A 215,933-nucleotide genomic window follows, 5' to 3' on the forward strand; every position below is an offset into this window, starting at 1 on the left:
GTAGGACGCCGCCGAACTAATATTGAGCTCCGGCCCCTGAACCTTCTGGTTCAGGGGCCGGAGCTTTTTTGTTTGGGATGTGCAGTGCTGGTCGTAACGTGACGTTCAACTGACCTGGACATGCTCCGCGACATGGGGACAGTGGGAACGCTCAGGTCGGCCGGTGTCCGCGCTGGTGACGAGGTGGTGGTGCCGGCCTACGGCAACGCCGAAGTCGCCCGGGCCGTGGTGGAGTTGGGGGCCGTGCCGGTGTTCGCCGATGTGGACGCCGACAGTTACTGCCTGGATCCGGCGGCGGTGGCGGACGCGGTGACCGGTCGGAGCGCCGCGGTGGTGGCGGTGCACCGGTTCGGGCGGCCGGCGGAGATGGCGTGGATCCGTGAAATCGGCCAGCGGTACGGGTTGTTGGTGCTGGTCGAGGACGAGCCGGGGGCGCGGCCGGACGCGGCGGAGTCGCGGCGGGAGCACGCCAGGTATCTGGACGGGCGGCTGAGTGGCGTGCGGACGCCGGTGCCGGCGTCCGGGCACCGCTACGAGCAGTACGTGGTGCGGGTGCCGGGGAACGGGCGGCCGGACCGGGACGCGTTCGCTCGGGCGTTGCGGGCCAAGGGAGTCGGCTGCAAGGTGCCGGTGCAGACGCCGGTGTACCGGATGCCGGGGCTGCGGCGGGACGTCTTTCTTCCGGAGACCGAGCGGGCGGTCGACGAGACGTTGGCGCTGCCGTTGGACGAGGGAATGACGCGGCGTGAGGTGCAGCGGATGGCGGGGGCCTGCAATGCACTGGGGGGATTGCTGCAGCCGGCTTTCTAGGTGGTGCGGGGCCAGTTCGGAGCTGCCGTGGAAGTGGGGTAGTATTTATCTCGTTGCCGGCCCCAATAGCTCAGTCGGCAGAGCGTCTCCATGGTAAGGAGAAGGTCTACGGTTCGATTCCGTATTGGGGCTCAAATAAGGGAAAGTCCCCCGCCGTTCGGCGGGGGACTTTTTTTGTATGGGGTTGACGGTGGCGGGGTGGTCCCCGCCGTCCGGCCCGAGGGGGGCTAGGCGGCGGGGACTTCGGGGACGCGCAGGGCGAGGATGGCCATGTCGTCGGAGGCCGGTTCGGCGGCGAAGCGTTCCACGGCGCGCAGGACGCGGGCGGCGACCGCGCCGGCAGTGAGGCCCGTACACGTCGTCAGGACGTCGGTGAGGCCGTCGTCGCCGAGCATGCGGGTGCCCTCGCGGCGTTCGGTGACGCCGTCGGTGACGCACAGCAGGACGTCGCCCGGGTCGAGGGTGACGGTCTGCTCGTAGAGTTCGAGGTCGTCCATGACGCCGAGGAGGGGCTGGGGTTCGGCGGCCGGCTCGACGGTGCCGTCCTGGCGGAGGCGGAGCGGAAGGGGGTGGCCGGCGCAGACCACCTTCAGCAGGGCGCTGCCGTCCGGCTGGGGCCACAGTTCGCCGTAGAGGAGCGTCAGGAAGCGGCTGCGGGCGCCCTCGTCGAGGATGGCGGCGTTGAGGCGCTCCAGGACGGCGGGGCCGCCGAAGCCCTCGCGGGCGAGGAGGCGGAGGGCGTGGCGGGCCAGGCCGGTGACGGCGGCGGCTTCCGGGCCGGTGCCGCAGACATCGCCGATGGCGAAGCCGTAGGCGCCGTCGCGGATGGGGAAGAGGTCGTAGAAGTCGCCGCCGACCTCGTTGCCCTCGCCGGCCGCGCGGTAGATGACCTCGACCTCGACGCCGGGGATGTCGGGGAGCTCCGGGGGCAGCAGGCTGCGCTGGAGCGACTGGCTGATGGCGGTGCGCTCGCTGTAGAGGCGGGCGTTGTCCAGGGCCAGGGCGGCGCGGCGGGAGAGGTCCTCGGCGAGTTCGAGGATCTCCTGGCGGAAGTGTTCCTCGGTGGGCTTGCCGAGGGTGAGCATGCCGATGACGCGGTTGCGGGCGACGAGCGGGAGGACGACGGTCTCGCCGCCGACCGCGGAGGCGGTGGCGAGGGTGGCGCCGGGCCCCTTGGAGGGGCGGGCGGACTCCTCCAGGCCGAGGCTGCGCAGGGAGGTGCGCAGCGCCGCGTCGTGGGCGGCGTCGGCGGGTGCGGTCCAGACGCGTGCGCCGGGGGTGGGGACCGGTTCGGGCGGATCGACCTTCATCAGCAGGGTCTTGAGGCCGTCGATGCGGTCCTCGTCCTCGTGGAGGACGTAGGAGAGTTCCGGCTCCGAAGCCTGGTCGGCGACGGTGTAGACGGCGCACCAGGTGGCGAGGGTGGGGACCGTCATCTGGGCCATCAGGGCCAGCGTCTGGTCGCGGTCGAGGGTGCCGGCCAGCAGGTCGGACGCCTCGACGAGGAACGAGAGGGAGCCGCGGCGGAGCTTCTCCAACTCGGTGAGGCGGGCGCGTTCGACGGCGAGGGCGATGCGGTCGGCGGCGAACTGGAGGCGTAGGGCCTCTTCGTTGGTGTAGCGGGCCGGGCCCTCGGCGGCGACGCCCAGTGAGCCGGTGAGGCGACCCTCGACCTTGAGCGGGACGGTGACGACCGAGCGCATGCCGGTGCCGGCGAGGAGCGGGACGGCTCCGGGGACCGCGGTGAGGTCCTCGTGGACGGCGGGCATCCGGGCGGAGCCGTAGCGTCCGGAGCCGGCCTCGACGGGGACGCGGGCGAACCGCTGACGGGCCGAGGGCAGGCCCGTCGAGGCGCGGACCTCCAACTCGGTCTCGTCGTCGGTGGCCAGGAGGAGGTAGGCGGCGTCGCCGTCGAGCATGTCGCGGGCGCGTTCGACGGTGCGCTGGAGCAGGCCGTCGAGGTCGTCGGGGGCGGGGGAGCCGATGAAGACCTCGAAGGGGTCGACGGGGCGGCCCTCGGACGAGGTGGCGGCGTCGGCGGCGGGGGGACGCTGGGGGCTCTGGAGGATGGCGCGCTCGTGGTCGCGGACCAGGAGGCAGACCGTGGACGCCTCGCCGTCGGCGTCGCGGACCCGCAGGTGGGAGGCGTAGACGGGGACGACCCGGCCGTCGGCGCCCCTTATGCCGTACGAGCCCTCCCAGCGGGAGAGCTGGAGGGCCTCGGCGATGCCGGTGCCGGTGCCGGGGGTGTGCGGCCAGGCGGCGAAGTCGGTGAGGGGTTTGCCGATGACCTGTTCGGGGTCGTAGCCGAAGAGGTCCTGGGCGTCCTCGTTCCAGAACGTGACGCAGCCGCCGCGGTCGATCTGGATCACCGCGACCCGGACCCGGGCGTCGGCGACCGGGAGGGCGTCGACGGGGAGGGCGGGGCCGGCGGAGCGGGTGCCGGCCGGGCGCTCGGGGAGGTCGAGGTGGAACCAGACGTGCTTCTGGGCGGTGGTGTACTCCACGCCCCAGCGGGCGGCCAGGGCGCCGCAGAGCAGCAGGCCGCGGCCGCCCTCGCGATCGGGGTGGACCATGGCCGGGCCGGTGCTCTGGAGTGGGATCTCACGTTCGGGGTAGCGGTCGGCCACGGAGATGCGGACGCCGCCGTCGGTGCGCAGGCACAGGACGTCGGCGGCGGTGCCGGCGTGCACCACGGCATTGGTGACCAGTTCGCTGGTGAGGACCACGGCGTCGTCGACGATGTCGGCGTAGCCCCATCCCTGGAGGGTGTCACGGACGAAGGCACGGGCAGTGGCGACCGAGCGCCCGACCGGCTCGAAGGTGGCGGCGGCCCGCGCGGTGATCACTGGTCTCCTCATGCGTGTGTCGGTGATCTGCTCCCCCATGGTCGCGGTGCCCCTCCGAATACCTGTCGTGCTCGCACCACCGCCCGGGGGAAAACCGGGACGGGTGGACAGCCGTATGCCAGGTTACTTACCTTCGCCGGGCCCGGGGATGCCGGTCACGTGTCTTTCGCCCCAATCGTGCATCGGGACGATGTGCGATGCTGCCGAACTGTTATGGCCTGGTTGAGCCATGGTGAAACACTGGGCAAGCATGAAGAGAGCCCGGAGAGAACGGTCGACCCTGCGGGAGGGACACGGTGGAGTCTGGCGCAGCGGCGCGGGGCGTAAGCACGCGCGCAAAAGGCGGACGATCCCGGAGTAATGGGACGACTGAGGTCGATGCAGCTGCACTGAATCGGCTGCTCGCCGCGCTCGTCGCCATGCGGGACGGGAACTTCCGGAAACGGTTGACGGTTTCCGGCGAAGGCGTCATGTCGGAGATCGCGGCGGTCTTCAACGAGGTCGCCGATCGCAATCTTCACCTGACCGGTGAGCTGGCCCGGGTGCGCCGGGTCGTCGGACGTGAGGGAAAACTCACGGAACGGCTGGAGGCCGGTGCCGCCGAGGGCTCCTGGGCCGCGGCCATCGAGGCGTCCAACGCCCTGGTGGACGACCTGGTACGGCCGGTCTCCGAGGTCGGACGGGTGCTGTCCGCGGTCTCCGAGGGCGACCTGGAACAGCGGATGGATCTGCGGTCGCGGAGTTCGGACAGCTCTTCGGAGCATCCCCTGCGCGGTGAATTCCTGAAGGTCGGCCGGACCGTCAACGGTCTGGTGGACCAGCTCTCCGCGTTCACCGACGAGGTCACCAGGGTGGCCAGCGAAGTCGGTACGGAGGGCAAGCTCGGCGGGCAGGCGCGGGTGCGCGGCATGTCGGGTTCGTGGAAGGACCTCACGGACTCCGTCAACACGATGGCGTCCCGACTGACCGCGCAGGTGCGGGACATCGCGCTCGTCACCACCGCCGTCGCCAAGGGCGACCTCTCGCGGAAGGTGACAGTCCATGTCGCCGGCGAGATGCTGGAGCTGAAGAACACCGTCAACACGATGGTGGACCAGTTGTCCTCGTTCGCCTCCGAGGTGACCCGGGTCGCCCGGGAGGTCGGCACGGAGGGCGAGCTGGGCGGGCAGGCCCAGGTGCCCGGCGTGGCCGGGGTGTGGAAGGACCTGACCGATTCGGTCAACCTCATGGCGGGCAACCTCACCGCGCAGGTGCGGGGGATCGCCCAGGTCACGACCGCGGTCGCCAGCGGCGACCTCTCGCAGAAGGTCACGGTCAGCGCCCGCGGCGAGGTGGCGCAGCTGGCCGAGACCATCAACACCATGACCGAGACCCTGCGCACCTTCGCCGACGAGGTGACGCGGGTCGCGAACGAGGTCGGGGCCGAGGGCCAGCTCGGCGGTCAGGCGCAGGTGCCGGGTGCCGCCGGTACGTGGAAGGACCTCACCGACTCGGTGAACACCGCTTTCCGCAACCTCACCGGGCAGGTCCGGGACATCGCGCAGGTGACCACGGCGGTGGCCAACGGCGACCTGTCGCAGAAGGTCACCGTCGATGTGGCCGGCGAGATGCTGGAGTTGAAGAACACCGTCAACACGATGGTGGACCAGCTGTCGTCGTTCGGCGCCGAAGTGACGCGGGTGGCCCGGGAGATCGGTGTCGAGGGTGAACTGGGCGGCCAGGCCGCCGTACCGGGCGCCGCGGGCACCTGGAAGGACCTCACCGACTCCGTCAACACCGCTTTCCGCAACCTCACCGGGCAGGTGCGCAACATCGCGCAGGTGACCACGGCGGTGGCCAACGGCGACCTGTCGCAGAAGGTCACCGTCGACGTCTCCGGCGAGATGCTCCAGCTGAAGAACACCGTGAACACCATGGTGGACCAGCTGTCGTCGTTCGCGGACCAGGTCACCCGCATGGCCCGGGACGTGGGCACGGAGGGCCGGCTGGGCGGTCAGGCGCGGGTGGACGGCGTCAGCGGCACCTGGAAGGAACTGACCGACTCCGTCAACTTCATGGCGGGCAACCTCACCTCGCAGGTGCGGCAGATCGCCCAGGTGACGACGGCGGTGGCGCGCGGCGACCTGTCGCAGAAGATCGACGTCGATGCGCGCGGCGAGATCCTGGAGCTGAAGAACACCATCAACACGATGGTCGACCAGCTCTCCGCCTTCGCCGAGCAGGTGACCCGGGTCGCCCGGGAGGTCGGTACGGAAGGCCGGCTCGGGGGGCAGGCGCAGGTGCCGGGCGTCGCCGGCGTCTGGCGCGACCTGACCGACTCGGTGAACGGCATGGCCGGCAACCTCACCGCCCAGGTCCGCAACATCGCGCAGGTCGCGACGGCGGTGGCGCGCGGTGACCTGTCGCAGAAGATCGACGTGGACGCCCGCGGCGAGATCCTGGAGCTGAAGAACACCCTCAACACGATGGTGGACCAGCTCTCGTCGTTCGCCGAGGAGGTCACCCGGGTCGCCCGGGAGGTCGGCACCGAGGGCATCCTGGGCGGCCAGGCCGAGGTGCAGGGCGTCAGCGGCACCTGGAAGGACCTCACCCAGTCCGTCAACTTCATGGCGAACAACCTGACCTCGCAGGTGCGCAACATCGGCGAGGTGACCACCGCGGTGGCCCGCGGCGACCTGTCGAAGAAGATCACGGTCGACGCCAAGGGCGAGATCCTCGAACTCGTCACGACCGTGAACACCATGGTCGACCAGCTGTCGCTGTTCGCGGAGCAGGTGACGCGGGTGGCCCGCGAGGTCGGCACCGAGGGCCAACTCGGCGGTCAGGCAAGGGTTCCGGGTGTCACCGGCATCTGGAAGGACCTCAGCGACAACGTCAACCTGATGGCCAACAACCTGACCATCCAGGTGCGGAACATCTCGCAGGTCTCGGCGGCGGTCGCCAACGGCGACCTGACGAAGAAGGTGACGGTCGAGGCGCGCGGCGAGGTCGCGCAGCTGGCCGACACCGTCAACACCATGGTGACCACCCTCTCGTCGTTCGCCGACGAGGTGACCCGGGTGGCCCGTGAGGTGGGCACCGACGGCATCCTGGGCGGCCAGGCCCGCGTCCCCGGCGTCGCCGGCACGTGGAAGGACCTCACCGAGTCGGTGAACTCCATGGCCAACAACCTGACCGGCCAGGTCCGCAACATCGCCATGGTCACCACCGCCATCGCCAAGGGCGATCTGACCAAGAAGATCGACATCGACGCGCGGGGCGAGATCCTCGCGCTGAAGACCACCATCAACACGATGGTCGACCAGCTGTCCTCGTTCGCCGAGCAGGTCACCAGGGTGGCCCGCGAGGTGGGTACGGAGGGCCAGCTGGGCGGTCAGGCGCAGGTGCGCGGCGTGGCCGGCACCTGGAAGGACCTGACGGAGTCGGTGAACGAGATGGCCGGGAACCTCACCCGGCAGGTGCGGGCCATCGCCGCGGTCGCCGCGGCGGTGACCCTCGGCGACCACAACGTCCGGATCGACGTGGACGCGGCCGGCGAGATCCTGGAGCTCCAGGACAACATCAACACCATGATCTCCACGCTCCGGGAGACCACCCTCGCCAACGAGGAGCAGGACTGGCTGAAGGGCAACCTCGCCCGGATCTCCGGTCTGATGCAGGGCCGCCGCGACCTCAAGGACGTCGCCACGCTCATCATGAGCGAGCTCTCGCCCGCGGTCTCCGCGCAGCACGGGGCGTTCTTCCTCGCCGCGCGGCCCGACGTGCAGGAGCTCGGCACCGACGGCGGCGGCGGGTACGAACTGCGGCTGATGGGCTCGTACGGCTACTCGATGGGCGGGATGCCGACGACGTTCCGGCCGGGGGAGACGCTGATCGGGACGGCGGCGGAGGAGGGCCGCACGATCCTGGTGGAGAACGTGCCCTCCGGATACCTCAAGATCGCCTCGGGGCTGGGGGAGGCGCCGCCGGCCAACGTCATCGTGCTGCCGGTGCTCTTCGAGGACAAGGTGCTCGGCGTGATCGAGCTGGCGTCGTTCCAGCCGTTCACCCAGATCCAGAAGGACTTCCTCAGCCAGATCGCGGAGATGATCGCGACCAGCGTCAACACCATCTCGGTGAACACCAAGACCGAGGTGCTGCTGGGCCAGTCGCAGGAGCTGACCGAGCAACTCCGGGAGCGGTCGGCGGAGTTGGAGAGCCGGCAGAAGGCGCTGGAGCTGTCCAACTCCGAACTGGAGGAGAAGGCCGAGCAGCTGCGCGCGCAGAACCGCGACATCGAGGTGAAGAACACCGAGATCGAGGAGGCGCGGCAGGTCCTGGAGGAGCGCGCCGAGCAGCTCGCGGTCTCCATGCGCTACAAGTCGGAGTTCCTGGCGAACATGTCGCACGAGCTGCGGACGCCGCTGAACTCGCTGCTGATCCTCGCCAAGCTGCTCGCCGACAACGCCGAGGGCAACCTCTCCCCGAAGCAGGTGGAGTTCTCCGAGACCATCCACGGCGCCGGCTCGGACCTGCTCCAGCTGATCAACGACATCCTCGACCTGTCCAAGGTGGAGGCCGGCAAGATGGACGTCAGCCCGACCCGGATCGCGCTGGTCCAGCTCGTCGACTACGTCGAGGCCACGTTCCGCCCGCTGACCGCCGAGAAGGGCCTGGACTTCTCGGTACGGGTCTCGCCGGAGCTGCCCGCGACGCTGCACACCGACGAGCAGCGGCTCCTCCAGGTGCTGCGCAACCTGCTCTCCAACGCGGTGAAGTTCACCGACAGCGGCGCCGTCGAGCTGGTGATCCGGCCGGCCGGGGAGGACGTCCCGGTGGCCATCCGCGAGCAGCTGCTGGAGCACGGTTCGCTGCGCGACCCGGACGCCGCCATGATCGCCTTCTCGGTGACCGACACCGGTATCGGCATCGCGTCGAGCAAGATGCGGGTCATCTTCGAGGCGTTCAAGCAGGCGGACGGCACCACCAGCCGCAAGTACGGCGGCACCGGCCTGGGCCTGTCCATCAGCCGGGAGATCGCCCGTCTGCTGGGTGGCGAGATCCACGCCCAGAGCGAGCCCAACCGCGGTTCGACGTTCACGCTGTACCTGCCGCACAACCTGGGCGGGCTGCCGCCGCAGGGCTATCCGCAGCTGGTGGCCGGCGGGCTGGCGATGGACGCGGAGGCGCGGGAGACCGAGGACGGGCTCCAGGAGAGCGTGGAGCCGCCGCGTGAGACGGGGACCGGTGGCAGCCTCAACCGGCGCCGCCGGCGGGCGGTTTCCAGTGGCGCCCAGCGGTTCGCGCTGCCGGGCCAGCCGACGCTCGCGCAGCAGCAGCTCTCCGCGGCGGCCCAGCAGGCCGCCCAGCGGGCGGAGGAGCCCTGGCTCGGCAACGGGCAGGACCTGGTCGACCCGGGCTTCGAGGGCGGGTTCCACGGCGAGAAGGTGCTGATCGTCGACGACGACATCCGCAACGTCTTCGCGCTCACCAGCGTGCTGGAGCAGCACGGCCTGTCGGTGCTGTACGCCGAGAACGGCCGGGAGGGCATCGAGGTACTGGAGCAGCACGACGACATCGTGCTGGTCCTGATGGACATCATGATGCCGGAGATGGACGGTTACGCGACCACCGCGGCGATCCGGCGGATGCCGCAGTTCGCCGGGCTGCCGATCATCGCGCTGACGGCTAAGGCCATGAAGGGCGACCGGGAGAAGAGCATCGACTCCGGGGCGTCGGACTACGTGACCAAGCCGGTGGACACGGATCATCTGCTGTCGGTCATGGAGCACTGGATGCGCCAGAGGTGACGGGGCGTCCGGTGAGCGTCCAATATGGGATCCGGAAGAGGATCATCGCGTGCTGACTCAGTGTGGCCGTGGACGTGTGGAACCGCGGGATTCGGGGAACTTTCTCGTCTCTCGCTGCGTTTCTGCTAAGTGCACAGTGACATCGCGGTGACAGGGTGTGGCGACAGGCGGGGTGCAGCTACGATGACCGGCACAAGGACGGGCGGCATGACGGAGTCGTCCCCTGGGGCGGCGTCCGGTTCCATGCCGGGGCGAGGAGGACGGGCCATGGTGCAGAAGGCCAAGATCCTCCTGGTCGATGACCGGCCGGAGAATCTGCTGGCGCTGGAGGCGATCCTCTCCGCGCTCGATCAGACACTGGTGCGGGCATCGTCCGGGGAGGAAGCGCTCAAAGCACTGCTCACCGACGACTTCGCGGTGATCCTGCTCGATGTGCAGATGCCGGGGATGGACGGTTTCGAAACGGCCGCGCACATCAAGCGGCGGGAGCGTACCCGGGACATCCCGATCATCTTCCTCACCGCGATCAACCACGGCCCGCACCACACCTTCCGCGGATACGCGGCCGGCGCGGTCGACTACATCTCCAAGCCGTTCGACCCGTGGGTGCTGCGCGCCAAGGTCTCGGTCTTCGTCGACCTGTACATGAAGAACTGCCAACTGCGTGAGCAGGCCTCGCTGCTGAGGCTCCAACTGGACGGCGGCCGGCAGAACGTCGGCGAGACCAAGGAGTCCGCCGGGCTGCTCGCCGAACTCTCCGCGCGGCTGGCCGCCGTCGAGGAGCAGGCCGAGGCGCTCTCCAAACAGCTCGACGAGTCCGCGGACGCCGCGGCGGTGGCCACCGCCGCGCACCTGGAGCGCAAACTGACGGGCCTGCGGCGGGCGCTGGACGCCCTGGAGCCCGGCGCCGGGGCACCCGCCGGCTGACGGAGCGTCCGCGGCCGGCTGACGGTCTTTCACGCGCCGGGCGCGCGACACGAATGGGTGAAGCGCCGCGCGCTCGTGCCGCGCACGCCGGCGCCTGTAATCTCGTCGGCATGGCCTCACGTACGTCCGGCAAGGGAACCCAGCGCACGGCGGGCCCCTCGAAGCCGCGCGCCGGACAGTCCGGGGGCGCCGCCAAGAAGACCGCCGCCAAGAAGGCGCCCGCGAAGCGGCCGCCGGCCAAGAAGGCCGCGGTCGCCAAGAAGGCCCCGGCGAAGAGGGCGCCCGCCAAGAAGGTCGCGCCGAAGCCGGCGCCGTCGCCGACCGGCGGCGTCTACCGTCTCGCGCGGGCCTGCTGGCTGGGCGCCGCGCACGCCATCGGGGCGGTCTTCCGCGGCTTCGGCCGCGGCGCCAAGAACCTCGATCCGGCACACCGCAAGGACGGGCTGGCGCTGCTGCTGCTCGGCCTGGCGCTGGTCGTCGCGGCCGGCACCTGGTCCAACCTCTCCGGCCCGGTCGGCAACCTCGTCGAACTGCTGGTGACCGGGGCGTTCGGGCGGCTCGACCTGGTCGTCCCGATACTGCTCGGCGGCATCGCGATCCGGCTCATCCGCCACCCAGAGCGGCCGGAGGCCAACGGCCGGATCATCATCGGGCTCTCGGCGCTGGTGATCGGCGTGCTCGGACAGGTGGCGATGGCCTGCGGGTCCCCGGGGCGCGGCGACGGGCTCGCCGCCATACAGGACGCCGGCGGCTATGTCGGGTGGGCGGTGTCCAAACCCTTGATCTTCACCGTCGGGCAGACCCTGGCGGTGGCGCTGCTGGTGCTGCTGACCGTCTTCGGACTGCTGGTGGTGACCGCCACTCCGGTGAACGCCATCCCGCAGCGGCTCCGGGCGCTCGGCGCGCGGCTCGGTCTGCTGGAGACCACGGAGGACGCGGCTTACGAGGACGAGGCGGAGTACGCCGAGGAGTGGCGTGAGCAGCCGGCCCGCCGGGCGCGGCGGACCCCTCCCGCGCAGACCGAACCGGAGGCGCTGGAGGAGGCCGCGCTCGCCAAGCGGCGGCCGCGCCGGGCGCCGGCCCAGCCCACCGACCGGCCGATGGACGCGGTGGACGTCGCCGCCGCGGCCGCCGCGGCGCTGGACGGCGCGGTGCTGCACGGCGTCCAGCCCTCGCCGCTGGTCGCCGAGCTCAGCGGCGGCATCTCCGGGGAGCGCCGGGAGCGCACCGCGGACACCGCCGAGGAGAGCGGCGCGGTGCCGCCGGCCCGGGGCGCGGAGCCGCCCGCGGCCGCCCCGGCCCCCAAGGCCGAGCGCTCCCCGTCGGTGCCGGACCTCACCAAGAGCGCGGTGCCGGACCTGACCAAGGCCGCACCGGAGCCGACCGGAGACCTGCCGTCGCGCGCCGAGCAGCTGCAGCTCTCCGGCGACATCAGTTACGCGCTGCCGTCGCTGGACCTGCTCACCCGCGGCGGCCCCGGCAAGTCCCGCAGTGCCGCCAACGACGCCATAGTGGAGGCGCTGACCAACGTCTTCACCGAGTTCAAGGTCGACGCCGCCGTCACCGGCTTCACGCGCGGCCCGACGGTCACCCGCTACGAGGTCGAGCTCGGCCCCGCGGTGAAGGTCGAGAAGATCACGGCGCTGGCCAAGAACATCGCGTACGCGGTGGCCTCCCCGGACGTGCGGATCATCTCGCCGATCCCCGGCAAGTCCGCGGTCGGCATCGAGATCCCGAACACCGACCGCGAGATGGTCAACGTCGGCGACGTACTGCGCCTGGCGGACGCCGCCGGGGACGACCATCCGATGCTGGTCGCGCTCGGCAAGGACGTCGAGGGCGGCTACGTGATGGCGAACATGGCGAAGATGCCGCACGTGCTGGTCGCCGGCGCGACCGGCTCCGGCAAGTCGTCCTGCATCAACTGCCTGATCACCTCGATCATGGTGCGGGCCAGTCCCGAGGACGTCCGCATGGTGCTCGTCGACCCCAAGCGGGTGGAACTGACGGCCTACGAGGGCATCCCGCACCTGATCACGCCGATCATCACCAACCCCAAGCGGGCCGCCGAGGCCCTCCAGTGGGTGGTGCGCGAGATGGACCTGCGCTACGACGACCTCGCGGCCTTCGGCTACCGGCACATCGACGACTTCAACGAGGCCGTCCGCTCCGGCAAGCTCAAGACGCCAGCGGGCAGCGAGCGCGAGCTGACGCCCTACCCGTACCTGCTGGTGATCGTGGACGAGCTGGCGGACCTGATGATGGTCGCGCCGCGGGACGTCGAGGACTCCATCGTCCGTATCACGCAGCTGGCCCGCGCGGCCGGCATCCACCTGGTGCTGGCGACCCAGCGGCCGTCGGTCGACGTCGTCACCGGCCTGATCAAGGCCAACGTGCCGTCCCGGCTGGCGTTCGCCACCTCCTCGCTGGCCGACAGCCGGGTCATCCTCGACCAGCCGGGTGCCGAGAAGCTGATCGGCAAGGGCGACGGGCTGTTCCTGCCGATGGGGGCCAACAAGCCGGTCCGGATGCAGGGCGCGTTCGTCACCGAGGAGGAGGTGGCCGCCGTCGTCCAGCACTGCAAGGACCAGATGGCGCCGGTCTTCCGGGACGACGTCACCGTCGGCACCGCCAAGAAGAAGGAGATCGACGAGGACATCGGCGACGACCTCGACCTGCTGTGCCAGGCGGCGGAGCTGGTGGTGTCCACCCAGTTCGGGTCGACGTCGATGCTCCAGCGCAAGCTGCGGGTGGGGTTCGCCAAGGCCGGGCGGCTGATGGACCTGATGGAGTCGCGGAACGTCGTCGGGCCGAGCGAGGGCTCCAAGGCGCGTGACGTGTTGGTGAAGCCGGATGAATTGGACGGAGTGCTGGCGGTCATCCGGGGGGAGGCTATCCAGTAGCACGCACGTGCGGACCCCCTCGTCCGCGCGCGGAGGCAACCGTTTCCCTTGGCGGTACGTCAAGTTGAGGGAGGCGGGGGGAGGCTGCTCCGGCCTCCGGCCCCGAGGCTGCGCCACGGGGCGTTCTGATGGCGTACAAACCCGGCTCTCCCGCTTGCCCGACCCTTTCGCAACACCCCTAGACTGAACTTCCAGCAGGTGGCTACACGCTCGAAAGGCGCCCCCGTGTCCATCGGCAACTCCCCCAACTCCCCCGAAGAGGACCGGCCTTCCGCCGGTCCGGACCGGCCTTCGGTCGGCCGAGCCCTCCAGCAGGCCCGTGTCGGTGCGGGACTGACCGTCGAAGAGGTCAGTACGGCGACGCGGGTGCGGATCCCCCTCGTGCACGCGATCGAGCAGGACGACTTCTCGAACTGCGGCGGCGACGTCTACGCACGCGGACACATCAGAGCGCTCGCCCGTGCCGTCTCCCTCGACCCCCAATCCCTGATCGAACGCTACGACGCCGACCACGGCGGCCGGCCCACCCCGACCGTCGCCGCCCCGCTCTTCGAGGCGGAGCGGATCCGGTCGGAACCGCGCCGCCCCAATTGGACCGCCGCGATGGTCGCGGCGATCGTCGCCGTCGTCGGCTTCGCCGGCTTCACGTTCTTCAGCAGCGGCAGCAAGCACCAGGGCGGTCCGATCGCCTCCGACACCGCCAAGGCCGACAAGCCGGGCCCGGCCTCCAGGACCATCCACCCCCAGGCCCCCCAGCCGCCCCGGCCGGCCCCCTCCGACAGCGCCATCGCCGGACTGCCCAAGGACAAGGTCACGATCAAGGTGACCGCCAAGGACGGGCAGAGCTGGATCTCCGCCAAGGACGCCAACGGCAAACTCCTGCAGGACGGGCTGCTCAAGCAGGGGGAGTCGAAGACGTTCACCGACAAGGAGCGGATCGATCTCGTCGTCGGGAACGCCGGAGCCGTACAGCTGTACGTCAACGGCAAGGAGGTCAAGAAGGTCGGCGACGAGGGCTCGGTGGAGCGGCTGAGCTACACGCCGGGGGACCCGCAGGCGGGCTGAGGACGGCCGCCCGGACGCTCTCCGCCGCCCGCCCCCGGGGTCCCGGGACGGGCGGCGGAGACCTGCGCGCCATAGGGGTGTCCGGGACGAAGTAGGCTGAGCCCCATGCCCGAACGCCGTACCGTCGCCCTTGTCACTCTTGGCTGCGCCCGTAACGAGGTGGACTCGGAGGAGCTCGCAGGCCGCTTGGCAGCGGACGGCTGGGAGCTCGTCGAGGACGCCGTCGACGCGGATGTGGCCGTCGTCAACACCTGTGGCTTCGTCGAGGCCGCCAAGAAGGACTCCGTCGACGCCCTGCTGGAGGCCAACGATCTGAAGGATCACGGCCGGACCCAGGCCGTGGTGGCCGTCGGCTGCATGGCCGAGCGCTACGGCAAGGAGCTCGCCGACGCGCTGCCCGAGGCGGACGGGGTGCTCGGCTTCGACGACTACTCCGACATCTCCGACCGGCTGCAGACCATCCTCAGCGGCGGCATCCACGCCGCGCACACCCCGCGGGACCGCCGCAAGCTGCTGCCGATCAGCCCGGCCGAGCGCCAGGACGCCGCCGGGGTCGCGCTGCCCGGCCACGCCCAGTCCGGCGCCGAGGAGCCGGCGGCCCCGCCGCAGGACCTGCCCGAGGGCGTCGCACCGGCCTCGGGGCCGCGGGCGCCGCTCCGCCGCCGGCTGGGGAACGACCCGGTGGCCTCGGTGAAGCTGGCTTCGGGCTGCGACCGGCGCTGCTCGTTCTGTGCGATCCCGTCCTTCCGCGGCTCGTTCATCTCGCGCCGCCCCTCGGACGTGCTCGGCGAGACCCGCTGGCTGGCCGAGCAGGGCGTCAAGGAGATCATGCTGGTCTCCGAGAACAACACGTCCTACGGCAAGGACCTCGGCGACATCCGGCTGCTGGAGACGCTGCTGCCGGAGCTGGCCGCGGTCGACGGCCTGGAGCGGATCCGGGTCAGCTACCTCCAGCCCGCCGAGATGCGGCCCGGCCTGATCGACGTGCTGACCGGCACCGACAAGGTGGCGCCCTACTTCGACCTGTCCTTCCAGCACTCGGCGCCGAGTGTGCTGCGCGCGATGCGGCGGTTCGGTGACGCCGACCGCTTCCTGGAGCTCCTGGAGACCATCCGCAGCAAGGCGCCGGAGGCCGGGGCACGCTCCAACTTCATCGTCGGCTTCCCCGGCGAGTCGGAGAGCGACCTGGCGGAGCTGGAGCGGTTCCTGGGCGAGGCCCGGCTGGACGCCATCGGCGTCTTCGGCTACTCCGACGAGGACGGCACCGAGGCCGCCGGCTACGACGACAAGCTCGACCCCGAGGTGGTCGCCGAGCGGCTGGCGCGGGTGTCCCGACTGGCCGAGGAGCTGACCGCGCAGCGGGCGGCCGAGCGGGTCGGGGAGACCGTCCGGGTGCTGGTGGACCGGGTCGACGACGAGGACGACGGGATCGTCGGGCGGGCCGCGCACCAGGCGCCGGAGACCGACGGGGTCACGCTGCTCACGACCGGCCAGGACCTGCGACCCGGTCGTATGGTCGAAGCAAAGGTGGTCGCGAGCGAGGGCGTGGACCTCGTGGCGGAGGTGCTGTCGGTGGACGGTACGGGATGTACCGAGGAGGCGGGCAGATGAGCGGAGCCTCGGCTTCCGCCGCCGGGAGGCCGCGCACGGCGCCGGCCGTCCGGCAGGCCGGGCTGTGGAACATCGCCAATGTCCTGACGATGCTGCGGCTGCTGCTGGTCCCGGCGTTCGTGCTGCTGCTGGTGCACGACGGCGGGACGAGCCCGGTCTGGCGGTCGTTCGCCTGGGCGGCCTTCGCCGTCGCCATGATCACCGACGTCTTCGACGGGCATCTGGCGCGCACGTACAACCTGGTCACCGACTTCGGCAAGATCGCCGACCCGATCGCGGACAAGGCGATCATGGGTGCCGCGCTGATCTGCCTGTCGGTGCTGGGGGATCTGTCCTGGTGGGTGACGGGCGTGATCCTCTTCCGGGAACTGGGCATCACGCTGATGCGGTTCTGGGTGATCAAGCACGGAGTGATTCCGGCCAGCCGGGGCGGCAAGATCAAGACACTGGCGCAGGGCACCGCCGTGGGCATGTACGTGCTGGTGCTGACCGGGCCGCTGGCCACCTTCCGCTGGTGGGTGATGGCGGTGGCGGTGGTGCTGACCGTGGTGACCGGGCTCGACTACGTGCGGCAGGCCGTGGTGCTGCGCCGGGCCGGGCTGGCCCGGGAACGGGCCGGGTCGGCCGGGAAGCCCGCGAAGGACGACGTCCGGTGACCGCGCCGGGTTCTGCGGCGGCCGGGGCACTGGAGGTGCTCGCCGGGCGGCGGCAGAGCCTGGCGGTGGCCGAATCGCTCACCGGCGGGCTGGTCGCGGGCGAGCTGACCGCCGTCCCCGGTGCCTCCCGGGTGGTGCGCGGGGCGGTCACGGCGTACGCCACCGACGTCAAGCGGGAGCTGCTGGGGGTGGACGGCGCGCTGCTGGCCGCCCGCGGGGCGGTGGACGGCGAGGTCGCCCGGCAGATGGCCCGCGGAGTGCGCCGGGTGCTCGGTGCCGACTGGGGCATCGCGACCACGGGCGTCGCCGGGCCCGAGCCCCAGGACGGGCAACCGGTGGGCACCGTCTACGTCGCCGTCCAGGGCCCGGACGGCGAGGGCGCGGTGCGGCGGCTGGGGCTGACGGGGGATCGTGACCGGATCCGTCGGGACAGCGTCCAGGCCGTGCTCGCACTACTGCTTCGCGAACTCACGGAAAATGCGCGGGCACAGGATACGGAACAACACGGGGGGAATGGATGTTTGCAGCCCTGAGTGAACACGTACTCGCTCCCGGCACGCCTGCGGCCCGAGGCGGTACGGTGGGGCGAGAAGGATCCGCATCCGAGGTCCGAGGAGGGAGCCAGCGATGATTCTGCTTCGTCGCCTGCTGGGTGACGTGCTGCGCCGACAGCGTCAGCGCCAAGGCCGCACCCTGCGCGAGGTCTCGTCCTCCGCCCGGGTGTCGCTCGGCTACTTGTCCGAGGTCGAGAGGGGCCAGAAGGAGGCGTCCTCCGAACTGCTCTCGGCGATCTGCGACGCGCTGGATGTGCGCATGTCCGAGCTGATGCGAGAGGTCAGCGACGAGCTGGCACTCGCCGAGCTGGCCGCGTCCGCGGCCGCGACGGACACGGTGCCCGCGCCTGTCCGGCCGAAGCTCAATTCGGTGTCCGTCGCGTCCCTGACCGGTGTGCCGGAGGAGCGCGTGACCATCAAGTCCCCGGCCGACGTCGTGGATGTCGTCGCGGCCTGACACCGCAGACCAGGCATGACCGGAAGCCCCGGCGGGCAGCGCCCGCCGGGGCTTCTTGCTGCCCGTGCGGTGTCCCAGTGGGGCCCCGGCCGGACCGGCTCGGCTGCTCGGAGGGGCGCCTTGGCCCGTAGCATGGGGCCAATCGGAATATTCGCCCGAATATCCTCAATACGCCTTAAAGGGAGTATCTGGATGTCTGTGGTCACGAGCACGCTGTCCGAACAGGCCCGCACCGTCGTCGGCAACGCCCTCCAAGGCGCCCTGGTGGACCTGGTGGATCTCTCCCTGGTCGCCAAGCAGGTGCACTGGAACGTCGTCGGCCCGCGCTTCCGCTCCGTCCACCTCCAACTCGACGAGGTCGTCGCCACCGCACGGCAGCACGCCGACACGGTCGCCGAGCGGGCCGCGGCCATCGGGGTCACGCCGGACGGCCGGTCCGCGACGGTCGCCAAGACCAGCGGCATCCACGAGGCACCGGACGGCTGGGTCAAGGACGGTGACGTCGTCCGGACGATGGTGGACGCGCTCGGCGTGATCATCGGGCGGATGCGGGAGCGGATCGCCGCCACCGACGAGCCCGACCCGGTCAGCCAGGACATCCTCATCGGCCTCACCGCCGACCTGGAGAAGCACCACTGGATGTTCCAGGCCGAGTCCCGGTGACCGCGGCCGGCTGAGCGCGGCCGGGCGATCGGCCGCCGACCGGGGCCGCAGCCGGGGGATCCCGGAGCGCATCGCACGCGCCGGGCGTGCGTCGGTGCGCCCCTGCCGCCGGGTGGCGGGCCCGGTCTAGCGTCGGCCCGAGGAGGCAGGCATGGCGAGGCGTGCGAGGTCCGTGCCGGGACGGTGGATATCCGCGGCGCTCGTCGGGGGGCTGTGGTGGTGGGCGGTGTGCCGGCTGGTCCTGTGGCCGGGCTCGGCGGGTCCCGTGGAGGGGGCGGTGGCGACCGCCGGCTGGGGGCTCAGTCTGCTGCCGGTGCACTGCGTTCCATGGAGCGGACGGCGTGCCGGGGCCGGGGGGCGTGCCGGGCGCGAAGGCGCGGCGGCGGCCGTGGAGGGCATGGAGGCGCAGCTCGCCGAGATGTGGCGGAGCAGCGGGGTGGGGCGGTTCGTCGGAGCGTGGTGGCGGCGTCGTTCGGGGGGTGGGGGCGACCGGCTGTGAGGGGCGGGGTGTCTGGTGTTGGTGAGAGGTGGGGTGCCTGGCGGGGCTGATGGGGCGATGGGGGTGGCGGTGGCGACGGGCTCAGGGGGCTGACAGCGCGTCACTGTGTGGGTGACGGTGGTGCTGAGGGTGGGGGTGGCTGGCAGGTGGGGCACCAGTAGGTGACGCGTTCCTCGGCGGTGGGGTCCTGGTCGGCGGTGCGGACGGGGGTGCCGCAGCGCAGGCAGGGGCGGCCGGCGCGGCCGTAGACCCACAGCCGGCGGTCGGAGCGGGCTCCCCGGCTGCCCTCGGACGGGCCTGGGCGGAACCCCCACGGGGTGGTGACCCGGACCGGGCGGTCCTTGTTGGCCTCCAGGAGCTTTCTGGCGAGGGCCGGGGCGCGCTCGGGGGCGGTGAGGAGGCCGACCGGGAGCCAGGGGGAGGCGCCGAGCAGGAAGCACAGCTCGGACTTGTAGACATTGCCGATGCCGGCGAGGTTGCGCTGGTCGAGCAGGGCCTCGCCGAGGGGGCGGTCGGGAGCGGCGAGCAGTCGTCGCAGGGCCTTTGCCGGGTCCCAGTCCGGGCCCAGCAGATCGGGGCCGAGGTGGCCGGTGACCTGGGATTCGTCGGCGGTGCGGAGGAGTTCCAGGACGGGGAGGCGGTAGCCGACGGCGGTGTGCGCGGCGGTGCCGAGGACCGCCCGGATCTGGTGCGCGGGGCCGCCGCGCCAGCGTTCGGCCGGGGCGTAGATCTTCCAGGCGCCGTCCATTCGCAGATGGGAGTGGAGGGTCAGGCCGCCCTCGAAGCGGATGAGCAGGTGCTTGCCGCGGGGCACCACCGCCAGCACTTCGCGGCCGGTCAGATCGACCGTCGCGAGGCGGGGGACACGCAGGTCGCAGCGGGTCAGCGGGCTGCCGGCCAGGGCCTGGTGGAGACGGTGCGCCAGCCGCCAGACGGTGTCGCCTTCGGGCATGGGGCCATCATGCACCACCGCGCGGCGGACCGGGCGGCCCGCGTTTGGTGCCGGTGCCCGCCACCGTCGGGATCAGCCGCGCAGCCGCAGCCCCCGGGGCGTCGGATGGAAGCCCGCGGCCTCCAGGACGGGCGCGTAGGGGGAGGTGAGGGCGGCGGTGCCGTTGATGCGCTCGGTGGTGAGGGTGCCGACGGCGCCGGCTCGGGCCGCGTCGGTGAGGGCCTCGACGGCGGTCCGCAGGCGGGGGTCGGCGGGGGCCTCGGCCGGGTCGGAGCCCAGCGGCCATATCAGCAGGGTCTTGCCGCCGCGCTCCAGATAGAGCGCCAGCTCACCGTCGATCAGGACGACCAGGGAGCCCGCCTTGCGGCCCGGCTTGTGGGTGGCCCCCTGGGGCGGCTCCGGCCAGGGCAGCGCGGCGCCGTACGCATTGGCCGGGTCGGCGGCGGCGAGGACCAGGGCGCGCGGCGGGCCGCCGCGGCGCGGCTGCCCCGGGCCGCCGTCCGGGAACGGGGTGTCGGTGCCGCGCTCCCGCTGGGTGCTGATCGCCCGCAGGCGGTCCACCGCGCCGTCCATCGCGAACTGGGCGGCGCCCAGCCCCTCGACGACGTAGCCGCGGCGGGCCTGCCCGGACTCCTCGAAGGCGGACAGGACGCGGTACGCGGCGGAGAAGCCGCCGGTGACGCCCTCGGCGGCGACCGCGCCGCGGGTGACGATGCCGTGCCGGTCGAGGAGCGTGCGGGCCAGGGCGTGGGCGCGGTGGGTCGGGTCCGGTGCGGGTGCGGGCAGCAGGGACCAGCGGCCGCCGACGGTCGGCGGGCCCGAGCGGGAGGCGGTGGGGCGGGCGGCCGCGGTGAGCGTGCCGTACCTGCCCCGGGGGACGGTGCGGCGGGCGCGGTGGGCCGTGGAGCCCGCCGTGCGGCCGGAGCCGAGCAGGGCGCGCAGCGGGGCGAGGGTGTCGTTGGTGAGCCGGCCTGACCAGGCCAGGTCCCACAGGGCGTCGGCGAGCTGCGGATCGGTGGCGTCCGGATGCGTGGTGGCGCGGACCTGGTCGGCGATCTGCCGGAAGAACAGGCCGTAACCCGGGGCGAGGGCGGACAGCACGGACTCGTGCAGTGCGGACAACTCCAGGGGCAGCGGGGGCTGGAGCAGCAGCGGCGCCGCGTCGGCGAGATGGAGGGAGAGCCAGCCGTCCTTGCCGGGCAGGGCGCCCGCGCCGGCCCACAGCACCTCGCCGGTGGCGGTGAGCTCGTCCAGCAGGGCCGGGGTGTAGCCGCTGATCCGGGACGGCAGGATCAACTTCTCCAGGGCGGAGGCCGGCACCGGCGCGCCCTGGAGCTGCTCCACGGCGCGGACCAGGCCGTCGATGCCGCGCAGCCCGGACGAGGCGGCGACCGGCGGCGCGGGCGCGCCGGAGGCGGGGGCCGGGCGCGGGACGCCGACGTGCTGCCACTGCGGGAGGAAGGCGGCCAGCGCGGCGGGCGGCACCGGCTCCAGCTCCTCGCGCAGCGCGGCCAGCGAGCGGCGACGCAGCCGGCGTAGCACCTGGGCGTCGCACCACTCCTGGCCGATCCCCTCCGGATGGAACTCGCCCTGGACGACGCGGCCGGCGGCGGCCAGGCGCTGGAGGGCGCCGTCGGTGACGGCGGTGCCGAGGCCGAAGCGGGTGGCCGCCTGCTCGGAGGTGAACGGGCCGTGGGTGCGGGCGTAACGGGAGAGCAGATCGCCCAGCGGGTCCTTGACCGGCTCGGTGAACGACTCGGGGACGCCCACCGGGAGCGCGGTGCCCAGGGCGTCCCGGAGCCGGCCGGCGTCCTCGACGGCGGCCCAGTGCTCGGCGCCGGCGATCCGCACCCGGATGGCGCGCCGGGTCGCGGCCAGCTCCGCGGGCCAGGCCGGCTCGGCGCCGCGCTCGGCCAACTCGGCGTCGGTCAGCGGCCCCAGCAGCCGCAGCAGGTCGGCGACGCCCTCGACGTCCTTGACGCGGCGGTCCTCGGTGCGCCACTGGAGTTCGAGCTCCAGCTCCGCCAGCACCTCCGCGTCCAGCAGCTCGCGCAGCTCGGCCTGGCCCAGCAGCTCGGCCAGCAGCCGGGAATCCAGGGACAGCGCGGCGGCGCGGCGTTCGGCGAGCGGGGAGTCGCCCTCGTAGAGGAACTGGGCGACGTAGCCGAAGAGCAGTGAGCGGGCGAACGGGGACGGTTCGGGCGTCGTGACCTCCACCAGGCGGACCCGGCGGGCCTCGACGTCGGCCATCAGCTCCGTCAGGCCGGGGACGTCGAAGACGTCCTGGAGGCATTCGCGGACCGCCTCCAGGACGATCGGGAACGACCCGAACTCGCTCGCCACCTGGAGGAGTTGGGCGGCGCGCTGGCGCTGCTGCCAGAGCGGGGTGCGCTTGCCGGGGCTGCGGCGGGGCAGCAGCAGGGCGCGCGCCGCGCACTCCCGGAAGCGGGAGGCGAACAGCGCGGAGCCGCCGACCTGGTCGGTGACCAGCTGGTCGACCTCGCCCTGGTCGAAGACCACGTCGGCGGCGCCGACGGGGGACTGCTCGGGGTCGTACTCCGCGCGGTCCGCGGCACCGGGGACACCGCCGCCCTCGCCGTCGAGGAAGTCCAGGCCCATGAGGTCGGCGTCCGGCAGGCGCAGCACGATGCCGTCGTCGGCGTGCATCACCTGGGCGTCCAGGCCGTAGCGCTCGGCGAGTCGGGCGCCCAGGGCCAGCGCCCAAGGGGCGTGCACCTGGGCCCCGAAGGGGGAGTGGATGACGACCCGCCAGTCGCCCAGCTCGTCCCGGAAACGCTCGACGACGATGGTGCGGTCGTCCGGGACGTGGCCGCAGGACCGGCGCTGCTCGGCGAGGTAGTCCAGGACGTTGCCGACCGCCCAGGCGTCGAGCCCGGCGGCGGACAGCCGGGCGCCGGCGTCCTGCGGGGAGAGCGAGCCGATCTCACGGAGGAACGCGCCCAGCGCACGGCCCAGTTCGAGCGGGCGGCCGAGCTGGTCGCCCTTCCAGAACGGCAGCCGGCCGGGCACCCCGGGGGCGGGGGTGACCAGCACCCGGTCGCGGGTGATGTCCTCGATGCGCCAGGACGTCGTGCCGAGCGTGAAGACGTCGCCGACGCGGGACTCGTAGACCATCTCCTCGTCCAGCTCGCCCACCCGTCGGCCACCGCCCTTGCCGGAGCTCTCGCCGGCCAGGAAGACGCCGAACAGGCCGCGGTCCGGGATCGTGCCGCCGGACGTCACGGCCAGCCGCTGGGCGCCGGGGCGGCCGGTGACGGTCCGTGCGACGCGGTCCCAGACCAGGCGCGGGCGCAGCTCGGCGAAGGCGTCGGACGGATAGCGGCCGGCGAGCATGTCCAGCACGGCGGTGAACGCGGACTCCGGGAGCGCGGCGAACGGGGCCGCCCGGCGGACCACGGCCAGCAGCTCCTCGACGTCCCAGGTGTCCATCGCGGTCATCGCGACCACCTGCTGGGCCAGCACGTCCAGCGGATTGGCGGGCACCCGCAGCGCCTCGATGGAGCCCGCGCGCATCCGCTCGGTGACCACTGCCGCCTGCACCAGGTCGCCGCGGTACTTCGGGAAGACGATGCCCTTGGACACCGCGCCGACCTGGTGGCCGGCCCGGCCCACCCGCTGGAGCCCGGAGGCCACCGACGGCGGCGACTCCACCTGGACGACCAGGTCGACCGCGCCCATGTCGATGCCCAACTCCAGGCTGGACGTGGCGACCACCGCCGGCAGCCGCCCGGCCTTGAGGTCCTCCTCCACCTGGGCGCGCTGCTCCTTGGAGACCGAGCCGTGGTGGGCGCGGGCCAGCAGCGGCGGCGCGCCCTTGGCGGCACCCGACTGGGCCATCAGCTCGGCGGGGGAGTGGTGCTCGGGCAGCGTCGTGGCGGAGCCGTCCGCGCCGGACTCGGCGCTCACGGTGCGCTCGTAGGCGATCTCGTTGAGGCGGTTGCACAGCCGCTCCGCGAGGCGGCGGGAGTTGGCGAAGACGATCGTGGAGCGGTGGGCCTGGACGAGATCGGCGATCCGCTCCTCGACCTGCGGCCAGATGGACGGCTTCTCGCCCGTCTCGCCCTCCTGGACGGGGGCGCTGCCGAGCTCGCCCATGTCCTCCACGGGGACGACCACCGAGAGGTCGAAGCGCTTGCCGGACGGCGGCTGGACGATCTCCACCCGGCGCCGCGGCGACAGATAGCGGGCCACCTCCTCCACCGGGCGGACCGTCGCGGACAGCCCGATCCGGCGCGCCGGGCGGTCCAGCAGCTCGTCCAGCCGCTCCAGGGACAGCGCCAGATGGGCGCCGCGCTTGGTGCCGGCGACCGCGTGCACCTCGTCGAGGATGACCGTCTCGACACCGGCCAGCGCCTCCCGGGCCGAGGACGTCAGCATCAGGAACAGCGACTCCGGCGTGGTGATGAGGATGTCCGGCGGGCGGGTGGCCAGCGAGCGGCGCTCGGCGGCCGGGGTGTCCCCGGAGCGGATGCCGACCCGGATGTCCGGCTCGGGCTGCCCGAGCCGGACCGACTCCTGGCGGATGCCCGTCAGCGGACTGCGCAGATTCCGCTCGACGTCGACGGCGAGGGCCTTCAGGGGCGAGACGTACAGCACCCGGCAGCGCTTCTTCGGCTCCGCGGGCGGCGGGGCGCTCGCCAGCCCGTCCAGCGACGCCAGGAAGGCGGCCAGCGTCTTGCCGGAGCCCGTCGGGGCGACCACCAGGACGTCGGACCCTTCGGCGAGGGCCCGCCAGGCGCCCTCCTGCGCGGTGGTGGGCGCGCTGAACGCTCCGGCGAACCATCCACGGGTCGCGGGCGAGAACGATGCGAGCGCTGCCTGGGTCATGTCCCCCATCGTGCACCGGACCACTGACAATCCGGTCCTGAGCCGGTCCTGAGCCGGTCCTGAGCCGGTCCTGAGCCGGTCCTGAGCCGGTCCTGAGCCGGTCCTGAGCCGGTCCTGAGCCGGTGCCGAGCCGCCCGCGGGCCGTGCCGGCCCCGGCCGGACCGTGGCCGTCCACGGTGCGGACGTCCCGCCTCGCGCCCGCCGGCCGGGCGCACAATGAACGGCATGGTCATGATCAGCGCGGGTGGTGCGCAGGCCGCGCCGCAGGCCCGCGGCGAGTGGGCGCGCCACTGGAGCTGCCCCGGGCTGCCCGGCCTCGACCTGCTGCGTGCCCGCTACGTCCGGCACTCCTTCCCCCGGCACGCCCACGACGGCTACGTGATCTGCGTGGTCACCTCCGGGATCGAGGCGGTCGGCCTGCGGGACGGCGTGGTCCGGGCCGGCCGCGGCGGCATCGTGATGATCAATCCGGAGGTGCCGCACAGCGCGCGGGCCGGCGCCCCCGAGGGCTGGACCTACGCCACGCTCTACCCGTCGGCGGAGCTCGTCGCCGCGGTCGCCGGGGAGACCACCGGGCTGCGCGGCACCGCGGGGTTCGTCCGGACCGTCGCCGACGAGCCCGGTATCGGCCGGCTGATCGCCGGTATCCACCGGGCCGCGGAGGCCGGCAACGCGCTCGCCGCCGACAGCCTGCTGCGGATCGCGCTGGCCCGGCTGCTGCGCGGCCACGGCGGCCCGCTGCCGTCCCGCACGCCCCGTACGGCGGGTACCCGCACCGCCGCCCGGGCCCGCGCCGTCCTGGAGGAGCGGATGGCCGATCCGCCCACCTTGGAGGAGCTCGCCCGGGAGTTGGAAGCCAGCCCGTTCGCGCTGCTGCGGGCCTTCCGGGCGGCGTACGGCATGCCGCCGCACACCTGGCTCACCGACGCCCGGGTGCGGCGCGCCCGCCGGCTCCTGGAGGCCGGCACCCCGCCCGCGGAGACGGCGGTGGCGGTCGGCTTCACCGACCAGCCGCATCTGAACCGGCACTTCACCCGGATCGTCGGGGTGCCGCCGGGCGCGTACCGCCGGGAGCGCGCGGCGGTGGACGGTGCGGCGGGCGGGGTCGCCGGGCCGCGGCGGCGGGAAGCGGTGGCCCCGGCGCCCCGGCGCCCCGGCCGACCGGCCGCAAGAACGTACAAGACCGTGCAGGGGGCGTCCTCCTAGGGTCCGGGGCGTGACAGAAGAGGCAGCAGCAGAACAGGCAGATGGAGCAGCCGTACCGTCCGGGCCGGATCGCGCCGTGCGGACGGAGATACCCACCGCCCCGGACCACCCCGGGGCGCACGACGGGCCACCGCCCCTACCGGCGCGGCCCGACTCCGCCGTCATCAGGGACGCGCTGGGCGTCGGTGTCGCCGTAGGGCTCTCCGGCTTCGCCTTCGGTGTGACCTCCGCCGGCGCCGGGCTCGGCCTCTGGCAGACGTGCGCGCTGAGCCTGCTGGTCTTCACCGGGGCCTCGCAGTTCGCCCTGGTGGGCGCGCTCGCCGCGGGCGGCAACCCGTTGACCGCCGTGGCCGGCGCCTTCTTCCTGGGCGTCCGCAACGCCTTCTACGGGCTGCGGCTCTCCGCCGTCCTCGGCTACCGGGGCGCGCTCCGGCCGCTGGCCGCCCATTGGGTCATCGACGAGACCGCCGCCGTCACCCTGGCCCAGCCCGACCGGCGCAGCGCCCGGCTGGGCTTCACCGTCACCGGACTGTCGCTGTACGTCCTGTGGAACCTCACCACCCTCGGTGGTGCCCTGGGGGCGCGGGCGCTCGGCGACACCGGCGCCTGGGGCCTGGACGCGGCCGGCCCCGCGGTCTTCGTGGCGCTGCTGGCGCCGATGCTGCGGTCCGCCACGGAGCGCTGCACCGCCGGTCTCGCCGTCCTGCTGCTCCTGGTGACGCTGCCGGTCCTGCCCGCCGGGGTGCCGGTGCTGCTGGCTGCGCTCGCCGCACCGGTCGTCCTCGCCGCCCGAGGGAGGTGGCGGCGGCCGCCCGCCCCACAGGACGCGGCACCCGCGACACAGGCCCCGCAGGAGCGGACCGGCAAGGACCACGGCACCACCGGGGAGGACCGGGCATGAGCCTCTGGATCGCGATCGGCGCCACCGCCGTCGGCTGCTACCTGGTCAAGTTCCTCGGCCTGTCGGCGCCCGCCGGCGTCCTGGAACGCCCCCTGGTCAAGCGGCTGGCCGCGCTTCTCCCGGTGGCGCTGCTGGCCGCGCTGACCGCGCAGCAGACCTTCAGCGACGGCCACCACCTGATGCTCGACGCCAAGGCCGCCGGCGTCGCCGCCGCGGTCGTCGCGCTGCTGCTGCGCGCCCCGTTCCTGCTGATCGTCGCTGTCGCGGTGGCGGTCACCGCGGGGGTGCGGGCGCTGGGCGGGTGACCGCGCCGCCGGGCCGCCCGCGGGGCCCGGCGGGCGCTCGTCAGCCCAGCGGCCGTCCGTACGCCCGGAGCGTGAGCAGCGCCTCCAGGGTCACCATCGGGCGGCTCTCCAGTTCCGTACCGGGCGCCCAGAGGCGCCAGGTGACGGGCCATCCGCCGTCCGCCCCCTGGAGCGCGACGAGGTGGTCCAGGGCCCGGTCCATCTCCTGGTCGGTGAACCAGCCGCGGGCCAGCGAACCGGGCGCGGCGGCGAAGTGGTAGGCGAAGTGGTGCTCCCCGGGGGCGTACCCGTCCGGCACCGGGGCCTCGGCCGCCCGCGCCGGATCCAGTACGACCAGGCCCTGTTCCCGGACCAGCCGGCCCAGTCGCTGCGCCGCGGCGGCCGCCCGGGGCCGGTCCGGGGCGCCGTTCAGGAAGGCCACCGCCGCCGCTGCCTCGTAGGGGTGGGTCTTCTCCAGGGACTCCACGACCGACCAGCAGTAGTCGGTGGCCCGGAACAGCCAGGCGTGCCACACCTGGTTGCGGTGCAGCAGTCCCACCACCGGGCCGGTGGCCAGGAGGGAGCTCGGCGGGTCGTCCACCACCGGGATCCAGGGCGCGGCCGGATAGCCGCGCAGCGAGGGGTGCACCGCCGGCAGTGCTCCGTCGGGTGTCGAGATCCGCGTCAGGTAGCGGCAGATCCGCTCCACCCGGCGGCCGTCGCACCGCTCGATCCGGTCCAGGACCCTCAGGGCGTGCGCGGTGTGCAGCGGCTGGCTGACCGGGCCGCGCAGGTCGGGTTCCAGGGCGTGGCCGTAGCCGTCGTCGTCGTTGCGGTACGCGGTGAGCGCGGTCTCGACCGGGTCCGCGCCGCCGCCGAGGAAGTGGTACGCGAAGAGCCGCTGCTCCAGCACCCGGGCGGTCAGCCAGACGAAGTGCTCGGCGCGCGCCAGAGGGAGCGCTGAAGGGCTTACGTTTTCGACCATGGCCCGACCGTAGGGGCCAAACCCCGCGGCGGCACGGGCTCGGGGCCCGCTGCCCTCCGAGGGCGGGACCCTGGAGGCATCCGGTTGACGATCTCCTCCTCGGGCGCGGGGCGTCTCCAGGGGTGGGACGGGGATTGCGGGTTCGCGGTGCGCATGCTGCAATGCCGCGCGTGATGGGTCAACTCCCGCTCCACAGACGCCTCTTCCTGGACCTCGCGCGGCTCGCGTCCGCGGCGTGTCGTCCGGCGGGTCGCTGACCCCGCGTCGATCGTCCCTTTCGTCCGCCTGTGTTCCGGGCGTCAGCCGTCCTGGACGGCGGCCGCGTCACCGTGTCGGACCGTTTCCGCGCACTCCGCGCGGGACCGGCCGCCCCGGATACCGGCGGCCGTCGCGCCGGCCGACCCGGGGCGGGCGTCAACCGGGCGCCCCGGACAAACGATCGCCCGGCGCGCCGTCCCGTACCACCGCTTCCGTCCCTGCCCGTGCGACCCGCGTGTGCGCCGTCCCGCCCGCGCTCCCCGCGCGCCGACTCCGTTGCGCGCCTTTCCCGTTCCCGAATCCTGGAGCCGATCCATGCCCCCTCGCAGCACTCGCGTCCTCGCACTCGCCGCCGCCCTGGCCGCCGTCCTCGGTACGGCGGGGCCGGCGCGGGCCGCGGCCCCGCCCGCCAACCCGTACCTCGCCGCGGGCGGAGCGGGGGCCATGCACGGCGACACCGCCTCGTCGGACACCACGCCCCGCAGCGGCCCCGGGACGGGCGGGACCGTCAGCCACCGCACGGCGCTGCAGTCCGCCTGCCCGACCGTGCTGGCCGGGTCGGACGGCTATCCGGTGGCCGTCTGCACCGGCATCTTCGACCGGGCGCCGCACGTCCATCTGCTCGACCCGGCGACCGGCGCCTCGCTCACCGAGCTGACGCTGGCCAAGTCCGGTGTCCTGGGCGGCATCTACAGCTATCTGGACGAGCACGACCGGCTCGTCGTCGCCGACGGCTCCGGTGACCTGCTGCGGATCGCCCACGCCCGGAAGGCCGACGGCGGATGGGAGTTGAAGGTCGTCGAGCGGACGCCGCTGACCGGCGCCGTCCCGTCCGGGGACAGCGTGGTCGGGCTCTCCCCGGACTGGCGGGGGCGGGTGTGGTTCGCCACCGCGCACGGCCTCGTCGGCACCGTCGACACCACCACCAAGACGGTGCGGACGACGGACCTCGGCGAGGCGGTGGCCAACTCCCTGTCCACCGCCCCCGAGGGCGCCGCGGTGGCCACCGACCACGCGCTGTACCTGCTGCGCGCCGGCGCGGACGGCGCGCCGCGGGTGGTGTGGCGGCGGGCCTACGACCGCGGGCCGGCCCGCAAGCCGGGGCAACTCAGCCACGGGACGGGTGCCACGCCGACGTTCTTCGGGCCGCGCACCGGCTCCGAGTACCTCGCGATCACCGACAACGCCGCCCCCCAGGAGCACCTGATGGTGGTGTCCACCGAGGACAACCGCACGGTGTGCCGGATCCCGGTCCTCGACCCCAACGGGAGCGGCACCGAGAACTCGCCCATCGGGGCCGGCAACAGCGTGTACGTGGCCGGCACCTACGGCTATCCGTACCCGGCGGTGCCGGACGGCGCGGGTCCCGCGGAGCCCGCGAGCGCACCGTTCGCCGGTGGACTCACCCGGGTCGACATCGACCGGGACGGCAGCGGCTGCGCGATCCGCTGGGACGCCCGGATCCGCTCGGCCGCCGTCCCCAAGCTGTCCGTCGCGGACGGCACGCTCTACACCGTGGAGCGCACCGGTGTTCTCGATCCGGCGCGGACCGGCATCCTGGACCGCTACGACTTCCTGGCGGTGGACGCGGAGACCGGCCGGGTGACGAGCCGTCACCGCCTGGGTACCGGGTTCCTCTTCGACACGCTCCAGATGGCGGGCAACGCCACACCCGGCGGGGTGTGGTGGCAGGGCACCATCACCGGGGTGGTGCGGATCGCGCCCAAGTGAGTCCGGGCGCGCCGATGCCCGGACGTGCCGGAGCCCGGCCGTGACGGGGCACGGCCGGGCTCCGACGGGTCATGCGGTGCGGCGGGTCACTCGTACTCGTCGCCCTCGTAGTAGTTGTTGACGACGACCTCGGGCTCGTCGTCGCTGAACGCCTCGTTCAGCAACGCACCGCCGACCAGGCCGGCGGCACCGGCGCCGATCAGCGCGCCGGTGCCGAAGCGCCGGCCGCCGCCCTGCTGGTGGTCGGGCTGCTGTGCGTAGCCCTGCTGGGGGTAACCCGGCTGCGCCTGCTGCGGGTAGCCCTGCTGGGCGGGCTGCGGATAGCCGGCCTGGGCCGGGGTGTAGAACGGCGGGGTGGTGGTCTGCACCCGCTGCGCACAGCCGCCGCAGGTCTGGACCTGGCGCGGCACGCCCCACTGCGGGGACCACATCACGGGCGTCATTCCGGGGCCGTGGTTGGGGTCGAAGAAGCAGGTCATGTCGGAACTTCCTGTCGGTTGCGGTGATGTGGCGGGGGCGAGACCCGAGGACGGTGCCGCTCCGGCGGCCGCTGCCACGGCCACGGACGTCGCCGTGGGAGTGGGCGGCACCGGCGGGGCGGCGGGCGCCCCGGAGGAGGGTCCCCCCTGCCCGAACGGGGTCGAGACCGTGGGGGAGGGCGACGCGGGCCGGTCCGGCGCGGCCGCGGGGGCCGGCTCCGGGCGCAGCACGTCGACGCCGTAGTCCTGCGCGATGCCGGCGAGCCCGGAGGCGTAGCCCTGGCCGATCGCGCGGAACTTCCAGTCCGTGCCGTGGCGGTACAGCTCGCCGAAGACCATGGCGGTCTCGGTGGCGGCCTGGCCGGAGAGGTCGAAACGGGCCAGCTCGGCGCCGCCGGCCTGGTCGGCCACGCGGATGTACGCGCTGGTGAGTTGGCCGAAATTCTGCCGGCGCTGCTCGGCTTCGTAGAGCGAGACCGGGAAGACGATCTTGGTGACCTCGGGCGGGACCGCGGCGAGGTCCACCTCGATCTGCTCCCGGTCCTCACCGGTGGGGCGGCTGCCGGAGTGCCGCACCGAGCCGTCGGGGCTGGTGAGGTTGTTGAAGAAGACGAAGTGCCGGTCGGAGAGGACCGTGCCGGACTCGCCGCACAGCAGCGCGCTGGCGTCCAGGTCGTGCCCGGTCCCCGCGGCGGCTCCCACCTGCCAGCCCAGCCCCACCCTGACGGCGGTCAGACCTGGGGCCTGCTTGCTGAGCGACACATTGCCGCCCTTGGTCAGGGCCACGCCCATGAGCTTCCTCCATCATGTTCCCGGCATCCGGCGTCCGTCGGCTACAACGCCAAGGAAATCAGCAAGGTTCCCTATCTTGCGCAATGCTTGAAGTATGCGGTCGCGGAGGCGTTCGAAGTGCGCCACCGCCGCGTCCTGACGCCTTCCTGTCGCCGTTCCGCCACCGTTCCGCCATCGTGCGACGGTCGTGTCAGCGCGCGACGGCCCGGTCGGCCTGCGCCCAGTTCTCGTGCAGCCGGTCCAGGTAGGACTGGGCCTGGGCGCCCGGTGGGATGCCGCGGGCGAAGGCGAGCATGTTGCCCGCGCCGGCGTTGTAGCCCAGCGCCAGCAGTTCGTCGCGGGTGTGTCCGGCGGGCCGTTGCGCGGGCAGTCGCCGGTTCAGGTCGTGCAGGTACCAGGCGGCCGCCTCGACGGCGAGGTCCCGGTCGTCCGGCAGTTCCTCCCACTTCCGGCCGGCGAAGTCCCGGCCGCGCTTGACCTCGTCGAACGCGGCCCGGTGCATGTTGGCGACCCCGAACGCGGCGTCGGGTTTGTAGCGCTGCCAGGCCCGCTCCAGCCCCGGATCGTGCGGTTTGTAGGACTCGTTGTAGAGGATCGCCATCAGCAGCCGGGGCTGGACGCCGGCCGCCGCCGCGTACTTGCGCACCGCGGCGGCGCAGTCGGCCGGGTCGTACACCCCGTCGGACCGCGGGGTCGTGGCGCCGCCGCCGGGCGTCGCGGACGGGGCGGCATCCGGCGCGGCGGACGACGCGGTGGACGGGCGCGGCGCGGCGTCCGGGGCGCCGCCGTGGCCGCCGCGCGCCATGGCCCAGACCGCCAGGGCGGCACCCGCCAGCAGCAGCCACCGCCACCGCCCCCGGGATTCGGCCATCTCCCGCTCCTTCCGCTACGCGCCGTACCGGCGCCGTCCGGGCATCCGTCCGGCGCGTCGGTCAGCCGACGTTGACCCCGAAGTCCTGGGCGATACCGCGCAGTCCCGAGGCGTAACCCTGGCCGATGGCGCGGAACTTCCACTCCGCGCCGTGCCGGTACACCTCGCCGAAGACCATGGCGGTCTCGGTCGAGGCGTCCTCCGTGAGGTCGTAGCGGGCGATCTCCCGGCCGTCGGCCTGGTTGACGACCCGGATGAAGGCGTCGCGGACCTGGCCGAAGCTCTGGCCGCGCTCCTCGGCCTCGTAGATGGAGACCGGGAAGACGATCTTGCCGATCTCGGCCGGGACCGTGGCCAGGTCGATCTGGATCTGCTCGTCGTCGCCGTGGCTGCCGCCGGTGAGGTTGTCGCCGGAGTGCACCACGGATCCGTCCGGGCTGGTGAGGTTGTTGAAGAACACGAAGTGCTGGTCGGAGGCGACCTTCCCGGACTGCGCGCACATCAAGGCGGAGGCGTCGAGGTCGTAGTCGGCGCCGGTCGTGGTGCGGACGGCCCAGCCCAGGCCGATGGTCACCGCGCTGAGGCCCGGGGCCTCCTTGCTGAGCGAGACGTTGCCGCCCTTGGACAGGGTCACACCCATGAAAAACCCTCCAGCAGTCCTGAAACCTGTCTGTGCTGTCGTCCTGGACAACGCGGGGAACCCGATGTTGGTTCCACGATTGCGCAATATCTAAAATGTCGGTGGACGTGCCCACGGGAGTGGCACGGCGCACCGGTGACCTACAGGGAGTGGCGGGATGTTCCTGGGAATGAGTACCCCCGATCTGCTCGTCATCGGCATCCTGGTGGTGCTGCTCTTCGGGCCGGACAAACTACCGGAGTTCCTCCAGAACGCCACCGCGCTGCTGCGCAAGGTGCGGAGCTTCTCCGATCAGGCGAAGGACGAGGTGCGCGCCGGACTGGGCCCGGAGTTCAAGGACTTCGAGTTCGAGGACCTGCATCCGCGGACCTTCGTCCGCAAACAGCTGCTCGGCAACGACGACCTGGGGATCGCGGAGCTCCGCGACGGGATCGGGGAACTCCGCGCCGCTCTCGACCCGGAACCGGCTGCGGCACCGCACGCGAGCCGGGTTCCGGTGGACCTCCGCAAGCGGTCGGCGGCCGACGGGCGCCCGGAGGAACGGCCGCCGTTCGACGCCGACGCGACCTGAACGGCGCGGCCCGCGGCCGGGACTCAGCCGCCCAGTCGGCGCAGGCGGGCCGGTGACGCGCCCTTGTTGCGGGCGGCGAGTTGGACGACGAGGGTCCGGGTGACGGCGACTGTTTGGGGGTCGTCGACGAAGTAGACGACGCGTCGGCCTTCGCGGCGGGAGCGGACCAGGCCGGCCAGTTTGAGCTTGGAGAGGTGCTGGCTGATCGCGGGCAGTGCGCCGCCGACGCGTTCGGCGAGTCCGCTGACGTCGCTCTCGCCCTGGGCCAGTGCCCAGACGATGTGCAGTCGCGGGGGAGAGGCCAGCAGCCCGAACACCGCGGCCGCCTCGGCCAGCACCTCGGCAGACGGGTCGGCCGTCGCGCCCGTACTCCCGCCCGCACCTTCGACGCTCTTCACCACTGCGGCTCTCCCCGTTTCTGGCCCCCGGACGGCCCAGTCTAGGCGGCGCACCCCCGGCCCGTACGGTCGCCGGTGCAGGCGATGCCACGGATACGGCCGGGGGCTCGGGTGGCCGCCGGTGCCACCGGCGGCCCGTCGGGCGTCAGTTGACGCAGGGGATACCGCCCTCCTTGACGGAGTCGCCGGCGAAGGCGTCGGACGGCACGGGCGCGGGGGCGTTGTCCTTCGCGCCCGAGTCGGTGGACTTCTCCGACGTTGCCGGCGGGGTGCCGGCCCCGGTGGCCGGCGGGGCGGTGAAGTCGGCACCAAGGAGGACCTGCACGCGGCCGGCGGGCACCGAGGCCGAGGAGACCGGCGCGGCGGCGCTCAGGCGGCCGGCGATCTGCTGGGCGGCCTCCTGGGCGCCGGCGCCGTAGAGGATGGTGGTCCGCTGCCGGGGGGTGGCGTTGCCGGCGTGCCCCGCGGTGTAGCCGAGGGCGCTCAGCGCCTTGAGCTCGTCGCCGGCGGCCCCCGGCTTCGCCTTCCCGGCGCCGTTGAGGACGTCGACGGTCGCCGGGGCGGCCTTCGTGGACGGCGACGGCGCGCCGCCGCCCGACGCGTCCGGGGACGCGGCCTTCCCACCGATCAGGGACTGCACGATGGACTGGATCTTGGGGACGTCGACGAGGTTGACGGACTCGCGGTTGCGGGTGCCGAAACCGGCGATGGGCAGGGTGTGGAACACCACGTTCCCGCCGGTCAGGTTGGTGGCCTGCTGGGCGAAGTCGAGCACGTCGAACTTGCTGTCGATGACCAGGTCCTTCTTCACCACGTCGAACAGCCCCTGGAGCTTGCCCAGATCGCCGAAGACCCCCTCGCTCTTCAGCTTGTGGGTCACCGACGACAGGAACGCCTGCTGGCGGTGGGTGCGGTCCAGGTCGCCGCCCTCCAGGCCGTGCCGCTGCCGGACGAAGGCGAGCGCCTGCTTCGGGTTGAGCTGCTGGTGGCCCGCCGGGAAGTCGGCCCCCGAGTAGCGGTCCTTGACCGGGTGCTTCAGGCAGACCTCGATCGGCTGGAGGACCTTGGCGATGTCGTAGAAGCCCAGCAGGTTGACCTCGGCGAAGTGGTCGATCGGCACCTTGAGGAAGTTCTGCACGGTCGCCAGCGTCGCCTCCCGGCCGGCCTCCCGGCTCCGGCTCTCCAGGTCGGCGCCCTTGACGCCTTGGGCGGAGAACTTGTCGTGGGCGACCGTGTAGGCGTTGCCGTACGCCTCCTTGATCTTGAAGTGCCCCTGGGAGCTGCCGTCCCCGTTGAAGGTCTGCACGTAGTCGTCGCGCGGTACGGAGAACGCGGTGACCTTCCCGCCGTCCGCCGGGATGTGCATCAGGATCAGGGTGTTGGTGTTGTAGTAGCCGATGTCGCTGGACCCGGCGTGCAACTGGTCGCGGACGAACTCCCGCGGCAGGTCGTTGCCGTTCATGTCCTTGCGCGAATCCAGGCCGATCAGCAGCAGGTTGACGGAGTTGTCCAGGTGCTTGGGCGCGTCCTTGCCGCCGATGGCGCTGAGCGCGTCGGAGGTGTTCAGCCCGCTGCTGACCCAGTTGTACGCCGCCCAGGACACCCCGCTGGCCAGGAGGACCAGCGCCGAGGAGAGGGCCAGCGCGGTCCGTCCGACGACGACCAGGGGGGAGCGTTGCCGACCGCCCCGCCCGTCGGGCGCGCGCCGGCGCGCGGCACGGCCGCCCGATTCGCCGGGCTCCCGGTCATCCGGTCCGTACGGACTCCGCCCGTAGGGGCTCCGCTCGTCATGCACCGCTGTTCCTCCTGCTCCGCTTCCGGTCGCCGCGCCGACCGGCCCGTATGCCCCGGGTCACCAGCACCACGATCAGCACCGCCTCGGCCGCCGCCATGGCCGGGAACCCGTCCACGGCCCAGCGCACCGCCGCCGTCGCCAGGCCCTTGCCCTGGACGTCGGTGGTGCCCGCCAGCTGCTCGCACGCCACGGTGACCACCGCCACCACCAGCGGCGGCGCAGATATCAGCCACCAGGCGCCGGCCCGGGTGCAGGCCTTGGCGGCCAGCGCCGCACCGAGCGCCGCGGTCACCGCGAACACCCAGCCCGGCCGCCCGCCGAGCGCCGTGTCGGCCGCGGCGCCGACGGCGGCCACCACCAGCGCCACCAGGGCGGCGCGGCCGGCCCGTCGACCGTTGCCCACCCGGCCCGACCGTGCGCCGGCCCGCCCGGGAGCCGGCCCGACGCCGTCCGCTCCCTCGTACCGGTCGCCGCGCCGGCGGGGGCCCGGCACCCGGCGCGACACCTGTGCCGGGTCCCGCGCCAGGTCGTCGTACCCGTTCGGGGCTTCGGTGCGCTGACCTGTCATTCGCATCCTTTGGACGGCCGGACCGGCGAGGCGGTCGCGGGGCGTGCCGCGCGGCGGCAGAAGAGGGCGGTTCCGGCCGGGAAGACGACGATTGCGCCGAGCCGGTTTCACATTTGACTGCTTGATTGCGCAATCTAGCAAGTGTGTGGGGGGTCATCGGACCAGCCACCTGGGGCGCGCCGCGCCCGGCCGGGCCGCGGGCGACCGGGCCGCGGCACCCCGGCGGCGCGGACGGCGGGCCCGGGAGCGGCCCGCCCTCGCTGGCCTTCCGTCCGGCTCCGGCGGTATGAAGGAGCCCGGCGCGAACGCCCCCTGGGGCGCTCGCGCGCAGCGGCGGGAAGCCGGGGAACGTGCAGGCCGGAGTAGGTGTGAGGCGGGAATCATGCGGTTGACGGTGTTCTGGGAGCGGATGGCGGACCACTTCGGTGCGGGCTACGCCGACTCCTTCGCACGCGATCACGTGATGTCGGGGCTCGGCGGCCGCACGGTCCACGAGGCACTGGCGGCGGGGTGGAGCGCCAAAGAGGTGTGGCGGGTGGTCTGCACGGCGATGGACGTGCCGCAGGACAAGCGCTGAGCGGGCGGCGGCCGGGTGTCGGCGCGGTGCGCGACACTTGGCTGCGTGTCCGTGACAGATGAGATCAGCAGCCACGACGGCCCCCGCCCCGACGACCCGCCGCGGGACCGGTCCGATGACCGGCGCGAGGCGCGGATGCCGCGCTGGCTCCCGCGGGCCATGGTGCTCGCGCTCGCTCTGGTGGCCTGCTTCCAGCTCGCCACCTGGGGCTTCCACCAGCTGATCGGCCTGCTGCTGAACGTCCTCATCGCGTTCTTCCTGGCGCTGGCCATCGAACCGGCCGTCGACTGGATGGCCGGCCGCGGCATGCGGCGCGGGCTCGCCACCGGCCTGGTGTTCCTGGCGATCCTGGTCGCCACGGTGGGCTTCGTCACGCTGCTGGGGTCCATGCTGGCCGGCCAGATCGCCACCATGGTCGAGGAGTTCCCGCAGTACCTGGACTCCGTCATCAGCTGGACCAACAGCACCTTCCACACCCACCTCTCCCGGGTCCAGGTGCAGAACAACCTGCTGAACTCCGACTGGCTGCAGAAGTACGTCCAGGACAGCGCCAACAACGTCCTGGCGGTCTCCGCCCAGGTGCTCGGCGGGCTGTTCAACCTCCTCACCGTCGCGCTGTTCTCGTTCTACTTCGCCGCCGACGGCCCCCGGCTGCGGCGGGCGCTGTGCTCGGTGCTGCCGCCCCGTAGGCAGGCCGAGGTGCTGCGCGCCTGGGAGATCGCGGTCGCCAAGACCGGCGGGTACCTCTACTCCCGCGGCCTGATGGCGCTGATATCCGGGGTCGCGCACTACGTCCTGCTGGAGATCCTGGGCGTGCCCTACGCCCCGGCGCTCGGCATGTGGGTCGGCCTGATCTCGCAGTTCGTGCCCACGATCGGCACGTACATGGCGGGTGCGCTGCCCATCCTGATCGCGTTCACCGTCAATCCCTGGTACGCGCTGTGGGTCTTCGGCTTCGTCGTGGTCTACCAGCAGTTCGAGAACTACCTCCTCCAGCCCCGGATCACCGCCAGGACCGTGGACATCCACCCCGCCGTCGCCTTCGGCTCGGTGATCGCCGGTACGGCCCTGATGGGCGCGGTCGGCGCGCTGATCGCGATCCCGGCCACCGCGACGCTCCAGGCGTTCCTGGGTGCGTACGTCAAGCGGTACGAGGTCACCGCGGATCCGCGGAGCCGCTTCCGGGCGAGGCGTCGGGGCGGGGCCACCGGTGGTGGTGCCGATGACGCGGCCGGGTCGGCCGGGTCGGCCGGGGAGTCGGGCGCCGGGGCGCCGGGTGGCGAAGAGGGTGCCGTGCCGAGCGGCGAAGAGGGTGCCGTGCCGAGCGGGGCGCGGCGGGGCGGCGCGTGACGCCGGCGGTGCGGTGGCGCGGCGCGCGGCGCGCTTGACACCAAAATCGAACATCCATTCTTATTGGGTGTCCGGCCGCCCGAAGCGGCTCCGGCCCTTGGGAATCCCGGGCCGACCGCCGGGTTGTCCACAGGCCGGGACCTGGTCCGGGCGCGTTGTCAGTGGCAGGCGTTAGCGTCATGGACGTGAAGCGATCGACTCAAGCAAACCGGGTGGAACCCATGGCAGGCACCGACCGCGAGAAGGCGCTGGACGCCGCACTCGCACAGATTGAACGGCAATTCGGCAAGGGCGCGGTCATGCGCATGGGCGAGCGGTCGAGGGAGCCCATCGAGATCATCCCGACCGGCTCGACCGCCCTCGACGTCGCCCTCGGCGTCGGCGGCCTCCCGCGCGGCCGGGTCGTGGAGATCTACGGACCGGAGTCCTCCGGTAAGACCACCCTGACCCTGCACGCGGTGGCGAACGCGCAGAAGGCCGGCGGCCAGGTCGCGTTCGTGGACGCCGAGCACGCCCTCGACCCCGAGTACGCACGCAAGCTCGGCGTCGACATCGACAACCTCATCCTGTCCCAGCCGGACAACGGCGAGCAGGCCCTGGAGATCGTCGACATGCTGGTGCGCTCCGGCGCCCTGGACCTCATCGTGATCGACTCCGTGGCCGCCCTGGTGCCGCGGGCCGAGATCGAGGGCGAGATGGGCGACTCCCACGTCGGCCTCCAGGCCCGTCTGATGAGCCAGGCGCTGCGGAAGATCACCAGCGCGCTCAACCAGTCCAAGACCACCGCGATCTTCATCAACCAGCTCCGCGAGAAGATCGGCGTGATGTTCGGCTCCCCGGAGACCACGACCGGTGGCCGCGCGCTGAAGTTCTACGCCTCCGTCCGGATCGACATCCGTCGGATCGAGACCCTCAAGGACGGCACGGAGGCGGTCGGCAACCGCACCCGCTGCAAGGTCGTGAAGAACAAGGTCGCGCCGCCCTTCAAGCAGGCCGAGTTCGACATCCTCTACGGCCAGGGCATCAGCCGCGAGGGCGGCCTGATCGACATGGGCGTCGAGCACGGCTTCATCCGCAAGTCCGGCGCCTGGTACACCTACGAGGGCGACCAGCTGGGCCAGGGCAAGGAGAACGCCCGCAACTTCCTCAAGGACAATCCCGATCTCGCCGACGAGGTCGAGAAGAAGATCAAGGAGAAGTTGGGCATCGGCGTGAAGCCGCAGGAGGACGCGGCGGAGCCCGGTCCGGACGCCGCCGGCCCGGCGGAGGCGCCGGTCAAGGCCGCACCGGCGGCGGCCGCCAAGACCGCCAAGACCGCCAAGGCCGCGGCGGCCAAGAGCTGACGCGCCATGACACGGCGAACGGAATGGCCGGACAGCGCCGACTTCGACAGCGCTGCCGGCGACGCCGAGAACCGTAGTGGCCGGACGGGCGGCGCCGTCCCCGAGGACGGCGCCGCACCCAGGGACGGCGGTGGTTCCCGCCCGTCGAGGGCCGGGTCGGGACCGCCGCGTACGCCCGAGGAGCAGGCGCGGGCGATCTGCCTGCGCCTGCTCACCGGGAGCCCGCGCACCCGTCGGCAACTGGCGGACGCCCTGCGGGAGCGGGGCATCCCCGACGAGGCCGCCGAGGAGGTGCTGGCCCGCTTCGAGGACGTCGGTCTGATCGACGACGCGGCGTTCGCCGGCGCCTGGGTGGAGTCCCGGCACCACGGCCGGGGCCTGGCCCGCCGCGCCCTCGCCCGCGAGCTGCGCACCAAAGGAGTGGACTCCGCACTGATCGACGAGGCCGTCGGCCGACTCGATGCCGAGCAGGAGGAGTCCACCGCCCGCGAGCTCGTCGACCGCAAGCTGCGTGCCACCCGCGGCCTGGACCGCGACAAGCGGCTGCGCCGCCTGGCCGGCATGCTGGCCCGCAAGGGCTACTCGCAGGGCCTCGCCCTCCGCGTCGTCCGCCAGGCCCTGGAAGAGGAGGGCGAGGACCCGGAAGACCTCGACCACCACCTGCCCGACGCCTGACCGGTCCGGGCCCGCGCGCCCGCCCGCGACACCCGGCCGCCCCGATCAGGGGCAGCCGTACCGTCCGGCCCGCGGTGCCGCCCGAACCAGCCTGCGCACGGCGGCAGTCGAGCCGGCGCCCGGCCTCGGCATCTCTTGAACCGAACCGCGCCGCACCGAAACGGACCGCACCGAAACGGAACGGCCCGGTCCGACCGGCCACGCGCCGTCCGACTACGCCCCGTTCGCCGTCCTCCCGCTCGGCCCTCCGAGCCGTCCTGGGCCCGGCCGCCGGACTCCCACCTGTCGGCCGACGCCCGGCCCACCCCGGGCGGACGACGGGAGTGCGACGACGACCTCCGGGCCCGTCCGGTGGATCAGGGACTGACGGGCCGTAGCCCTCCACCGGAAGCCCCCGGCCCCCCACCAGCAGTCCCTAGCCTTCCACCGACGGCTCCGCCTCCCGCACCGGCAGGCCCGCCGCCCGCCACGCCTGGAAGCCGCCGATCAGGTCGGTGGCGCGGTGGAGGCCGAGTTCGTGCAGGGAGACCGCGGCGAGGCTGGAGGCGTAGCCCTCGTTGCAGATCACGACGATCGGCAGGCCGTGATGGGTCGCCTCGGGGGCGCGGTGCTCACCCGTCGGATCGAGGCGCCATTCCAGCTCGTTGCGCTCGACGATCAGCGCCCCGGGGATGGTGCCGTCGCGTTCCCGCAGCTGCGCGTAGCGGATGTCCACCAGCAACCCGCCGGTCTCCCGGAGCGCCGCGGCCTGAGCCGGGTCCACCCGGGTCAGCCCGCGCCGGGCCCGTGCCAGCAGTTCGTCGATCGCGCTCATCACCACTCCTCCGGGCGTTCGACCTCTTCCAGCCGCAGCACCGGCCCGGTGCGGCTGTACCGCCGCATCAGCGGCAGCGGCGGGTAGTAGGCATGCACCGACACCGCGTGGGTGTCGGGGGAGAGGTTGAGCACCTGGTGCACGTGGTGCGGGCCGAACGCCCGGCCCCGGCCGTCGCTCAGCCGCCGTTCGCGGTCGACGCCGTCGGCGAGTTCCAGGGTCTTCCAGCCCTCGGTGGGGAGCGCGGCGGCGAGCGACTGCTCGGTCAACTCCCCGGCGGCCGCCGCGAAGGCGCCGCGCGAGCCGCCGTGGTCGTGCCAGCCGGTGCCGGTGCCGGGCGGCCAACCGATCAGCCAGGCCTCACTGCCGCGCGGGCCGTCCAGCCGGACCCAGGTGCGGCCTTCCGGGTCGAGCGGCAGCGACGCGATGAGCGCGCGATCGGCGGCGGTGCGGTGGGCGAAGTCGAGGAGTTCGGCGGCGCTGGGGCCACCGTCGTGGGCGCGGGCACGCGGGCGCGCGGGGATCTGTACGTCGGGCACGGAAACCGTCCTGAGTGATCGGGGGCGCGGCCGCCGGATGCCGGTGCACTGCCGCGCGGGAAGGCCACCGCGGCGACGGCCGCGGCGGTGGGGATCAACAGGACGGACGACACATGCAGCCCGCATAGCGGACCAGGTCCAGATGGACCCTCCGCCAGAATCGCGAGCTGTGATCAGTCACTCTCGGAGTGAAGCACGGAGTTTCCCGGAGGGTCAACCGGCACCGCGTCCGCCACCGGCTCCGTCCCCGGCTCCGCCGCGGCGCCGTCCGGTCCGCCCCCGGGCTCCCGGGTGGGCCCGTCCGCGGCCGGCCGGCGGTTCTCCGCCCCGTTCGCCCCGCCGCGCACCGCGTCGGCACAGGCGGCCAGTTCGTCCGGGCGGACCCCGGACAGCGCGGCGACCAGATGGCCGTCGGGCCGCACCACCAGCACGGTGTGCGCGGCGGCGCCCGGATACGCCTCGGTGACCAGGATCTCCGCGCGCATCGGCAGCGCCCCGACCGCGTCCGACAGCCGGGGCATCAACCCCGCCGACTGCCAGTGCCGCCGGTCCCAGACCCCGGTACCGGGCGCCACCAGCACCACCAGCAACCCCCGTCCGAGCCGGTCGCGCAGTCCCACCGACGCGCCGTCGGAGGCGGTCACCGGCACGTCCACCACCGGCGCCCCCGGCAGGGTGCCGACCGCCGCCTCGCCGGGCAGGTCGACGGGCGCCGCCAGCGGCGTGTGCAGATAGGACGGGGCCGCCCCGAGCGGGCCGCGGCCCAGGTGGCCGTCGGTCAGCAGGGTGCTGCGTCCGCGCGCCGCGCCCGGCAGCACCGTCCGCCAGCGCACCGCGCCGCCGTCCCGCAGCAGCGGCAACGCCGAGTCCGCGGCCCGCAACCGGGCGGCGACCGCGCCCCGGCGCTCGGCCTGGTAGCTGTCCAACAGGGTCTCGGTGGCACCGTGGTGCCAGGCCAGGCCCAGCTTCCAGGCGAGGTTCTCGGCGTCCCGCAGGCCCTCGTCCAGGCCCTGGGTGCCGAGCGCGCCCAGCAGGTGGGCGGCGTCGCCGGCGAGGAAGACGCGGTCCTGCCGCCAGGTCCGGGCCAGCCGGTGGTGGACGGTGTGGACGCCGGTGTCGAGGAGTTCGTAGGGCGGCACCAGGCCGGTGTGCTTGCGTCCGCCCGCCGTGGCGCCCTCGTCGGCGGATCCGTCCGCGGCCTCCGTGGCCCAGCCGGCCAGCGAGTCGCGGATCCGGGCCACCACGGCGTCCGGGGTCACCAGCTCGCGCCCCGGGGGCAGCAGCCAGTCCAGCCGCCAGACCCCGCCGGGCAGCGGCCGGGCGGACACCTCGCTGACCCGGCCACCGCCGTGCCGGGCCGGCGAGCGGTGCAGCAGCGCCTCGCCGGGCCAGGGGAGTTCGGTGCGCAGCGTGGCCACCGCGTGCCGCTCGACGGCGGTACGGCCCGGGAAGCGGATGTCCAGCAGTTTGCGGACGGTGGACCGCGGGCCGTCGCAGCCGACGAGGTAACTCCCGCGCCACCAGGTCCCGTTGTCGCCGCGGGTCTGGGCGCTGACGCCCTTGCCGTCCTGTTCGACCGCGGCCAGCCGGCTGTCGGAGGCGATCCGGGCGAGCGGTTCGACGGCCAGCGCGGCGCGCAGCGCGCGGGTCAGCGCGTGCTGCGCGAGGTGCACCGGGGAGGCGCCGGCCCCGTCCCGGTCCGTTCCGTCGGTGCCGTCGTCGGCGAAGGCGACCCGTTCCAGCAGCCGGCGGCGCCGCATGGTGCGCCACGCCGACCAGCGGGTGCCGGCGCTCGCCAGGGTGTCCGCGCAGCCGAGCCGGGCGGCGAACGCGGCGGTGTCCGGGCGGAGTACGACGGTGCGGGCGGGCCGGGCCTCCTCCTGGCCGTCGGTCTCGTCGAGGACGACGACGGGCACGCCGTGCCGGGTCAGGGCGAGGGCGAGGGCGAGACCGACCGGGCCGGCCCCGGCGACGATCACCGGCTCCACGGGGCGGCTCCCTGGATCCGGCGGTACGTACGGGACGTGCGGGAACTGGCGGCGGGAGCCCGGTGCGTGATCACACAGCGTATGCAACCCATTGCGGCCGCCTGCGTCAAGTGACGGAGGCGGTGGCGCCGTTGCCACCGCCTCCGGACGGTCCGGTACCGGCCGCGGTGCGACCGGACGTCCCGTCAGTCCTTCGTGGCCGCCGGTGCGTCGGCGGCCGGACCGGCGGGCTCCGCGGCGTCCGCGGCCGCCGCCGGCTCGGCGGCGGGGGTCGCCGCGACGCCGGTGCGGGCCCGGCGCCCGCGCCGCTCGATCCAGTTGGCCAGGGCGGACAGCGCCAGGCACATCGCCACGTAGATGCTGCCGATGACGGTGATCACCGGGATGTAGGTGTCGTTCCCGTTGACGAGGATGTTGGTGCTCATCAGGCGGGCGGTGTAGAGGAGCTCCTCGAAGGTGATGATGTAGCCGAGCGAGGTGTCCTTCAGGGTCACGACCAGCTGGCTGATGATCGTCGGCAGCATCGCGCGGATCGCCTGCGGGATCAGCACGGTCGTCATGACCTGCGTCTTGCTCATGCCGAGCGCGTACGCGGCCTCCCGCTGGCCCTTGGGCACGGAGTTGATGCCGGCCCGCAGCACCTCGGCCTGCACCGAGCCGTTGTAGACCGTCAGGCCCGCGACCAGTGCCCAGAACTGCGGCTGGCTGCCGGTGAGGCCGAGCGCGTCCCGGCTGGTGAGGAGGATGACCCACAGCGCGTAGATGGTGATCAGCAGCGGGACCGCGCGGAACAGCTCGATGAAGCCGGTGGCCACCCAGCGGATCGGCTTGTGGTCCGAGAGCCGGGCCACGGTCAGCAGCAGGCCCAGTGCCAGCGACAGCACGGCCGCCACCGCGAAGACCTGAAGGGTCGTCAGGATGCCGTCGCGGATGCTGGTGCGCACGCCGGCGTAGTTGAAGATCTGCCAGACCTGCGGGTCCAGTTGGCCCTTGGAGTCCAGCCGCAGGAACGCGAAGGCGAACAGCCCCAGCACCGCCACCGCGCCGAGGACGCTGTAGATGCGGTTGCGGGCCTTCGCCTTCGGCCCCGGCACGTCGTAGAGAACGCTCGCGCCACTCATGCCCTTACCTCGCTTCGTCGCGTCCCGCCGGTGCGCGGCGACGGTGCCCGCCCGCAGGTGTCGTTCCTGGTGTCCAAGCTGTCGGATCCGCTCATCGGGCGACCTCCAGCCGGCGCTCCAGCAGCTTGAACAAGCCGCTGACCGAGAAGGTGATGATGAGGTAGGCGAGCGCCGTCCACAGGAAGATCCAGGCGATCGGGTAGCCCCGGTCGTTGAGCAGCTTGGAGACGTTGAACAGCTCGCCGTAGCCGAACGCGCCGGCGATCGCGGAGTTCTTGGTGAGCGCGATGATGATGCTGCTCAGTGGGGGCAGCACGGTACGGGTGGCCTGCGGGAGCACGACCATCCGGAGCGTCTGGGAGAAGGTCAGGCCCAGGCTGCGGGCCGCCTCCGCCTGCCCCAGCGGCACGGTGCCGATACCGGACCGCACCGCCTCGCACACGAAGGAGGAGGTGTAGAAGCCGAGCGCCAGCGTGCCCAGGATGTACGGGCTGGCGCCCTGGAAGAGGATCTGCGGCACGACGAAGAAGGCGACGAGGAAGAGCAGCGTCAGCGGCGTGTTGCGCAGCACCGTCACCCAGGCCGTGCCGAAGGCGCGCAGCGGCGGGACCGGAGAGACCCGGAAACCGGCTATGAGCACGCCGAGCACCAGCGCGAGCAGCGCGGCGGACGCGGTGATCGCCAGGGTTCCGAGGAACCCGTCCCGGAACTCGGGCAGATAATCGAGGAGTACGTTCATGGGGTCTCCGCGGTAGCGGTCGGGTCGGCGGCGGGAAACGGCGGGTACTGCGGCGAACCGCGCGGCACCGACCGCAGGTCGGCGGGGCGCGCGGAAGACAGCGCGCCCCGTACACCCGTCGCGGCGGGCGTACGGGGCGGCGCGGTCCGGTGCGTGCGCGGGCCGTCAGTAGCGCGGCAGCGGCGTCTCCGGGGCGACGTAGGGGGAGCCGGACTTGCCGAGCGTGCCCTCGTACGCCTTCTTGTAGTCACCGTTCTTGATGTGGTTCTCCAGCGCGGTGGTGATCGCGTCGCGCAGGGCCTTGTCGTCCTTGTTCAGGCCGACGCCGTAGGGCTCCTTGGTGAAGGGCTTGCCGACGACCCTGAGCTTGCCCTGGCGCTGGGCGGCGTAGCCCTTGAGGATCGCGTCGTCGGTGGTGACCGCGTCGACCGACCCGTCCAGCAGGGACTTCACGCAGTCCGAGTACTTCGACAGCTCGGTGGTGACCGCGCCGTACTTCGGCTTCTTGATCTCCTGGAGCGGGGTGGAGCCGGCGATCGAGCAGACCTTCTTGCCCTTGAGGGAGTCCGGTCCGGTGATGGCCTTGTCGTCCTGGCGCACCAGGAGGTCGGCACCGGCGGTGTAGTACGGGCCGGCGAAGCTGACCTGCTTCTTGCGCTCGTCGTTGATCGTGTACGTGCCGACGTAGTAGTCGACCTGGCCCTTGGAGATGGCCGTCTCACGGACGTTGGAGTCGACGGTCTGGAAGGTGATCTGCTTCGAGGAGAAGCCCAGGTCGGCGGCGATCATCTTGGCGATCTCGATGTCGAAGCCGGAGTAGGTGTTGGTCGCCGGGTCCTTGAAGCCGAGGAACGGCTGGTCGGCCTTGACACCGATGGTGATCTTGCCGGCCGACTGGGCCTTCTTCAGCGTCGCCGAGTCGATCTTCACGTCCTTGGCGACCTTGTAGTCGGCGCTGTAGACGTCACTGCCGGGCTGCTTGTCGCCCGCCGAGCCCGACTGGCCCCCGCACGCGGTCGCCGTCGCCGCCAGCGCGAGCACCACCGCACCCGCCGCAGCCGTTTTACGCATCCTCATGGTGAACATCCTTTGGTTCAACAGGTGTTGGCAATCATGGTGGCCCAACCGCGGCCTCAGTGGTGGAGGATCTTCGACAGGAAGTCCTTCGCCCGGTCACTGCGCGGGTTGTTGAAGAACTGGTTCGGCTCGGCCTCTTCGATGATCTTGCCGTCCGCCATGAAGACCACCCGGTTCGCCGCGGAGCGCGCGAACCCCATCTCGTGGGTGACCACGACCATCGTCATCCCGTCCCGGGCGAGCTGCTGCATGACCTCCAGCACCTCATTGATCATCTCCGGGTCCAGTGCCGAGGTCGGCTCGTCGAAGAGCATCACCTTCGGGTCCATCGCCAGGGCGCGGGCGATCGCCACCCGCTGCTGCTGGCCGCCGGAAAGCTGTGCGGGGTACTTCTCCGCCTGGGCGCCGACGCCGACCCGGTCGAGCAGCGTACGGGCCTTCTTCTCCGCGGCCGCCTTGTCCGTTTTGCGGACCTTGGTCTGGCCCAACATCACGTTTTCCAGCACCGTCTTGTGCGCGAAGAGGTTGAAGGACTGGAACACCATGCCGACGTCGGCGCGCAGCCGGGCCAGTTCGCGGCCCTCCTGGGGCAGCGGCTTGCCGTCGATGCTGATGCTTCCGGTGTCGATGGTCTCCAGGCGGTTGATCGTGCGGCACAGGGTGGACTTACCGGACCCGGAGGGCCCGATCACCACGACCACCTCGCCGCGCCGGATCGTCAGGTTGATGTCCTGAAGCACGTGCAGCGCGCCGAAGTGCTTGTTCACGCTGTCCAGGACGACCAACTGGTCTCCCGTGGGCGCAGGACCCCCGGCGGTCTCGGTCACCGGTACTTCGCTCATCGGCGTACAGCTCCGTCCTCCTCGGTTGGGAGGACCCTAATGACGGCCTGCGACCAGCGTCATTACATCTGAGGGAGAATTGAGCATAACGATCCGGCCGCAAACGGACACCTAGGGTGAAGGTGCGGCCCGGGGGAGCGCGGCGCGATTACCGACGGTATGCCGCCCGGGGGTACCGGCTGGGTAACGGATGGCGGCCCGGAGGTGGCGGCCTCTTGACGGGTAGGCCCCCGATCGCCGTAGATGCCCTTTGGCCCGAACGCACACCGAGAGGAGGGGCCCGATGAGACTGCTGCTCGTCGAGGACGACGACCACGTCGCCGCGGCCCTGACCGCGGTGCTGTCCCGGCACGGCCTGACCGTCGTGCACGCCCGCAGCGGCGGGGAGGCGCTCCAGGCCCTGCTGCCCGACGACGCCGAGCCGTTCGCCGTGGTGCTGCTCGACCTCGGGCTGCCCGACCAGGACGGCTTCGAGGTGTGCGGCCGGATCCGGAAGGTCTCCTCGACCCCGGTCATCATGGTCACCGCCCGCTCCGACGTCCGCTCCCGGATACACGGCCTCAACCTCGGCGCCGACGACTACGTGGTCAAGCCCTACGACACCGGTGAACTCCTCGCCCGCATCCACGCGGTGAGCCGGCGCAACGGCACCACGGGCGGCCCCGGCGACCAGCCGGACGAGGAGAGCGGCCCCGGCGAACCGCTGCGGCTCGGACCGCTCACGGTCGAACTCCCCACCCGCCAGGTGTCCGTGGACGGCACGGTGGTCCCGCTCACCCGCAAGGAGTTCGACCTGCTCGCCCTGCTCGCGCAGCGCCCCGGTGTGGTCTTCCGCCGGGAGCAGATCATCAGCGAGGTCTGGCGGACGAGCTGGGAGGGCACCGGCCGCACCCTGGAGGTGCACATCGCCTCGCTCCGCGCCAAACTGCGGATGCCGGCCCTGATCGAGACGATCCGCGGCGTCGGCTACCGCCTGGTCGCACCGGCCGCCGGCCCCGCCGCGGGCACCCGGCCACCGGCCCCCTGACGGCTGCCCGGCCCCGTGCGCACCCGACTCCTCCCGCTCCTCATCGTCCTGATGGCCGGCGTGCTGCTCGCGCTCGGCTTCCCGCTCGGCGTGATCAGCGCCGGGGTGGAGCAGCAGAAGGTGGTGGTCGACCGGATCGACGACGCCGCCCGGTTCGCCTCCCTCGCCCAGTTCGTCACCGCCCGCCCCAGTGCCGCCGCCGGCAGCAAGACCCCTGAGGAGGACGAGCGGCTGGCCACCCTCCGGGCCGAACTCACCCGCTACCAGGAGCTCTACGGGATCCGGGCCGGCGTCTTCTACCGCGACCGCACCCCGATGGCCGCCGCCCCGAAGGACCTGGCGGTGCCCACCGACGGCGAGGGCGCCCAGGCGTTCAGCGAGGCGCTGGCCGGCCGCCGCAGCCACGACCCGCACCAGGTCTGGCCCTGGGACGACACCGGCCGGATCGCGGTCGCCTCACCCGTCGTCCGGGACGGCGACGTGGTCGCCGTGGTCGTCACCGACTCGCCCACCGGGCAGATGCGTTCGCGGATCCTGCACGACTGGCTGCTGGTCGCGGCGGGGGAGTGCGCGGCCATGCTGGTGGCCGTCGCGGCGGCGTTCCGGCTCACCGGCTGGGTGCTGCGGCCGGTCCGGGTGCTCGACACGGCCAGCCACGACATCGCCACCGGCCGGATGAACGCCCGGGTCGCCGCCACCGCCGGACCGCCCGAACTCCGCCGGCTGGCCCGCTCGTTCAACGAGATGGCCGACCACGTCGAGGACGTCCTGGAACAGCAGCGCGCCTTCGTCGCGGACGCCTCCCACCAGCTGCGCAACCCGCTCTCCGCGCTGCTGCTGCGGATCGAGCTGCTGGCCCTCGAACTCCCCGAGGGCAACGAGGAGATCGCCTCGGTCCGCACCGAGGGCAAACGGCTGGCCCGGGTCCTGGACGACCTCCTCGACCTGGCGCTCGCCGAGCACACCGCCGCCGACCTCCAGCTCACCGACGTCGCGGCGCTGGCCGCCGAACGCGTCGACGCCTGGCGCCCGCTCGCCGAGGACAAGGGCGTCCGCCTCGCCTACGAGGGCCACCCCGCGGTCACCGGCTGGGCCGACCCGGTGGCCCTCTCCAGCGCCCTGGACGCGGTCGTCGACAACGCCCTGAAGTTCACCCCGGCCGGGGAGCCGGTCACGGTGGCCGTGGCCCCCGACGGCGAACGCGTCACGATCACCGTCGCCGACCGCGGCCCCGGGCTCGCCGAGGACGAACTGGCCCGGATCGGCGACCGGTTCTGGCGCAGCAGCCGCCACCAGAACGTCTCCGGCTCCGGCCTCGGCCTGTCCATCACCCGTACGCTGCTCGCCGCCGGCGGCGCCACCATCGCCTACGCGCCGCACCCGCCGCACGGCCTGGAGGTCACCGTCTCCGTCCCGCGCAGTGCGATCCGGCCGCCCGGCCGCATTGCACCGAAGTCATCACGGCATTGAACCGACCGGCGCACCGAGGTATTCACCGAGACATGCGCCGAAGCATGCGCCGACGCATTCACTCCTTGATCGAGACGTAGTACTTCCGGGCCCCCGCGTGCAGCGCCAGCGGATCGGTGAACACCGCCGTCCGCAGGTCCACGTTCTGCGCCGCGTGCACCACATGCCCGATCGCGTCCCGGCTGTTGATGACGGTCCTGGTGATCCCGAACGTCAGGGCCGCGTCCTCCCGGTCCGTGGTCACCAGCAGGTTCGCCACCGCGATCGTCTTCACCGCCTGCCCGTTCTGCACCCGCGGATAGGCGTCGGCGGGCATCACCGCCGCCCGGTAGTAGCGGGTCGGCTCGCCCTGTCGGTGCAATGCCGGAATCAGGTCCCCGAGCTGCACCAGCCGCACCGGGAACCGCTGCGCCAGCCGCTGCACCGCCAGCGTCGGCAGCCCGCCCGACCAGAAGAACGCATCCAGCTCGTCGTGCTCCAGCATGCTCGGCATCCGGTCGATGCCCACCCGCACCGGCGTGATGTCGCTGTCGAAGTCCAGACCCGCCGCCGTCATCAGCCGCCGGGTGATGAGCTGGACGCCCGATCCGTCCGCGCCGACCCCCACCCGCAGTCCCCGCAGGTCACGGGCCGAACGCACCGCCGAGCCACGGGGTACCACCAGCTGCATGTAGTCGTCGTAGAGCCGGGCACAGGCCCGCAACCGGTCCGCGCCGGTCTCGCGCCGGGCCTGGTAGTCCGCCACCGCGTCCGCCGTGGCGATGGTGAACGCCGCCCGCCCGGACACCAGCTGGCGCAGATTGTCGATCGACCCCTCGCTCCGCTGCAGCCGCAGGTCCACCCCGGGCAGCTCCCGCGCGACATCGCCCTGCAGCAACTCCCCGTAGCGCGCGTACACCCCGGTCGGCACGCCGGTGGCCAGCGTCACCCGGCCCCGGGGCGCGGCGGACCCGACCGGCTGCACGAGCCACAGCACCAGCCCGAGGAGGGCCAGGGCCGCGGTCGCCGCGGTCAGCGCCCGGCGGCGGCCGGGGCGGGGGAACATCACCATGGGCGGGATCCTGCCAGTCCGCAGGCGCCGGCGGGAGGGGGTGGAAGGTTACGTCTTCGCCGCCGTCCGATCACCGGGTCGGCCCGCTGTTCCCAAGGCCTTCCGCAGGTGTTCCAGCAGCTCCCGGGCCGCCGGTCCGGCCGGTCCGCCGGCCCGCCAGGCCAGCGCAATCCGGCCACGCGGCCGGACCTCGCGGAACTCCAGCGTCCGCAGCCCACCGGCCCCCGCCGCGTCGGGCGCGGGAACGACCGCCACACCCAGACCGCGCGCCGCGAGCCCGGTGAGGAGCTTCGGCGCGGCCGCCTCGAACGCGATCCGGGGCCGGAACCCGGCGTCGGCACAGACCCGCTCCAGCACCCCGCGGATCCCGGTGCCGCGCGGCAGGCAGATCAACGGGACGTCGCGCAGCGCGGCCAACGGGACCCGCCCGTCCTCCGCCGCCGCCAGCAGCGGGTTGTCCGGGGCGACCACCGCCACCAGCGGCTCGTCCACGACGATCTGGAACGCCAGGCCCGCCGGGGGCTCCTCGTCGGCGGTCCCGAGCAGCGCCAGGTCCAGTTCCCCGCACTGCAGCGCGGCGAGCATCCGCTCCGACCCGTCCGCGGTGACCGCGATGTCCACCTGAGGATGGGCGTCGTGGAAGTCCGCCAGCAAGGACACCGCCTCGCTCTCCCACACCGCGTCGGCTCCCGACACCAGCCCGAGCGTGACCTGGCCGCGCAGCAGCCCGGTGAACTCCGCCACGGTCTGCCGCGCCCCCTCGACGGCGGCCAGCGCGGCCCGCGCGTACGGCAGCACGGCCGCGCCCACCTCGGTCAGCGTCACCGACCGCCCCGAGCGGTCCAGCAGCGGCTGCCCCAACTCCCGTTCGAGCTGCCGGACCTGGGCGCTGACCCCCGGCTGCGCCAGGTGCAGCCGCGCCGCGGCCCGGGTGAAGTTGGCCTCCTCGGCCACCGCGACGAAGTACAGCAGCTGCCGAAGTTCCATAACCGAAAATTCTAGGTGCGAGAAGAACAGGCTCTTGGACTTATGACCGTGCCGCCAAGATCCTGGAGGCCGAGCGGCCCACCGCGTACCGGGCCGGACGGGACAGGGGGCACAACGATGGACATCCGCGCCGAGATCGCCGCCGAGCGCCGCGAACTGGCCGACCTGCTGGACACCCTCGCGCCGGAGCAGTGGGACGCGCCCTCGCTCTGCGCGGGCTGGCGGGTCCGGGAGGTCGCGGCACACATGTCACTGGGCTTCCGCTACCCGTTCCCCAAGGTCGCCGTCGAGCTCCTCAAGGCCCGCGGCAGCCTGAACCGGATGACCGACCGGTGCGCCCGCAAGGACGCCGCCGCCCTCCCGCCGCCGGCCCTCGCCGCGGCCCTGCGGGACCACGCGCACCACCCCTGGACGCCACCCGTCGGCGGCTTCGCCGCGGCACTCGGCCACGACGTCGTCCACGGCCTCGACATCGCCGTCCCGCTCGGCCTGGACCGCCGCGTCCCCGAGGACCGCCTGCGCGTCCTGCTCGCCGGCATCACCCCGCGCGGCCTGAGGTTCTTCGGCGCCGCCCTCGACGGCGTCGCCCTGCACGCCGACGACCTCGACTGGTCCTACGGCACCGGAGACCCGCTCCGCGGCACCGCCCAGGACCTGCTCATGGTCGCCTTCGGACGGAAACTCCCACCGGGCCGGCTCCGCGGTGGACCGCAGGCCCGCTTCGCCGCGGCCTGAGCCCGGCCCGCCCCCGCTGCGCCGCCGTGCGCGCAGGGCCGCAGAACGCTCCGGCCAGAGCCCGTACCCTGGACGGGTGAGTGGTGACGACGTGGCCGGTGGAGCAGTGGCCGAAGCGAAAACGTACGAGGTGCGCACCTACGGGTGCCAGATGAACGTCCATGACTCCGAGCGGCTCTCGGGCCTGCTGGAGGACGCGGGCTACGTACGGGCCCCGGAGGGCGCCGGAGAGGACGAGGTCGACGTCGTCGTCTTCAACACCTGCGCGGTGCGTGAGAACGCCGACAACCGGCTGTACGGCAACCTCGGCCGACTCGCGCCGGCCAAGACCCGACGCCCCGGCATGCAGATCGCGGTCGGCGGCTGCCTGGCCCAGAAGGACCGCGACACCATCGTCAAGAAGGCGCCCTGGGTGGACGTCGTCTTCGGCACGCACAACATCGGCAAGCTGCCGGTCCTCCTGGAGCGCGCCCGCGTCCAGGAGGAGGCGCAGGTCGAGATCGCCGAATCGCTGGAGGCGTTCCCCTCGACGCTGCCCACCCGCCGGGAGAGCGCCTACGCGGCCTGGGTCTCCATCTCCGTCGGCTGCAACAACACCTGCACCTTCTGTATCGTCCCGGCGCTGCGCGGCAAGGAGAAGGACCGCCGGCCCGGCGACATCCTCGCCGAGGTCGAGGCCCTGGTCGCCGAGGGCGTCTCCGAGATCACCCTGCTCGGCCAGAACGTCAACGCCTACGGCTCCGACATCGGCGACCGCGAGGCGTTCAGCAAGCTGCTGCGGGCCTGCGGGAAGATCGAGGGACTGGAGCGGGTCCGCTTCACCTCCCCGCACCCGCGCGACTTCACCGACGACGTGATCGCGGCGATGGCCGAGACGCCCAACGTGATGCCCCAGCTCCACATGCCGCTGCAGTCGGGCTCCGACACCGTCCTGAAGGCGATGCGCCGCTCGTACCGCCAGGAGCGCTACCTGGGCATCATCGAGAAGGTGCGCGCCGCCCTCCCGCACGCGGCGATCACCACCGACATCATCGTCGGCTTCCCGGGCGAGACCGAGGAGGACTTCGAGCAGACCCTGCACGTCGTCCGCGAGGCCCGGTTCGCCCAGGCGTTCACCTTCCAGTACTCCAAGCGGCCCGGCACCCCGGCCGCCGAGATGGACGGCCAGATCCCCAAGGAGGTCGTGCAGGCCCGCTACGAGCGCCTGGTCGCCCTCCAGGAGGAGATCTCCTGGGACGAGAACAAGAAGCAGGTCGGCCGCACCCTGGAGCTGATGGTCGCGGAGGGCGAGGGCCGCAAGGACGGCGCCACCCACCGCCTCTCCGGCCGCGCCGCCGACAACCGCCTGGTCCACTTCACCAAGCCGGACGAGCCGGTGCGCCCCGGCGACGTGGTCACCGTCGAGGTCACCTACGCCGCCCCGCACCACCTCCTCGCCGAGGGCCCGGTCCTCGGCGTGCGCCGCACCCGCGCGGGCGACGCCTGGGAGAAGCGCACCGCGGCGGAGGCCGCCAAGCCGGCCGGGGTCCTGCTCGGCCTGCCCAAGGTCGGCGTCCCCGAGCCGCTGCCGGCCGCCACGAGCGGCTGCGGCCGCGACTGATCCCGACCGGTCCGGGGGCCGGTGCGACGGCCCGGGCGTTACGCTGCGTGCATGCTCGTAGCCGCCGCCATCTGCCCCTGCCCGCCGCTGCTCGTCCCCGAGGTCGCCACCGGCGCCGCACCGGAGCTGGACCCGGTGCGGACCGCCTGCCTGGACGCGCTCGGGGTACTCGCCGCGGCCCGCCCCGACCGGCTGGTCGTGCTCGGCCCGACCACCGGCGAGGCCGGTGAGGGACGGTACCCGCAGGGCGCCGGCGGCTCGTTCCGCGGCTTCGGGGTGGACCTCGACGTGACGTTGGGGGCGGCCGGGCAGACGCCCGCGGCCGGGCCGCAGCTGCCGCCCGCGCTCGCCGTCGGCGCCTGGCTGCTGTCCCGTACGCAGTGGACCGACGCGCCCGTGGCGGGACTGGGGGTCCCCGAGCAGCTGCCCGGGGACCGCTGCCTGCCGCTGGGCCGGGAGCTCGCCGGCTCCGCGTCCCGGGTGGCGCTGCTGGTGCTCGGCGACGGCAGCGCCCGCCGCTCGGTCAAGGCCCCCGGCTACTTCGACGAGCGGGCCGAGGCGTTCGACGCCGGCGCGGCCCGCGCCCTGGGAGCCGCCGACACCACCGCCCTGGCCGCCCTGGACGAACGGCTCGCCGCCGACCTGCTGGTGTCCGGGCGGTCCTGCTGGCAGGTCCTGGCGGGCGCCGCCGAGGGCGCCGGACTCCGCGGCCAGCTGCTGCGCGAGGAGGCCCCGTACGGCGTCGGCTACGTCGTGGCGGCCTGGACGTAGCCCGGTTCGGCCGGGAACACCGCGTCACGCCACGAGCGGCGCGAAACGCGGCGGCGCGGCGGACCCGGAGAGCCGTGCCCCCGCCGTCCGCCGCGCCGCGCCCGCCCCCGGGCGGCTACTTCTGCGCGCCCTTGCCGGCCTCGCTGTCCACCGCGGCGGCCGCCGACTGCTGCCGCGGGATCGCGGCGCCGCCGTCCGCGGCGGACGCCTCGGAGGACGGCGGCTCCGCCTCGTCCGCCGCCCCGGCCGCGGCCGCCCCGGTGCCGCCCGCCCCGGCCTCCGCGGCCGTCGCGTCCTGCGCCAGGTCCTCCGCGGCGCTCTCCACCGTGCCCTCCGCAACCTCCTCCACGGCGGATTCCGCGGTCTGCGTCGCCGCCTCGGACGCCGCCTCCGACGGCGCCTGCGCCGCGCTCGCGGGACCGACCGGCTCCGTCGCGGCGGCCCCGTCCGCCCCGTCCGCCCCCGGCGTCCCCTCCGCCGCGACCTCCGCCACGGCCGCCGCGGCACTCTCCTCCGCCGCGTCGGACTTGCGCCGGCGGAACCGCGAAAACACGCCCATAATTTCTCCTACGCTCCTCATGTGGGCGAAATCCCTCGCCGCCCGGAGTGTCCCCTTGCGTCGCCCGACGGGCCCCGGCAGCGCACCGGCGTTCGGGGATCTCGCATCAGGCAACGACGGCATCCGTGCCCCGTCACGTCGCTCGTTCGAGAGTGCGCCGGGAGGTTTGCGAGACTGGCGGGGTGAACACCGTCGCCCCCGCACCGCGGGTCATCGCAGTCGTCGGCCCCACCGCGGCCGGAAAGTCCGACCTGGGCGTAGCGCTCGCCCAGCACCTGGGCGGCGAGGTCATCAACGCCGACTCGATGCAGCTCTACCGGGGCATGGACATCGGCACCGCCAAACTCACCCCCGAGGAGCGGCAGGGCGTCCCGCACCACCTCCTCGACATCTGGGACGTCACCCGCGCGGCCAACGTCGCCGAGTACCAGCGGCTCGCCCGCGCCGAGATCGACCGGCTGCTCGCCGAGGGCCGCACCCCGGTCCTGGTCGGCGGCTCCGGCCTCTACGTCCGCGGCGCCCTCGACGCCCTGGACTTCCCCGGCACCGACCCCGCCGTCCGCGCCCGCCTGGAGGCCGAACTCGCCGAACAGGGCAGCGGCGCACTGCACGCCCGCCTCGCCGCCGCCGACCCCGAGGCCGGCCGCGCCATCCTGGCCGGCAACGGCCGCCGCATCGTGCGCGCCCTGGAGGTCATCGAGATCACCGGCCGCCCGTTCACCGCCAACCTCCCCGGCCACGAAGCGGTCTACGACACCCTGCAGATCGGCGTGGACGTCGAGCGCCCCGAACTCGACGAGCGGATCGCGTCACGGGTCGACCGGATGTGGGACGCCGGCCTGGTCGACGAGGTGCGCCGACTGGAGACCGCGGGGCTGCGCGAGGGCCGGACGGCTTCGCGGGCCCTCGGCTACCAGCAGGTGCTCGGGTACCTGGCGGGGGAGTGCACCGAGCAGGCGGCGCGCGACGAGACGGTGCGCGCCACCAAGCGCTTCGCGCGCCGTCAGGACTCGTGGTTCCGCCGGGACCCCCGCGTCCACTGGCTCAGCGGCGCCGCCGACCGCCGGGCCGACCTCCCGTCCCTGGCACTGGCGTTGCTCGAACGACCGGTCACAGCCTGATCACGTCATGGCATCGGGACGCTCCGGCCGTCATCCCGGTCGCTGAGGGCGTGTCATCATCGACCTTCGATCGAGGCGTGCAATCTGGCAGTGGGGAGGGCGCGTGGCAATGGAGGCCGGCCCTCGCAACCGAGCCCAACAACCGGACCAGGACGGCGCCGGGGTCGCACCGCAGGCCGAGGACGGCCCGGCGGCCCACGACGTCCACTCCGCGCCCCACGACCACCTTCCCGCGCCCGGCGACGGCATTCCCGACGGCCACCCGGCGACCCTGGACGCCTCGGACGGCCCCGACGCCGAACCGGGCCCGTCCCCCGAGGGCGGCGAGTCCTTCCGCGACCTGCGCCCGCCCCGGCGGCTCCGGCTGTGGCAGCTCGCCCCGATCGTGGCGCTGGCCGCCCTCGGCTCGCTGATGTTCGCCTTCCCGCTGGCCTTCGAGTTCGGCGGCGACGGCGGCGCGGTGATCGCGATGCTCGGCCTGCTGCTGTGCTGCTGCGCCGCCGGCGCGGGCATGATGGCCGCCCGCCGGGTCGGCCACACCTGGCCCGGCCTCCCGGTCCGCGGCTCCGGGCGCCGCGCCAGCTGGCGGGTGGTGCTCCTGTACGCGGGCGTGGTCGCCGTCCTCGCCGCCCTGGCGATCTGGCGGGTGGCCCGCCTCCGCTGAGGTCCGCGCCCCGGCCCGACGCCGGGGCCCCGGCCCCGTCCGGCCGCTCCGCCGTGCCGGCCGTAGGATTCAGGAGTGACCAGCACGCAGCGCATCGCTTTCCTCAAGGGCCACGGCACCGAGAACGACTTCGTGATCGTCCCGGATCCGGACGGCCGGCTCGACCTGCCCGCGACCGCCGTCGCCCGGATCTGCGACCGCCGCGCCGGAGTGGGCGGCGACGGCCTGCTGCACGTGGTGCGGTCCGCCGCGCACCCGGAGGCGCGGGCGATGGCCGACGAGGCCGAATGGTTCATGGACTACCGCAACGGCGACGGCTCGATCGCCGAGATGTGCGGCAACGGCCTCCGGGTCTTCGCCCGGTACCTCCTCCACGCCGAGCTGGTCGAGGCCGGCGACGTGGCGATCGCCACCCGCGCCGGGGTGCTCCGGGTGCACCTCGCCAAGACCGGCGACGTCACCGTCGCCATGGGCCGCGCCCGGCTCCCCGAGGACGGCGTGCTGGTCGAGGTCGACGGCCGCAGCTGGCCGGCCCGCAACGTCAACATGGGCAATCCGCACGCGGTCGCCTTCGTCGAGGACCTGGCGCACGCCGGTGAGCTGCGCACGCAGCCGCAGTTCAGCCCGGCCGCGGTGTACCCGGACGGCGTCAACATCGAGTTCGTCGTGGACCGCGGCCCGCGCCACGTGGCGATGCGGGTGCACGAGCGGGGCTCCGGCGAGACCCGCTCCTGCGGCACCGGCGCCTGCGCGGTGGCCGTCGCCACCGCCCGCCGCGACGGCCTGGACCCGGCCGCGACCGGCACCCCGGTGACGTACACCGTCGACGTGCTCGGCGGCAGCCTGACCATCACCGAGCTGCCGGACGGCACGGTCGAGATGACCGGTCCGGCCGTGATCGTCGCCGAGGGCACCTTCGCGCCGGAGTGGCTGGCGGGCGCACTCGCCGGCTGACGGGCCGGGACGGGGGCGCCGGAGCACGCCCCTCGCCCAGGGGAAGCGGTTTCGGCGAGGAGAAACGGTTCAGGCCAGAAACTTCCCTCGAATGGGTGATCCGTTTCACGCTGGGCGAGAGGCGGACAGCGCTGCGTGATGGGCTCGGTAGCATCAAGCACCGGCCCTGGCGCCCGAACTGACGGCGCCCCACCGCCGGTCGACGCCGCCGGAGGTGCCCATGAGCGCAGAGGCCACGAATCCTGGTAACCCTGAAGCAGCGGACCGCAGGCGCGGCCGCCCCCGGCCGGCGCTCCGGGGGCTGCGCCGCATCGGCCGCGCCGCACTCCTCGGCCCGGCCGCCCGGGACGGCCTCCCGGACGCCCTGGAGCACGTCGCCAAGGTGCACCGCCGCCACCATCCCGAAGCCGACCTGGGCATCCTCAGCAAGGCGTACCAACTCGCCGAGTCCTCGCACCGCGGTCAGACCCGCAAGAGCGGCGAGCCGTACATCACCCACCCGCTCGCGGTCACCCTGATCCTCGCCGAACTCGGCGCGGAGACCACGACGTTGACCGCCTCCCTGCTCCACGACACCGTCGAGGACACCGAGGTGACGCTCGATCAGGTCCGGGCGGAGTTCGGCGCCGAGGTCTGCTACCTCGTCGACGGCGTCACCAAACTGGAGAAGGTCGACTACGGCGCCGCCGCCGAGCCGGAGACCTTCCGCAAGATGCTGGTCGCCACCGGCAACGACGTCCGGGTGATGTCCATCAAGCTCGCCGACCGGCTGCACAACATGCGCACCCTCGGCGTGATGCGCCCGGAGAAGCAGGCCCGGATCGCCGTGGTCACCCGCGACGTGCTGATCCCCCTCGCCGAACGCCTCGGCGTCCAGGCGCTCAAGACCGAGCTGGAGGACCTGGTCTTCGCGGTCCTGCACCCCGAGGAGTACACCGCGACCCGGCAGCTCGTCGCGTCGTACGCCGGCCGCTGCGATCCGCTCGCCGCACTCGCCGCCCGGGCCCGGACGATCCTGGCCGAAGCGGGCATCGACGCCCAAGTCCTCGTCCGCCCGCGGCACTTCGTCTCCGTGCACCGGGTCCTGCTGTCCCGCGGCCGGCTCACCGACGCGGACCTGGGGCGGCTGCTGGTCCTGGTGACCGAGGACGCCGACTGCTACGCCGTCCTCGGGGAACTGCACACCTGCTTCACCCCGGTGGTCTCGGAGTTCAAGGACTTCATCGCCACCCCCAAGTTCAACCTCTACCAGTCGCTGCACACCGCCATCAGCGGCGAGACCCGCGAGGTCGCCGAAACCCTGATCCGCACCCACCGGATGCACCGGGTCGCCGAGGCCGGGGTGATCGCCCTGGGCAACCCGTACGCCCCCACCGACGGCACCGACGCCCCCGAGGGCGAGCGAGCCGACCCGACCCGCCCCGGCTGGCTCGACCGCCTGCTGGAATGGCAGCGCACCACCCCCGACCCGGACACCTTCTGGACCTCCCTCCGCGACGACCTCGCCCAGGAGGGGGAGATCACCGTCTTCTGCGCCGGTGCCGCCGCGGACGGCCCCGGCGGCACCGTCGGACTGCCCGCCGGGGCGAGCTGCGTGGACGCGGCGTACACCCGGCACGGCGACGCCGCGCACGGCTGCATCGGCGCCCGCGTCAACGGCCGCCTCGTGACGCTCGGCACCGTCCTGCACGACGGCGACAGCCTCCACCTGCTGATGGCCCAGGACTCCGCCGGCCCCTCACCGGAGTGGCTCGACCACGCCCGCACCCCCGCCGCCCGACTCGCCATCTCCCGATGGCTGGCGCGGCCCCAGGGCGCCGGCGAGCCGCCCGCCGCGCCCGCCGGTCGGCGCAGTGAACGCCGCCGGGCGCCGGTCCACCGCCCCGCAGGCCCGGACCACGCCGCCACCGCCTCCGGGCTCGCGGTGGCCGACCTGCCCGGCGCCACCGTCCGGCTGGCGGGCTGCTGCACCCCGGTGCCGCCGGACACCGTCACCGGCTTCGCGGTCCGCGGCGGCACGGTCACCGTGCACCGCGCGCTGTGTCCCGCGGTGGCCCGGATGGCGGCGATGGGCCGGCAGCCGGTCGGGGTGCGCTGGCGGGGCGCCGGCACCGGCGGCCCCGGTTGCCGGGTGACGCTCCTGGCCGAGGCGTTCAGCCGGCCGCACCTGCTGCCCGACCTGACCGAGGCGATCGCCGCCCAGGGCGCCGCCGTGGTCTCCGCCGCCGTCGAACCCCCGCACGAGCAACTGGTCCGGCACACCTACACCCTCCACCTGCCCAACGCCGCCGGACTCCCCTCCCTGATGCGCGCCATGCGCCAGGTGCCCGGCGTCTTCGACGTGGTCCGGGCCACCACGACGGTGCGGTCCTAGGCGACTCGCGTCCGGTCGGGGCAGATCGGGCGCGCGGGCGCAAGCCGGATGGCCGAGCCGCCGCTCGTTCGGGTGCCGTGCTGCCGTGCCGTCCACGGGCGGGCGGGCCGCGCTGATAGCGGTAGCCCATGTCGCTTCCCTTGCGCCGCCCGTTCCGCGAGCCCGACGGGCCCGTTCTCGACCGCACCACCACCGCCGACCGTTCGGCAGCCGACCCGGAGCGCCCCCGCGCCCGCCGCAGCCGGTCGCCCCGCCGGGTCGCCGCCCTCGGCCTCGCGATCGCCGCCACCGTCGCCGCGGCCGCGCCGCAGCCCGGCGAACCGGAGGGCATCGGCGACCGCCTCTTCCCGACGCTCGGCAACCCCGGCTACCACGTCACCTCGTACGACATCTCCCTGGACTACTCGGGCCACAACGACCGGCCGATGGACGCGGTCACCGTGATCAACGCCCGGGCCACCGCCAACCTCGACCATCTCAACCTCGACTTCGCCGAAGGCTCCGTCCGCACCGTCCAGATCGACGGGCGGCCCGCCGGCCACGAGCAGGCCGGCGAGGACCTGGTGCTCACCCCGGCCGGCCACATCTCCCCCGGGCAGGACCTGCGGATCGTCATCCACCACACCAGCGACCCGCGGGGCAAGGGCAACGGCGGCTGGATCCGCACCAACGACGGACTGGCGATGGCCAATCAGGCCGACGCCGCGCACCGGGTCTTCCCCTGCAACGACCACCCCTCCGACAAGGCGCTCTTCACCTTCCACATCACCGCGCCCCAGGACCTGACGGTGGTCGCCAACGGACTGCCCGTCGGCGCGGGCACCCGCGGCACGCGCCGCACCTGGACGTACCGCACCGCCCACCCGATGGCCACCGAGCTGGCGCAGGTCTCCATCGGCCACTCCAGCGTGCTGAAGCACACCGGACCGCACGGAGTGCCGCTCCGCGACGTCGTCCCGGCCACCGGACACGGCCCGCTCGCCCGCTGGCTCGCCAAGACGCCGGAGCAGATGGCCTGGATGGAGCAGAAGGTCGGGCCGTACCCGTTCGAGACGTACGGGGTGCTGATCGCCGACGCCAGCACCGGCTTCGAGCTGGAGACCCAGACCCTCTCGCTCTTCGAGAAGCGCCTGTTCACCACCGCCCAGCTCCCCGACTGGTACGTGGAGTCGGTGATGGTGCACGAGCTGTCCCACCAGTGGTTCGGCGACAGCGTCAGCCCCCGCAGGTGGTCCGACGTCTGGCTCAACGAGGCCCACGCCACCTGGTACGAGGCCCTCTACGCCCAGGAGAAGGGCGACCAGCGGGCCTCCCTGGAGGCCCGGATGCAGCGGGCCTACCAGGCGTCCGACGGCTGGCGCGCGGAGGGCGGCCCGCCGGCCCTGCCCAAGCTCCCCGACCAGGGACGGAAGATCGGCATCTTCCGGCCGGTGGTCTACGACGGCAGCGCCCTGGTCCTGTACGCCCTCCAGCACAAGATGGGCAAGGACGGCTTCGACCGCCTGGAGCGGGAGTGGGTGACCAAGCACCGCGACGGGGTGGCCGGCACCGCCGACTTCATCTCGCTGGCCTCCGACATCTACGGCCACAACCTCTCCGGCTTCTTCTGGGACTGGCTCTACGGCGCCAAGACCCCGCCGATGCCCGGACACCCCGAGTGGAAGCCGCAGGCGGCCCAGAAGCTCCCGGTGAACGGGCAGAAGCCCCAATCGGCGGAGCGGCAGGTGATGACCACGCCGGGTGCGCCGCACCTCCACAAGGGGTGAGGGCCGCCGGGAGCGGGTGCCGCGCGGCCCGTACGGGAGCCCGGTGGTCCGTCCGGGGAACACCGGAAAACCCGCGTGACGCCCGTCTCCCGGCCGTGCGACCATCAACGGGTCGACACCGGCCGGCGCCCGGGAATCTCCGGGGCGTCCCGGACGTTGAGCAGACCGAACGGCACAGCCACCTGTCCCGGCGGGACCGACCTGGTCCGCGGGGGCTCGCTACGACGCAAAGGATCAAATGACCTCCTCTTCTTCCCTTCCGCAGGACCGGCAGCGCCTCCCCGAGAGCCTTCGGGCCGACGCCCTGATGGAAGAGGACGTCGCCTGGAGCCACGAGATCGACGGGGAGCGTGACGGCGACCAGTACGACCGCTCGGCGCGCGCGGCACTGCGCCGCGTCGCCGGGCTCTCCACCGAGCTCGAAGACGTCACCGAGGTCGAGTACCGGCAGCTGCGCCTGGAGCGCGTGGTGCTGGTCGGCGTCTGGACGTCCGGGACGGTGCAGGACGCGGAGAACTCCCTCGCCGAGCTGGCCGCGCTGGCCGAGACCGCCGGCGCGATGGTCCTCGACGGCGTCGTCCAGCGCCGCGACAAGCCGGACCCGGCCACCTACATCGGCTCCGGCAAGGCCCTGGAGCTGCGCGACATCGTGCTGGAGTCCGGGGCCGACACCGTGGTCTGCGACGGTGAGCTCTCCCCGGGCCAGCTGATCCACCTGGAGGACGTCGTCAAGGTCAAGGTGGTCGACCGGACCGCCCTGATCCTCGACATCTTCGCCCAGCACGCCAAGTCCCGGGAGGGCAAGGCGCAGGTCTCGCTGGCGCAGATGCAGTACATGCTGCCCAGGCTCCGCGGCTGGGGCCAGTCGCTGTCCCGGCAGATGGGTGGCGGTGGCTCCGGTTCGGCGGGCGGCGGTATGGCCACCCGTGGTCCCGGTGAGACCAAGATCGAGACGGACCGGCGGCGGATCCGCGAGAAGATGGCGAAGATGCGCCGGGAGATCGCGGAGATGAAGACCGGCCGGGACGTCAAGCGCCAGGAGCGCCGGCGCAACAAGGTCCCCTCGGTCGCCATCGCCGGCTACACCAACGCCGGCAAGTCCTCGCTGCTCAACCGCCTCACCGGCGCCGGAGTCCTGGTGGAGAACGCGCTGTTCGCCACCCTGGACCCGACCGTCCGGCGGGCCGAGACCCCCAGCGGGCGGCTCTACACCCTCGCCGACACCGTCGGCTTCGTCCGCCACCTGCCGCACCACCTCGTCGAGGCGTTCCGCTCCACGATGGAGGAGGTCGCCGACGCCGACCTCATCCTGCACGTGGTCGACGGCTCGCACCCGGTGCCGGAGGAGCAGCTGGCGGCGGTCCGCGAGGTGATCCGCGACGTGGGCGCCACCGAGGTGCCCGAGATCGTGGTGGTCAACAAGGCCGACGCGGCCGATCCGCTGACGCTCCAGCGGCTGCTGCGCCAGGAGAAGCGCGCCCTCGTGGTCTCCGCCCGCACGGGCGAGGGCATCACCGAGCTGCTGGACCTGCTCGACGCGGAACTCCCGCGCCCGCAGGTCGAGATCGAGGTGCTGGTGCCCTACACCCAGGGTGCCCTGGTCTCGCGGGCGCACGCCGAGGGCGAGGTCATCTCCGAGGAGCACACCGCCGACGGCACGGTCCTCAAGGCCCGGGTCCACGAAGAACTCGCCGCCGAGTTCCGGCCGTTCGTCGCGGCCGCCTGACGGCCCGGGACGGCGCCGCAGCGCGCATACGACGAAGGCCCGCCACCGGTTCGCCGGGGCGGGCCTTCGCCGTGTGCCGTGGACGGTACGGACGGGTGGCGCCGGGCCCCGGCGCCACCCCTCACGTCCCTCCTACTGGTTCGCCCACTTCTTGCTCATCGCGTCGAAGATCGACTTGGCCTCGGTGCCCAGGTGCGGGCCGGCCAGCCACTGGGCCGGACGCGGCCCCATCGAGGTGTTGGAGACCAGCACCGGCTTGCCGTCCGAGCCCTTGACGAACCAGGGGCCACCGGACGAACCACCGGTCATGGTGCAGCCGATCCGGTACATGGTCGGCTTCTTGGCGTCCTGCGTCAGCCGGGTCGGCTTGTCGGTGCAGGACTGCTGCGCCGCGCCGTCGAACGGCGCCTCGGCCGGGTAGCCCTGTGCCGTCAGGCTCGGGATCTTCGACATCGCCGGGGCGTTGAAGTCCACCGAGTAGGCGCCGCCGGCGATCTCCTCCAGCGACTTGCCGCCGGTGCTCTCCTCCGGCTTCACGTGCATCAGCGCGAAGTCGTACGGAGCCATCGGCACGCCCGGAACGGCGCCGCCGCCGGCGATCCACTCCTTGGACGTCGCCATGTCGTCCGCCCACCACTTGCCCGACGGAACCCGGTCCTCGAACGGCGTGGTCTTCATCTGGGCGGCCGACGCACCGGTCCGGTTGAAGTTCGGGACGAACATCATGTTCCGGTACCAACCGCCGTTCTTGCCGGCGTGCACGCAGTGCGCGGCGGTCCACACGAGGTTGGACTTGCCCGGGTGCGCCGGGTCCTTGACGACGGTGGCGGAGCAGCGGGACTCGCCCTCCGGCGTGCTGAACAGCAGCAGACCGACGCCCGCCGCGGTGGAGGTGTACGGGGTCTTCACCGGCCGCGCGGTGACCGCGGCCGGCTCCGGGTCGGTCTTGCCCTGGTCCTCGGTGATGTCCGAGGACTTGCTCGGGTCCTGCGGGGGCTTGACCTTACCGATCTTGTCCGGGTCCCAGAAGTTCTTGATGACCGGGTTGATGAACTCGCCGGCCTCGCGGAGCCACTTGTCCCTGTCCCAGTTCTTCCACTCGCCGTTCTTCCACTTGTCCAGGTCGACGCCGTGTTCCTTGAGCTTGTCCTGGAGATCCTTGGGGATCTTGATCGCACCCCCGCCCGTGGTGTCCTGGGCCGAGTCGGTCGGCTTGGCATCCGCGTTGTCGCCCGACGGCCCGCAGCCGGTCGCGGTCAGCGCCACCACGGCGGTGAGGGCGGCGGCGGCCAGGACTGGCCGACGTATCGATCGCATGGGTGAGTTCTCCCCCTGTGTCAAACGGACTGAGCCGGTACGGCTCATGAGCGGCACCCCGGTCCGGGTCTTGTCATGAACCGCAAGATCCGGGTGCGACCCCCCACTATGCCGGTGTTCGGGGGGACGGCGGTACCCGGGTCCCCGGTTCCCGGCCGTCAAGGATCTTGCCGTCGGCCGTGTTCCCAAGAGGGTGCCGTCGTTGGTACGTACGGGGGACGGCCGGGCTGCCCGCCGGGTCTGCGCGGTATCCAGCAGCTCACCAGCAGGAGGACACAACTGCCGTGGCGTTGACCGAAACCGTGCCGGCTGCCGCGCCGCCGGCCCACGAGGGGATCCTGCGCCGCCAGTCCCTGCGTGAGTCCGCCGCCCGTACGTATGCGCGCTCGCTCCCGATCGTCCCGGTGCGCGCCCGCGGGCTGACCATCGAAGGCGCCGACGGCCGGCGCTACCTCGACTGCCTCTCCGGAGCCGGCACCCTGGCGCTGGGCCACAACCACCCCGTGGTCCTGGAAGCCGTCCGCGCCGTCCTCGACTCCGGCGCGCCCCTGCACATCCTCGATCTGGCCACCCCGGTCAAGGACGCCTTCACCACCGAGCTGTTCGCCACCCTGCCCGGCGAGTTGGCCGAAAAGGGGCGGATCCAGTTCTGCGGCCCGGCCGGCACCGACGCCGTCGAGGCCGCCTTCACCCTCGTCCGCACCGCCACCGGCCGGGACGGCCTGACGGCCTTCTCCGGTGCCTACCACGGCATGACCGCCGGCGCCCTGGCCGCCTCCGGGGGCGCCCGCCACCCCGGCGCGGCCCGACTGCCCTACCCGTACGCCTACCGCTGCCCCTTCGGCGTCGGCGGCGAGCGCGGCGCCGAACTCTCCGCGCGCTGGACCGAGAACCTCCTCGACGACCCCAAGGGCGGGCTGTCCCGGCCCGCCGGGATGATCCTCGAACCGGTCCAGGGCGAGGGCGGCGTGATCCCCGCGCCGGCCGGCTGGCTGCGCCGGATGCGGGAGATCACCGCCGCCCGCGGCATCCCGCTCATCGTCGACGAGGTACAGACCGGCGTCGGCCGCACCGGCACCTTCTGGGCCGTCGAGCAGAGCGGCATCGTGCCCGACGTCCTCGTCCTGTCCAAGGCGATCGGCGGCAGCCTCCCGCTCGCCGCCATCGTCTACCGCGAGGAACTCGACACCTGGCACCCCGGCGCGCACGCCGGCACCTTCCGCGGCAACCAACTCGCCATGGCCGCCGGCACCGCCACCCTCGCCTACGTCCGCCGCAACGGCCTCGCCGCACGCGCCGCGGAGCTCGGCGCCACGATGCTCACCCGGCTCCACACGCTCGCCACCGCCCACGACTGCATCGGCGACGTCCGCGGCCGCGGCCTGATGCTCGGCGTCGAGATCGTCGACCGGGACGCCGACGCCGACCCGCTGGGCGCCCGCCCCGCCGACCCGGCCCTCGCCGCCGCCATCCAACGGGCCTGCCTGGACCGCGGCCTGATCGTCGAACTCGGCGGCCGGCACTCCGCCGTCGTCCGCCTGCTGCCACCCCTGACCCTCACCGACGAACAGGCGGACGCGGTCCTCGACCGCCTCGCCGACGCCATCGCGGCAGCCGTCCGCACCACCCCCGGGCCCATGGGCTCGTCCCCCACCACCCTGCGAGGCACCCCCGCATGAACGAACGCCCCGGCCCCGACGGCATCCAGGCGGCCGAACGGCTCCCCGCCCACCACCCGGGCGCCGGCCTCATCGAGCCGTCCGTCCCCCGCCAGCAGCGCCGCCCCGGCGACGACACCTGCCACCAGCAGACCCCGGCCGCCGGCCGCCGCGCCCCCGGCCGGTACGACCCCGTGCGCCACCCCGACGCCGACCCCCTCGACCACCCGGACCCGGCCGTCGCCGCCGACGCCGCCGGCATCGAGAACCTGCTCCGCTGCTGGCTCCGCGAACACGGCACCCCCCGCCCGGCCGGCGGCCGGCTGCGCCTCCCGCTGCACGCCACCGCCACCGCCCTGCACATCCCCGTCCGCTACTGGTCCCCCACCGGCTGGCACCGCCTGGGCGCCCCCACCCTCGAAGGGACCCCGCCCGGCTCCGCCCCGCTGGACGCCGTCACGCTCGCCGCCCTGCTGCGCCGCGAAGCCGCGCACGGCGGCGACCGGCGGGCCTCGGACGGCGGCGAACACCGGGTCGCCGACGGCGACGAGCCGCCCGCCGCCGACGACGCCCCGCAGGCCCCGGACGGCGACGGCGCCGAACTGGTCGGCCGGGTCGCCAACTCCGTCCGGACCACCGCCCTGTTCATCGCCGACCGGCGCGCCCACCCTGCCGAGGACCAGGGCTCCCGATTCCTCGAAGCCGAACAGTCGCTCCTCCTGGGCCACCCCCTGCACCCCACGCCCAAGAGCCGCGAGGGCCTCACCGACGCGGAGACCCGCGCCTACTCGCCCGAACTCCGCGGCGCCTTCCCCCTGCACTGGATGGCCGTCCACCCCTCCGCGGTCGCCGCCGACTCCGCCTGGACCGAGCGCGGCCGCACCGTACCTGCCGCGCAACTCGCCACCGAACTCGCCGGCGACGGGCTGCCGCTCCCCGACGGCACCGTGCCGCTGCCGCTCCACCCCTGGCAGGCCCGGGACCTCGCCGCCCGCCCGGAGACCGCCGCGCTGCGCGACGCCGGACTGCTGCACGACCTCGGCCCGCACGGCCCCCGCTGGTACCCCACCTCCTCCGTCCGCACGGTCTGCCGCCCCGGCGCTCCCGCGATGCTCAAGCTCTCCCTCGGCCTGCGCATCACCAACTCCCGCCGCGAGAACCTCCGCAAGGAACTGGTGCGCGGCGTCGAGGTGCACCGGCTGCTGCGCACCGGCCTGGGCGCGCAGTGGCGGGCCGCCTTCCCCGGCGCCCCCGGCTTCGACATCGTCCGCGACCCCGCCTACCTCGCCGTCGACGGCGTGGACGGCGCCCCCGTCCAGGGCCTCGACGTCGTCATCCGCCACCAGCCGTTCGGCCCCACCGACGACGCCGTGTGCATCGCCGGGCTCACCGCCCCGCGCCCCTGGCCCGGCCACGGCGCGATGCGCTCCCGCCTGGAAAGCGTGGTCGGCGCGCTCAGCGCCCGCACCGGGCGGCCGGCCGGCGCGGTGGCCACCGAATGGTTCCTGCGCTACCTCGAAGCGGTCGTCCGCCCCGTCCTCTGGCTCGACGGGACGGCCGGCGTCGCCCTGGAGGCCCACCAGCAGAACACCCTCGTCCTGCTGGACGCCGACGGCTGGCCGGCCGGCGGCCGCTACCGCGACAACCAGGGCTACTACTTCCGGACCTCCCATCGCGCCGAACTGGAGCGCCGACTGCCCGGCATCGGCACCACCAGCGACACCTTCGTCGCCGACGACGTCACCGACGAGCGCTTCGCCTACTACCTCGGCATCAACAACGTCCTCGGCCTCATCGGGGCGTTCGGCGCGGCCCGCCTGATCCGCGAGGAGATCCTGCTCGCCGCCTTCCGGCGGTTCCTCGCCGACGCCGCGACGGCCCCCCGCGCCCACCGCTCGACGCTGCCGGAGCGGCTGCTCTCCGCCCGCACCCTGCGCTGCAAGGCCAACCTCGCGACCCGGCTGCACGGCCTGGACGAACTCGTCGGCCCGGTCGACACCCAGTCCGTCTACGTCACCCTGGCCAATCCACTCGCGCCCTAGGCCGTGTCGTCACTGTCGTCACTGTCGTCCCCAGTCCCCCAGGAGTGCGTCACGTGCCACCGACCGAATCCGGCCTCACCTCCGCGCCGGACGACACCCTCGGCGACCTGCCCGCGCCCGACAACGGCGCGGCGCCGCCCGCTGCCCCCACCCCGGCCGCGGGCCCGCTCCTGGACGACCTGGCCGGCTGGCCGCCGGCCGACACCCCCGCCGGGCCGTTCGCCCTCGTCCCCGTGGACCCGGACCGCGACCTGGACCGGATCACCGCCTGGATGAACGACCCCGCCGTCGCCGCCTTCTGGGAGTTGGCCGGCTCCCCGGAGATCACCGCCGCCCACCTGCGCCCCCAACTCGCCGGCGACGGCCGCAGCGTGCCCTGCCTGGGCGTCCTGGACGGCGTCCCGATGAGCTACTGGGAGATCTACCGCGCCGACCTGGACCGGGTCGCCCGCTACTACCGGGCCCGGCCCCACGACACCGGCATCCACCTGCTCATCGGCGGCGGCCACCACCGCGGCCGCGGCCTCGGCACGGCGCTGCTCCGCGCCACCGCCGACCTCGTCCTGGACCACCGCCCGCGGTGCGGCCGCGTCATCGCCGAACCCGACCTGCGCAACACCGCCTCCGTCGCCGCGTTCCTCGGCGCCGGCTTCCGCTACGCCGAGGAGATCCAACTCCCGGAGAAACGCGCGGCGCTGATGGTCCGCGACCGCGCCCACCGCCACCAGCTCTGACCCCGGGGCCGTCCGTCGACGGCCCCGGTCCGGTCCGCCATCCATCCGCCGGCCCGGTTGTCCCCCGCACGAGCCGGTCCGGTCCCGTACCGAGGAGTCCCACCTTGTCTCCCGTGCCCCGTCCCTCCGCCCCCGCCGGCCGACCCGGCCCGGCTACCGCGTCCGGCCGCCGCCCGTCGTCCGACGCCTGGCAGCACGCCGCCCGCCGGCTCTTCGCCAAGACCCTCGCGGAGTTCGCCTACGAGGAAATCCTCGCCCCCCAACCCGACGGCACCGCCCCCGACGGCAGCCCCCGCTACCGCCTCCCGATCACCGACGACCTCACCTACCGCTTCACCGCCCGCAGAGGCGCCTACGGACACTGGCGCATCGATCCCCGCTCGATCACCCCGCACGCCGACCCGCTGCGCTTCCTCACCCACGCCCACGACACCGTCCTCGGCCTGTCCGGCGACACCACCGGTCACCTCATCCGCGAACTGACCGCCACCCTCGCCGCCGACACCCGCCTGGACGCCACCGCGCTCAGCGCCGCGGAACTCGCCGACCTGGACTACGCCGCCCTCGAAGGCCACCAGACCGGCCACCCCTGGCTCGTCGCCAACAAGGGCCGGCTCGGCTTCTCCGCCGCCGACGCCGAGACCTGGGCCCCCGAGGCCCGCACCCCGCAGCGGCTGCCCTGGCTCGCCGCACACCACCGCCTCGCCCACTACCGCGGCGTCCCCGCCCTGGCCACCCCCGACCGCCTCTACGGCGAGGAGCTCACCCCCGCCACCCGGCACGCCTTCGCCACCACCCTCACCGACGCGGGCCACGACCCGGCCGACTACCTCTACCTCCCCGTCCACCCCTGGCAGTGGGACGAGACCATCGCCCCGCTCTTCGCCCCGCAGCTCGCCGACGGATCCCTCGTCCCGCTCCTCGCCGACGACGACCTCCGGCTCCCGCAGCAGTCGATCCGCACCTTCCTCAACCTCACCCGCCCCCGGGCGCGCACCGTCAAACTGCCGCTGTCCATCCTCAACACCCTGGTCTGGCGCGGCCTGCCCACCGAGCGCACCCTCGCCGCCCCCGCCGTCACCGGCTGGGTGCACGGCCTGCGCGACGGCGATACGTATCTGCGCGACGAGACCCGGGTGGTCCTGCTCGGCGAGACCGCCTCCGTCACCGTCGAGCACCCCCTCTACGACCGGCTGCCCGGCGTCCCCTACCAGTACAAGGAGCTGCTCGGCTGCATCTGGCGGGAGCCGCTCGCCGGCCACCTCGACCCGGGGGAGCGCGCCCGCACCCTGGCCTCCCTGCTCCAGACCGACCCCGCCGGCCGCGCGCTGACCGCGGAACTGGTGCACCGCTCCGGCCTGCCCGCGCGGAGCTGGCTGGCCCGGCTGTTCGCCGCGCTGCTGCCGCCCCTGCTGCACTTCCTCTACCAGTACGGCACGGTCTTCTCCCCGCACGGCGAGAACGCCATCGTCGTCTTCGACGAGGACGACGTCCCCACCCGCCTGGCCATGAAGGACTTCGTCGACGACGTCAACACCAGCGCCCAGCCGCTCCCCGAGCACGACGCCATGCCGGACGACGTACGGGCGGTGCTGCTGACCGAGCCCCCCGCCTTCCTCACCCAGTTCATCCACTCCGGGCTCTTCGTCGGCGTCTTCCGCTATCTCGCGCCGCTGTGCGAGGACCAACTGGGCGTGCCCGAGGCCGAGTTCTGGTCACTCGTCCGGGCCGAGATCCTCCGCCACCACGAGCGGTTCCCGCACCTCAAGGAGCGGCAGGAGACCTTCGACCTGCTCACCCCGGAGATCGAGCGGCTGTGCCTGAACCGCAACCGGCTGCATGTGGACGGTTACCGCGACCGCCGCGACCGCCCGCACGCCGCCGTCCACGGCACCATCCCCAACCCCCTGCACGGTCCGTGACCGACCCGCGCTGTCAGCGGTCCCGCGTAGGCTTGCAGGCGCTATGACGAAGCCCTCTCTCCCCGATCTGCTCCACGCCGCCGTATCCGCCGTCGGCGGCACCGAGCGGCCCGGCCAGGTGGCCATGGCCGAGGCCGTCGCCGAGGCCGTGGACGACCAGGCCCACCTGCTGGTGCAGGCCGGCACCGGCACCGGAAAGTCCCTCGGCTACCTGGTGCCGGCGCTGGCGCACGGCGAGCGGGTGGTGGTCGCCACGGCCACCCTGGCCCTCCAGCGCCAGCTCGTCGAGCGCGATATGCCGCGGACGGTCGAGGCGCTGCATCCGCAGCTCCGCCGCCGGCCGCAGTTCGCGATGCTCAAGGGCCGCTCCAATTACGTCTGCCTGCACCGTCTCCACGAGGGCGCGCCGCAGGACGAGGAGGACGGCCTCTTCGACGTCTTCGAGCAGGCGACGCCGACCAGCAAGCTCGGCAAGGACCTGCTGCGGCTGCGCGACTGGGCGGACGAGACCGAGACCGGCGACCGCGACGACCTGACCCCCGGTGTCTCCGACCGCGCCTGGGGCCAGGTCTCGGTCTCCTCCCGGGAGTGCCTGGGCGCCTCGAAGTGCGCGTACGGCGCGGAGTGCTTCGCCGAGGCGGCCCGGGAGCGGGCCAAGCTCGCCGACGTGGTGATCACCAACCACGCGCTGCTGGCGATCGACACCATCGAGGGCGCCCCGATCCTGCCGCAGCACGAGGTCCTGATCATCGACGAGGCCCATGAGCTGGTCTCCCGGGTCACCGGCGTGGCCACCGGCGAGCTCACCCCCGGCCAGGTCAACCGCGCCGTCCGCCGCGCCGCCAAGCTGGTCGACGAGAAGGCCGCCGATCAGCTCCAGACGGCCGCTGAGACGTTCGAGCGCCTGATGGAGCTGGCGCTGCCGGGCCGCCTGGAGGAGATCCCGGAGGAGCTCGGGTACTGCCTGATGGCGCTGCGGGACGCGGCCCGCACGGTGATCGTCGCGCTGGGCTCGACCCGCGACAAGTCCGTCCAGGACGAGGACGCCGTCCGTAAGCAGGCCCTGGCCGCGGTGGAGAACGTCCAGGCGGTCGCCGAGCGGATCGTGGGCGGCTCCGAGTACGACGTGGTCTGGTACGAGCGCCACGACCGCTTCGGGGCGTCGCTGCGGGTGGCGCCGCTGTCGGTGTCCGGGCTGCTGCGCGAGAAGCTCTTCACCGACCGCTCCGTGGTGCTGACGTCCGCCACCCTCAAGCTGGGCGGCGACTTCAACGGCGTGGCGGCCTCGCTGGGCCTGGGCCCGGAGGGCACCGCGGGCGACGACGAGCCGGCGTGGAAGGGCCTGGACGTCGGCTCGCCCTTCGACTACGGCAAGCAGGGCATCCTCTACGTCGCCAAGCACCTCGCCCAGCCCGGCCGGGAGGGCAGCCGCACGGACATGCTCGATGAGCTGGCCGAGCTGATCGAGGCCGCCGGCGGGCGGACGCTCGGGCTGTTCTCGTCGATGCGCGGTGCCCAGGCCGCGGCCGAGGCGATGCGCGGGCGGCTGGACATGCCGATCCTGCTCCAGGGCGAGGAGACCCTCGGCGAGCTGATCCGGAACTTCGCCGCGGACGCGCGGACCTGCCTGTTCGGCACGCTGTCGCTCTGGCAGGGCGTCGACGTGCCGGGCCCCAACTGCCAGCTGGTGGTGATGGACCGGGTGCCGTTCCCGCGCCCCGACGACCCCCTGATGAGCGCCCGGCAGAAGGCCGTGGAGGAGGCCGGCGGCAACGGCTTCATGGCGGTCGCGGCGACCCATGCCGCGCTGCTGATGGCCCAGGGCGCGGGCCGTCTGGTCCGGGCCACCGGGGACCGCGGTGTGGTGGCGGTGCTGGACCCGCGCGTGGAGCGGGCCCGTTACGGCTCGTTCCTCCGCAAGTCCATGCCGGACTTCTGGTACACCACCGACCGCAATCAGGTCCGTCGGTCGCTGGCCGCCATCGACCAGGCGGCCAAGACGGCAGGGGAGTAGCCGGGAGGCGTCGCCGCCAGGACGGCGCAGAGCCCCGGGACGGAACCGGCGCAGTGGTTCCGTCCCGGGGCTCGGTCGTGAGGGCGGGTGGTCAGACCCGACGCAGCACCGCGACCACCTTGCCGAGGATGGTCGCCTCGTCACCGGGGATGGGCTGGTACGCGGAGTTGTGCGGCAGCAGCCACACATGGCCGTCCTCGCGCTTGAAGCGCTTGACGGTGGCCTCGCCGTCGAGCATCGCGGCGACGATGTCGCCGTTCTCGGCGACCGGCTGGCGGCGGACGGTGACCCAGTCGCCGTCGCAGATCGCCGCCTCGATCATGGAGTCACCCACGACCTTCAGCACGAACAGCTCGCCGTCGCCGACCAGCTGGCGGGGGAGGGGGAAGACGTCCTCGACGGACTCCTCCGCGAGGATCGGGCCGCCGGCCGCGATCCGGCCGACCAGCGGGACGTAGGACGCGGCGGGCTTGCCGGCGGTCTCCGTCGCCGCGCTCGTCGGCTGGTCCGAGGCGCGCACCTCGTACGCCCGCGGGCGGTGCGGGTCGCGGCGGAGGAAGCCCTTCCGCTCCAGGGCCATCAGCTGGTGGGCGACGGACGAGGTGCTGGAGAGCCCGACGGCCTGGCCGATCTCCCGCATCGACGGTGGATATCCGCGGCGCTGCACCGAATCCCGGATCACTTCGATCACTCGGCGCTGGCGGTCGGTGAGCCCGGAACTGTCGGCACGAATACCCGGGGGACGTCCCGGCAGCGAGCGGGTCGGCTTGTGCTCTTCGGAGTCCGACGTGGTGTCTTCCATCGGCCGCGGTGCCCTTTGCGGTTGCTCGAATCGGCTCGGGGAGTGGCTTTGTGCGGTGATGGTCGCGCTGTCTGCGGTGGTGGTCACGTCGGCCCCTCTCGAAATGTTCTCCCTAGTTAGCCAACGGTAGTTGCTTTCGAAAGGTTGCGCCAAACACACGTTCGAGTGAAAAATTCCGCGATTGGCTGACCTGATCAAGCAGTGCGGTGTATGGCCGAATGGCAATTCGGGCCTCCGGGACGTCGCCCCGCTCCGGATTCCCGCCCGGAATCCGATCCGGAATGCCGGCCGGAACCCGTCCCGAAAAGCAGTGAACGGCACCGCGGCGGAGCTTCTCCGCGGCCTCGCCGATTGTGTCATCCCCACCCCTCCGGTCCCCGCGCCGGGTGGCTTCCCGTACCCTCTTGGACGGCCCTCGGGCGCGCCGCCACCGCGACACGCGGTAGGCAGATATAAGCGCCCCGACACCACATCTAGTGCTTAGATGCGGTCGGCCACCTACAAGTTGTGGTGTCGGGTCCTTCGGGCCCCACGGATCGCCTATGCTTGTGGCTGCTCCGAAGGGCCCGTACGGACCGGCCGGAGGTCAGTCGCCGTACGCCGGTTCCCTCGGCGTGCGTCCGTTTCCGAGGTGAGGAGGGTGGAGCCGTGCACTGCCCCTTCTGCAGGCACCCGGACAGCCGGGTCGTCGACAGCCGCACCACGGACGACGGGACGGCGATCCGCCGGCGTCGCCAGTGCCCCGACTGCTCCCGCCGTTTCACGACCGTCGAAACGGCATCACTGATGGTGATCAAGCGGAGCGGGGTCACCGAGCCCTTCAGCCGCACCAAGGTCATCGCCGGGGTGCGGAAGGCGTGCCAGGGGCGCCCGGTCACCGAGGACGCCCTCGCCAAGCTCGGCCAGCGGGTCGAGGAGGCGGTGCGCGCCACCGGAAGCGCCGAGCTGACCACCCATGACGTCGGGCTCGCCATACTGGGCCCGCTGCAGGAACTCGACCTCGTCGCGTACCTGCGCTTCGCGTCCGTCTACCGGGCGTTCGACTCACTTGAAGACTTCGAGGCGGCCATCGCCGAGCTGCGTGAGCAGCGCGAGCAGGGGCCGCCCGCGTGCGACGGGACCGACGAGGAGGCCGGCGAGCCGGTCATTCCCGTGCCCGCCGCCACTGCCGACTGAGTTCGGCACCTATCCAGACCTGGGCCGGGGCGAGAGCAGGGCGCCCCGGTCTCGGAAAGACATACACCGTGCCACGGAATTTGTGTGCACATATGGGCGTTTGCCCGTATAGGGAGACGGAATGACAGAGACGACGAGCGGCCCGGCACGAGGCTCCCGCGCCAAGGGCAGCAAGGCGGGCAAGGGTCTGCGTATCGAGCGCATCCACACCACCCCCGGCGTGCATCCGTACGACGAGGTCGAGTGGGCGCGCCGTGACGTCGTCATGACCAACTGGCGCGACGGCTCGGTCAACTTCGAGCAGCGCGGCGTCGAGTTCCCCGACTTCTGGTCGGTGAACGCGGTCAACATCGTCACGAGCAAGTACTTCCGCGGCGCGGTGGGCTCCCCGAACCGCGAGTCGAGTCTCAAGCAGCTCATCGACCGCGTGGTCAAGACGTACCGGAAGAGCGGCGAGGAGAACGGTTACTTCGCCTCCCCGGCCGACGCCGAGATCTTCGAGCACGAGCTGGCCTACGCCCTGCTCCACCAGGTCTTCAGCTTCAACTCCCCGGTGTGGTTCAACGTCGGCACCCAGCAGCCGCAGCAGGTCAGCGCCTGCTTCATCCTCTCCGTGGACGACTCCATGGAGTCGATCCTGGACTGGTACAAGGAAGAGGGGATGATCTTCAAGGGCGGCTCCGGCGCCGGCCTGAACCTCTCCCGCATCCGCTCCTCCAAGGAGCTGCTCTCCTCCGGTGGCAACGCCTCCGGCCCGGTCTCCTTCATGCGCGGCGCCGACGCCTCCGCCGGCACCATCAAGTCCGGCGGCGCCACCCGCCGCGCGGCCAAGATGGTCGTCCTGGACGTCGACCACCCCGACGTCGAGGCGTTCATCGAGACCAAGGTCAAGGAAGAGGAGAAGATCCGCGCGCTGCGCGACGCGGGCTTCGACATGGACCTGGGCGGGGACGACATCACGTCCGTCCAGTACCAGAACGCCAACAACTCGGTCCGCGTGAACGACGAGTTCATGAAGGCCGTCGAGTCCGGCGCGAAGTTCGGCCTGCGCGGCCGGATGAGCGGTGAGGTCATCGAGGAGGTCGACGCCAAGGGCCTGTTCCGCAAGATGGCCGAGGCCGCCTGGGCCTGCGCCGACCCCGGCATCCAGTACGACGACACCATCAACCACTGGCACACCTCGCCGGAGACGGGCCGGATCACCGCGTCCAACCCGTGCAGCGAGTACATGCACCTGGACAACTCCTCGTGCAACCTCGCCTCGCTCAACCTCCTGAAGTTCCTCCGCGACGACGACAAGGGCAACCAGTCCTTCGACGCCGCGCGGTTCGCCAAGGTCGTCGAGCTGGTCATCACGGCCATGGACATCTCGATCTGCTTCGCGGACTTCCCCACCGAGAAGATCGGCGAGACCACCCGCGCCTTCCGCCAGCTGGGCATCGGCTACGCCAACCTCGGCGCCCTGCTGATGGCCACCGGCCACGCCTACGACTCCGACGGCGGCCGCGCGCTGGCCGGTGCCATCACCTCGCTGATGACCGGCACCTCCTACAAGCGCTCCGCCGAGCTGGCCGCGGTCGTCGGCGCGTACGACGGCTACGCCCGCAACGCCGACGCCCACAAGCGCGTCATGAAGCAGCACTCCGACGCCAACGACGTCGCGGTGCGCATGGACGACCTGGACACCCCGGTGTGGGCCGCGGCCACCGAGGCCTGGCAGGACGTGCTGCGCCTCGGCGAGAAGAACGGCTTCCGCAACGCCCAGGCGTCGGTGCTGGCCCCGACCGGCACCATCGGCCTGATGATGGACTGCGACACCACCGGCGTCGAGCCGGACCTGGCGCTCGTCAAGTTCAAGAAGCTGGTCGGCGGCGGCTCCATGCAGATCGTGAACAACACGGTCCCCAAGGCGCTCAAGCGGCTCGGCTACCAGCCCGAGCAGGTCGAGGCGATCGTCGCCCACATCGCCGACCACGGCAACGTCGTCGACGCCCCCGGCCTCAAGCCGGAGCACTACGAGGTCTTCGACTGCGCCATGGGCGAGCGCTCCATCTCCCCGATGGGCCACGTCCGCATGATGGCCGCGGCCCAGCCGTTCCTCTCCGGTGCGATCTCCAAGACGGTCAACGTCCCGGAGACGGCCACCGTCGAGGAGATCGAGGACGTCTACTTCCAGGGCTGGAAGCTCGGCCTGAAGGCGCTCGCGATCTACCGCGACAACTGCAAGGTCGGCCAGCCCCTCTCCGCCAAGAAGAAGGAAGAGGAGAAGAAGACCGAGGTCGTCGAGAAGGCCGCCGAGAAGAAGGTCGTCGAGTACCGCCCGGTCCGCAAGCGCCTCCCGAAGGGCCGCCCGGGGATCACCACCTCCTTCACGGTCGGCGGTGCCGAGGGCTACATGACCGCCAACTCCTACCCGGACGACGGTCTCGGCGAGGTCTTCCTGAAGATGTCCAAGCAGGGCTCGACCCTCGCGGGCATGATGGACGCCTTCTCCATCGCGGTGTCGGTCGGCCTCCAGTACGGCGTGCCGCTGGAGACCTACGTCTCGAAGTTCGTCAACATGCGCTTCGAGCCGGCCGGTATGACCGACGACCCGGACGTGCGGATGGCGCAGTCGATCGTCGACTACATCTTCCGCCGCCTGGCGCTGGACTTCCTGCCGTTCGAGACCCGCTCGGCGCTCGGCATCCACTCCGTCGAGGAGCGCCAGCGCCACCTGGAGACCGGCTCGTACGAGCTGCCCGAGGACGAGGTCGACGTGGAGGGCCTGGCCCAGTCCGCGCCGCGACAGACCGAGCCGCTGAAGGAGGCCGCGCCGACGGCCAAGGTCGTCGCGGAGGCCCCCGCACCGGCCCCCAAGCAGGCGCACACCAACGCCGAACTGGTCGAGATGCAGCTGGGGATCAACGCCGACGCCCCGCTCTGCTTCTCCTGCGGCACCAAGATGCAGCGGGCCGGCAGCTGCTACCTCTGCGAGGGCTGCGGCTCGACCAGCGGCTGCAGCTGAGCCCGGCGCCCCACTGGGGCGGCGGCCGATGATCGGCCGCCGGGCGTGAGCTGACAAGGGCGGCGACACCGGGAGGACCCGGGGTCGCCGCCCTTTCGCTTGCGGCATGCGTGGTCCGGGGGGATTGATTTACGGGAGGAATTCCCTTTTGCGAGGGGGGTTACCTCTTGTGAGGGGGACTGCCTCTTGCGAGAGGTCTGCCTCTTACGGGAGGAAATCCCTGATGGTCCCGGTGAAGCGATCCGGGTCGTCGAGCCAGGGGTAGTGGCCGGCACCCGGCTGGACGGCCAGTGTGGCGCCGGGCAGCAGCGCGGCGATCTCCGCGGCGACCCGGGGCAGCGGGCCGCTGTCCAGCTCGCCCGCGAGTAGCAGCACCGGCACATCCAGCGTGGCCAGGGCGGCACGCGCCGCGACCGGGTCGAAGGCGCCGTCGGCCGCGTACCTCGCCCCGGCCTCCTCATTGCTCTGCGCGACCTCGCACGCGGCGTGCTCCTGGGCGGCGGCATCCCAACGGCCGTAGAAGAAGGGGGCGATGGCGTCCCAGTCGGCATCCGTGGCGGAACCGGCCCACACCGTCTCGTAGCAGCGGTACGCGGCCGGGAACCACGGTTCGGCGGACCGCAGGGCGGCCGCCTCCCGCCGGTGCGCCTCGGTGAAATCGATGCCCAGGGCGCGGGCCCGGGCGGTGACCAGAGTGAGGCTGCGGATCCGCTCCGGAAAACGGGCCGCATAGAGCAGGGCGAGATCGCCTGCCGCGGAGTGCGCGAGAACATCGACGCGTTCGAGTCCGAGGTGTGCGCGGAGCGCTTCGACGTCGTCCACTTGCCGGTCGCAGCGATAGGTCGCCGGGTCGGCGGGAATGCCGGAATCACCGGTGCCGCGCAGATCGAGCCGGATCAATTGGCGATGGGCCGCCAATCCGCCCAGATCGCCGAGGTAGGCGGAGGCACGCATGGGGCCCCCGGGAAGGCAGAGCAGTGGCTCGCCTTTCCCTACGAGGTGATAGGCGAGCGGGGTCCCGTCGGGCGCGGTGAGAGCAGACATGGCGGCAATCCTTGGCGCGGGTGAATCGGGCGGCAAGTGGTTATGCCGGCGCACGGCGAACGATGGGGAATCGAGGAATCGAGAAATTGCGATATTCCGGTGGGGGAGAGGGTGGGTTTTTTGGGGGGCGGGGGACTTTGGTGGAGGTGGCGGGCGCTGGGATTCTCGGGGCGCGACGTAGGTGGCTGCACGGCGCCGCAGCGAAGATCGCCGGCTTCCTTGCCGGGGCTGACGCCGGCCGGGCCGATCGCACCCTCAATGGCCGCGGCCCACCGTCGTCGTTAACGGGTGAGCGGGTGACGGGTGCGTGGGTGCGTCGAGTGGGCGGTACGCCGGAGGGGAGGTGGCTCGCCGCCGCCTCCCCTCCGGATCTGCCGCTGGCGCCGGTCAGCCGCCCATCAGCCTGCTGAACGCGTCCGGCTCGGCGTCGAACCCGCGCAGTACGGCCTGGAACCGCCATTCGCCGGAGGCGTCCCGCGCGAACTCGGCGACGGTTGCCGCGGTGGCGTCGGCCACCCCGGCGAAGTCGTTCCGCCCCAGCGTGGTGTAGCCCTCGCGGACCTCGATGAGCGTGTTCGCCACCTCACCGAAGACCCTCCGGCCGTGCGACTGCTGAATCACCACGCCCACCACGACGCGGGAGTAGCGCTCGGACAGCCGCTCCAACTCCAGTGTCATGACCTCGTCGTCACCGAAACCCTGGCCGGTCCGGCTGTCCCGGTTGAGGGTGATGGTCCCGTCGGGTGACCGGCTGTCGAAGTGCACCAGGTAGGCCGGTTCGCCCTGCGGCGCGTCCGTTGTGTACGTCGCCGCGATGATGTCCAGGTCGATGTCCGGCTCACCGGTGGGGCTGGGATCCCATCCGAGCGCCACCACGACCTTCTCGATCCCCTTGTTGAACGTGCTCACCGGGCTCCCCTTCCGTCAGCTCCCGAGGCCCAGCCCGTCCGCGTGACCGTGGACAACTCCCCAGGATTTCCCCGTGTTCGACCATCGTGCCACGCTGCCGGGGGCGTCGACCCGGTAAGTCCGCGGCCATCCGGGGGTGTTCTTGCGTCCGACGCAAAGGGGTCATCGTCTTCGGTGCAATGAACGCCATTGTCTCGGTGCAATGCTGTTCCTTGTCGCTGGCGCAATGGATCATTGTGTCGAGTGAGGGGGCGTAGGTAAGTCGAGGTGCTTTCCGTGCCGTTCACTCACCGATGTCGGTAAGTCGATACTGCTGCGGCTGTGTTCACGCGCATGCCGAACAAGAGGGTTCGCCCTGTGCGCCGTTCAGCCCGTCGCTGTGAACTGGGCGACGAGTGTGAGGGGCGGCCGTCGGCCTTCTGCGGCGCCGCGCACGAGGCGGCCATCGAGGTGGGCGGTGAGGCCGGGCAACATCCCTGTGCTTCTCTCCGTTGGCCCCAGGGGCCGGTGTTCACCGATCCGATCCCGTAAGGGAGTTCGGGGCGGGCGGTAGCCGCTGTGCAGCGGTTCCGGTGGCTGTCGGGTCGTACGATGGCGCGGTGCTGGTCAAGTGGATTCGCCTTACCGTCGTGGACCGCCGAGGGTTCGAACGGGGGCAGCGGAAATGGGCCGGGCTGCTGGGTGAGCCCGGCTTCCGGGGGCAGGCCGGGGGCTGGAGCCGGTCCCGGCCCGGCGTGGCCCACCTGGTCGGTTTCTGGGAGAGCCGGGCGTTCTACGACTCCTTCATGGCGCGCTCCCACGACCGGCTGGCGGCCGCGCAGACCGGCACCTACAAGGACACGCAAATCCGGCTGTTCGAGCACGAATTCGACGTGAAAGTGGGGTTCCGGCCGTCCTTCGGGGACGCGGACGTGCTGCGGTTGGCGCACTGCCAGGTGCGCCCGGACCGGGTGGACCACTTCGTGCTCATGCAGGAGAAGGTCTGGAACCCGGCGATGGCCGGGTCGCCCGGCATGCTCCGGGGGATGGTCGGCCGGGCGCCGGGGGAGGAGTTCCTGGTCCTGTCGATGTGGCAGTCGGCGGCCGAGCGCGGCAAGTACCGCCCGGAGCGCGTGGAACGGCTGGCGCTCCGGGCCCAGATAGCCGCCGACATCCAGACGATCACGGGTGATGTGGTGCAGCTCGAACCGTCCTGGACGGTGTGAGCGCCGCGCTCAGCCCGACCGCTCCGGGGAGCCGGACGCGGCGCCGGCCGGTCGGCCGCGGGTGAAGGCGCCCGCGCGGGCCGCGGCCAGTGTCGCCGCGGCGGCCTGGTCGGCGAGTGCTTCGTCGATCGGCTCCCGGGTGATGAAGAGCCGGAAGAACAGAGGGGCGGAGACGGCCCGGACCAGCGCCCCGGCGTCGACGGCGGCGTCCGGATCGGCCGGTAGCTCCCCGCGGTGGACGGCGCGCTCGACGAGCGCCCCGCAGCGCGCGAACCGCTCGGTGTAGTAGGCGCGCAGCGCCACGGCGGCCCGCTCCGACTGGAACCCGGCCGCGATCATCGCGGAGCCCGACGCGGCCGCCGCGGGTTCCGCGAACGAGGCGACGACCTCGTGGGCGAGCGCACGCAGATCGCCCTCCAGGGACCCCGTGTCGGGCGGCAGCCAGCTGTCCTCGCCCGCCAGGTCCAGGGCGTCGGCCAGCAGGCCCTCCACGTCCCCCCAGCGGCGGTAGAGCGTCGTCTTGTGCACCCCGGAGTGCTCGGCGACGTATTCGACGGTCAGCCCGGGATAGCCGAGCTCGATGAGGCCGGTCAGCACGGCGTCCCGGACGGCGGCCCGGGTGCGCGCCGTGCGCCCGCCGGGGCGCTGGGCGCCCGGGGTGGGAGGGGGCGCCGGATCGCTGCCCTCGGCCCGCTTGTTCTCGCCCTCGCCAGACAATTGCAACTCCAGTTGCGTTAGTTCGTTCGGTGTGTCACTCTCATCGTAACGCAACTCTCGTTGCGTTTGCCGGTCGGTCGTGCCGTCCGGCGTGTCCGCGGCATCACTCGGAGGATCACGTGCCCACGCAGATCTCGCTGCACGACGTCACCAAGGCCCACGCCGACCGCCCCCTCTTCGACGGCGTCTGCCTGGCCGTACGCCCCGGCGAACGGATCGGGATCGTCGGGGAGAACGGCGCCGGCAAGTCCACCCTGCTGCGCATCATCGCCGGCCTGGAACCACCCGATGAAGGCCGCGCCGTCCTCACCGCCCACGGCGGCACCGGCTATCTCGGCCAGACACCCGACCTCCCTCCGGACCGCACCGTCCAGGACGCCGTCGACGCAGCCCTGGCCGAGCTCCGCGGCATCGAGCGCCGCCTGCGGGTCCTGGAAGCCGCCCTCGGGGACGCCACCCCGGCACAGCTCGACGAGTACGGCGACCTGCTCACCCGCTTCGAGCTGCGCGGCGGATACGAGGCGGACGCCCGTGTCGACCGCGCCCTGCACGGCCTGGGGCTGGACGGCCTGGACCACGGCCGGCTGCTCGGCAGCCTCTCGGGAGGCGAACAGGCCCGGCTCGGCCTCGCCTGCCTGATCGCCGCCTCGCCCGAGGTGATGCTCCTCGACGAACCGACCAACCACCTCGACGCCGCCGCCCTCGATTGGCTGGAGGAGGCCCTGCTCGCCCACCGCGGCACGGTCCTCGCCGTTTCCCACGACCGGCTCTTCCTCCAGCGCATCGCCACCGCGGTCGTCGAGGTCGACGCCGACCGCCGCGCCCTCGTCCGCTACGGCGAGGGGTACGGCACGTTCCTCGCCGCCAAGGCCGCCGCCCGCCGCCGCTGGGAGCAGGAATACGCCCAGTGGTGCGACGAGGTCGCCCGGCTCACCGACCACGCCGCAGGTGCCGCACACGATGTCGCCCAGGGCCGGGCCATGAAGGACAACAACAAGATGGCCTACGACCGCGACCGCGGCCGCGTCCAGGCATCCGTCTCCAGCCGGGTGCGCAACGCCCAGGAACGGCTCCGACGGCTCCGCGCGGAGCCGGTTCCCCGCCCGCCCGAGCCGCTCCGCTTCCAGGCGGCCCCCGACGCCGGCGAATCGACCGGCACCCTGGTCCGGCTCGACGACGTCCGGGTCGGCGACCGCCTCGCGGTGGACACGCTCACCATTTCCGCCGGCGAGCGCGTCCTCGTCCACGGCGCCAACGGCGCGGGCAAGACCACCCTGCTGCGGGTCATGGCGGGGCTCACCGCACCCGACAGCGGCACGGTCGTCCGCCGGGGGCGCATCGGCCTCCTCGCCCAGGAAATCCCGGTCTCCCGTCCCACCGAGCCGCTGCTCGCCGCCTTCGGTCGCGGCCTCACCGGTGACGCCGACGAGCTGGCCGCCCTGCTGCTGTCCTTCGGCCTGTTCCGGGAGCGCGACCTCCACGTCCCCGTCGGGGTGCTCTCGGCCGGCCAGCGCCGCCGGCTGGCGCTGGCCCGGCTGCTGGCCCGCCCCGCCGACCTCCTGCTGCTCGACGAACCCACCAACCACCTGGCCCTCGCCCTCGTCGAGGAACTGGAAGAGGCGCTGACGGCCTGGCCCGGTGCCCTCGTCGTGGTCTCCCACGACCGCCTGCTGCGCCGCCGCTTCACCGGCCGCCCCTACGAGATACGCGACGGCCGCCTGGTCCTCGCCGCCTGCTGAAGGAGGGCGCCTCCCTCAGGAGCCCCACCCGCCACACACGGCATGTACAGGGCAGGCGCTTTACGCTGGCGGCATGGCCCGGCCCCGACGCATCGTCCTGCTCCGCCACGGCGAGTCCGTGGGGAACGTCGACGACACCGTCTACGAGCGCGAGCCCGACCACGCGCTCGCCCTGACGAAGAGCGGGCTGCGCCAGGCCGAGGGCGCCGGCCGAAGGCTGCGCGAGATGTTCGGCAACGAGCGGATCTCCGCCTACGTGTCGCCGTACCGCCGCACCCACCAGACCTTCCGGAGCCTCGACCTGGACCCCGGCAACGTCCGGATCCGCGAGGAGCCCCGAATCCGCGAACAGGACTGGGGCAACTGGCAGGACCGCGACGACGTGCGACGCCAGAAGGCCTACCGCGACGCCTACGGCCACTTCTTCTACCGCTTCGCACAGGGCGAGTCCGGCGCCGACGTCTACGACCGGGTCGGGGCCTTCCTGGAGAGCCTCTGGCGCAGCTTCGAGGACCCCCACCACCCGCCCAACGTCCTGATCGTCACGCACGGCCTCACCATGCGGCTGTTCTGCATGCGGTGGTTCCACTGGTCGGTCGCCGACTTCGAATCGCTGTCCAACCCCGGAAACGCCGAATGGCGCACCCTGCTCCTCGGCCCGGACGGCCGCTACGCCCTCGACCGGCCCTTCGAGCGCTGGTGTGAACCCGAGCCTTATGGCGTCACCGGTTAAAGTGCACAGCGATGACGACCCCTGATCCTCGTGACGCGGACCGCTGTGCGCGGGCTCTGGCGAGCCTGCGTGGCCTCTCCGTGGGCGACGCCCTCGGATCGCAGTTCTTCGCCCCCGCCCACTACCCCTCCCTCAAGCGCCGCGAGCTGCCGCCCGCGCCGTGGCGGTGGACCGACGACACCGAGATGGCCTGCTCCGTCCTGGCCGTGCTCACCACCCACCACCGCGTCGACCAGGACGCCCTGGCCCGCTCCTTCGCCGACCGCCACGACGACGGCCGCGAGTACGGCCCGGCCGTCGACCGCCTCCTCCGCCTGATCCGCGCGGGCGGCGACTGGCGCGAGCTGGCCGCCGCGCTCTTCAACGGCCACGGCTCCTGGGGCAACGGCGCCGCCATGCGCATCGCCCCCCTCGGCGCCTGGTACTTCGACGACCCCGAGCAGGCCACCCACCAGGCGGAGATCTCCGCCTACCCCACCCACCAGCACCGTGAGGCCGTCGTCGGTGCCATGGCCGTGGCCGCCGCGGCCGCCCTGGTCGCCGACCCGGCCCGCACCCTCGGCCCCGTGGAGCTGATCGACGGCGTACTGGCCCTGATCCCGCGCAGCGCTGTGCAGGCGGGCCTGCGCCGGGCCCGCGACATGCTCGACTACGCCGACCCCGGAACCGTCGCCGCCGTCCTCGGCTGCGGACGCCGCACCAGCGCCCACGACACCGTGCCGTTCACCCTCTGGGCCGCCGCCCGCAACCTCGGCGACTTCGAGCAGGCGTTCTGGACCACCGCCCGGGCCGGCGGGGACGTCGACACCACCTGCGGCATCGTCGGCGGCATCGTCGCCGCGGCCCCCGGCGGCGCCCCGCCACAGGAATGGCTCGACCGTACCGAACCGCTCCCCGCCTGGACCCCCGCCCTCTGACCGCCGCCCCCGCGCCGCCCGTCCGCCCGTCCGCCGCGGGGCGCAACGAGCCGCGCGGACCGGCGACTTCGCGCCCAGACGCCCGCCTCCCCGTGCCCGCCGGAGCCTTCGCGCCCACCTGCCGGCAACCGCTTCGGACCGCCGTACCGGGCCCTCCGCCGGCGCTCGCGAACGCCGGCTTCGGATCCGATGCGGACGGCCGCGCCGAATAGGCGTAATCTGGCTGGCGCCATGCCGTACGAGCCCCCCACCCATACCGTCGAGCGATCACTGCGCGCCACCACGGGCGCCAAGATCGTCGCAGGGATCGACGAGGTCGGGCGCGGAGCCTGGGCCGGCCCGGTCAGTGTCTGCGCCGCCATCACCGGACTGCGCCGGCCACCGGACGGACTCACTGATTCCAAGCTGCTGACCCCCAAGCGCCGCACCGAACTCTGCGAGGTGCTTACCACCTGGGTCACCTCGTACGCCCTGGGGCACTCCTCCCCGGAGGAGATCGACACCCTGGGGATGACCGCGGCACTGCGGCTCGCCGCCGTACGTGCCCTGGAGGGGCTCCCGGTCCGGCCGGACGCGGTCATCCTCGACGGCAAGCACGACTACCTGGGCGCGCCGTGGCGGGTCCGTACGGTCATCAAGGGTGACCAGTCCTGTATCGCGGTCGCCGCCGCGTCCGTGATCGCCAAGGTGCGGCGGGACGTCATGATGGCCGAACTCGGCCTGGAGTACGCCGACTTCGACTTCGCAGCCAACGCCGGCTACCCCTCGCCGACCCACCGCACCGCCCTGGAGGAGCACGGTCCCACGCCGTACCACCGGGTGTCCTGGTCCTACATGGACGCCCTGCCCAGGTGGCGGCACCTCAAGAAGGTGCGCGTCACTCCCGAAGCAGCCGCTCTGGAAGCCGGTGGCCAACTCGGCTTCGACTTCTGAGCGGAGCGGGGCAGGAATTCGGTACCCACTGACATGTCCCGCACCTACGTTTGATAGACATCCCTTTATGCCTCTCATCCCCGAGGAGCCTCAGATTCACGAGAGTGTCCCGGGTCCCCGCGCAACTCCGGCCGCCGGCCGCACCGCGCCGACCCCCCGTCCCGTACCTGGTCCCGGTCCCCGCCCCGCTCCGCCGCGAGGTGCCCCCGCGTCCAGTGCCCGTCCGGGCAAGCCCGGACCCGTCACCCCGTCGCGTGGGCCCGTCCCGGCCCCCCCGGCGCAGCGCACCGACTCCCCGCAGCCTCCGGTCGCCACGACCGGCAACGCCGCGGGCCCCCAGCTCCAGCTGATACCGGCACCCGTCGGCGGAGCCGTCGACGCCGCCGACGAGGCCGTCGACCTGCTCCTGGACTCCGGCCGCGCGCCGGGCGAGATCCTGGTGCTGACCACCGGTGAGAACCACCCGTGGGCGGCCCACGAACTGTCCTTCGGCGAGGCGTCCTACTGGGCCCAGCACGACGTCGCCGACGACGTGTTCTACGCCGCCGCCGGCGCCGAACGCGCCGCCGAACGGCCCGTCGTGGTCGTCGCGGTCAACGGCGACGACGACGAGGCCACCGCGCGGGCGCTGCCCGCCGCGATGGCCCGTGCCGGAGTGCTGCTGATCGTCTGCGGCGACCCGGAGCGGATCAACGCGGTGCTCGGCGCGAACGCCTGACCACCGCTGCCCCGGCGTGGCCCGCCGGCGCTCATGGCCGGTCGGGCTCGTTGGCGCGCCCGGGCACCGGTCGTCCGGCCGGGCGCGCCGCGGTCAGTACGCCGCCCGGTGGCGCGCTTCCGCCGCGCCACCGCCGGCGCGCCGGGGCGTTCCCCGGCCGCCGTTCCGCGGCTGCTCGCCCGATGCGGCGGTCCGCGCCGACGGGACACGCTGCGCACCAGCCGGGTCCTGACCAGGCGGGCCCTCCGCGGCCCGCGGGTCCTGTGGGGGCACCGCCGGCGAAAGCGCGCCGCCCTCCGGGGCGGGCGCACCGCCGGTGGCGCCCACCGCCCCGGTCCCCTCGGCCGCGCCGTGGCGGGGACCCACCCGCGCCGCGTCCGCCCTCCGGGATTTCCCGGGGGCGGTCACCCGGGGCCACCGCCCGCCCCGCCCTTCACCCAGTACCTGCCAGTGGCCCCGGGCCAGCGCGATGAACGCCCCGCAGCGGAGCCCGTGCAGGGTGCAGGCGTCGCGCAGCCCCCACATCCACGCACCGTCCGCCTCCGACCAACGGAGCTCGCCCTCCCGGTAGTGGAGCAGCACCGCCGTCCGGGCCGGAACCCGCAACCGCAGATCGTGCGGGATGATCCGACGCAACTGCGCCAGCAGCGCATTGCGGTAGGCCCAACCATCGGGAGCCGACGCCGGCCCCGTGAACGACGCGCTGGCAACGACCCGTTCGTCAGGGTCCAGCACCGCCACGATCACCGTCGACGGCCGCGGAAGATGACGGGTGTACAGGTCGGCGACGACCTCACGGGGGTTGCGTAGGAGCGGGATTCCGGCCGACGCCCACTCCGCCGGTTCCAACAGCCGCCCCAGGCGAGCGGTGGAATCGGCGGCTTCGGGCGGCGGATCCGGTGCGGGCCGGGCGAATCCGAAGGCCATCGTCCTCCCTTCGTCTGCGTGTCCGCGCTGCGGGCCGCGGCCGGGCGCGCCGGTGCACCACGGCATGACCCTGCCGGACCGCGAACGGCCGGATACCGGGAAGCACTTCCCATTCTCGCGGCTCGTACAGGCTTGCGGCAACGAGCAATTCCCCGCGAACGGCCGGAAACACCCGGTGCACCGCTGCTATCCCTGCCCGCCGCACCCGCCTCCGATACCCAGGTGCTCCCTCCCGTCTCTCCCGGGCCCCGCCGCCGGATCCGGCTACCCCTGCACGGCGAGGACCAGCGGAAACACCCCGCCTGCCCCGGCCCTGCGCAGCAACCGGGCGGCCACCGCCAGCGTCCAGCCGGTGTCGGCGTAGTCGTCCACCAGGAGCACCGGGCCGCCCGCTGACGCCAGCGCTCCGGCCAGCTCCGGCGGCACCACCAGCGAGCTGTGCAGGGCCCGCAGCCGTTGGGCGCTGTTGCTCCGCGGCACCCTCGTCCCGGGGCCGTCGTCCACCGAGGCCACCGTGCCCAGGAACGGCATCCGGCCCACCGCCGCGATCCGTTCGGCGAGCGAGCGGATCAACTGCGGGCGGCTGTGCGAGCCGAGGCTGACGACACCCACCGGGCGCGCCGGGGCGTCCGGCGCACCCGAGGCCCAGCCCCCGGGCCCCTTGGCCCAGTCGGCGAGGACCGTCACCACGGCGGCCGCCACGTCGTCGGGCACCGGCCCGTCAGGTGCCTGCGGCGCGAGCATCGGCCGCAGGCGGTTGCCCCACCCGATGTCCGACAACCGCCCCAACGCCCGGCCGGTCGAGGCCAGTTCACCCGCCGGGATCCGGCCCTTGAGGTCGACGCCGACAGCCGGCAGCCCCGTGGGCCACATCCGCCGCGGTTCCACCTCCACGCCGGGGCGGCCCAGTTCACCACGGGCCGCGTCCAGCGACGCGGCGGACACCTCGGCGGTGAACCGCGGACCGGCGCAGTTGTCGCAACGGCCGCACGCGGCAGCCGCCTCGTCGTCCAACTGCCGCCGCAGAAACTCCATTCTGCAACCCGACGCCGCGGCGTACTCCCGCATCGCCTGCTGCTCGGCCTCCCGCTGCCGCGCCACCCACGCATAGCGCTCCGCGTCGTACGCCCACGGCCGGCCCGTGGCCGTCCAGCCGCCCTTGACGCGCTGGACGGCCCCGTCCACATCGAGGACCTTGAGCATGATCTCCAGGCGGGAGCGGCGCAGTTCGACCTGCGGCTCCAGCGCCGGCAGCGACACCGCCCGGCCGGCCGCCGCCAGTACGTCCAGCGTCCGCCGCACCTGCTCCTCCGGCGGGAACGCCAGCGAGGCGAAGTACTTCCAGATCGCCTCGTCCTCCCGGCCCGGCAGCAGCAGCACCTCGGCGTGCTCGACACCGCGGCCGGCCCGGCCCACCTGCTGGTAGTACGCGATCGGCGACGACGGCGAACCCAGGTGCACCACGAACCCCAGGTCGGGCTTGTCGAAGCCCATCCCCAGAGCGGACGTCGCCACCAGCGCCTTGACCCGGTTGGCGAGCAGATCGTCCTCCGCCTGCTGGCGGTCGGCGTTCTCCGTCTTGCCGGTGTACGAGGCGACCGTGTGCCCCCGGTGCCGCAGGAACGCGGTGACCTCCTCGGCGGCCGCGACGGTGAGCGTGTAGATGATCCCCGAGCCCGGGAGCTCGTCCAGATGGTCCGCGAGCCAGGCCAGCCGGTGCGCGGCATCGGGCAGCGGCAGCACACCCAGGCTCAGGCTCTCCCGGTCCAACGGACCGCGCAGCACCAGCGCCTCGGCGGAGCCCTCACCCGTCCCCAGCTGCTCGGCGACATCGGCCGTCACCCGGGCGTTCGCGGTGGCGGTCGTGGCGAGCACCGGCACACCGGGCGGAAGATCGGCCAGCATCGTGCGCAGCCGCCGGTAGTCCGGCCGGAAATCGTGGCCCCAGTCGGAGATGCAATGCGCCTCGTCGACCACCAGGAGCCCGGTGGCCGCCGCGAGCTTGGGCAGCACCTGATCACGGAAATCCGGATTGTTGAGCCGCTCGGGGCTCACCAGCAGGACGTCCACCTCACCGGCCGCCACCTCGGCCTGGACGGTGTCCCACTCCTCGGTGTTGGCGGAGTTGATCGTGCGCGCCCGGATGCCGGCCCGCGCGGCCGCGTCGACCTGGTTGCGCATCAGCGCGAGCAGCGGCGAGACGATCACCGTCGGCCCGCTGCCGCGCTCCCGCAACAGCGCCGTCGCGACGAAATAGACCGCGGACTTGCCCCAGCCGGTCCGCTGCACGACCAGGGCCCGGCGGTGGTCGGCGACCAGCGCCTCGATCGCCCGCCACTGGTCCTCACGCAGCCGGGCCGTCCCGCCGGGATCCCCGACGAGACGGCTGAGGACGGCATCGGCCGCGGTACGCAGGTCTTCGTTGCTCATGCCCCCATGCAACCCGATGCCACCGACAACGCGCGAACCCTCGCCCCGGGCTGTGGAAAACCGCGGCACCCAAGAGTTATCCACAGGGGTCGCGGAACGCTGCGCGACCGCGGGATCTTCGAGCCATGAATCCGCACAGCGAACCGCACGAGCCTCACACCGACGACACTCACCGCGACGGCACCCACCCCGACGACATCGACGCCCACGACCCCGGTGGCGGGGAAGCCGGCAGCTGCGCCCGCGGCAACAGCGAGCCCGGCACCGACGGCGATCCCGCACCCCCCACCACCACGTCCGCGCCCACCGCCACACCCCGCGTGGGCCCACCCCGGCCGCCGACCCCCGACGACCATCCGCCCACCCCCTACGACCCGCCCAACCCCTCCCTCTCCTGCAGTGCCTACGCTGCGCCCACCGCCGCGGCCGACCCCGCCGTCCCCCACCCGCAGACCGGCGCCCGCTCGCCGGACCCCGCAGACCAGGACGCGAGCCCGCCCGCCGAGCCACAGGTCACCCTGCGCAGCTCGGCCGAGCTCGCCGACGCACTGCCGTACCTCCTCGGCTTCTATCCGGACGACAGCGTCGTCATGGTCGCGCTGCACGGCGAGCGCGCCCGGTTCGGCGGCCGACTGCGGCTCGGCATCCCCGCGGACCCGTCCCACTGGCCCGATGTCAGCGACCAGCTCGCCGACTGCCTGATCTCCGGCGCGCGCAAGCGCTCCGACCGCCTCGCCGGCATCCTCGTCTTCCTCTGCCAGGAACCAGCACCGGGCGAGAGCGGCCAGGACGTCAAGGAGCGCCTGCGCCCGCTCGCCCAGCGGCTGCGCACCGCCTGCGGCTCCCTGGACGTGCCGGTCCTGGAGGCCCTGTGCATCTCCAACGGCCGCTACTGGTCCTACTGCTGCCCCGACTACCGCTGCTGCCCCGCCGGAGGCACACCCCTGTTCCTCCCGGGAACGTCCGTGATGGCCGCGGCAGCCGCCTACGCCGGAATGCAGGTGCGCGGCTCGCTCAAGGAGATGGACGCCCGGCTGGCACCCCGCACCGGACCACGCGGTGCCGACCAGGAGAAGGCGCTGGACGACGCGGCCGCGGAACTCCTGCCGCGGATGCTCCAGCCGAACGGCGCCATCGCCGTCCAGCAGGCCACCCTCGAACGGGCCGCCGCGATGATCCACCGGTTCCGCCAGGACACCCCCTCCGGCAGCAACCGCGCCCGCGACGCCTGCGACGACGCGCTGATCACCGACGCCGAGGCGGCCACCCTCATCCTCGGCCTCCAGGACCGCATCACCCGCGACCGGGCCGCGGAATGGATGGACGGCCCCGACGCCGCGGCGGCCCTCCGGCTATGGCGCGCCCTCGCCCGCCGCTGCACCGGCGGCTACGCCGAACACGCGGCGGCGCCCCTGACCCTCACCGGCTGGGTCTGCTGGTCCACAGCGGACGGCCCCTCCGCCCGCGTCGCCCTCAGCCGCGCCCTGACCGCCGACCCCGACTGCCACTTCGCGCAACTGCTGCACCGCGCCATCAACGAGGGCCTGGACCCCGAGCCGCTGCGCCGCTGCCTGCGCCAACAGCGAGAGGAGGCCGAGGGCGCCACAGACGGAGGCACGACGACCACAAGGGACCGGCGGCAGTCCGCCCAGCGGTCGGCGCCCCCGCGCCCGGCAAAGCCCACCCGCCCCCGCGGGCCACGCGGGGGCACCGGTCCCGGTTCCCGTACGACCGGCACGCCGGGCACCCGTCGGGCAGGAAGGGGTGGTGACCGAAGCCGGCCGTGACCGCACGGGGCGAGACACGGCCGGCGTGACCTGGGCGCCGCCGCACCGTTCACCTGTTTGGCGCAGGCCGTACGGAGCCCCGACCTCACCAGGGAGCGCAGAGCGTGCCAGGGATTGTCCCCACCACCCAGCCGGCCCACCGGCCCACCTCGGACCGGCGCACCACGCCGGCCCGGCTGCCCCAGCCCCAACCGGTCCATGCGGCGTTGGTCTGCACGGCCCTCCCGTCGCTCGCCGTGTCGTCCACCACGGGGCAGCTGACCGGCCAGGGCCTGGACGGCTGCTACCGCGACGGCCGGCGGATCCTCGCCCGCTGCGAAGTGCGTGCCGCGGGCGAGGAACCGCTCGTCGTCCAGGGGCGGTTGATCGCCGCGGACCGCGCCCTCTTCACCGGCGTGATCCGCAGAACGGGCGAGCGCGGGCCGGACCCGGAGATCCGGATGGAACGGATGCGGTCCGCCGACGGCACCGAACGGATCACCTTCCACAGCAGCGCCACCCGATCCGTCCGACTGCCCGTCGAGATCTACCTGGGCACCGACCTGGCGGACCTCGGAGCCGTCGCCGTCGGCCTTCCCGGCCCCGAACTGCGCGCCGCCGTCCACGGATCGGGCCTCCGCTGGTCCGGGCGCGGGGCCCACGCGGTGGTGACCGCCACCCCCGCTCCCCAGGACGCCCTGGCCTCTGCGGGCCTGCTCCGCTGGGAACTCGAGCTACCGCCCGGCGGCCGCCGCACCATCGAACTCCATCCCCGCCTGCAACACGGCGCGGGCGGCGTGCCGGCCCCGGCCGGGCGGGGCCCCGACACCTCCGTCCCCGGTCCGCGCACCGGGCCCGCCGGCCCCCGCACCCGCAGCGAACGGCCACCGCGCTCCTGGTCCCCGGCCCGCCTGGAGTGCGACGACGCCCGGGCGGACGCCCTCATGGCCGGCAGTCTCGACGACCTGCACGGGCTGCTGATGCGCGACCCGTCCCTGCCCACGGACGTCTTCGTCGCCGGTGGCTTCCCTTGGCGGTGCGGCCTCGCACCCGCCGAGGCCCTGTGGACCGCCCGCATGCTGCTTCCCCTCGGCACTCGCCTCGTCGCCAGCACCCTGCGCACCCTCGCCCGCACCCAACAGGCCACCCCAGGGGCGGATTTCGGCCGAATTCCCGGCCCGCTCCGGGACGCCGGACCGCACGCTCCAGCGGGCTGCACCGGCATCGAAGCCACCCTCCTCTTTCCGGCCGTCCTCGCGGAGGCCCGCCGCTGGGGCCTGCCCGACCAGGAGACCGAGCGGCTGCTGCCCGCCGCCGAACGCTGCCTCCAATGGCTGCGCACGGCCGCCGACCCACGCGGCGCGGACCGCGGCGGCTACCTCCCCGACCCCGCACCCGACGGCCCCTACCGCTGCGAGACACAGGCCCACGCCCACCGCGCCGCGGTCCTCGGCGCCGACCTCCTGGACGCCTGCGGATCCCCCGGCGCCGCCGAGCTCCGCGACTGGGCGGCGGAACTGCGCGCCCGCTTCCGCACCGACTTCTGGGTGGACGACCGCACCGGCGGCCGCCCCGCCGCCCTGCTCACCTGCGACGGCCGCCCGGTCCCGCACCTCGGCGCCACCGTCGCCCACCTCCTCGACACCGGCCTCCTGGGCGGCGGCACCTTGGCCCCGGGCCTCCTGGACGCGCCCCAGACCGCCCAACTGTCCCGACTGCTCCGCAGCCCCGCCATGGACTCCGGATGGGGCCTGCGCGGACTCGCCGCCAAGGAGAGCGGCTACAACCCCTTCGGCCACCGCAGCGGAGCGGTCCGCGTCCACGAAACTGCCGTCGCCGCCGCCGGACTGGCCGCGGCCGGCCACGAAGCCGCTGCCGGCGCCCTGACGAAGGGCCTCCTCGACGCCGGGGAGAGCTTCGGGCACCGCCTGCCGGAGATGTTCGCCGGGGAACAGCGCACCGTCGGCAGCATCCCTGTTCCGCACCCGGCGGCCTGCCGCCCCGCGGCCATCGCGGCGGCCGGCGCGGTCCAGATACTCATCGCCCTCGCAGGACTGCGCCCCGACGTGCCGGCCGGAACGGTCGCCGTCCGCCCGCTCGGCACCACCCCGCTCGGCGCGATGCAACTGACCGGACTGACCATCGCCGAGCAACCCTTCGCCGTACGGATCAGCCGCCTCGGGATGGGGATGGTCGAGGAAGCCGCGGACGGTCTGCAGCTGAGGGCTTGAAGGCCGCATGACCTGTTTATCGTCAGGCGGACGACTATGATCACGACATGCCTCCCTACGACCCGTCGGCCTTCCCGCCCTTCGCTGTCACCGTCGACCTGGTCGTGCTCACCGTGCGCCGCCACGCCCTGTGCGCGCTGGCCGTACGCCGTGGTGAGCCGCCGTTCCAGGGGCGTTGGGCTCTGCCCGGCGGATTCGTCCGCGCAGACGAGGACCTGGCGGAGGCAGCGGCCCGGGAACTCGTCGAGGAGACCGGCCTGCACGCCTATCCGCCGGAGGGCAGCCCGCCGCCCGCATACGGGGCGCACCTCGAACAGCTCGCCACCTACGGCGATCCCAAGCGCGACCCCCGCATGCGGGTGGTCAGCGTCGCGCACCTCGTCCTCGCCCCCGATCTGCCCGCCCCGCGGGCCGGCGGCGACGCCCACAGCGCCCGCTGGGCCCCCGTCGAAACCCTCCTGGACCAGGAGAACAACACCCACGCCCGCGACGGCGACCTGACCGCCCCGCTCGCCTTCGACCACGCGCGCATCCTCGCCGACGGAGTGGAACGCGCACGGTCGAAGATCGAATACTCCTCGCTCGCGACGGCCTTCTGCCCGCAGGAGTTCACCGTCGGCGAGCTGCGCCGCGTCTACGAGGCGGTCTGGGGCGTCGCCCTCGACCCCCGCAACTTCCACCGCAAGGTGACCGGCACCCCCGGCTTCCTGGTCCCCACCGGCGGGACCACCACCCGCCAGGGCGGCCGCCCGGCCCAACTCTTCCGCGCCGGCGGCGCGACCCTCCTCAACCCGCCGATGCTCCGCCCAGAGGTCTGACCCACCGCCCCAAGCTCCCCGCGGGCCGGGCAACGAGGTACGGCAACCAAGCTCCCTCACCGCCACCAGAGCACACTCCGGTGATCTCCCCACGGTGGCCGGACACGCACCGGCCACTGCTTCGCACCACCGCTCTCGACTACCTGCGCCCTCGCCCCCTCGCACCGTCAACGAGCCGCCCGCGAACTCACCGTCCTCGGTGACCTCGCGCCTCAGCGACCCCAGCGACCACGGTTTCCGCCACCACCACAGCGACGGCAGCATTCCGGCGACCAAGGCGACGCCGATTCCCACGATGACTTCAGGAACTCCGGCACAATCTCGCCGCCACCACCCGGCTCACCAGTCGGCTCCCGGCAACTCCCTTTCCTGCCGCCCCAACTGAACGCCACACACCACGGCGAGCGCAGTCCCGCACAACACCACACCCACCTCCCGCCCGATGCTCACCAGATGCCTTCCGGAAGCGATCGACGTGTTCCGGTCATGACGCCGTCTGCACCCCAACCGGTAGGCAATGCAAGGGTGTTGCCGCCGCCTCCCTGGTCTGCGCTTATGTGTTCACCGTGCTAACGGGCTGGCGACGCCGACCGGCCAAAACGCCGGTTTCCAGGCCCCGTTGTTGCGCTCGCTGTCCACAACTCGCCCCCGAAAGCGCGTTTCTTTCCGATAAAGCGTCAATTGCGAGATAACGGGCGATCACCCTTTCGTGTGCTTTTCACCAAAGACCTCAAGGCCGTTCGGAGTGCCGCCGACAAAGGATGCGTGAGTACCCTTGCGCACACCATGATGACCGCGGCTCGCCCCGGCGACACCGGCCTCGCAGGCCCCGGCGAGCTTGACCGCTACCCCTACGCCAACGCTGCCAACGCGACCGGCCACGACCGCACGGAGCGCGTCTCGCCGGTCTGGGAGAGCTCCGAGACAGATATCGGCCGGGTCGGCCGGCGCGCGGCGGGCAGCCGCGGCCGCGGCCTCCACGGCCAACTCGTCCAGCAACTCGGCCAGATGATCGTCTCCGGCGATCTCGGCGCCGACCGTCCGCTCGTCCCCGAGGAGATCGGCCAGCGCTTCGAGGTCTCCCGCACCGTCGTCCGCGAGTCACTGCGCGTCCTCGAAGCCAAGGGCCTGGTGAGCGCGCGCCCGAACGTGGGGACCCGGGTACGCCCGGTCAGCGACTGGAACCTCCTCGACCCCGACATCATCGAGTGGCGCGCCTACGGGCCGCAGCGCGACGACCAGCGTCGTGAGCTGTGCGAGCTGCGCTGGACCATCGAGCCGCTCGCCGCCCGGCTCGCCGCCGGCCACGCCCGCGAGGACATCCAGCAGCGGCTCGCGGACATGGTCGAGATCATGGGCCACTCCGCGGCCCAGGGCGACACCATGACGTTCGGCCGCGCGGACGCCGAGTTCCACACCCTGCTGCTCCAGCTCGCCGGCAACCGCATGCTCGAGCACCTCGCGGGCATCGTCACCTCCGCCCTGCACGTCTCCGGCGGATCCAGCGGCGGCTGCGAGCGGCCGGTCGAGACGTCCGTGGGCCAGCACATGCGGGTCGTCGACGCCATCGGTTCCGGCGACGCCACCGCCGCCGAATCCGCGATGCGGCAGCTCCTCGCCGCCCATGGCGAGGCCGGCGGCCAGGGTGCCGGTACGCCCGCCGACCACGTCGTCCCCGCGCCGCGCGAGCACTGAAGGCTCGTACCCGACCACGTGCGGACCGTGAGCACCGCGCGGACCCGTGCCCCGTACGCCCCTGCCGAGGACGCGCCGTACGCACCGAAGGAGCGCAAGATCGCCGGATCCGGGACGTCGACCGGATCCGGCGGAAGGTTTTGAGAGGATTGCATGTCATATGACGGGGAAGGGGTCGTTATGGGGTGTGACTCGGGCCACGCAGATTGGGCGTAACGCTCTCCGAGGAAGCGCGATGACGTAAGAGGTGATAGCCGAGGAGGGAATACGAGCGGCGTTCGTGACGCTGTTCAACTCCCCGGTTGCCCCTGCGCCGTCGGTCCATCCCCACCGGCGGTCGTCGGCTCCGATCCACAGTGGACGGGGTCGGAAGCCGTTTCCATCGTTCCGAGAGGTTGTTCGTGTCGGCCAGCACATCCCGTACGCTCCCGCCGGAGATCGCCGAGTCCGAGTCTGTGATGGCGCTCATCGAGCGGGGAAAGGCAGATGGGCAGATCGCCGGCGATGACGTGCGTCGGGCCTTCGAGGCTGACCAGATTCCGCCAACCCAGTGGAAGAACGTTCTGCGCAGCCTCAACCAGATCCTCGACGAGGAGGGTGTGACGCTGATGGTCAGTGCCGCAGAGGCGCCCAAGCGCACCCGCAAGAGCGTCGCAGCGAAGAGTCCGGCGAAGCGCACCGCCACCAAGACCGTCGCGGCCAAGACCGCCACGGTGAAGAAGACCACCACCGCTTCGGCCGCCGCCTCCATGGTGGACCCGGCCGCCGGTGAGTCGGAGTCCGCGCCTGCCAAGAAGGCCGCGGCGAAGAAGACGACCGCCAAGAAGACGGTCGCGAAGAAGGCCACGGCCAAGAAGGCCACCGCCAAGAAGGCCGGGTCCAAGAAGGACGCCGACGACCTGCTCGACGAAGAGCTGACCGAGGAGACCCCGACTCCCGGCAAGGGCGAGCCCGGCGACACCGAGACCCCCGAGAACGCCGGCTTCGTGCTGTCGGACGAGGACGAGGACGACGCCCCCGCGCAGCAGGTCGCCGCGGCCGGCGCCACCGCCGACCCGGTCAAGGACTACCTCAAGCAGATCGGTAAGGTCCCGCTCCTCAACGCCGAGCAGGAGGTCGAGCTCGCCAAGCGCATCGAGGCCGGCCTGTTCGCCGAGGACAAGCTCGCGAACAGCGACAAGCTCGCGCCGAAGCTCAAGCGCGAGCTCGAGATCATCGCGGAGGACGGCCGCCGAGCGAAGAACCACCTCCTGGAGGCCAACCTCCGCCTGGTGGTCTCCCTCGCCAAGCGGTACACCGGCCGTGGCATGCTCTTCCTGGACCTCATCCAAGAGGGCAACCTCGGTCTGATCCGTGCGGTCGAGAAGTTCGACTACACCAAGGGCTACAAGTTCTCGACCTACGCGACGTGGTGGATCCGCCAGGCCATCACCCGCGCCATGGCCGACCAGGCCCGGACGATCCGTATCCCCGTCCACATGGTCGAGGTCATCAACAAGCTGGCCCGCGTCCAGCGCCAGATGCTCCAGGACCTGGGCCGCGAGCCCACTCCGGAGGAGCTGGCCAAGGAACTCGACATGACCCCCGAGAAGGTCATCGAGGTCCAGAAGTACGGCCGCGAGCCGATCTCCCTGCACACTCCGCTGGGCGAGGACGGCGACAGCGAGTTCGGTGACCTCATCGAGGACTCCGAGGCGGTCGTCCCGGCCGACGCGGTCAGCTTCACGCTCCTGCAGGAGCAGCTGCACTCGGTGCTGGACACCCTCTCCGAGCGCGAGGCCGGCGTCGTGTCCATGCGGTTCGGCCTCACGGACGGCCAGCCCAAGACGCTCGACGAGATCGGCAAGGTCTACGGCGTCACCCGTGAGCGGATTCGCCAGATCGAGTCCAAGACCATGTCGAAGCTGCGCCACCCGTCGCGCTCCCAGGTGCTGCGGGACTACCTCGACTAGCCGAAACAGCTCCGAATGTGCCGCGAGCCCGGCCTCCCACCTCTGTGGGGGCCGGGCTCGCGGCCGTCCGGGTGCGGGGCGCCCCCGTTTGGGTCACTCTGGGTGGGTGACCGCTGTCCCAGAGTCAGGAGTCCGTATGCGCCCGACCATACGCGCCGCCCTCGGGGCCCTTGCGCTGATTCTTGCTGTGCCGGCCTCTGCGGCCGCGGATGGTTCGGTGGTCGGGGGGAAGCCCGTTCGTCGGTCGCAGAGCCCCTGGGCGGTCGCCCTGGCTTCGCACCAGCGGTTCGGGGACCAGCGCTCGGGCCAGTTCTGCGGCGGTGTACTGGTCGGGCACGCGACGGTGGTGACGGCCGCGCACTGCATGGGCCGGGATGTCCTGGGATTGCCGTGGCAGGAGGTCAAGGACCTGCGCGTCGTCGTCGGGCGCAACAACCTCACGGGGAAGGGCGGCCAGGAGGTCAAGGTCGCCAAGGTGTGGGTCAATCCGCACTACAACAGCTGGACCAATGAGGACGACATGGCGGTCATCGCCCTCCAGGAGAGCGTCCCCAACCAGCCGATTCAAATAGCCCGCCCTGACGATCGTGTCTACGAGCCGGGCAACGCCGCCACGGTCTACGGGTGGGGTGACATGACCGGGGACGGCAGTTACGCGTCACGACTGCGGTCCGCCAGGGTGAACGTTCTGCGTGACGCGGTGTGTGCGCGGGCTTATCCGGGCAGCGCCGACGGGGTGTACAACGCCACTTCGATGCTCTGCGCAGGGGAGCCCAAGGGCGGGCGGGACGCCTGCCAGGGGGACAGTGGAGGCCCGCTGGTGGTGCGCGGGCGGTTGGTGGGGCTTGTGTCGTGGGGGACCGGCTGCGGGCGCGCGGGCAGTCCCGGGGTCTATACGCGGGCGTCCGCGTTGCTTCCGGCAGTGATGACGCACGGCGCCGGCTGAACGGCGCCGACGGAGCGGTATGGGCCGGAGCGTACGAGTACGGGCGGCCTCCCCGGTGGTGCCGGAAAGACCGCCCGCCGCACGGCGCTCGGCCGCTACTCGCTCGTCGTGGATGCGAAGTGTCAGCGTTCCTCTTCGGACGCAGACTTTGGAGTGGTGGTGAGCCGCTCCGTCTCGTCCTGTATTTCCGCGGCGATCTTCTTGAGTTCTGGCTCGAACTTGCGGCCGTGGTGGGCGCAGAAGAGCAGTTCTCCGCCGGACATCAGGACGACGCGCAGGTATGCCTGGGCGCCGCAGCGGTCGCACCGGTCAGCGGCCGTCAGCGGGCTCGCGGGTGTCAGAACAGTAGTCACGTCGCCTCTTCTCTAGCTCGACGAGCTGTCGTACCAGGGTCAACATCCAACCAGGCCGAAAACGTTCCCGCTCGTGCCTTTTCCCCGAAAAATTTCTTTCGAGGGGGCCGGGTGCTGCCGGGTGGCGGCGAATGAGCCGTATTGCGTGGTGGTCTGATTCACGTTGGTTGCTGAAGTCTGCCCTCCCGGCTGGCTTGCCGGTTGTTGATGAGGACGTGCCCGGAGCCTAAATGGTTCATGCCTCGAAGGGAACGTGATGTGCACGTCACTCGGACGTCACCCCATCGAGCGATCGAACGTACGAGCGAAATTCTACTACCATGGTCATGCTCACGGGTGGCGTCACATCGGCTCTACTAGGCCTCGGTACCCTCTCACCGGCGACACCGCCACAACCGAGTCCGCGGAATGCGGACTGCCAGAAATTCAGCGAGGAGCGAACCGCGTGACCGCCGAGATGTCCGTGCCGTCCACCGCAGTGCTGACCGGGGCAGACCGGGACGGTTCCAACTACACCGCGCGGCACCTGCTCGTCCTCGAGGGCCTGGAAGCCGTCCGGAAGCGTCCCGGCATGTATATCGGCTCGACGGACAGTCGTGGCCTGATGCACTGCCTGTGGGAAATCATCGACAATTCCGTCGACGAGGCGCTCGGCGGCTACTGCGACCACATCGAGGTGATCCTCCACGACGACGGGTCCGTGGAGGTCCAGGACAACGGCCGCGGCATCCCCGTCGACGTCGAGCCCAAGACCGGGCTCAGCGGCGTCGAGGTCGTGATGACCAAACTGCACGCCGGCGGAAAGTTCGGCGGTGGCTCGTACGCCGCGTCCGGCGGTCTGCACGGCGTCGGCGCCTCGGTCGTCAACGCGCTCTCCGCGCGGCTCGACGTCGAGGTCGACCGCAACAGCAAGACGCACGCGATCAGCTTCCGCCGCGGCGTCCCCGGTGCCTTCGCCAAAGCCGGCCCGGATGCTCCCTTCGAGCCCGCGAACGGGCTGCACAAGGGCAAGCGCATCCCCAAGATCAAGACCGGCACCCGGGTGCGCTACTGGGCCGACCGGCAGATCTTCCTCAAAGACGCCAAGCTCTCCCTGGAGACGCTGCACGCCCGCGCCCGCCAGACCGCCTTCCTGGTGCCGGGCCTGACCATCATCGTCCGGGACGAGCGCGGCATCGACGGCGCAGGGAAGACGGAAGAGACGTTCCGCTACGACGGCGGCATCAGCGAGTTCTGCGAGTACCTCGCGCAGGACAAGGGCGTCTGCGACGTCCTGCGGCTGACGGGCCAGGGCACGTTCAAGGAGACCGTGCCGGTGCTCGACGAGCGCGGCCACATGACGCCCACCGAAGTCACCCGTGAACTGGCCGTCGACATCGCCCTTCGTTGGGGCACCGGTTATGACGCGACGGTCAAGTCGTTCGTCAACATCATCGCCACCCCCAAGGGCGGCACCCACGTCGCCGGATTCGAGCGCTCGGTGGCCAAGACGGTCAACGAGGTGCTGCGGGCCAGCAAGCTGCTGCGCGTCGCCGAGGACGACGTCGTCAAGGACGACGCCATGGAGGGCCTCACCGCCGTCGTCACCGTGCGGCTCGCGGAGCCGCAGTTCGAGGGCCAGACCAAGGAGGTGCTCGGCACCTCGGCGGCGTCCCGGATCGTGGCCCAGGTGGTCAGCAAGGAACTCAAGGCGTTCCTGACCTCCACCAAGCGGGACGCCAAGCAGCAGGCGCGTGCCGTTCTGGAGAAGATCGTCGCCGCGGCCCGTACGCGTATCGCCGCCCGCCAGCACAAGGAGGCGCAGCGTCGGAAGACGGCGCTGGAATCCTCGTCGCTGCCGGCCAAGCTGGCCGACTGCCGCAGTGATGACGTCGACCGCAGCGAGCTGTTCATCGTCGAGGGCGACTCGGCGCTGGGCACCGCCAAGCTGGCGCGGAACTCGGAGTTCCAGGCGCTGCTGCCTATCCGCGGCAAGATCCTCAATGTCCAGAAGTCGTCGGTCTCGGACATGCTGAAGAATGCCGAATGCGGCTCCATCATCCAGGTCATAGGGGCCGGTTCCGGCCGCACCTTCGACATCGACGCCGCCCGTTACGGCAAGGTCATCTTCCTCGCCGACGCGGACGTCGACGGCGCCCACATCCGCTGTCTGCTGCTGACGCTGTTCCAGCGCTACATGCGGCCGATGGTCGAACAGGGCCGGGTCTTCTCCGCCGTTCCGCCGCTGCACCGCGTCGAGCTGATCAACCCCAAAAAGGGCCAGGAGAAGTACATCTACACGTACTCGGACAACGAGCTGCGGCAGACGCTCCTGGAACTCCAGCGCAAGAACGTCCGCTACAAGGACGGCATCCAGCGCTACAAGGGCCTAGGTGAGATGGACGCCGACCAGCTCGCCGAAACGACCATGGACCCGCGCCACCGCACCCTGCGTCGGATCAACATCAGCGACCTCGAAGCTGCCGAGAAGGCCTTCGACCTCTTGATGGGTAACGAAGTCGCTCCCCGTAAGGAGTTCATCACCAACTCTGCCGCCACGCTGGACCGTTCACGCATCGACACCTGAGTCGGCCGCGGCTCCGTACGGGCGTCTCTCCACCCGCGGGTGGAGAGACGCCCGTCGTCATTTCCACCCGCGTCCCACCCTGGCTCCGATCCGGTCGACGGGCCCCTCTCCGTAGCGTCGGGAGGGTCGAAATTCCCCGTCCCACGGAGGCTCAGGCCATGAGCGGCTTGCTCAACATCGCTGTGCTCATCGCGGTTGTCGCGATCGTCTTCGCGCGGCAGTTCACGGCGCAGCGGATCACATCGGAAGGCAGGAAGTGGTGGCTGATGCCGGCCGTCCTGATCTTCATGGCGCTGCGGCAGCCCGCCCTCCTGGATCCCGCCCATCGCGCCGCCTCCGTGGTCCTGCTGGTCGCGACGCTCCTCATCGGACTGGCCAGCGGTGCGGCATGGGCGTGGACGACACGCATGTGGACGGACGAGAACGGCGAGGTCTGGACCAAGGGGACCTGGGCGGCAGCAGGTGTGTGGCTCGGCGGTATGGCTCTGCGCCTGGGCCTCACAGGCATAGCCGCTGTCCTGGGCGTCCACCAGGGCAGCCAGGCGACCCTGCTGTCCGTAGCGGCGATGCTGCTGACCCGTGCCGGTGTGACCACGTGGCGGTCCCAGGGGCTGCAGCAGACGTACCGTGTCCCTGTTGCGGTCTGAGACCTGCGCCACGCACCGAAAGGACCCGACGTGCCGCCGAATGCCTGGACGAGATGGCCGCTGCGGGAGTCGCTCACCCATGAGGGCCAGAGCGAAACGCGTCTGTGGATCGGCCGCGGTATACGCATCATCGTGATCGGGGGCCTGCTGTGGGCCACCTTCGGGGCAGGGACCTTCAGCGGTTGGGGACTGGTCGCAGCGGCCGCCGGAATGGCCATCACCGTGCTGGCGTTCCGGGGCTTCTTCCACCTGACACTGGAGCGACGGATCTGGCCCTCCATCGGGCTGTTCGTCGTACTGGAGGCCGCCGCCTTCGGCTTCTTCCTGGTCGGCGCCCGTTTGCCGGCGATCGTCCTCTGGTGCGCCTGCGCCATGACGGCGATGGAGCGACTGCCCCTCAGCGCCGCGGTGCCGTGCTCCGCCATTGCACTCGGTGCATTCGCCGGGGTGAACAACGACAACTGGCTGACCACCGCCGTGACTGCCGCAGGCCTGGCCCTGGCCGGCTATGTCGTACGCCTGGACGCCGAGGCGCGCGGCAACGCACAGCGACTGCTGGCCCAGGAACGCGCGGCCCGCAAGGCCGAGGCCGAAACCGCGGCGTTCGCCGAACGAGGCCGCATCGCACGCGAGATTCACGACATCCTCGCGCACAGCCTGAGTGCCCAGTTGGTGCATTTGGAGGCGGCTCGGCAGCTGATCCAGCGCAGCACCGATCTGGAGGCGGACCGTGAACAACTGCTGGAGCGGGTGGTGGCCTGTCGTGGAATGGCGCGAGAAGGGCTTGACGGCACGCGTGAGGCTCTTTCCGCACTGCGTGGGGAGATGATCCCGGTCGAGGACTTCCTGCGCCGCCTGACGGCCGCTGAGGGCACGCAGCTGGAAGTCGTGGGTGAGCAGCGCGTACTGTCCGCGGAGGCGGGGCTCGCGGTCCGAAGGGTCGCGCAGGAGGCGCTGACGAACGCGCGCAAGCACGCACCTGGCGCTCAGGTACGTGTGCGGCTGGAGTACGCCGACGACAACGTGGGGCTGGTGGTGCGTGACTCCGGTGGGCGCGGCAAGCCGGGTGAGCTCGCACAGAGCGGTTCCGGGTACGGTCTTCTCGGGATGCGGGAGCGCGCCGAACTCCTCGGCGGAACGCTGGAGTCCGGCCCCGATGAGGAGGGCTTTGTGGTGCGGTTGCGAGTGCCCGCATGACGGCGCGTGTGGTCGTGGCCGATGACCAGACAGTGGTGCGCGAAGGAATCGTGATGCTGCTGGGGCTGCTGCCGGGCATCGAGGTTGTTGGTTCGGCGGCCGATGGGGACGAGGCCGTCCGGATGGTCGCCGAACTCGCCCCCGACGTCGTCCTGATGGACCTCCGGATGCCGCGCTGCGATGGCGTTGAGGCCACCCGTCGTATCCGTGCGGACCACCCCGGCACCCAGGTCGTGGTGCTCACGACCTACGCCGATGACGACTCGCTCTTTCCCGCCCTGCAGGCCGGCGCTCGCGGGTACCTCACCAAAGACGCGGACGGGGATGAGATCGTTCGCGCCATCGACGACGTGCTCTCGGGTGAGGCCGGGCTGTCACCGAAGATTCAGCGGCGCCTGCTGGAGCGCATCGCCGAGCCTGCACGCAGCCGCCCCGAACCCCCCGACGAGCCGCCGGACGGGCTCACCGCGAGGGAGGTTGAGGTCCTACGGCTCGTTGCGGAAGGGCAGACCAATCCGGAGATCGCTCGTACGCTGCACGTCTCCACGGCGACGGTGAAGACCCACATCAACAACCTCTTCGCCAAGGCGGGGCTGCGTGACCGGGCGCAGGCGATCCACTATGCCTATCGGCACGGCCTCGCGGACCCTCCCGGCACGGCTGCACCGTAATCCGACGAGGCGAGGTGCTTGCCCCCGGGGCAGCAGGTGTTGTTGGTGTCGGTAGTTCGGTGGCTCTGACTTGGGCGCCGTGATGGAGGCGTTCCGAGGGCATGGACGCGGAGTAGCGCCTCCCTCCTGAGGGCTCGAGACGGGGCTCATCGAGGTGATGGCGAAGCCCGTGCCGGGGCCGGCGGTGGAGTTATCCACAGGCTCTGCGGTTGCGGATTGTGTGTGCGTACGCTCGCAGGGTCAGGTCTGCGAGTCGGGCCGGTCTCATGCCTTGTCGGTGGCGCCGCGGAGTGCCGCGCTGGGACGGGTGAGAGAGCCGGCAGGGTGCGCGCAAGGGCCGCGCGCGAAGGGGGACAGGCATGTGCGCCGTGGGGGCTGGTGCGCGGGTAGCGAATGTGGCAGTACGAGGCACGGGGAGACGGGCCACCGTACTGCGATGCCTAGGGCCGATGTTGGGGGTGGGGTTTGCCGCGACGCTGGGACTGGCGTTGGGAGTTGCGTGGGCTTGCACCGTAGGGGCAGGTGGCGGACGGCCTGGTGGAATGCGGCCATCCAGGCGTGGTGGGAGAGCAGCGGAGCCAGATCCACCCGCGGCGTCAGAGCGGCGGAAGAGCAGGCGCGAGGGGCTGCCCGGCGGCAGTGCTGTCCGCGAGCGTGGTGATGGAGGCGACCGCCATCCGCGTCGGTGGACCGAGCGGCGCACCACAGCTGGCGGGCGCCGGAGCACCATCGGTCCGCTGATCGATCACCACGCGCCAGGCACGTCCGTCTGCATGCGCAACGGTGATCGCCCAACTCCGAACGACGTCCGCAGCCGGCCCACCTCCGGACGTCCGTCCGTGGGCGTCCCCCGGTTCGGGCCGCACCGAGTCGGTCCGTATGACATCGAGTGCGTCCGCGCGCCGCTCCCGGAGCAACTCGCGGACCGCGAGGTCGGCTGCCTGGGCCGGCCGGTCCCACGTCGACCGGCCCCGGCACTGGTCGAGGACGACACGGCCACTGCGCGCCGCTTCCACGACATCCTCGACGAGTTCAGTCGAGGCGCGTCCGTAGGCGTAGCCGTGGGGGAGGACGAAAAGGGTGGGGGAGAAGCGGTGACCACCGATGTGCGTCACCTCCCAGGTCGCGTTGCCCTCGTCAGCCAGCCGGGCGGCCAGCGGGCGGCCGAGGAGCGCACAGCAGCGATCCCGCTTGCCGTTGGTGCACACGAGCACCAGTGGTTCGCCGGTGTACGGTTCCCAGAGACCGCGATGATCTCCGGCTCCCGCGGCGGCGAAATCCAGCCCGAGCGCAGCTCGAGGGTCGGTGACGACGGTGGTGCGGATCCAAGAGCGGCCAGGTGCCGTGTGCGCGAGGAAGAGCCGACGCCGGGGAGTGCCGTGAAGATCGGCATGGCGTCCAGGGCGGCGGATGAGAGCAACGCGTACACCGGTATTTTCCGTCGCAGCTTCCAAGGCCCGGCCGATGTGCGGGTCGAGGTGGCTGTCCGCCAGCGCCTTGGCTCCCCACGGTCCGGTCTGCTCGATCAACAGCCAGGTCTGGGCGGTAGCTGCCGTTCCGGCGAGGGGTTCGGCCGCTTCGAGGGAAGCGGTAGTGCATGTGCTCACGAAGGTGAGCCTAACCCGGAGCGCCATGTCCGGAATGCCGGGAGAGCGGCGAGGCATGCAACGACGAGTGCGGTGGTGTGTCGTGCCTCCGGTACAGCGGAGTCGGGCACGGAGGGCGATGGCTGCGGCGCCGTCCGGTGAGGCCGAGGAGCAGGAGACCGTTGCCGGCGGCTCCTACGGCGGGTGGGCGGAGGCCCTGAGGACGTCGCGTAGGGGGCGCATGCCTCACGTGGTCGGGGGGATGGCCCTTGACCTGCGGTAGAGCCGGAGCTCCAAGGACATCTGCAGGGCGATCTGGGGATGAGGCGCGTCCGGTACGCCGCGGTTGCAGTTACGGTCGTGACGTGTTCGTCCGGGGCGGTCCCGGTGGGGTAGGAGGCAAACCGGTTTGTGACGCGGGTGGTCCGTTACGATCGACAGCTCGTCCGCCGCCGGGCCGTGCGGCCCGCCACCTGCACCATGGAGGCGCTCCCTTGGCCACGCAACAGATCCCGGTCGTCGTCCTCGCGGGCTTTCTGGGGTCGGGCAAGACCACCCTCCTCAACCATCTGCTGCGCGCCGGCGACGGCACCCGGATCGGTGCGATCGTCAATGATTTCGGCAGCATCGAGATCGACGCCATGACGGTCGCCGGGCAGGTGGACTCGATGGTCTCGCTCGGCAACGGGTGTCTGTGCTGTGCAGTCGACACCAGCGAACTGGACACCTACCTTGAGCGGCTGGCCCGCCCTGCCGCGCGTATCGACGTGATTGTCATCGAGGCCAGCGGGCTGGCCGAGCCGCAGGAACTCATCCGGATGATCCTCGCGAGCGACAACGACCGGATCGTCTACGGCGGACTGATCGAGGTCGTCGATGCCGCGGAGTTCGCGGACACCCGCGCCCGACACCCCGAACTGGACCGGCACGTGGCAATCGCCGACCTCGTGGTGCTCAACAAGGCAGACCGGATCGGGGACGAGGCGCGGCAGGAGCTCAACGGGACACTCGCGGATCTTGCTCCCGGCAAGCCGGTGATCAGCACGTCCTTCGGACGGATCGAACCGGAGCTGTTCTTCGACCGCGGTCCGGGGGAGGACCGCAACGCCGCCGTACGCCAGCTGTCGTTCGAAGATCTGCTGCGTGAGGCTTCTGCCAACGGGTCCCCGGGGGAGCGAGTCGACGGTGGTGGCGAGCATGACCACGAGGGTTGCGTCGACTGCGATCGCGATCACAACGGACACCTCCACGCCGCTTACGAGAGCGTGGAGTTCACGTCCGTCGAGCCGATGCATCCGCGTCGCCTGATGGAGTTCCTCGACAGTCGCCCCGGTGGGCTCTACCGGATCAAGGGATTCGTTCACTTCGACGTCCCGGAGAACCGTCAGAAGTTCGTGCTGCACGCGGTCGGCAACTTTCTGCGCTTCTACCCCGAGCCGTGGGCCAAGGGGGAGGAACGGTGCACCCAGCTGGTGATGATCGGCAGTGGAGTCGACGCGCCAGCGCTGCGCAAGGAGCTGGAGAACTGCCGGCAGGCAGCGCCGGCTGAGGCCGACGAGAACAGCATGTGGGGCGTGCTGCGGTATGTGCCCGCGCAGGAGGAATGAGGACGGTTGGGATGCGGGCCGTCCCGCTGTCTGCTTCGCTCACGGCGGGGTGGCCAGCCGTGAGGCGGTCGTTGCCCTTCAGGCCGGGAGCCGGCGAAGTAGGCCGTCGGCGGCAGCCCCTCCGGGTTGATTCCCGTTGCGTACAACTGACGCCGCCGGGGTGGTCGTTCGCCATCCCGGCGGCGTCGCGTGTGCGGTCCGTCGTGGTTACACGGGGCCGGCCAGTGCCGCCACCTGGCTGGTCAGCGCGAGGCCGGAGCCGTCTCGGCGGGGATCCGGTTCCGGCAGCGGGACCGCTGCACCCTTGGCGTCAGCGGCCCGTACCGGCGCCGGGCCGACCCAGGCCATCGTCAGGCAGTCCTCACCCTTCAGGAACCGCTGGCAGCGGACACCGCCGGTGGCCCGGCCCTTGCGCGGGTACTGGTCGAACGGGGTGAGCTTGGCCGTCGCCACCGAGTCGTCCAGCATGCCGTGCGACCCGGCGACGGTGAACACCATGGCGTCCGCGGCCGGATCGACCGCCGCGAAGGCGATCACCTTCGTACCCTGGCCCAGCTTGATGCCCGCCATACCGCCCGCCGGCCGGCCCTGCGGCCGTACCTGCGACGACGGATAGCGGAGCAGCTGCGCCTCGTCGGTGACGAAGACCAGATCCTCCTCGCCCGTGCGCAGCTCCATCGCGCCCACGATGCGGTCGCCCTCCTTGAGGGCGATGACCTCCAACTCGTCCTTGTTGGACGGATAGTCGGGCACCACCCGCTTCACGACGCCCTGCTCCGTACCGAGGGCGAGGCCCGGCGAGGACTCGTCCAGCGTCGTCAGGCACACCAGCCGCTCGTCGTCCTGGAGGCTCAGGAACTCCGAGATCGGCGCGCCACCGGAGAGGTTCGGCGTCGTGGTGTCCGGCAGTTGCGGCAGGTCGATCACCGACAGCCGCAGCAGCCGCCCGTGGGACGTCACCGCGCCCACCTCGCCACGCGCCGTCGCCGGCACCGCCGAGACGATCACATCGTGCTTGGCGCGCTTGGCGTCGGCGTCGAACGCCGTGTCCGCCGTGGTCGTACGCGCCAGCAGGCCCGTGGAGGACAGCAGCACCCGGCACGGGTCGTCGGAGACCTCCAACGGGACCGCGGCCACCGAGGCGCCCGCCGACTCCAGCAGGACCGTCCGGCGCGGCGTGCCGTACTTCTTGGCGACCGCCGCCAGCTCGCCGGAGACCAGCTTGCGCAGCTCCGCGTCGGAGTCCAGGACCCGGGTCAGCTCCGCGATCTCGGACTCCAGCCGGTCGCGCTCCGCCTCCAGCTCGATCCGGTCGAACTTGGTCAGCCGGCGCAGCGGGGTGTCGAGGATGTACTGGGTCTGCACCTCGCTCAGCCCGAACCGCTCCATCAGGCGTTCCTTGGCCTGGGCGCTGTTGTCGCTGGACCGGATCAGGCGGATGACCTCGTCGATGTCCACCAGGGCGGTCAGCAGGCCCTCGACCAGGTGGAGCCGGTCGCGCCGCTTGGTACGGCGGAACTCGCTGCGCCGGCGCACCACGTCGAAGCGGTGGTCGACGTAGACCTCCAGCAGCTCCTTCAGGCCCAGCGTCAGCGGCTGGCCGTCCACCAGGGCGACGTTGTTGATGCCGAAGGACTCCTCCATCGGCGTGAGCTTGTAGAGCTGCTCCAGCACGGCCTCGGGGTGGAAGCCGTTCTTGACCTCGATCACCAGCCGCAGGCCGTGCTGGCGGTCGGTGAGGTCCTTCACGTCCGCGATGCCCTGGAGCTTCTTGGACCCCACCAGGTCCTTGATCTTGGAGATGACCTTCTCCGGACCGACCGCGAAGGGGAGTTCGGTGACGACCAGGCCCTTTCGGCGGGCCGTGACGTTCTCCACCGTGACCGTCGCGCGGATCTTGAACGTGCCGCGGCCCTTCTCGTACGCGTCCCGTACGCCGCTCAGGCCCACGACCCGGCCGCCCGTCGGCAGGTCCGGACCCGGCACGAAGCGCATCAGGGCGTCGAGATCGGCGTTCGGGTGCTTGATCAGGTGGCGGGCCGCGGCGATCACCTCGCCGAGGTTGTGCGGCGGCATGTTCGTCGCCATGCCGACGGCGATCCCGGACGTCCCGTTGACGAGGAGGTTCGGATACGCGGCAGGGAGGGCGACCGGTTCCTGCTCCTGACCGTCGTAGTTGGGCGTGAAATCGACGGTGTCCTCTTCGATGGACTCCGTCATCAGGGACGTCGCCGACGCCATCCGGCACTCGGTGTACCGCATCGCGGCGGGCGGGTCGTCGTTGCCCAGCGAGCCGAAGTTGCCGTGCCCGTCCACCAGCGGCAGCCGCATCGAGAACGGCTGTGCCATGCGTACCAGGGCGTCGTAGATCGACGCGTCGCCGTGCGGGTGGAGCTTACCCATCACCTCGCCGACGACCCGGGCGCACTTCACGTACCCGCGGTCGGGCCGCAGGCTCATCTCGTTCATCTGGTAGAGGATGCGTCGGTGTACGGGCTTGAGACCGTCGCGGGCGTCCGGCAGGGCGCGCGAGTAGATGACCGAGTACGCGTACTCGAGGAAGGAACCCTGCATCTCGTCGACGACGTCGATGTCGAGGATCCTCTCCTCGAAGTCGTCCGGCGGCGGGGTCTTCGTGCTGCGGCGGGCCATCGCGGCTGCGGCTCCTTCTGCTGCGTCTACTGCCGATGTGTGATCAACGCTGTGGGATCAACGCTATTGGGTCAACGCTTCGGCCCGACGCCGGGATCGATGTTGACCGGCCGGCCGGCGGACCGACCGGCGAGTCCGATGAGTCTGACGCGGACCATTGTGGACCGCCCCACTGACAACGCTCACCACGACTCCCCCCTTCCCGCCCCGCCGCGGGGCACGGCGCACGTTCGGGGCCTTCCTCACGGGAACTTCGCCAGATGCCGACGCGGTTGCATACAGTGACAGAACTTCCTCGCAAGCGGATCGAAGGGACGTACATGCCCATGGGTCACACGGCCACAGAAGAAGCCGGCTCCGGCGGCCTGACAGCGACCGAGCACCGGCTGGCCAACGGCCTGCGCGTGGTGCTCTCCGAAGACCACCTGACGCCGGTGGCGGCCGTCTGCCTGTGGTACGACGTCGGCTCGCGCCACGAGGTCAAGGGCCGTACCGGCCTGGCTCACCTCTTCGAGCACCTGATGTTCCAGGGGTCCGGGCAGGTGAAGGGCAACGGCCACTTCGAGCTCGTCCAGGGCGCCGGCGGCTCGCTCAACGGGACCACCAGCTTCGAGCGCACCAACTACTTCGAGACCATGCCCGCCCACGAGCTGGAGCTCGCCCTCTGGCTGGAGGCGGACCGGATGGGCTCGCTGCTGGTCGCACTCGACGACGAGTCCCTGGAGAACCAGCGCGACGTCGTCAAGAACGAGCGCCGCCAGCGCTACGACAACGTCCCCTACGGCACGGCCTTCGAGAAGCTGACGGCCATGGCGTACCCGGACGGCCACCCGTACCACCACACCCCCATCGGGTCGATGGCCGACCTCGACGCCGCCTCTCTGGAGGACGCGCGGGCCTTCTTCCGCACCTACTACGCGCCCAACAACGCGGTCCTGTCCATCGTGGGCGACATCGACCCCGAGCAGACGCTGGCCTGGGTGGAGAAGTACTTCGGCTCGATCACCTCGCACGACGGCAAGCAGCCGCCGCGCGACGGCAGCCTGCCCGAGACCATCGGCGAGCAGATCCGCACCGTCGTGGAGGAGGACGTCCCCTCCCGTGCCCTGATGGCCGCGTACCGCCTCCCGCACGACGGCACCCGTGAGGCGGACGCCGCCGACCTCGCGCTCACCATCCTGGGCGGCGGCGAGTCCTCCCGCCTGTACAACCGCCTGGTGCGGCGCGACCGCAGCGCCGTCGCCGCCGGCTTCGGCCTGCTGCGGCTGGCGGGCGCGCCCTCGCTGGGCTGGCTGGACGTGAAGGCGTCCGGTGGCGCAGAGGTGCCCGCCATCGAGGCGGCCGTCGACGAGGAGCTGGCCCGCTTCGCCGAGGAGGGGCCGACCCCGGCGGAGATGGAGCGGGCCCAGGCCCAACTGGAGCGCGAATGGCTGGACCGGCTCGCCACGGTCAGCGGCCGCGCCGACGAACTGTGCCGCTTCGCCGTCCTGTTCGGTGATCCGCAGCTCGCGCTGACCGCCGTCCAGCGCGTCCTGGAGATCACCCCGCTGGAGGTGCAGGCGGCCGCCAAGGCCCGGCTGCGCCCCGACAACCGCGCCGTGCTCGTCTACGAGCCCACCGCACAGACCGACGCCGCCGGCACCGAGGAAGAGGAGGCGGCCAAGTGACCGACGCCACCACCCCCGCAGACGCCCCCGTGAGCACCATGGAGTTCCACCCGCAGCCGCGCGGCGGCGCCCCCAAGCCGTGGGCCTTCCCCGCGCCCGAGCGCAGCCGGCTGGCCAACGGGCTGACCCTCCTGACCAGCCACCGCCCCGGCCAGCAGGTCGTCGCCGTGGAGATCAACCTCATCGCCCCTCTGGAGTCCGAGCCCGAGGGCCTCGACGGCGTCGCCACGATCATGGCCCGTGCCCTGTCCGAGGGCACCGACAAGCACACCGCCGAGGAGTTCGCCGCCGAGCTGGAGCGCTGCGGCGCCACCCTGGACGCGCACGCCGACCACCCCGGCGTACGGGTCTCCCTGGAGGTCCCGGCCTCCCGGCTGCCGCGCGCCCTCGGCCTGCTCGCCGACGCACTGCGCGCCCCCGCCTTCCCGGACAGCGAGATCGAGCGGCTGGTCGGCAACCGCCTCGACGAGATCCCGCACGAGCTGGCCAACCCGGCGCGGCGCGCCGCGATGGCGCTGTCCAAGGAGCTCTTCCCGGCCACCTCCCGGATGTCCCGGCCCCGGCAGGGCACCGAGGAGACCGTCGCGCGGATCGACGCGGCCGCCGTCCGGGCCTTCTACGACACGCACATCCGGCCCGCCACGGGCACCGCCGTCATCGTCGGTGACTTCACCGGCGTCGACCTGGACGCGGCGCTGGCCGACACCCTCGGCGCCTGGACGGGCTCCGTCGTCGAGCCGCCGAAGCCGTCCCCGGTCGTCGCCGACGACACCGGCCGCGTGGTGATCGTCGACCGTCCCGGCGCCGTCCAGACGCAGCTGCTCATCGGCCGGATCGGCGCCGACCGGCACGACCGGGTGTGGCCCGCCCAGGTGCTCGGCACGTACTGCCTCGGCGGCACCCTCACGTCCCGGCTGGACCGGGTACTGCGCGAGGAGAAGGGCTACACCTACGGGGTGCGCTCCTTCGGGCAGGTCCTGCGCTCCTCCGCGCCGTCCTCCCCGGAGGGGGCGACCGGCGCCGCGCTGCTGGCCATCAGCGGGTCGGTGGACACCGCTTCCACCGGGCCGGCCCTCCAGGACCTGTGGACGGTGCTGCGCACCCTCGCGGCAGAGGGGCTGACGGACGCCGAGCGCGACGTCGCGGTGCAGAACCTCGTCGGTGTCGCGCCGCTGAAGTACGAGACCGCGGCCGCCGTCGCCGGGACGCTGGCCGACCAGGTGGAGCAGCAGCTCCCGGACGACTACCAGGCGCAGTTGTACGTCCGGCTCGCGGAGACCGGCACGGTCGAGGCGACCGCGGCGGTCGTCAGCGCCTTCCCGATGGACCGGTTGGTGACGGTCCTGGTGGGTGACGCGGCGCAGATCGCCGAGCCCGTCAAGGCGCTGGGCATCGGCGAGGTGACGGTCGTCAGCGGCTGACCCGACCGCGTGACGCCCCGTCACTCGACGGTTCGTCAGGTATCGGCTCTTGTCGACAAAGCGGCTCCCCTGGCGGTCACTTGCCACGGGAGCCGCTTTTTCTGCGCGCCGGGTCGGCTGTGTGTCGGGAGTGCGTGACTCCGTGGGGTCGCGTCCGGCGGGTGGTCGGCGTTGCCCGCTCGGTTGCGTCGGTTGCCCGATTCGCGTGTGGCGTACCGCACAAAAATCCGCTTCTGTTTGCCGATTGAAAGTTGTCCCGTTTAGCGTCGGTCCGGCTGTTCGTCACAAGTCCGCCACAACAGTGGCACCGGACAGCCATCGCCGAGTCCCCGTACGGCGCGAGCCAGGGGAGCCGGGGACCCATCCGTCCCTTGGGGTGAATCGGGCCCCTCTCCGGAGGAGCCCGTAGGAGACCTTCCTGCTCCGAACCCGTCAGCTAACCCGGTAGGCGAGAGGGAAGGAAAGGACCAGCCAGTACATGGCGTTCACCCGTGCCACCGGGAAGCACCGCCGTGCGAGCCGCAGCGCTCGTACCACCCGCACCCTCGCCGGCATAGCCACCCTCGCCGCCTCTGGCGTCGTCGCCTCCGTGGCGTCGCCCGCGCTGGCCGCCACGGACGAGTCGGCCCCCCACGAAACCGGCCTGCAGCAGGCCGTCGTGGTGGGTGACGAGCTCGCCGTCCGGATCGAGGCCCAGGCCGACGCGCAGCAGGCGACCGCCGAGGCCAACGCGGCCAGGGCGAAGGCCGAGGCCGAGGCCGTGCGGCTGGCCGAGGTGGCGAAGAAGAAGGCCGAGAAGAAGGCCGAGGAGGAGCGCGCGGCCAAGGTGCGCGCCGCCCGCGAGGCCGAGCGCAAGCGCCTCAACACCTTCGTCGCGCCCGTGACCGGTTCCTACGTCTCCACCGGGTACAAGGCGTCCAGCGGCCTGTGGTCCTCGGGCAGCCACACCGGCATCGACTTCCACGCCGCCTCCGGTACCCCCGTCCACGCCGTGGGCTCGGGCACCATCGTCGAGGCCGGCTGGGGCGGTGCGTACGGCAACAACATCGTGATCCGGATGAACGACGGTACGTACACCCAGTACGGTCACCTTTCGTCGATCGGGGTGACGGTCGGCCAGGCGGTCACCCCGGGCCAGCAGATCGCCCTCTCGGGCAACACCGGCAACACCACGGGACCGCACCTCCACTTCGAGGCCCGCACGGGCCCCGACTACGGCTCGGACATCGACCCGATCGCCTACCTCCGCGCGCACGGCGTCACCGTCTGACCTGACCGCGATCTCTCCGCCGCAGTACCGTCCCCCGGAGCCCCGGCCCGCCACCTGGCGCGCCGGGGCTCTGCTGTCTCTGTAGGGCCCTCGGTGTCTCCGTAGGGCACTCGGCGTTTCCCCCGGGCCATCGGCGGACCGCCCGCACGGCACCCCTCCCTCCCCCCGGCCGAAAAGCGCCGATGAATTCACGACGTCCCGAGGGGAAACGCGCCCCGGTCGAATAGAGTCGGGGAAAGTCGCCGAGCGGCGACGTTTCCGGGAATTACGGCGGAGGCACGGACGATGCGAGGTCACATTTCCGCGCATGCGGTGTGTACGGCGATTCGTGACGATATTGTGTCGGGTGTGCTCGCGCCGGGAAGCCGGTTGGTCGAGGACATTCTCGCCGCGCGGTACGGCGTCTCCCGGGTTCCGGTGCGGGAAGCGCTGCGCACCCTCCAGTCCGAGGGGTTCGTGACCACCCGCCACCACGCGGGCGCCTGCGTCGCCGAACTCACCGAACAGGAGGCCGCCGACCTCCTCGACGTCCGCGCCCTTCTGGAGCCGCTGGGCGCGGCCCGTGCGGCTGCCCGTCGGAGCTCCGCCCACCTGAAGGTGTTACGCGGCCTGGTGCGACTCGGCCGGGAGCGGGCCCGCCACGGTCACCCCGCGGACCTGCGTCAGCTGGACGCCTGGTTCCACGAAACGCTCGCCCAGGCGGCCGGCAGCCCCAGCCTCACGACGCTCCTCACGCAGCTGCGGCGCAAGATCGAGTGGGTGTACGCCGTGGAGCCGCCGGCCCGGCCCGCCGATTCGTGGGACGAGCACGGCGCCGTGCTCGACGCGGTGGCCCGTGGTGACGCGGAACGGGCACGCGCCCTCATGGCGGCGCACGTCGAACGGTCGCTCCCCGTGTACCGGCTGCGGCGTGCCGCTCCTGCTGTGAGGGAGGTGAAACGACCCGTCAACACGGCACGCGCCCGCACTTAACAATCGCCCCGTATACAAAGAGGGTGCGTAGGGGAATTGCTGGCGTGCGGAAGGAAAGGTGGGGGTGGGGCGGAGAGGCTGAGTGCTCGAGCTCCGTTCTCGTCACCCTGGCGCGATGAATTCACCGGAGGGGAATTCTGGTCGGCGAGATATCCGGGCTAGCGGAAATTCTCGTATGGCGAAAGAGGGGGCGGAAAAAGAAGGCGGTTGGGCGATTTCCGGGCGAGGCTCACCGACGCCCGTACGTAATGCCACAGCGTCCTGCCCCCCCACCGCGCTTCCGGACGCCGGTGTGACGCCGGCCGGCGAGACTGCCGCACGTGCCCGCACATGACCGCACACGACGTCACCTGCGATGGCCCGCGTAGCCGAGGCTCCCGCGACGCCTCCACAGCGAAACGACCCCGCCGCAGTAGCCGGATGTCCCGGTCACCGCGGCGGGGCCGCATCAGGAGAAGTAGTGGACGGGGCGCGCGGCCCCGGCGCTCCTCAGACAGTCTCGGGGAGCTCCTCGAGACCCTCCGCGACCAGCTTCGCCAGGCGCTCGAGCGCAGCCTCGGCACCCTCGGCGTCGGAGGCCAGCACGATCTCCTCGCCACCCTGGGCGCCCAGGCCCAGGACCGCGAGCATGGACGCGGCGTTGACGGGGTTGCCGCCGGCCTTGGAGATCGTCATCGGGACACCGGAGGCGGTGGCCGCTCGGACGAAGATCGACGCGGGGCGGGCGTGCAGGCCCTCGGCCCAACCGACATTGACGCGACGCTCAGCCATGGTGTTGCCCTTCAAAGTCGTGACTGTTGTCTAGACCATTCTCGCACGCTGTCAGGAGTGGTCCCGCAGTCCTCCGTCCCGGCTTCCCGGCCCCCCTTCCAGGTCCTCGGTGCCACTGCGGCGAGGCCCGGGAAAACGAGCGTACGCACGTCGAGCCCGTTGTCGGTGCCCCGCCGTACGCTGTCCGCATGCAGACGCCGCCGGATCACGCCTACCCGACCCACTGGGAAGCCGACGTGGTGCTGCGCGACGGCGGCACGGCACGCATCCGGCCCATCACGCCCGCCGACGCCGAGCGGCTGGTCTCCTTCTACGAGCAGGTCTCGGACGAATCGAAGTACTACCGCTTCTTCGCGCCGTATCCGCGCCTGTCCGACCGTGACGTCCACCGGTTCACCCACCACGACTACGTCGACCGGGTCGGCCTGGCCGCCACGGTGGGCGGCGAGTTCATCGCCACCGTCCGCTACGACCGGATCGACGAGCGAGGACTGCCCGCCAAGCGCCCCGAGGACGACCAGGCCGAGGTCGCCTTCCTCGTCCAGGACGCCCACCAGGGCCGCGGCGTCGCCTCCGCCCTCCTGGAGCACATCGCCGCCGTCGCCCGCGAGCGCGGCATCCGCCGGTTCGCCGCCGAGGTCCTGCCCGCCAACACCAAGATGATCAAAGTGTTCACGGACGCCGGGTACACCCAGAAGCGCACCTTCGAGGACGGCGTCGTCCGCCTGGAGTTCGACCTCGAACCGACCGAGCAGTCCATGGCCGTGATGCGCGGCCGCGAGCAGCGCGCCGAAGCCCGCTCCGTCCAACGCCTGCTCGCCCCCGGCTCGATCGCCGTCATCGGCACCGGCCGCGCCCCCGGCGGCATCGGCCGCACCGCCCTGCGCAACATCCTCGACGCCGGCTTCACCGGCCGGGTGCACGCCGTCAACCACGCCTTCCCCGAGGACCTGCGGCGTCTGGAGCCCGAGGGCGTCCCCGCCGCCCGTTCCGTGCGCGAGATCCCCGATCCGGTCGACCTGGCGGTGATCGCCGTCCCCCCGGCCGGCGTCCCCGACGTCGTCCGCGACTGCGGCGAACACGGCGTCCAAGGAGTACTGGTCCTCTCCTCGGGCTATGCCGAGGCCGGCCCCGACGGCCGCGAGCGGCAGCGCGACCTGCTCCGCCAGGCCCGCTCCTACGGGATGCGCCTCATCGGGCCCAACGCCTTCGGGCTGATCAACACCACTCCCGACGTCCGGCTGAACGCCTCCCTCACCCCTCGGATGCCCGGCGCCGGCCGGATCGGCCTGTTCACCCAGTCCGGCGCGATCGGCATCGCGCTGCTCAGCGGACTGCACGCACGCGGCCCCGGCGACGGCGGCATCGCCGGTATCTCCACCTTCGTATCCGCCGGCAACCGCGCCGACGTCTCCGGCAACGACCTCCTCCAGTTCTGGTACGACGACCCGCACACCGACGTCGCGATCCTCTACCTGGAGTCCATCGGCAACCCCCGGAAATTCGCCCGGCTGGCCCGCCGCACCGCCGCCGTGAAACCCGTGGTGGTCGCCAAGGGGGGCCGACACCACGGCACCGCCCCCCTGGGCCACGCCGTCCCCACCGTCCGCGTCCCCGACAGCACCGTCGCCGCGCTGATGCGCCAGGCCGGCGTGATCCGCGTCGACACCGTCACCGAACTGATCGACGCCGGGCTGGTGCTGGCCTCCCAGCCGCTGCCGGCCGGCCCGCGCGTCGCCATCCTGGGCAACTCCGAATCGCTGGCCCTGCTGGCCTACGACGCCTGCCTCACCGAAGGGCTGCGCCCGCAGCGCCCCCGCGTGCTGCCCTCCGCGGCGACCCCCGACGACTTCCGCGCCGCGCTCGCCGAGGCGCTCGCCGGACCCGGCTGCGACGCCGTCGTCGTCACCGCCATCCCCTGGGTGGCGGAGGAGGACGCCGCCGCTCCGGGGGAGAGCGAGGGCACCGCGCTCGCCGACGCCCTGCGCGCCGCGGCCGCCGCCGACCCGGGCAAGCCGGTCACCGTCGTCCACCTGGCGATGGACGACCTGGCCGAGACGCTCGCGGCCCCACCGGAGCCCTACGACCCGCACGCGCCCCGCGAACCGGCCGCCCCGCCTCAGAGCTCCGCCCCCGAAGCCCAGGCCGGGCCCGTCACCCCGCCCCGGCCGCCGCACCCGCCGTCCCCGCCCCGCCCCCCGGCCCCCGCGCCCGCCCCGGACCGGGCACCCGCCCCCGACGCCCCGGCCCGCCCCCGCCCCGTCCGCATCCCCGCCTACCCGGCCGCCGAGCGCGCCGTCCGAGCCCTCGCCGAGGCCGTCCGCTACGCCGCGTGGCGCCGAGCGGCCACCGAACCAGGCCGGGTGCCCGCTTACGACGACATCCAGGAGGCGGCGGCCGGCGCCGACATCGAGCAGCTGCTCGACCGGCTCACCACGGACGTCGCCCCCGGCCGCTCCGTCGCGCTGCCGCCCGCCGACGCCGAGGCCCTGCTGGCCCGCTACGGCATCCACTCCCGCCCCACCCTCCCGGCCCCCGACCCGGACGCCGCCGTCCGCGCCGCCGCCCGCCTCGGCTACCCGGTCGCCCTCAAGACCACCGCCCCCCACCTGCGGCACCGCGCCGACCTCGGCGGCGTCCGCCTCGACATCGCCGGCGAGGCCGAACTCCGCCGTACGTACGCCGAATTGACCGACTTCCTGGGCTCCCCCGAAGAGCTGGGGCCGGTCGTCCAGGCGATGGTGCCGCGCGGCGTCGACACCATCGTCCGCGCCGCCATCGACCCCGCCGCCGGCGCGGTCCTCTCCTTCGGACTGGCCGGCGCGCCCTCCCAGCTGCTCGGCGATATCGCCCACCGTCTGATTCCGGCCACCGATCGCGAGGTCAACGAGCAGATCCGGTCGATCCGCAGCGCCCCGCTGCTGTTCGGCTGGCGCGGTTCGCAGCCCGTGGACACCGCCGCCCTGGAGGAGCTGCTGCTACGGGTCTCCCGGCTCGTCGACGACCACCCGGAGGTGGTCGCCGTCGACCTCGAGCCCGTCGTCGTCGCCCAGCACGGCCTGGCCGTCCTGGGCGCCTCCGTCCGGCTCGCCAGACCGCCCGCCACCACTGACCTCGGGCCCCGCCGGCTGCCCGTCTACTGAGGCTCTCGCGGCCCGGCACGCCCCGTAAGATGGACCTCATGGCTAAGACCGGTACGACGACCCAGGGGCTGCGCGCGGCGATCGAGCGCAGTGGCTATTACCCGACGCTCGTGGCCGAGGCGGTGCAGGCCGCGGTCGGCGGCGAGCCGGTGGTGTCGTACCTCGTCCACCAGGAGACGACCTTCGACGCCAACGAGGTCCGCCGCCACGTCACGGTCCTGGTCCTGACCGGCACCCGCTTCATCGTCAGCCACACCGACGAGCAGGCCGCCGACGCCACCTCCCCGTCCCCCTACGCCACCACCTCCACGGAGTCCGTCAAGCTCGGCCGGATCTCGTCCGTGGTGCTCAGCCGCGTCGTCGCCAACCCCGAGTCCTACACCCCCGGCCAGCTGCCCCGCGAGGTCGTTCTCACCATCGGCTGGGGCGCGGTGGCCCGCCTCGACCTGGAGCCGGCCAGCTGCGGCGACCCCAACTGCGACGCGGACCACGGCTACACCGGTTCGTCCACCGCCGACGACCTCTCCCTCCGGGTCAGCGAGGCCGGCGACGGCCCCGACTCGGTGCGCGAGACGCTCACCTTCGCCCAGGCGCTCTCCGAGGCCACCGCGGCCACCAGCACCCGCTGATGGCCTACACCGCCCCCTTCTGGCCGGAACCGGAACCGCTCGACCCGCTCACCGCCCCGGTGCCCCGCTACGGCACCGGCTCTCTCGCCGACCTGCTGCCCGCCATCACCGCGGGCCAAGGCCTGCCCGGCGTCACCACCGGCATGGAGCTGGCCCCCGCCGACCGCGCCTGCGTCTTCCTGATCGACGGGCTCGGCTGGGAACTGCTGCGTGCCCACCCCGGTGAGGCCCCGTTCCTCACCTCCCTCCTGGACACCTCGTTCAACGGCACCGGCCACCCGCTCACCGCCGGCTTCCCCGCGACCACCGCCACCTCCCTCGCCTCGGTCGGCACCGGCCTGCCCCCGGGCGCCCACGGCCTGCCCGGATACACCTGCGAGGACCCGGCGACCGGCGCGCTGATGAACCAGCTGCGCTGGCGCCCGTGGACCGACCCGCACACCTGGCAGCCGTACCCCACCGTCTTCCAGCTCGCCGACGCCGCCGGCATCCACACCTGCCAGGTCTCGGCACCGGACTTCGCACAGACCCCGCTCACCCGGGTCGCGCTCAGCGGCGGCACCTTCCACGGCCGGCTCTCCGGCGAGGAGCGGATGGACCTCGCGGCCGAACAACTCGCCGCCGGCGACCGCTCGCTGGTCTACACGTACTACTCCGAGGTCGACGGCAAGGGCCACCGCTACGGCGTCGACTCCGACGCGTGGCGCGGCCAGCTCCTCTACGTGGACCGGCTCGCCCAGCGGCTCGCCGAACAACTCCCGCCGCGCAGCGCCCTGTACATCACCGCCGACCACGGCATGATCGACATCCCCTTCGACCCCGAATCCCGCATCGACTTCGACGAGGACTGGGAACTGCGCGCCGGCGTACGCCTGTTGGGCGGCGAGGGCCGGGCCCGTCACGTGTACGCCCACCCGGGCGCGGCGGCCGACGTGCTCGCCGTCTGGCGCGAGGTGGTCGGCGACCAGATGTGGGTGGCCGGCCGCGAGGAGGCCATCGCCGCGGGCTGGTTCGGGCCGCACGTCGACGACCGGGTCCGCGCCCGGATCGGCGACGTGGTGGCCGCCGCCCACGCCGACATGGCGATCATCGCCGGCGAACGGGAGCCGGGGGAGTCGCAGATGGTCGGCCTGCACGGCTCCATGACCCCGGTGGAGCAGCTGGTGCCGCTCCTCGAAGTCCGCACCTGACCGCAGCCGCGCCCCATCCGCGCGCCCCGCACCCCTCGACGTCCCGCCCGACCCGCACCGTCCCTCCCGTACGAGCCCGAAAGGCCCGCTGACCCCCCATGCCCGAGCTGGTGTTCTTCTCCGGAACGATGGACTGCGGAAAGTCGACCAAGTTTCTTGGGTATTCGCCATCGGCTGGTTTTGGTGTGGGTGGTGTTGTGTCGGTTGGTGGCGGGGGTGTTTGTGCCGATAGTGCCCTGTGTGTTGGTTTGGTTGGAAAGGTTCCTGTGGCCTGATGTCCGAATTGGTGTTCTTCTCTGGAACAATGGACTGCGGGAAGTCAACTTTGGCGCTTCAAATTGGGCACAACCGTTCGGCTCGGGGGCTGCAGGGTGTGATCTTCACGCGTGATGACCGTGCGGGGGAGGGGAAGTTGTCGTCGCGTCTGGGGCTGGTGACGGATGCGGTGGAGGCGGCCCCGGGGAGGGACCTCTATGGGTATCTCGTGGAGCAGATGACGTATGGCGGCAAGGTGGATTACGTCATCGTGGATGAGGCCCAGTTCCTCGCGCCCGAGCAGATCGATCAGTTGGCCCGGGTCGTGGACGACCTTGCTCTGGACGTCTTCGCGTTCGGCATCACGACGGATTTCCGTACGAAGCTCTTCCCGGGGTCTCAGCGGCTGATCGAGTTGGCGGACCGGGTGGAGACGTTGCAGGTCGAGGCGATGTGCTGGTGTGGTGCTCGGGCGACTCACAATGCCCGCACGGTGGGCGGCGAGATGGTGGTCGAGGGTGAGCAGGTGGTGGTCGGGGATGTGGACAGGCCCTCGGAGGAGGTCGGGTACGAGGTCCTGTGCCGACGCCATCACCGTAAGCGGATGACGAGCGCTGCGGAGCGAGCGGCAGCGCTGTCGCCCGACGTGCTGCCGGTCACCTCCGACTGAGGCCTGCACGTGCACCTGCGTCGGAGCCCACGCTCGGGGAGGCGACCATGCCGTCATGATCTGTGGGTTCTTCTTGGCGACATGCGGTGCCAGGCCGCAGCGACGCCGAGAACACGGGGAGCCCGGTGTGGAACACGGACTCGGTGCGATGCCGCGCCCGACCAGAGGCGAGCGCGTCTGTCGTGAGCAACGGAGGCCGCGACGCAGAACCCGTTGCAAGGGGGCCGTAGGTTCGAACCGGCAGGATTCGAACCCGCGACACCCGCTTAGGGGTTTTCCTGGGCGGGGCTGCGACCTGCGAAAACGGTCACCGTAGTGCGGTTGACCTGTGGAAACGTGCCTCGCCGGTTCTCGCGCGTTCGCAGCGTCTGTCGGCATCATGCGTGCCTCGTATGTGCCGAACACCGAGACGGGGGAAGTGCCCAGGTGCTGTTGCCCCAGGTCGCGGCCCGGCGCCACCGCGTGGTGCGCATCTGGTACGCCTATGGTTTTGCTATCTTCCAACGCCTCGCGGAGTTGCCGCCCTGGCAGTACGTGCGAGCACTTGGGCCGATCGGCAAGAGCACGTCGAGGGGTCCCATCGCTGAATCATGGGACGCGCTGGCTGCTGCCTCTGGCAAAGTAATCGTCATTGCTAGACGATTCTCGTGAGGAACCTTGTGAGCACGCTCGGTAGCTTCATCTGGTCAATCGCTGACCAGCTTCGGGGCCCCTATCGCCCCAACCAGTACGGGACAGTGATCCTTCCGTTCACGATCCTGAGACGGCTCGACTGCGTACTCGAGCCGGACCGCGCGGCGGTACGGGAGCTGGCTGCGAGGTACGAGAACCCGAACCGGCTCAAGGTTGAGGTCAAGAAGGCCACGGGGCGGACGTTCTACAACACCTCCAATTACGAGTTCGCGAACCTGCTGGCCGATGCGGACGGGCTGGCGGACAACCTCGCTGACTACATCGACCGGTTCTCCGCCGACGTGGACGTGTTCGAGTACTTCGACTTCAAGAAGGAGATCCTGGCCCTGGAGAAGGCCGGGCTCCTGCGTGAGATCGTCAAGTCCTTCGGCGCCGTCGACCTGCATCCCGACGTGGTTTCCAACGCAGACATGGGGGATGCGTTCGAGTACATCATCCGCAAGTTCAACGAAGCCGCGAACGAGACCTCCGGAGACCACTACACGCCGCGTGACGCGATCCGGCTGCTGGTCGACCTGCTCTTCGCAGAGAAGGACGTCGACCTCACCGAGGGCGGCATCATCCGCTCGCTGTACGACCCCACTGCCGGCACCGGCGGCATGCTCTCCCTGGCAGAGGAGCACCTGCTCGCCCAGAACCCCGAGGCCAAGCTGAGCCTATTCGGCCAGGAGTACAACCCGCAGTCGTACGCCATCTGCAAGTCCGACCTGCTCGCCAAGGGCCACGACGCGACCAACATCGCGTTCGGCAACACGCTCACCGACGACGCCTTCAAGGGGCGCCAGTTCGACTTCTGCATGTCCAACCCGCCCTACGGAGTGGACTGGAAGCAGTACGCCAAGGCGGTCAAGAAGGAGCGCGACTCTGCTGGCCCCTACGGTCGCTTCGCGCCGGGCCTCCCGGCGATCTCGGACGGGCAGATGCTCTTCCTGCTCCATCTGGCCCACAAGATGCGCGCGCCCGAGGACGGCGGCGGCCGTGTCGGCATCGTCATGAACGGCTCCCCACTGTTCAACGGCTCCGCCGAGTCCGGCCCCTCCAACATCCGCAGGTGGCTGCTGGAGAACGACCTGGTCGAGGCGATCGTCGCGCTGCCGACCAACATGTTCTTCAACACCGGCATCGCCACCTACATCTGGATCCTGGACAACACCAAGCACCCTGACCGCGAGGGCAAGGTCCAACTCATCGACGGCACGTCGTTCTGGACCAAGATGCGCAAGAGCCTCGGATCGAAGAACCGCGAGATCAGCGACGATGACCGCGCCAAGATCATGCAGTTGTACGCCGACTTCGAAGATGCCGATCCCGACCTTTCCAAGATGCTGCGCAACGACGAGTTCGGCTACTGGACAATCATCGTAGAACGCCCGCAGCTGGACGATGGCGGTAAGCCAGTCGTCGACGGTAAGGGCAACCCGAAGCCTGACTCGAAGAAGCGCGACACCGAAAACGTGCCTTTCACCTACGGCGGCTCGACGGCTGGCGCAGTGGGGGAGCGCGAGGTCATCCAGGCGTACTTCGACGCCGAAGTGAAGCCCCACGTACCCGACGCCTGGATCGACTGGGTCAAGATCAAGACCGGTTACGAGATCCCCTTCACTCGCCACTTCTTCAAGCACGTCCCACCCCGCCCGCTCGCCGAGATCGACGCTGATCTGGAGAAGCAGATCACCAAGATCATTGAGTTGCTGCGCGAGGTTGAGAAATGAGTCGGGCGAACTGGCAGAACATCCCACTCAAGCGAATCGTCAGCTCTGTTCAAAGCGGTACTAGCGTGAACGGTGCCCCCTGGCCAGCCCAAGGCGATGAGCTAGGTGTACTCAAGACGAGCGCAGTTTACGGTGGCGTCTTCAGGCCAGCAGAGAACAAACAGGTCGACAGCCACGACATAGATCGGGTCTCGTGCCCAGTGCTGGCTGGCTCGCTGATCGTGAGCAGGATGAACACAAGGCAGCACTTGGGCGTTGCTGCCGCGGTGCTTCACGACTACCCGGACCTCTTCCTACCGGACCGATTGTGGGCGGTGACCTTTCGTGGTGCTGACCCGCGGTTCATCGATTGGTGGACAAAGACGCTGGCTTACCGAACCCAGGTGGAGGCTGTCTGCGTCGGAACGAGCTCCTCAATGCAGAACATCAGCCAGGGTGATTTCCTGGAGCTTCGGATCGATCTTCCGGATCCAGAAACGCAGGGCTCCATCGCCGACTACCTCGACCGCGAGACGGCCCGCATCGACACGCTCATCGAAGAGCAGCAGCGTCTGATCGAACTTCAGCGGGAGCGTCGAGCGGCTGTGGTTGATGCGGCACTGGCTCCATTGAGTTCGTGGACGTGCACAGCACTGAAGCACGTACTCGATGGGATCGATCAAGGTGTCAGTCCGCAGGCCGAGGCAGGACTTGCAGACGAACCCGGCGCATGGGGGGTGTTGAAGACCGGATGCGTAAATCGTGGAGTGTTCCGCCCCAAAGAGCACAAACGGCTTCCAGATGGCTTTCCGTTCGATCCTGCTATTGCAGTGGAGGAGGGTGATGTCATCGTTTCGCGAGCGAGCGGGTCACCGGATCTCGTCGGATCGGCTGCGATCGTTGAGCATCTCGACTACCGCCTGATTCTCTCTGACAAGTTGTTCCGCTTGCAGCCGCGACGCTCGACGGATTCCAGGTTCTTGGCGTGGAGCCTCAACTCCGGCCGGTACCGGATCCAAGTGCGCCGTGCCATCAGCGGGGCCGATGGGCTCGCGAACAACCTCCCGCTGTCCAAATTGCGTGGCTTCGAGATGCACTTTCCGTCCTTGGAGGAGCAGCGCCGCATCGCTGCTTACCTTGACGACCAGACAGCAAAGATCGACATGCTTATCGTCGAGACCGAGCGATTCATCGAGCTCGCTCGGGAGCGCCGGTCGGCGTTGATCACGGCGGCAGTGACGGGTGAGATCGACGTACGAGGGGTGGCGTGATGGCTGACCACAACGAGGTGGTCTTCGAGACTGAGATCTGCGAGTACCTGCGGGATCACGGCTGGCTGTGCTCGAAGAATGACCGTGATGGTGGCGAGTATGACCGGGAGCGGGCGCTGTTCCCAGACGACCTGTTCGCGTGGCTGAAAGAGACGCAGAGGTCGTCGTACGAGAAGGCGTTGAAGGCGGCGGGGTCGCAGGCGAAGTTCCTCGACGTGCTGACCGCGGCGCTCGATCGGCCGCTGGAACATGGCGGTGGGACGCTGAACATCCTGCGTAACGGGGTGCAGTACATCGGCGGTGGTCGGTTGAAGATGGCGCAGTTCCGGCCGGAGACGTCGCTCAACGAGACCACGACGGCGCACTACGAGGCGATGCGGGTGCGAGTGGTGCGGCAGGTGCACTTCTCGACCGCCGACCAGCGCAGTATCGATCTGGTGTTCTTCGTCAACGGGCTCCCGGTGGCCACGGTGGAGCTGAAGACCGACTTCACCCAGTCGCTGGACGAGGCGGTCAACCAGTACAAGCAGGATCGCAATCCGTTGACGAACGGGCGGCCGGAGCCGTTGCTGTCGTTCGGGCACCGGGCTCTGGTACACTTCGCGGTCTCGAACGACCTGGCGGCGATAACCACGAGGCTGGAGGGGGAGAAGACCCACTTCTTGCCGTTCGACATCGGCTTCGACAGCGGTGCCGGCAACCCGCCCGGCGCGGACGGACGGTCGGCGACGGCGTATCTGTGGGAGCGAGTGTGGGAGAAGCACGCTTGGCTGAACATCATCGGTCGGCTGATGATCGTGCAGACCAAGGAGGAGTGGGACGTCACCACCGGCATCTCGGTACGGCGTACGAGCATGCTCTTCCCGCGGTTCCACCAGTGGGAGGCCGTCACGAGCATCGTCGAGGCGGTGAAGGAGGAGGGTGTCGGGCAGCGGTACCTGATTGAGCACTCGGCCGGGTCGGGGAAGACGAACACCATCGCCTGGACGGCCCACCGGCTGGCGCGGCTGCATGTCGGTGATCGGAAGGTCTTCGACTCGGTCATCGTGGTCGTGGACCGCACCGTGCTCGACTCCCAGCTGCAGGATGCGATCCGGCAGATCGACGGCACCGGCAAGATCGTCGCGACTATCAGCCCCGAGGACGTCCGCAAGGCCGGCGCGAAGTCGAAGTCGGGTCTGCTGGCGCAGGCGTTGAAGCACGGTGAGCTGATCATCGCGGTGACGGTGCAGACCTTCCCGCATGCGCTGGACGAGATCCGGACCGACGCCGGCCTGAAGGGCAAGCGCTTTGCCGTCATCGCCGATGAGGCGCACTCCTCCCAGTCGGGTCAGATCTCCTCAAAACTGAAGCAAGTGCTGACTGCCGAGGAGGTCAAGGAGATCGAGGAGGGCGGCGAGGTCGATGTGGAGTCGGTGCTGGCCTCGGAGATGACCGAGCGGGCCGAGTCGGAGAACATCTCCTACTTCGCCTTCACCGCGACGCCGAAGAACAAGACCCTCGAACTGTTCGGCCGCAAGGGTGCCGACGGGAAGCCGCGCGAGTTCCACCTGTACTCGATGAAGCAGGCGATCGAGGAGGGCTACATCCTCGACGTGCTCAAGGGATACCAGTCCTACGACACCGCGCTGAAGATCGCCGGCAAAGCCGAGAGCGGTGACGGAGGGGAGGTCGAGGAGGCCGCCGCCCGCAAGGGGCTCATGCGGTGGGTGCAGCTCCACCCGACGAACATCAGCCAGAAGGTGCAGATCATCGTCGAGCACTTCCACGCCAACGTCGCCTACCTCCTCGAAGGCAAGGCGAAGGCGATGGTGGTGACCGACTCGCGCAAGTCCGCGGTGAAGTACAAGCTGGCCATCGACGCCTACATAGCCAGGCGTCGCGCCGAGGACGCCTCGTACAACTACCGCACCCTGGTCGCCTTCTCCGCCGGGGTGACGATGGCCGAGGACGAGACCTGGCACAGCGACTGGGGTCCGCAGCCGTCGAAGGATGACGAGTTCACCGAGGCCAACATGAACCCCGGCGCCGGGGCTGATCTGGCGGCCGCGTTCAAGGGGGAGACGTACAAGATCATGCTGGTCGCCAACAAGTTCCAGACCGGCTTCGACCAGCCCTTACTCTCGGCGATGTACATCGACAAGAAGCTGCCGGGGGTCACCGCGGTGCAGACGCTCTCGCGGCTCAACCGCACCCATCGCACCACTGGTGGGGAGCAGAAGCGCAAGACGTTCGTCATCGACTTCGCCAACAAGCCCGAGGACATCAAGGCGGCCTTCGAGCCGTATTTCAAGAACGCGACCCTGGAGACCGAGACCGATCCGTACGTCGTCGTCCACCTGGCTAACAAGCTTGCCCAGGCCGGAATCTACGCCGAGGACGACGTCCGCAGAGTCGCCGAGCTGTGGGTGACCCGGAAGGGTAACAACGCGCTCTCGGCGGCGATCAGCCCGGCGCAGCACGACTTTCGGCGCCGCTACGCGCGGGCGATTGAAGAAGAGGACAACGTCGCCCTCAACGCGCTCGACCTATTCCGCAAGGATGTCTCCACCTACGTACGCCTCTATGACTTCATGTCCCAGATCGTCGACTACGGCGACCCCTACATGGAGATGCTCTCGATCTTCCTGCGCCTGCTGGAGAAGGTCATCGCCGAGTCCGCCTGGGCCGCCGACGTAGACCTCTCCGACGTGGTGCTGGTCGGGGTCAAGCACAACAAGGCGATCCCGGTCGACATCTCGCTTGTGGGCGACGGGCAGCTGAAGGGCATCAGCGCCGCCGGCACGGGCATGAAGAAGGATCCGAAGTACGTCGCGCTCCAGGTCGTCATAGACAAGATGAACGACCTCTTCGGCGCCGAATCGTTCGCCGAGTCCCAGGTCCGGGAGTTCGTGCAGGGGCTCGTCCAGCGGTTGCTCGCAGACCCGAACCTGATCAACCAGACCAAGGTGAACTCCAAGAAGCAGTTCCTGGAGTCACCAGACTTCCAAGCAGCCGTTACGGAGGCGGTTGCAGACAACCAGGACGCCCACAACACGATGGCTGACTACTTCTTCACCGACGGGCCGGCTATCAACTCGATCATCGTCGCCCTCGCGGATGCCTTCTACGAAGCAGCGGTCGATCAGCAGGTGGATTCTTAGATACGGCAGCACGCATGTCCCGCCTCCAGCAGACCACCCGCGGCCTACTGGGTTCGGGCTCGGGCAGCAGGGCCACGGATCCTGCTTGCCCTCACCTCCGCAGCGGCCTACCGCTACGCCGAGTGGGGCGCGGAGACGGCAGCTGACCCGCACGGCACGGTCGGACTCTGGCTCCTCGGCCTCCAGGCCCGGGCCGCCGCGATACTGGGCGACTCAGAGACCGTACGGGTCGCCAACGAGCAGGCGGCCGACCGTCAGGAGCATGTCGCCCCCGACGACCTGGGCCAGCTCGGCGGCCTGTTCACCTACGCCCCCGAGAGGCAGCTCTGCTACACCGTGGAGGCCGAGGCGCTCCTGGGGCACGGCGACGCCCAGCTGACCGCCCAGGCAGAACAGGCCGTCGAGGGCTGCGTGGAAGAAAGTTCAGTGCAGTTGCGTTGCCGGCCAGCGCCGCAATCCTGGGTGGCGGTACGACTGCCAGCGCGGACCCGGCGCCAAGCGGCTTCGGCGTAGACAGCGCCGCGCCAGTTGTCGGGAACACGGCAACTCGGCTCGTGGGCTGCGCTACTAGCGCTGCACCCGATGACGGTTGAGCGCGTTGGTGCCGACGAGACTGCGTCGTCGGGGCATGTAACACGAGAGATCTGTGCACGCCAGTGGTGCGGCCCGCCGAAGAAGTGGACGTCAAGCGGCTTCTGATATCGCGCCGTTGAGCGTCTCCGGCGCTACTGTGCTGACGACACCCACGGGTCGGGGAGGGGCAACAGGGATGATGGATCAGCCGTTAAGGGCACTGGCCGCCTACGGCGGGACCGCGGTGGTACAGATCGTAGGAACAGACGCGTGGCCTGCGCTTCGGCAAGCGCTGGCTCGCTGGATCGGCCAGGGCGACGAGCAGCGTGAGCTGTGGGCACTGCGGCACCTGGACGACACCGCGTCGGAGTTTGAGAGCGCAGAGGCTACCGAGGGCGAACAGATACGCGTCCGTCGCGCCCGCGCGGAAGCCGCACGGTGGCAGGCCGTAATCGAGCGCACATTCGACGAACTAAATGATGCCGAGCGGGCACGTGCCGCCGATGACCTTAGCGAGATCCTGCCCGAACAGTTGGTTCGGAACAACGAGGCCGGGACCGTTGAGGTTCACGTTGAGGGCCAGGGCAGCGTCGCTTCCGGCAACGTGTACCACGGCCACATCTTCGGGCACACCTCACCTGGACCGGAGATCGATCCGCACGACGACTGGCCGCAGGAGTCCTGATCCGTGGGTGACATCGCCAAGGGCGTCCTTGGAGGCGGATGGGCCCTGGTCGTCGGCTGGGTCCTGCCCGCCGCGCTCAATCTCGCGGTCTTCTTCTTCGCTGTCGTCCCCAGCCTGCGCTGCACCGCAGCCATCGAGCGTGTCTGGCCGAGCTCGGCCAATCAGACAGCCTTGTTACTGCTCTGTAGTGCCGTTGCCTTTGGTATCGTGCTCAGCGCTCTCCAGACCCCCCTCTATCGGATCCTTGAAGGCTACCTGCTGTGGCCGCGCGGCGCGTACGACCGTGGGTGTCGACGGCAGCGGGCCCGCAAACAGCGGATCGCTGATCTGATCGCCTGCCCGGAAGGCCGTACTCCGGTGCAGCGTGCACTTCTCAACGAGCAATTGGCCCGCTACCCGGCGGACGACGACCAACTCGCCCCGACCCGGCTTGGCAATGCGATCCGTCGCTTCGAGGAGTACGGCCACAACCGCTTCCGCCTTGACACTCAGGTGCTGTGGAACGAGCTGAGCGCCGCCGCACCCGTGCAGGCACACCGCCAAGTGGAAACAGCACGTACCAGCGTGGATTTCTTCGTGGCATTGCTGTACGGGCACGGGACGGTGGCGGCCCTTGCTCTCCTGGCCCTGCCGTCAGCCGGAGCCGAGCGGCCGCTGCTGATCGTCACCGCCATCGCACTGTGTGCGCTCATTCCGCTGTGGTACCGCTCCGCGGTGTACGCCACCGACGAGTGGGCCGCCGCGGTGCGAGCCATGGTGAACCTGGGTCGCAAACCACTGGCTGATGCGCTCGGACTCGTACTGCCGCAGCGACTGGCCGAGGAACGCACCATGTGGCAGCTCGTCACCCGGATGTCCCGGCGTCCCTACCGGGACGCCGCAGATACGGCCTTCGCGCCGTACCGGGCCGCGCCACCAGACGTCGAGACCGGTGCCGACCTGTGAGGGTTCTGCGACAGCTCCTCCGGGCGTGATCCGCAACCCGAGCAGGACAACCGCAAATTCGCTGCCCTGCTCGGAGTGTGCGGTCACGGTCATTGGTCGACTACGTCATCGCCCGGCCCATAGGTCGGGTATCGACTTCGCGACGGCACTCAGGGACTGCCGCTGAGCCCAACGGCCGATCCCCTGGGGCACGCTCACAGCTGTCGGCCGAGCTCACGTACAGCAACACGAGTCCGCGGGCGGGGAACATACACGACCGCGACCGCTGTCCACGACTGGGGGATTTCGGTTGTCCACCGTCACCGCACCAGGCGCAGTGGCGGGTTCGTCCTCTCCTCCGCGCCAGCGGAGGTGAACCGTACGGGCGCCGCCCCCGCGGCGAGAAGGCGCCTTTTCCCCGCGCCAGTTTGGCTTGGTCCTTCGCCCGGAGATGGTGGTGAGGTGGATTCCGGCGGCTTGACTGGTGGGTAGTGCCAACAGGTGGCCGGCGGTTGCATCAGTGGGGCGTGGTGCGTGAGGGCCGAGTTCTAGTCTCAGGGCGGCGAGAGCCAGGGAGGCGTTGTGGCGGAGAGGGCGGTGGTGCAGGGTCGAGGATGACGGCGCCGGCTTCTCGGGCCAGGAGGCGGTGTGTGCTTTCCCAGGTGCGGTTTCTGCTGCGGTCGCGGCGTTCTTCCCAGCGTTCCTGGAGGCGCATGCCGGTGAAGATGGCGAGGGCGCAGAGGAGGATGGTGGCGATCAGTGCGTAGATCGGGGTGTAGTGGTCGTCGAACATGGATCGGTTTTGGTCGACTTGGCTGGCGTTGATGCCGAAGAAGCCGAAGAGTAGGCCGAGGGTTCCGCTGACGGTGGTGACGAAGGTGACGGCGACGACGGTGCGGACGCGGCGGCGGTCGGCGGCGCGTTGTTCCATGCTTTCGACCGAGGTGAGTTCTGCGGCGATGGCGTTGCCCAGGCGGTTGAGCATCTGTCCGATGGTGGCTGCGCGTTCGGTGACTCCTATGGCGGCGAACAGTTCCTGGTGGAAGCTTTCGACGCGTAGGGCGGGGACGAGCATGCCGATTTCTGCGCCGGCCTCGACGCTGTAGCTGAGTTCGACTTCGAGTTGGCTCAGCCCGTCGGAGATGTCTTCCAGCGTGGTGCGTCGCTCGTGCGCATCGCCCTGGCCGGTTGCGCGGTGCCGGAATCGGTGTACGTAGGTGTAGGCGACGGCGCGGATCTCGCGAAGTCGGGCTGCGGAGCCTACGGCTTGCACGGCGGAGAGCAGGACGCAGTTCTCGATGTAGTCCTGGTGGCCGCAGAGGAGGCTGACGTACGGGCCGAGTGCGCCGATGGTGGTGGGGCGCCGGTTGAGTTCTGCGGGGTAGCGGATGGAGCTGTGTTCGGCGCGATAGGGCAGGTCGGTGCGGTAGATGACGCGTTGGACGATGTCGCCGTTCGGGGCCTGGTCAGGTGTGTCGACGCTGCGGAAGACCAGCTGGTGCCGTTCGGGGAGGAACCCTGGGACCGTCCCGTCCCCATTCGGGCCGCAGCCGATCCGGTCTGCCGCGAGCTGCTCAAGGGGCACTCCTGTGCAGCTGATGCTGGCGTAGTAGAGGTCCTCCAGCAGCGGGATGGCCTCGATGAGAGTCCCGGGGACATCCACGGTCAGGGCAACTACGACTTGGCCTGAAGGGACAAGGAAGTGCCACAGCTGCGCGGAGACCGGTTCGCTGGCGTGCCAGCGCTGACAGGCAAGGCTGGAGCAGTCCAGCGCTTCATGTCTGAGCACCCGTGGCAATTGCTGGTCGGAGGTGTTGTAGTACCTCGCCAGCCGCCCCAGATTAAGGACATCCCCTGGGCGCCCTGCGGCCTGGTCGACCGTTGTCGGGTCGTAGGTCCAGGAGGTCGCGTAGACGGTTGTCAGGCGGAGGGTCTCTCTGGAGGCGTAAGGATCGAAAGGTAACGGGTTCTGCCCGTCAGAGAGCGTGCCAGCGCCGCTCACGGTCGTCCTTCCGTAGAGAGTCCATGCGGATAGCGAATTCTGCCGCCGCTGGTCCGGAATGGACGTTCTGCATCAACCATGTGGTCATGCCCAGCTCCCGCACGGTGCGAAGCGCCTCATATCCGTGCCAGTCGGTGACATCCCAGTCGTACGTTCGACAGAAAGTGATGTAGTCGGCGGGCAGCAGGTCGAACCTGTCAACGGCGATAGCAGTCGGGATGAGGTCCCAGGCGCGGGGGCCGCTCGCGACGGCTTCGTAGTCGATGAGGAGTACCTGACCGTCGCGGGCCAGCAGATTTCCCCGGTGGGCATCTCCGTGGATCAGCCCTCCAGCGTCATCAGCCATGATGCTGCGGAAGGCCGCTTCGCTGCGGTCGCACGCTTCGGTGAGGAACTCGACATCCTGCCGTTCGATGCCCTGGGCAAGCGTGAGACGGCGCCGCATGATGGGAAAGGGATCGAGGACAGGGAGAGGGAAGTCGGGGCGAGGCAAAGCGTGAAGGTCCCGCAGGAGGCCGGCGAGGTCCATCAGGTTGGGTTCGACGTGGCTCGGTGGGACGTACTCCCAGAACGTAACGAGCCTGCCTTCCGCCTGGACCGGCTGCGGTAGTTCATCGCAGGGTCGGACAGCCGGGAAGCCCTGGGAAGTCAGCCAACGTGAGATCGCCAGCTCTTTGACTACCTTCCGCTTGATGTCCTCGGTATCGGCCCGGGCCACCCGGACAGCGACGCCCTCGGAGGGCAGCGCGTAGATCGCGTTCTCGCCCAGTCGCAGCAGATCGGCAGACTGAGACTCCAGTCCCACTTGGCTGCATGCCGACGCCAGGGCTCGTGCTCCACTCGCTTCCGTTAATCCCTCGTGATTCACGACTGCGTCCATTCGACCCAGCCTCACGGTCGCGGCTTTGAGCTGTCAAGGACCGTATGAGGCACGGTAGTTGCTTCTGGTCTGGGGGAGGCTGGATGCAACGTACGTTCGCCGTCAAGGTGACAGGCGTACAGACGGTCGACAGCGCGCGAAACCGGCTGTCAGGAGGCCGCCAGAGACCGAAGCGCTGGACGAACTTGCGTAAGGCATGTGGTGCCGCTCCACATGGATTCTGCGGCCGGGGCCTGTGCGCGTAGGCGTTACAGCCGCCTGATTCGCTCGGATGGCGACGTTGTTGACGGGGCTGCGTCGCCTGCGAAGGTGTCGCTCGACCAGCAGCGATGGCTGGGTGCGGGGCCTGGCAACGACCGGCCGACGAGCTTCCCCCCGACGCACCGATCCGGTCACGGCCTGATTACTCGGCCAAGGAGAGGGCTTGTCGGGGTAGTGCCGAATCAGCTTGCCCGGTGCCCGGGTGCTGCGCAGGCCATAGGCGCGGAGGTCCCATCGAGAGGCGGAGCCGCCGGTAGCCGCGTAGGAGTGCTACTGGTCGGGTTGCCAGCCCAGCTGGATCAGGGATGTGCCGCGTTTGCGGGTGATGTAGTGGGCGCGGCCTGGTGGCATGGGGCGGGGGCGGGTGTTGGCGAGGATGTCGCCTTCGTTGGGGTCGCCGGAGAGGATGAGGGCTTGGGCGCCGAGTTCGGTGAGGCGTTGGAGGACGGGTTCGTAGAGGGCGCGGGAGATGCCGGCGGTGGTGCGGGTGAGGATGAAGTGGATGCCGGTGTCGCGGGCGTAGGGGAGTTTGTCGGTCAGGGCTGCTAGGGGGTTGCCTGCACTGGTGGCGATGAGGTCGTAGTCGTCGATGACGACGAAGAAGCGGGGGCCCGTCCACCAGCTGCGGTCGCGGAGTTGTTGGGGGGTGACGTCGGGGGTGGGGCGGCGGCGTTCCACGAGGCCGGCGAGGGCGTTCATGTGGATGTCGAGGGCGTCGTCGGTGGGGGCGTATTCGAGGAGGTGGGTGGCGGGGATGGCGTCGAGGAGGGTGCGGCGGTAGTCGCCGACGACGATTTTGGCTTCGTCGGAGGTGTAGCGCTCGGTGATCTTGTGGGCGATGTGGCGGAGGGCGGCGGTCTTGCCGGATTCGCTTTCGCCGAAGACGAGGAGGAAGGGGTCGGTCTCGAAGTCGGCGTAAGCGGGTTCGAGGTTGGTTTCGTCGAGGCCGAGGGCGATGCCGCGGTGGGGGAAGTCCGATCCCTTAGGGAGGTGGGCGGCGGGGACGGTGAGGGGGAGGAGGCGGACGGCAGGGGCGGAGGGGCCGGACCAGTTTTCTGCGACTGTGCGGACGAACTCGGCGGTGGAGTCGGCGAGTTCGGTTGTGGCGCCCGGTTTCCCCGTATAGGGCAGGGCGGCGATGAAGTGGAGTTTGGCAGGGGTTTGGCCGCGGCCGGGGACGCCGGGCGGGACGTTGGCGGCGGTCTTGCGGTCGAACTCGGAGTCCATGGGGTCGGTCAGGCGCAATTCGAATCGGCCCAGGATTTGGTCCTTGAGGGCTGCGCGGACTTCCAGGTGGCGGGAGGCGGTGAGGATGACGTGGATGCCGAAGCCGAGGCCGCGGGAGGCGAGCTCGGTGACGACCGGCTCAAGCAGTTCGTATTCATCCTTGAAGGGGCCCCAGCCGTCGATGACGAGGAAGACGTCGCCCCATGGCTGGTCGGGGAGGTCGCCTTCGGCGCGGCGTCGGCGATAGGTGGCGATGGTGTCGATGTTGTGGGTGCGGAAGTACTCCTCGCGGCGGGCCAGGATGCCGGCGACCTCGGCGACGGTGCGCCGGATACGTTCGGGGTCCAGGCGGGAGGCGATGGAGCCGACGTGCGGGAGACCGGCGATGGAGCTGAGTGAGCCGCCGCCGAAGTCGAGTCCGTAGAACTGGACTTCGTGGGGGGTGTGGGTGAGGGCGAAGGCGCTGATGAGGGTGCGCAGGAGGGTGGACTTGCCGGACTGGGGGCCGCCGACGACGAGGAGGTGGCCGGTGGCGCCGGAGAAGTCGTGGTGGAGGAAGTCGCGACGCTGTTCGAAGGGTTTGTCGACCAGGCCGAAGGGGACGGTGAGGCGGCCGGTGGTGGGGTAGTCGGTGGCGTGCAGGCCGCGGTCGGGCGTGGTGGTCAGGGCCGGGAGGAGTTGGTCGAGGGTGGGGGCGGTGTCCAGGGGCGGGAGCCAGACGCGGTGGGCGGGCGGTCCTTGGCCGTCCAGGCGGTGGACGATGACATCCAGGACGGTGTCAGCCAGAGCGGCAGTGTCGGCCAGGGCGTCGTCGGTCCGTGTGGTGGCTTCGGGGGCGGGCTCCGCGGCCGGGGTGGCGCTGGCGACCGGAATGGGGACGGGTGTGGCGGTGAAGAAGGCGGCGCGCTGCTGGATGGGGAGCGCGCCGCGGTCCGTGTGGCTGTTGGGCGAGCGGTAGGGGCCCGAGACGTAGGCAGCCTTGAAGCGGGTCATCTCGTCCGTACCGAATTTGAGGTAGCCGGAGCCGGGGACGGAGGGGAGGTGGTAGGCGTCGGGGACGCCGAGGGCGACGCGGGATTCGGCGGCGGAGAAGGTGCGCAGGCCGATGCGGTAGGAGAGGTAGGTGTCCAGGCCGCGCAGCCGGCCCTCTTCCAGGCGTTGGGAGGCGAGGAGGAGGTGGACGCCGAGGGATCGGCCGATGCGGCCGATCTGGATGAACATGTCGATGAAGTCAGGCTTGGCGGTGAGGAGTTCGCTGAACTCGTCGATGACCAGGACGAGGGAGGGCAGCGGGTCGAGGGGGTGGCCGGCGACGCGGGCTTTTTCGTAGTCGTGGATGCCTGCGAAGTTGCCGGCCTGGCGGAGCAGTTCCTGGCGGCGCTGGAGTTCGCCGCGGAGGGAGTCGCCCATGCGGTCGACGAGGGAGAGGTCGTCGGCGAGGTTGGTGATGACGGCGGCGACGTGCGGGAGGGCGGACATGCCGGCGAAGGTGGCGCCGCCCTTGAAGTCGGCGAGGATGAAGTTGAGGGTTTCGGAGGAGTGGGTGACCGAGAGGCCCAGGACGAGGGTGCGCAGGAGCTCGGATTTGCCGGAGCCGGTGGCGCCGACGCATAGGCCGTGGGGGCCCATGCCGTTCTGGGCGGCTTCCTTGAGGTCGAGCATGACGGGTTGGCCGGATTCGTCGATGCCGATCGGGACGCGTAGGCGTTCGGGTTGGGAGCGGGGGCGCCAGGTGTGGGCGGTGTCGACGTCGGCGGGGTCGCCGAGGTCGAGGAGGTCGGTGAAGTCCAGGTTGGCCAGGAGTGGTTCGTCCTCGTCGGTGCCGTCCACGTAGAGGGGTGCGAGTTGGCGGGCGAGGGTGTCGGCGCGTTCCAGGGAGAGCAGGTCGGGGGTGCCGTCGTAGACGGAGACGGCGGATTCCAGACGTAGGCGGGTGGGGTGGGACGTTACCGACAGGCCGCCGCGGGGTTCATCGAGCTCGCCGGAGACGACTTCGATGACAGTGACGCCCTGGAGGCCCTCGGGGGCGGCAAGAGCGGAGTCCGGGGGGACCATGCCGCCGTCCAAGACGATGACGAGATGGGGCTGGTCGAGGAGGGGTGGGGCGTCTCGGTTGAAGCGGGGGCGGTCGGCGAAGTGGCCGGCCAGGAGGGTTTCGAGTTCGGTGACGTCGTCGGTGAACAGGCGTCGGGTGCCGGCGCCGTCGGCCGAGCCGGGCAGTTGGGCGTGCGGCAGCCATTTCGTCCACTCCCAGCGCGCGACGGCGCCGGGTGCCGCCACCACGGCGACGAGGAGGTCGGCGGGGGAGTGCAGGGCGACGAGTTGGCCGATCAAGGAGCGGGCAGTGCCCTGGGCGCAGGTCGGGTCGCCGGAGACTGTGAGGTGGTAGAAGGCGCGCAGGGAGACCGCGATCGGCATGTTGTGCAGCGAACCGTGGGTGGCGAGGAAGCGCTGCATGATGCCGGCGGTGAGGGGTTCGAGTTCGTCGACCGGGGCGGTGTCGGGGGCGACGAGCGGGGTGGCCAGTTGCTGGGTGCCCAGGCCGATGCGGGCCTGTCCGAAGTCGGCGTCGCCGATGCGGCGTTCCCAGACGCGGCTGCCCTCGGCAACGATGGACCACAGCTGGTCGGGGGCGGGGTGGAGGTAGTGCTGGGCGTTGCGCTGGGTGGTGGCCGTACGGCGGATTCGGCGGCGGGTCTGCGCCAGGTACTTGAGGTAGTCCCGGCGGCTCTGCGCCATCTCGCCCTGGGTGCCTCTGCGGTAGCGGACGATCTGGGCGATGACCATGCCGATCGTCGAGACGAGCATCAGCGCGCCCATGATGCGCATGAAAGGAGGCATGCCCGGCATGAAGAAGAAGACCACCGAAGAGCCCATACCGATCATCGGCAGGAGCTGCATCAGCACGCCCTCCTGCTGGCCGCGCGGCAGCTCAGGCGGGGCCTGAAGGTGCAGCTCGTCCGTGGCGGGGCCGGGCGGAAGCGCTCGGGGTGGGCGCTTGACGACGATCTGGCTCACCGAGCATCAATCCCTCGACATGGAGGGAAGTTCCGTCCCGATCGCCCCCTGGCGACGGCGCCCCCCGCGTCAAGCGATCCTACTGCCGACTAATGTGACGAGTGGGGAAGGGCCTCACGGCGCGGTGACGCAAAGCTGCGGTGGCTACCACGGTGCGGTGGCACGATGGCGCCCCGGCATGGGCCGCGTACGGAGCTACCGCGGCGATGAACAAGTGACCGGGTGGCCGCCTGACCGAGTGGCCGGATGAACAGGTGAGCAGGGGGCAGAGCTGAACACGGTGAGCATGAGTACGGGGACCGGCTTCCGCAGGGTCGCGGTGGTCGCCCCCGACAGTCGTATCGACGTGGCACTGCCCGAGAACATCCCGGTCTCCGACATCTACCCGGAGATCCTGCGCCTGACCGGCCAGCGACAGCCCCCGGGCGCGCCGACCGGCTACTACCTCTTCCGCGCCGACGGCGGAGCGCTCGACAGCGCCCGCACACTCGCCGACCAGCGCGTCGTCGACGGCGAGATGCTGCACTTGCGCCCCTTCTCGCAGTCGCTCCCACCGGCGGTCTTCGACGATGTCTCCGACGCGGTGGCCGCCGCCGTCACCCGTGATCGCCGCCTGTGGAACGACGGCCTGCTGCGCGGGACGGGCCTGGTCGGTGTCGGAGTGCTGCTCACCCTCCTCGCCCTCGTGCTGTGGTTCGCCGACCCGGTGCGGCACGACATGCACAGCCTGCCGGGCGTGATCGCCGGCATGGCCGGTGTGCTGTTGGCCGCGTTCGCGGGGGTCCGGGCCCGGGTCTACGGGGACCAGCCGTCCGCCGTCGCACTCGGCCTGGGCGCGCTACCGGTCGTGCTGTGCGCGGGCTCAGGGATCGTCGGTCCGGACGCCGGTCACGGGGCCGGGCGGCTGCAGTTCCTGCTGGGCTGTCTTGCCGTGCTCGTCGTCTCCGTTGCCCTGGTTGTGTTGTCGCCGTCCGGTGACGCGCCGTTCATCGCTGCCACGTTCGCCGCGGCCGTCGGCACCCTCGCCGCCTTCCTCGCCATCATCAGCGAGGCGACGGCTGCTCAGGCCGCAGCCGTTTGCGCGCCCACGGTCATCGGCTTCATGGCCTTTCTGCCGGGGCTGGCCACGCGCCTGGCCCGGCTCCCCGTCGGGTACGTCACCCCGCGCAGCCTGAGCCAGGAGTGGGAAGCGGGGGCAGAACTGAGGGGCGGTGAGGAGCCTGTCGGCCCGGACCCCGTCGACGAGGAACGCGTCGCCGCCCAGGCCCGCCGAGGCCATGAGCTGCTGCTCGGGCTGCTCGGCGGCTGTTGCGCGGTCCTCATTGGCGCAGCGGGCGTCCTCGGCTTCACCCACTCCGCATGGGCACAGCTCCTCGCCCTCGCCACCGGCCTGGCGACGCTGCTGCGCGCCCGGCTCTTCCGCTACACCACCCAGGTCGCCTGCGCGGTCGTCGCCGGCCTGGCCGCGCTCTCCCTCCTCGTACTGGGCGTGGCCTCCAACCCGCCCACCGGGATGCTGAACGACTTCCTCACGGGCGACCGCACCCCGCTGGACCTGCGTACGCTGTGGCTGGCGCTCGTGGTCATCGGCGCGGTGGCGCTGGTGACGACGGTCGCGCTGACCGTGCCGAAGAAGGGGCTGACGCCGTTCTGGGGGCGGGCGCTCGATCTCGCCGACGGATTCCTGCTGCTGTCTCTGATGCCGTTGTGCCTGGCGGTCCTGGACCTGTACAGCCAGGCGCGGAGCATGACCAGCGGCTGAAGAGACTGAAGGGCACGGGCCCCGAGAGCACGCAGGAGTGGACGGCTGCGGAAGGGCCGCAGCGGAGACAGGGGGAAGCGCAGCGTCATGGCATCACGGCGGGACGAGCTCAACGGCTACACCTTCGCCAAGAAACGGCTGGTGGCGGCCTTTTTGCAGCCGTCCCCGGACCGTACGGACGAAGGCGCCCCGAGCCCGCTGCGCGCGGTCCTTCCCGGCCTGGTCATCGCCGCCCTGATCCTGGCCGGATTCGGCGCCTGGGGCATGTTCCGCCCCAAGGCCCCCAAGGGCTGGGACACCCCCGGCGGACACGTCATCCTGGGTAGCAAATCAGCCACCTTGTACGTGGTGCTGGAGACCGGCGGCAAGAAGCAGCTACATCCCGTCCTCAACATGGCCTCCGCCCGACTACTCCTCAAACCCGACCGGTTCGACGTCCTCAAGGTCGACGAGAGCGAGCTGGACACCGGGAAACTCCCGCATGGTCCGACCCTGGGTATCCCGTACGCCCCCGACCGCCTTCCGGAGGCGGCCGATGCGGCGAAGAGCAAGCGCTGGGCGGTCTGCGAACAACCCGGCGGCAACGGCAAGTCTGTGCAGAAGGCCACCTTCCTCTTCGCCGACCGCGACGCGGACAAGGTTGAGGGACCGGGCCGCCTGCACGGCGGTCAGACCCTCTACGTCCAAGAGGCCAGGGGGTCCGGGGAGCCCGACGGGGCCCGCTATCTGATCGATCCGAAGGGCACCAAGTACCTCATCGACGGCGGCAGTGACACGGAACTGCTGCTGCGCGCCCTGGTGGGCAGCCGGCAGCCCCAGCAGGTCACCAAGGACTGGCTCGCCACCTTCCACGACGGCACACCGATCGCCTTCCCCACCCTGTCCGGGATGGTCGCCCAACCGGCCAACGTCAAGGGACTCGGCGCACGCGAAAACCGCATCGGCATGGTTCTGCAGGCGACAACCGGCGACGGCATCCAGCACTATGTCGTGCTCCAGGGCAAGGTCGTACCCGTCTCCGACTTCGTGGCCAAGCTGCTCCTGTTCTCCCGGCAGACGGCCCCGCTGGAGCAGCACAACCGCCCCACCGAGGTGGACGCACAGTCCTTCACGCCGCAGGCGCAGCAGCTGTTCGCCGAGAAGCAGTGGCCGCAGGGGGTTGCCGAGCAGGTCAACACCGCCACGGCGCAGGGCGGCCGGGGCACGGTCTGCAGTGTGCTGCGCGCGGTGTCGAAGACCGGCGGTACGGAGCTGAGTACCTGGGCCGGAGCGGATTTTCCCCAGCAGATCGCCAACGGCGGTACCAGCGCGTACGTCACCCCGGGAACGGGCCTGTTCTACAAGCAGATCCAGCCAGGAGACGCCGGCTCCGGGGCGCACTTCCTCGTCACGGACACCGGCCTGCGCTACGGCGTTCAGACGAACAACGACAGCAGCGCCACACAATCCGGTGCCGGCGCCGGCACCGCGGGCACAGCCAAGGAGGAGTACTCCGGCGAGCGCCCGCAGGAGACCAATCGAGCGCAGGTCCTCCTCGGTTACAAGGACGTCAAACCGGTGCTGGTGCCGATGAACTGGTCGCAGTTCCTGCCGATGGGGCCCCGGCTCGATGCGAACGCCGCCCGCCAGCCCCAGGGCTCCTGAGGAACGAGGAGACGCAGTGAGGAGGAGAACACGAGCCGCATGGGCCGCGGCCACTCTGCTCATGGCCCCGATCGGGACCGTTGCGCCCATGGCTCCAGCCGCGGTCGCACACGCCTCGGACGGAGAGGGCGTGACTCCGGTCCCGCTGGGGAACGGCGTCTGCACCTTCCCCATGAAGCAACAGATCAAGGAGCGCCCCTGGGCCCTGCAGCGCATCGTCTTCGACCGGCTGTGGCAGGACACCAAGGGCCGGGACGCGCACGGCCGCCCGGTACGCGTTGCCGTCATCGACACCGGCGTCGACAACACCAACCCGCAGCTGACCGAGGCGGTCGACGCCAAGCACGGCTGGGACTTCCTGCACAACACCAAGGACGGCAGGAACGACACGGCGGGGGATCCGAAGGCGCCGACGGACGGCACGTACGACCCGGTGGGCCACGGCACCAAGGTCGCCGGCATCATCGCCGCCCGCCCGCGTGCGGGCACCGGCTTCGTCGGGCTCGCCCCCGAAGCCACCATCATCCCCATCCGTCAGAACGACGAGAAGGGCAGCGGCAACGCCGCCACCCTGGCCCAGGCCATCCGTAAGGCCATCGCCGCCGACGCGGACGTCATCAACATCTCCCAGGACACCACCAAGCCGCTGACCTCCAACTCCGACCTTGCGGCCGCCGTCCAGGAAGCCCGGCACAACAACATCGTCGTCGTCGCCTCGGCAGGCAACGACGGCCTCGACGGTCGGCTCAAGGACACCTATCCGGCTTCGTACGACGGGGTGTTGGCCGTTGCCTCCTCCGACCGCAACAACGAACGTGCCCCCTTCTCCCAGAGCGGCGACTTCATCGGAGTGGCCGCCCCCGGCGTGGACATGGTCTCCACAGTGCCCAAGGGCGGCCAGTGCGTGGACAACGGCACCAGCTTCTCCGCCCCCTACGTCGCCGGAGTCGCCGCCCTCCTGAAGGCCAAACACCCGGACTGGAAGCAGCACCAGATCGTTGCCCAGATCGAGCAGACCGCCGAACGCACCGTCAACGGCAGGGACCCCTTCGTGGGCTGGGGCGTAGTGGATCCGGTGCGCGCCCTCACCGAGGACACCCACCCCATCGACCGCCCGAGCGCGAACAGTGGTCTGGCCAAAGCCACGCGGCCGGACCCCACCACCTGGCCCGACGGCGAGAGCTCGCAGGAGCGTATGGAGCGGTATGCGACGTACGGGCTGGGGGCGGGCGGCGTCGCGGTCGCGGTCATTGCGGGCCTGGCGATCGTCTGGCGGGACGCGCGCAAGCGGGGCGCACGCCCGCGGACGCCGCACGTCAATAAGTAGCCGTACTCACTTTCCTGGGCCCGTGGCCCGTGAATCAGGCGGCGCCAACGACTACGCTTCTGGAACATTAGGAGAAAGAGCTCCCCGCACGCGTGAACGCAAGACGCACGGTCGTTGTCAGAGGTGATGGATAGAGTGGCTCCTGACGTTGGTGACTTACGCGTAGCAGTATCCGGGGGGAAGAGCGCCATGCGAGCCGACGAGACCACGGGCATGCAGGTGAACGGGGCAGCCCCACAAGGCAAGACCGCCGATCTGGGCGTCGACCCCGAGAAGCTGAGGAAGCTCAAGGACCGGGTGGAAGACCTGCTGGCGCGCTTGAAGGACTCGAACGCGGGTCCGGCGACGCTCAGCCACCGCAGGATTACCCCTGCCTCCTTCGGCCAGGGCTTCGCCGAGGCGCAGAGCCTGGCTACCGCGTACGAGAAGGTTCTGTCCCAACTGGAGGCGTTCTCCAAGGCATTCGGCGACCAGATCGAGACGCTGAGCATCGGCACCCGGGTTGCTGAACATGGATACGAAGCCATAGATGCGGACGTGAAGAACCGTCTGGCGGCGATCCAACGCCGCACCCAGGAGCTGCACCAGGCACCACAGCCGGTGCAGCGGTCCACCGATGCCGCGGGCTCTTCCGTCGGTATGGGCGAGGGGCAGTCCGCGGGCGCCGACGGCATCTGACACGAAGGGGGAAGAAAAGAGGATGGCGGGGAACTCGGGCTCGTCCGGCAGCAGCAACTTCGAGAACGCAACGCACCAGGCCCTGTACAACATGGTGGCCGGCGCCGACCACATGAAGATCTCGTACACGGGCGCCAGCCTGGTCCAGGCGGGCAAGGAGATCGAGCAGATCGCCACGGAACTCAAGGCACTTGCCGAAGGGGTGCCGTGGGAGGGCGAAGGCGCCCTCGCTTTCCGTGAGTGGAGCAACGGCACCATCAAGGAGAGCCACAAGCTGGCCAGCTTCGCGTCAACCACCGGCAACGCCCTCTCGGATGCCGGGACGGCGTTGTGGGAGGCGAAGACGATGCCCGAGCCGAAACAGAACAACTCCGTTCAGCTGGACAGCGCGGCAACGCCTACCGCGCGCGGCGCGACGGGCGCTCCCTTGATGACGGACCCGGACCGCGAAGCGGCGGTGACGGCGATGAATCGGCTGGCCTCGTACTACCGCACGGCCCAGGAGAACATCGAGAGCCAGGAGCCGCCTAACTTCCAGCCCGCGTCGGGTTTCGTGCCGGATCCGCCTGGCGGAAGCAGGCGAATTGCCCAACACTCCGAGATCTTGGACCAGCCGACGGGCAGGGAGCCTTCGAATGGCGCAGGTGGTGCCGGGACCGCTTCCTCAACCGGGAGCAGCGGCGGTGAGCCGCACGTAGGGGCGTCCCGCACGCCTGTTGGCGGCGCGCAGCAGGACAAACAGGTGGGCACGTCGGTTAACTCCACCGCCCCGGTTTTGCCCGATGCGACGACGTCGAATGGAAGCACCGTTCCGGTCCACTCCGGTAGCTCTGGAAACTTCCCTGGTCCTGTCATACCTGGTCTGCGAACGAGCCCTGGGACAGTGGGGCCCCCTGCGGATCGTGGAAGTGCGACACGGGATCCGCAGTCGAATGCCGCTCGCCCTGGCACGGGCAAGAGGCTGTCCCGCAGCGTTGAGGGAGACGGCATCGTCGGCCCAACGTCCCAACGTTCCGGCATCGCTACCGGACGCCCTGGGCTGCCGGGCGGGAGAGTCATCGGCGAGGAACACGGTGTGCTCCCGTCCAGGCCGGTGAACTCTGGAGGGAATCCTTCCGCCGCTGGGAGCAGGGCGATCAGCGAAGTCGCGGCAAGTTCTGGACAGCGCCCAACCCCTCTCCATGGAGAGGCTGCCAACGCGCCCCGCGGTCTGGCCATGGGTGAGGACCGTAGTGCGAGAGCGCATGGCTATCCCGGAAGCACGAGTAGGGGCACGAGCCAGGGTGTTCCTGGGCGTCGCTTTGCATACGAGCCTGGCGGCACAGTGGGAGCTGCATCCGGCGGACCGGTGGTGGGCGGCGAACAGGGTTCCGGGTCGCACGGCTCTCTGATGGGCAGGAGCGGCGGAGGAAGCACCGTTGAAAGGCCTGCTCCCGAAATGTCGACCGCCGCAGGCCGGGGCTCGGCGTCCGCTCTGGGAGGAGCAGCCGGCCGAGCACAGGCACCGCTTGACAGGGCGGCTGACTTCACGCCTGGCGGATCTGGACTCGCACGGGACAACGCCTCAGGCGACATTGTGCCGGGGGCGCCGTCGTTCCGTCAGGGGCGGCGGCGTGGCTTCGCCCAACGGCCGGATTATCTCCATGAAGACGATGAGACCTGGACGACACAGGACCGTTCGGTTGTGCCACCGGTGATCGAATGACGTTGGCGTGATTGTCCAGCGGACAGGAGGAGACAGCACTGTGACTCGTGCGGCAACTCGCCTGCGGCGGAGGATTCACCTCCGGTTGACGGTGCTCGTCTGCCTTTCGGCTCTGTGTCCGGGCTTGCTCGCACCGGCAGCTGTGGCGGTGGACATGAGATCACGCCAGTGGCATCTGGATGCGATGCAAGCCGAGCGCATATGGCAGCTGAGCACCGGAGAAGGTGTCACCGTCGCCGTGATCGACAGCGGCGTTGACAGCTCCGTACCGGAGCTGCGTGGCCAGCTGCTGCCAGGCAAGGACTTCACGGGCCAAGGACGTGGAGCCAACCACGATGACGAAGGCCATGGCACGAGCATGGCGACGATCATCGCCGGCAGGCGGAGTGGGGACGGTCCTTGGGGGCTGGCACCGGGATCAAAGATCCTTCCCATCAAGAGCATTGACGGGAATTGGGCTATCAACATGGCCAAATCTATCCGCTACGCAGCGGATCAGGGTGCAAAGGTCATCAATATCTCCCAGGGCGGAACGGTCAGCGACGGAAACAAGGCTGTTCTGCAACCGGCAGTTGACTACGCGAACAAGAAGGGGAGCCTGGTCTTTGCTGGCACGGGAAATGAGGGAGGACAGGGGAACGCCCCTGCCTACCCCGCAAGTCTCCCTGGGGTTGTCGGAATCGGGGCTGTGGACAAGTCCCTGAAAGTAGCCAAATTCTCAACCTACGGGCCCCAGGTAGCGCTTGCGGCGCCTGGTGTCGGTATTCCCACACGGTGTACGACGGAACTCCGGCGCTGCATTGAGGATGGAACCAGCGATGCCACAGCCATCGCCTCGGCCTCGGCAGCCCTGATCTGGTCCGCCCACCCGGATTGGACCAACAACCAGGTCCTGCGCGTCATGATGGAGACTGCTGGCAAGCCGGAGAATGGCAAGGTCCCGAGTAAGTACCTCGGCTACGGGATCGTCCGCCCGCGCAAGGTCTTGCTGGACAAGGAGGGTGACCCTGGCCCTGCTGGCGTCAATCCGCTGGTTGCGGCACACAGCACGGCCAAGCCATCAGAGGCGCCGCAGCCAGGGGCATCAAAGGGCACTACCGGGGCGGCGCAGAAACCAACGAGTCGGGTGGAGGGTGGCGACTCCACGACATGGCCGGTAGTTGCTGGAATCGCCGCGGCGGCCGGGGTGGTGGCCATCAGCGGGCTCGCGATCGCTCGGCGTCGTAGAGCGTCGCGATGAATTCACGGAAGGAGGATAAGGCTCTGATCACCCACGAACACGGTGCCCGGTAGCGCGGGCCGCAGCGTTTGCAATGCACCGTAAATCGAAGCTGAGAAGAGAAGAATCTACTCGGCTCCACAACTTACTCATGGGGGAAGGCGGATCATGGCAGGGAACACCGCACTTACGTATGCGGAGATCGAGAAGCTCAAGAGCGAGATCCAGAGCGGCAGCCAGTCGATGTCTGCGCAGCTGCGTACTTTGGTGAACGCCATCGCGGCGGTCGAGACAGCCTGGACGGGCCAGGGCGCGAGCGCCTTCCGGCAAGCACAGAATGCGCTTAACGAGGATCACGCCGCGCTGCGTCGGATGCTCGACGGGATCAACGACGCTGTTGCCCGGACCGGCGTCACCAGCGACGCCAATGACGCCGAGGTGCTGTCCAGCTTCCGGGGCATCGACGTCAACGGTGGCGCCGCCGGTGGGCGACTGGACCCCGGCGCTGCCAGCGGCATCAGCAGCTACTAGACGACAAGGCTGGGGCATCGACTCCCCGGCGGGCACATCACGACCACCGAGTAGCAACTCCGAGAAAATGGGGGAGAGTATGGCCGGCGACCATAACCTTCGAGTTACCTACGGCGCTCTGGAGCAGACCGCCGCCGATATCGAGCGCGCCGCAAAGGAACTGCAGGCCGAGCTGGACAAGATCTGGGGCGCTGTCAAGCGCGTCTCCGAATCCTGGGAGGGCGAGGCGCACCAGGCGTTCCAGGCCGCGGAGCGGCAGTGGAACGCTCGAGCGAGCCACATCCAGAGCACGCTGCACGAGGTGTCCGCCAAGATCCGCGCAGGCAGCGCCGACTACCGGACGACGGACCGCAAGGCGGCGGGCTTCTTCCAGTAGCCGCCGCTGGTGGCCCGATCGCGGGTCTGGGCCTGACTGTGGGGTGGACACCGCCTCAGCGGAAGTCCACCCCACAGTGCTCTCTGCTGCGCAGCGAATCGTTGCGTTGGCGGTCCATACAAGGCTCTGTAGGCATGGGGCACTCAGACGGCATTTGTTTTCCGTCACCCGTGAGTTTTCCACCCGTATTGCCTTGGGTATGCGAGATCCTGGCCGACTGCTGGTCTGTCACGATCAATACTGATCGACGGTCTTTCCCTCGGGCACCTGGAAACAGGCCGAGATGAGATCGACGTAGATCTTCGACTTAGGCCCATTGGGGTTGGCGTTGCCGGTCTCGTCATAAAGGTGGATGTTGACCGAGTACTTCTTCTTCGTGGAGTCAGCGACCAGCTCTAGGCTTTTGCTTGGACTCTTATCTGGTCCGTAACTTGCGATTTTCCAACCATTCTTAGGAAGCTCCTCTTTGAGGCGCGTCATCGCTTTCTTCATGTCCTCGATCGGCGCGCCTGTGAGAGACCATGGATGGTGTATGACATAGAATTTATCGGCATCTTTTTCTCCGCATACCGAAACCCCTGGCCCGGGTTTACTTACCTCGCCTTGCAGGCCAATGGTCCTGAGGATTTCACTGGAGAGTCCCTTTGCTTCCTGCCTGACTTCGGACACCTCCCTGGTTTCGGGCGTGTAACTCGGGTCATTACTGGTGTCGGTCACGCTGGAGCATCCTGTCAGTACGGTGATCGCGGCCACTGGGAGCATGACGAGTGACTGCTTCAAGGCGCCCTGCCGGGATCGGAAGTGATTAGCCATCGGTAACTACCTTGTCATACTGCCCCACGACGACGGCTGCTTGATTCTTCAGGCTCCTCGATTCGGGTGTCCAGTAATTACTGTGCCCCTCTGTGTCAGTGCTCATCTGATTGGCTCCGAAGAGATCGTCGCTGGGAATGATGCCGATACCGCCTTTGTATTTCCATTGGCTGCCACCGTGGCCCCATCGTCCCATCTCCGGAACAGGGTCGCCGTCGGCGTCTTCATTCCATACATGCCCCTGCGGGACGTCCAGGTCTGTGGCCTTGCCTACCTGAACACCGGGGCTGCCCGCGAACACTATGTCGTTGGCGTGGAGATCACCTTGACGGGCAGCGGAGCCGATCAGTGTGGTGCCGTAGGAGTGCCCGATCGCCGTGAGGTGGCCATCGGAGCCCGGTTCATGTGAGGTCTTAAGGCCGTCGATGAAGCTGTTGAATGCCGGTGCACCCTCATCGGCAAAATGGCTCTGAGGAGAATCCCTTCCCAATTTTTGCGGCGCGTCATAGCCGAGCCATGTAACGGTTGAGATCTCCTGGCCGTCCGCTAGTGCGTGAGACTGTTTCCAGAGGTCGGTCATGCGCTTGATGTCGCCGCCGATCCCGCTGAGGTTCGATGTCGTCCCCGGTACGTAGACAGCGGTGTGGTTGGCCGTATCGGGGTTGCCGTTGGCGATGATCGCGCGCCCGGTGCCCTCCGGACTGAAGCCCAGCAAGTAAGTCTCGGGGAGGCCGTCTTTGGCAGTGGAGTCGAGCCGATTCTTTATGGCATCCATTCCCTTGAGGGCCGCCCTCACCTCTTCAGCGTGGTACTTGTTGTTCCAGGCCATCCATTCGTCACTCTTCACCATGCTCGCGTAAGGCCCACCGACGGATACCCACTGGGGCCAGGGCTCCGGCGGCATTGCGTCGAGCCGAGTCTGGTACGCCGCCCGGGTCTCCGTGAAGACGGCCCTATTGGCCTCGTCGCGCACGTCGGAGGGGACGCCGTCCAATGCTCCGATGCTTGCCGGGAACAGAGCGGTGTAGTCGGCTCTCTCGTCCGCAGAGAGACCCTTCCACCACTTAGCGTTCTCCGCTGGAGACTTACCCTTTGGAATGTCGTTGCGCTGTAGGTACTTTCCAGCGAACTTTCGCAGTGCGCTCATATCGTTCTGAGCGTCTACCCAGTCCGAATCGGTCACATTGAGATTGTTGTTTGCCTTGAGCCGGTCGAGCGTCTGTGAGTAATGGGCGTCGGCCTCGTTGGCATCGGTGATTGCGGCGCCGATCCTGTCGGCATAGCCTTGGGCCTTTACTCGTTGCGGATCGGTTTTAAGAACGACTCTCGGGCCATCTGCCGTTGTGCTCTGCTCGGGGTTGAGGGGAATCAACTCTGACTGGGACACCCAGTGAACCGAGCCATCCGGCTTAACGGTGAACTTCTCCGCTTCGGCGTCCGCTACGGCGTCTTCCAACTTCCTTTGAGCTGCGCACAGCTCCGAAGAAAGTCCGTTCAATGCCGTGCGGATCAGACCGCTCTCCACCTGAATGTAGTGGAAGTTGCGGCTCAGTCGCCGCAGCCGTTCGACCGCGGCATCGCATACCGCACCCTTCAGATCGCGCTGTAGTTTGGCTACGATCTCCTTTTCCACTCGATCCTTCGCCTCGCTGGCAGCGCTACCGACCCTGTGCCAACCCTCTGCAGCCTCGTCGAATTCTGAGGGCTTCAAATTGCGAAGCTGAGAAAAGCTCACCATCAGGACTCACCTCGGCCTTTAGGGGAGCTGTCGATTCTCGCTCCGTTCCTGGGTGTGGTCTTCTGTTCTTGGAAGGCTTCCTTGATGGCCTCATCGGTCTTGTAGAAGGCGTCACCGGACTTCTGGAGTTTATCTTTGAGCTCCTCGCATTCACGGCTCACGAGGTCGAGGCGTTGTTGCCACGACTGATAGACGCTGAGCTGTGATGCGACGCTTCGCAGGCCATCGACTCCGCTGCTGCCGCTCACGATCCCGTCCTGCTTGGTCTCCAGGTCCCTCAACGCAGCTTTGAGGTTCACGTGTACCGACCCGACGGCCTGGGAACCCTGGCTCCACGCCTGCCGAGACGAGCGAAGGTCACCTTGCCCGCCTCCGGAGCTCCAGTCCTCCCCACCGGCGCCGGCCAGATTCATGCGGACCGAGTTCTCATGCTTGAGCTCGGCCCACTCTTCCTCGAACGTCACTCCGCCCCCTGGCAAACCACGTGCTTGTTGGTATCACGCGCGGGTGCGAAGGTAGCAGCCATACCGGCACCCGTGCGTGAGTACGTGTACTCACATGCTGGCAGTTCCTGTCCGCGGTAGTTCGTTGCGTGCCCGTCGCCGATCCGTGCGTCCGGGCCGCCCCGAACTGCCGTACAAGGCTCGCCTACCCCTCAGCGAGTGCGGACCTCGGCCGCCACCTGGCGCCCCGTCGCTCGCCGGTGCGGGATGCCGTTCCTGAATTCGGAGACGATCGCCAGATGGCAGTCGGCAGGAGGGCTCTGCTGTACGTGGCCCCGCCACCGCATCGCCGCAGGATCGACAGCCCTGGTCAAATGGGCGTGCCCTGATCTTGCGAGGCGTTGAGGAACTCGCCCTTGTCGGCGTCACGTGTCAGTCATTCGTCATGCTGACGACCGACCGCGCGAGGTCAGTATGGTTCTCGCATGATTCGCGCTGTGGTCTTCGATGTTGGGGAATGTCTGGTCGACGAGACCAAGGAGTACGGAACATGGGCTGATTGGCTTGGTGTTCCGCGCCATACCTTTGCAGCGATGTTCGGAGCTGTCATCGCGCAGGGCCGGGACTACCGTGAGACCTTTCTGGAGTTTGATCCTGGTTTCGACCTCTCGGCGCAGCGCGAGGCCCGTGCGGGTGCGGGGCAGCCTGAGCACTTCGACGAGAGTGATCTTTACCCCGATGTCCGGCCGACCCTAGCTCAGCTCAGGGAGGCGGGGCTGTGGCTCGGGATCGCAGGGAACCAGACGGTGCGCGCGGGCCGCATCCTTCGTGATCTGTTCTCCCACGACGTGGATTTGATCGGCACGTCGGACGACTGGGGGGCCAGTAAGCCGGACCCTGAGTTCTTCGTCCGGGTCGCCGCAGTGGTGCCGTTCATGCCTGAGGAGATTCTGTACGTCGGAGACCGTGTGGACAACGATCTACGCCCCGGGGCTGCCGCAGGAATGCACACTGCGCTGGTGCACCGGGGCCCCTGGGCCACCATCCAGTGGAACACCGCCGAGGCTCGCGAGCTGCCGACGTTCCGCGTCGAAATGCTCACGGAGTTGCCCGAGCTGATCGGCAAGTTCAACGTGTCAGCGCGCTGACCGTCGTCGACCAGCCGTACAAGCGCTCGTCCAGTTCGCGTACGCACTGCTCGCGTTGGTGTGGGATGAGGCTCCGGCGTACTTCCCGGACGCGTTCCATGCCCGTGGCGTACCAGGTGATCTCCAGCTGGTCGAGGGCGGAGCAGGCGTGGTGGCATGCTGCCTCCGGCTGGCCGGAGGCAGCCTCGACGGCGGCCAGGTCGGCGTAGACGACTGTGCGCTGCTTGTCTTCCTCAGGAGGTATCTGGTCGAGGGCGTCGAGCAGCGTTGAACGGGCCTGCGGAAGGTGGCCTGCTTTGAGCTGGGTGTTTCCCTTGAACGCGGCAAGGCGTGCGGCGCTGAACCAGTCCATCCATGGGGGCACGGAGCGGTTTTGGTCTTCGGCCAGGGTGTCCTCGGCGTGCTTGATCAGGTTCAGCGCTGTGCGCAGGTGGCCGCACCGGGTTTCACATTCTGCTTCGACGGCGTCCAGCCACGCAAGGAAGGCGGCGGGAGCAGGGTGGCGGCGCGCGTACGTCCGGGCGGCCACCATGCGCTCGGCCGCGGCTTCCCGGTCACCGGACCAGCCGGGAATGAAGGCCGTGTGGGCGAGGATGGCTGCGCCCATCAGGGCGTCGTCGGCTTCGCCAGCCGCCTGCAGGGCCCGGAGCAGAGTGGAGCTGGCGGCCTCTGGTTCGCGGAGGTCGAAGAACTCGATGCGTCCGGCGAGGAGCCAGGTTTCGGCCAGCGACGAGGCCACAGCGCGGCGGGTTCGGCCGGCCGTCTCGGGGAGTAGCGCACACCCGAGGTGTGCATGTGCCAGTACCGCGGGGTGGAGTGTCGCCGGCGCAACGGACCAGTACATGCGCCGATGGGAGCGCGTGACGTCTTCATAGTCAGTGGCCAGGGATGAGGGCTGCATGGATGCCTGGGTACGGGAAGGTACGGCAGGCAGGCGACCGGACACGGGGCTGGATGCCGCCGAACGTCGTGGGACCGCTGCGTGATCACGTCCAAGTGGCACGGTGAAGCCAAGGGCTTCCATGTCCTGTCCGGTGAGTTCTGTGAGGCGTTGTTGCATGTCGGCGTGCGGACAAGGCGGTTTGTTGGATTCCCATCGACGAACCTGGCGGACGTCCACACCGAGAGCCGTGGCGAAGGCTTGCTGAGTGCTGTAACCCGCCGCGATACGAGCGGACTTGAGTCGCACGTTTCCTGCGGGTCGTGGCACGCCGCACCTCCTGTATTGGTCTTCTAACAGTTTTCCCCAGGAGTCCTCATCATCGCTAGTGCTCACCCAAACGATGTCATAAAAGCCCCTTTTCCTAGCAAGAAAAGTCCTCTGGAAGTCCTCGCCATGGCGATACAACCTGGCAATCCTTAAGGGCACGTTGACCAGACTGATGCGACCTCAGGAGCCCAGTCATGCCCAGCCGCGTACGTCCCGTCTACGCAGGCCCTTCCGTCCCTCAGCGGGGAGACGCCCACCGAGATGCGATCTGTACAACGTCAACCGCGCTGTCTGCCTCCATGCGCGACCCGATCGATACGGAGACCATCGCGGCGACCATTCGCCACGCCCTACACCTTGGTGCCGGCAGGCCTTCCCCCGGGGAACTGGCAGAAGCTGCGGAGACACTCACCGGACACATCGCAATGCTCCTCACCGAGGTCCGTGAGACAGCCCACGGAAGCCGGCCCGTCTGCGTTGAAGCAGCCGATTGCGCTGGCCGTTTCCACGGCATCGAGCGACAGATGAACGAGGGACTCGGCGACGGCGCTCTGTCCGCCCACGTTCAGGTGCACCTGCTTGCCCGAGACTGCCAATGGCTGCTGGCCCACCACACGGCGAGGGTGGGCTGGTGAGCGTCGGGCAACTGCCGGTGGTGTTCCTCTCTCCGGTGTGTCGGTTGCTGTCGTCGCTGCCTGCACATGCGGCAGGCCGACTACCGCAGTTACGCGGAACACAGGGGCTGGATGGTCGCTGGCCAGTGGGCTCGATTTCGCCGGCTTCACCCTGGGCACACGCTGGCCTCAGCTGCCCGCGCGGCTGGGCGCCATGTGCGAAGAGACAGCGCATGGAGGGGCCTTGCCATGTCTGGTTTGCCATGTGGAGCGGCTGGCAACGGAACCGAGGTATCAGTCCCTGCCCCTGCTGCGCATCGCCGAGACCGGGGGCGGATCGTCACCTCCTTGGGTGCCTCTGAACGGCCGGTCCTGTCTGTGCGTGAACGGATGAGGCGGCCGTGACGGATCGGCAGCGGCGTATTGCTGCCTACCTCACTTGCCTGGCCGCCCTGGTGCTGGTCCTTGCCACCGGCACCTCGGGGGCTGGCCGATGACGAGGAACTGCTGGTGCTGGCCGTCCACGACCGGTACTTCGTCTTGCCGAGGCCGTCCGCAGACCTGGGCTTTGGACGAGGTCGGACGGCGGCTGCCCGTGACTGGTGCAGAACCTGGCCACCACGGCGGGTAGGTCGGCGCGCGTCCCCGTCGATGCTATCGGCGGTGACAAAGGCAGTCGGAGTTGAACTTGGCAAAGGAGAAGTCTGTACTTGATCAGGTCGCGCATATACCCGCCGGTGCAGAGCATGCGGCGTTCGCCTCGACAAGGACCACAGCCATCAACCGCAGCCTTCGCCGCTGGTCCATGCCTCTGAGCAACAGCCGCTCCATGGCCAGGGCATCCTGGCATGGCTGCACGCCAAGCCGCGGCAGGAGCGTGACTGCTGCTCGCTACTCCACGCCGGCACACCAGGCACTGACACGGATGCCGCCCTGCAGGCTCCTGGCAGCGGTCGCCGTTGGCCGAGGTGACTGCGGCGACCGCCCGTACGAACCGCTACCCGTTGAGGCAGCGAGGCATCAACTTCAGACAGGAAGAGGAGGCCCGACAGCACCGAGCCCCGTTTGCGTCGTGCCTACCGGTGGATGATCATGCAGGCCATGCCGGGCAGAATCTGACCCGAGAGGTCTTTCCACTCGGTGCACAGTCGCGAGCCGTTCGGGAAGTTCTCGTTGATGCTCCAGCTGGTGTGGTCGGTGTCGCCGTTGGTGTCTGCCGATGTCCAGCCTCGGAGGTTCCGTTTCCGCTTCCCGTTCTTCTCCCGGAGCGTAAGGAGCGCCTGGGCGTGGATCCGGTGGGGTGTTCTGGCTGTAGTCACACTGTCCACGTGCAATCCACTGCCGTACACGGTGATCCGGTTGCCCTGCCGGGCCGCTGACCCTGTGGCCTCTGCCGACGGCACAGAAAGCAGCACGGAAAGCACGGCAAGAGCGCCGGCAGTAATCACGTTTCTTCGCATACCGAATGAACGGAAGAATCGACCTCGCAGTCTCGCACCCACGCGAAGTTCCTCCCCCGGCGTGAAGCCTGAAGAGCGGTATGACGGGAGCGATATCGTCACTTTGTCGGGACGGCCTGGAGTGTTTCCCGTTGGCCGCCCTCACCGTCTCGTGCGGATGCGCGTCATGCCGCCACCGATCTCCACAAGCAGCAAAAGACCTCTTGACCAGCGGCTTCCGCTCTTCGTGAGCGGCGAGGTTCGGTGGTCGCGTTCCAGCCGCGATCACCGTGGAGGTCATCCGCATGACTCCTATTCTGTTCGTCGCCGCATCCCTGACGTTGTTGTTCACCCACACCGGCCCTGCGGTGTTCGCCGAAGCGAGCATGAGCGTTCGGCCCGGACGTGGCCGCCACCGCCGTGTCGCCCGAGGGCGGCACGCCGCGCGAGGGGGGCGACGATGACTCCGCCGTTGCCCCACAAGGACGACGTGGTCCGTGTGCTGTGGCGCTGGACGAGCGACACACCCCATGCGCTACCGCGGGCCCGGACCACACTGCGCTGCGCGTTGGTTCAACTGGGGTATGAAGGCGAGCCGCTGGAGGATGCCGTGTTGGCGGTGTCCGAGCTTGCCGCCAACGCACTCGAACATGCGCCGGGCCCGTACGAGATGCGACTGCGTTTCACCGCTCCGGGCCTGATCTGCGAAGTGACGGACAGAGATCCCCGGTTGCCAGCAGTCCCCGCATTTCCCGCGACGGGTCCGTTCGAGGTCGACTCATCGAGGTGCGGTGGCGGCTTGGACGCCTTGCTCAAGGGCATGTCCGAGAGAGGGCGGGGACTCCACGTGGTTCACCAGCTCACTTGCGGAGCCTGGGGGTTCGCCGCTGACAAGGGAGGGCGGATGAAGGTGGCTTGGATGGCGATTCCGGGCAGCTGAGGCCGAACGCTCGACTCCGTGGCTTGCCGCCCCGAGGCGGCAAGCCACGCGCTTCGCCTCGGGGTACCGGAGGGAGGTGTCGTGCCTGTCGCGGGGTCCGTCAAGAAGGGAGTGAACCTTCCCGATCCGAGTGGAAAGTGCGACGCAGGCATTTCCAGCTTGCAATTGATCACGCAGGGTGGTTATTTGTCGGCTCTGAGTGACGAAAGGTGGGGGAACGTGGCGTTTCGTGGACGAGTGAGGTGGCAACTGCGCTGGGGCTGCACGGTCGCCGCTGTGCTGGGCCTGGTAGGTGGGTGCACTGGAAGCCCGCACGATGCGAAGCCGTCCGAAGCGGCCGTACCGACTGAGGTGGCTCGCACCCCGAGCACCCCGAGCGGGGATGCGGTTGCCGCCTACCGGGGGATGTGGAGCGATCTGACCGCAGTGTCGGCAGCCCCCGACCCGCAGTCGCCGCGCCTCGAGAAGCATGCGGCGGCCGGGGCTCTCGAGTTGATGAAATACGGCCTCAGGAAACAAGTGAAGGAAGGCATTGTAGCCAAGGGTGCTCCACGGCTGGCTCCGGCAGTCGTTTCCGCACGTGATGGGAAAGTCGTCATCCGTGATTGTGTCGACGGTACTGACTGGCTGCAATACAAACGGAACGGCGAGCTGAAGAACGACGTGCCGGGTAGCCATTTCAAAGCCGACGCTACTGTGGGGCGAGCCAAGGGCGTTTGGAAGGTCACTGATCTCTACATGGGCGAATCCGGCTCATGCTGATCAGGGGCATCGGGCTGAACAGTCGGGCCTGCGGCCTGGCCGTGTGGTGGGGAATCCTTGCGCTTTCACTCTCAAGCTCGCCTGCACGAGCAGACGGGAACAAGGACATGTACGGGGGAGTGACGTGCGCTCCAGGGGTTTGCAGCGCAGAAGCGAAGAGCGTCACAAGGCAGCCGGGATATTCCGGGAAAGGCAGGCCGGAGGCTCGGCCCCCAAGCGAGCACACGGAACAGGACCGCAGGGGAGATAAGAGCGCTTCAGATATCGGCGCGGATGACTGGGAGCATGGCTTGGCCAAGATGGGCCTGGTAAAGGCTGGAAAAGGGCTCCTTCCGCGTGTCGATGGCGAAGAGCCGAACGATCCAAAGGCAGACGCAAAAGGGCACGTGCCGGTGCGGATTGTGGTGCAGCGGGCGGTGTCACGGTTGAAATTGCCGAAGCCGGTGATCCGTACCAGCCCGCGTGAGGACTTTGCGCAGGTGGTCAATGTGCCGACGTGGATGTGGGTGGAGCGCGGCACATGGGGGCCTGTGACGACGTCGGCGGCTGTGGGTGGGGTGGAGGTGACGGCGACGGCTCGGCCGCGGAGGTCGGTGTGGTCTATGGGCGACGGCGGGAGTGTGGTCTGTCAGGGCCCGGGGACGCCGTACTCGGCCCGGTTCGGGCCCAACGCGTCGTCGCCGGACTGCGGTTACACCTATCGGCGAGCGTCGACGTCCGAGCCGGGGAAGGCATTTTCGGTGTCGGTGCGGGTGGTCTGGGATGTGGAGTGGAAAGGGGGTGGGCGATCAGGAGTGGTGCCGGGCCTGGCGATGTCGGCTGAGCGGCGGTTGGAGGTGGATGAGGTGCAGGCCGTTGTGACGAGCTGACGGCTGGAGTGGGCGGGCGGTGCGCTGCTGCCGTGCCGTTTGTCGGAAGTTGGACGTTCTTGCTGCGGGGTGAATTGTGGGTACTTCCTTGTCTTCTTCAGTCCCCAGGAGTGCTGGGGCCGGTGTGCCGGGGGCGCGACAGTCAGGTCCGGAGCGGAAGCCACTTGTGACCGGTGGTCGGCGGCGTCGGTTGGGCTGGGTGTGGGCGGGCCTGGGGGCGGTGGTGGTCTCGGCGGTCGGCTTCACAATGGTCGCCAAAGTGGTGGGGCACCGGGACCGGGTGCTGGTGCTGGCGCGTGATGTGCCGGTGGGCCGGGTCCTGCAACCGGCTGACCTGCGGGTGGTGGAAGTTGCTGCGGATGCGGGCGTTGTGCCGGTGGCTGATCGAGGCACGGTTCTCGGGCGGAGGGTGAAGGTGCCGTTGGTGGCCGGTGCGTTGCTGGCGCCCGGGCAGGTGGGGACGCCTGTGAATTTTCCGCCGAAGGGCTCTTCTCAGGTGTCGCTGGCGGTGGAGCCGGGCGGGGCGCCGCCGGAGCTCTCTCGCGGAGAACGCGTGGCGGTGCTGCCTGGACCGACTGGTGGCGGTGCGGCGCAGAGCGACGAGGACCAGGCGGCTGCTCCGGTGATGGGGACGGTGACGGGGGTGCGGGCGCCGGAGTCGCCGGGCGGGCCGCGGGTGGTGACGGTTCTGGTGGAGACCGGGGCCGCGAAGCGGGCGGCACAGCTGGAGCATCCACGTGTGGTGGTTCTGCCGGCCGAGGGGCGTGAGGCTCCGTGAGACGTTTGGTGATGGTCGGGTCGGTCTCGGGCGCGCCGGGAGTGACGACGACGGCTTTGGCGCTGGCTTCCGCGTGGCCATCTGAGGCGGATGGTGGGGTCCGGCCGGTGATGGTGGAGGCGGACGGGTCCGGTGGGGACCTGATGATGCGCTTCGGGCTACCGCCGGCGCCCTCGTTGCTGGATGTGGCAGCTGCGGTGGGGAAGCCGCATCCGGGGTCCTTGCTGGGTGCGGTGAGTGAACTTCCCTTCGGGGTACGGGCGGTGGCTGCGGTGCCTGGGCGCGGCCCGTGCACGGAGGCGGTGCGATTGCTGGCCGATGAGGGCGGTCGATGGGTGCTGCTGGGTGGGGAAGGCGACCGGGGCACGGTGTTGCTGGATGTTGGGCGGATCGGAAGCGGCGTCGCGCCGCTGCTGGAGGCCGCTGATCAGGTGGTCCTGGTGGCGCGGGGTGGCGCGGAGCCACTGACGCATGTGTCCGCGTACGGGCTGAAGACGGAAGCGTACGGCGGGCGGTTGACGCTGGCCATTGTGGGTCCGTGTCCGTATCCAGCGGACGAGATCGCGCAGTCGCTCGCCATCGAGCAGGTGGTCTTCCTGCCGTGGGATGGCAAGGCCGTAGCCGCGATGCACCGGCGGCGTGCGGGACGACTGCGGACGACCGGATTCCGGGTGAAGCCGCTCATGGCCGCAGCCTGCAAGCTGGCCAGGCAGCTGGCCGACTGTCGAGAGCAGAAGGCCACGGAGATGGACGCTGAGATGCAGCGGCGTCTGGTCGCGGTCGCGGGTGATGAGGGAGTGCCCTCGTGGGCGAGACACTGATGCCGCCGGGCGTGGTCCCGGCACAAGGCGAGCAGGACCTGGTTCTGCTGGTGCGGCAGCGGGTGGCGGCCCGTCTGGCGGAGTATGCCGGTGAGCGGGAGGCGGCGGGGCTGCCGACGGAGAGCGAGGCGGCGCGTCGGGCCACCGTGGATCGCCTGCTGGCCGAGGAACTGGGGGCCCAGCGCCGCCTGGCCCTCTCCTATGGGAGCCGGGTCGTTGATGCGTCCGTGGAGGAACGGGTCACCCAAGCGGTCACGGATGCGCTGTTCGGAACGGGGCGCCTGGAGCGGCTGCTGGCGGACACCACGCTGGAGAACATCTGCATCAACGGCTGCGATGTCGTCTGGGTCAAAGACGCCTCCGGCACATGGCACCGCGAGAGTGCCGTGGCAGCATCGGACGCCGAGCTGGTGGAATTCCTTCGCACCCTCGCAGCCAGTACAGGCGACGAAGAACGTCGCTTCGACCGAGGGATGCCCCGGCTGAACCTTCAACTCCCCGATGGGTCGAGGCTTTTCGCGGTGATGGCGGTGACCGGTCGGGTGTCGCTGACGATCCGCCGCCACCGCTTCCCGGCCGCCTCGATGGCTGAGCTGGTGCGGCTGGGGGTCTGTGATCAGCAACTGGCGGCGTTCCTGACAGCCCTGGTGCGGGCGCGCAAGAACATCGTGATCGGCGGCGGGACCAACGTCGGCAAGACCACCGTGCTGCGGGCCTTCGCGCACGAGATTCCGCCGATGGAGCGGCTGGTGACGATCGAGGACACCTTCGAGCTCGGCCTCGACGCCGATCCGGTGGCGCATCCGAATGTGGTGGCCATGCAGGCGCGGGAGCCGAACATCGAGGGACAGGGCGGCATCGACCAGGCGGAGCTGGTGCGTTGGGGGCTGCGGATGTCCCCGGACCGGGTCATCGTCGGGGAGATCCGCGGCGCCGAGGTCATCCCGATGTGCAACGCCATGTCGCAGGGAAACGACGGCTCCCTGTCCACCATCCACGCCTCCACCTCACGCGGAGTGTTCACCAAACTCGCCTCCTACGCAGCTCAAGCCCCCGAGCGGTTGTCCCTGGAGACGACAAACCTGATGGTCGCCTCCGCGGTGCACTTCGTTGTGCATCTGGGCTGGGATGCGGCAGGGCGACGGGTGATCGATTCGGTGCGCGAGGTCATCGACGCCGAGGGCACTCAGATCGTCTCCAACGAGGTCTACCATCCCGGCTCGGACGGGCGGGCTGTCCCCGCGACCCCGTTGCGGACGGAGACCTTCAACGATCTGGTCGCGGCCGGGCTGGAGCCCCAGGTCACCGAGGCGTCGTGGTGGGGAGCGGCCAGATGACCGCCATCCACTGGGGTCCCGGCACGGTGACGGCGGTGGCGGTGGCTTGCGGCACAGTGTGTGGCCTGGGGCTGGTGGCGATCGGCCACGGCGCCGTACGACGCGCGGTGCGCGAGGAGCAGGTGGGGCTCGGACGACGACTGCTTGGGCGGCTGCCTGCGGACTGGACCTCGCGGCGCTTCACGATCGCGGTGACGGTCGGAGTGGTCGTGGGCGCCTTGACGGGCTGGCCGGTGGCGGCGGTACTGACCGCGGTGGCCGGGCTGACGCTGCCTGGGCTGCTGGGCCCGGACCGGGCGGCAGCCCTGCGTACGGAGCGGATGGAGGCGCTGGCGGCGTGGACGGAGATGCTGCGTGACACTCTCTCCGCGGCGGCCGGCCTGGAACAGGCGGTGCTGGCGACCGCCGACATCGCGCCTGCCGCCCTTGAGGACGAGTTGCAGCGGCTGGCTGTCGCCGTCCGGTCGGGACGGTCCCTTTCCGTCGCGCTGAGGGCGTTCGCCGCGGACGTGGATGATGCGCTGGCGGATGTGGTGGTGGCTGCGCTGGTGATGGCGGCCGAGCAGCAGGCGGGGCAGTTGGCGCCGCTGCTGGGCGAGCTGGCGGAGTCGGTGCGCGAACAGGTGGCCATGCGGCAGCGCATCGACGCCGGCCGCGCGAGCGTACGGACCGGAGTGCGGGTCACCGTCATCGTCACGTTGGGGATGGCGGTGGGCATGGTGGTCTTCAACCGCCCGTACCTGGATCCCTTCGACACGTTGACCGGGCAGGCGGTCCTGGCAGCGGTGGGCGGCCTGTTTGCTGCCAGCTTCACCTACCTGTCCGCGATCGGCCGCATCGACGAACCTGCCCGCCTGATCACCCCAGCCGTCGCCGGGACGGGTCCGGCACCGGGAGGTCGACCGTGATTGTCGTGCTGCTCGGGGCGCTCCTCGGCGCCGGGGCGACCGCTGTCATCTACGGGCTGCGTCCTCCCAGGCCCGCGCTCGCCGATGTCCTGACCGCACTCAACATCCCTGTGCAACCTGTGCCTTCGTCGGCCGGGCGTGCGGAGGAGATGGAGTGGGCGACCCGGTTGGGGCGGCGTGCGGTGCCGCTGGTGCGGGCGCTCGGCTTCCCGACGAAGTCCTTGCGGGTGGACCTCGCAGTCTGTGGCACGGACGAGGAAACGCATCTGGCGGGCAAGGCCACCTGTGCAATGACCGGGCTGGTCGCTCCCTGGGCCGGGGTTCTGCTGCTGCGCCTGGGGGCGGATGTTGCGGCCGGGTGGTGGGTGCCGCTGTCCGGTTCCCTGGGCCTTGCGGCAGTGCTGTTCTTCGTTCCCGACCTTGGTCTGCGCAAGCAGGCGCAGTGGCGGCGCCGCGAGATGCAGCACACTCTCAGCCTCGTCTTGGACCTGACTGTGATCGCGCTTGCCGGCGGTGCGGGCGTCCAGCAAGCCCTGACGCAGGCCGTGGCCGCACCGCAGGGCTGGGCGGCCGGCACCTTGCGGCACGCCTTGCACGTCGCCCAGCTCACCCGCACTAGCCCGTGGACTCACCTGGGCGAACTCGGCCGGCAGCTGGGCGTCAGCGACCTGGTGGAGCTCGCCTCGACACTGAGCCTCGCGGGCAGCGAGGGCGCCAGGGTCCGGAGCTCACTGGGGGCGAAGGCGCGGGCGATGCGGCGCCGCAGGATCTCCGAGGCCGACGGGGCGGCACAGGCGGCCACCGAGCAGATGTCCGTGCCGGTGGTCGGACTGTTCGCCGCCTTCCTCCTGCTGATCGGATACCCCGCCCTCGCCCACGTGCTGTCCGCCACTTGAGCCCAGAAAACGCACAAGACCGAAGAGGAAATGCAGTCATGTTCGACGTGAAGACGATGGCTCGCCTGCTACGGGCCCACCTGGCCGAGGTGCGCCAGCACGCCCGTGCCCGTGGGGACGGCGGCTACACCACCGAGACCGTCCTGATCACTGCCCTGCTCGTCATCCTGGCCCTCAGCGTGGTGGGCATCATCGTCGCCAAAGTCACCGCCAAGGCCAAGGCCATCGACCTCGGATAGGTCATGATCAATTCCCCTCACAGGTGGCGCGACGATCGCGGGGCGGCGTCGACGCAGCTGGTGCTGGTCGTCCCGGTGCTGCTGCTCCTGGCCATGTTGATCGTGCAGTTCGCGCTGGTCTGGCACGCGCGGCACATCGCACAGTACGCAGCCCGGCGCGCTCTGGCCGCCGCCCGTACCCAGCACGGCAGCACTGCGGCTGGCCGGGCCCAGGCCGCGCGCAGTCTCGCGGCACTGGGCAGCCGGACCCTGACCACGCCGTCCGTGGCAGTCGAGCGCACCACCGCGCAGACCACCGTACGGGTCCGCGGAACGGTGATGGTCGTGGTACCCGGCCTGCACCTGCACGCCTCCGGCGCGGCCTCCGGCCCAACGGAACGCCTTACGGCCCCCGATGGAGGCCACCCATGATGCGTGAGGCGCGTGGTATGCGTGCCGGGGACGACCGTGGTTCGGCGGCGGTGGAGCTGGTGTTGCTCACCCCGCTGCTGGTGCTGATGCTGCTTGTCGTGGTGGCTCTGGGGCGGCTCGCCGACGCACGGCTCGTGGTGGCGGACGCCGCCCACCAAGCCGCCCGCGCCGCCTCCCTGGCCCGCACAGAGCACGCCGCCCATGCCCAGGCCCTTCGCGCCGCGGCCACGTCGCTCAAAGAAACCGGTGCCACCTGCACCAGCCCGAGCGTTCGTCTCGCCACCAGTGGCCTTGACCCCGGAGCCAATGTCTCGGCGAAGGTCACCTGTACCGCCGCCCTGGGCGATCTCACCCGAACCGGGATGCCGGGACACGTGCACCTGGCCGGTACTGCCTTCTCCGTCGTCGATTCCTTCAGGGGCAGAGTCAGGTGAACCCACGACTGCGTGCGCATCTTGCCAGCCTCCGCGCCAGGTTCGTTTTGGCAGACGACCGGGGGCAGGCCACGGCATTTGTCGTCGGCATCGCCGCCGCGCTCTGGCTGTTCGCCGGGATCGTTGTCGACGGGGGCCTGGCCCTGGCCGGCAAAGCCCAGGCACTGGATGTCGCGCAGGAGGCCGCGCGGACCGGCGCTCAACAGCTCGACATCGACCGGCTGCGCGATCACCAGGATGTCCGGCTCGTACGTGCCGAAGCCACCCGGGCGGCCCGCGGCTACGTCTCCTCCGTCGGTGACACCGGAAGCGCCGCGGTGAAGGGGAACGCCGTCACCGTCCACGTCACCCACCGCTACCGCACCCAGATCCTCCAGCTGGTCGGTCTACGGTCCCTCACCCTGCACGCGAGCGCGACCTCGCACGCCGAACGCACCACCCCGTAAAACTGTTCATCCCATCCGTCGCGGAGAGCGAACCGGCCACCATGACTCACCACGTCGCACTACGCGAGCGCCTGACCGCGGCCGCCACGGCCCTGGGCACCCTCACCGTCACGTTCGCCCTGCTGGCCGGAATGCCCTACGTGCTGTGGCAGGCGGTCGGCATCCCCTGGCCCGAGAGTGTTCACTCCTGGCACGAGCTGGGCGAGCGGCTCGCACAGCCGATCAGCGATCCCCTGGTCATCGACCTGCTGGCCACGGTCGGCTGGGTGTGCTGGGCCGCCTTCGCTTTCACCGTGGCCCGCGAAATCTGCTGGTACACGGCACACCTCCCACAACTGCTGCAGGACCGCCGCACCCACCACGACCACGTGGCAACCCTGTCTCTCAAAGGCTCGCTGGCCGCGCTGTGCATCGGCACCCTCGTCGTCGCCCTGCTCAGCCTCTGGCGCCCCGCCACGGCAGGCGCACAGCAGCCCTCTTTCGCGAACGAGGCCCCGCACCGGATCGCCGCGACAGCCCCGCTCAACCCCGCGCTGGTGCAGCAAGCCACCACCGGCGCCGCAACCACGGCGGCGATGTCCGGCCCGAAGGCCAACGGGCCTCACGCCAGAGCCGAAGCGGTGCGGCACATCGAGTACACGGTGGTGGAAGGCGACACGCTGTGGGACATCGCCGCGGTGCACCTCGGTGACGCGCTCAAATGGCCACGGATCTACGCCCTCAACAAGGACCGTGTGCAAAGCGACGGCACCCAGCTCCACGACCCGGACACGCTCCAGGCCGGCTGGCGACTGACCCTCCCTGCCAGTGACCACCCCGTTTCGCCGGCAACCACCGTCGCTCCCGACGGCCCCACGCCAGATTCCGTATCGAAGTCCCCATCCGCCTCACCGACGCCGCCCCGGCCAGCCCCCGGCCAGGGGCCTGCCACTGGCCGGCACGCCCTCTCCACACCACGACCGGACGACGCCGACTCGGGCCGCAAGGAAGAGGCGGAGGCAGCGCCGGGACCGGCCGCCATCGGGTTCGGGGAGGCGAGCCTGATCGGCATCACTGCGGCGGCAGGTCTTCTGGCCGCGCGGCGCTACTGGTACGTCCACCAGCGCCGCCGGCGTGCCCCGGACACGCAGGCACCCGCTCTCAGCCCCCTGGTCGACAAGGCCGCACAAGCCGCACACGCCGCCGCACAACCCCGCCGTCCCCACGACCCTGAAGCCCTGATCACTCGCCGTACCCCACCCCAACAACCCTGCAGTGCAGACACAGTGACCATCGGGGTAAGCGACAACGGCGAGGTGCCCATCGACGTCCTGGCCACCATCGGCGGCTGTACCTGGACCGGCCCCGGAGCCGAGGACGCCGCCCGCGCGCTGCTGACCGGCGTCCTCACCGCCGCCGAACGCCAACGCCCCGCCGCTCCCCATGTCAAGGCCGTTGTCCCGCAAGACCTCGCCGACTGCCTGCTGCCTGGCCTGCCACGGCAGTTCAGCGCGGTGACCCAGACCACCGACACCGCACACGCGGTCCGTATTGCCGAACAACACCTGGTTGTCCACGCCCGTGCACAGCACGACCGCGATACGCCGACGACCCGCCCAGCAACATCGGACAGTGCCGACGAGACCGAACCCGGCGCCCTGCTCCTGCTGGCCACGCCGGACGCCGCCCACATCGGACAGGTCCAGGCCCTGGCCACCCGCAGTCGACCCGGCGTCCTGATCGTGCTCACCCTCAACACCCCACTACCTGAAGCCGAGCACTGGAACATCGCCGCCGACGGCACCACCACCCGACCCGACGCGCACCTCCAACACCCCAGTCAGCTGGAGCTGTTCCACCTCACACCCGACGCGGGCCACGACATGACCGAGGTCCTCCTCGGTGCACACGGCCAGCGCTCCCACCTGCGCATCCTCCCCGACCAACGCCCACCCTCGCGCGAGTGTCGGCCGCAATCCGATCCCGCCGACGACGCAGAGGGCGAACCGCCCCCTGCCGACCTGCCCGCCACCACCCCCTCCCGTCCGCAACAGACCAAGCCCGTTCGCCTCCACGTCCTCGGCCCCGTCACGCTCTACGCCCGCGGTCACGAAGACCCCGTCGGCACCAACCTCAGGCCCGAAGTCCACGAATTCCTCGCCCTGCTTGCCGCCCACCCCACCGGACTCCTGGCCACCGACATCGCCGACAAACTCCAACTCGACCCCGACAACGAGCAGAACGCACTGAAAAACCTCCGCCGCGCCGTACGCCGCGCCCTGCGCGCCGCAACCGGAATCACCACACAGGAATTCATCCTCCGCCAGGGAGAACTCCATAAACTCCACCCGGAACTCGTAGAAACCGACCTCGCGGATTTCGCCCGGATCCTCAGGAACGCTTTCTCTGCAACGACGGATTCAGCACATGACGCCTTGTCTGCTGTAGGGGAGGCCCTGGCCCACTACCGCGGCCCCTTCGCGCATGGCACTGACTATCTGTGGGCTGACGCGATTCGGGAACACCTCACGACGCAGGCCACCGACGCCGCTCTCCGCCTGGCCCGCCAAGCCGAACATGCCACGGCCGAGCCGCAACAACGGGACGTCGTCCTGCCGCTTTTGGAGCACCTGGGAACCCTTCACCCGGATCACGAACGGCTGACCCAACACGCCATCCGCCTCTACCAGGCCGCCGGCCGCCACGACGCCGCCCGCCACTCCTACACCCGTCTCGAACGCCACCTCGCCGAACTCGGCCTCAAACCCGACCCGGCCACCCAAGCCCTCATCACACCCAGGCCCCACTCCCGCGAGGTGAGGTAAAGCCGCAGCTCACTGCCGCTACGAGCCTCACATCCTGCGTGAGGGCACGATGACGCGTCCTCCGTCGTTCCGGGGGGCGATTCCGCCGTCGCGCCCGTGTACGCGCTTGGAAGCGACGCCCCCACCGGTCCCGTAGCCGCAGGTCAGAGCCCCAGCGAGCCACCCGCGGGCGAGGGCGACTGTATATCGGTGCAGTTATGCATCCCGATCTACTTGTGACAAGCCCCGGCCGCCCGTGAACCCGGCGCGCATGCCGGCACCCAGCCGCGCGATCTTCCATGCCTCTAACCGGCCGTGTACATCTTCCTACGAACCTGGACTCGGGACTGCATAGCTTCGAGCACCTGTGAGGCGCGGCGGCGCCCGGGCGTAGCCGAGGGTGCCGCCGCGCCGGGGGCCGCGCCGGGGGCCGCCACATGCAGGCACCTGGGAAACGGTCGTCAATTCCACGGACCACGACGCCTTACGTCGCACACTTCAGAATTCCCCTGAATTACCGTCGTGAATTCGCGAGAAGTCCAGCATTATCAAGCCCAATTCGACTTCAGCTGAAATGCGGGTCGAGCTATATTTGAATTGTTCCCGGGAAGCAGGAACTGGAAATCCAGTCAATTCTTTCGCGGAGGATATCCGTGCGCGGGTGAAGTGCGGCCAAAAGAAATTCCAGCGCACCGCCGCCTGATTTCCGCCGCACGCCCCCATCTACGCCTGAAGAGGAGAGACCGATGTGCCATGCCTTTGACGACAACGCCCCCGTGATCCCCCGCATCCCCCGGCCCAGACGTCCGATCGAGCCCATGACCCGTCCGCCCCAGCCGCCTCGACGCCCCGCCGTGCCGCGCCAGTCGCCGCCCGCCGACAAGTAGCCGACCTGCCGCCTTCGGACGACCACGACAACGGAGTCACGTATGACCACGCCGCCCCAGCCCCCGTCCCAACCTGACGCTCAGCCACAACCCACATCCGCCGCCCCCGCCTCCATGACCGCCCCGTCGAAGACGCGACCGGGTGAGTTGCGCGCCAGGGTCGCCAACATCCCGGCGAAGGTGCTGGGACATTCGGGAGGCGCTGTCGGCAACGCCTGCGACACCCTGGTCGTTCGGGGCGAGGCGGAACGGGTGGGATCCAAGCCCCGTATGTACCGGGCAACGCCCAAGACCACCGCTGCCGCCCAGACCACCTCCACAAGCCCGCCGAGTCCCAACCCGTCCGTCCCCACACCACGGCCAACAACCCGGCCCGCCAACACGGCTCCGCCGCCGGGCGGGAAGCCACAGCCCATCACCCGCCCGAACGGGCAGCAGTACCACCCCAGGGCCCTGGCACACCTCCCGGACGTCGAGGCGTTGCGCAGGCTGCGCGAGGCGGGGGTTGCGGTGTTGCTGTACGGGCCGCCGGGCACGGGGAAGACGTCACTCATCGAGGCGGCGTTCCCGGATCTGATCACGGTAGCCGGAGACGGTGACACCACGGTCGGCGACCTGATCGGCGAGTACACGCAGGACTCAAGCGGCGGGTACGACTTCATCTACGGGCCACTGGTCACCGCCATGCAGGACGGGCGCGCGCTTCTTCTGGACGACGCGACGCTGATCTCCCCGAAGGTGCTGGCCGCGCTGTATCCGGCGATGGACGGGCGGCGCCAGATCCAGGTCAAGGCGCACAAGGGCGAGACGATCATGGCCGCCGACGGCTTCTATGTGATCGCCGGACACAATCCGGGCGTCCACGGAGCGGTGCTGACCGAGGCCCTGGCTTCGCGGTTCAGCGTGCAGATTCAGGTGGGCTCGGACTACGACCTGGCAGCCTCCTTGAAGATCAACCGCACGGCGGTCCGCATCGCGCGCCACCTCGCCACCAGCCAACAGGCAGGCGAAGTCGGCTGGACTCCTCAACTACGCGAACTGATCGCCTTCCAGAAGATCGCCGATGTCCTGGGCACCGAGGCCGCCTTCGCCAACCTGGTCGGCATCGCACCGCTGGAAGACCGCGATGTGGTCGCCGAGATCGTCACCAAAGCCCTCGGCCGCCCCGTCACCGCCCTCGCCCTGGGCCGCCAACTCTAACCACCGCCGCCGGGCCCAGCCCCGAGCCGGGCCCGGCCGCCCACAGCCCACCACTGGGCCACCCCGAACGACCACTGCACACCCCACCTTGCGAAAGGAACCACCCATGGCTGCCCAGTTGCACAACCACCTCCCACCTAACCCGCCTGCCCTGTCCGCAGCTGAATGGTCCACCGCCCGCTGGGAGGACGACGGCGGCAACCTTGCCGAAGTGCGCCCCAGCACGCAGCGGGGCCACTGGCTACGGATCGCCGCCGCCCTCAGCGCACGGCTGCCGGAACTGACCGGGCGTGAAGACATCCTCGTCACCTGCGAAGACGGCACCCGCTCCGGAGCCCCGGCCGCCTTCTACCCCACCACCGCCCAACTGGAGATCGACACCGCCCTCTTCGGACCCCTGCACCCGGCCACCATCCGCCCCGCCCGGCCCGGCGATGAAGATCGCTATCCCAGCGCGTGGGGTGCCTTCGTCCACGAGGCAGCCCACGCCACTCACAGCCGCTGGTACACCCCAGCGGAGCTGCGCGGCACCGCCGTGGATGTGGCCGGACAAATCCTTGAGGAATCCCGCGCCGAGCATGCACACCTGCACCGTCGCCCCGGCGACCGCCGCTACCTCCGCTCCGCCGTCCGCACTCTGGTCCTGACCGACTTCACCAGCGCCACCCCCACCGACCGCTGGCAGGCAGCCCTTGCGGCCGGGCTGCTCCTCGCCCGCCGCGACGCCGGAATCCTCGACCCGGACGAAACCCAAACCCTGGAGCACACCCTCACCAGCATCCTCGGCCCCCACCTCCTCCAAACCCTCGCCGAGATCTGGAGGGCGGCCCACGCCGCTAGCGACGAGGACGGAGCGGCGATGCTGGCCCATGCCCACGTCTGGTGCCAGGCGCTTGGCGCCACCCCCACCAGCGCACCCCCGCCGCCGGACCCGACCGGCGGCCGCGTGGGCGAGCTGGCCGAAGCCGTCGGCAAGGTGGTGGCCCAGGTGCAGGCGAACGAAACCGCCCAGGCCGAAGCCGAGGCCAAGGTCGCCGCCGCCCGGACGGCCCGCGTACAGGCCAAGGCCAACCACGCCGCCCAGGCGCGGCAGGCCGCGAAGATCGCCGAGAAGGTCTTCGCCTCCCACGGACGCCCCTTCACGCCCGGCGACCCCGGCAAGGGCCGCGAGCGCTCGCCGGTCACCGGAACCCGGGCACCGGAAGCAGGGGAGAAAGCGGCCGCCGGACGACTGGCCAGGGTGCTGCGGGCGGCCTCCTACCGGGAACGCATCGCCACCGTTACCGCCTCCGCCGCCCCGCCCGGACGGCTCAACATGCGCCAGGCCCTGGCCCGGGACGCCCAACGTGCCGCAGGTGCCACCCCCACCGCAACACCCTGGACCCGCACCCTCCACCGCCCCACCCCGACCCCACCCCTACGGGTCGGTATCGCCGTCGACGTCTCCGGCTCAATGCACCGCGCTACTGCCCCCATCGCCTCAGCCGCCTGGATCCTGGCCAAAGCCACCGCCCTGACCGACCCCGACTCCCGCACCGCCACCGTCGCCTACCACCGCTCGATCACCGCCATCACCGCGCCTGGACGTATCCCCGCCCGTGTCACACAGTTCAAAACCAAGGGAGGGGGCCACTGCCTCGCCGAGGCCATCGACGCCCTGACTGCCGGGCTCGACCTTGACCGACCCGGAGCTGGCCGCCTGCTGGTCATCGCCTCCGACGGCTACTACAACCCCAACGAAACCGCCCGCGCCGCCACCCGCATCACCGCCCTACGCAAGACCGGATGCGCAGTCCTCTGGCTCGCCTTCGCCCCCGACCCCCGCCCCCTGCCCGGCACCACCCTCCTGGAACTGACCGACCCCGCCCAGGCCATCACCGCCATCGCCCAAGCCGCCGCCACCGCCCTGGCCATCACCCGCCCGTAACCACCCGCCGCCCCGGGCCCCACCCGGGGCGGCACCACCGAGCCCCAACCCACACCGTCGCCCGAAACCGCACCACACGATCAACAGGAACGATTCCCACCGCCATGACCGACCGCCCCTACCCGTCGCCGTGAATCGGCCCCGGTCACGGCCACGGCCTGCTCCAGAACGCCGGCCACACTACCGACCTGCACGCAGCCACGCTTCGCCCAGCAAATGCACCCGCTCATCGCTGTCCAGGCCGTCATGACCGCACCGGAACGTGACCGCCCGCAGTTGGCCGTGCAGGGACCCCTTCGATTTCCGCCCCAGCACCGCACCAGTTCAGGGATGTCGGCGCCGGTACCCCACGGCAGGCCGCCCGCCTGCGCCACTCGTCGCTATCAAAGGAGGAATCAATGGAGCCGCACTACCGCCACGCCACTCACCGCCTGCTCACCGAGACACACCGTCATCTCGCCACGCACAGCGACCAGGCTGTCCCTCCCTTGCACGCACTACTCGCCCAGCTCGTCGTTGAGCTGTACGACCGCGATCTGCTCGGCGACCACCCGCTCTCGCTGGGCGGCATCGTCGACGAGGCCGCCTCCTGCCTGGTGAACCTGGCCACACCCCAGCGCGTGGTCCAGCGCTTTGACGAGGACCTGGCCGGTTGGCTGAGCGAACTCGACCGCCTCACACTTCCCGAGCGCCTCCGTCTCCTGGACACCGCCATCTGCCACACCGCCCCCACCCTGGCGCCAGATCGGCTTCCGGCGCGGCGTCGCACGGCCGGTCCGTGCCCGTGCCCGTGCAACAGCGGGGATTTCTGCGGTGGTTGCGGCCACGCGGGGTGCGCAGGCCGCCGCTGACCCGCAACCCGTCGGATCGGGGTGAGACACCGGTGTGGATCCGTACGCACTCGTAGTCAGGCGTTGTAGCCGGTCCCACGCATGGGCAGGTACCACCGTGACAGGCAGAGTCAGTTGACGACCTTGATGCAGGTCGAGGCCGTCGCGCGCTGAGCGTCAGGCGGGAGGGAGGGCACTCTACCCCGAGAATCTGCCGGCCAGGCCGTTGCTGAGTGCCTGGGCCCCGACCGACCCGGAGGGCTCGTGGGTCAGGGTAGGGCGTCGGCTGGGGTGCGGGCCCAGGCCGGTGTCTGCTGGCAGCTGGCCGGCACGGCGCCGGATGTCGGAGACGACCGGGCAGGCGTGGCCGGCCATTGGCGGTGCGTTCTGGTCGTCAGCGCTGTGGGCGGCGGAACCAATCGCCGGACTGACGCTGAGAAAGCCCAGCCACGATGGCGATGCCCAGGCCCAACTGAACGATCCCGGCTGGTGTGCCACGACCCAAAGTGCCAAGACCAAAAAAGGATCACGAACGATGCGAAGACGATCGCGGTGACCCTCGCCCTCTTTACATAGGGGGACAACCCATGTGTCAGCCGCAGGCCGGGGGGGGGTGCCCCTGACCCCGGTTGACGCCCGGTATCGCGAGGTGTCCGGGACGACTCGTGCTGACGTGGCGCGCGGGGCGCCAGGCTGCCACCCTCACTTGCTGCCGCTCGCTCAGTTGCTATTGGCGGCCGGTGGACGTTCGCCCTCGTGGGTGCTCCTGGTCCTGGTTTCTGCCCCGGTTACCGGGCTCGGACTCCGGGGCCGTCAAGAGTCGGTCTCCCGCTAGCTCATGGACTGTCAGTGCCGCGCCCTGGAGCTCGGTGTAGCGACTCGGCGCCCCGTACTGTCAGACCCAGCGGGTAAAGTACCGCCGCTCACGGGCGGCAGCGATGGCGGCTGGGTTTTTCACGTGCCGAACACCCGCCAAATCGCCTCATACTCGACCGTTCACGTGTGCAGTTCCTCACTCCATCCGGCCCGATCAGTGACGTGACCTTCGTCACTTTACCAACAGAAAACCCCTTCAACCTGGGCTGTTACCGGGATCTAGAGCCCGAACTGGGCGGACCAACATGTGAGTACCTGTCGCACAATCACCGTGACACAAGGCAAGATGAGGGCATCGCCGTCGGCGAGTGTGACGGGCGTCACGGATTTCCGGATTCACTTGCGTACGCGACAGTAACCGCATTCGGACATACGGAAGGCCCCACCCGGCGCCGGCCAAGCATCCTGGTGAGGCCCTCCTCAGTGCACCGTGTGCAGCGCGGCCCCGACCGTTAGGTCGGGGCTTTTCGCGTTACCAGGACCAGTTCTGCGCGATCTCGTAGACCACGCGGACCAGGAGCCCCAGCCATCGGGCGGTCTGCTTCGACCGGTCCCGCTTGCTGCAGCAGCGGCAGTGCTCCTCCGACTTGTCCAGCTCAGTCATCGGAACCCATCACCCCATTTCCGTGGGGACTGCGGATTTCGCAGCCCCGTGGAGGGTCCACATGCCTTCGTGGCCTCCCGGGGAGTCACGACGGTGCGCGAGCCCATGGGATGACAGGTAGCGGGCAGACTACCGGAGCGCTGCGGAATCCGTTTGCGCGTCAGTTCCTAACTGCTGGCCCGGTAGTCGGGCACTGCGTGCCATGTCAAGCGGTCGGATAGGCCACTCGGGGCACCGTTTTTGGGACCTCCAAGCCTCCGAACTGGGGGAGTTCTTGAGGGTGCGTCCGGTACGGCGTGCCAGTTCCCGCAGATGGCGTGGCAGGGTTCCTGACGGTTCGTCGGTGCGGCCTGCCAGTTCCCGCAGGTGGCGTGCCGAAGCTCACAAAAGGAGCGTGCGGGACGAGTGAACGCGCGCGCCCCCTCAGGCCGTGGCGGACGGTCAGGCCGGCCCGCTGAACGGCAAGAAGCACAACATGTGACGGTATGTCACCTGGCAGTACATGAAGAAGATCGCCACCGGCGACTTCAACGGCGACGGCCTTGACGACGTCGTCGGCATCACGGACGTCGGTGGTCTGTCCCGCTACACCGCTACGACAGCAATGCCGACGGCGGCCTCAACAACGGCGTTCCGATGTGGCACGACAACAGCTGGGGCGGCACCCAGATCCGGGCCGGGCGCATCCTGCATGGTGTGCAGGGTGCGCCCGGCTGGTGGTGCCGGCGTTTACTGGGGGTTGTTGGCCGAGGTGGCACCGGCCAGGCGGAACGTGCGCGGCGTGTCGCTTACTTGCTCGGCGATGCCGAGGCGAACCAGCTTGTCCAGCGCGTTCGCGATGGCTCCTGAGGACCGCTCGACGATGCGGCTGATCTTGGTCGCTGTGAACGCCTCGTTGGGGTGTGATTGGAGGTGGTCGATGACCATCTGCTGTAGCACCCCTGGTGCGAGCCGCCGCTTCTTGCTCGGCGGGGTGGTGATCGCATCTGCCGGTGTCGTTTGTGGTTCGGTGATCGCCAGTGGCGCGGGGGCTTTGTCGTCGGCTTCGTCGCGCTTGGCGTTATGTGACGGTTCGCTCTGGCCTGCGTCGCCCTCCTGGCCTGTGGTGAGGTTTGCGCTCCCGGTATCGGATGTGGGGCGGGTGTTGTCAGAATCTGGCTGCTCGGCTGCGGCTGTGTCGTGGGCGTCGTCGGCGTCCGGGGTCGGACCGTCTGGCTGGATCCCGCTCTCGGTGCTCTGTGTGATGAGTGCGGTAGGGGCGCTCTCGCCCACTGCGGCGTGGTCGTCGTTCGCCTCGTTGTCGTCCGTCTCCGGGGCTTCGGGAGTGGCGAGTTCTGGGGCGTCGGTGGTGGAGAGGCCCGGATTGGTGTTCGCGGGTGCCGGGACGTTTTCGTCCTCGGTCGGCTCGTCGTCGGGAGTGGGACGCCAGAAGTCGGGGGTGCGGCAGGGGCCGTCGTGGCCGCCGGGAGTGCGGGCGGCGAGGCCGCGCCTTTCCAGGGTGGCCAGGGCCTTCCCGGCGGTGGAGTGGCCGACGCCTGCGGCTTGGGCGAGTCCGGCGGCGGTGGTGGGTTCGGTGAGGGCGAGGAGTTCGGTGTAGACCGCGGCTTGCGCGTCGGTCAAGTCGGTAAGGCCGGCGAGCAGGACGGCAGCGGTTGCGGTGTCTGGTGCGTGGTTGTCGTCGGGGATGGTGTCGGACATCTGGGGTCCCTCGATTCCGCATGTGATTGGACTGTGAGGTCCCCGGCCGGGGTGGCCGCGTGTACGGCCTCGGGTGTTCGCCGACGCGTGCGCATCGCGTGGTTTCGGTGAACGTGGCCGTGAGGGGAGCGAGTTCATGGTTTGTGAACCCACGGGCTTTTGCGGCCACGACCATGGACGCTCGAACCGTGGGCGAAGTCAAGCGATGGGATTCCCGGAATCGCCGCTGGTCAGAGTGGATGGTGCGGTCGATGGGCCGGAGCTTGGAGAGCGGGGGGCGTGTCCCGGTTGGGGGCGGGCGTGGGAGGGCGGTCCCGGTGTGCGGGTGGTCGGTGATCCGTCCGGTGCCGTGGGCGGGGGCGGGTTCATCCGATCGGGGGTGGGCGGTCGGTGCGGTGGGTTTGGAGCTGGTTGTGGAGTCGGCGGGCGCGGTTGGAGCCGACGCCGAGTTCGTTGCGTAGCCGCCAGGCGGTGACCGGTTTGCCGGTGGTGGCGCGGGCGGCGTTGTCGAGGGCGACGGCACGCGGCCATACGTCGGCGTCTGCCGCCCCGGTTCCGACCGGTGGGCGGTCGGTGGGCGGGGGCTGGCCGTTGGGTGTGTTGTCGCCGGTCTCGGGCCCGGCTGGGTCCCTGCTTGTGCTGGCGGGGGTAGTGGCTGTGGTTGGACAGCGGTCGGTTTCGCTGGCCGGAGTGTATGCGGGCGGCCGGTGGGCGGTCGGCGGTCGGGCGGCCGGGGTGGTGGGGGCGGTAGGCGGTCGGAGGGTGTGGGCGGTGGGCGCTTCGGGGGAGGTGAGGTGGTCGAGGAGGGTGGTGATGGTGCGGCGGTAGGCGGCGATGGTTTCGGTGAGGGCGATGAGGAGGAGGGCGGGGGTGAGGTGGAGGAGGACGGCTGCGGGGTCGGCGTGGTGGGGCCAGCCGATCTGGCCGTCGGGCCACAGGCTCTGCCACGTGTTTATGAGGGCGGCGGTGGAGCCGGCGCTCCAGCGCAGGGTGGTGGACCAGGCGGGTGGGGTGATGCCCCAGGCGGCCAGGCGTGCGTCGACGTAGAGGATGCCGGCGAGTGCGGTGCCGATCATGGGGTCGAGGAGGACGGCGATGGGGAGGGGAACGTCGCGGCTGGTGGCGAAGCGGGTGACGTTGACCGTGGTGAAGACCAGCGCCAGGACTCCGACGACGCACAGGACCCGGGTCATGGAGCGGAGGAGGCTGACGGCTTCGCGGGCGGCGATCTGCTTCACCGGACACCGCCTCCCGCTCGCGCCACGGGCCTGGTCGCACCCTGGAAGGCAAGGGTCTGGGTGCGTGCAGGGCCCTGGCGAACAACAGCTCCGGGGTGCGGGGCGTCGATCGCCTGTCCGGCGCCGATGAACAGCGAGACGTGAGCGATGTGGTCCGGGCTGGGCCCGAAGAACAGCAAGTCGCCCGGGGCCAGTTGGGTGTCCCTTGGGAGGTGGGGGCTCGTGTCGTATTGGGCTTGGGCGACGCGGGGGAGACGGACGCCTGCGGCTCGGTAGGCAGCTTGGGTGAGGCCGGAGCAGTCGAAGCCGCCGTCGGAGGGGCCGTTTCCACCCCAGACGTAGGGGGTGCCGAGCTGGGCGTGGGCGAAGGCAACTGCTATGGCACCGGTATTGGTTGGGGTTGGGGTGATGGTTGTGTACCCGCGTGCCGCCGCGAGGACTTGGCTGACGTAGGTGTGGGAGTGGTTGTAGGCGAAGATCGCTGTCTGGAGGTTCTTGCCGCCTCGGGCGCCGTTGGCGCACAGCAGGCGCGCTGCCGCGTATACGGCGTCGACCGGGTCCCAGGGCGTGGGTGGCTCCTTTCCTCCGGGCGGTACGGGGTGGGCGTATGCCTGGAAGGTGGATGGCAGGAATTGCATAGGTCCCACGGCGTTTGCCGAGGAGATCATGGTGGGGTGGCGGGCGTGGTCGGTCTCGGTTTTGCCGATGGCGGCAAGGACGGTCCACGACAGGCCGGGGCAGGTGAGGGCGGCGCGCTGGTAGAGGGCGAGCATGCGGGGCGGGATGTCGTTCAGGGCGTGTGTGCTCGGAGAGGCCGGTGCGCTGCTGTTTGGTGAGAGTCCGCCGAGCGCTGCGGCGATGGTGAGGGCGGCGAGCAGAGGCAGGGCCAGGACTGTGCAGCCGATGCCGGTGATCGCCTTTGTGAGCAGGGAGCTCACGATCTGGCCTTGGGGGCGGCGGGCGGTTGCGGGGGTACGGGGAGGGTGAGGGATGTGTCGGCGTCGGTCGGTTCCAGGCCAGTGGCGGGGCTGAGGGTGGGCCAGTGGTCGGTGAGGGAGGCGAGGGTGGTGCGGCGGGCGCCGGGTTGGAGTGGTGCCCACCAGGGGCCCCAGGGTTCGGCGGTGGTGAAGTCTGCGGATGAGGTCGCCACGTTCAGCCCCAACTCTCTTGCTGCGTTGGCGAGGCGGTGCCGCAGGGTTTGGTCACGGGACTGGGTACGGGTGTGGATGAGCAGGGCCGGGCGGGTGCCGGTTGTGGTGGTGAAGGCGGCGTAGCCGGTGAGTTTGGCTTCGACGCGGGCGAGGGGTTGGCTGCCGGTGTCGTATTCGAGGAAGAAGGGCAGCAGGCGGTTGCCGTCGTGGTAGTGGGCGTAGGCGTCGGGGCGGATGATGTCGCCCCAGCGGCGGGCTGCGGAGTGTTCGGAGAGCCAGAGGGTGAGGCTGGTGGTGGGGGTGGTGTGGGCGTGGGCGGCGAGGTGGGTGAGGAGGTCGTTGACGCCGAGGTCGTGGCCTAGGGAGGGGGAGTAGGCGATGCGGCCGGTGTGGGTGGGGCGCCAGCCGAGGGCCGCTACGTCGAGACCGGCCTGGGCGGCGAGGAGTGCGGCTCCGGCGGGGCCGAGGGTGTAGTGCTCGGGGGCGGAGCCGGTGACGGTCAGGGGGCGGAAGGAGTCCACGACCGCGTGGTGGTGGAGGGTGCGCAGGCGGCGTTGGGCGGAGCGGAGTGAGGTGTAGGCGAGGCGGGTGATCTGGTGGGTGGTCAGGACGCGGTGCTCGTGGAGCATGCGGACCAGCCACAGGTCGCGGGCGGTGAGGCGGCGGGCGAGGGCGGCGATGTCGGTGTGTTGGGTGGGGCGGGGGCGGGGGCGGCTGGTGGCGGCGCGGGCGGTGTAGCGGGAGCCGGGGCCGGAGGAGGGGCGGGGGAGTGCGGGCATGGCGGATCACCTTCGGGTGGGGGCGAAGGGGCTTGGGGAGGGGAATGTCAGGGGCGGGTGGCTTGTCGTGGGCCGGTGCGGGAGGCGGCAGCGGTTCGCAGGTCTTTGGCGCGGCCGGGGGTGGTGGGTGGGAGGGGGTGGGTGGTGAGGGTGAAGGCGGTGGATTCCGCGCCGTTGGTCAGGAGGTGGGCGGCGGCTTGGTAGGGGCCGAGGTGGGCGAGGTCGTGTGCGGCGAGGGTGGGCAGGGTGTGGCGTTCCAGTGCGTTGGAGTCCTCGGGAGAGGCGTTGAAGAAGATCTTGTTGCGGGCGTTGGCGGAGATGCCTTCGCGCAGGTCGCGGGGGAGCTGGGCGAGGTGTTGGTGGGCCAGGAGCATGGACAGGCGGTAGCCGCGGGCCTCGGCGAGCATGTCCTCCAACGGGTACGGCAGGGTGAGGAAGTTGTGCGCTTCGTCGATGCTGAGGGTGGCGTCGATGCGCTGGTGTTCGGGGGTGCGGGCGCGGGCTGCGGCGGTTTGCCAGGTGCCGGCGACGATGAAGGAGCCGAGGAGGCGGGCGGTCTCTTCTCCGAGGGCGCCTTTGGGGAGGCGGGCCAGGAGGATGCCGCCGTTGAGGACGTCGGTGAGGTCGAAGGTGGAAGGGCCGGCGGCGATCGCGCGGCGGGCGAAGTCGCGCAGCAGGAAGGCGCGCAGCTTGTTCATGACCGGTCCGACCACGGCGGCGCGGGAGGGTTCGGACATCGACTCGTACCAGGCCCAGAAGCCACGCAGGACAGGGTCTTGGAGGGCGGGGATGATGCGCAGCCGGTAGGCGGACTCGCCCAGCAGACGGGGAACGTCGGCGAGGGTGACCAACTGGCCGGTGCGGTTGCGGTGTTTGAGGAGGGTCAGGCAGGCGGCGCGCATGACGTCGTCGGTGCGGGGGCCCCAGAAGGCGGTGAAGATCCGGCGGAAGATGCCGGTGATGTTGTCCACGACGACATCGATGTCGGTGCCGTCGAGCACGTTCAGGCAGGGCGGGGTGTGGGGGTCGTCGGGGTCGATGAGGACGAGGCGGTCGGCGCAGGTGTCGGGCAGACGGTCCAACAAGTCCGTGACCAGATCGCCCTTGGGGTCGATGACGATGACGCCGCGGTGATTGCGGACGTCGTCGAGGACGAGGTTGGCGATGAGGGTGGACTTTCCGGAGCCGGTGGCGCCCATGACGTGGAGGTGGTGGCGGGCGTCTGCGACGGCGAGACCTACGCCCCGGCGGGCGCCGGTATCGGAGTGGCCCAGGGGTTTGACGCCGTTGCCGGGGGTGGGCTTGGGGATCTGTGGGGGTGGGAGGACGGAGCGGGCGCCGGCTCGTCGTAGGCCGGGGGCGTCGGGGTCGTAGGGGAGGTGGGCGAGGGCGGCGAGTTCGGGCACTGAGAGAAGCGCCGGGCGGGAGGTGGGGAACTGTCGGGCGGTGAGGTGCGGTTCGGGGTGACGGAGGCGGGTGCGGGTGAGGTAGTTGCGGTCGGTGTACAGGCCGAAGGCGGAGGCGATGGCGTGGGCCCGGCCTCGGGCCACATCCTGGGATCGCTCCACCTTCGACGAGCAGGTGGCGGCGTAGGTGAGGGTGCACTGCCACTGGGCGCCGGATTGTTTGGCCACCATCTGGCGTACGGCGGTGCCGTGGTCGGGATCCTGTTTGCCGGTGGCGGCGGGTTGGGCACGGTGGAGGAGGAGCGCGGTCAGGGCTGGCAGACGGGCCGGGGTGTGGCCGGCTTTGAGTCGCCTTGCCTGACGGCGGGCGCGGCGCAGGGCGCGGCCGGTGGCGGGGCGGGCCAGGATCTGCACGCAGGCCGATTCATGGTCGGCCATGCCGGTGGCGGCCTGGAGCAGGGCGCGTAGGGGGTCGGTGGGGTGGTCGGTGCGGAGTGGGAGGAGGTCGGGGCGGGCCGGCCGCAGGCGCCCGGCCGTGCAGGTGACGGTGTCCGCGTGCGGGATGAGGGGGGTGGGATCGGTGATGCGGGTGTGGGCGCCGGGCCAGGCGGCTTCGACGGCGCGGCACACCAGGCCCATGGGGACGGTGCCCGGGACCCAGATGCGGATGCGCAGGCCGCTGTGTGACCAGGTGTATTCGAAGGCGAGGTGGGGCTGGCCGGTGGTGAGGCGGCGCCACCACGGGCGCAGCAATCCGGAGAGCTGGGCCCATAGGACCTCGCCGCCCTTGGGGGCGACATGGGGTGGCGCGAGGGTCTCGACGCAGCGGGCACCATCGGCGAGGTGCTGCTGGCGCGAATGTAGAAGGCGGCGCTGGGCTGTGTACCCACACGCTGCGGACACGAGGACGGTGGGGATCAGGAGGGGCGCGGCCGTGGTGCACCAGGCGAGGGCGGTGTGGAGGGCGGTGGGGGCGAACGTCTCGGGGTGGGTGAGGAAGTCCACCAAGGGTCCGCCCGGCGGGGCGATGGCTCGCAGCACGGGTCCGGTCACAGCGTCCGCCCTTCGTCGCCGTCGTCGCAGATGCTGTTGTCTGCGCAGTCATCGGCGTAGTCGGATCCCTCATCTCTTGTGTGCTGAGCGGTGGCCGCGGTGGCCAGCTCGCTGGGGTCTGTCGTGATCACGTCGTGTTCGCCTGGAGCGGCGACGCTGGTGAGGGCGACTTTGTGGCGGCGGTCGCCGGTCAGCAGCAGTGCCTCGCCTCGGGAGGCAGAGAGGAGGAATTCTCGCTCGCCGTGGCAGAGGTGGAAGTTCTCGCTGATGGTGTCGATGGCTTGTGGGGCTTGGCGGAGCAGGATCTGGGTGGCGGCGTTGGAGACGATGGCTCGGCCCAGCGGTGAGGCGAGGACATCGTCAGCGTCCTGGGTGACGATCGCCAGTCCGGTCCAGCGTTTGCGGGCGGCTTTGGCCATGCGGAACAGGAAGCGGGCGCCGGCCCCCTCACGCATCAGCCGCCATGCCTCGTCCACCACGACCAGATGGCGGCCCGCGCTCGGACGGGAGGTGACTTGCCGCCAGATGGCGTCCAGTGCGAGCAGCATCGCCGGGGCCGTGACCTCTTCCGGCAGGCCGAGGAGCGCGTAGACGACAAGATGCCCGGAGGTAGCAGCGGTGCTGGGACCGTTGAACAGGTGGGCGTGCGAGCCGGTGGTGTACGGGACCAGGCGGTCGGCGAGGCCCGTGGCCACCTCGCTGCCGTCCTCGTTCAGGACGGTGGCAAGGTCGGCGAGCGTGGGCGGAGTGCGCTGCCAGGTCCGAGGATCCGCGGTGATCCCTGCACGGATGTACGTGCCGAGGATCGCCCGGTCCAGCACCGCTTTCTCGACGGCGGTCAGATCGGTGCCGAGCAGGACGGCGAGGAAGGTGTGCAGGAACAGCACGCGCCGCGTCAGGGCGTCTTCACTGTCGCGTGCCGATACCGGGAGGTCGAAGGGGTTGAGGCATACACCTTCCGTACCCAGCCGCACCACGTGCCCGCCGACGGCCTCGGCAAGGCGGACGTACTCGTCCTCCGGGTCGATGACCGAGGCAGTGACACCGGTGAACAGCAGCCGCAGCAGTTCGAGTTTGGCCAGGTAGGACTTGCCGGCGCCGGAGCGGGCCAGGGTGATGGAGTTGTAGTTGTCCTGCGCGAAGCGGTCCCACATCACGGGGGCACCGGAGACCGCGTTCAGTCCGTACAGCACTCCCGAGGCCACGCCATCCTCGCCTGTGACAACCGGTAGGTCGGGGCTGGTGAAAGGGAAGCACGTGGCGAGGGCGGCGGTGTCGAAGGTGCGGCGGATTTTGAGGGTGTCGAGGCCGAGCGGCAGGGTGGCCAGCCAGCCCGGTAGCGCCCGGTAGGTCGTGGGCGCGACCGTCATCAGCAGTGACTCGGCGATGGCGCGGACGGCGGCGGCTTGTTCGGCGAGGGTGTCCTCGTCCGGCGCGTGCACGGTGAGGTAGAGGGCGACGTGGAAGAGTTTTCCTTCGCCGCGGGCGATGCGGTAGGCGAGTTCAGCGGCGTCCGCAGCGGCGGCCTCTACCTCGGGGTCGTCCAGGTGGCCCTTGTCGAAGCCGGTGCGGCGGCCGGATTCCAGGCGGGCGCGCTGCTTCTTCAGTCCGGCGGCGGCCACCGGGTTGGGGACGGGTTCGATGTGCAGGGCGATGTCGAGGTGTCCGGGGAAGTTCAGCAGGGGGGCGAGCCAGCCGGGGGTGACGTCCGCGGGGTAGCCGGTGACCACGAGGGTGGTGGCCAGGTGGGCGCCGATGGCCAGGGCGCGGGCGTGCACCTCGATGGCCTCGGGGCCAGGCGCGTTCAGCAATGCTGCGCCGTCGGTGGTGGGGGTGGGGGCTGGGCGGTGACGGCGGCGGAGAAGACGTTGAGTCACGTGAGGTCACCTTCCGATGCGGTCCTGTGCGGGGTGGGTGTGTCGGGGTTGCAGGCCGCGTGCACCAGGCGGGTGCTGTGTGGGCTGTCCTGGGGCGTGACGGTGATCTCGGCCGGTGCCAGGGCGCGGGCGGCTTCATCAAGGCGCTGGAGGACCCGCCACGCACCCGAATTCCGCATCACACTGGACGTGGGGGCTTCCTCGCGGGCGACCAGCAGGATCTGCCGGCCGAGCAGGTTGCCGCTGGCGGCGAGGTTGGCGAGGAAGTCGGCGTGCGCACGGGCGGCCGCCTCCAGCGCCGGGTGTGGTAGAGCGGCGGCCCCGTGCTGCAGGGCGTCGGCCAGCGGGGTGAGTTCGACGTGGTGAGAGCGCACCAGCAACTGGGTGGGTCCGGTGAGGGAGTTGAGCCAGCGGGCGAACGCGGCGGTCAGCCCTTGTTGTTCGGCCGCCGAGCGTAGTTCGAAGTTGACCGTGGAACACCTCGCCATGGCAGCGGCTCCCTCGCTGCCCAGGTCGAGCACGCCTGTCGAGGTGATGCCGTCATAGGGCATGCGCATGGCGGCCGGGGGTGGGCCTGCGGCCTTGGCCCAGCGGTTGGACACGATGGCGGGCAGTGGGGGAATGCCTTCGGGGGCGTGTACTTGGCGCTTGGGCGTGCGCGTGTGGGTGAGCGCGGCGAGCAGGAAGCGGTCCAGGCCGATGCCTTCCCGGTGGCCGAGCGCGAGCGCTGCCACGGCTCCGGCGATGGGAGTGGCCAGGGCCGCGTAGGCGAGCGGTGCCATGAAGGCGCGTGTTGCCCACCAGCCGCCGTACAGCATGACGGCTGCGGCGGCGAGGAGGGCGGTCTGCCGGGCGGTGAAGGGGCCCAGGAGGCGGTCGGGGCGGGAGATGTCTGCGGGGATACGTGTGGCGTATGTGGCGTCGGTTGGGTCGTCTGCTGCTGCCATGGGATCTACCTCCGGGGTGGTTCGAGGGGCAGCCGCAGCTGAAGGGGGCGCGGCGGCCGTGGACGTGCGTGTCCGGCGGGATTACGTAGGGGAGGGGGTTGTGCACCTGGTGCTGACGAGGGGAAGGTCGGCGGCAGTGGGGCCGGTCGGGTAGGGGAGTTGGGCGTTGGCGCGGTTGTCCGTTCGGCGCGGATCGGCTGCGACACCTGCGTGGGCTGGGGCGCTCGGGCCGGGACGCGCTCGACGGTGCCGGGGAGGGAGAGCTGCCGGATCCGGCGGGCCTGGCTGGGGTGAAGTACGGAACGAGGACCTGTCGGGGTACGGCTGAGAGGGGCAGCACGAGGGCCGGGACGTCGAGCAGCCTGGACGCCGGAAGCAGTACCTGCGGGAGTCCTTGAGGAGGCGCTGGCGATGGCCGTCGCCGGACGTGCCCCGCCTGCTGCCGGGGCTGTCGGTGCCGACCGGCCATCGGTGGCGGTTGCCGCCTGGGAACGTCCCGAGGAGGAACCACCGCGGGAAGGCAACGTTCGCCGCCGACCGCCTTCCCTACTCCCCGGCCCCGGTGCAGAGGGCCGCCCGCCACCGCCGCCCCCACCTGGACCAGGACGTCCCCCTCCACGGCCTGGGCCGAGTCCCGCTGTGCCACCTCCGCCGGGGCGGCGCCGCAGCAGGCTCATACCGGGCACGTAGTGATCCATGAGCCGGTACATCGCCAAGTGCCGGAGCATCCGCACCGCAGAAGGTGCATGCGGGCTATGGGCGGGAGTGCCGCGCAGGATGACCTGCATGGTCCAGCCGGGAATCTTGAACAGCACCCAGAACAAGCCGAGTCCGGCGAGCAGCGTGCCCAGCTGATCGGACTTCGGGATGCCCAGCGTCGAGGCACCTGGAGCGAAGAACAGCTTGATCGCGAGAACGAACGTGATCGACTGCGCGACCTGAATGACCAGGCAGCCGGCCAGGGCCCGCCACCACAGCCGGGCGATCGGATCGGTCAGCGGGTGGGCATGACAAGCCAGGGCGAGCGGTCCGCAGACGGCCACCAGCGCCAGCACCGCCACCCGCACCATGAAGCCGATCAGCACCGCCAGCACCAGCGCGATCATCATGATCGCCAACAGCAGCAGGTACAGCTTCAGCCCGGCCACCCCGAAGATGGCGAAGGGGAGGACGCGTTCGACCATGCCCTGCCCGGCGTCAGCCAGGTCGGTGGCCATGATGGCGTGGGCGAGGGCGTTGGACAGACTGATCGCCTTGCCCATCACCGTCAGCGAGGTGGCCGCTGCGACGATCCCCAACAGCAGCCGCGGGAGGATCTGTTTGAGGGCGTAGCGGGACTGGACGGTTTCATGGCCCATGACGGTGATGCCGCCGGCGGTCACGAACAGCACGTAGATGCCGACGGTGATCTCCAGCATGGCTTTCCACAGCCGTTTGACGTCGGCGTGCTGGGTGACGTCGGGGGTTGCCAGCAGGGTGTTGGCCAGAAACTCGCGGATCGGTTTCATGACCTGCTCGATCAGCGTGCCGAGGAACGAGGTGATCGCGTTCACGATCATCGCGGGGAAGTCGGTCAGGACGTCCCAGCCCGAGGAGGTGTCCTTGACGCACTCACGCCCCTCTGCCTCACACGCCGGAGGAGTAGGCCCCGGCTTCGGCTCCGGGGACGATGGCCGCGAGGGCTGTGAAGGCTTCGGAGACGGACGGCCCGGTGCGGGCGTCGGACCGGGCACGGGGTCAGGTTTCGGCGAGGTGGAAGGTGGCTTCGGAGCGGTGGCGGTGGGGCCGGGGGCGGGCTCGGGCTCGGGTTGCGGTGGCTCCGGAGCTGCGGATGCCCGAGCGGTTGCCGCTGCATAAGCCATTTTCGGTGCGGCGTTCTGCGCGGACAGTGCTACTGGAATGAGCACGGTCAGGATGCAGAGAGCGGGCACGGCCCGTGTGAGGCGCCTGACGCGGCTCACTTCCCGTCACCGCCGCTGGCGCCGATGATGTGCTGGAGCACGGTGACCAGGGCAGGGGCCAGGACCGCCAGCCCGTAGCCGATCGCCGCGGCTTTCAAGGCCCGCTTCGCGGAGTCGACTTCGCCTGGGTCGCCCCCGGCCATCAGATATCGCAGGCCACCGAAGGTCAGAAACAGCGTGGCGAGTCCGGACAGGATGCCGACGACCCAGTTCCGCAGATTCTTGATCACGGTGGGAATGTCCGCGACCGCCCACACACGGGGCGAATTCGCCAACAGCACCAGCGCAGCCCCCGCCGTGACGAAGGCGAACCGGGTCACCCAGCGGCCCTTCGGGCGGCTTGGCCGCCGGTGCGGCCGGCGAAATCTTGCGAGCATGGCGGACGCACCTCCAGCAGACACAACACGGCAGGGGAAAAGAGCGGTTCGACGGAGTGCGATGCGGCCAGGCGCATCACAGGGGTCGTGCGGTGTGGGGTGAACACGGAACCTGTCCCGGGGCCGTCCTCCTTGAGGCGGTGGGAGCAGGGGGCTCGGGTGTCAGCACGAGACGGTGCGTTCACCCCACACGGCAACGACCTGGCAGCAGCCCCGGAAGGGGGCCTGCGCCGGGGACCGTCACCGCCGGGTGCGTGGTGCGCATCCGGTGCCGACGTTCACTGGTAAAAGGGATTTACGGGCCCCGGAAATGACATTCCCGGCCGGAAGTCCCTCGAATGCACGGGGATTACTGGTCACGCATCTGGTGGTGCAGGTAGGCAGCCAGCTGCTGTTCGGCAGCGGCGCGGTGGCGATAGAGCTGACGTACACTCACACCCCGCTCATCCGCCAAGAGCTGCATCGGCTCACCATCCAGCCGCGTACGAGCAATCAACTGAGCCTCCGCGATGCCTACGGCACCGACGCCGACCGCACGCACCAACACCGCGTACTCGTCCCTCGCCGCACCGCTGCCAACCTCCAGGGAGGCGGCCTGACAGGCGGTCCGCGCCGTCGACCGGGTGAGACGGCCGAGGTGAACAGCTTCGTGCCCCGTCTCCTGCTCGACGCGTCGCCGAGCGGCGTAGACCAGCCGGTTCACCGCCCGGTCGGCCGCCGCGAACAGCTCCCGGGCAACGTCCACGGCGTCCGCATCCACGGTGGACACGGCAGAGGTGACGGCGGCCAGGGCCTCCTGCTCGACCTCGGCCCGCTCCACGTGGGCGGGACAGGCCAGGCGGGCCAGCATCCGGCGCAGCACCGGAACCGTCATCCCCACGGCCACGACGTCCCACGGGTCGCCCAGGCGCTGGGCCCGGCGCACTACTTCACCCCAGGCCTGCTGACGCAGCGTCGGCGAAGTGGCGGCGTGGGCAAGGCGGGAGCGGATCTGGTCGACGGGAAGCACAGGCTGCTCCGGCTCCTCACACACCAGATGAGCCGGCAGTGTGAGCGGCTGGGCCACAGTGGCAAGGGCGAGGAAGGACTCCTCCAGCGCCTGGAGAGGCGAGCGGCCGACTGGACGGGTACAGGTGGTGCGGCGGACGGCGGGGCGAGAGGTGGCGTGGGGGTGCATGTGCAGCTCCTTGCGGGAGTGGCGATCACTGTCGCCGCAAGCCCTCTCACCCCTCCGCGCCACTCACGGGCCGCCCGCGCGCCAACTCCGGGCGACCGCCGCGCCACTGGTTCGGCATGTGCGATGGCTCGGCGCCGGCCCACCCCACGTGACCAGCACCACCCTGGTGGCCCATCGCCCGAGAATCGAACACAAAGAATTTTCGGGCCGTGCCTACGGAGACCACCGCCCCGCCCAGGACTGGCTCGGCGGTGGCTCGCCACTGGCTCATATGCCAGTGAGGCGACAGCGGCTGTGCCATACGCGCTTTGCCGTCTTCTCTGCGCTGGCGACCCGTGCCGGCCCTCTGTCACTGCGTCCAGCGCCATGCTTCTTCGGGGAAGTCGTCGACGATGGACGCGACGGTTTCGGCGAGGGACAGAAGGTCCTCGTAGGTCTTGCGCCCGTCCGTCCACCTGATCATGCGGCTCCCCTCGATGCGCCAACCGAGCCGGGCTTTGTGCATGAGCCGTTCCAGGGCGTACGTGTTGATGAGTGCCGCGAAGTCGACGTCCTCTGAGTGGCAGTGCACCAGGTGGGTGCCGATCTCTGTCAGGTCCCGGAACGGGCCGGGAGTGCGAGGCAGCGCGGGATGCTTTTCTCGCCCGGGCAGCATCAGCCGCCTGCTGGTGAAGGCGGTGGCCGGGAGTGCGCGGGGCAGGGGGAGCACGGCCACGGAGTACGGCCACGCGACATGGGCCCGGCCACTGCGCTTCAACGCCCGGAGGTGGAACATGCTCACCTTCCGGCCCTGGAGGCTGCCCTGCAGCAGATGGCGAAGAGACAGGCCGTCCGGGCCGAGGCTGAAGGGGTAGCCGTCATGATTGAACGTGTCGAGGTAGCCGCGGTCGTTCTTGCGGTAGGTCCAGGCCGGGGCGTCCCGGAAGCGTTTGATGCTCTTGCGCACCTCGAACATGGTCGGCAGCCTCACATCACCTTCGGCCAGTTCCATGCCTGTTCGGGAAAGCCGTCGATGATGGTGGTGAGGGTGTCGACCATGGTCAGGAGGTCCTCGTAGGTCTTGCGTCCGGACGTCCAGCCGATCATGCGGTTTCCCTCGATGCGCCAGCCCAGCCGAGCGTCGTGCATGAGCCGTTCCATGGCGTGCGTGTTGATGAGGGCAGCGAAATCGTGCTCCTTCGAGTAGTGCCGGACCAGGTGGGAGCCGAGGTTTGGCAAGTACGTGTAGCTGTTTGAAGAGTGTGGAAGGGCCCCACGCTTCCAATCATTGGTATCCCATGACAGCAGGCAGCTGGTGACCCCAGTGGTCGGGAGTGTGCGGGGCAGGGGGAGCACAGCTACGGAGTACGTCCGCGAGGCTGCCCCCTTTCCTGTCAGGCGCGGCCATGCGAGGAGATGGAACATGCTCACCTCTCGGCCGTTCACGTCGCCCTGCAGAAGGTCTCGAATGGCGAGGCCACCCGGTCCCAGGCTGAACGGGTAGCCGCCACGCTCGAACGTGGTGAGGTAGTCCGGCGCTGTCTTGCGATAGATCCAGGCCGGATCATTGCGAAAGCGTTGGATGCTCTTGCGCACCTCGAACACGGTGGGTCATTCCAGTTCAGAGTTGGCGGCGTTGCCGGCGCCGTAGATGATGCCGTCGACGGGGGTCTCTTGCCAGGCAGGGAATGAATCGCGCTGAGTGGCACGGTGCTTGCCTTCGCCGATGTTGATCTTCTCCCCCAGATGATTCGCACCACCGGCAACGAGTCCGGCGCCGCCGCTGAACGCCGCGTCCCACAGGACGTCCTTGTGCTGCCCCTCGGCGATGTCCACTGCGTCCGCTGCGGCCTGCCCGCCCGCACTGCCCAGCCCGCCCATGGCGATCTTGCCGGGCAACTGGTCTTCGTCCAGTGCCGCGGCAATTTTCTTCCCCGGCGCCCACGCTTGCCCGTCCTGGCCGGCGGTTTGAGCCCAGCGGCTTACCTTCGGCGCCAGTTCCCCACCGGCTGTTGAGATGCCCGTGCCCACGACTGCGGACACGGCGGCGTCCTGGAGGTCCTGGCCCCAGGTGACCTTCTGCCCGGTGATCTTCTGCCCGGCGACGTTGCCGATGAAGTTGGCGTCCGTACTCTTGCCGAACTGGAAGCCGAACTGGAGCAGCTTGCTGCTGTTCATCGCCGTCCTGATCTTCTCCATCACTTCGGCGACGCGGATCAGCAGTTGCCCCAGCCGGGTTACTTCGCCCGCCGCCTCGGCGACTTCCGCGGCGGCCGCGCCGGCCGCGACGGCGTCGGAGAAACCGCCGGTCAGTACCGTCAGGCCGATGCCGATCGCCACCGTCGCGGCGATCTCCTCGGCCACCCGGTGGACTTCGTCGTTGGCCTTCTTGATGGCATCCGCGGTGTGTTCCAGCTGCTGGGCGACGGTCTCGAATTGCGGCAGGGCCTTCTCCACCTGGCCCTTGGTGTGGTTCCAGTGCGCGTGGAAGGCGTCGGCGGCGGCACCGGTCCAGTTGTCGCCGAGCCGGACGACCTCATGATCTTGGGTCTCGATGGTGCTCTTCAGATCGTGGGCCATGCCCCGCCACGCCTCGGCGCACGCCCGCAGCACCGACGGGTCCCCGCCAGGGTTGAACAGGTCGAAGCTCTTCTCGATCTGCGGCTGCTGCTCCTGCTGCTGACCGGCCATGTCACTTCCCCCCGAACTGCTGCGCCTGCGCGGCATCGGACGCCTGGTACGTGGCGACGGTGTGCTGCAGACCCGCGGCGTAGTGCTGCAGCCCGGTGCGTAACTGCTGCAGGGAGGTCACGGTGTGGCGGGTCATCTCCACGTACTGGGACAGGGTCTCGGTGGACTCGGACATCACGCCGAAGGCGTCGTCCACGTTCTCCGCGCGTGAGGCGAAAGCGCTGATGCGGTTATCGAGGTGGTCGGCGGAGGCGGTGAAATCCTTGCCGAGAGCCGTGACCGGCTCGGGGTGGATCGAAAAATGCTCATGCGTCATAGCTGTCCCCCGTGGAGATGCCGTGTGTGATCGCTACACCCAGGAGCGTAGGCAGACCGGCATCGCAGATCGGATGCGCAAGGCACGGATATTCACGGGCCCCTAACGCGATCCGCAGACCCCGGGCAAGCCCAAGGTGCGGCCCGGGCCGACGCAACCAGAGCGAGCACAACCAGTCTTGCCAACAGCCGTGGCTTGATTCCCACTGCGGCGCCAAGCTCAGCTACGAACTTGGCGGAGCCAAGTGAGCAGCACCACCCTGGTGGCCCATCATCCGAGAATCGAACACAAAAAATTTTCGGACCGTTCCTACGGAGACCACTGCCCCGTCCAGGACTGGCTCGGCAGTGGCTCGCAGGTGGCTCGCCACTGGCTCGCCCGGCCGCCGACCTGCGGCGAAGTCGACGAGCCGATCAGAGCCCAGCAGAAGCCGGCACGCGGGACCGCTGCCGCTCGACGAGTTCGAACGCCTCCAACAGCGATGACAATTCGGCGCCGTCGTTTCCCTATTACTCATGTCAGCACAGACGGCTTGGAACCCATGCCCCGGGCGCCACCCGCCGATGTCCACCAACCACCGCCGCACCGAAAGCGCTTCCCGCCGCCACACCCCCCGCCCGCTGCCGACCACCCTCTGGCTCCCCGCCCCCGACCAGCCCGACCCGGTCCCGGCCCCCGGCACCGTGCTGCCCCGCTGGGCGATCGAAAAGATCCGCACCGAGTTCACAAACCGACCCGGCCAGGCCCCCGCACCGCTGCTGAAGCTCTCCGTCTCGGACGCCGAGCCGGGCATGGACGCCCGGACCCCCGTCATCACCTACACCGACGGCACCCCCAGCAGACTGTCGATGCTGCTCGCCGAACTCCGCCCCGACGCCCTCCCCGCCCCCACTGACAGTCTCCCCGGGGCCGTCGGCGAGATGCCCGGGGCCATGGACGAGGGCTGGGCCGGCTTTTTCCACCGCGCCCACCGGCTCCTGCCCGCCGACGGACTGCTGTTGCTGGCCACCCGCCAGCGTCGGGACGACGGCGCACGACTCACCGACCCGCTCGGCTCCCTCATCGCCTGCGCCCGCACCGCCGGCTTCCGCTACCTCCAGCACGTCATCGTGGCCCACGCCCACCCCGCAGCCGACCGCCTCATCCCCGCCCCGCCCACCGACGCCGACCCTGGCGTCATCCACAGCGACCTGATCGTCCTGACCACGATCCACGCCTGAGCAGCGAGGAGTTCCCCATGCTTCGTTCCGACTCGGTGTGGAACACCGCCCCCACCTCCGCCCCAGCCCAGCGCAAGGGCCGCTACGTGCCCGGCTCGGCCGCTCACCCCGCCAAGATGCACCCCGGCATCGCCGCCCACGCCATCGCCACCTACACCCACCCCGGCGACCTCGTCCTCGACCCCATGTGCGGCATCGGCACCACCCTCGTCGAAGCCCTCCACCTCGACCGCAACGCCCTCGGCATCGAGTACGAACCGAAGTGGGCCACCCTCGCCTCATGCAACGCCCGCTCTGCCGCTCAAGCAAGTGGCGCCGGTACCGGAATCGTCCGCTGCGGCGATGCCCGCCACCTCACCGACCTCACCCCCGCCTCCGCCCGCGGTGAGGTGGCGCTCGTGGTCACCTCACCTCCCTACGGACCCAGCGTCCACGGGCAGGTGCGCTCCTCACGGGAGACAGGCGAACCCGGAGTCGTCAAGAAGGACTTCCGCTACGGCCACGATCGTGCCAACCTCGCCCATGTCTCCACCGACCGGCTCCTGCACGCCTTCACCGAAATCCTCGCCCAGTGCCGCCAGATGCTCCGCCCCGGCGGCACAGCCGTCATCACCACCCGCCCCTGGCGCGAACGCGGCGAACTCATCGACCTCCCCTCCGCCGTCATCGCCGCCGGCCAAGCCGCAGGACTCCACCCCACCGAACGCTGCGTCGCCATGCTCGCCGGCATCCGCAACAGCCGCCTCATCACCCGCCCCTCGTTCTTCCAGATGAAGAACGTCCGCGACGCCCGCCGCCAGGGCATCCCCCTCTCGGTCGTGCAACACGAGGACGTGCTGATCTTCACGAAGCCCGTACCACTACAGCGCACCGGTCCGAGTGCGACGACGGACGAGCCGAGGTGCACGGCCACAGCCGCATGCAGATCGGCAACCCCGGCCGCCGTCCGCTCCCGCACCTGCGCCCGAAGGGGCCGCTGTGGCGGCCGCTGACCTTCCGGTCGGCAGCCTGTTCTCCGGAGTCGGCGGCCTGGACCTGCGCGTCCAGGCCGCGCTCGGTGGCCACATCGCCTGGCACGCCGAAACCGACCCACGCGCCGCCCAGGTGGGACACGAGTCGCATGCGAAGGCACGCCCCGGCCGCCGTCGCAAAGTGCACTGCTTGCGGGAGGAGAACGAGCCCCGAAGGCGACGGAACAAGCCGACCGAAAACGATGGCAGCAGAGAGCGTTCTTACTCCGAAGGTCACGAGCCGAGCCACGCGCCTGAGGAGACCGGGACGGAAGGTCCTGCTAGGCGATCTTGGGGGTCCGGGTGTCTCAAGGTGATGGAGACGGTAGACGACGGATGCGACGTCACGGTGAGGTACTTGATCGCTGATCGCCGAGCCACTCGGATACTCAGGAGAGAGCTGGAAGTGGCCCGCCGGTGCCTCCGGCGCGAGATCCGGCGCGTGAACCGATGCGCCGGCACGGACGAGTAGGCGGTTGTTGATCCTTCGGCGGCCCGCCTCTTCGCCTCCCTACGGGGCAGATGCCTCGGCGAGTCGCTGTGATGCCTCGATGGCGTCGGCGACGTCGAGCCCGATCCGCAGTTGCCGCTCGTCCAGCTGCTCGTCGCGTACGTGCTGTTCGGTAGGGAGGTTGAAGGTGACGGCCCCGTGTGCCACGTCGTCTGTCAGCTCGACGCGCAAGGCCTTGGCCATGCGCCGGACGTCGCCCAGCTGCACCATGAATCCGAACCGCTTGCCGGGGACCGGATCCCGGTAGACCACCACCTTCACCTGATGCTCTTTGAGGAAGAGCTGCTTTCCCTCATCGTCCCGTGAGTTCCAGATGTCGGCGAAGGTACGGCCCGTGGGGGCGAACTTGCCGCTGCACTCCTCGAACTCGGCCAGCTTGGAGCGCAGGCGGGACAGCTTCGCTGACTGGGAGTTGAGCAGGGACCAGTAGATCTCTTCCTTCTCCGGGGTGTCGTACCTGCCTGCGCCGAAGTCGTCCTTCAGCCGCTTCAGGCGAGCCTCGGTGGCGGCGATGTCGCTGGACGGGTCGTGCAGATCGGCATCCAGTTCCCGAACCTCGGGGAGATGGCCCATGTGCTCCAGGAACAGCTTCGAGAAGTGGCCTTCGAGACTGAGAGTGGTTGCTGCCGCCGGGCTCTGGCAGGTCGCCCGGACCTGCTGCCTGCTGCACTTGTAACGCGAGTAGTGCCACTCTTTCGCCGGGCGGCCGCCCTGGGCTGGCTTCCGGTTGGTGTAAACAGCCCTGGTCAGCGGCCCTCCGCAGCTGCCGCATACCGCCACTCCGACGAGCATGGCCTTGCTCCGGGTGACCTTGGGCGCGAAGGGGCGGTTGTCGCGCAGTTTCAGGACCACCCGGTTCCACGTCTCGTGGTCGAGGAGGGGCTTCTCGGCGATCATGCGAGGGTTGCCCTCGTCGTCCTCGACGATCTCGCCCTTGTAGGTGTAGTAGCCCGCGATCTTGGGGTTGAGCATGATGCCCCTGATCGAGGAGTTGGACCACTGGCTCTCCACACCGCGCTTGCTGTTGGGCTGGATCAGGGAGAGCCAGGTGGGTTCGCCGCGCTCGATGAGCTCCCGTGAGATGGAGCGTAGGCTTTTTCCTTCCAGGATCTTTTCGGCGATTTCCCGTGCGAGCTCCTCGTAGTGCTCGATGGGGCGCAGGCGCTTCCCCTTCCCTTTTTCCAGCGGCACGATCTCGTAGCCGAAGGGTGCCAGCCCCGCTACCCACGTACCGGCGGCGAGGCGCGTCCTCGCTGCGTCTGCGGCGCGAGCCCTGATCGTGTCGAGCTCGCCCTCGGCGAAGACGGCCAGGATCTGGGCGAACATCTTGCCCATCGGGGTGGACATGTCGATCCCCTCTTGGCTCGACACGACGATCTTCCCGCGCTCCTGGCACCACTGGACGATCTCGCTGAAGTGGGCGACCCGACGGCTCAGCCGGTCGACCTTCATGACGCAGAGGACGTCCCACCGGTCCGCGTAATCGTCGCGGAACCACTTGCCGAGGTCGGGCCGCTTGAAGGGGTGGAGGCCGCCGGAGACGTCGGTGTCCTCTGCCCATGCGACGATCCGCGCGTCGCGACCGGGAGCGTCGACCCAGTGCTGGATGTGGTCGCGCTGACGCGGGATCGCGGTTGAGTTGTCGGTTTCCACGGAGAGCCGCAGGGAGCCCAGAACGCGCAATGTCATGGTCGGGACGCTACCCAAATATGGTCGATATCCCAGCAAAAAGATCCATTCAGACCAGATCTGAATGGGAATTGGACGTCTCCGCCTTGAGATCGCCGGAGTCCCAAATCAAAATGCATGCCGGGCTCGAAGCCTCTGATCGAGCCGGGTTCCGTCTACCTCAACGGCTCTGTGTGCAGTGTCTCTTGACGTTCGGGTGTCGGCGGGATGCGGCGATACGATCACGTGTGGTCGACTCGCCGGGGGCATGACCACCAGACGCAGCCAGTCCGCCAACTGGCGCAAGAAGATCACCGACCATGCCCTTGCGCAGGTACGCGGGTGTCTGCGGGACCCAGAGGTGTACCGCGAGCTCAAGGAGATCGCCGACCGGACGATCTCGCCCGAATACCACAGGCGGTGTCTGGTCGAGCTGTTGCAGGACGCCCACGACGCCCACCTTGCACGGTCCGTCGACGGCCGGGGCGAGGTCGTCCTCGACGAGCAAAAAAGAGTCCAGCGTCCTATATATGGCTACTGAGCTTGTAAGTGTGGTGTCGTCAGTTTGAGTCCGCTTTTGGAAAGGCATCCGTCGTTGATGTCGCTGTGGTGTTGGAGTTGACGGAGCCCGTGACGTAGTGCGCGTATGAGGTGGTCGGCGTCCGTGAAAGCGGTGTTGGCCTGGCAGCTGCGTTGTAGCAGGGACCAGATGCCCCGACGGGGTTGAGGCCAGGGCGTAGGGTGGCAGGTGGTGAGCTACTCGCAGGCGTCGATGAAAGCACGCATCCGGGCGTCCTTGTGTACGTTCAGGTTGTCCCAGACGAGGGCGATGGGACCGCCGAGCTGGTGGTGGGCGGCGTTCAGCAAGTCGCGGTCCTCAGTCCAGGCGAAACTGCGCCGGCTGCCCCGTTTGTGGTCCGTGCGCCGTTCGGGACGGTAGATCAGGCGCGAGCGTTCGCCCGGTTCATAGCAGGTCAGGGCGGCGATGGAGAAGCGTCGCTGGGAACGGCCGTGAATGCGGATGACCGGGAATTCCTGGCCTCGTGGTCGAGCACCCCCGCCACGGGAAGACTTTCCTGGCCGGTACCCACCGATGTCCTCCGCCGCGACGCGGCAACGCCGGCCCACGCGGCCGGGGTCGACCTGAAGGAGAACCAGGAGATGCTCGGTCACTCCTCGATCACGATCTCACGCTCACGCACGGAGAGCTTCAAAGGGGAGGGATCTGATGTGAACCCACGACCTCTTCGTCCCGAATTAGGTCAGTTCATGTTGCCCACCTGTCGCGAGCAGGAACTGTGCAGGTCAGAGGGTTGGTGGCGGTTCGTCTTGGTTGGCGTCGCGAGGGCCCTGGGAGAAGAGCTTCTCCCGGATTTCTCCCGAGAGGTGCGGCGACAGCATGACGGTTGCTCCAGCGCGTCGCGTTACGAAGCCAAATTTGCAAGATGCGGTACGCCGTATGCGGCAGCGTGGCGCACCGTCCGCCTATGCCTCGCTCGCGCAGAGGAGATCGGCTGAATTGTCCTTTCAAGGGCATCGACGCCTCCCTGTTCTGTCAGAGGGAGTTGGCCGAACTCCGGCGTGCACCTGCACATTTGGAGCAAGAATGGCAGCCTGGTGGATCAACAAGGCGCAGGGGGAGGAGTTCTGCATGACGAGCCAGGTGGAAGTAGGCGGCCTGAGGAGTGCGAAGGCACTGTCGTATGTGTGTGCGCATCGGGACGAACTCGCCGCGCTGCTTGCCGAGGACGGCGCCGCCTTGCGCGCTGTCGAAGCCGTAGTCGGCAGGCCGCCCGCGGACGACGGGTCGCTCACTGCGCTTCTGGACGCCTTGCACACAGCGGTCCGACATGCAGGCGACCCATCGGGGGTGTATGGGGGAACGGGCCGCAGCGTGATGCCGACCGGTGTTGCTGATTTGGAAGTCGTGTACCGGTGCCCCTTGCAGCTGTGCATCGGTCGATCAGGTTATGAAGTGGACGATGGCGTGCCGCGCTGCCAGTTCGCCTCGGGCGAGACCGCGCTGATCCGGGAGAGGCTCCCGTAGTGGGCGTGCTGCTCAGTGAACTCAGTAAGAAGCTGGCCGAGCGGTGGCTGACTCTCCTCGTACTGCCAGGCGCGCTCTATTTGGCGGTTGCCGCAGCCGGATACACCCTCGGGCAGAGCGCCGCGCTGGACGTGGGGCGGCTTACTCACGCGATCTCGGACGCTGCCCGGGCTCCCGAGGTGACCACGGTAGGTGGCCAGGTCGTGCTGCTCGCTGCCGTCCTTGCCGGTGCGGCCGCCACTGGTCTGGCCGCCCAGTCCCTCGGCTCCGTTGTCGAGCGTGTGGCCCTGGCTGCCGGCTGGGGCGCATGGCCGTGGTTGTTCGGCGATTGGGCCGAGCGTCACGTGGCACGCCGACAGCGTCGCTGGAACGCGGCACGGGCTGAGTACGAAGCCCTACGGCTACTGGAACGCGCTCCGCGACCGGCCGACCGTCCCAGGCCCCGGGAGCGTCACCGTGCGGCCCACAAGTGCGAACGTATCTCCGTGGAGCGGCCTGAACGACCGACCTGGAGTGGTGACCGGATCCACGCCACGGCGGTCCGGTTGGACCGAGACGCACATGTCAATCTCCTCACCCTCTGGCCACACCTCTGGCTCGTGCTGCCGGAAGAGACACGCGGCGAGATCGGCAGGGTTCGCGCTGCGTTGACGCGAGCTGCCGTCCTCGGTGGATGGGCCCTGCTCTATCTGCCACTGGCCTGGTGGTGGTGGCCTGCGGTGCCGCTTACCGCCACGCTGGCGGTCATTTCGGTACGTCGCCTCCGAACTGCGTCGGACTCCTACGCCACGCTGCTGGAGGCATCAGTGCGCCTTCACCTGACGGACCTGGCCGACAAGCTACGCATCGAGGAACAGCCGGTAGGCCCTTCACTTGGTAGCGCTGTCATGCGACGGCTGAGCAGCCCGGTGCCTTCAACGGAACCGGCTTTGTGAGCTCCGTGGAATTAAGAGTCTCGCCTTGGCAGTCCTGGACGGTGCGGCAACCAGATCTACCGGAGAACGGGAAGGGGCAGGACGGTTTATGCAGGGGCGCGAGCAGGAATTCGCAAGGAAACTCGAACTGGAGAAGTGCATTGCCGTGGTGGAGTTACGGCTGAACCGGCTCGCCCGCGAACAAGACCCTGGGGTGGTCCTGGAGCCGGAAGCGCTGGTAGAAGCCCGTCAACTTGCCTCGATACTCCAAGATGACGAGTCCGACCTGGAAGGTTACTACCTCCTCGGTTGGTTGCATGTCTCCAGGTACAAGGCACTTCCCGAAGGGGCTGGGCAGCGGGACAGAGAGGAGGCCGTCGCCAAGTTCACTCCCTGCTTCCTTTTCGGCGCAGATGAGGAGGACCTGCCGAACGAACTGCTTCCAGATGTGGCCCAGCGAGCCCTGGCCTTTGTCTGGAGGCTCCAGCAAGGAATGAGTGCTCCGCCGATCCCGGCGCTGCGCGCAAGAATGACCGATCTTCTGCGGCGCATCGCGGCCGTTATACCCCGTGGCGAAAGCGGGCACGCGGAAACTCTGTCCAATCTTTCCGTCATCCTGAAATCCCACTTCGACGCGGGTGGCGAACCAGCGGATCTGGACGCGGCGATCGATGCTGCCCGGGGCGCAGTGGAGAGCATGGCAACAGGTCACCCGAACGAGCCAGTTATGCTGTCCAACCTGTCAGGTGTGCTGATGGAGCGCTTCACCCAGACAGGTACGGTCGCGGACCTGGACGATGCGATCGAGACCGGCCGACTGTCGGTCCAAGCTGCCGCGGGCTCTCCTGCCCACGGGGCTGCCGGACTCAACAACCTGGGCACCGCGCTGCAGACCAGGTTCACCGAGAGAGGCATCCTGTCGGACCTGGACGCGGCGATCGAGGCCTTCCAGGAAGCATCAGGCCTCTGTACCGAGAACCATGACAAGGCAGGCGTTCTGCATAATCTTGGGGTCGCGTGGCGGGCCCGTTATGACAGCACCGGCGTCCCGGCGGATCTGGAGAACGCGATCGAGCGCTGCCAGGCCGCAGTCGAGGCTGCCTCCGAGGAACATCCTGAGCGCTCCATGTTCCTGTATGGGCTCGGCGACATCGCGCTGACTCGATTCGGGTGCACCGGGGAGACAGTTTATCTGGACCGATCTGTCAACGCGTTCCGGGAGGCTCTGGAGATGCTCCCGCTGGGGCACCGGGATCGTGGGCTTCGGCTTGCCGGCCTCGGCCAAGCTCTCCTGGCACGATACCGCCTCGGCGGCGATAGATCCGACCTTGATACGGCGATTGAGATGAGCCGCGCTGCCTCCCGGGAAATCATGCCGACCCAGACCGAGTTCAACGCGGTTCTCAACAACCTGGCCATCTCGCTCTGGCAGCGTTTCGAATGCTCTGGCCATATGGCCGACCTGAACGAGGCGATTGGTGCCGGTCGCGCTTCCGCTCAGGCCACCGCAGAAGGTCACGTCGACCGGCCGACGCGCCTGTCCAACGTCGGACTGATGCTTTGGACACGCTTCAAACACACTGGGGGGTTGCCGGACCTGGCTGCCGCGATCGAGTTCGCGCACGGAGCTGTGAAGACAGCACCCCGTGAGCATTCCGCCTTGGCAGCGATGCTGTCCAATCTCGGCGTAGTGCTGTTGCAACGTTACGAACGGAACGGGGACCCTCAAGACCTCGACGAGGTGATTCGAAGGAACCGCGAAGTCCTCGGCATTGTGGATGCAAGCAGTCCCGACCGCCCTCGTTTCCTCGCGAATCTGTGCACTGCCTTGCACGCCCGCTTCCAGCTCAGTGGAGGCTTTGAGGACCTGGACGCCGCAGTCGCGGCGGGATATGAGGCGACCGCCACCATCCCGTCCCACCACCCTGAGCGCCCGAGGTACTTGTCCTTGCTGGGAGGTGTGCTGACCGTCAGGTCCGAGAAGTCCGGGTCTATAGAGGATCTGGATGACGCGGTGGTTGCGTGCCAGGCCGCGCTCGACATCTCGCCCGCGGAACATCCGGAGCACGCCGACTACCTGTTCCAGCTCGGGACGGCCCTGCATCGCCGGTATCAGCGGACTCACTCGCGACATGACTTTGAGCACGCCTTGGCCGCCCACATTGAAGGCGCACGAGCCGACGGGGCCAGGCCCTCGATTCGGATTCGGGCTGCTCAGGCAGCGGCCTCAATGACCGGACGGCCGGATCCTGACCTCGCAGCTGATCTCCTGGCCGGTGCCGTACACCTGCTGCCCGAAGTGGCAGACCGCCGGCTGAGCCGTGGTGACCAGCAGCACGCCATGGGCAAGTGGTCCGGGCTGGCCGGAGACGCTGCGGCACTGGCTCTTGCTTCTCACGAAGGCACTCCCGCCGATCGGGCAGTGCGGGCACTGCAGTTGATCGAGGTGGGCCGCGGCGTCCTCCATAGCCAGGCGCTGGACATGCGGAGCGACCTCGCAGAGCTTCGCGAGTGCCATCCGGACCTGGCCTATCGCTTCGAGGTGCTTCGGGACGAGCTCGACCGGCCGATGGAAATGGCTTCCCCTACGGAGCCCGAGGGACAAGTCAGCGCCGCCGTACGTGCGGTCAAAGCCGAGGAGCAACGACGCAGCCGCGCTGACCAACTTCAGGCCACGCTGTACAACATCCGAACGCAGGAGGGATTCGCCAGCTTTGCTCGTCCCCCCGCTGTCAGTGAGCTCCTGGCACAAGCCACCTCCGGTTCAGTGGTGAGCTTCAACGTCAGCCACTACCGCAGCGACGCATTGCTGTTGACATCCGATGGAATCGAGTCCCTGAACCTTCCCGACCTCACGTACGACCTCGTCATCGACCAGATACAGACGTTCCACAGGGCCCTGGAAACCGTTGCTGATCCGCGCACGTCGCCCCTCACTCGAAAAGAGGCGCAAGCGACGCTTCACGCTGTCTTGGAGTGGCTGTGGGACGCCGCGGCCGAACCGGTCTTGCGTAGCCTCGGTTTGACCGGTGAGCCCTCTCCCGGACAGTCGTGGCCCCGCGTCTGGTGGGCGCCTGGCGGGCTCCTCTCACTGCTACCCCTGCACGCTGCCGGCCATCACTCTGAGCCGCCCCGGGCGGGCTTGAGAGACAGAGAACCGCCGACAGTCATGGACCGTGTCGTCTCCTCATACACCACCACTATCCGCGCACTACACCACGCGCGCCGTCATCTCACCTCCACACCGACTGTGAGCCGGTCACTGATCGTGGCCATGCCCACAACTCCGGGCGTCCAAGGCCGCCTGGACCACGTCTCGGAAGAAGCCGCACTGCTGTGCGGCCTGCTGCCCGAGCCGATGCTCCTCATGGAGCAGGACGCAGAGGTTGACGGCATGACCGCCTCCGGGCCGGGTACACGCCCGACCAAGGCTCGAGTCCTGAAGACTCTCTCCGATTGCGGGATCGTTCATTTCGCGTGCCACGGTGCCCACGACCCCGACGACCCGTCCCAGAGCCTGTTGCTTCTGCACGACCACGAACGTGATCCGCTCACGGTGGCGAGCCTTGCAGAAATGAGGATGGACTCGGCCCAACTGGCCTACCTGTCAGCGTGCCGAACAGCGTTCATGGAATCCGTGGAGCTGATCGATGAAGCCATCCATCTCACATCGGCCTTTCAGCTCGCTGGTTTTCCGCACGTCATCGGCACCCTCTGGGAGATAAACGACGAGGTGGCCTCGCATATGGCAGCTGACTTCTATGCTGAGCTCGGTGGGGGAACCGACCAGCATGGTGGCCTCGACACGGATGCAGCGGCCCGTGCTCTGCACCACACGGTGCGCAAGGTCCGTGACCGATATCCAAAGTTGCCCTACCTCTGGGCGGCCCACCTGCACGCCGGGATCTGAAAGCGGGCGGTGCCGCGGCCGCTGAGCCGCGGCACCGAGACACACACTGCCGCCGATGCCGCTCGCACCTTGGCCACACCTGAACGCAAGTGCGTGGTGATCGGGTGTCCGTGACGCGGATCTTCCAAGATGGGCACGTGGAGACTCCCCGAGGCTTATGACTCACACTGCGGCGGACTAGGTCCGGCCAGGCCGAGGTCCGACAGGACTTGGTGAGCCAGTTCGAAGGGCTGGTTGCGTGGGCCATGGGGTATGGAGGCGGCGGATTCGAAGCTGCGCTGTGCGGCGAGGGCTCTGGGGCCTACCAGTCCGGTGAGCCGGTAATGCCGCCAAAGGGGAATGGGCCGACGGGCATCGACCACGATGAGGTCGGGCCGACGCCAGACGACCAGTGCCCAGGCTCCCTCGCCGGAGTCCGAGCCCGAGCTGGCCCAGGCTCCGACCAGGGGCGCGTCTTCGGCGGCGCCGACTGCTTCGAGTGCCACCAGCGCGGGGTTGCTGAAGCGGCCGGTTACGTGGAGCAGGACCTGTCCATGGCGGCGCACGTCACGGCCCTTCTCGGTGAGGGACCATAGGGCGTCGGCGAGGGGATCGTCCTGGACGACGTCCGACGCGACATCGAACACGGCGGCATGGTCGACGGCTGGGCCGAAGGCTGTGTCGAGCAGCGTCGTATATTCCGTGACGTACGCGGAATCCATTGCGGGAAGCAGGTGGCCGACTGCCTGGGAAGCTTCGTTGAAGGCGAGGGTCGTAGGGGTGATCTCGTAGCGTGGGGCGTGGCTTCGGAGCACGGCGAGGGCGACTGCGGCGAGGCTGCCGACCTGGGGCTCGATCCGCTGGGGGAGATCGTTTTGACTCAGTGCGCGGACGGCGTGGGAGAGCAGTGGCAGCCAGTCGGTGTTTACCGGAGGCCAGGCGCCTGCTGCGACGGTCCACAGGGTCAGGCGGACGACGAGCATGCGTTCCGGCGGGCCCAGGAGGGGAGCGAGGGCGACGAGGCGTTCCACCCAGCGCCGGTATCTGCGGCGGATTGCCTGGTCGGCCTGCCGGAGGTCGGGCAGTGTGGGGGTGCTCGCTTCGGCACCGGCTGCCTCAGGGGCGTGCTCTGCAGCCACGGCCTCGGCGTCGTCCTCGTCGAGGGCGGCTTCGATGTCGTCGGTGAACCGCTCGTCCCAGGAGACGGGCAGCAGGTCCTGAAAGGGCGTGCCGGTGTTGGTGCGCAGAGGGAGCCCCAGTGCGAAGCGCGTAAGCGGATGCCCGACGCGCCCGGCGCATTCGTCCAGATAGCGCTCCCAGCCGTCCTCGTCGCCGTCCAGCGGGGCCGTCGCGTCCGTACCACCAGAGCTGTTGCTCGTCGATACGCCCGCTGGGGTGGGGGGCAGTCCCGTACGGAGGGTTTCCAGGTCGCCTAGGAACCGTTCGGCCAGCCGGGTATCCGTGAACAGGTCGGGTGGCCGTGTCGTGGGAGCCTGGGACTGGGCCGGGGTCATACGGCGCAGCGCGCGGTCCGGGTCGATGACGAACACGATGTTGCCGAAGCTCGATACGCCGTCGCCGTCGACGACGACCAAGCGCACACGGCTGCCCGCATCCGCGGGAGCTGTCACCGTCAGCGTGGCCTGGCCTGGCGGGATGTCGGCGATGCGCTCCCATGCCTCCGGCGGTGCTGCCGCCTGAGACAACTCCAGGTGAGCGATGTCGGAGAGAGGCCGGGCCACGCTGATCTCCAGGCCGTCCGATACGCGTAGGGCACCGAGCAGCAGCGGCCCGTTGCTGACCATGGGGCGGGGGAGGGGTGTGGCCGAGCGCAGCCGGGCGGCGGGCTCGTCAGTGCCGTCCGGAAGGAGGGTGGTGGGGATGGGAGTGATGACGCCGAGTTCGCAGTTGCCGCCTTCGCCCTGGGAAAGCAGCAGGGCCGTGGCGGAAAGGTTCGGGCTGCCGGTCAGGGCCCAACGCTGCCCCTCGGTGGCCCACTCGACGAGTTTCCCGTGGCGGTACCGCTGGTCGTTGTCGCTGATGACGCGTCCGTCGTACTCCTTCACCAGAGCGGCGACCGACGGGCCGTCGAGATCGCTAAGTCCGGGCTGGTAGGCGAGGCTGAACCGGCTCGGACGGAAGCGTTCAAGCAGCTGCCGCAGCGCTATGGAGCGCTGATCGTAGAAGGGTGCGAACACGGCCAGTTCGTCGACGGGCCCGTGCGGCAGCTGATCGATGATGGGCGAGTGCAGGCTACTGACGACACGGACCTGCGGTGCCGCCGGAGTCCTGTCGCGGTGGAGCCGGTCCAGCAGCGCCCCGACCCGCCCCAGTGCCTGTGGCACACCGGCGGAGAACCTCACCTCGTCCGGCAGGTCGCGCAGCCATGCTGACAGGTCCGGGATCGCGGTGGGACTCTGCTCGCCGTCCACCCGCAGAACCGTCCACAGCTCGGCGTTGGCCTGCCAGCCGGCCAGCGTGGTGTTGCCGGAGCCGAGGGCGATGGTGGCGTGCTCCGATCCGGCGAGGACCATCAGCTTGGGGTGGAACGCGGCACCGTGTGCGTATGCCAGACCGGCGAGGTAGCTGCGGCCGGCCCGCCGGACGGACCGGGGATCGTTCCGGGCCATGGAGACATCTCCCGCCACCGTGACGCGTGCGCCGGTGGCCTGGGTGACACCGAGGGCGACCTCCTCGAAGAAGCCGAGATCGGCCGTGAAACTGAGGAAGAGCGCTTCTTCCAGGCTTTGTCCGCTTGTCCGCTCCTCTTCGAGGACGAGGGTCAGCGGAGAGGCGAACGCAGTTGGGAGCTCCATCACTCCCGGTGTCGCTGCGGTCTCAGTCAACGAGAGCCCTCCCGCTCCTGGTCACCGACCAGTGCTGGTCGGTGTAATGCAGCACGCCGCAGGTGGCCAGGACGGTCCCGAGCTGGTCCAGCCGCAGGCCGACGTCACCGCGCCCCTCCTGACTCGTCCGGTACAGCAGCCCGCCCCGTTCGTGCAGCCGGGTCGGTAACCACAGCGTGCCGTCGGCACGTCGGCGGGACTTGGCCAGCGCGATCCGCTGCGACCGCGCCACCAGGTCGTAGGTGAGCCGGCGAGCGACATCGCGCAGTTTCATGGGCCGGGCCTCGTCAAGCCGCCGCTGGACCCATTCCGGGCCGAGCTCGACACCGCGCTGGCCGAGGAACGCGTCCCGGACCCGACCGGTGAGTTCGTCGACCCGACGGGCACTGGTGGCGAGCACCCGCAGTTCGGCGAGGGGCAGGGGATCGCCCGCCCACCGCAGGTCGTGCTCGGCGGGTAACGGCGCTCCGGTCGTGCTCTGCGTCGCGGGAAGGCAGGACAGGAACGCGTCCACCGTCATGTCGGGCAGCTCCGCAGCGAAGCGGTCGGCCACGTCCTCGATCGGTAGCAGCCCATCGACCTGCTCCACGAGCCAGGACCACAGGCGGCGCCACGCTCCGACGGAGTAGTTCCGCAGCACCACTCCGCGCCAGGCACCAGCCGCGTCGATGCCCCTGGTCACGACATCGGTGGTCAGGAAGTCGCCGAAAGCGAGCACATGACCGACGTCGCGGGTGAAATGTCGGACGGGATGTGTGGCGACCACACGAGCCAGAAGCTGAATCGTCTGTCGTCGTGTTGCCGAGCGGGAGCCTGCTTCGGCCGGCGCACTGGGCTCGCACATCACGTTCGCCAGCCACGCCCCGTCAGGATGCTCGCCGCCCATGCACACGCACAGCCAATCGCCGAAAGGGGCGAGATCATCCACCTTCAGTGTGTCCTCGGCGGCCAGCTCGAGCAGCCCGCCCAGGCCAGCTCGTAGTGCCGCCGTCTCGAGCCGCGGTCCAGGAACCGGCATGGGGCCCGCGTCGAGGACGCCGAGCGCGACCTCGGATCCGGCGTATGGTCCCCAGAACCCCCACGAATTGCGTACGTACCCGCCCTTGCCCGGGACCTCGGCCTCGGACATGGCGACCGTCCCGGCGTGCAGCCGCCGGGCCAGGGCATCGACCCCATGAGCACGCGGCAGCCACTCCAAAGCCTGCGGATGATGCGCGAACGACACGGCGGCCAACGCCACTTCCGCGCGACGCAGCAGAGTCTGGGCGGCCGGGACCGTCAGGCCTTCCGCGTCGGCTTGAGCCGCGACCAGCCCGTGCAGAGCGTAGTAACGCGCGTGCGGAGTCACCGCGGTCACCCCGGGCACCAGGTGATCGACCATGCGCATCACATGCCGCTCCACCGAGAGCGGATATCGGCCCGCGGCGACATCCAACCCAGGACGGCTCCAGCCCGGTCCGTCCACGAGCTCCCGCGCCTGCCCCTTCCCACCGACGGCGACCATGCGCTCAACCATCGGACCGAGAGGAGCTGAACGCCGCCGGCCGGTGGGTGTGCCGTGCAGCGAGCCCTCTGCGGCAAGACGGTCCTCCCGCCCATGTGGGCGAGACGGCTGCTGAGGAACGGAGCTGCCTCACTTCGGCTGCACTGCGGCTGCGCTCGACCATTTCCCGCTGCCACCCCCTCAATGCTGTCCAGTCGGGAAACTGATCCGTCATTCTGGCGTATCTCCACGGGGCCCGCGGGCAGTTCGCATACGAATCATGCAACCGGAGGAAACAGTTCGACGGCGCCGTGACGCTGCAGCCGCGGACGGCCGTTCTACGTGAAGAGCCCTGATCGTCATCGGCTCTCGGCCTCCGCGCTGTCGCCGTCCGCGGTCAACTGGCGCCATGCCTTGGCGATAGCTCGCCTGTCATCGTTGGTCGCTGCCGAGTGTCCTCGGGCGCCCTCGCACGGCCCAGGGACGGCCCAGCGCCAGCCTGGACTCTTGATGATCTCAAGCGGAGACGCACGAACCGTCGGCAGCCGGGCTAGCCTGCTGCTCCACTGTCTTGGGGGATGTATGGGACTGCGCATCAACAAGTCGTTCAAGATCGCACCTGGCGTCTGCATCTGGCTCGGCACCAAGTCGAGCAGCCTGAGCGTCGGGGGCAAGGCCGTCCGAGTCACCCTCAACAGTCGCGGCCGCCGTACGACGACGGTGCACCTCGCCCCTGGCGTGTCCTACTCCACTTCAAAGGGGCAAGGCCGAACCCGAGTCGCGCTGTCGTGGCGTTGTCGTGCATCGGAGCGAGCTCGACGACGTCCGTATCCCACTGGTGCACCTCATCAACGCAGAGCTGGACGGGAAGGAGCTCACGTTGAAGACGTCAGACACAACGACCTAGCCTCTAAGGCTCACCGCCTTCTCCGCTGTGCGGGATCTCCGGTCCGTAGAGTCCTTGGCTCGCGCCGCGGCTGCCCCACAGCTGAGGGACAACAACGACGTCGCGTGACTCGTACCCACACCCGCTGCAGGAGTTCGATCCTTACCTGGGGGCGTTCCCTCGCCACGTCGAGTCATGCGCTGTAGTCGGCTGAATGCACTTCTATTCAAATCTTCAGCATAGGCGAATTAGGAATTAACTGCTCCTGTTTTTGGCCCCCGAGTGGCGCAGCCAGAGGTGGAGTGGCATCATGGAATCGGTGGTTCCTATTCGGCGCGCTTTCACCTATTCCGGCGACTCCCCCATACTAAGGACATCTGTCGATAGTCGTTCCAAATTGGTGACCCGAGCTGGCCTGGAGCGAGAATGGACACCCCTCACCACGTCATCGTGATTGGGGCGGGACCCAAAGGAATATCATTGGCAGCCAAGGTGCATGCGCTGAAGAAAGCAAAGATACCGGCCCCAAAGCTTACTGTTGTCGATTACCAGGGCCCGGCTGCGCACTGGGCTGGTGTACTCAAGAAGTACACCGACGGCAGCCAAGCGCTTTCCGGTTCGCCACTGAAAGATGTCGGCTTTCCTTACGGCTCACAAGTCTGGGATGGCCTTGGTCTTCCTCCTGTCGAAGGAGCAACTAGCCGCGATTCTGCGGTTGATTACGCCATGCTTGATTTCAGTTGGCAGGCCTACCTTATAGCTAGTCGCCGAGGCCCGCACAATCGGTTTGCTGACTGGGTTGACCGTGGAGCGATCCCCCCAACACTGAAGGAATGGGCTAACTATCTTGAGTGGGTAATTACCAAGTCCAAGTGCGGAGTAGACCGACGGGAAGTGAAGCGGATTTCTGTTTCCGACGGCGAATGGGATCTGACCATGGATAAGGGAGATAATATCCGTGGCACGGGCCTCGTTATTACTGGACCAGGACCTATTAGACACCTGCCTGGATATGATCCGAAAAGTCATCCGCCGGCGGCTACGGATGCGGAGAATTTTTGGAGTCATCTAGAGGGGGTAACAAACGTTCCCCCGAATAAGGTCTTCGCAATCATCGGGTCGGGAGGTGCTGCTGCATCAGTAGCTCTGGCTCTATTGCAAAACGTGCGATCCGACTTTCGTCTGGAGATTTTAACTCCGGATGGTGTCATCTATTCCCGTGGAGAGAGCTACGACGAAAATCGCCACTACTCCGACCCTGATGCTTGGCGTTCATTCGATGACAAGAGCAAGAAGAAGTTCAATGAGCACACCAGTGCCGGAGTATTCGCGCTTGACGCTAAACGCGCCCTGAGTAGTGCTTACAACCTAGAGACCAGAAGTGCTGATGTTGAAGGAATCAAGGTATGGAAAAAGACGGGTGGAGTAAGTGTCTACCTAAAATCCGGCGTCACACGCCACTACGAGAGGGTGATTATTGCGTGGGGTTTCGATGGGCTCTGGTGGACTCCCCTGCTCGATAGTTCGCTACTCGGGCGGCTACCGATGACAGACAGAGGGGAGGTCGATTTGCGGGAGATTAAGTCAGGAATAGGCGAGAATCTTGAGCTTAGAAATTTCGATCCCCCTCTTCACCTCCCCATGCTGGCGGAAATGGAGGGTCCCGGCTTCCCAAGTCTCATGTCTCTAGGGCTGCTGTCTGATCGCATACTCATGCCGTACGCCAGGTAATTGGAAAGGTTGACGCGAAGCTGCCGGGATGGTAAAGTTATTTCTTTAATTTTCACGTCCGGCTTGGCGGGAGGTGTTATGTATCCGATGCATCCAACAATTGCATGGCAGCCCCCAGGTCTAACGACGCGCACTCTTCTGTGGCCTATTCCTAAGATCGTGAGCGTTTCTGAAGTGGCTGCGTGCGCCGGCTTGAGCTTTAGCGGGTTTGTGGAGCAGTGCGTCATGAAGGCTGATCCTTCAGAGATCGAGAAATTGCTAATCGATCCTCCGGTAGTGTCAGGCGACGAAGAAGCGGAGACGGTGCTCTACTGGTCGGAGGATGCAGACCTGAAAGTGCGAGACATCGTGCAGCACTACGCCGCAAAGAAGTGCCTGCCCGAAGTTGTCATTGCCGCCTGTGTGACTGTCAAGGGTGAAGAAGTATGTGCCAGCGGGCACTCGTAGGTGTGGCCCAGCACTGCGTCTTTTTAAGGGCTGTCCCGCAAGGTTTCGGCGGCCAGCTTCGCGGACCGAAAAGGTGCAGTGGCGTGCGCGCACTGTGTGTACGGTGCCGGAGTGATCGACACTGACGGTGCTCGGCTGGGCGCGGAGGCCGCGCGACGGCTGGCGGAGGCGGGCTGCTGTGAGATAGCCCCGGGGCTCAGCCTCGAGGAGTTCAGCCGGATCGAGGCGACCTACGAGTTTGAGTTCTCCCCAGAGCATCGCGCCTTTCTGGCCGCGGGGCTGCCGGTTGCCTCGCCCCCTGAGGAAGGCGCGACGTGGGAACAGCCCTGGCCCGACTGGCGCCACGCTGATCCAGACGACTTGCGCTATCGGCTGGAGTGGCCGGTGCGCGAAGTGCTGAGCGATATCGGTCATGGCCGCTGGCATCCGGCCCTGGGGACACGCCCGACCGCCGATGAGGAAGCCGTGGAGGTGGCCCGGGCTGCTTGCGGAAGCGCCACGACTCGTCCCCGTTTACGCGCACCGCTTTCTGCCTGCTGGTCGGGGTACGTGGGGACATCCCGTCCTGTCGATGTGGGGAACCGACATCATCTGCTACGGCCACGATCTGGCCGACTACATCGACCACGAATTCGGTGAGGTCGGCGAGGACGCGCCGTGGGCCCCGCAGGCGTCCGTGCTGTTCTGGAAAGACTTCCTCGGCTGAGATTGCTCCAGGGCTGGCGACAGGCATAGGTGATCTTTGTTGTGCCTGGTGTGATCACAGCCTCGGAGCCGTCCTGGATATCCCCGTTCTCAGGTGTGACCCCGCAGCAGTTCAACCGATTGGTGCGTGCGCTGCGACGCGAAGACGCCGACGCCGCCCGGCGAGGCCGGCCGTGGGGACTCTCGCTGGAAGACCGGGTCCTACTCGTGGCCGCCTACTGGCGGACCAACTTGACGCTGCGCCAGCTCGCCCCGCTCTTCGGCGTCTCGAAGTCCGCCGCTGACCGCATCATCCGCCACCGCTGACCTCTGCTGGCGCTCCGGCCCCGCAAACGGTTCAGTAAGGATGTGTGCTCATCGTGGACGGCACCTTGGTCCCTACCCGGGACCATCAGGTGGCCGAGCAGTCGAAGAACTACCGCTACTCGACAAATCACCAGGTAGTCATCGACGCCGACAGACAAGGCTTCCTTGGGGATGCCGAGATCCCGGGTGAACGTGGCACCATCCCCAGCCGCTTGAGTCCGCTACTGTAACCATTCCAGGAACGTGCGGCACATGGAGAATTGCGGGGGCGTAAGGGGGAAACTTAGAGGTGTGAGCTTAATTCCCCATCCGCTGCGGTCTGTCACAGAGAGCGCCGGATTCGGTTGAGTGCGCTACGTACCTCGACCGTCAAGGCGGCGTCCTTGCCGATGCGCCGCGTCAGGGCTGAGTAAGGGGCCGCAAGCTCCTCGAACGCAGAGTTCGTTTGTCCCATCGACTCTAGCGCCAGTCCTAGGTAGCAGCGAATTTCGACCAGCACGTCATCATCAGACGGGCGTGTGGTGAGCAGCAGGTCCATGAGCGCTCGAAGCGATTTGGCTGCTTCTTCCTCATAGCCTTGCCTCATGCGGCAGTACGCGGCCTTAGCCTGGCACTCCACAACGATGTCGCCTGGGTCTTGGCCGTCTGCTGTTAACTCGGCCGCAAGCATCCCGAACTCCAGGCAAGCAGCATTGAGGTATCCCTCATCGAACAGCGCTTGAGCCTGCCCGATCCGGGCTTCTACGGACAGAGCCTCCTGGGGCCGAAGCGGGGCGACCACAGGAGGAGGGATTTGGGCACGCCCCGAGCCTTGGGCTGGAGATAGTTCCATGAGCTGCCACCGGATTTCCGTCAGCCGGTCACGCAGAATCCGAGCGGAAGCAGGACGGTTGCTCTGGTGCTTGGAAAGGGCTTTCAGCAGCAGGTCATCAAGCACGGGGGGTATTTCCGCCCGCAGCAGGCGGGGAGAGGGGGGAGTGCGGTGGCGATGGCAGTCCATCACCTCGGCTGGTGCCCCCTCGAACGGCGGGGCACCGACGAGAAGTTCATACAGCACACAGGCTAGCGAGTAGAGATCACTGCGCACGGTGACAGGGCTCCCCTGCACGAACTGCTCGGGCGCCATGTAGCAAAAAGAACCCAAGACCCTGGCACCGATCGTCAGTCGGCGGTGCGCCGCTCCGAAGAGAGCGGCCACGCCGTAGTCCAGCAGAACCACCCTCTCGTCTTCAGTTAGCATGATGTTGGTGGGCTTGATGTCCCGGTGAATGACCGGAAAATCATGGGTGTGTTCGAGGATGTCGCAGAGGGCTTCACCTATAGACAGCACCTCCATCACGGGCAACAGCTTTCTGCGGCTGAGCACTTGTTCCAGGTTCTCACCGAGAAGGAACTCCATCGCAATGTACGAAACGCCGGGGCCGGATCGCACCCGGGCATCGTAAACCTTCGGTATGCCTGGATGGTCGAGGCGGGCGAGGAGCCTAGCTTCGCGACGGAAGCGCTCGATCGCCTCCTCCATCTCCTCGTGTTGCCGACCTCCGAGATCTCCAGCAAGGAGCCCGGAGCGGAGGGTTTTGACGGCGACGCTACGGTCGAGATCTAGATGCCGGGCGTGCCAGACCTGGCCCATGGTGCCTTCACCGAGCAGGGCACCCAGGTCGTAACGGTCGTCCAACCCCCATGTGTCACGAGGCACGATGGGCATCACCCTTCTCGGTCACGGAGTGGACCTCATGTGCGAGTTCGCTCAAGGTTCCCTCTCCCGGAAGGAGCCATCGGGACGGTCCCTCCACAGCGCCGGGCGCGTCCGTCCAACCCGCTGTGCGCCAGATGTGCATGATGAGCCCACTGGGTGTGTATCGCCCGTTGTCCGCCGCCCAGACCAGCGGCTTCCGAGCATCGTTCACCCAGGTGGCCATGACACGGTCCGGGTCCTCGTTCAGCCAGTCGCCGACTGCTAGGGCTTCTTCGGAGCCCGGTTGGTACAGAAGTCGAGCGCCATCCGGAATGCGGGCGCTCTCGACCAGGAGGCGCACAGAACTCGGACGGCGTCTGGGGCGTGCGAGCTCCGGCGAGACAGCAGCAGAAGCGCATTCGCTTTGTTCCAGTGCCTTCGCGGCGGTCTGTGCCAGCAGCCGGCACCTTGCGCCGTCGGCGAATAGGCCGGCAATGAAGGTATGCCGACCGAAAAGATCATTCACCGCGGTTACGAGAAGGGCCGGGGTACGACGCGCCCATGCGACGATTTCAGCCAGTACTGCTTCCCATTGGTGGTCCGGGACGGTGAGGGCCTCGTGGCCAGCTGCCTGGAAAGCTACGTGTGTGATGAGCAGGCTGCCGTTGTCGATCAGCGCGCGGACTCGGTCGGTGGCATCGGGGCGCATCTGGTGAAGTGCCTGGCTGACCTTGCGCAATACCTGGACCGAACGCCAGATCTGGACAGCACTCGGTTGCTTGTTGAAGAGCTTGATGTACGCACCGTCGGGCGTCCGCTGCCAGAGGAAGTCTGTATCCTTTTTCGCACCGGCGACGAGTGCCGCGTCGGGGTAGGCACAGGCCAGAGCGGTCGCTGCCTCCACAATCGAGCAGCCCACAGCGGGGGAAGGGGCCGGTACACCCCGCTTGTAAACATACTGTTTGCCGAGTGTCACTGCGAAGTCCTCGCGGATGCGCGCTTGCCGGCTGTCGAGTGCGATGAAGTCCTGTTCCTCCAAGTGCCTTGTGGAGTTCATGGCTCTGGTGATCCGCGCGGGAAGGTCGTGAGGAGCACCTGCCGTGCAGATCACCCTGATCGGCACGCGCGCATACGCTGTGGCGTTCGGTGCCATCGCAACGGCCTGCCGGACGGAGGTGACTGTCTGTGTGCCGTTGACGATGCGGGCACCGGACAGTTCTAGCCGGGCGGGCTCCCCCTCGGCAGCTCGCGCGAAGTACTCCACGTGGACGGCATCACACAGTACGGTGACGCCGCTGCAGGTGTACCAGAAGCCATGAGGATCCTCGACCAGAGCCTTGACGGTTTCCGGATGGGCCTTGATCAGGCCAGGGCTGGTTCTCAGCTCGGGTGCGTAGAGACTCTCCCCGTAGTGCTCATGCCAGTGGGCCAGTTCTTCCGCTCGTACCGTTCCTGAATACGACGGATAGGGAGCCAACATCCCATGCCAGCGATCCGTGAACGTGGCGGTGACGGTCAAGAGCGTGGCGGCTGCATCTTGCCGTGCGGCAGCGTAGAAGTCGGCCAGCCCTAGGAGTCTGACATCCAGGGACTCGTTGGTGACCAGGCCGACATCTGAGGCGGCGCTAGCCAAGATTTCTTCTGTGTTCGCGAGGGTATGACCGTCCCCCAGGACTGCTGCGACCAAGTGAACCTTGCAGCCCGGGGAAGACAGCACTTCTTCGACCTGATCGATCAGCCGGTGGAACCGGTGGTTGAATCGCTCGAACTGCAGATCGGCCACCTGGCGCAGGCCTACGGCCAGTCTGAGCGCGGCCTCCTGGCCGAACCGCGCTGCACCTCGCTCGCTCCACTTGGCTTGGATCAGCCAGATCTCGGGACTGGTGAGGGAGAATGCCACCGCGTCGATGCCCATGTCGCCAGGGCCGTCGATGACAGCCTCGGCGGCTTCCGCGACGCTGCGGTCGGTTAGCATCCGCACCGCTTTCGCCGCCAGTGCCCGGGTCAAGAAGATCGCGTTCTGCATCTGCTCCGAGTTGGTGGACACATCGGTCATGTCGATGACCCCGCCGAACTCCTTCGAGAGTGCGTAGCGGACTTGGCGGATCGCGACGGACCTCTGCGACTCCTGATTGGTGTTGTCACTCATGGCAGTGACCTCCTTTCCTCTGGGCAGCGCGGTCCTGGTATTTCAGGGCAGGTCGTGCGCGTACTCCACAGTGAGGGGACTGGCTACGACACACCGCGGTGCAGTGTCAGTGGCCGACATGCAAGTCGTGACTCGGGCGTATCCCTGTACCCAGGCAGCCGTGATGACAGCCGCGTGCACCGCGTCGAGAGTCTTGAGCAGGTCACACACTCCTTGCGCGCTTAGTTCGTTGCAGGGCTGATGCGCGTCGGTCACGAACTCATCGTGGGTGAGGGCGCTTTCCGCTGCCATTGCCCTGACAACGCGACCGGCAGCGGTGATGAAGGTTGTCCCCATGCTGCAGCCACCGTCGATATCCGTCAGGAGCGGCCCTTCGACCGGGACCGCAGGAAGGCCCAGTAGATGGCGAGCTGAACCGTGCATGATCAGGCGACAGGCGGCCGACTCGTACTCTGGGTCCTCACCGGGAGCGGAGTCGACAAATAGGACCATGTCCCGATAGTCGCCCTTGAGTGTGATGTACCGCAGTGGTGCCTCGAATTGGATCCACTGACCGGCGCGCAGGTCGGGCTCCGTGAACCATCGCGCCGCCTCTTCAAGGTACTCGACCACCTGAGCCAGCTGACGCTGTCGGGAGCTGTCGGCGTCGGTGGCCGGTGCGTCAAGATCGATCCCGCCGACGGGCGTGCTCAAGCGAAGGGCACCTGCCCGCCGCAATCGGCGGGGTTTCGGGATGAACTGCCGCAGCTTGGCGTCCGATAGATAGATGAACTCGCGCAAGGCCGCCCCCAGACCAGTTGTTCGCTTGTGCATCTATCTTGCCAGGACTCACTGACGACCTTCGCTGAATCGTGGTGATCTCGACCCCCTGATCGTGATGGACGCCGACCGCAACGGTCACTCGGCTCGCGCTCGTCCTTACCGCTGGGGCAGTTGTTCGGGGCAGGTTCGGCCCTTCTTGAGGGAGAAGGGGCGGAGAACCCGGCCTCGAACGTTCGCTGGATGGTGGCGGTGGCTAGGCAAGCCCGGTACACCGCCTTGAGGCCAGCGGTGTGGTCGGGGGAGACGCCCATGGAGGGGGCGTACTGCAGCCGGGTGCCACGGGGTTCGCGGAGGGCTGGCGGTGGGCAGTCAGTGGCGTAGTCGCTGGCTCGTGCCGCGCGCACGCGCCGCCTCTGAGGGCGCCGCCCCGGATCCGAGCCCGAGTACGACGATGCCGATAAGACGGATCCCGAGCTGGGAAGGCGGAGGATCCCGGCCCGTGCCCCAGAAGTTCTCT

Annotated in this window: 163 protein-coding genes, 1 tRNA gene, 3 pseudogenes and 1 riboswitch; of the genes and pseudogenes, 105 read left to right on the plus strand and 62 right to left on the minus strand. The window is 70.1% G+C overall.

Going from position 1 to position 215,933, the window contains the following annotated elements; all coding sequences use genetic code 11:
- Nucleotides 1-132: 132 nt before the first annotated feature.
- Both CG747_RS23615 and CG747_RS23620 read left to right on the plus strand, forming a co-directional pair.
- The gene (locus tag CG747_RS23615) at nt 133-810 is read left to right on the plus strand and encodes a DegT/DnrJ/EryC1/StrS family aminotransferase (RefSeq protein ID WP_100603965.1); all 678 of its coding nucleotides are present in this window, start codon (nt 133-135) and stop codon (nt 808-810) included.
- Between the two features lie 59 nt (nt 811-869).
- Nucleotides 870-942: transfer RNA gene (locus tag CG747_RS23620), tRNA-Thr, on the plus strand.
- Nucleotides 943-1,037: 95 nt separating this feature from the next.
- On the opposite strand, the gene CG747_RS23625 is transcribed toward CG747_RS23620, so the two are convergent.
- Nucleotides 1,038-3,698 (minus strand): SpoIIE family protein phosphatase, encoded by a 2,661-nt coding sequence (locus CG747_RS23625; protein WP_100603816.1) that lies wholly within the window; start codon nt 3,696-3,698, stop codon nt 1,038-1,040.
- A gap of 257 nt (nt 3,699-3,955) precedes the next feature.
- On the opposite strand from CG747_RS23625, the gene CG747_RS23630 reads away from it, so the two are divergent.
- From CG747_RS23630 to CG747_RS23675, 10 genes are all read left to right on the plus strand, one after another.
- Nucleotides 3,956-9,448 carry a HAMP domain-containing protein gene (locus CG747_RS23630; RefSeq protein ID WP_100603817.1) on the plus strand — a complete coding sequence of 1,831 codons (5,493 nt, stop codon included), beginning with the start codon at nt 3,956-3,958 and terminating at the stop codon, nt 9,446-9,448.
- Nucleotides 9,449-9,715: 267 nt separating this feature from the next.
- The gene (locus CG747_RS23635; protein WP_100603818.1) at nt 9,716-10,375 is read left to right on the plus strand and encodes a two-component system response regulator; all 660 of its coding nucleotides are present in this window, start codon (nt 9,716-9,718) and stop codon (nt 10,373-10,375) included.
- A 110-nt stretch (nt 10,376-10,485) separates the two neighbouring features.
- Entirely contained in the window at nt 10,486-13,278 is a 2,793-nt protein-coding gene (locus tag CG747_RS23640; RefSeq protein ID WP_100603819.1) for a DNA translocase FtsK, read from the plus strand.
- A gap of 225 nt (nt 13,279-13,503) precedes the next feature.
- Nucleotides 13,504-14,343: a helix-turn-helix domain-containing protein gene (locus CG747_RS23645; protein ID WP_100603820.1), complete on the plus strand. Its 840-nt coding sequence runs from the start codon at nt 13,504-13,506 to the stop codon at nt 14,341-14,343.
- Nucleotides 14,344-14,448: 105 nt separating this feature from the next.
- A complete protein-coding gene (gene rimO / locus CG747_RS23650) occupies nt 14,449-15,954 on the plus strand; it encodes a 30S ribosomal protein S12 methylthiotransferase RimO (protein WP_100603821.1) in 1,506 nt (501 codons plus the stop codon).
- Nucleotides 15,951-16,610: a CDP-diacylglycerol--glycerol-3-phosphate 3-phosphatidyltransferase gene (gene pgsA / locus CG747_RS23655; protein ID WP_100603822.1), complete on the plus strand. Its 660-nt coding sequence runs from the start codon at nt 15,951-15,953 to the stop codon at nt 16,608-16,610. Before rimO ends, pgsA begins: the two co-directional genes overlap by 4 nt.
- Nucleotides 16,607-17,143, plus strand: coding sequence for a CinA family protein (locus CG747_RS23660; RefSeq protein ID WP_100603823.1), 537 nt, complete (start codon nt 16,607-16,609; stop codon nt 17,141-17,143). The genes pgsA and CG747_RS23660 overlap by 4 nt, the downstream gene beginning before the upstream one ends.
- A gap of 94 nt (nt 17,144-17,237) precedes the next feature.
- Entirely contained in the window at nt 17,238-17,621 is a 384-nt protein-coding gene (locus CG747_RS23665) for a helix-turn-helix domain-containing protein (protein ID WP_100603824.1), read from the plus strand.
- Between the two features lie 192 nt (nt 17,622-17,813).
- Nucleotides 17,814-18,284: a Dps family protein gene (locus CG747_RS23670; RefSeq protein WP_100603825.1), complete on the plus strand. Its 471-nt coding sequence runs from the start codon at nt 17,814-17,816 to the stop codon at nt 18,282-18,284.
- A 151-nt stretch (nt 18,285-18,435) separates the two neighbouring features.
- Complete coding sequence (locus CG747_RS23675) at nt 18,436-18,783, plus strand: hypothetical protein (protein ID WP_100603826.1); 348 nt, start codon at nt 18,436-18,438, stop codon at nt 18,781-18,783.
- 100 nt (nt 18,784-18,883) lie between these two features.
- On the opposite strand, the gene CG747_RS23680 is transcribed toward CG747_RS23675, so the two are convergent.
- Both CG747_RS23680 and CG747_RS23685 read right to left on the minus strand, forming a co-directional pair.
- The gene (locus CG747_RS23680; RefSeq protein ID WP_100603827.1) at nt 18,884-19,735 is read right to left on the minus strand and encodes an Fpg/Nei family DNA glycosylase; all 852 of its coding nucleotides are present in this window, start codon (nt 19,733-19,735) and stop codon (nt 18,884-18,886) included.
- 72 nt (nt 19,736-19,807) lie between these two features.
- Nucleotides 19,808-24,583 (minus strand): ATP-dependent helicase, encoded by a 4,776-nt coding sequence (locus CG747_RS23685; protein ID WP_100603828.1) that lies wholly within the window; start codon nt 24,581-24,583, stop codon nt 19,808-19,810.
- 225 nt (nt 24,584-24,808) lie between these two features.
- Between CG747_RS23685 and CG747_RS23690 the strand changes: the two genes are divergently transcribed.
- The 3 genes from CG747_RS23690 to CG747_RS23700 all read left to right on the plus strand — a co-directional run bounded on the left by CG747_RS23690 (nt 24,809) and on the right by CG747_RS23700 (nt 26,995).
- On the plus strand, nt 24,809-25,789 hold the full coding sequence (locus CG747_RS23690; protein ID WP_100603829.1) for an AraC family transcriptional regulator: 981 nt from the start codon (nt 24,809-24,811) through the stop codon (nt 25,787-25,789).
- 76 nt (nt 25,790-25,865) lie between these two features.
- A complete protein-coding gene (locus CG747_RS23695; protein ID WP_374701807.1) occupies nt 25,866-26,690 on the plus strand; it encodes an AzlC family ABC transporter permease in 825 nt (274 codons plus the stop codon).
- The gene (locus CG747_RS23700) at nt 26,687-26,995 is read left to right on the plus strand and encodes an AzlD domain-containing protein (RefSeq protein WP_100603830.1); all 309 of its coding nucleotides are present in this window, start codon (nt 26,687-26,689) and stop codon (nt 26,993-26,995) included. Before CG747_RS23695 ends, CG747_RS23700 begins: the two co-directional genes overlap by 4 nt.
- Before the next feature lie 40 nt (nt 26,996-27,035).
- On the opposite strand, the gene CG747_RS23705 is transcribed toward CG747_RS23700, so the two are convergent.
- Nucleotides 27,036-27,959 (minus strand): hypothetical protein, encoded by a 924-nt coding sequence (locus CG747_RS23705; protein WP_100603831.1) that lies wholly within the window; start codon nt 27,957-27,959, stop codon nt 27,036-27,038.
- A 573-nt stretch (nt 27,960-28,532) separates the two neighbouring features.
- On the opposite strand from CG747_RS23705, the gene CG747_RS23710 reads away from it, so the two are divergent.
- Entirely contained in the window at nt 28,533-29,948 is a 1,416-nt protein-coding gene (locus tag CG747_RS23710; RefSeq protein WP_100603832.1) for a hypothetical protein, read from the plus strand.
- Between the two features lie 707 nt (nt 29,949-30,655).
- Here the strand turns inward: CG747_RS23710 and CG747_RS49750 are convergent.
- The 3 genes and pseudogenes from CG747_RS49750 to CG747_RS23725 form a co-directional block, all read right to left on the minus strand.
- Nucleotides 30,656-31,219 (minus strand): annotated as a pseudogene (locus CG747_RS49750) (TerD family protein); the annotation flags it as partial.
- 190 nt (nt 31,220-31,409) lie between these two features.
- Nucleotides 31,410-32,090, minus strand: a complete 681-nt coding sequence (locus CG747_RS23720; protein ID WP_100603834.1) for a transglycosylase SLT domain-containing protein — start codon at nt 32,088-32,090, stop codon at nt 31,410-31,412.
- 61 nt (nt 32,091-32,151) lie between these two features.
- A complete protein-coding gene (locus CG747_RS23725; protein ID WP_100603835.1) occupies nt 32,152-32,730 on the minus strand; it encodes a TerD family protein in 579 nt (192 codons plus the stop codon).
- A 157-nt stretch (nt 32,731-32,887) separates the two neighbouring features.
- Between CG747_RS23725 and CG747_RS23730 the strand changes: the two genes are divergently transcribed.
- Nucleotides 32,888-33,301: a sec-independent translocase gene (locus CG747_RS23730; protein WP_100603836.1), complete on the plus strand. Its 414-nt coding sequence runs from the start codon at nt 32,888-32,890 to the stop codon at nt 33,299-33,301.
- Nucleotides 33,302-33,324: 23 nt separating this feature from the next.
- On the opposite strand, the gene CG747_RS23735 is transcribed toward CG747_RS23730, so the two are convergent.
- From CG747_RS23735 to CG747_RS23745, 3 genes are all read right to left on the minus strand, one after another.
- Nucleotides 33,325-33,702 carry a metalloregulator ArsR/SmtB family transcription factor gene (locus CG747_RS23735; RefSeq protein ID WP_100603837.1) on the minus strand — a complete coding sequence of 126 codons (378 nt, stop codon included), beginning with the start codon at nt 33,700-33,702 and terminating at the stop codon, nt 33,325-33,327.
- A gap of 142 nt (nt 33,703-33,844) precedes the next feature.
- Nucleotides 33,845-35,494 carry an LCP family protein gene (locus CG747_RS23740; protein ID WP_100603838.1) on the minus strand — a complete coding sequence of 550 codons (1,650 nt, stop codon included), beginning with the start codon at nt 35,492-35,494 and terminating at the stop codon, nt 33,845-33,847.
- A complete protein-coding gene (locus CG747_RS23745) occupies nt 35,487-36,062 on the minus strand; it encodes a DUF6542 domain-containing protein (protein WP_100603839.1) in 576 nt (191 codons plus the stop codon). The genes CG747_RS23740 and CG747_RS23745 overlap by 8 nt, the downstream gene beginning before the upstream one ends.
- Nucleotides 36,063-36,444: 382 nt before the next feature.
- On the opposite strand from CG747_RS23745, the gene CG747_RS23750 reads away from it, so the two are divergent.
- The 4 genes from CG747_RS23750 to recX all read left to right on the plus strand — a co-directional run bounded on the left by CG747_RS23750 (nt 36,445) and on the right by recX (nt 40,007).
- Complete coding sequence (locus CG747_RS23750) at nt 36,445-36,639, plus strand: DUF3046 domain-containing protein (protein WP_100603840.1); 195 nt, start codon at nt 36,445-36,447, stop codon at nt 36,637-36,639.
- A 135-nt stretch (nt 36,640-36,774) separates the two neighbouring features.
- A complete protein-coding gene (locus CG747_RS23755) occupies nt 36,775-37,989 on the plus strand; it encodes an AI-2E family transporter (RefSeq protein WP_257980692.1) in 1,215 nt (404 codons plus the stop codon).
- 221 nt (nt 37,990-38,210) lie between these two features.
- A complete protein-coding gene (recA, locus tag CG747_RS23760; protein WP_100603842.1) occupies nt 38,211-39,332 on the plus strand; it encodes a recombinase RecA in 1,122 nt (373 codons plus the stop codon).
- A 6-nt stretch (nt 39,333-39,338) separates the two neighbouring features.
- On the plus strand, nt 39,339-40,007 hold the full coding sequence (recX, locus tag CG747_RS23765; RefSeq protein ID WP_100603843.1) for a recombination regulator RecX: 669 nt from the start codon (nt 39,339-39,341) through the stop codon (nt 40,005-40,007).
- 415 nt (nt 40,008-40,422) lie between these two features.
- Here recX and CG747_RS23770 read toward each other — a convergent pair whose 3' ends face one another.
- The 8 genes from CG747_RS23770 to CG747_RS23800 all read right to left on the minus strand — a co-directional run bounded on the left by CG747_RS23770 (nt 40,423) and on the right by CG747_RS23800 (nt 47,127).
- The gene (locus tag CG747_RS23770) at nt 40,423-40,821 is read right to left on the minus strand and encodes a rhodanese-like domain-containing protein (RefSeq protein ID WP_100603844.1); all 399 of its coding nucleotides are present in this window, start codon (nt 40,819-40,821) and stop codon (nt 40,423-40,425) included.
- Nucleotides 40,821-41,360: a cysteine dioxygenase gene (locus tag CG747_RS23775; protein WP_100603845.1), complete on the minus strand. Its 540-nt coding sequence runs from the start codon at nt 41,358-41,360 to the stop codon at nt 40,821-40,823. Before CG747_RS23775 ends, CG747_RS23770 begins: the two co-directional genes overlap by 1 nt.
- A 94-nt stretch (nt 41,361-41,454) precedes the next feature.
- Nucleotides 41,455-41,541, minus strand: coding sequence for a putative leader peptide (locus CG747_RS51040; RefSeq protein WP_311044721.1), 87 nt, complete (start codon nt 41,539-41,541; stop codon nt 41,455-41,457).
- Complete coding sequence (locus CG747_RS23780; RefSeq protein WP_100603846.1) at nt 41,534-43,348, minus strand: FAD-dependent monooxygenase; 1,815 nt, start codon at nt 43,346-43,348, stop codon at nt 41,534-41,536. The genes CG747_RS51040 and CG747_RS23780 overlap by 8 nt, the downstream gene beginning before the upstream one ends.
- 185 nt (nt 43,349-43,533) lie before the next feature.
- The gene (locus CG747_RS23785) at nt 43,534-44,469 is read right to left on the minus strand and encodes an amino acid ABC transporter permease (protein WP_100603847.1); all 936 of its coding nucleotides are present in this window, start codon (nt 44,467-44,469) and stop codon (nt 43,534-43,536) included.
- 91 nt (nt 44,470-44,560) lie between these two features.
- The gene (locus CG747_RS23790) at nt 44,561-45,208 is read right to left on the minus strand and encodes an amino acid ABC transporter permease (protein WP_100603848.1); all 648 of its coding nucleotides are present in this window, start codon (nt 45,206-45,208) and stop codon (nt 44,561-44,563) included.
- A 165-nt stretch (nt 45,209-45,373) separates the two neighbouring features.
- On the minus strand, nt 45,374-46,285 hold the full coding sequence (locus CG747_RS23795; protein ID WP_100603967.1) for a glutamate ABC transporter substrate-binding protein: 912 nt from the start codon (nt 46,283-46,285) through the stop codon (nt 45,374-45,376).
- A gap of 56 nt (nt 46,286-46,341) precedes the next feature.
- Nucleotides 46,342-47,127 (minus strand): amino acid ABC transporter ATP-binding protein, encoded by a 786-nt coding sequence (locus CG747_RS23800; protein ID WP_100603849.1) that lies wholly within the window; start codon nt 47,125-47,127, stop codon nt 46,342-46,344.
- 283 nt (nt 47,128-47,410) lie between these two features.
- On the opposite strand from CG747_RS23800, the gene CG747_RS23805 reads away from it, so the two are divergent.
- Both CG747_RS23805 and CG747_RS23810 read left to right on the plus strand, forming a co-directional pair.
- Entirely contained in the window at nt 47,411-48,154 is a 744-nt protein-coding gene (locus CG747_RS23805; RefSeq protein ID WP_100603850.1) for a response regulator transcription factor, read from the plus strand.
- Nucleotides 48,155-48,169: 15 nt separating this feature from the next.
- A complete protein-coding gene (locus tag CG747_RS23810) occupies nt 48,170-49,624 on the plus strand; it encodes a HAMP domain-containing sensor histidine kinase (protein WP_100603851.1) in 1,455 nt (484 codons plus the stop codon).
- 58 nt (nt 49,625-49,682) lie between these two features.
- On the opposite strand, the gene CG747_RS23815 is transcribed toward CG747_RS23810, so the two are convergent.
- Both CG747_RS23815 and CG747_RS23820 read right to left on the minus strand, forming a co-directional pair.
- Entirely contained in the window at nt 49,683-50,675 is a 993-nt protein-coding gene (locus CG747_RS23815; RefSeq protein WP_100603852.1) for a TAXI family TRAP transporter solute-binding subunit, read from the minus strand.
- 48 nt (nt 50,676-50,723) lie between these two features.
- Complete coding sequence (locus CG747_RS23820; RefSeq protein WP_100603853.1) at nt 50,724-51,662, minus strand: LysR family transcriptional regulator; 939 nt, start codon at nt 51,660-51,662, stop codon at nt 50,724-50,726.
- 117 nt (nt 51,663-51,779) lie between these two features.
- Here CG747_RS23820 and CG747_RS23825 point away from each other — a divergent pair, with 117 nt between their 5' ends.
- From CG747_RS23825 to CG747_RS23835, 3 genes are all read left to right on the plus strand, one after another.
- Nucleotides 51,780-52,397 (plus strand): maleylpyruvate isomerase family mycothiol-dependent enzyme, encoded by a 618-nt coding sequence (locus tag CG747_RS23825; RefSeq protein WP_100603854.1) that lies wholly within the window; start codon nt 51,780-51,782, stop codon nt 52,395-52,397.
- A 76-nt stretch (nt 52,398-52,473) separates the two neighbouring features.
- Nucleotides 52,474-53,997, plus strand: coding sequence for a tRNA (N6-isopentenyl adenosine(37)-C2)-methylthiotransferase MiaB (gene miaB, locus CG747_RS23830; RefSeq protein WP_374701808.1), 1,524 nt, complete (start codon nt 52,474-52,476; stop codon nt 53,995-53,997).
- Nucleotides 53,998-54,048: 51 nt separating this feature from the next.
- Complete coding sequence (locus CG747_RS23835; RefSeq protein WP_100603856.1) at nt 54,049-54,768, plus strand: class III extradiol dioxygenase subunit B-like domain-containing protein; 720 nt, start codon at nt 54,049-54,051, stop codon at nt 54,766-54,768.
- Between the two features lie 115 nt (nt 54,769-54,883).
- On the opposite strand, the gene CG747_RS49755 is transcribed toward CG747_RS23835, so the two are convergent.
- Nucleotides 54,884-55,327 (minus strand): hypothetical protein, encoded by a 444-nt coding sequence (locus tag CG747_RS49755; protein ID WP_100603857.1) that lies wholly within the window; start codon nt 55,325-55,327, stop codon nt 54,884-54,886.
- A 182-nt stretch (nt 55,328-55,509) separates the two neighbouring features.
- Between CG747_RS49755 and miaA the strand changes: the two genes are divergently transcribed.
- From miaA to hflX, 6 genes are all read left to right on the plus strand, one after another.
- Nucleotides 55,510-56,448: a tRNA (adenosine(37)-N6)-dimethylallyltransferase MiaA gene (gene miaA, locus CG747_RS23845; protein WP_100603858.1), complete on the plus strand. Its 939-nt coding sequence runs from the start codon at nt 55,510-55,512 to the stop codon at nt 56,446-56,448.
- 109 nt (nt 56,449-56,557) lie between these two features.
- Nucleotides 56,558-57,112, plus strand: a complete 555-nt coding sequence (locus CG747_RS23850; protein ID WP_100603859.1) for a hypothetical protein — start codon at nt 56,558-56,560, stop codon at nt 57,110-57,112.
- Between the two features lie 75 nt (nt 57,113-57,187).
- Nucleotides 57,188-58,066, plus strand: a complete 879-nt coding sequence (dapF, locus tag CG747_RS23855; RefSeq protein WP_100603860.1) for a diaminopimelate epimerase — start codon at nt 57,188-57,190, stop codon at nt 58,064-58,066.
- Between the two features lie 220 nt (nt 58,067-58,286).
- Nucleotides 58,287-60,440 (plus strand): bifunctional (p)ppGpp synthetase/guanosine-3',5'-bis(diphosphate) 3'-pyrophosphohydrolase, encoded by a 2,154-nt coding sequence (locus tag CG747_RS23860; protein ID WP_100603861.1) that lies wholly within the window; start codon nt 58,287-58,289, stop codon nt 60,438-60,440.
- Nucleotides 60,441-60,568: 128 nt separating this feature from the next.
- Complete coding sequence (locus tag CG747_RS23865) at nt 60,569-62,206, plus strand: M1 family metallopeptidase (protein WP_100603862.1); 1,638 nt, start codon at nt 60,569-60,571, stop codon at nt 62,204-62,206.
- A 238-nt stretch (nt 62,207-62,444) separates the two neighbouring features.
- Nucleotides 62,445-63,932, plus strand: coding sequence for a GTPase HflX (hflX, locus tag CG747_RS23870; RefSeq protein WP_100603863.1), 1,488 nt, complete (start codon nt 62,445-62,447; stop codon nt 63,930-63,932).
- A 132-nt stretch (nt 63,933-64,064) separates the two neighbouring features.
- On the opposite strand, the gene CG747_RS23875 is transcribed toward hflX, so the two are convergent.
- Nucleotides 64,065-65,249, minus strand: a complete 1,185-nt coding sequence (locus CG747_RS23875) for a serine protease (protein ID WP_100603864.1) — start codon at nt 65,247-65,249, stop codon at nt 64,065-64,067.
- Between the two features lie 284 nt (nt 65,250-65,533).
- Here CG747_RS23875 and CG747_RS23880 point away from each other — a divergent pair, with 284 nt between their 5' ends.
- The 5 genes from CG747_RS23880 (at nt 65,534) to CG747_RS23900 (ending at nt 73,619) form a co-directional block, all read left to right on the plus strand.
- Nucleotides 65,534-66,928 (plus strand): diaminobutyrate--2-oxoglutarate transaminase family protein, encoded by a 1,395-nt coding sequence (locus CG747_RS23880; protein ID WP_100603865.1) that lies wholly within the window; start codon nt 65,534-65,536, stop codon nt 66,926-66,928.
- Entirely contained in the window at nt 66,925-68,949 is a 2,025-nt protein-coding gene (locus CG747_RS23885; RefSeq protein WP_100603866.1) for an IucA/IucC family siderophore biosynthesis protein, read from the plus strand. Before CG747_RS23880 ends, CG747_RS23885 begins: the two co-directional genes overlap by 4 nt.
- Before the next feature lie 53 nt (nt 68,950-69,002).
- Nucleotides 69,003-69,683 (plus strand): GNAT family N-acetyltransferase, encoded by a 681-nt coding sequence (locus tag CG747_RS23890; protein ID WP_100603867.1) that lies wholly within the window; start codon nt 69,003-69,005, stop codon nt 69,681-69,683.
- A 113-nt stretch (nt 69,684-69,796) separates the two neighbouring features.
- Complete coding sequence (locus CG747_RS23895) at nt 69,797-71,605, plus strand: IucA/IucC family siderophore biosynthesis protein (RefSeq protein WP_100603868.1); 1,809 nt, start codon at nt 69,797-69,799, stop codon at nt 71,603-71,605.
- A 43-nt stretch (nt 71,606-71,648) separates the two neighbouring features.
- Nucleotides 71,649-73,619: an ATP-dependent DNA helicase gene (locus CG747_RS23900; RefSeq protein ID WP_100603869.1), complete on the plus strand. Its 1,971-nt coding sequence runs from the start codon at nt 71,649-71,651 to the stop codon at nt 73,617-73,619.
- 91 nt (nt 73,620-73,710) lie between these two features.
- Here the strand turns inward: CG747_RS23900 and lexA are convergent, their stop codons facing one another.
- Entirely contained in the window at nt 73,711-74,508 is a 798-nt protein-coding gene (gene lexA / locus CG747_RS23905; RefSeq protein WP_100603870.1) for a transcriptional repressor LexA, read from the minus strand.
- A gap of 561 nt (nt 74,509-75,069) precedes the next feature.
- Here lexA and nrdR point away from each other — a divergent pair.
- Nucleotides 75,070-75,597 carry a transcriptional regulator NrdR gene (nrdR, locus tag CG747_RS23910; protein ID WP_100603871.1) on the plus strand — a complete coding sequence of 176 codons (528 nt, stop codon included), beginning with the start codon at nt 75,070-75,072 and terminating at the stop codon, nt 75,595-75,597.
- A gap of 121 nt (nt 75,598-75,718) precedes the next feature.
- Complete coding sequence (locus CG747_RS23915; protein ID WP_100603872.1) at nt 75,719-78,604, plus strand: vitamin B12-dependent ribonucleotide reductase; 2,886 nt, start codon at nt 75,719-75,721, stop codon at nt 78,602-78,604.
- 204 nt (nt 78,605-78,808) lie between these two features.
- Here the strand turns inward: CG747_RS23915 and CG747_RS23920 are convergent, their stop codons facing one another.
- Nucleotides 78,809-79,648 (minus strand): alpha/beta fold hydrolase, encoded by an 840-nt coding sequence (locus tag CG747_RS23920; RefSeq protein WP_100603873.1) that lies wholly within the window; start codon nt 79,646-79,648, stop codon nt 78,809-78,811.
- 387 nt (nt 79,649-80,035) lie between these two features.
- Complete coding sequence (locus CG747_RS23925) at nt 80,036-80,557, minus strand: TerD family protein (protein WP_100603874.1); 522 nt, start codon at nt 80,555-80,557, stop codon at nt 80,036-80,038.
- Nucleotides 80,558-81,156: 599 nt separating this feature from the next.
- On the opposite strand from CG747_RS23925, the gene CG747_RS23930 reads away from it, so the two are divergent.
- Nucleotides 81,157-81,762, plus strand: coding sequence for a YdbC family protein (locus CG747_RS23930; RefSeq protein WP_100603875.1), 606 nt, complete (start codon nt 81,157-81,159; stop codon nt 81,760-81,762).
- Nucleotides 81,763-81,771: 9 nt separating this feature from the next.
- Here the strand turns inward: CG747_RS23930 and CG747_RS23935 are convergent, their stop codons facing one another.
- On the minus strand, nt 81,772-82,479 hold the full coding sequence (locus tag CG747_RS23935) for a TetR/AcrR family transcriptional regulator (protein WP_100603876.1): 708 nt from the start codon (nt 82,477-82,479) through the stop codon (nt 81,772-81,774).
- 119 nt (nt 82,480-82,598) lie between these two features.
- Between CG747_RS23935 and CG747_RS23940 the strand changes: the two genes are divergently transcribed.
- The 5 genes from CG747_RS23940 (at nt 82,599) to CG747_RS23960 (ending at nt 87,519) form a co-directional block, all read left to right on the plus strand.
- On the plus strand, nt 82,599-84,218 hold the full coding sequence (locus tag CG747_RS23940) for an ABC-F family ATP-binding cassette domain-containing protein (protein ID WP_100603877.1): 1,620 nt from the start codon (nt 82,599-82,601) through the stop codon (nt 84,216-84,218).
- A gap of 73 nt (nt 84,219-84,291) precedes the next feature.
- Nucleotides 84,292-84,951, plus strand: coding sequence for a histidine phosphatase family protein (locus CG747_RS23945; protein ID WP_100603878.1), 660 nt, complete (start codon nt 84,292-84,294; stop codon nt 84,949-84,951).
- Nucleotides 84,952-84,962: 11 nt separating this feature from the next.
- The gene (locus CG747_RS23950) at nt 84,963-85,868 is read left to right on the plus strand and encodes an ADP-ribosylglycohydrolase family protein (RefSeq protein ID WP_100603879.1); all 906 of its coding nucleotides are present in this window, start codon (nt 84,963-84,965) and stop codon (nt 85,866-85,868) included.
- A gap of 231 nt (nt 85,869-86,099) precedes the next feature.
- Complete coding sequence (locus tag CG747_RS23955) at nt 86,100-86,801, plus strand: ribonuclease HII (RefSeq protein ID WP_100603880.1); 702 nt, start codon at nt 86,100-86,102, stop codon at nt 86,799-86,801.
- A gap of 67 nt (nt 86,802-86,868) precedes the next feature.
- Complete coding sequence (locus CG747_RS23960) at nt 86,869-87,519, plus strand: hypothetical protein (RefSeq protein ID WP_100603881.1); 651 nt, start codon at nt 86,869-86,871, stop codon at nt 87,517-87,519.
- A 396-nt stretch (nt 87,520-87,915) separates the two neighbouring features.
- Here the strand turns inward: CG747_RS23960 and CG747_RS49760 are convergent.
- Nucleotides 87,916-88,446 (minus strand): annotated as a pseudogene (locus tag CG747_RS49760) (hypothetical protein); the annotation flags it as partial.
- A 264-nt stretch (nt 88,447-88,710) separates the two neighbouring features.
- Nucleotides 88,711-90,876 (minus strand): RecQ family ATP-dependent DNA helicase, encoded by a 2,166-nt coding sequence (locus CG747_RS23970; protein WP_100603883.1) that lies wholly within the window; start codon nt 90,874-90,876, stop codon nt 88,711-88,713.
- A 518-nt stretch (nt 90,877-91,394) separates the two neighbouring features.
- On the opposite strand from CG747_RS23970, the gene CG747_RS23975 reads away from it, so the two are divergent.
- The 6 genes from CG747_RS23975 to CG747_RS24000 all read left to right on the plus strand — a co-directional run bounded on the left by CG747_RS23975 (nt 91,395) and on the right by CG747_RS24000 (nt 100,284).
- Nucleotides 91,395-92,663 carry a DUF4192 domain-containing protein gene (locus tag CG747_RS23975; RefSeq protein ID WP_374701812.1) on the plus strand — a complete coding sequence of 423 codons (1,269 nt, stop codon included), beginning with the start codon at nt 91,395-91,397 and terminating at the stop codon, nt 92,661-92,663.
- Nucleotides 92,664-92,767: 104 nt separating this feature from the next.
- On the plus strand, nt 92,768-94,873 hold the full coding sequence (locus CG747_RS23980; protein ID WP_374701809.1) for a glycogen debranching N-terminal domain-containing protein: 2,106 nt from the start codon (nt 92,768-92,770) through the stop codon (nt 94,871-94,873).
- A 47-nt stretch (nt 94,874-94,920) separates the two neighbouring features.
- On the plus strand, nt 94,921-95,691 hold the full coding sequence (locus tag CG747_RS23985) for an NUDIX domain-containing protein (RefSeq protein WP_100603885.1): 771 nt from the start codon (nt 94,921-94,923) through the stop codon (nt 95,689-95,691).
- 711 nt (nt 95,692-96,402) lie between these two features.
- Nucleotides 96,403-97,386: a FadR/GntR family transcriptional regulator gene (locus tag CG747_RS23990; protein ID WP_100603886.1), complete on the plus strand. Its 984-nt coding sequence runs from the start codon at nt 96,403-96,405 to the stop codon at nt 97,384-97,386.
- Nucleotides 97,387-97,787: 401 nt separating this feature from the next.
- Complete coding sequence (locus CG747_RS23995) at nt 97,788-99,338, plus strand: RNA polymerase sigma factor (protein ID WP_257980673.1); 1,551 nt, start codon at nt 97,788-97,790, stop codon at nt 99,336-99,338.
- 136 nt (nt 99,339-99,474) lie between these two features.
- Nucleotides 99,475-100,284, plus strand: a complete 810-nt coding sequence (locus tag CG747_RS24000; RefSeq protein WP_100603888.1) for a serine protease — start codon at nt 99,475-99,477, stop codon at nt 100,282-100,284.
- Between the two features lie 122 nt (nt 100,285-100,406).
- Here the strand turns inward: CG747_RS24000 and CG747_RS24005 are convergent, their stop codons facing one another.
- Nucleotides 100,407-100,637, minus strand: a complete 231-nt coding sequence (locus CG747_RS24005; protein ID WP_100603889.1) for a hypothetical protein — start codon at nt 100,635-100,637, stop codon at nt 100,407-100,409.
- Nucleotides 100,638-101,082: 445 nt separating this feature from the next.
- Here CG747_RS24005 and CG747_RS24010 point away from each other — a divergent pair, with 445 nt between their 5' ends.
- The 4 genes from CG747_RS24010 to CG747_RS24025 all read left to right on the plus strand — a co-directional run bounded on the left by CG747_RS24010 (nt 101,083) and on the right by CG747_RS24025 (nt 105,718).
- The gene (locus CG747_RS24010) at nt 101,083-103,203 is read left to right on the plus strand and encodes a type IIA DNA topoisomerase subunit B (RefSeq protein WP_100603890.1); all 2,121 of its coding nucleotides are present in this window, start codon (nt 101,083-101,085) and stop codon (nt 103,201-103,203) included.
- A gap of 158 nt (nt 103,204-103,361) precedes the next feature.
- A complete protein-coding gene (locus CG747_RS24015) occupies nt 103,362-103,850 on the plus strand; it encodes a DUF1453 domain-containing protein (protein ID WP_100603891.1) in 489 nt (162 codons plus the stop codon).
- A 30-nt stretch (nt 103,851-103,880) separates the two neighbouring features.
- Nucleotides 103,881-105,047 (plus strand): sensor histidine kinase, encoded by a 1,167-nt coding sequence (locus CG747_RS24020; RefSeq protein WP_100603892.1) that lies wholly within the window; start codon nt 103,881-103,883, stop codon nt 105,045-105,047.
- Nucleotides 105,044-105,718 carry a response regulator transcription factor gene (locus tag CG747_RS24025; protein WP_100603893.1) on the plus strand — a complete coding sequence of 225 codons (675 nt, stop codon included), beginning with the start codon at nt 105,044-105,046 and terminating at the stop codon, nt 105,716-105,718. Before CG747_RS24020 ends, CG747_RS24025 begins: the two co-directional genes overlap by 4 nt.
- 596 nt (nt 105,719-106,314) lie before the next feature.
- Here CG747_RS24025 and CG747_RS24030 read toward each other — a convergent pair.
- The gene (locus tag CG747_RS24030) at nt 106,315-107,325 is read right to left on the minus strand and encodes a sucrase ferredoxin (RefSeq protein WP_100603969.1); all 1,011 of its coding nucleotides are present in this window, start codon (nt 107,323-107,325) and stop codon (nt 106,315-106,317) included.
- A 473-nt stretch (nt 107,326-107,798) separates the two neighbouring features.
- On the opposite strand from CG747_RS24030, the gene CG747_RS24035 reads away from it, so the two are divergent.
- Nucleotides 107,799-108,911 (plus strand): GTP-binding protein, encoded by a 1,113-nt coding sequence (locus tag CG747_RS24035; RefSeq protein WP_100603894.1) that lies wholly within the window; start codon nt 107,799-107,801, stop codon nt 108,909-108,911.
- A gap of 207 nt (nt 108,912-109,118) precedes the next feature.
- Here the strand turns inward: CG747_RS24035 and CG747_RS24040 are convergent, their stop codons facing one another.
- Complete coding sequence (locus tag CG747_RS24040) at nt 109,119-111,563, minus strand: DNA topoisomerase (ATP-hydrolyzing) subunit A (RefSeq protein WP_100603895.1); 2,445 nt, start codon at nt 111,561-111,563, stop codon at nt 109,119-109,121.
- A gap of 326 nt (nt 111,564-111,889) precedes the next feature.
- Here CG747_RS24040 and CG747_RS24045 point away from each other — a divergent pair, with 326 nt between their 5' ends.
- The 4 genes from CG747_RS24045 (at nt 111,890) to CG747_RS24060 (ending at nt 116,893) form a co-directional block, all read left to right on the plus strand.
- Entirely contained in the window at nt 111,890-113,230 is a 1,341-nt protein-coding gene (locus CG747_RS24045) for a pitrilysin family protein (protein WP_100603896.1), read from the plus strand.
- Between the two features lie 38 nt (nt 113,231-113,268).
- Nucleotides 113,269-114,651, plus strand: coding sequence for a pitrilysin family protein (locus CG747_RS24050; protein ID WP_180985692.1), 1,383 nt, complete (start codon nt 113,269-113,271; stop codon nt 114,649-114,651).
- Between the two features lie 309 nt (nt 114,652-114,960).
- A riboswitch (cyclic di-AMP (ydaO/yuaA leader) is annotated at nt 114,961-115,117 on the plus strand.
- A 12-nt stretch (nt 115,118-115,129) separates the two neighbouring features.
- On the plus strand, nt 115,130-115,921 hold the full coding sequence (locus CG747_RS24055) for a M23 family metallopeptidase (protein WP_100603898.1): 792 nt from the start codon (nt 115,130-115,132) through the stop codon (nt 115,919-115,921).
- A 285-nt stretch (nt 115,922-116,206) separates the two neighbouring features.
- Nucleotides 116,207-116,893: a GntR family transcriptional regulator gene (locus CG747_RS24060; RefSeq protein ID WP_180985682.1), complete on the plus strand. Its 687-nt coding sequence runs from the start codon at nt 116,207-116,209 to the stop codon at nt 116,891-116,893.
- Between the two features lie 489 nt (nt 116,894-117,382).
- Here the strand turns inward: CG747_RS24060 and CG747_RS24065 are convergent, their stop codons facing one another.
- Nucleotides 117,383-117,664: an HPr family phosphocarrier protein gene (locus tag CG747_RS24065; RefSeq protein ID WP_100603900.1), complete on the minus strand. Its 282-nt coding sequence runs from the start codon at nt 117,662-117,664 to the stop codon at nt 117,383-117,385.
- A 188-nt stretch (nt 117,665-117,852) separates the two neighbouring features.
- Here CG747_RS24065 and CG747_RS24070 point away from each other — a divergent pair, with 188 nt between their 5' ends.
- The 9 genes from CG747_RS24070 to CG747_RS24125 all read left to right on the plus strand — a co-directional run bounded on the left by CG747_RS24070 (nt 117,853) and on the right by CG747_RS24125 (nt 132,552).
- Entirely contained in the window at nt 117,853-120,807 is a 2,955-nt protein-coding gene (locus tag CG747_RS24070; protein ID WP_100603901.1) for a bifunctional GNAT family N-acetyltransferase/acetate--CoA ligase family protein, read from the plus strand.
- Nucleotides 120,808-120,845: 38 nt separating this feature from the next.
- Nucleotides 120,846-121,436 carry a DUF5998 family protein gene (locus CG747_RS24075; RefSeq protein WP_100603970.1) on the plus strand — a complete coding sequence of 197 codons (591 nt, stop codon included), beginning with the start codon at nt 120,846-120,848 and terminating at the stop codon, nt 121,434-121,436.
- A complete protein-coding gene (locus tag CG747_RS24080) occupies nt 121,436-122,626 on the plus strand; it encodes an alkaline phosphatase family protein (RefSeq protein ID WP_100603902.1) in 1,191 nt (396 codons plus the stop codon). Before CG747_RS24075 ends, CG747_RS24080 begins: the two co-directional genes overlap by 1 nt.
- A gap of 274 nt (nt 122,627-122,900) precedes the next feature.
- Entirely contained in the window at nt 122,901-123,551 is a 651-nt protein-coding gene (locus CG747_RS24090; RefSeq protein ID WP_100603903.1) for a thymidine kinase, read from the plus strand.
- Between the two features lie 659 nt (nt 123,552-124,210).
- Complete coding sequence (locus CG747_RS24095; protein ID WP_100603904.1) at nt 124,211-125,956, plus strand: class I SAM-dependent DNA methyltransferase; 1,746 nt, start codon at nt 124,211-124,213, stop codon at nt 125,954-125,956.
- Between the two features lie 230 nt (nt 125,957-126,186).
- Nucleotides 126,187-127,206: a restriction endonuclease subunit S gene (locus CG747_RS46930; protein ID WP_180985683.1), complete on the plus strand. Its 1,020-nt coding sequence runs from the start codon at nt 126,187-126,189 to the stop codon at nt 127,204-127,206.
- Nucleotides 127,206-130,349, plus strand: a complete 3,144-nt coding sequence (locus tag CG747_RS24110; protein ID WP_100603907.1) for a type I restriction endonuclease subunit R — start codon at nt 127,206-127,208, stop codon at nt 130,347-130,349. Before CG747_RS46930 ends, CG747_RS24110 begins: the two co-directional genes overlap by 1 nt.
- 769 nt (nt 130,350-131,118) lie before the next feature.
- Nucleotides 131,119-131,607, plus strand: a complete 489-nt coding sequence (locus CG747_RS24120) for a hypothetical protein (RefSeq protein WP_100603908.1) — start codon at nt 131,119-131,121, stop codon at nt 131,605-131,607.
- A gap of 3 nt (nt 131,608-131,610) precedes the next feature.
- Nucleotides 131,611-132,552, plus strand: a complete 942-nt coding sequence (locus CG747_RS24125) for a hypothetical protein (RefSeq protein ID WP_100603909.1) — start codon at nt 131,611-131,613, stop codon at nt 132,550-132,552.
- A gap of 496 nt (nt 132,553-133,048) precedes the next feature.
- Here CG747_RS24125 and CG747_RS24130 read toward each other — a convergent pair whose 3' ends face one another.
- The 3 genes from CG747_RS24130 to eccCa form a co-directional block, all read right to left on the minus strand.
- Nucleotides 133,049-134,320, minus strand: coding sequence for a hypothetical protein (locus CG747_RS24130; RefSeq protein WP_257980681.1), 1,272 nt, complete (start codon nt 134,318-134,320; stop codon nt 133,049-133,051).
- 187 nt (nt 134,321-134,507) lie between these two features.
- Entirely contained in the window at nt 134,508-135,413 is a 906-nt protein-coding gene (locus CG747_RS24135) for a phosphotransferase enzyme family protein (protein WP_257980682.1), read from the minus strand.
- A 531-nt stretch (nt 135,414-135,944) separates the two neighbouring features.
- Nucleotides 135,945-139,919, minus strand: a complete 3,975-nt coding sequence (gene eccCa / locus CG747_RS24140) for a type VII secretion protein EccCa (RefSeq protein ID WP_100603912.1) — start codon at nt 139,917-139,919, stop codon at nt 135,945-135,947.
- A gap of 286 nt (nt 139,920-140,205) precedes the next feature.
- Here eccCa and eccD point away from each other — a divergent pair, with 286 nt between their 5' ends.
- The 7 genes from eccD to CG747_RS24175 all read left to right on the plus strand — a co-directional run bounded on the left by eccD (nt 140,206) and on the right by CG747_RS24175 (nt 149,161).
- Nucleotides 140,206-141,681 (plus strand): type VII secretion integral membrane protein EccD, encoded by a 1,476-nt coding sequence (gene eccD / locus CG747_RS24145; protein WP_100603913.1) that lies wholly within the window; start codon nt 140,206-140,208, stop codon nt 141,679-141,681.
- 87 nt (nt 141,682-141,768) lie between these two features.
- Nucleotides 141,769-143,325 carry a type VII secretion protein EccB gene (gene eccB / locus CG747_RS24150; protein ID WP_100603914.1) on the plus strand — a complete coding sequence of 519 codons (1,557 nt, stop codon included), beginning with the start codon at nt 141,769-141,771 and terminating at the stop codon, nt 143,323-143,325.
- A 172-nt stretch (nt 143,326-143,497) separates the two neighbouring features.
- Entirely contained in the window at nt 143,498-144,652 is a 1,155-nt protein-coding gene (gene mycP, locus CG747_RS24155; protein WP_100603971.1) for a type VII secretion-associated serine protease mycosin, read from the plus strand.
- A 189-nt stretch (nt 144,653-144,841) separates the two neighbouring features.
- Nucleotides 144,842-145,330 (plus strand): hypothetical protein, encoded by a 489-nt coding sequence (locus tag CG747_RS24160; protein ID WP_100603915.1) that lies wholly within the window; start codon nt 144,842-144,844, stop codon nt 145,328-145,330.
- A 1,796-nt stretch (nt 145,331-147,126) separates the two neighbouring features.
- Nucleotides 147,127-148,275, plus strand: a complete 1,149-nt coding sequence (gene mycP, locus CG747_RS24165) for a type VII secretion-associated serine protease mycosin (RefSeq protein ID WP_257980694.1) — start codon at nt 147,127-147,129, stop codon at nt 148,273-148,275.
- A 147-nt stretch (nt 148,276-148,422) separates the two neighbouring features.
- On the plus strand, nt 148,423-148,785 hold the full coding sequence (locus tag CG747_RS24170) for a WXG100 family type VII secretion target (RefSeq protein WP_100603916.1): 363 nt from the start codon (nt 148,423-148,425) through the stop codon (nt 148,783-148,785).
- 79 nt (nt 148,786-148,864) lie between these two features.
- Nucleotides 148,865-149,161 carry a WXG100 family type VII secretion target gene (locus CG747_RS24175; RefSeq protein WP_100603973.1) on the plus strand — a complete coding sequence of 99 codons (297 nt, stop codon included), beginning with the start codon at nt 148,865-148,867 and terminating at the stop codon, nt 149,159-149,161.
- A gap of 234 nt (nt 149,162-149,395) precedes the next feature.
- On the opposite strand, the gene CG747_RS47395 is transcribed toward CG747_RS24175, so the two are convergent.
- From CG747_RS47395 to CG747_RS24185, 3 genes are all read right to left on the minus strand, one after another.
- Nucleotides 149,396-149,878, minus strand: coding sequence for a hypothetical protein (locus tag CG747_RS47395; RefSeq protein ID WP_146022141.1), 483 nt, complete (start codon nt 149,876-149,878; stop codon nt 149,396-149,398).
- An 88-nt stretch (nt 149,879-149,966) separates the two neighbouring features.
- Nucleotides 149,967-151,712 carry an alpha/beta hydrolase gene (locus tag CG747_RS24180; RefSeq protein ID WP_100603917.1) on the minus strand — a complete coding sequence of 582 codons (1,746 nt, stop codon included), beginning with the start codon at nt 151,710-151,712 and terminating at the stop codon, nt 149,967-149,969.
- Complete coding sequence (locus CG747_RS24185) at nt 151,712-152,176, minus strand: hypothetical protein (RefSeq protein ID WP_100603918.1); 465 nt, start codon at nt 152,174-152,176, stop codon at nt 151,712-151,714. Before CG747_RS24185 ends, CG747_RS24180 begins: the two co-directional genes overlap by 1 nt.
- 464 nt (nt 152,177-152,640) lie before the next feature.
- Between CG747_RS24185 and CG747_RS24190 the strand changes: the two genes are divergently transcribed.
- Nucleotides 152,641-153,303, plus strand: coding sequence for an HAD family hydrolase (locus tag CG747_RS24190; RefSeq protein ID WP_100603919.1), 663 nt, complete (start codon nt 152,641-152,643; stop codon nt 153,301-153,303).
- Here CG747_RS24190 and CG747_RS24195 read toward each other — a convergent pair.
- Nucleotides 153,284-154,513 (minus strand): helix-turn-helix transcriptional regulator, encoded by a 1,230-nt coding sequence (locus tag CG747_RS24195; RefSeq protein ID WP_100603974.1) that lies wholly within the window; start codon nt 154,511-154,513, stop codon nt 153,284-153,286. The two genes, CG747_RS24190 and CG747_RS24195, sit on opposite strands and share 20 nt — an antisense overlap.
- Nucleotides 154,514-154,812: 299 nt before the next feature.
- Here CG747_RS24195 and CG747_RS51045 point away from each other — a divergent pair, with 299 nt between their 5' ends.
- Nucleotides 154,813-155,148, plus strand: a complete 336-nt coding sequence (locus CG747_RS51045) for a DUF6415 family natural product biosynthesis protein (RefSeq protein ID WP_219621527.1) — start codon at nt 154,813-154,815, stop codon at nt 155,146-155,148.
- A 1,055-nt stretch (nt 155,149-156,203) separates the two neighbouring features.
- Here the strand turns inward: CG747_RS51045 and CG747_RS24205 are convergent.
- Nucleotides 156,204-156,542: a hypothetical protein gene (locus CG747_RS24205; protein WP_257980684.1), complete on the minus strand. Its 339-nt coding sequence runs from the start codon at nt 156,540-156,542 to the stop codon at nt 156,204-156,206.
- Nucleotides 156,543-157,026: 484 nt separating this feature from the next.
- Between CG747_RS24205 and CG747_RS24210 the strand changes: the two genes are divergently transcribed.
- The 16 genes from CG747_RS24210 (at nt 157,027) to CG747_RS24285 (ending at nt 173,055) form a co-directional block, all read left to right on the plus strand.
- Entirely contained in the window at nt 157,027-157,506 is a 480-nt protein-coding gene (locus CG747_RS24210; RefSeq protein WP_100603921.1) for an ATP-binding protein, read from the plus strand.
- Nucleotides 157,507-157,587: 81 nt separating this feature from the next.
- Nucleotides 157,588-158,268, plus strand: a complete 681-nt coding sequence (locus CG747_RS49775; RefSeq protein ID WP_257980685.1) for a hypothetical protein — start codon at nt 157,588-157,590, stop codon at nt 158,266-158,268.
- Between the two features lie 299 nt (nt 158,269-158,567).
- Nucleotides 158,568-159,137, plus strand: coding sequence for a hypothetical protein (locus CG747_RS24220; protein ID WP_374701813.1), 570 nt, complete (start codon nt 158,568-158,570; stop codon nt 159,135-159,137).
- Nucleotides 159,138-159,357: 220 nt separating this feature from the next.
- A complete protein-coding gene (locus CG747_RS24225; RefSeq protein ID WP_257980686.1) occupies nt 159,358-159,915 on the plus strand; it encodes an SAF domain-containing protein in 558 nt (185 codons plus the stop codon).
- Entirely contained in the window at nt 159,912-160,736 is an 825-nt protein-coding gene (locus CG747_RS24230) for a hypothetical protein (RefSeq protein ID WP_100603923.1), read from the plus strand. The genes CG747_RS24225 and CG747_RS24230 overlap by 4 nt, the downstream gene beginning before the upstream one ends.
- Entirely contained in the window at nt 160,721-162,073 is a 1,353-nt protein-coding gene (locus CG747_RS24235; RefSeq protein WP_100603924.1) for a CpaF family protein, read from the plus strand. Before CG747_RS24230 ends, CG747_RS24235 begins: the two co-directional genes overlap by 16 nt.
- Nucleotides 162,070-162,981: a type II secretion system F family protein gene (locus tag CG747_RS24240; RefSeq protein ID WP_180985685.1), complete on the plus strand. Its 912-nt coding sequence runs from the start codon at nt 162,070-162,072 to the stop codon at nt 162,979-162,981. The genes CG747_RS24235 and CG747_RS24240 overlap by 4 nt, the downstream gene beginning before the upstream one ends.
- Entirely contained in the window at nt 162,978-163,877 is a 900-nt protein-coding gene (locus CG747_RS24245; RefSeq protein ID WP_100603926.1) for a type II secretion system F family protein, read from the plus strand. Before CG747_RS24240 ends, CG747_RS24245 begins: the two co-directional genes overlap by 4 nt.
- Nucleotides 163,878-163,915: 38 nt before the next feature.
- Nucleotides 163,916-164,116 carry a hypothetical protein gene (locus CG747_RS24250; RefSeq protein ID WP_100603927.1) on the plus strand — a complete coding sequence of 67 codons (201 nt, stop codon included), beginning with the start codon at nt 163,916-163,918 and terminating at the stop codon, nt 164,114-164,116.
- 3 nt (nt 164,117-164,119) lie between these two features.
- The gene (locus tag CG747_RS24255) at nt 164,120-164,527 is read left to right on the plus strand and encodes a TadE/TadG family type IV pilus assembly protein (RefSeq protein ID WP_100603928.1); all 408 of its coding nucleotides are present in this window, start codon (nt 164,120-164,122) and stop codon (nt 164,525-164,527) included.
- Between the two features lie 50 nt (nt 164,528-164,577).
- Nucleotides 164,578-164,961: a TadE/TadG family type IV pilus assembly protein gene (locus tag CG747_RS24260; RefSeq protein ID WP_100603978.1), complete on the plus strand. Its 384-nt coding sequence runs from the start codon at nt 164,578-164,580 to the stop codon at nt 164,959-164,961.
- Entirely contained in the window at nt 164,958-165,407 is a 450-nt protein-coding gene (locus CG747_RS24265; RefSeq protein WP_100603929.1) for a TadE/TadG family type IV pilus assembly protein, read from the plus strand. Before CG747_RS24260 ends, CG747_RS24265 begins: the two co-directional genes overlap by 4 nt.
- 41 nt (nt 165,408-165,448) lie before the next feature.
- Nucleotides 165,449-168,211 carry a BTAD domain-containing putative transcriptional regulator gene (locus tag CG747_RS24270; protein ID WP_100603930.1) on the plus strand — a complete coding sequence of 921 codons (2,763 nt, stop codon included), beginning with the start codon at nt 165,449-165,451 and terminating at the stop codon, nt 168,209-168,211.
- A 980-nt stretch (nt 168,212-169,191) separates the two neighbouring features.
- A complete protein-coding gene (locus CG747_RS24275) occupies nt 169,192-170,277 on the plus strand; it encodes an AAA family ATPase (RefSeq protein ID WP_100603979.1) in 1,086 nt (361 codons plus the stop codon).
- A gap of 106 nt (nt 170,278-170,383) precedes the next feature.
- Complete coding sequence (locus CG747_RS24280; protein WP_100603931.1) at nt 170,384-172,204, plus strand: VWA domain-containing protein; 1,821 nt, start codon at nt 170,384-170,386, stop codon at nt 172,202-172,204.
- A gap of 398 nt (nt 172,205-172,602) precedes the next feature.
- Entirely contained in the window at nt 172,603-173,055 is a 453-nt protein-coding gene (locus CG747_RS24285) for a hypothetical protein (protein ID WP_100603932.1), read from the plus strand.
- A 1,327-nt stretch (nt 173,056-174,382) separates the two neighbouring features.
- Here CG747_RS24285 and CG747_RS49780 read toward each other — a convergent pair.
- From CG747_RS49780 to CG747_RS24355, 15 genes are all read right to left on the minus strand, one after another.
- Nucleotides 174,383-174,514, minus strand: coding sequence for a hypothetical protein (locus CG747_RS49780; protein WP_257980687.1), 132 nt, complete (start codon nt 174,512-174,514; stop codon nt 174,383-174,385).
- A 729-nt stretch (nt 174,515-175,243) separates the two neighbouring features.
- On the minus strand, nt 175,244-176,212 hold the full coding sequence (locus CG747_RS24290) for a helix-turn-helix domain-containing protein (RefSeq protein WP_100603933.1): 969 nt from the start codon (nt 176,210-176,212) through the stop codon (nt 175,244-175,246).
- Between the two features lie 365 nt (nt 176,213-176,577).
- Nucleotides 176,578-177,450: an extensin gene (locus CG747_RS24295; RefSeq protein ID WP_100603934.1), complete on the minus strand. Its 873-nt coding sequence runs from the start codon at nt 177,448-177,450 to the stop codon at nt 176,578-176,580.
- Entirely contained in the window at nt 177,447-178,388 is a 942-nt protein-coding gene (locus CG747_RS24300) for a bifunctional lytic transglycosylase/C40 family peptidase (protein WP_100603935.1), read from the minus strand. Before CG747_RS24300 ends, CG747_RS24295 begins: the two co-directional genes overlap by 4 nt.
- Nucleotides 178,385-179,380, minus strand: coding sequence for a replication-relaxation family protein (locus CG747_RS24305; protein ID WP_100603936.1), 996 nt, complete (start codon nt 179,378-179,380; stop codon nt 178,385-178,387). Before CG747_RS24305 ends, CG747_RS24300 begins: the two co-directional genes overlap by 4 nt.
- Nucleotides 179,381-179,427: 47 nt before the next feature.
- Nucleotides 179,428-181,839, minus strand: coding sequence for a helicase HerA domain-containing protein (locus CG747_RS24310; protein ID WP_100603937.1), 2,412 nt, complete (start codon nt 181,837-181,839; stop codon nt 179,428-179,430).
- On the minus strand, nt 181,836-183,650 hold the full coding sequence (locus CG747_RS24315; protein ID WP_100603938.1) for a VirB4 family type IV secretion system protein: 1,815 nt from the start codon (nt 183,648-183,650) through the stop codon (nt 181,836-181,838). Before CG747_RS24315 ends, CG747_RS24310 begins: the two co-directional genes overlap by 4 nt.
- A gap of 62 nt (nt 183,651-183,712) precedes the next feature.
- Nucleotides 183,713-184,663: a PrgI family protein gene (locus CG747_RS24320; protein WP_100603939.1), complete on the minus strand. Its 951-nt coding sequence runs from the start codon at nt 184,661-184,663 to the stop codon at nt 183,713-183,715.
- Between the two features lie 5 nt (nt 184,664-184,668).
- Nucleotides 184,669-186,222, minus strand: coding sequence for a hypothetical protein (locus tag CG747_RS24325; protein WP_100603940.1), 1,554 nt, complete (start codon nt 186,220-186,222; stop codon nt 184,669-184,671).
- A gap of 398 nt (nt 186,223-186,620) precedes the next feature.
- A complete protein-coding gene (locus CG747_RS24330) occupies nt 186,621-187,001 on the minus strand; it encodes a pilin (protein WP_374701810.1) in 381 nt (126 codons plus the stop codon).
- A gap of 349 nt (nt 187,002-187,350) precedes the next feature.
- Nucleotides 187,351-188,178, minus strand: a complete 828-nt coding sequence (locus CG747_RS24335; RefSeq protein ID WP_257980688.1) for a hypothetical protein — start codon at nt 188,176-188,178, stop codon at nt 187,351-187,353.
- A 349-nt stretch (nt 188,179-188,527) separates the two neighbouring features.
- Nucleotides 188,528-189,148, minus strand: coding sequence for a hypothetical protein (locus CG747_RS24340; protein WP_257980689.1), 621 nt, complete (start codon nt 189,146-189,148; stop codon nt 188,528-188,530).
- Nucleotides 189,145-189,753: a hypothetical protein gene (locus tag CG747_RS24345; RefSeq protein ID WP_257980690.1), complete on the minus strand. Its 609-nt coding sequence runs from the start codon at nt 189,751-189,753 to the stop codon at nt 189,145-189,147. The genes CG747_RS24340 and CG747_RS24345 overlap by 4 nt, the downstream gene beginning before the upstream one ends.
- A gap of 15 nt (nt 189,754-189,768) precedes the next feature.
- The gene (locus CG747_RS24350) at nt 189,769-190,884 is read right to left on the minus strand and encodes a WXG100 family type VII secretion target (RefSeq protein ID WP_308303798.1); all 1,116 of its coding nucleotides are present in this window, start codon (nt 190,882-190,884) and stop codon (nt 189,769-189,771) included.
- A complete protein-coding gene (locus CG747_RS24355; protein ID WP_100603945.1) occupies nt 190,850-191,164 on the minus strand; it encodes a type VII secretion target in 315 nt (104 codons plus the stop codon). Before CG747_RS24355 ends, CG747_RS24350 begins: the two co-directional genes overlap by 35 nt.
- A gap of 563 nt (nt 191,165-191,727) precedes the next feature.
- Here CG747_RS24355 and CG747_RS24360 point away from each other — a divergent pair.
- Nucleotides 191,728-192,384, plus strand: coding sequence for a hypothetical protein (locus CG747_RS24360; protein WP_100603946.1), 657 nt, complete (start codon nt 191,728-191,730; stop codon nt 192,382-192,384).
- A gap of 17 nt (nt 192,385-192,401) precedes the next feature.
- Nucleotides 192,402-193,376, plus strand: coding sequence for a TRM11 family methyltransferase (locus CG747_RS24365; protein ID WP_100603947.1), 975 nt, complete (start codon nt 192,402-192,404; stop codon nt 193,374-193,376).
- 529 nt (nt 193,377-193,905) lie between these two features.
- Here the strand turns inward: CG747_RS24365 and CG747_RS24370 are convergent.
- Nucleotides 193,906-195,594, minus strand: a complete 1,689-nt coding sequence (locus tag CG747_RS24370) for a recombinase family protein (RefSeq protein WP_100603948.1) — start codon at nt 195,592-195,594, stop codon at nt 193,906-193,908.
- A 247-nt stretch (nt 195,595-195,841) separates the two neighbouring features.
- Between CG747_RS24370 and CG747_RS24375 the strand changes: the two genes are divergently transcribed.
- Nucleotides 195,842-196,114 (plus strand): hypothetical protein, encoded by a 273-nt coding sequence (locus CG747_RS24375; RefSeq protein WP_100603949.1) that lies wholly within the window; start codon nt 195,842-195,844, stop codon nt 196,112-196,114.
- Between the two features lie 215 nt (nt 196,115-196,329).
- Here CG747_RS24375 and CG747_RS51050 read toward each other — a convergent pair whose 3' ends face one another.
- Complete coding sequence (locus CG747_RS51050; protein ID WP_374701811.1) at nt 196,330-196,746, minus strand: hypothetical protein; 417 nt, start codon at nt 196,744-196,746, stop codon at nt 196,330-196,332.
- 433 nt (nt 196,747-197,179) lie between these two features.
- Here CG747_RS51050 and CG747_RS24390 point away from each other — a divergent pair, with 433 nt between their 5' ends.
- The 3 genes from CG747_RS24390 (at nt 197,180) to CG747_RS24395 (ending at nt 202,444) form a co-directional block, all read left to right on the plus strand.
- The gene (locus CG747_RS24390) at nt 197,180-197,620 is read left to right on the plus strand and encodes a hypothetical protein (protein WP_100603950.1); all 441 of its coding nucleotides are present in this window, start codon (nt 197,180-197,182) and stop codon (nt 197,618-197,620) included.
- Nucleotides 197,620-198,555 (plus strand): hypothetical protein, encoded by a 936-nt coding sequence (locus tag CG747_RS47405; protein ID WP_146022144.1) that lies wholly within the window; start codon nt 197,620-197,622, stop codon nt 198,553-198,555. Before CG747_RS24390 ends, CG747_RS47405 begins: the two co-directional genes overlap by 1 nt.
- 88 nt (nt 198,556-198,643) lie before the next feature.
- Nucleotides 198,644-202,444 (plus strand): CHAT domain-containing protein, encoded by a 3,801-nt coding sequence (locus CG747_RS24395; protein ID WP_100603951.1) that lies wholly within the window; start codon nt 198,644-198,646, stop codon nt 202,442-202,444.
- Between the two features lie 155 nt (nt 202,445-202,599).
- On the opposite strand, the gene CG747_RS24400 is transcribed toward CG747_RS24395, so the two are convergent.
- Together CG747_RS24400 and CG747_RS24405 are read right to left on the minus strand one after the other, a co-directional pair.
- Nucleotides 202,600-205,269, minus strand: coding sequence for a hypothetical protein (locus CG747_RS24400; RefSeq protein WP_146022145.1), 2,670 nt, complete (start codon nt 205,267-205,269; stop codon nt 202,600-202,602).
- Entirely contained in the window at nt 205,262-206,785 is a 1,524-nt protein-coding gene (locus CG747_RS24405; RefSeq protein WP_146022146.1) for a hypothetical protein, read from the minus strand. Before CG747_RS24405 ends, CG747_RS24400 begins: the two co-directional genes overlap by 8 nt.
- A gap of 549 nt (nt 206,786-207,334) precedes the next feature.
- On the opposite strand from CG747_RS24405, the gene CG747_RS24410 reads away from it, so the two are divergent.
- The 5 genes and pseudogenes from CG747_RS24410 to CG747_RS24420 all read left to right on the plus strand — a co-directional run.
- Nucleotides 207,335-207,844 (plus strand): DUF4236 domain-containing protein, encoded by a 510-nt coding sequence (locus tag CG747_RS24410; protein WP_180985686.1) that lies wholly within the window; start codon nt 207,335-207,337, stop codon nt 207,842-207,844.
- 274 nt (nt 207,845-208,118) lie between these two features.
- Nucleotides 208,119-209,369, plus strand: coding sequence for a SidA/IucD/PvdA family monooxygenase (locus CG747_RS46935; RefSeq protein ID WP_180985687.1), 1,251 nt, complete (start codon nt 208,119-208,121; stop codon nt 209,367-209,369).
- A 159-nt stretch (nt 209,370-209,528) separates the two neighbouring features.
- Nucleotides 209,529-209,816 carry a hypothetical protein gene (locus tag CG747_RS47410; protein WP_146022148.1) on the plus strand — a complete coding sequence of 96 codons (288 nt, stop codon included), beginning with the start codon at nt 209,529-209,531 and terminating at the stop codon, nt 209,814-209,816.
- Between the two features lie 571 nt (nt 209,817-210,387).
- On the plus strand, nt 210,388-210,522 hold the full coding sequence (locus CG747_RS49785; protein ID WP_257980691.1) for a hypothetical protein: 135 nt from the start codon (nt 210,388-210,390) through the stop codon (nt 210,520-210,522).
- A gap of 41 nt (nt 210,523-210,563) precedes the next feature.
- A pseudogene (locus tag CG747_RS24420) lies at nt 210,564-210,979 on the plus strand (transposase family protein); the annotation flags it as partial.
- A 170-nt stretch (nt 210,980-211,149) separates the two neighbouring features.
- Here the strand turns inward: CG747_RS24420 and CG747_RS24425 are convergent.
- The 3 genes from CG747_RS24425 to CG747_RS24435 are packed head-to-tail and all read right to left on the minus strand — an operon-like array spanning nt 211,150 to nt 215,434.
- Complete coding sequence (locus tag CG747_RS24425; RefSeq protein WP_180985688.1) at nt 211,150-212,505, minus strand: serine/threonine-protein kinase; 1,356 nt, start codon at nt 212,503-212,505, stop codon at nt 211,150-211,152.
- Between the two features lie 10 nt (nt 212,506-212,515).
- Entirely contained in the window at nt 212,516-214,654 is a 2,139-nt protein-coding gene (locus CG747_RS24430) for an AIPR family protein (RefSeq protein WP_100603956.1), read from the minus strand.
- Nucleotides 214,655-214,696: 42 nt separating this feature from the next.
- A complete protein-coding gene (locus CG747_RS24435) occupies nt 214,697-215,434 on the minus strand; it encodes an SAVMC3_10250 family protein (RefSeq protein ID WP_146022149.1) in 738 nt (245 codons plus the stop codon).
- Nucleotides 215,435-215,933 lie beyond the last annotated feature (499 nt).

It is taken from the genome of Streptomyces sp. CB02959 (assembly GCF_002803155.1).
Lineage (GTDB): Bacteria > Actinomycetota > Actinomycetes > Streptomycetales > Streptomycetaceae > Streptomyces.

Coding starts and splice junctions, on each gene's coding strand:
- CG747_RS24410 (WP_180985686.1), top strand. CDS start 207,335: ATGGGACTGCGCATCAACAAGTCGTTCAAGATCGCACCTGGCGTCTGC.
- CG747_RS23825 (WP_100603854.1), top strand. CDS start 51,780: ATGGACATCCGCGCCGAGATCGCCGCCGAGCGCCGCGAACTGGCCGAC.
- CG747_RS23680 (WP_100603827.1), bottom strand. CDS start 19,735: ATGCCCGAAGGCGACACCGTCTGGCGGCTGGCGCACCGTCTCCACCAG.
- CG747_RS24335 (WP_257980688.1), bottom strand. CDS start 188,178: ATGCACCCCCACGCCACCTCTCGCCCCGCCGTCCGCCGCACCACCTGT.
- CG747_RS24430 (WP_100603956.1), bottom strand. CDS start 214,654: ATGAGTGACAACACCAATCAGGAGTCGCAGAGGTCCGTCGCGATCCGC.
- CG747_RS23875 (WP_100603864.1), bottom strand. CDS start 65,249: ATGCGATCGATACGTCGGCCAGTCCTGGCCGCCGCCGCCCTCACCGCC.
- CG747_RS24000 (WP_100603888.1), top strand. CDS start 99,475: ATGCGCCCGACCATACGCGCCGCCCTCGGGGCCCTTGCGCTGATTCTT.
- CG747_RS24210 (WP_100603921.1), top strand. CDS start 157,027: ATGACTCCGCCGTTGCCCCACAAGGACGACGTGGTCCGTGTGCTGTGG.
- recA (WP_100603842.1), top strand. CDS start 38,211: ATGGCAGGCACCGACCGCGAGAAGGCGCTGGACGCCGCACTCGCACAG.
- pgsA (WP_100603822.1), top strand. CDS start 15,951: ATGAGCGGAGCCTCGGCTTCCGCCGCCGGGAGGCCGCGCACGGCGCCG.
- CG747_RS23725 (WP_100603835.1), bottom strand. CDS start 32,730: ATGGGTGTGACCCTGTCCAAGGGCGGCAACGTCTCGCTCAGCAAGGAG.
- CG747_RS23770 (WP_100603844.1), bottom strand. CDS start 40,821: ATGAGCGCGATCGACGAACTGCTGGCACGGGCCCGGCGCGGGCTGACC.
- CG747_RS24375 (WP_100603949.1), top strand. CDS start 195,842: ATGACCACCAGACGCAGCCAGTCCGCCAACTGGCGCAAGAAGATCACC.
- CG747_RS23985 (WP_100603885.1), top strand. CDS start 94,921: ATGCCTCCCTACGACCCGTCGGCCTTCCCGCCCTTCGCTGTCACCGTC.
- CG747_RS24350 (WP_308303798.1), bottom strand. CDS start 190,884: ATGCCGCGCAGGCGCAGCAGTTCGGGGGGAAGTGACATGGCCGGTCAG.
- CG747_RS24270 (WP_100603930.1), top strand. CDS start 165,449: ATGACTCACCACGTCGCACTACGCGAGCGCCTGACCGCGGCCGCCACG.
- CG747_RS23640 (WP_100603819.1), top strand. CDS start 10,486: ATGGCCTCACGTACGTCCGGCAAGGGAACCCAGCGCACGGCGGGCCCC.
- CG747_RS24240 (WP_180985685.1), top strand. CDS start 162,070: ATGACCGCCATCCACTGGGGTCCCGGCACGGTGACGGCGGTGGCGGTG.
- CG747_RS23820 (WP_100603853.1), bottom strand. CDS start 51,662: ATGGAACTTCGGCAGCTGCTGTACTTCGTCGCGGTGGCCGAGGAGGCC.
- CG747_RS24015 (WP_100603891.1), top strand. CDS start 103,362: ATGAGCGGCTTGCTCAACATCGCTGTGCTCATCGCGGTTGTCGCGATC.
- CG747_RS23625 (WP_100603816.1), bottom strand. CDS start 3,698: ATGGGGGAGCAGATCACCGACACACGCATGAGGAGACCAGTGATCACC.
- CG747_RS24290 (WP_100603933.1), bottom strand. CDS start 176,212: ATGTCCGACACCATCCCCGACGACAACCACGCACCAGACACCGCAACC.
- CG747_RS23710 (WP_100603832.1), top strand. CDS start 28,533: ATGCCCCCTCGCAGCACTCGCGTCCTCGCACTCGCCGCCGCCCTGGCC.
- recX (WP_100603843.1), top strand. CDS start 39,339: ATGACACGGCGAACGGAATGGCCGGACAGCGCCGACTTCGACAGCGCT.
- CG747_RS24175 (WP_100603973.1), top strand. CDS start 148,865: ATGGCCGGCGACCATAACCTTCGAGTTACCTACGGCGCTCTGGAGCAG.
- CG747_RS23755 (WP_257980692.1), top strand. CDS start 36,775: ATGCCGCGCTGGCTCCCGCGGGCCATGGTGCTCGCGCTCGCTCTGGTG.
- CG747_RS24220 (WP_374701813.1), top strand. CDS start 158,568: ATGGGCCTGGTAAAGGCTGGAAAAGGGCTCCTTCCGCGTGTCGATGGC.
- CG747_RS24120 (WP_100603908.1), top strand. CDS start 131,119: ATGATGGATCAGCCGTTAAGGGCACTGGCCGCCTACGGCGGGACCGCG.
- CG747_RS23720 (WP_100603834.1), bottom strand. CDS start 32,090: ATGGCCGAATCCCGGGGGCGGTGGCGGTGGCTGCTGCTGGCGGGTGCC.
- CG747_RS49785 (WP_257980691.1), top strand. CDS start 210,388: ATGTGGGGAACCGACATCATCTGCTACGGCCACGATCTGGCCGACTAC.
- CG747_RS24305 (WP_100603936.1), bottom strand. CDS start 179,380: ATGCCCGCACTCCCCCGCCCCTCCTCCGGCCCCGGCTCCCGCTACACC.
- CG747_RS46930 (WP_180985683.1), top strand. CDS start 126,187: ATGAACACAAGGCAGCACTTGGGCGTTGCTGCCGCGGTGCTTCACGAC.
- CG747_RS24090 (WP_100603903.1), top strand. CDS start 122,901: ATGTCCGAATTGGTGTTCTTCTCTGGAACAATGGACTGCGGGAAGTCA.
- CG747_RS24395 (WP_100603951.1), top strand. CDS start 198,644: ATGCAGGGGCGCGAGCAGGAATTCGCAAGGAAACTCGAACTGGAGAAG.
- CG747_RS23750 (WP_100603840.1), top strand. CDS start 36,445: ATGCGGTTGACGGTGTTCTGGGAGCGGATGGCGGACCACTTCGGTGCG.
- CG747_RS24135 (WP_257980682.1), bottom strand. CDS start 135,413: ATGGACGCAGTCGTGAATCACGAGGGATTAACGGAAGCGAGTGGAGCA.
- CG747_RS23835 (WP_100603856.1), top strand. CDS start 54,049: ATGCTCGTAGCCGCCGCCATCTGCCCCTGCCCGCCGCTGCTCGTCCCC.
- CG747_RS24180 (WP_100603917.1), bottom strand. CDS start 151,712: ATGGTGAGCTTTTCTCAGCTTCGCAATTTGAAGCCCTCAGAATTCGAC.
- CG747_RS23785 (WP_100603847.1), bottom strand. CDS start 44,469: ATGAGTGGCGCGAGCGTTCTCTACGACGTGCCGGGGCCGAAGGCGAAG.
- CG747_RS24160 (WP_100603915.1), top strand. CDS start 144,842: ATGCGAGCCGACGAGACCACGGGCATGCAGGTGAACGGGGCAGCCCCA.
- CG747_RS24170 (WP_100603916.1), top strand. CDS start 148,423: ATGGCAGGGAACACCGCACTTACGTATGCGGAGATCGAGAAGCTCAAG.
- eccD (WP_100603913.1), top strand. CDS start 140,206: ATGAGTACGGGGACCGGCTTCCGCAGGGTCGCGGTGGTCGCCCCCGAC.
- CG747_RS24055 (WP_100603898.1), top strand. CDS start 115,130: ATGGCGTTCACCCGTGCCACCGGGAAGCACCGCCGTGCGAGCCGCAGC.
- CG747_RS24050 (WP_180985692.1), top strand. CDS start 113,269: ATGGAGTTCCACCCGCAGCCGCGCGGCGGCGCCCCCAAGCCGTGGGCC.
- CG747_RS23685 (WP_100603828.1), bottom strand. CDS start 24,583: ATGACCCAGGCAGCGCTCGCATCGTTCTCGCCCGCGACCCGTGGATGG.
- CG747_RS24075 (WP_100603970.1), top strand. CDS start 120,846: ATGGCTAAGACCGGTACGACGACCCAGGGGCTGCGCGCGGCGATCGAG.
- CG747_RS23815 (WP_100603852.1), bottom strand. CDS start 50,675: ATGGTGATGTTCCCCCGCCCCGGCCGCCGCCGGGCGCTGACCGCGGCG.
- CG747_RS24330 (WP_374701810.1), bottom strand. CDS start 187,001: ATGCTCGCAAGATTTCGCCGGCCGCACCGGCGGCCAAGCCGCCCGAAG.
- CG747_RS51045 (WP_219621527.1), top strand. CDS start 154,813: ATGCGCGACCCGATCGATACGGAGACCATCGCGGCGACCATTCGCCAC.
- CG747_RS24110 (WP_100603907.1), top strand. CDS start 127,206: ATGGCTGACCACAACGAGGTGGTCTTCGAGACTGAGATCTGCGAGTAC.
- CG747_RS24070 (WP_100603901.1), top strand. CDS start 117,853: ATGCAGACGCCGCCGGATCACGCCTACCCGACCCACTGGGAAGCCGAC.
- CG747_RS23670 (WP_100603825.1), top strand. CDS start 17,814: ATGTCTGTGGTCACGAGCACGCTGTCCGAACAGGCCCGCACCGTCGTC.
- CG747_RS23945 (WP_100603878.1), top strand. CDS start 84,292: ATGGCCCGGCCCCGACGCATCGTCCTGCTCCGCCACGGCGAGTCCGTG.
- CG747_RS24080 (WP_100603902.1), top strand. CDS start 121,436: ATGGCCTACACCGCCCCCTTCTGGCCGGAACCGGAACCGCTCGACCCG.
- CG747_RS49755 (WP_100603857.1), bottom strand. CDS start 55,327: ATGGGCGTGTTTTCGCGGTTCCGCCGGCGCAAGTCCGACGCGGCGGAG.
- CG747_RS24065 (WP_100603900.1), bottom strand. CDS start 117,664: ATGGCTGAGCGTCGCGTCAATGTCGGTTGGGCCGAGGGCCTGCACGCC.
- CG747_RS23960 (WP_100603881.1), top strand. CDS start 86,869: ATGCCTCTCATCCCCGAGGAGCCTCAGATTCACGAGAGTGTCCCGGGT.
- CG747_RS24025 (WP_100603893.1), top strand. CDS start 105,044: ATGACGGCGCGTGTGGTCGTGGCCGATGACCAGACAGTGGTGCGCGAA.
- CG747_RS23800 (WP_100603849.1), bottom strand. CDS start 47,127: ATGAGCGAAGTACCGGTGACCGAGACCGCCGGGGGTCCTGCGCCCACG.
- CG747_RS24045 (WP_100603896.1), top strand. CDS start 111,890: ATGGGTCACACGGCCACAGAAGAAGCCGGCTCCGGCGGCCTGACAGCG.
- CG747_RS24325 (WP_100603940.1), bottom strand. CDS start 186,222: ATGATCGTGAACGCGATCACCTCGTTCCTCGGCACGCTGATCGAGCAG.
- hflX (WP_100603863.1), top strand. CDS start 62,445: ATGACCTCCTCTTCTTCCCTTCCGCAGGACCGGCAGCGCCTCCCCGAG.
- CG747_RS23690 (WP_100603829.1), top strand. CDS start 24,809: ATGGTCATGATCAGCGCGGGTGGTGCGCAGGCCGCGCCGCAGGCCCGC.
- CG747_RS23915 (WP_100603872.1), top strand. CDS start 75,719: ATGACAGAGACGACGAGCGGCCCGGCACGAGGCTCCCGCGCCAAGGGC.
- CG747_RS23970 (WP_100603883.1), bottom strand. CDS start 90,876: ATGAGCAACGAAGACCTGCGTACCGCGGCCGATGCCGTCCTCAGCCGT.
- CG747_RS23850 (WP_100603859.1), top strand. CDS start 56,558: ATGGAGGCCGGCCCTCGCAACCGAGCCCAACAACCGGACCAGGACGGC.
- CG747_RS24390 (WP_100603950.1), top strand. CDS start 197,180: ATGGCAGCCTGGTGGATCAACAAGGCGCAGGGGGAGGAGTTCTGCATG.
- rimO (WP_100603821.1), top strand. CDS start 14,449: ATGCCCGAACGCCGTACCGTCGCCCTTGTCACTCTTGGCTGCGCCCGT.
- CG747_RS23790 (WP_100603848.1), bottom strand. CDS start 45,208: ATGAACGTACTCCTCGATTATCTGCCCGAGTTCCGGGACGGGTTCCTC.
- CG747_RS23700 (WP_100603830.1), top strand. CDS start 26,687: ATGAGCCTCTGGATCGCGATCGGCGCCACCGCCGTCGGCTGCTACCTG.
- CG747_RS23665 (WP_100603824.1), top strand. CDS start 17,238: ATGATTCTGCTTCGTCGCCTGCTGGGTGACGTGCTGCGCCGACAGCGT.
- CG747_RS23745 (WP_100603839.1), bottom strand. CDS start 36,062: ATGACAGGTCAGCGCACCGAAGCCCCGAACGGGTACGACGACCTGGCG.
- CG747_RS24040 (WP_100603895.1), bottom strand. CDS start 111,563: ATGGCCCGCCGCAGCACGAAGACCCCGCCGCCGGACGACTTCGAGGAG.
- CG747_RS23955 (WP_100603880.1), top strand. CDS start 86,100: ATGCCGTACGAGCCCCCCACCCATACCGTCGAGCGATCACTGCGCGCC.
- CG747_RS24365 (WP_100603947.1), top strand. CDS start 192,402: ATGCTTCGTTCCGACTCGGTGTGGAACACCGCCCCCACCTCCGCCCCA.
- CG747_RS24275 (WP_100603979.1), top strand. CDS start 169,192: ATGACCGCCCCGTCGAAGACGCGACCGGGTGAGTTGCGCGCCAGGGTC.
- CG747_RS23865 (WP_100603862.1), top strand. CDS start 60,569: ATGTCGCTTCCCTTGCGCCGCCCGTTCCGCGAGCCCGACGGGCCCGTT.
- CG747_RS24360 (WP_100603946.1), top strand. CDS start 191,728: ATGTCCACCAACCACCGCCGCACCGAAAGCGCTTCCCGCCGCCACACC.
- CG747_RS49780 (WP_257980687.1), bottom strand. CDS start 174,514: ATGACTGAGCTGGACAAGTCGGAGGAGCACTGCCGCTGCTGCAGCAAG.
- CG747_RS23950 (WP_100603879.1), top strand. CDS start 84,963: ATGACGACCCCTGATCCTCGTGACGCGGACCGCTGTGCGCGGGCTCTG.
- CG747_RS23705 (WP_100603831.1), bottom strand. CDS start 27,959: ATGGTCGAAAACGTAAGCCCTTCAGCGCTCCCTCTGGCGCGCGCCGAG.
- CG747_RS23635 (WP_100603818.1), top strand. CDS start 9,716: ATGGTGCAGAAGGCCAAGATCCTCCTGGTCGATGACCGGCCGGAGAAT.
- CG747_RS24190 (WP_100603919.1), top strand. CDS start 152,641: ATGATTCGCGCTGTGGTCTTCGATGTTGGGGAATGTCTGGTCGACGAG.
- CG747_RS24405 (WP_146022146.1), bottom strand. CDS start 206,785: ATGGTTGAGCGCATGGTCGCCGTCGGTGGGAAGGGGCAGGCGCGGGAG.
- CG747_RS23900 (WP_100603869.1), top strand. CDS start 71,649: ATGACGAAGCCCTCTCTCCCCGATCTGCTCCACGCCGCCGTATCCGCC.
- mycP (WP_100603971.1), top strand. CDS start 143,498: ATGAAGCAACAGATCAAGGAGCGCCCCTGGGCCCTGCAGCGCATCGTC.
- CG747_RS24255 (WP_100603928.1), top strand. CDS start 164,120: ATGATCAATTCCCCTCACAGGTGGCGCGACGATCGCGGGGCGGCGTCG.
- CG747_RS23860 (WP_100603861.1), top strand. CDS start 58,287: ATGAGCGCAGAGGCCACGAATCCTGGTAACCCTGAAGCAGCGGACCGC.
- CG747_RS23675 (WP_100603826.1), top strand. CDS start 18,436: ATGGCGAGGCGTGCGAGGTCCGTGCCGGGACGGTGGATATCCGCGGCG.
- eccB (WP_100603914.1), top strand. CDS start 141,769: ATGGCATCACGGCGGGACGAGCTCAACGGCTACACCTTCGCCAAGAAA.
- CG747_RS24355 (WP_100603945.1), bottom strand. CDS start 191,164: ATGACGCATGAGCATTTTTCGATCCACCCCGAGCCGGTCACGGCTCTC.
- CG747_RS24060 (WP_180985682.1), top strand. CDS start 116,207: ATGCGAGGTCACATTTCCGCGCATGCGGTGTGTACGGCGATTCGTGAC.
- CG747_RS23805 (WP_100603850.1), top strand. CDS start 47,411: ATGAGACTGCTGCTCGTCGAGGACGACGACCACGTCGCCGCGGCCCTG.
- CG747_RS23795 (WP_100603967.1), bottom strand. CDS start 46,285: ATGAGGATGCGTAAAACGGCTGCGGCGGGTGCGGTGGTGCTCGCGCTG.
- CG747_RS23920 (WP_100603873.1), bottom strand. CDS start 79,648: ATGTCTGCTCTCACCGCGCCCGACGGGACCCCGCTCGCCTATCACCTC.
- CG747_RS24320 (WP_100603939.1), bottom strand. CDS start 184,663: ATGGCAGCAGCAGACGACCCAACCGACGCCACATACGCCACACGTATC.
- CG747_RS24250 (WP_100603927.1), top strand. CDS start 163,916: ATGTTCGACGTGAAGACGATGGCTCGCCTGCTACGGGCCCACCTGGCC.
- CG747_RS23885 (WP_100603866.1), top strand. CDS start 66,925: ATGAACGAACGCCCCGGCCCCGACGGCATCCAGGCGGCCGAACGGCTC.
- CG747_RS24285 (WP_100603932.1), top strand. CDS start 172,603: ATGGAGCCGCACTACCGCCACGCCACTCACCGCCTGCTCACCGAGACA.
- CG747_RS24280 (WP_100603931.1), top strand. CDS start 170,384: ATGGCTGCCCAGTTGCACAACCACCTCCCACCTAACCCGCCTGCCCTG.
- CG747_RS24370 (WP_100603948.1), bottom strand. CDS start 195,594: ATGACATTGCGCGTTCTGGGCTCCCTGCGGCTCTCCGTGGAAACCGAC.
- CG747_RS23730 (WP_100603836.1), top strand. CDS start 32,888: ATGTTCCTGGGAATGAGTACCCCCGATCTGCTCGTCATCGGCATCCTG.
- CG747_RS23615 (WP_100603965.1), top strand. CDS start 133: ATGGGGACAGTGGGAACGCTCAGGTCGGCCGGTGTCCGCGCTGGTGAC.